The following is a 226,049-nucleotide window of genomic DNA, read 5'->3' as shown; positions in this document are numbered from 1 at the left end:
TGCGGCTGACCGACACCCTCGGCTCGCGGTCGTGACCGGCCTCGATCCACGCGTCCCGATAGCGCTGGATCTGCTCGGCCTGCAGCTGATGGAACGGGACGCCGGTGTCCTCGGTGAGCAGCGTCGAGCTCATCAAATTCATCCCCTGCTGCGCCGTCCACTCAGCGGTCGCCCGCGAGCCCGCACCCCACCAGATGCGGTCACGCAGCCCCGGTGAGTGCGGTTCCAGGCGCAGCTTGCCCGGCGGGTTGGGGAACATCGGCCGCGGATTAGGCTCGGCGAAGCCCTCGCCCTTCAGCAGCTCGAGCAGCACCTCGGTGTGCCGCCGCGCCATCTGGGCCTCGTCCTCGCCATCCGCGGGCTGGAAGCCGAAGTACCGCCACCCGTCGATGACCTGCTCCGGTGATCCGCGGCTGATGCCGAGCTGGAGACGTCCGCCGGAGATGAGGTCCGCGGACCCGGCGTCCTCGGCCATGTAGAGCGGGTTCTCGTAGCGCATATCGGAGTTATAGCACTCGATGATCCCTCCTACTTCCTCATCCTGGCGGCGCGGAGCCCGTTGAGGATCACTATCACCTCGGCGATCTCGTGCACGAGCACCACCGCTGCGAGGCCGAGTACGCCGAACAGGGCGAGCGGCAGCAGGGCGGTGATGATCAGCAGGGACAGGATGATGTTCTGGTTGATGATGTGCCTGCCGCGGCGGGCGTGGTCGAACGCCCGCGGGAGGAGCCGCAGGTCGTGGCCGGTGAAGGCGACGTCGGCGGACTCGATCGCGGCATCGGAGCCGGTCGCGCCCATCGCGATGCCGATGTCCGCGGCCGCCAGGGCGGGGGCGTCGTTGATGCCGTCGCCGATCATCGCGACCGAGCCGTGCCTGCCCAGCTCGCTGATCGCGGCGGCCTTGTCCTCGGGACGCAGCTCGGCGCGCACGTCCCCGATCCCGGCCTGCGCGGCCAGCGCGCGGGCGGTGCGGGCGTTGTCGCCGGTGAGCATGGTCATCCCGACGCCCTGGGCCGCGAGGGTGCGCACGACCTCTGGGACCTCGGGGCGCAGCTCGTCGCGGACCCCGATCGCGGCGACCGGGACCCCGTCGAGGTGCACAATGACGACGGTCATGCCCTGCTCCTCCAGGCCCGCGACCTGGTCCTTGAGCGTCCCCGAGTCCAGCCAGCGAGGGCTGCCGACGGTGACCCGGGCCCCGTCGAGGGTGCCTTCGATGCCGTGCCCGGCCTGCTCGGTGACGTCCAGGGCGGCGGGGGCTCCGGGTGCGGCGGCGGTGATCGCGGCGGCCAGCGGGTGGGTGCTGTGCTGCTCCAGGGATGCCGCCCAGGCCAGGGCCTGCGCCTCGGTCACGCCGTCGGCGGTGAGGACGGCGGTGACGGCGGGCTCGTTGCGGGTGAGGGTGCCGGTCTTGTCGACGGCGACGTGGCGGATCACGCCGAAGCGCTCGAACACGGCACCGGACTTGATGATCACGCCGAACCGGCTCGCCGAGCCGATCGCGGCGACGACGGTGAGCGGGACGGAGATCGCCAGCGCGCACGGCGACGCGGCGACGAGCACCACGAGGGCGCGGGTGATCCACAGCTCCGGGTCGCCGAGCAGCGAGCCGATGATCGCGACGAGAGCGGCGAGGATCAGCACGCCGGGCACGAGGGGTCGGGCGATCCGGTCGGCCAGCCGAGCGCGGTCTCCCTTCTCGGCCTGCGCCTGCTCGACCAGCTCCACGATCGTGGTCAGCGAGTTGTCCGTACCCGCCGCGGTCGCCTCGACCTCCAGGGCACCGGCGGTGTTGATCGCCCCGGCCGACACCGCGTCGCCGGGCTCGACCTCGACCGGGATCGACTCGCCGGTGATCGCGGAGGTATCCAGGCTCGACCGACCTGTGCGGACGATGCCGTCGGTCGCGATCCGCTCACCGGGGCGCACCAGCATGAGCTGCCCGACCTGGAGGTCCTTCGCGGCGACCTCCACGGGCGCGCCGTCCCGCCGGATGGTCGCGGTCTCCGGGACGAGCTTGAGGAGAGCCCGCAGCCCGCCGCGGGCGCGGTCCATGGCCTTGTCCTCCAGCGCTTCGGCGATGGAGTACAGGAACGCCAAGGCGGCGGCCTCCTCGACGTAGCCGAGGATCACCGCGCCGACCGCGCTGATCGTCATCAGCAGGCCGATGCCCAGCTTGCCCTTGAACAGCTTGCGGATCGCGCCCGGGGTGAACGTCGACGCGCCCAGCAGCAGGCCGATCCAGAACGCCACCAGCGCCGGGACCTCCGCCCCTGTCCATTCCAGGACCAGGCCCGTGCCGAAGGCGACGCCGGAGAGCACCGGGACCATGATCCCGCGGTCACGCCACCACGGACGCTCCTGCTCCTCATCAGCTTCCTCGCCGACCCGGGTCTCCGGCTCGTCGCAGCCGCACGCCGCGCTCACGCGCCCGCTCCCGTCCCGCAGCAGCCCGGCACAGTGCACGCGGCGTCCAAGCACGGCGCGTGCTCGTCCACGGCCAGCGTCACGTCCACCAGCGCCGTGAGCGCCGCCGCGAGGTGCGGGTCGGCGATCTCGTAGCGCGTCTGCCGACCCTCGGGCTCGGCGACCACGATCCCGCAGTCGCGAAGACAGGTCAGGTGGTTCGACACGTTCGAACGCGTCAGCTCCAGCTCGCGCGAGAGCACGGCCGGGTAGCTCGGCCCGTCCAGCAGGGTCATCAGGATCCGGGAGCGCGTCGGGTCCGCCATGGCCCGGCCCAGCCGGTTCATGACGTCGAGGCGAGAAGCAATAGTCAGCATGCACTGAACTATACAGTAGTGGCTGACCTATTGTCACTCTGGGGAGTTCTGCCGCACGCGCTCCGCGCGCTTGCCCTCGGGAGCTGGGGTCACCTCCGCCAGCGGGGCCATGACGGCATCCCGCGGCCCTTCCACGTCTCCGCGAGGCCGACGACCCAGCGGGCGGAGGCGAAGAGGGCGTAGCCGGCCCCGGCGAGGCCAGCGCCGACTACGAGCCACCGCCCGATGCCGAGCCACACGCTCCCGTCCACGTCCAGCGCCCACTGAGCACCCGTGATGAGGCCCGCTGCGGCCATCCAGACGCCCGCGACCAGCATCGCGAGCGGCACGAGCGCGAGGAGCATCGCGGCGGCGGCGCTCCAGAGCTGGCGCGCCTCAACCTTCGCTGTCGCGGCGATGATCCGCTCGGCCCGCTCGTTCGCGGCGTCGAGGTTCGCCGTCATCGTGGTCGAGGCATCCCCGGCGACCTGCTCGACGGCCTTCTGCACGCGCTCCTCGGTGCGCTTCTCGATCCGCTGCACCGCACCGCCGACCTGGCTCACGAGCTTCTGGTTCGCCGCGGCCTGCACCTTGAGCCCGTCAATCGCCGAGGCCGTAGCCGCGCGATTCTTCTGCGCCTCCGCGACCAAGCTCTGCGACGCGGCGCTCAAACGCTTCCCTCGAGACTCTGCGCGAACTCGCCGAGCGTGCTCTCGATCTCGCTCAGCCTGCTCTCGACGCTCGCGATCTGCGGCGACGTGCTGGCGGACGGCCGCGAGATCGACGCCCGGTCGATCCGCTTCGTCAGCTCCTCGTCCATGATCTTCTGATGCCCGGTGAGGTCCCTCACGGCCTTCGTCAGCGTCGTGAGCTGCTGCTCGACGGCGGCGTGCTTCGAGACCAACGTCTCCAGCATCTCCGTAGTCCGCTGCTGCTCGATCTTCTCCGTCGCCCTCGCCGTGGCCATCGCGGTGATGCTGTCCATGTCCCTGCTCCTCCTGCGCGCGGATGCGCTGCTCGATCTCGTTCGTGTACTCGTCCAGCACCTGGCCGAACGCCTCTGGGTGCTGCTGCTCGAAGAACTGGCCGAAGTCCGACTGTTCGACCTGCTCGCGGACCGTGGCGAGGTGCTGCGCGGCCTCAGCGGCCCGTTCGCGGGCCTGGTCAACCTTCTTGGCGAACTCCTCGCTGCTCAGGTGCTCCTTCGAGCGCTTGGTGACCTTGAACTCGACGTCGTACCCGGCATCGGCCAGCGCCTGGCGGTGCGCCTTGTGCTGGCGCTGGAGATCGCCGGGACCCTTGAAAAAGTCCTTCTGGCTCAGCCTCCCGTCCTCCGTCACCGGGGTGAACAGGAGCTGGAGTTGAGGATTCGTCTCATCCATATGCACGGAGTAGCCCGGAAGGTTCTGCTGCCCGAACTCCTGGGCGGCCCAGTCGAGCTGCGTGCCGATGTACTGCTCTGCTTCGGCGTTCAGACCGTCCTCGCGCCAGTCCGGGTTGTGCTCGGCGAACCACTTCGGATCGAGCTGCAAGACGAGGGGGCGCATCGCCACCGCGTCGGCCTTGATCTTCTTCTCGACCGTCGCCAGGCGCGCGTCCAGATAGTCCGTCAGCTCTGCCGACGGCGGCCGGTCGTTGCCCTTCTCGTCCTGCGTCACGACCGGGGCACGCCAACCTCCGTTGCCGTCGTTGACCATCGTGATGTTCATCGACGTGCGCGCCGGATCGATGTTCGGGTTCCGCTGAGCGAAGGAGAACCCCGCGGCCTGATCCGCATCGCGGGCGATGTGGCGAACGAAGTTCGTCGCGTGAGCGCCTGACGCCTTGACCTTGTGGCTCGCGTCAAAAGTTGCCGTGTAGCTCATCGCGCACCTCCCGATGATCCGACGCCCGCCGCTGCGCGACGTGCCCCGGAGCCTCCGGCGGCACTCCCGTGGGGCCTTCCGTTCCGGAGGTCATCGCCCCTCCACATCTGGGACCCTGCGCCCTGATGTGGAGCCTCTGCGACAACCTCCGGAACGGAAGGTGTAGCCCCATACACCTTTCCGCTGCGCTCCAAGGTTCCCGGGGCCCTCCGGGGGCCGCTGCGCGGGCATGCAGCCCGATCCTCCAGCGCTCCACCGGAGCCCTGACGAATCGGCTGCGGCTGGCCGTCGAAGGTACTCATCGTGCACCTCCCACGACCAGCAGGCCGCCGTTCGCGCGGAGCCGCGCGACCTTCCGCTCAAGCTCGGCCTGACGGTGGGCCTCCGCCGCCGCTTCGCGCTCGGCCTCGCGCTGGCGCATCTCCGCCATCGCCGCCTCGGCATCCGTGCGGATCGGGCAGGACTCGGTGTGGTCCAGGGCGTAGCCCTGCCACTCGTCGCAGATGCAGCGATCGCGGGGGCTCGGCTCACTCGGTGCAACTGCGACCTCGACGGAACTCTGCGGGATTGGCTGCCCGACCCCGGCGAACTCCGCGAACAGATCGTCCGCGTCAATCGCGTCCAGCTCAGGGCATGCGATCCGGTCGTGCTGCTCCACGATCGGCGCGACCGTGCGCGCCTCGATCGCACCGCGAACGCGCTCCCGCTCGGCGGTGTCCTTGATCGCCTTGCACTTGCGTGCCAGCAGCTCCAGGTCCTGGCGCATGTGCTCGTACCGCTCGTAGCTCTGGTACTCGCGGGTGCCGTTGAGCACGCCGGAGTTCACGAAGATCGAGAACTCACGCTCGGCCACCGGGATGATCACCGGGAAGCGGCGGAACCCCTGCCCGAGGTTCTCCGCATGGTGCTTGACCCGAACTCCGCCCTGCATCGACTCGTACTCGCCCGCCAAGCCCCGGAGGAACTCCTCGTAACCCTCAGGCCCCGTCACAATGTTCACCCGGTTGAGCAGCTGCGTCTTGGACCCCTTGATGTTCACGACCGGCTTCTCGTCCGGCTCGCGCCACGGGCCGAGAATGCGGAAGAGCATTCCCCGGCTCTTCGCCGTGCGGATCATGTCGCCGACGCGCATGTCCTCCCAGATCACGACCGGCTCGCCGTCGTATCCCTCCCACGAGACGTTCTCGCCGCCGACCTTGAAGTACGGCTTGTCCGCGTCCGGGGCCAGGGCGCGAGCGAGCGCCTTCGCGAGCAGGTCCTTGCCCGTGCCGCCCTCGCCGAACACGTAGAAGTTCATGACCGACTCCGGCGCGTCCTGGTGCGAGAGGAAGTCGCCGCGCAGCTTCTGAAAATGCGCCAGGTTGCCCTTCGCAAAGTAGATCGCAGGCTCCTGATCACGGACCTGCTTCAGCGTCAGCGAACCCTTGCCCACGGCCTGGAAGAGCTTGCTCAGCTTCGCGCTGCCGCCGCCCTCCGCGGCGGTGCGGCGCATCGCCATGTGCGCGTCCAGCTCCCGGCCGAAATCGAAGTTCGCGACGATCCGCCCGCGCCCGTACTGGTACTTGCCGGGCTTGCCCTCCTGCGTCTTGTCCACGAGGTAGTGCCGATCCGACTGGTGGATGCCGGGGGTTGCGTCCCTCCCGCGCGATTCGTGCGGCAGGTACTCGGCGAGGTCGAAAAACGCCTTCTCCGCAGCGCCTCGGCCCTTGTGCTCGGTGCCGTCCTGCTCCGCGGTCTCCTTCGGCGGCTTCACCCGCGCCGAAGGGATCGAGAAGGCATCGGAGACCGTGCGGATCGTGGGGCGCGGACCGTCCGCATCGGCGACCCACAGCACCATGTGCGCGTGCAGGCCCTTGATTCCGCAGCACACCGTCTCGCCGGTGCCCTCGTCCACCTCGACCAGGCGGTCGTACGGGTGCCACACGTAGGCCCAGCGGTGGAGGCGATCGCCCAGCGCCGCGAGGCCCTCGTCGATCTGCTCCTGCGTGAGCATGACCTCGCCGGTCTCCGGGTGCTCCCGGTACTGCATCACCGAGAACACGCGCGACTGCATCCGTGCGCGCTTCACCTGCTCCGAGCTCTCCGCAGCCTTCGCCCGGGCGAAAAAATCCTTCGCCTCGGCGACCTGCGCGGGCGTGGATTCGACCACGAACGCCTCAACCTCATCACCGGGATCGGCCCCCGGCACGTCCATCTCGGCGAAGTCCACGGGTGTAGCCGAAGTAGGCGCCTGTGCAGCCGTTTCTGAAACGGATGCGCGGCCACCCAAGGAAGGCCGCGCATGAATTGCGGCGGTAGATCCCAGGTCAGAGCTGAGATCGGCGGGCGTGGCGGAGCCAGCGGAATCGCTCTGTGCAGCCGGATAGCCGTTTTTTTCGGGAAGGGCCTCGACGGCGAGAACCGGGTTCGCGACATTCGGATCGACGACGGGCAGCCCGCCTTCGGCGGGTGCCAGGCCAGGCCCTCCGGGCGGGGTCAGGTCGGCGGACACGAGGGCGCTTGTGCGTTCGGCGGCGTTCATCGGGCACCGCCCTTGCGGTAGCGCTTGATGACGGCCTGGTGCGTGACGCCGAGGGCGTCGCCGATCTTGGCCCAGGTCACACCGTCGGCGCGGGCATCGGCGACGGCGATCTCGACGGCCTCCTCCAGCACGGAGCGGAGCACACCGAGGTCGTAGAGGTGCGCCTCGCTGTCGGCGAGGGCGGGATCGCCCAGACGCCAGCGGAAGCCGTTCACGTAGTCGAAAGCGGTGGAGTTGGCGCTCATCAGCGATCACCGCCCATCACAGCGGCGACCGCGGCGCGCTGGCGCGGGGTCAGCGGCGTGCGGGCCAGGCGCTCACCAGCTCGGCGACCGGCGGCGAGGGCGGCAGCGATGACGGGATCGAGCCCATCAGCCTGCGGAACGGGGTTCAGGTCCTGGTCGAGCCCAGGACGGTCCAGCGCAGATGCGCGGGGAGCGTCGATAACGACAGACATCGGAAGTCCTCAAACATGAGTGTGCTTCCGGTTCCCCGCCACGTTCGTTGGGCTGTTTGACCGGCTACTCATCCGGGAGCAGAACCCCGCGCTTCTAAGTCGCGGCCCCGGTGGGATCTTCTTGTCTGCAACTATTCTCCCACGACTCGACTCACCGGTCCACTGACGAGTCGACTCGCGTGTCAGTCGCGACGAGGCTCTATTCGAATGAGGTCGGGGTCGAACTTCACGTGACCCGGCGCGATGGGCTCGATTGTCACCGTCACCAGCTCGTCCACGAGCATCCGGCGACGGTCCACGTCCAACTCCTTCCACTTCGACTCGACCACCTCGCGGCGCTCCGCGGTGCCGACCAGCTCGTCCACGTCCGCGAGCAGCTTCGCCGCCACCGACACCGATCGGTCGAGCAGCTCCGCGTCGATCTCGTCGATGCGAGCCTTCACGTCGTTGATCGCCGCGGTGATCTCCAGCACGGGCTGGTGGATGTCGCGCAGCAGCGGGCTCAGCTCCTTGACGCGCTCGACCAGGGCGTTCCGCTCGCTCAGCAGCTCTTCGCGGTCCGGCCCAGCATCTTCCTGCGGCATCACGAGGTCGTGCACGTCCACCGAGGACAGTCGGGTGAGCACCGCCTCGGTGACCATCGCATCGACGGGCTCGCGCTGGCGGGTGAGGTGGAACTGCTCACCGCAGCGGTACGTCGGCTGCTTGCGGCTGTTCGTCCCCGAGACGAGCGTCGCGCCGCACTTCCCGCACAGCCCGATCGTGGACAGGAGGTACTTCGGTTGGTTGCCCTGCCTCGCCGACCTCCGCACGTTGTCCTCCAGCTTCGCCACCGCAGCCCGCCATGTCTGTTCGCTGACGATGGGCGGGAACCCCGCGCCCTGCACCGGGTACAGCTCGCCCGAGGCGTAGTGCTTGATGTAGCCAGCGTAGAGCGGGTTCGCCAGCAGGTACCGCACGGCATCGACGGAGAACTCCGCCCCGCGCGCGGTCAGATGACCGGCGTTGTTCAGGTCCTCGCGGATGCGCCGGATCGACAGCGACGGCTCGCCGAGGAACGCGTCGAAGGCCCGCCGAATCGCGTCGGCCTCCTCCTCGATCAGCTCGCCCTCCCTTGTCCAGCCGAACGCCTTCCAGGTGGACGCCGGTATGCCCTCGGCGCGGCGGCGCTCGTTCGACCTGATCTGACGCTCGGCCTTGCGACGCGCCTCGAACCGCGCGAGAGCGGCGAGCATCGTCGCCCGCAACTCTCCGTCCGCCGTCGAGAGGTCGATCTCGCCGTCCACGGTGACGACCCGCAGACCGAGGTCGATCAGCGTGTTCAAGTCCTTCGTGCTGCGCAGCAACCGGTCCATGTCCACCGCGACGACCATCGAGAACCGACCCGCCCGGGCGTCATCCAGCATCTCGGCCCACCGGGTGCCAGCGCGGCGCTTCTTCGTCGCCGAGACCGCGTTGTCGTCGTAGACCTCGACGACCTCCCAGTCCTTCGCCTCGGCCAGCGCCCTGATCTTCCGCAACTGGGTCTCGACCGTCCACCGGTCGCCCTTGCGATCCATCGAAGCGCGGACGTACGCGGCGACCTCGTTCGTCTTCCTCAGCGATACCAGTTCAACCATGCAACCAAGCTTACGTGAACGGGTGTTGTAACCCTGACATGTGCTAGCGCATGTCGATCACGCCGGTGCCGATCTCGATCGTCGACGTCCGCGCGCCGATCGCCGCCAGCAGCGGGAACGGTGAGCCGAGTTGACGGGCGAAGTGATGCACGCGGAAGTAGGCGCCGTCCGCCCCGAGCTCCTCAGCGGCGACCGCGAGGTCGATGGACTGCAGCAAGGCGTCGGACGCCGTCCGCGTCTTCGAGTGCGGGCCGGGCGACCAGTGGCCGAATGACAGGAAGCCGATGTTTTTCATACAACTTTCAACTACCGTCTGGGCCGGATTGTTCCCGATCACCGAAGGTGGCTCTCTCGCAGCGATTCCATCAGCGCCGACCAGGACTCGGGCATCTCGTAGCCCAGGCCCCGAGCCGCGGCGGCCAGATCGGGATCCGCGGGACAGTGCGCTGCGCCCCAGTTCCCGATCGTCGCGAGCACAGGGACGAGGCCGACGCCGCTCTCGGTGAGGCTATATAGGGTCTTCTGCCGGTGCGTCGGGTCGTCGGAGCGCGTCAGCAGCCCGGCCTCGACCAACCGGTCGAGGCGGTCGGCGAGGATGCTGCTGGTGATCCTCTCCCCCGACTCTCGCAGGAGCTCGCGAAAGTGGCGGCGGCCGGCAAAGACGATGTCGCGGAGGATCAGCAACGTCCATCGGTCGCCGAACAGCTCGATCGCGAGATTGATCGGGCAGCCGGATCGTCCGGTCGTCGCCATAATTCAGTTCCTCTCCGCGTCGTAGTGGCGGACCTCTGCATCGAGCAGCTCGACGGTCGCGTCGATGGCCGAGACCATCGGCCAATGGCCGCTGACGATGTGCCTACGCCGCCATCGGCCGGCAGCCTTGGCCACCGGCGGAGCCGCCTTCCAGGCCTCCGCGAGGCCACCGCGCAGCGTGAGGGCGACGTACGTCGAGGGCTGCTCGCGTACCGGCGCCGACAGGTCGGCGGGGTCGAGGATACTCAGTCCGGGATGCGGGGTGAACTTCGAGGCGAGCGAGTCGCGGTCGCTTGGCGCCATGTCAGTCTCGTGATCGAGCATCGGGCGGGCCGGTGCGCGCCAGAGACCGCCCGCTGCTTCGATGTCAGCACGTTCCTGCGCGCGCGCATCTGCTGAGTCGCCCCAGTCGTCGAGCAACGAACGCCCGGAGGTCGGCACGAACGCGCCGACGTGAACAAGGCCGATCACCTGGTCGCCGATTCGGTCCGCGGCAGATGCCGTGACCATCCCGGAGTACGAGTGCGAGATGAGGACGACCGGCCGCGGTCTGTGGCTTCTGACGTGCCCGATGAGTTGCTGGACGTGGTCCTCCAGGCGGATGGCGGCGATGTCCGCATCGGTCTCACCGGGCTCGAGCCCCCGCAGAGTGATCGTCTCGGCGTCGATCCCTCGGTCGCGCAGACGCTCGGCGGCCGGCTCCCAGATCCAGCCTCCCATCCACGCTCCGGGCACGAGGACGGCCTTCGCCGTGGGTGCGTTCATGGTGGTCTCCCAACCGGTCGTGTTTCACGATCAGTTGGAAGTACATCACGACTAGTTGCAAAACACAAGCAGTTGCTCGGGGCTAGGCGCGGCGGGTGAGGGCGCGCAGGGTGATCACTAGACCCGCCACGGTCCACAACGCCAGCACGAGCAGGTCCTGACCGGTCGCGGCATAGGCATCGGAGGCGAGCCCGGCGCGAATGAGGTCGGCACCCGGCCGAGCGGGCAGGACGTCGTGCAGCGCCTGGAACCAGGTAGGCAGCTGAGACTCCGGGAAGGTGATCGGCGAGAAGAGCATCACGAAGAAGATCAGCACCTGGGTCAGCAGCTGGGCCAGCATCGGCGGGAGCGAGACCGCGATGGCATAGCCGACGGCGGTGGCCATCAGCGTGACCAGCACTGCGGCCGCGACCAACAGCGGCCAGTCGAAGGAGAAGGCCAGATCGAAGCGCAGCCGCGCTACCAGCACCGCGACTGCCACGCTCGGCAGGGCGACCAGCACCCAGACCGTCAGGTCGGCCACCAGCAGAAGCCCTCGCGCGACCGGCAATGAGCGCAGGTATTCGAAGGTGCCGTTGGTGCGCGCGGTCGCCACCGCCTGCGGCACCATCACGAGCCCTACCGTCAGCAGCAGGACGGTCGGCGCACCGGTCGCGAGGAACAGCGCGGTCTCGGGCTCGATACCCGGAATCAGGAACCCGAACCCGACGATGATTCCGGCCGCGATCAGCGACTGGACGACGATCACCAGCGGAAGCATCGGGCCGACCTGGGCGAGGTTCCAGCGCAGCAGCGTGGCGTAGCTGCGCCACGGTGCAGATCGCAGCATTGGGTGCGCGCCGGACGAACGACGGGCCTCGGATGCGCCGGGTGAGAGCGTTGCGGACTCAGGCATCATGACTCCTCGGGTGATCAGGTAGCGGCGTGGTCACTGGTGAGTGCGAGGTAGGCATCCTCGAGCGTCGCCGGCGTGAGCGAGTAGCCCTCGACCATGGAGCGGTCGCGCAGGCGGCCCGCCCACGCCACGGCAGCACCCGCGTCGTCGTCCGGCAGGTTCAGCAGCAGGCGGCGCCCCGCGCGCACGCAGCGGTACGGCGTCACGGGAAGCTCGGCCTCGAGGTCGCGCACAGCCGCGCCAGCGCTCAGATGCAGCTCCAGACGCAGCGCGGTATCGCCGCCCCGCAGCTGCGCCGGCGTACCGGCGGCCACCACCCGGCCGCGGTCGAGGACGACGAGCTGATCCACGATCCGTTCGGCCTCGATGACGTTGTGCGTGACGAGCAGGACGCCGGCGCCCACGTCAGCGCGGCGCCGGACCGCCTGCCACAGCAACCGGCGGCGCGAGGCGTCCACATCGTTGGTCGGCTCGTCGAGCATCAACAGCGGAGTAGGGGCGGCTAGGGCCATCGCGAACCCGACGAGCCGGCGGATGCCCCCGGAGAGTCCGCGGCCGTCGGGCAACGCCCGGCGATCGAACCACTGACCGATGTCGAGCTCGTCGGCCAGGGCCAGCGCGCGGGCCCTCGCATCGCGCGTCGAGTAGCCGCGCAGTCGGGCAGCGAGCTCGATCGCCACGCGCGGCGTTAGCCCGTCGATCGGCACCTGAGCCTGCGGCTGGAGCGCGACCTGACGGCGAGCAGCGGTCGGATCGGCGACGGCATCCACCGCGCCGATCCGAATCGAGCCGGCGTCCGGCCTCAGCAGACCGACGATCTGCGAGATGAGCGTCGTCTTGCCGGCGCCGTTGTGACCGAGGAGGCCGACGACCTCACCTGAGCGCACCCGCAGGTCGATCCGGTCGTTGGCCAGCACCGCGCCGAAGGAGCGGGTCAAGCCGCGGACGTCGAGCACCTCGCGCATCATCGTCACCTTTCGGATACTTTCGGTATTTGCATACTGACGGTATTCGAATACCAGAAGTATGTCAACGCCCGGCCGTCCTAGGATCGAGGGATGACCGATCTTCCCGACCCAATGTCACGCCGTGATCGCCAACGTCAGACCCGCGACGCGATCGTGTTCGCGGCGCGAGAGGCCTTCGCCGAAGGCGGCTACCACGCCGCCAATCTCGAGGCGATCGCCCGCCGGGCCGGCTTCTCCAAGGGCGCGGTCTACTCCAACTTCGCCGGCAAGGCGGAGCTCTTCCTGGCGGTCATCGACGCCAACATCGAGCAGAGCCTGGCCCAAGGCGGCTGGGATGTGTTCGAGACGCCCGACGAGTGGAACTCGGAGGATCCGCGGATTCGCGACGCGATCCGCGGTTTCGCGCTCGCCACGCTCGAGTTCATCGCGGTCGCCGCGCGTGACGCCAAGCTCTCGGAGGCGATGGCGGCGCGGATGAACGTACTCGTCGCAACCTACGCCGGGGTCGTGGAGGCCTCCCGGGTGCAGGACGACGACCTCACTTCCGAGCAGCTCGGCGCGCTTCTCGCCGCCCTCGACCAGGGTGCCGCCGCGTTGTCGCTCGCCGGCAGCCACGCCATCGACCAGTCGCTGCTTCGGGCTGGCATGCTTCGCCTGCTCGACCCGTCGCAGGCGGGCGAGCCCGAGCGCGGTGACGGCGAGTCGGCCCTGCACGACCGCGTCATCCGGGCGCGGGTCGCGGCGGCGCTGCGCGAGGCCTACCGCGAGTAGTCATGGCTGCCCGCCTTGACCTCGTTGCCGATGACGCGCTCAGCGGGTCATCGGTAACACGATCGGGTCATACGGCGTCCAGCGCGCGGCGGGTGGCGTCGATCAGCCAGCCGACCTCGTCGTCCGTCATCACGAATGGCGGCGAGTACTGCATGCCGCGGGCATCGGAGCCGATCCGGCGGCTGAGCACGCCCTCGCGCTGCAGCGCAGCGTAGAAGCGCGCGGCGCCGTCCGCGTCGTGGCTGACGACGCTACCGATCAGGCCGGCGCCCGCGCGGATCTCGGCCACATTCCGGTGGTCAGCCAGCGAGCGCAGCCCGTCGGCCAGCAGCGGCTCCAGGTGCTTGACGCGATCGAGCAGCCCGTCCTGCTCGATGATGTCGAGGTTGGCGATCGCAGCAGCCGCGCAGGTCGCATGGCCGGAGTAGGTCATACCGTGCTTGAAGACGAGGTCGGAGCCATCGGCCCAGAACGGCTCAGCGACCTTCGGGGAGATGATGACGCCGCCGACCGGAAGGTATCCGCTGGTGACGCCCTTGGCGAAGGTGATCATGTCCGGATCGAGGCTCCAGCGCTGCGAGGCGAACCACTCGCCGGTGCGCCCGAACCCGGTAATGACCTCGTCAGCGACGAACAGGATGCCGTGCTGCCGGCATAGCTCGCGGACCTGCCGGAGGTAGTCCTCCCCCGGGAAGATCGCCCCGCCGGCGCCGATGACGGGCTCGCAGAAGAATGCCGCGACGAGCTCCGGGCCGGCATTCATGATGACCTTCTCGACGTCGTCGAAGTCCGTCGCGGAGGCCCGTAGGACGTCGGGTACGAGATCGCCGTACCCCTCACGCATCGGCGGCATCCAGCCCAGCGACGTACCGAATCCGTGCAGACCGTGGTAGGCGTGCTCGCGGCTGACCAGGATGCGGCGGTGCGGTTCGCCGGTGGCGGTGAAATAGCGGCGCGCGAGCTTGGCGGCGGTGTCGATGGCATCGCTGCCGCCCGAGCCGAGGAACACCTTCGCGCCGTCACCGAGCGGGGCGAGGCCGACGATCCGGTCGGTCAGCTGCTTGGTGACCGGGGTGACGAAGTTCCCGAAAGCGTGGAAGGCCTCGAGCTGCTGCATCTGCTTGACGACGGCGTCCGTGACTCGCTGGTCACCGTGCCCGATGTTCGCGTACCACAGACCCGCGCCGGCGTCGAACAACTTGCGGCCGTCGTCGCTGTAGACCCAGCTGCCCTCGCCGCGGGTGAGGACGAGCTCGTCGTCCTTGACCACGGACATCTGTCCTTGCGGATGCCAGAAGGAAGTCGCCATCCCCCGATCCTGCCGTGATCAGCCTGATTTCGGAATGTACCGCTCGCTCAGCGAGCGGTACATTCCAAGATCGGGGTTACTGGCCGGCCCACCTCAGGGTGACCTGGCCGCCCAGGGGGACCTGCAGTTCGGCCGTGCCGTCCTCGCGCACGGTGAGCGCATAGCCGGAGACATTGGCCTGCCCGCCGCGCTCGCCGGCCTCCGGATCGGCGGCGTGAATCGCATCGCCACCGTAGACAGCCGACCCACCACCGGGATGAGCCAGATCGCGCTGCCCGTTCTCGCTACTGGCCACGGCGTCCGGCTCGGACGGCTCGCCCGGCTCCGCCGGTGGCGCGGGCTCGGAAATCGCCGGCTGCGGCGCGGAGGGCGTGGCCATGACCGGCTCGTGGGCCGCAGACTCCTCGTCTGGACGCGCATGACGACCGGAGTCCGGGACGTTCGTCGATCCCGCCACACTCGCGCCAGTTTCCGGGCTCTGCCCCGGCATCAGGCTCGGCTCCGGGCTGGGCTCGGCCGCGGGGGTGGTCGCGAGATCGGCCGCCCGCGCGTCGTCCACGCTGTGCCCGCCCTGATCGGGTGTCGCATCCGCGCGATCGGGCGCCTCACCGCTGCCGACGAACCCCGCCAGCGCACCCGACTCGCCATCCTGGCCCGCCGACTCCTCGGCGCTCGTCTCGCTTTCCGGCGAATCCGCCGCCCGGTCGGCCTCCGGGCCCGCGTCACGGGCGGGAGCCTGGCCAGGCTCGGGGACTCCACCGGGCATTGCCGGGGCGAGAACCGTCCCCGAGCTGTCAGGTGCCCCGCCTTCGGCGCTCAACGAGCTCGGCGCAGCCTCGAAGTCCGCATCGCTCAGCGGCAGCCCCTCCTTGACCGTTGCAGCCGGTTCTCCCCACTGCGCGCTGTGCGCGTCGTAGCGCTGCGAGACACCGCACTCGGCGTAGTAGGTCTGGCCGTCCTTGCGGTACGGCGCAATGCCGAACACGCTGTTCCAGGCCGGCACCGGTCCGTCGTATGAGACCATCCAGTCGTCGCTGGTGAAGTAGAACTTCTCGGGCCGGATGTCCTTGCGCTCCAGCTCATCGAGCACCATCTGCTGAATGCGCGGATCCGAGTATCGGCCCTGCGGCGGCAGGCTCGAAGGGTTCACGTCTCACTCCTAGGTCATGGGCTCTGCTACGCACTCACCCTGTCAGCGATGGCCCGTACAGTCGAGGGGTGAGCACTTCAGAGATTAAGGTCGGCGCACACGTCCGCGACGCCGACCCCCTGGTGACCGCCGCCGAGCTCGAGGCCGACGTGGTCCAGTTCTTCCTCGCCGACCCGCAGAAGTGGCACAAGCCCAAGCCGCGGCCGGACGCCGAGGAGCTGCGGGGCTCCGCGGTTCAGGTGTTCATTCACGCGCCGTACATCGTCAACGTGGCCTCGACCAACAACCGGATCCGGATCCCGAGCCGCAAGATCATGCGCGAGCACGCCACCGCCGCCGAGACCGTCGGCGCACGCGGACTGATCGTGCACGGCGGACATGTCACCAAGGACGACGACCCGGCCGCCGGTGCTGACAACTGGCGCAAGGCCTTCGCCGAGGCCCACGAAAAGTACGGCGGCTTCGACACACCGATCCTGATCGAGAACACCGCCGGCGGCGATCACTCGATGGCGCGGCGCCTCGACGCGCTGGCCCGGTTGTGGGACGCGGTCGGCGACTACAACCCAGGATTCTGCCTCGATACCTGCCACGCGCACGCGGGCGGCATCGACCTGGTCACGGCGGTCGAGAAGGTCAAGGCGATCACCGGACGAATCGATCTCGTGCACTGCAACGACTCGCGAGACGAGTTCGACTCCGGTCGCGACCGGCACGCCACGATCGGCACGGGCAAGATCGACCCGAAGCTGCTGCAGGAGGTCGTCCTCGCGGCGGGTGCGCCCGTGGTCGTCGAGACACCGGGTGAGGGGCAGGCCGACGACATCGCCTTCCTCCGCGCGGCCCTGTAGCACCCGGCGGGCGCCATCGACGTCCCGCGCTGTCACGAGCCGGGGCGGCCGACGTCCGGCGCGTGGTCGTCGGCGAGACCGGGGCCGGCGTCACGGTAACGATCGGCGACGAGCGCGGCGCGTTCTCGCAGCGCCTCGCGCAGCCCGGGTGGACCGATCACCTCGGCGTCCGGACCGAGCTGCCAGATGGCCCAGACGGCGTGCCGGTGGTCCTGGAAGGCGACATCGAGCCGCAGCCACCCGCCCGGTTCTCGCGATTCGGAACGCACCCCCTCGGCGACGCCGAGGATCTGCTCCCGCACGGTGTCGCGCACCCGGACCGTGACGCCCAGGTGGTTCTCCGAGAGGAACTGCGCGCACCGGTGCTGCCAGACCCGATCCAGATCGACCTGGGCGGGCCGGTACGCCGGTTCGGTGAGCGCCTCGGCGGCGTGGATTCGCGACAGCCGGTAGGTGCGGTCCGCGCCGTCACGGACGGCGACGAGATAACCGGTGTCGCGGACGGCGACCAGTCCGACGGGATCCACGACCCGCCATCGCGGCTGCTCGCCTGCCGCGGCATAGCTGATCCGCAGCCGGTGGCCGCCGAGGACGGCGCGCCGGACCTCCGTCATCGCGTCGTCGGAGATCTCCGGGGGCGCGACCGGTCGCGAGAGCAGATCGGTGCGCGGTTCGAGCAGCAACCTGGACGTCGCCGTCCCGGCCGCGGCTCGCTGGCTCTCGGGGAGCGCATCGAAGACCTTCCGCATCGCCGAAGCGAGCGCTGGTCCGAGCCCGAAGGTCTTTCCTTCTCGTCCGGAACCGACCGCCAGCAGCGCCACCGCCTCGTCATGGTTCAACCCGGTCAGCTCGGTGCGAAACCCCGGCAGCAGCGCGTACCCGCCGTAGCGACCCCGTTCGGCGTACACCGGGACCCCTGCGGTGGAGAGCGCCTCGATGTCGCGAAGCACCGTTCGCGTGGACACCTCGAGCTCCTGCGCGAGCGCCTCGGCAGTCATCCGCCCGCGCTGGCGCAGCAGCAGCACCAGCGACACCAGCCTGTCCGCGCGCATGTCCCTACGTTATTGGCCATACCTGACACAGGGTGGCGTGATTTGCCTGGATGGTCGACCGCGGGCGCCACTAGGAGCGCCTCGATTCCGGCAACCGGGCCGGCCGACGACAGGAGACGTAGTGGAACGAGTTGCTTTGAACCCGGTGACATGGTCGATCGAGATGGGCTTCAACCAGGGCGAGGTGGTCTCCGGGCACACCCGCACGGTGTTCGTGTCCGGCCAGACGGCGACCGGTGCGGACGGCGCACCGCGGCATGCGGGCGACATCGGTGCGCAGCTCGCGCTCAGCCTCGACAACGTCGAGGCGGTGCTGGGTGAGGCGGGCATGACACTGACGAACGTCGTCCGCCTCAATGTCTACACCACGGACGTCGACGCGCTGTTACCTCAGTACGGCGTCCTGGCGGGTCGGCTCGCGGCCGCCGAGGTCGCCCCCGTGACGACGATGCTCGGCGTGACGCGGCTGGCGATCCCCGGCCAGCTGGTCGAGCTCGAGGCGACTGCCGTGGCCTGAGTCAAGCCGCCGGCGCGTCGGCCTCTGCGGTGTGCGCTGGGGCCGGCGGGCCGGGGGGCCTGGGCGCGGCGCCGCGGCGTCCGATCGGCAGCACGAACCGGTCCGGGGCATGGTCGAACTCCCCGCCCGAGGGGTCGTCCTGACCCACCGCCCGGACTCGGTCATGCTCCGGGAACAGGATGTCGCGGACGACGAGCACCATCATCGCGATCACGAACGCCGAGCGCAGCATCACGAACAGCGCCACCCACTCGTAGTCGACGCCGGACTGCAGCTGCGTGTCCGCCCCTGGCTCGAGCCCCTGGTTGTGGAAGTAGATGTCGCGCTGCACAAACCAGTTCATGACGCAGATCCACACGAAGGTCTCAGCGACCTCCCACCCGATGATGATCCGCCACCGCGGCAGCGCTAGGGCCATCAGCGGCAGCAGCCAGATAGAGAACTGCGAGCTCCACACCTTGTTGGTCAGCAGGAAGGCCGCGACGATCAGGAACACGAGCTGGGCCACGCGCGGCCGGTGCGGCGCGGCCAGCGTCAAAATGGCGATCCCGAGGCAGCAGAGCGCCATCGCGACGAACACCCAGAGGTTGATGGTGCTGGCCGGCAGCTGGTCGGCCTCGTAGCTGCCGCGACCGAACTCGAACTGCGGCGCGCTGGAGAGGGTCCGCTCGACGATCTGCCACAGGGTGGCGTAGTCGGACTGGCGCTCCCGGTTCAGGTCCAGGAACACTCGCCAGCCCGCCCACGCCCCGAGCATCACCGGTACGTTGACCACCGCCCACCCGCCGACGGCGCCGGCGAGGGTGTTCAGGAAGCCGCGCCAGCGCATCGTGCGGATCGCCAGCACCAGCAGCGCGCCGAGCATCAGGAAGGGATAGAGCTTGGCCGCCGTCCCGAGCCCGATCAGCACGCCGGCCAGCACGGTGCGCTCCCGCGACCAGGCGAACAGCGCAGCCGCGAGGAAGGCCATCGCGAACAGGTCCCAGTTCGTGAAGGCGTGGACGACGACGATCGGTGCGAGGGCCACGATCGCGCCGTCCCACACCCGCCGTCCGGCGGTGCGGGCGGTGAAGTAGACGACCGCGAAATAGCACAGCGACAGCAGCAGGCAGGTCACCGCGAAGTAACCGGCCCACCCGTTGACCTCGCCGTGCACCAGATCGATCACCCAGTCAGCAGGCGCGGCGAGGGCGTTGGCGAAGTACATGAAGAAGCCGGTGAGCACCGGATACTCGACGCGGCCGAAGTAGTAGTTCTGGTCGCCGGGCGCGAGCGAGGGGTCCATGCTGAAGTACGGGACGGCGCCGTCCGCGATGCCCTCGATGCCGCGCAGCGGGATGGTGTCCGAGTAGCACAGGTGCGTGTACTGCATCCCGTCCACCCACGGGTTGAAGGCGCATGAGCGCTGCTTGAGCCAAGCCAGGGTCAAGGAGATGGTGGCCAGCAGGAACAGCACCCGCATGGGAGTCCAGAACCGCTGCTGCCCGGTACGCGCATGACGACCCCACGGCCCGCCGACCACGCGGGCGCCGGCCCGTCCGACGGCGCTGGTCCAGCTCGGGATGACGCGCTGCGCGGGGTCGTCGTAGCGGTACGGCGTCCTCGAGCCCACTCGCCCTCCTCGCAGCGTCACGGGTGGGCCCATGCCCACTGTCCGCGGACCAGGCTACTCGGGGAGTCCGCTGGCGCTGGTGGCCGCTGTCAGCCGGTCGGCTGCGGCGGCCCGGGCGCCGGGGGGTTCGGGCTCGGCGGAGGTGCAGTGGTGGGCTGCGGAGCGGTCGTCGGCTGCGTCGCCGGCGGCTGGGTCGTCGCCGGTGGCTGGGTGGTCGTCGGCGGCGGCTCCGTGGTCGGCGGGGCCTCCGTGGTGGGCGGGGCCTCCGTGGTGGGCGGGGCCTCCGTCGTCTTCGGCGCGGTCTTGGTGGGCGACGGCTTCTTCTTCGTGCCGGTGCTGCCGGTGTTCTTCGCGGTGCCCTTGATCAGCGCGGAGCTGGGCATCTTCATGATCTCGGCGTCCGCGAGCGCGGTGTTCATGTACTGCTGCCAGATCTTGCCCGGCACGCCGGCGCCGAAGATGGTGCGGCCCTGGGCGTTGACGATCGGCTCGGAGGACTCGGTGCCGATCCAGACCGCGGTCGAGAGCTGGGGCGTGTACCCGACCATCCATGCGTCCTTGGCCCCGGTGTCGCCGAGCTGCACCGTCCCGGTCTTGGCCGCGCTCGGACGACCCTTGGCAAGGGGGTCGTTGGAGTACGACGCGACGTCGCGCAGACCGAACGAGACGTCGTTGGCGACCTCGTGCGAGAAGCGACGATCGTCGGTGGTCTGGTGCTCGTACAGCACGTTGCCCTGCGCGTCGGTCACCTTCTGCACCATGTACGGCGCGCGGTAGATGCCGTCGGCGGCGAAGGTCGCGTAGGCCGAGGCCATGTCGCGCACCGTCACCTCGTAGAGCCCGATGCCGATAGCCGAGGCGACCTGGCCGTTCTGCTCTTGCAACGTCGGTTCCCCGGTGTCGAGCCGCTTGGAGCCGACGCCGGCGCGGTGCGCAGCCTCGGCGACCTTCTCGGGGCCGAGGTCGTAGGCCAGCCCGTAGAAGGTGGTGTTGTACGAGCGGGTGATCGACTCCTTGATCGAGCACGATCCGCATCCGCCGCCCCCGGAGTTGCGTACTGGCTGCTTGCGGTCCGGGAAGGTCATCGGTGACGACCCGGCGCGGTTGGTGTACACCGAGAAGCCGTTCTCGAGCGCGGCGGCGAGCACGAAGGTCTTGAACGACGAACCGGGCTGGCGGTATCCGCGCCCGGCGAAGTCGAACCCCGTGCCTTGCGCGTTGCCGTAGTAGGCCCGGATGGCGCCAGTGGTGGGGTCGACCGACACCAGTCCGGGAACGAGGTTCTCCGGTTCGCCCTCGAGCTGGTCCTGGACGGCCTGGACGGCGGCGTCCTGCGATGCCTTCGGGATCGTCGTGGTGACGCGCAGACCGCCGGAGTTGACCTGCTCCTCGTCGAAGCCGAGAGTGGCCAGCTCCTCCTTCACCCGGTTCACGATGACGCCTTCGGGACCGTTGATCTGGTTCAGCGGGCCGGGGCCGATCGGCAGCACCTGCGGGTACTGGGCAGCCTGGCGCTGTTCCTCGGTGAGCCAGTCGCTCTGCACCATGCCGTTGAGCACGTAGTCCCATCGGGCCTTGGCGGCCTCGGGGTGGTTCTGTGGGTCGTACCCGGCCGGGCTGCGGATGCTGGAGGCGAGGACGGCGGCCTCCTCTACGGTGAGCTGCTCGACGGGCTTGCCGAAGTACACCTCGGACGCCGCCTCGATGCCGTACGCGCCGCGGCCGAAGTAGATGGTGTTCAGGTAGAACTCGAGGATCTCGTCCTTGCTGTAGTCGCGCTCGAGCTTGATCGCGATGATCAGCTCCTTGAACTTGCGGGAGATCGTCTTCTCGTCCGTCAGATAGGTCTTCTTCACGTACTGCTGGGTGATCGTGGAGCCACCCTGCGTGGTGCCCTCGGTGAAGTTCGTCCAGGCCGCGCGGGCGATGCCGCTGGGCGAGAAGCCCGGGTCGGAGTAGAACGTGCGGTTCTCGGCGGCGAGCACAGCCTGCCGAACGTGCTCAGGCACCCGCTCAAGGTCGACGATCGTACGGTTCTCGGCGCCGATCCGCGCCATCTCCTCGCCGCCGCCGTAGTAGATGGTGGAGTACTGCGCGACCTGGACGTCCTCGGGCCGCGGGACGTTCGTGGTCTGGAACGCGTAGCCGAGGACGCCGGAGCCGACGAACGCCAGCACCGTGACGAGGATGGCCGCGGCCCGGAAGATCCGCCGGCGGCGGCTGGCCGCGGGCGCCGTCCGCTCGTCGCGGGCGGAACGTGTGCCGGGCTTCTTCGCGCGGTTCAGGCCCAGCGAGGAGGCCGCTGTCAGGCTCGAGCCGCGGCCGCGCTGACGCCGCCGGATCGGCCTGATGACATCGGCCGACTCGTTCTCGGTCTCGGGTGACTGGAGGGGATCCGACTGCGATCCGTCTGGCACGGTCTGCTCCGCAACTGCTGGGAAGAAGGGCACACGGGAATGACCCGCGTCCGACCAGTGTGCCGGATTTCAGGCAAACGAGGCATGAAGTCACTCACTGGGGCGCGTGAGCCGCACCGCATTCCCGCAGCGCAGATGCGGTGCGCGGGCCTGGTCAGAGGTCGTTGAGGTCGACCGCCACATCGGGTGGGGCAGGGCCGCGGCGCCGCTTGCGGGTCCGGGGCGGCAGCTCGATCCCGGTCACGAAGGACTCGAGCAGATGGTTCCAGCCACAGCCTCGGCACACCTCGACGACGTACACGCTGAACTCGCTGGTGATCGGCGCCATCTCCATGATCTGCCGGGCTGTCTTGGCCTGCCCGGAGCCGATCTTCCAGCGGTCGCCGAAGACGTAGTGGACCAGGTCGACCCTGTGCCGCCCGCACACCGGGCAGTCCCGGTCGGTGGGGTCTCCGTGGTAGGCGGCGGCCTGTTTCAGGTAGGCCTGGGCGTCGCAGACCTCGTCGCGGGTACGACGTCCCTCAGCGAGCTCGCGCAGGACCGCGCGCCGCTGGAAGGTGTAGTCGATGAACCCCCGTTGCTGCACGCCGTACAGGGTATGCGTCCGGCGCGGCGCTGGCTTGCCGCCGCTGGAAGACCACGCAGATCCGGGGGTCAAAGTACACAGTGCACTCCGGGTGGCGGATCCTCGTGGTTTTCACCCGGGTGCCGGGTTCTCGTAGTTTCGGTCAGGTGTGGGCGGGTCGGCGACGGCCCGCGGTGAGCCGCAGGGCGAGGAGCATCACGGCGACGACGCAGATCGCGGCCGATACACCCCGGAGCGTCTCACCGGCGAGCGGCACCATGAAGGCCGCGACGCTGTACTGCAGGACGCCGTGCAGCGCCGCCGCCGACCCGGCGCGCTCGCCGTGGTGCTCCATCGCGATCGCGATGCCGTTTGGCGAGCCGAGGCCGTGCGAGGCCGGCAGCAGCGCGAATCCCAGGATCACCAGCCAGATCGGCGCTCGGTCCAGGGCGGCGGCGAGCACGAGGACGCCGCCCGCGAGCGCGATCCCACCGATGGACATGCCGAGCCGGGCGTGCGGGGAGAACCACCGTGCCAGCAGCCGGTTGTCCGGTCGCGGATGACGGCCCTGGCGATCACGATCCCGGCGCCGCCGCCGACGCCCTGCAGGAAGCGCGCGACGATCAGCATCCAGATGCTCTGCGAGAGCATGCACAGCAGCGAGAACCCGAAGAAGAACGCCATTCCGACCAGCAGCGGTCGTTTGCGGCCCAGCGCATCGCTCGCGATGCCGCTGACCAGCTGTCCGACGGCCAGGCCGATCATGCAAGCGGTGAGGGTGAGCTGGACCTGGGTCGGGGTGGTGCCGAGTTCCGCGGCGATCTGCGGAAAGGCTGACAGGTAGAGGTCCAGGGCGATCGGCCCGACTGCCGTGAGCGCACCCAGGAGGATGAGCACGGCAGCGGGCATGCGGCCGAGTATCCCCTACGGGAGCGGCGGGGGCTGCTTGGCGGGGGTGGCCGCGAGCTGCGTGATGATCAGGGCGATCGCGCGGTCGAGCTGGACGTCGTTGCCGGCCGCGCGGTCCTGGGGGCTGACCTCGACCTCGATATCGGGCTCGACGCCGTAGTTCTCCACGCTCCAGCCGAAGCGCTCGAACCAGAAGGCATATCGCGGCTGCGTGACCCCGGTTCCGTCGACGAGCTGATAGCGACCGTCGATGCCGACGACACCGCCCCAGGTGCGGGTGCCGACGACCGGGCCGAGCCCGAGTTCGCGGATGGCCGCGGTCACGATGTCGCCGTCCGACCCGGCGTGCATGTCGGTCACCGCGACCATCGGTCCGCGGCGGGCGTCCATCGGGTAGGTGTACGGCTCGAACCCCCGGCTGACGTCCCAGCCCACGACAGTGCGGGCGAGCTTCTCGATGACCAGCTGCGAAGTGTGGCCGCCACGGTTGCCGCGGACGTCGACGATCACCCCCTCCCGGCCGATCTCGGTGCGCAGGTCACGGTGCAGCTGCGCCCAGCCGCCGGAGACCATGTCGGGCACGTGCAGGTACCCGACCTTGCCACCGGTGCGGTGGTGCACGTGCGCGCGGCGATCGCGGACCCACGCCTGATAGCGCAGCGAGAACTCCTCGGCCAGCGGCGTGACGACGACTCGCCGCGGCTTCGACCCGCGAGCGCCCGGCCGGACGACGACCTCGGTCGGCTTGCCCGCGGTACCCACCAGCAGCCGAGCCGGTGACATGGTCTCGCTGACCGCGCGCCCGGCGATCGCGACGATCCTGTCTCCCGGCCGGACGCCGACCCCCGGGCCCATCAGCGGTGAGCGGGCGGCGCGGGCGGAGGACTCTCCCGGCACGATCTCGTCGATCACCCAGTCGCCGTCGCGGTAGGCGATCTCGGCGCCGAGCATCCCCTGGCGGCGTACGGCGGACGCGGTCGCTGGCAGCGGGTCGACGTACGCGTGCGAGGAGCCGAGCTCGCCCTGCAGCTCCCAGAGCAGGTCGATCAGGTCGTCGTGCGAGCCGAGCCGCTCGATCAGCGGCAGGTATTTCTCGTACGCCGCCGGCCAGTCGACGCCGTTCATGTCGGCGCGCCAGAAGTTGTCGCGCATCAGTCGCCAGGCCTCGGCGTACATCTGCCGCCACTGCGCGACGGGGTCGATGGTGACGGTGGAGCGGGTCAGGTCGACTTCGATGCGTTCGGCGGCGTCCTCCTCGACGCGCCGCCCGGCCGGGACGACGCTCAGCGCTCCGTCGTGGAAGACCACCAGCCGTGAGCCGTCCCCGGTGACCTCGACGCTGTCCACGGCATCGAGGATCGTCTCCACCTTCCCGGTGCCCAGGTCGAGGTGGGCGACGGCGGGTCGAGGCGGTTCGCTGGTGAGGTCCTCGCCGAGCTCGCCGCGGGTCGGGTGCACAACCCACACAAGCCCGCCCTGGACGGCGCGTAGCGACGACAGCCGGCCAGCGTCGACCGGGAACGGGACGATGCGCTGCTCGATGCCGTCGGCATCGACCCGGGTGCGCGGGGTCTTGTCGTCGTCCTTCTTCTCCTTGGCCGTGTCGTCGGGGTTCTCGGGCCCGGGCACGCCCTCCTCGCCGTCGAGGGGCCGTCCGTCGACCGCTGCATCGAAGGGCGACGGGGTGTCGGCGGCGAGCGGCACGAGGTAGGGGCGGCAGCCGCCGGGGAAGGATAGGTCGAAGACATAGGAGTCGTAGACCGGGTCGAAGGAGCGGTAGGACAGGAACGCCAGGTGCTTGCCGTCGGTGGTGAAGGTCGGGCTGAAGTCGTTGAATCGAGTCGAGGTGACGTCGAACGGCCCGGCACCCTTCACCCCGACGTTCGCCATCCTGATCCGCGCCATCGAGTCAGCGCGATCGGGTAGCGACCAGGCCAGCCAGGCGGAGTCGGGCGACCACGCGAGGTCACCCAGATCGCCGTTGTTGCTGCGATCGAGCTCCTTCGGGCTGACTGCGCGCGAGACCTTGGCCGGTACGTCGACCGTCAGCAGCCGCCCGTCGTGGCTGGCTATCGCGATGCGTGAGCCGTCCGGGGAGGCGGTCATCTCGACGACGCGACCGAGCCGTCCGGGACGCACCAGCACTCGCGGGGTGGCCCCCACGTCAGCGAGGTCGAGGATCTCCAGCGCGTCGTCGCCGTGCTCGTCGGTGACCCACACCGCCCGCTTCGTCTCGCCGAGCACCATCGGCTGACGGCGCCGTACGCCGGAGCCGTCGGCCAGCACCCGGCTGGCTCCCTGGCGATGCGGCAGGTAGTGCACCGAGCCGCGAGCGCCGACGATCGAGGCGCGTCCGGTGCGGTCGGGGCTGATGAAGTCGATCGTCGAGGCCAGGTCGTGGATCGACGGCTGCAGGCCCGCCCGCGAGCCGGCCAGCCGGACGTCGACCTCAACCGGCGTGGCATCCGCGTCGAGACTGCTCAGCAGGTACAGCGATCCACCGGCGACGTAGACCACCTGCCGCCCGTCGCTGCTGGCGTGCCGGGCGTAGTGCTCCCCGGCCGAGTGGCAGCTCAGCTCGGTCTCGACAACCTTGCCCCGGCGGACCGGTGCCGAGTAGACCTGCGCGACGCCGTCGTGATCCGACAGGAACCCGACGCGGGGCTTGCCGGCGCTGTCCGCGACCAGCAGCGGGCACACCAGGCTGGATTCCAGCTCGCGGAAGATGCGGTCGAAGCGCCCGTCCGCACCGGGCTCGACGCGACCGTCGAACCACAGCTGCGCCGCCGTGCCGCCGCGATAGCGCTTCCAGTACGCCGGCTCGACGGTGGTGGTGGTCGACAGCAGGGCGCCCTTGGCCGCGATGGCGAGATCCGCGACCCAGCCGTACGGCAGGCGCCTCGACGGAGTGCCGTCGACCGGGACGGCGTGCGCGAAGCACCGCGAGCGCTCCGCCTCGCCGACCGTGCTGACGACGAGGACCTCGGTGGGGCTGAGCCAGCCGCGGACGTGGGTGCGGTCCTGACCCCAGTAGGTCAGGCGCCGGGCCGGTCCGCCGTCGACGTCCTTGACGTAGACCTCGCTCGCCCCGTCCCGCAGGACCGTCCAGGCCACCTGGGCGCCGTCGGGCGAGAGGCGGGGCGACCGTGGCTGATCGGCGTCGGCGGTGAGCCGGTGGGCGCGCCCGCCGGTGGCCGGCACGAGCCAGAGGTCGTCCTCGGCGACGACCACGATCCGGTCGTCGGCAATGGTCGGGTAGCGCAGGTAGGCGTCGGTGCTCACGCCCGACGACTCTAATCGCCGGGCGGCGTCGGGCTACTTCTTCTTGCCCTTCTTGCCCTTCTTGTCCTTCTTCTTGTCCTTCTTCTTGCCCTTCTTGCCGTGCTCGTCGTCCTCCTCGGGCACGAGCTCGGGCGTCGCGGGCTGCGGCGTGCCCTGCTCAGCGGGCGGCGGCATCTCGGCGTCCGCCGGCGGCTGGCCCGCCTGCGAGGGCGATCTCTTGGCGGCTCGGCGGGCCGGGGCTGGTTCGGTGGGCGGCTGAGCGACCGCGGCGTCCGGCAGGATGGCGGAAACGGTCTCGCGCAGCTGGGGCGCGAAGCGGTAGTAGACGAACGTGGAGGACTTGTACGTCGTCAGTACCCCGGCCTCGCGGAGCACCCGTAGATGGTGGCTGATCGTGGGCTGCGAGAGCGAGAACTGATCGACGATGTGCCCGGCGCTGACCTGTCCTTCCGGCGATGCGGCGACCAGCGAGACGATCTGCAGTCGCACGGGATTGGCCAATGCCTTGAAGACGACGGCGTCCTTCTCCGCTTGCGCCGCGGACCGTACAACGTTGCTCATAACTGCCATTCCAGCACATGGGCAGTGCTCGTGTCGGGGTTTGTTCTATCAACGACTAAGCGATCATATCGATATATCTAACCGGCGTAAGCCCAGGTCGTGCAGCGCTGGGCGCTGGTGTGACGCGCGTTCAGAGCGTGGTGTGCGCACCGCCGTCGCAGCGCACCGCGCTGCCGGTCACGTACGACGCCGGGTCACTGCAGAGAAAGGCGCCCACCGCGCCGAACTCGCTGGGCTCGCCGTACCGCCCGGCCGGGATCGTGCGGGCGCCGGCCTTGGCGATGTCCTCGACCGACTTGCCGGAGGCCTTCGCGGCCTCGGCATCGAGCGACTTCAGGCGGTCGGTGGCGATGCGGCCGGGCAGCAGCATGTTCACCGTCACGCCGTCCCCGGATACCTCGTTGGCCAGCGCCTTGAGATAGCCGCCGAGCGCCATCCGCCCGATGCTCGACAGCGCCAGGTTGGTGATCGGCGCGATCACTCCGGTGGAGGCGATCGACAGGATCCGGCCCCACCGCTGCTCGCGCATGTGCGGCAGACAGGCCTCGACCAGCGCGTGCTGCACCACCATCAGCGATTCGAATGCCTGATGCAGATCCTCGTTCTGCACGCTGGTCGCGGTTCCCGGGCGCGGCCCAGGGCCGTTGAGCACCAGGATGTCGATCGGGCCGACCGCCTCCCGGGCCTTCTCCAGTAGGTCCATGGCGCCTTCGACGGTCGAGGTGTCTGCCTGGATGCCGACCGACTCCTCGAAGGGTGCAGCGAGCTCCTCGGCCAGCTCGCCCCGGCGTCCGCTGAAGACCACCTTCACACCCTCAGCGGCCAGCGCAGTCGCGGTGGCGGCGCCGAGGCCACCGGTGGAGGCGCAGACGAGCGCAGACTTGCCGGGGATTCCGAGGTCCATGGGGTGCTCCTTCGCATCGGGTAGTCGCCAGCCTAGTGCCCGGCAGGCCGGTGGCCACCGCGCGAGTGCGCGGCGGCCACCGGCTGTTGCGCGATCTGCGGCGACGAAGGCGATGTCCCGTCGGCTCTTCGTCAGCGATCGCCGTCCCTATCCCCAACCGGAGGGTGCAACGAATCCGATAGTGGGGCAGCCGTTGGGAAAAGGTCAAGCCACGCGTTCGTCCACGGCGGGCATGGCGATCAGTGAGCGACGTACGCCGAGAGCCGGTCAAAGCCCTCGACGATGTCCGCCTCGGAACCAGCGAAGGAGAAGCGCACGAACCGACTGCCGTCGAGCTCGGGCGCACCGACGCCGTCCGGGGCGAAGTCGATCCCGGGCGCGATCGCGACTCCGGTCGCGGCCAGCACCTGCTGGCACCAGGCCAGCGAGTCGTCGGTGAGGTGCGAGATGTCGACGTACGCGTAGAAGGCGCCGTCCGGCGCTGTCGCGTCGTGGACGCCGATGCCGGGCAGCCGCGACAGCAGCACCTCCCGGTTGCGCGCGTAGCGGGCGACGTGCGATGCGAGCTCGGCTCGTGCCGAGTCGGAGAACACCCCGAGCGCCGCGGCCTGCGAGATCGCCGGCGGGCAGAGATTCAGGTTGCCCAGCAGCGCCTCGACCGGACGCAGCAGATGATCCGGCAGCAGGGTCCAGCCCAGCCGCCAGCCGGTCATCGAGAAGTACTTGGAGAACGAGCCGACGACCGCCGCCTCGCGACTGGACTTCCAGGCGGTCTGCGCGCTCGTGCCGTAGATGATGCCGTGGTAGATCTCGTCGCTGATCAGCAGGCAGTCGTTGGCCTCGCACCACTGGGCGATCGCGGCGAGGTCGGGGTCCGCCAGGATGGTGCCGGCCGGGTTGGCGGGGCTGGCCAGCACGAGTCCGGCGGGCTTCTCGGGGAGCGCGTCGAGCAGGTCGACAGTCGGCTGAAAACGGGTGTCCGGACCGCAGTCCAGGTCGACCACCTGGCAGCCGAGGCTGTGCAGGGTGTTGCGGTACGCCGGGTAACCGGGCCGAGTGACGACGACCTGGTCGCCCACGTCGAACGCGGCCAGGAAGAGCGCAGTGAAGCCCGCCGACGACCCGGTGGTCAGCAGGACCTGCTCCGGCGCGACCGGGACGCCGTACCAGTCGTCGTAGTGCTGCGCGATCGCTTGACGCAGCTCGAGATTGCCGGCGGTCTCGGTGTAGCCGAGCACCTGGCTGCGCACCGCCTCCTCGGCGAGCTCGCGAGCGCGGGCGGGCGCGCCGGTCGAGGGCTGGCCGACGCACAGCAGGACGACGTCCCCGTGGGTCTGCTGGCGGACGGCGACCGAGCTCAGCACGTCCATCACGTGGAAGGGCGGTGTCTCGCTGCGCGTGGACAGTCTGCTCATTCGCACCACGTTAGGCCTCCTGCCGTACGCCGGTCTGCGGTGGCCCGTCTGCGCGACAGCCGACGGGGCGCCCGGGATCTGACGGGATCAGAAGTTCGCGCGCTGCAGGATCTCGCGGGCCTTCAGCAGCACCGGCCGGTCGACCATCTCACCGTCCACCTGCACCGCCGCGCCCTGCAGATCACCGGCGCCGTCGACGATCTTGTGCGCCCAGGCGATCTCCTCGTCGCCCGGCATGATCGCCCGGTGTACGACGCCGACCTGCGACGGGTGGATGCACAGCTTGCCGCGGAAGCCGAGGTCGAACGCGCGTCGGGTGCGGGCGGTGAGCAGCTCCTCGTTCCGGAAGTCGGGCACCACGCCGTCGATCGGGCCGGGCAGCCCGGCGGCGCGGGAAGCCATCACGAGCGTGCTGCGGGCGTGCAACAGCTCGTCCTCGAGGTCCGAGCGCGCTTCGATGCCGGTGTCGAGGGCATAGTCGAGACTCCCGAAGCACAGCCGGGTGACCCCACGCAGCATCGCCAGGTCGGTGGCGTCGCGGACACCGCGCGCACTTTCGACCAGCAGCAGCAGGGGGACGCCGGCCAGCCGCCTGGCTACCCGGCGGACCTCCTTGAGGTCCTCGGCCTTGGGCAGTATGACGCCGAGGACGCCGCGGCGTCCGGCCACGGCGTCCAGGTCGTCGTCATGCCAGGGGGTGCCGGCCGCGTTGATCCGGATGAGGCCCGGGGTCAGGTCCAGACCCTCCAGCGCGACCTGGCGGGCGCGCGTCTTGTCCTCCGGCGCGACGGCGTCCTCGAGGTCGGCTATGAAGCCGTCCGCCTCGGAGGCCGCCGCCTTCGCGAAGAGCTCGGGCTTGTGGCCGGGGACGAACAGTAGCGTGCGGGCGGTGGCGAGATTGACCGTCATGGTCCCCTCCCTTGGACTCTTAGCACCGTTAACTAGTCTGGCACGGTGACGTTCGAGGGCTACCGAGCAGGCGACGCCGGGCTGCGTCGCGTCTCGATCGCTCTGTTCGCAGGTTCATTCTCCTCCTTCGGGCTGCTCTACTACCCGCAGCCTCTGCTGCCGGAGTTCTCGCGCACCTTCGGCGTTCCGCCGAGCACGGCCGCGCTATCGATCAGCGTCACGACCATCGCCTTGGGCCTGGCCCTGCTGTTCGCGGGGCAGGTCAGCGAGATCGTGGGCCGGACGCGAATGATGCGCTGGTCGCTGGTGCTGGCCGCGGTGGTCGCGGGACTGACGGCGTTCGTGACCTCCTGGCCATGGATGCTCGCGCTCCGAGCGATCACCGGGTTGATGCTCGCGGGCTTCCCGGCCGTGGCGATGGCCTACCTGCGGGAGGAGGTACACCCCTCCTCGCACGCCCGCGCGACCGGTCTCTACATCGGCGGCACGGCACTGGGCGGGATGGCCGGACGCCTGGTCAGCGGCGGGCTCACCCAGGTAGCCGACTGGCGCTGGGCCATGGGCGGCACGGCGGCGTACGCGCTGATCTGCGCCGCCGTCGTCCTGCTGGTTCTTCCCGAGTCCCGCAACTTCCAGGCCGCGCCACGCGGCGTCCGCGCCTCGGCTGCCGCCTTCCTCGGCGTCCTGCGCGACCCCACGCTGGTCGGTCTCTACCTCGTGGGCGGGATCAGCATGGGCAGCTATGTCGCGCTGTTCAACATCACCGGCTACCGGCTCGAGGCCGCGCCCTACCTGCTGCCGGTCGGTCTGGCCGGGCTGGTCTACCTGGTCAACCCGCTCGGCGCGGCCTCGTCGACCATGGCCGGCCGGTACGCCGAACGCTTCGGACGCCGGGCCGTCGTCCCGATCGGGTTCCTCATCACCATGGCCGGGGTCGGGCTGACGCTGTTGCGGCCACTGTGGGTCTTCGTGGCCGGGCTCGCGGTGGTCACGGTCGGCTTCTTCGTCGTCCACGGCGTCGCCAGCGGGTGGACGGCGGCGCGCGCCTACCTTGGCGGCCGCTCGACCGGCTCGGCGGCGTCGATGTACCTGTTCGGCTACTACCTCGGCTCGTCGGTGCTCGGCACGCTCGCCGGCACCGCGTGGCGGCACGGCGGCTGGACCCTGCTGGCCGAGGGCGTGCTGGTCATGCTGGTGCTCGGCCTCGGGATCTCGCTGCTGCTGCGCCGTACGCCGGTGCTGTCCACCCCGCCCGGCCCGACAGCCGGTTGAGGCACGGCCTACATCTTCGGGTTCTTCGGCTGGAAGACCGTCAGCGCGCGCGGCTTGACCCCGAACCGCAGGACCGGAGCCGGATCATCGACCTCGCCGTCGCGCGAGACCAGCACCTCGGACTCGAGCACCTCGACCTGCATCGAGGAGACCGTCTTGCGTTGGTAGAGCCGCGAGTCGTCGAGGGTGCCGGTGAGGGTCGCCCAGAGCAGCCGTGGGGTGATCGCGCGGCGGTCACTGGCCAGGATCCGCACGTCGAGCTTGCCGTCGGCCATGTTCGGCCGCAGCGCGGGCGCGAAGTCCAGCGGCTGGTACTGCCCGTTGCCGACGGAGAACAGCATCGAGGTCATCGGCCGCCCGTCAATCCGCAGGTGCACCTGCGGTTTCTCCTTGAGCAGCCGATAGGCGGCCACCACCGCGGCTGCGCGCTTGCCGTACCGCGGCTGCAGCCGCTCGCGCCCGGTGACGAACTCGGGATAGGTGCCCACGCTCGCGGTGTTGAGGAAGATCTTGTCGTTGAGCGTCGCGACGTCGACCTTGGTGGCCACGCCGCCCTTGACCGCTTCGATGGCGGTCGCGACGTCCGGCACCCGGATGTCCTTCGCGAAGTGGTTGAAGGTGCCGCCCGGGAAGACCGCCAGCGGCAGGTCGTGTCTCATCGCGACCTCGGCGATCGCGACGACGGTACCGTCACCTCCGCAGACACCGAGCGCCTTGGCACCGTTGCGTACGGCGTCCTCGGCGATCGCGATGAGGTCGACGTCCGGCTCGAGCGTGATGATCTCGGCCTGGGGCAGGCCGTGGCGGATCTCGGCCCCGATCGGCGGCCGGTCCACCCCCGCCTTCTCGTTGACGATGACCGTCAGGCCCTTGCCTTCCGGGAGCCCGCCGATCTCGAACTGGTCGGGCATCTCGTCATCGGTGAGGACGGGCAGCACCGGCGGGACGACCTTGGCTCCAAGCAGCGCCATCCCCGATCCCACGGCGAACCCGGTCAGGACATCGCTCGGGTAATGCGCCCCGGTCGCTACTCGCGAGGTGCCGACGCCCGCGGCCAGAATGCCGAGTGCGGCACCGACCGGGAGGTTCTCCAGCGCGACCGCCGTGCTGAACGCTGCGGCGCTGGCCGAGTGACCCGACGGGAAGGACGACGACGTTGGCATCCGCTTGGCCCGGCGGCGCAGCGGTACTGCCGCGCCGTTCGGCCGGTTGCGCCAGTGCAGCCGCTTGAAGCACTGATTGGTCACCAGACTCGACACCGCGAGGGTGCCGATGGCTCGTCCCGCTGCCCGCTTGGTACGCCGTCCGCCGAAGGCCCGCATCGCCGCGGCCGCCGCCATCCACAGCATCGAGTAGTCGGCGGCACGCGACAGGGCCGGCATGCTCACATCGAGCACTCGGCTGTCTGCGTTGGCGAGCTTGTCGTACACGTCCTCGTCCCAGCGCGCGACCGAGTCAAAGACGCCCGGTCCGAGTGGCTCGAAGTATCTGCTCATGAACAGGAACCTACCCACCGCGCCGCGAGCGCGGCCGCCGAAGCGGGTCTGGCCTGCCTTCGGCGTCCGCCCATGTCGGTCTACGAGCCTGGCAGCGCGTAGTCGGCGTACCGGTCGCGAAGGTCCTTCTTGGAGAACTTGCCGACGCTGGTCTTGGGTACCTCGTCGATGAACTCCAGCGCGTCCGGCACCCACCACTTGGCGATCTGCGGGGCGAGGAAGTCCAGGATCTCCTGCTTCTTCTGGTCGTTCGCCTCGACGCCGTCCTTGAGGACGACGCAGGCCAGCGGGCGCTCGGTCCACTTCGGGTGCGGCACGCCGACGATCGCGGCCTCGCGGACGTCGGGGTGCGCCATCAGGATGTTCTCGACGTCCACCGACGAGATCCACTCACCACCGGACTTCACGAGGTCCTTGGTGCGGTCGACGATCCGGATGACGCCCTCGGAGGTGATCGCGGCTATGTCACCGGTCTTCATCCAGCCGTCCTCGGTCGACAGCGGCTGCTCGCCCTTGAAGTACTCGCGCGCGATCCAGTTGCCCTTCACCTGCAGCTCTCCGGTGGTCTCACCGTCCCACGGCAGCGACTCGCCGGTCGCGAGGTCGGCCACCCTCGCCTGCACGCCGCCGACGATGGTGCCCGCGGTGGCGGCAGCGTCGAGCAGCTCCTCGTCGTTCTTGCCGGCGTCGCGGCGCTGCGGCTTGGCGATCGAGCAGACCGGCGAGGTCTCGGTCATGCCCCAGCCCTGCAGGATCGGGACGTTGATCTTGTCGCGGTAGGCCTTGATGAGCGCCCGGGGTACGGCCGAACCACCGGCAGTGAGCGCGCGAAGCGACTTGAACTCGTAGGTGTCCAGCAGTGGCAAAATCCCCTGCCAGATCGTCGGGACGCCCATGGCGATGGTGATGTCGTCGTCCTGGAGGATTGTGGCGATCGCGTCGGGCGACATGTCGGCGCCTGGGAAGACCATCTCAGCGCCGCACAGCGGAGCGGCGTACGGCAGGCCCCAGGCGTTGGCGTGGAACATCGGCACGATGACCAGCGCACGGTCGGTGTTGTCCACGCCGATCGTCATCGTCGAGGTCATGCCGAAGGCGTGCAGCCATGTCGAGCGGTGCGAGTACATGACCCCCTTGGGGTTGCCGGTCGTGCCCGAGGTGTAGCACATGCCCGACGCGCGGTTCTCGTCCTCGATGTGGAACTGCGCGGGCTCGCGGCCGGCGATCAGCTGCTCGTACTCGATGAAGCGGTCGTCGTCCCTCGGGATCTCCGGGCCGTTGCCGTCGTCGACGACGATGACCCTCTTGACCGTCGGCGACTGCTCCAGGATGGGCAGGAACAGCGGCAGCAGCGAGCGGTCGACGAACACCGCCTCGTCCTCGGCGTGGTTCACGATGTAGACCAGCTGATCTGGGAACAGCCGGATGTTCAGGTTATGCATCACCCGACCGGTGCACGGGATCGCGTAGTACATCTCCAGGTGCTGGTGGTGGTTCCAGCAGAAGGTGCCCACGCGGGCGTCGTCCGACAGGCCCAGGTCGTTCAGCGCCGTGCCCAGCTGGCGAACCCGCTTGGCCCAGTCGCCGTAGGTGTACTCGTTCTGGCTCGGTCCCCGGGTGATGACCGTGTGGTCGGGGAACATCGTCTCGCACCGCTCGAAGATGTCGACGATCGTGAGCGGGGCGACCTGCATGAGTCCATCCATCGGACTCTCCTTTCTCTTCCCCCGGTCTAGGGCCGGGTGTATTGGTCGCGGAGGGCGGGCTTGGTGACCTTGCCGGAGGCGTTGCGGGGCAAGGCTTCCACCAGGTGCACGGCCTTGGGCTGCTTGAACTTCGCGAGCTTGTCGGCGACGTGATCGAGCACCTGCTGCTCGGTGAGCCGCGCGCCAGGGTTTGGCGCCACGACGACCACCGGCACCTCTCCCCACTTCTCGTCGGGCCGGCCGATGACCGCCGCCTCCATGACGTCGGGGTGCGACTGGACGGCGGCCTCGACCTCGGCGCAGTAGATGTTCTCGCCGCCGGAGATCAGCATGTCCTTGAGCCGGTCGACGACGTAGATGAATCCCTCGTCGTCCTCGCGCACCAGATCGCCGGAGTGGAACCAGCCACCGGTGAAGGCGTCGCGGGTGGCCTCCTCGCGGTTCCAGTAGCCGAGCATCATGTTCGGGCCGCGGTAGACGATCTCGCCGACTTCGCCCTTCGCAACGTCCTGCATCGCGGGGTCCACGATGCGCGCCTCCACCCCGGGGATCGGGCGACCAACCGAGCCGATCTTGCGGATGGCGTCCTTGGCCTCGAGCGAGCAGGTCACCGGCGACATCTCGGTCTGGCCGAAGACCGCGATGTTCTCCACGCCCGGGAAGGTGCGCTCCATCGCCTCGAGGATCCCCTTAGTCGTCGGAGCCGCACCCCACGAGATCCGCCGCAGCGAGGTGATCGGCGGATCGAGCGGCGGCAACGAGCAGACCGCCTGCCACTGCGTCGGCACCAGGAAGCACTGCGTGATGCCCTCGTCGCGGATCAGCTCCATCGTCGCCTGCGGGTCGAACGCGCCGAGTCGCTGGATGACGGTGTGCCCGCCGACCCGGAAGTTCGGCAGCAGTCCCCCGATCCCGGCGATGTGGAACAGCGGGACGCCGCACAGGTTGATCTCGTCCTCGCCAGAGATCTTGAAGATCGACATGACGTTGTGGGTCTGCGCGAGCAGGTTGGTGTAGCTGAGCATCGCGCCCTTGGGCAGCCCGGTGGTGCCCGAGGTGTACATGATCGCGCAGAGCTCCTGCTCCTCCACGTGCACGTAGTCGTGTTCGCCGCTGCCGGTCTCGAGGAACTCGGTGAAGTCCCGCGCGCCGCTGTCGCTGTCGCCGACGACGAGGTGGGCACTGAGCTGCTGACGGGCGACTTCCTCGAGCTTGTCGAACATGCCGTCGATGACCAGCGCCTTGGCGCCCGAGTCGGTGATCAGGTAGGTCAGCTCGGATGGCGCGAGACGGAAGTTCATCGGCACGATCACCGCGCCCAGTCGCCAGGCGGCCCAGAAGGTGATGATGTGCTCGAGGTGGTTCATGCAGACGGTCGCGACCCGGTCGCCGCGCTCGATGCCGGCTTCGCGCAGCGCGTTAGCGAGCTTGGTGACCTTGGTGTCGAGCTGGCCGTAGGTGAGGGTGTCCTCGCCGCACTTCATGGCCAGCTTGTCCGGCTGCTTCTGCGCCAGCCGGGTCAGGTGGGCGCTGAAGCACCACGACCTGGCCTGCTGGATGTCGGGGGTCTCGGCGACCGATCCGGGATAGAGGGGCTGCGTCACGCGTGTCTCCTGTCACAGGGTGTCTGCTCTGACGATATGTGAACGTGACTGGGGTGTCATGTGCCACCTGACAGACTCAAGGGCGTGGACATCGTGATCCTGGGCCGCGGCCGTGTGGGGACGGCGCTCGGCACCGCACTGGATGCCGCAGACATCGATGCGCGGCTCACCTCCGGCAGAACCATCCCGCCGCCGGCCGATCTCGTCGTGCTTTGCGTGCCGGACGACGCCATCGCCCAGACCGCCACGCGGCTCGCCGACGAGGTGCTGCCCGCAACAGCGTTCGTGCACTGCTCCGGCGCGCTCGATCTCACCCCTTTGCAGCCACTGGCGGAAGCCGGGCATCAGGTCGGCGCCTGGCACCCGCTGCAGGCCTTCGCCACCGTCGGTACGCCGCTGCAGAGCGGCATCACCTGGGGGATCACCGCCGACGAGCCACTGCGGACGGCGCTCGTCGAGCTCACCCACCGACTCGGTGGTAAGCCGCTGCCGCTCGCGGCATCCGATCGCACTCGGTATCACGCGGCCGCCGTCCTGGCAGCCAACTACTCGGTCACCCTGATCGCGCATGCCGCCGGGCTGCTCGCCGAGTGCGGCCTCGACCGCGACGAGGCGTTGTCGGCACTGCTGCCGCTCATGCGCAGCACCCTCGACGGGCTCGCCACCAACGGGCTGCCGCACGGGCTGACCGGCCCGGCGGTCCGCGGCGATGTCGGGACGATCGAGCGTCACCTCGCCGCTCTCGGCAGCGGCGCCACGGCGGACCTGTACCGCGCCGCAGGCCTGGCCACCCTCGGACTGGTGGCCGAGCGAGGACTCGACCCCGACCGAATCGGTGCCCTCAAGGCGTTGCTCACACAACCCCCACCGGATCAATAGCAGCACTTACGCTCTACGGAATTCGCCGAGCATCGAGCCCCCGATAGACCACCCGGACCCATCCCCGGAGGAGCCATGGCCCGCCGTACCTCGATCGCCGATATTGCACGCATGCACGCCGAAGACCGGCGCATCACGATGATCACTGCCTACGACTACACCTCGGCCGCGCTCGTCGAGCGCAGCGGCATCGACATGATCCTGGTCGGCGACTCCCTCGGGATGGTGATGCAGGGTCGCGACTCGACGCTGCCGGTGACGGTCGACGACATCATCTACCACACGAAGATGGTGATGCGCGGCGCTCAGCGGCCCCTGGTGATCTCTGATCTGCCGTTCATGGCGTACGCCGAGACCTCCGACGCGCTGCGCAACGCCGGCCGGTTGATGGCCGAGGCCGGCTGCCAGTCCGTGAAGCTCGAGGGCGGCGCCTCCCGAGTAGCGACGATCAAGGCGCTGATCGCCGAGGGCGTGCCCGTCATGGGGCATCTCGGGTTCACGCCGCAGTCGGTGAACACGATCGGCATGAAGGTGCAGGCCCGCGAGGCGGACGCCGCCGCACAGCTGATGCGCGACGCGCTCGCGCTGCAGGAGGCCGGCTGCTGGGCCGTCGTCTTCGAGCTGATCCCCGCGCCGCTCGCGAAGGCGATCACCGAGCGGCTCGACGTCCCCACCATCGGCATCGGCGCCGGACCAGACACCAGCGGCCAGGTGCAGGTGTGGCACGACCTTCTCGGGCTCTACGAGGACTTCGTCCCGCGGCACACGCGTCGCTATCGCACACTCGCGGACGAGGCGCTCGGCGGGCTCGATGAGTACGCGGCCGACGTCCGCTCCGGCGCCTTCCCCACCGACGCGAACAGCTCGAAGATGGACGACGACGTCCTCGCAGCAGCGCTGGCCGCGATCGACGACGAGGCGGGCCGATGAGGGTCGTGACCACCCGCGAGGAGCTGCGGGCCGCCCGCGCCGAGCTCGATGTCGTCGGTCTCGTGCCGACGATGGGCTACCTGCACGACGGGCACCTGTCGCTGGTCCGCCGGGCCAAGAAGGAGTGCGGCGCCGCAATCGCGACGATCTTCGTGAACCCGCTGCAGTTCGGTCCGAAGGAGGACCTCGGCTCGTATCCGCGCGACCGCGAGCGAGACCTGGCGCTGCTCGAAGAGACCGGCTGCGACGTAGTGTGGACGCCGTCCGACACCGACGTGTATCCGCCCGGCTTCGACACCTACGTGGACGTCGAGGGCATCACCGACGGGCTCGAAGGTGCGCATCGTCCGGGCCACTTCCGCGGCGTCAGCACGGTGCTGTCGGTGATCTTCAACGTCGTCCAGCCCACCCGCGCGTACTTCGGGCAGAAGGATGCGCAGCAGGTGGTGGTGGTCAAGAAGATGGTGGGCGACCTCGGCATGCCGCTGGAGGTCATCGCCTCCCCCACGATCCGCGAGCCGGACGGGCTGGCGATGAGCAGCCGCAACAGCTATCTCGACCCGACCGAGCGGGAGCGGGCCGTGGTGCTGCGCCGGGCGCTCGACGCGGTCGAGAAGGCCTGGCAGGACGGCGAGACCCACGGCGCGTTGCTGCGGTCGGCGATGATGCAGGTGCTGGACGCCGAGCCACTCGCCGAGCCGGACTACGTCAGCATCGCGCACCCCGACACCCTCGAGGAGCTCGACCACGTCGACCCCGCGGTCGGCGCACTGGCCTCGCTCGCCGTCCGGCTGGGCAAGCCGCGGCTGCTCGACAACGTCGTCCTCCCGCCCCGCTGATTTCGTTCTGCGGGGCAGTGGAGCACGCTAACGAGTGGTTATCGTGCTCCACTGCCCCGCAGGTCGGGCTCAGGCGTTGGGTGGCTACTCGGCGGCGACGGCGGCGGTGAACTGCGCGTTGTACAGCCGCCAGTAGGCGCCATGCTGCTCCAGCAGCGCATCGTGCGTGCCCTGCTCGACGATGGCGCCGTCCTCCATGACCAGGATCAGGTCGGCGTCGCGGATCGTCGAGAGGCGGTGCGCGATGACGAACGACGTCCGGTCGCTGCGCAGCGCCGACATCGCCTTCTGCACCAGCAGCTCCGTGCGGGTGTCCACCGAGGACGTCGCCTCGTCCAGGATCAGCAGGGAGGGCTGACTGATGAACGCCCGCGCGATGGTGATCAGCTGCTTCTCGCCCGCGGAGACGTTCGAGGCCTCCTCATCGATGACGGTGTCGTAACCGTCAGGCAGCGAGTGCACGAACCGGTCGACGTAGGTCGCGCGGGCTGCGGCCAGGATCTCCTCCTCGGACGCCGACGGCTTGCCGTACGCGATGTTGTCGCGGATCGTGCCGCCGAACAGCCACGAGTCCTGCAGCACCATCCCGATCCGCTCGCGAAGCTGCTGACGTGGCAGCTCGGCGATGTCGACGCCATCGAGGGTGATGCGGCCAGCATCCAGCTCGTAGAAGCGCATGATCAGGTTGACCAGCGTCGTCTTGCCCGCACCCGTGGGCCCCACGATGGCGACGGTCTGCCCGGGCTCGGCGATCAGCGACAGGTCGGTGATCAGCGGCTGGTCCTTCTTGTACGAGAAGGAGATGTGCTCGAACTCGACGCGGCCCGGGCCCGGCTCGTCGAGGTTCTCGGCGGGTTCGGGGGATTCCTCGGCAGCGTCCATCAGCGAGAACACCCGCTCGGCGCTCGCCACACCGGACTGCAGCAGGTTGGCCATCGACGCGACCTGGGTCAGCGGCTGGGTGAAGCGCTGAGAGTACTGGATGAAGGCCTGCACCTCGCCGAGCGTCATCGCGCCCGAGGTGATCCGGAGTCCACCTATGACGGCGATCGCGACGTAGTTCAGGTTCCCGATGAAGAACATGATCGGCATGATCATGCCGCTGATGAACTGCGCCCCGAAGGCCGCCTCGTAGAGCTTCTCGTTCGTCCTCGCGAACTCGGCTGAGACCTCCTTCTGCCGGCCGAACACCTTTACGAGCTCATGTCCGGTGAAGGCCTCCTCGATCTGGCCGTTGAGCTCGCCGGTGTGCGTCCACTGCGCGATGAACTTCTTCTGCGAGCGCTTGCCGATCAGCGCCGTGACCAGGCCGCTGAGCGGGATCGTGACCAGCGCGATCAAGGCGAGCAGCGGAGAGATCACGAACATCATAACGACCACGCCGATTACCGTCAGCAGCGCGGTCAGCAGCTGGCTGAGGGTCTGGGTGAGGGTCTGCGCGATGTTGTCGATGTCGTTGGTGACGCGGCTGAGGATCTCGCCGCGCGGACGCCGGTCGAAGTACGCGAGCGGCAGCCGGTGCAGCTTGCGCTCCACGGTCTGACGCATGCGGCGCACGGTGCTCTGGACGACGTCGTTGAGCAGGAAGCCGGTCAGCCACTGGAACGCCGAGGACAGGACGTACAGCACCAGCACCACCAGCAGCGTGCGTCCGAGATGGTCGAAGTCGATCCCGCGGCCGGGCACGAACGGCATCGTCGAGAGCATGTCCGCCATCCGATCGTCACCGGAGGCGCGCAGCCCGTCGAGCACCTGCTGACGAGTCCCCCCGCCGGGCAGCTGGCTGCCGATCGATCCGCCGAAGATGATGTCCATCGCGCGGCCAAGGATCAGCGGCGCGACCACCGAGAGCACGACCGCGATCACGGCGAGCACGACGACCGCCAGCGCCTTGAGCCGTTCTGGTATGAGCCAGCCCAGGAGGCGCCTGGTCGAGGGCCAGAAGTTCAACGACTTCTCGACCGGGCGCCCCATCATCGCGTGCGGCGGCCCGCCCTGGTTGCGACTCGCCTCGGGCAGTCGCTCAGGACCGTCCTGCTCGTCGACCTCGGTCGCCGCCGCCACGCCGCCCGGTACGGCTCCACCGGGGACCGCAGCCTCGGTCGGCACGGCGACCTCCGGCGGACTCGCACCGGCGATTGGGTTGTCGGCCACCGGGCGCTTGGGGTCGCGGCGCATCATGACACCTCCGCCGCGGCCTGCGACTCGACGATCTCGGCGTACGTCTGGCAGTGCTCGAGCAGCTCGCGGTGCGTGCCGCGACCGACGATCGCGCCGTCCTCGAGGACGATGATCTGATCGGCGTCCACGATCGTCGACACCCGTTGCGCGACGACGATCATCACCGCGTCGCGGGTTACCGGCTCGAGCGCGGCGCGCAGCCGCGCGTCGGTCCCGAGGTCGAGGGCCGAGAAGGAGTCGTCGAAGAGATAGATCTCGGGCTTGCTGACCAGGGCACGGGCGATCGACAGCCGCTGACGCTGCCCACCCGACACGTTGGTGCCGCCCTGCGCGATCGCGGCGTCGAGGCCACCGAGATCGGCGACGAAGTCCGCCGCCTGGGCGATCCGCAATGCCTCCCAGAGATCGTCGTCGGTGGCGGCCGGGTTGCCGTAGCGCAGGTTGCTCGCCACGGTGCCGCTGAAGAGGTAGGGCCGCTGCGGCACCAGGCCGATGCCGCGCCACAGCAGCTGTGGGTCGAGCCGGCGGACATCGACGTCGTGGATGCGCACCGCGCCATCGGTGACGTCGACCAGCCGTGGGATCAGGTTCAGCAGCGTGGTCTTGCCGGAGCCGGTGGAGCCGATGATGGCCGTCGTCCGGCCCGGTTCGGCGGTGAAGGTGATGTCCCGCAGCACCGGCTGATCGGCGCCGGGGAAGGTGAACTCGACGTGGTCGAAGGCCACGGTCGCCGGCCCGGCGACCTCGGTCACCGGGTTCTCCGGCGGCACGACCGAGGAGTATGTGTCGAGGACCTCGACGATGCGCTCGGCGCTGACCGACGCCCGCGGCACCATCATCATCATGAAGCTGGCCATCATGACCGCCATGAGGATCTGCATCAAGTAGGCCAGGAAGGCGGTCAACGAGCCGACCTGCATCTCGCCGTTCTCGACCCGCTGACCTCCGAACCACAGCACCGCGACGCTCGAGACGTTGAGCACGAGCATCACGGTCGGGAACAGCGTCATCATGTAGCGGCCCGCGGAGATCGCGACCGCAGTGAGCCGGGCGTTGGAGTCCTCGAACCGCGCGGTCTCGTGCTGCTCACGCACGAATGCGCGAACCACCCGGATGCCGGTGATCTGCTCCCGCAGTACGCCGTTCACCTCGTCGATCAGCAGCTGGTTCTGGCGGAACAGCGGCACCATGCGCCGGATGATCAGAGTGACCGCAACCGCGAGCGCCGGGACGCTGACGGCCATCAGCCACGACAGCCCCACGTCCTGCTGCAGCGCCATGACGATGCCGCCGACCGCCATGATCGGCGCGCTGATCATCATCCCCAGCGTCATCACGACCAGCATCTGCACCTGCTGGACGTCGTTCGTCGTCCGGGTGATCAGCGAGGGCGCGCCGAACTGGCCGACCTCGCGCGCCGAGAACTCACCGACGCGCTCGAAGACCGAGGCACGGACGTCACGACCGAAGCCCATCGCGGCCCTCGCCGCGAGGTAGGTGGCGGCGATGGAGCAGGTGATGCTGAGCGCGGTCACGACGAGCATCCAGAAGCCGATCGAGAGAATGTAAAGCCGATCGAGAGAATGTAGTCGTTGTCGCCAACGGCCACGCCCTTGTCGATGATGTCGGCGTTCAGGCTCGGCAGATAGAGGTTGGCAATGGTGCCGGCCAGCTGCAGCGCGACGATCCCCGCGATCAGAGCGGCGTACGGTCGCAGATGCCCGCGCAGCAGACGAAGCAGCATGAAGGCCTCCTAGGTGACCCCCAGGAGGTTACGCCGGTCGTCGAGCCGAAACCGAGGGCGGCTCGCGCGCTGCGGCACCGCCCCCGACCTGTCACGAATGCGCCCAGGTTCAAGGAATTCTGTAGAACATCATCTATGTTCGAGTCATGTCTGCGAAATCCTGGCATGAGGCACGCCTCATCCCGACGTCCGGAATCGGTAAGGGTCGAGAACAGGAACGGCGTGCGACGTCTGCCCTCTTGGCCGTGATGGGCGTCGTACGGGATTTCGGGCAATCGATCTGCCGACCCCTAGGAGCGCCAGCGGGTCCGCTGGAGACGTACATTGAAGTGCCGTTCACCTTGAACGGCAAAGAATTGAGACCCGACGGACTTATTCGCGTGACCCGCGGTTCCCGAACTTGGACTGCTCTAGTCGAGGTCAAGACCGATAAGAACGAGCTCTCATTGGAGCAGGTCGACAACTACATCTCAATCGCACTCCAGGAGGGCTATGACGCCGTCCTCACGATCTCGAACCAGGTTCCACCACTGCCCGGCACCCATCCGACGCCCGTCGATCGCCGCCGCCTTCGAAGAGTGCAACTCGCGCACTTATCCTGGTCCGAAGTACTAACGACCGCGGTGATCCAGAAGGAGCACCGCGGTGTTTCAGATCCTGAGCAGGCGTGGATCCTCGGTGAACTGATCCGTTACCTGGAGTACGACGGGTCGGGCGCGCTCGAATTCACCGATATGGGCAGCCACTGGACATCTGTGCGCTCCGGAGTTTGCAACAACACTGTTCGCATTGGGGATCCAGGCGCCCGAGAAGTCGCACAGCGATGGGACGCACTAGTGCGGTTCGTTTCCCTCCAACTTGGTCGACGTTTGGGATCCGAAGTGACCCAAGTACTCTCCCGCGCCGAAACAAGGGATCCTGCCATCAGATCCGACACAGTACTTAAAGAACTAGTCGAGGACGGCCGTCTCAGCGGAGAGATTCGCATACCAGACGCGCACAGCACAATTGCTATGGTCGCAGACCTGCGGTCTTCACTCCTGACCTGCTCAACTGTGGTCGACGCGAGCGACAGCGCGCGACAGCGGACTCGCGTGATGCGGCTCACTAAACAGTTGGCCGGTATTGAATTCGATCTCGACGTGGCTGCACTTGTCAAGAACAGCCGCACACCACCACCGGTGGTACGACTCGCCGCTCTCGTTGAGAATCCTGACGCTCTCGTGCCCGACGCCGGGAGGGAGATTCGTGGATTCCGTCTCTCTCGAGGTGTCGCACTGAGCACAAACAAGAGCGGAACTGGCGGATTCGTTAATTCGGTCCAGAAGGGGGTCGAGAACTTCTACGACGAAGTCTTGAGCAGGCTTAAGATTGCCAAGACGACTCCCCCACGGACCCGTTCGCTGCCAGAGGCCGACAAGTCCCCGTCAAAGCTCTCCAGCACAGACCTCTCATCGCAGGATGAGCCGGACGAGTCATCGCAGTATGACCCGAACGAGCACACAGCGCCCTCGCCTCCCACGGCACCGCCCACATCGCCGCTCTCCGGGAGAGACCCCTCGGGCAGCAGGATTTCTCAACTCGGGTAGATGCATCAACGCTTTCGTTGGCCGGTCTATAGCCTCAACATATGACCCTTCAGCTACCGCCGATCGAGACTGCCCATGCCTGGATCAGCGAGCGGGGCGAGCAGGCGCTCGCCACCGGCCGCGAGATCGTCGCGCAGATCAAGCAGCTGGCCGACCCCGACGCCCTCGACGTGCTGCATCGGTGGAACGACCTCGGCGTCGCGGTCGGTGGCGTCGGCTCGATCGCCAGCAGCTTCAGCCAGCTGCACACCTCGCAGCAGGCCCGCGAGTCCGCTGACCAGGTCAGCCAGGAGATCTCCCGGTTCTATACCGAGATCGGTCTGGACCGCGACCTCTACGAGGTGTTCGCGAGCCTGAGCGAGGAAGGGCTGGACGACGAGGCCCGCCGGCTGCTGAGCAAGGTCCGCCAGGACTTCACCCGCTCCGGCGTCGACCAGGACGAGCAGACCCGCGAGCGCCTCAAGGCGATCAACGAGCGCACCGTCGTCATCAGCCAGGAGCTGAGCAAGAACCTGCGCAGCGACGTCCGCTCGATCAAGGTCGACCCGGCCAGCCTCGACGGCCTTCCAGAGGACTGGATCGAGGCGCACCCGGCCGGTGACGACGGCAAGGTCACCGTCACCACCGACTACCCCGACGTCATCCCCTTCAGCACCTTCAGCACCGACGCCGCAGCCCGCCGCGAGCTCCGGGTGGAGTTCCTGAACCGCGGCTGGCCGGTCAACGACGACCTGCAGAAGGAGCTCTTCGCGCTGCGCGCGGAGTACGCCGGGCTGCTCGGCTACGACTCCTGGGCCGACTACAACGCCGAGACCAAGATGATCGGTGACGGCGCGGCGATCATCGAGTTCATCGACAAGATCAGCGCCGCCGCCGAGGAATCGGGCAAGCGCGACCGCGACATCGTCCTCGCCCGCCTGCAGCAGGACCGCCCTGACGCGACGACGATCGACGCCGCCGACCTCTCCTACTACTCCGAGCTGGTGCGCAAGGAGCAGCTGGACGTCGACGCGCAGCAGGTGCGTCAGTACTTCGACTTCGCCAAGGTCCGCACCGGCCTGCTGGAGGTGACCGGGCGGCTGTTCGGGTTGCGCTACGAGCCGGTGGACGCCGGCATGTGGGACCCCGACATCGCGTCGTACGACGTCTACCTGACCGACAGCGGCGAGCACATCGGCCGCATCCATCTGGACCTGCACCCGCGCGAGGGCAAATTCAAGCACGCCGCGCAGTTCAGCCTCGTCAGCGGCCTCACCGACCGCCAGCTGCCCGAGGGCATCCTGGGCTGCAACTTCAGCCGCGGTTTGATGGAGCACTCGGACGTCACCACACTGTTCCACGAGTTCGGGCACCTCGTGCACCACATCGTGGCCGGGCGGCAGACCTGGAAGCGATTCTCCGGCGTGGCCACCGAGTGGGACTTCGTCGAGGCCCCCAGCCAGATGCTCGAGGAGTGGGCGTGGGACGCCGACGTTCTGCAGACCTTCGCCACGAACGCCGCCGGTGAGCCGATTCCGCGGGAGCTGGTGGAGGCGATGCGCAGGGCAGACGACTTCGGCAAGGGCTACTTCGCGCGGACCCAGATGTTCTACGCGGCACTCTCCTACTGGTTCCACATCCAGCGGTACGACGACCTCACGGCGCGGCTGAAGGAGCTCCAGCAGCAGTACAGTCTCTTCCCGTACATCGAGGGGACCCATTTCCACACCTCATTCGGGCATCTGGACGGCTACTCGAGCGGCTACTACACCTACATGTGGTCGCTGGTCATCGCCAAGGACATGTTCAGCGCGTTCGATCGCGACGACATGCTTAACGAGGCGATCGCTCGCCGGTATCGCGACAACGTGCTGGCGCCGGGTGGCTCGCAGGACGCCGCCGACCTGGTCGAGCGGTTCCTCGGACGGCCCTATTCCTTCGACGCCTTCGCCGCCTGGCTCGCCGAGTGACGCCCTAACAGCCTCTACCCATCGCGAGGTGGCTACCACCTGGCGAGCACGATGCGGCCCGGCCTATCGTTGGGGACACTCCGACTTCAAGCAAGCAGGGCGGTCAATCGGTGTTCGATGCTGTTTCCCCTTTCCGTCTGCTCGAGCGCTGGTCGCACCTGCCCACCCGCAGGTTCGCCAGTTACGAGAGCCCGGCAGGTCTGGTCAAGCAGGTCACCTACCAGCAGCAGATGGACCGGTCGCTGCGGGCGGCCGCCGTCCTGCGGCAACTGGGTGTGCACCGCGGCGACCGGGTCCACGTCCACCTGCCGAACTGCCCCGAATTCCTCGACCTGTGGCTGGGCGCCAACGCCATCGGCGCGGTCCTCGTGCCGACCAACCCGCTGTCCACCGCCGCGGAGCTGCAGCACCTCGTCAGCGACTCGGGGGCGAGCGCGAGCATCGCGGACGACGACCTGATCGACACGGTGAAGGAGGCGATCGCGCCCGGCATCCGGGTGCTTACCCGCTCGCAACTGGCCGAGCAGGCCGAGAAGGCGGCGCCGACCCACCCCACCCCGGCGCTGGGCAGCGACCTGGCGGCGATCCTCTACACCTCCGGCACGACCAGCCTGCCCAAGGGCGTGATGATCACCAACGCCAACTACGTGAGCGTCGGAACCGCCTGCGCCGAGCACTTCAGCGTGGGACCCGACGACCGGTGGCTGATCGTATTGCCGTTCTTCCACGCCAACGCGCAGTACTACTGCACGATGTCCGCGCTGTACGTCGGTGCCTCGATCGCGGTGATGCCGACGTTCAGCGCCTCGAAGTACGGTGCGCAGGCACGACGGCACGACGCGACCCTGGCCTCGCTGTTCGGCGCCCCGATCCGGATGATCCTCGCCCAGCCAGAGAGCCGGCACGACAAGTACTCACGGCTGCGCACCACGATGTTCGCCCAGGCGATCACCGGCGAGCAGGCGGCGGAGTTCGAGCGACGATTCAACACCCGGCTCGTGCACGGCTACGGAATGACCGAGACGGTGCTGCCACCGACCATCAACCCGGTGAGCGCGCAACGGCGTCCGGACTCGATGGGACGCGAGCTACCCGGCGTCCGGCTGCGGATCGTCGACGAGCACGGCAACGAGGCCGCCGCCGGCGAGCCGGGCGAGCTGCAGGTCGCGGGCCGCCCCGGCCAGAACATCGCGCAGGGCTACTGGAAGACCCCCGACGCCACCGCCGAGACCTTCGGCGGCGGGTGGCTGCGCACCGGCGACGTCGTACGCCGGCACGCCGACGGCTTCTACTACTTCGTCGATCGCACCAAGGACATGATCAAGCGGGCGGGTGAGAACGTTGCCGCTGGCGAGGTCGAGCGGGTGGTCAACGCGCACCCGAGCGTCTTCGAGTGCGCGGCGGTCGGCGCTCCGGACGAGATGCGCGACGAGATGATCGTGGTCTACGTCGTGGTCGCGGCCGACCATCATTTCGACGGCGAGGCGCTCGAGAGCTGGTGCCAGGAGCGGCTGGCGCGCTTCAAGGTACCCAGCCGGTTCGTGCAGGCCGCCGAGCGGCCCCGCCCCTCGGTGGGCAAGACCCGCAAGACGGTGCTGCGCGGGCTGGCCGTCGAGTGACCCCGGCCTACTACTCACGGTGAATACCGCGCCACTGGCGGGGGGGGCGGGGAAGACGCGGGGTACGCCCGCCGCAGGGAAGGCGCCCGCCCGACCGGGGAGGCGACCCGCAAAGCGCAAGAAGCGCTCGCCAGGCTGGGTGCCCAGCCAGCACGGCGCCTGGGCGATGCTCATCGCGCCGTACCTCCTCGGGCTGATCGCGACGATCGCCGACGGGCGCTTCGAGCTCGCCGACGTCGTCCTGTTCGCCTTCTGGATGGTCGACTACTTCGCCTTCTTCGCCACCTCGCTATGGCTGAAGTCGCGCCGCAAACCCCGGTACTTCCCACCGGTCAGGGCGTACGTGGTGGCCTCCAGCGTCCTCGGACTGCTGACGCTCGTGCTGCAGCCCAGCGTGTGGTCCTGGGTGCTGGCGTTCGCGCCGCTCCTGGCGGTGGGGCTGTACTCCGCCTACCAGCGCGACGAGCGCTCGCTGATCTCCGGCGCGACGACCGTCGCTGCGGCCTGCCTGATGCCTGCCGTGGTGTACGCCGACGGGCTGTTCGACTTCTTCGATGGGCTGGGCGAGGCACCGTACGACCGGATTGCGCTGATCATGCTGGCGTGCTTCGGATACTTCTTCGGCACCGTCCTGTACGTCAAGACGATGATCCGCGAGCGCGGCCACCTGTCGTACGTCGTCGCTTCGGTCGCCTGGCACGCGGCCTTCACAATCGCAGCCTTCCTGTCGCGAGGGTTACTGCGTGAGCAACTGCTCGTGGGGGACGGCGTCTGGCTCGGGCTGGTGCTGTTCTTCGCGGTGATGACGGTGCGGTCGCTCGCCGTCCCGATGTTGTGGCCCATGCGGGGCAAGACCCTGAGCGCCAAGTCCCTGGGGATCGGCGAGATCTTCTGCACTATCGCGCTGGGCGCGATCCTCATCGCCGCCGTCGTATGACGGGCCCCTCGACCCGGCAGCCGGCTGGGCTCGACCCCCGGTCGCGTCGGGTCCATAGACTGCGGGGCTGAGCAGCCGCCAACAGATTGGGAGTCCCGTGTTGAAGCCTGTCCTTCAAATCATCATCTGCAGTACCCGCCCGGGCCGGGTCGGCAAGTCGGTCGGCGAGTGGTTCGCCGGGGTCGCGCGAGAGCACGGCGGGCTCGAAGTGCAGGTCGCCGATCTCGCGGAGATCAACCTGCCGTTCATGAACGAGCCCAACCATCCGCGGATGCAGAAGTACACCCATCAACACACCAAGGACTGGTCGGAGCGGATAGCCGGGTCGGACGCGATCGTGTTCGTCACCCCGGAGTACAACTACGGCTTCAACGCCCAGTTCAAGAACGCCCTGGACTATCTGTACTTGGAGTGGGGCAACAAGCCGGTCGGTTTCGTGTCGTACGGCGGCATCTCCGGCGGAATGCGGGCGGTGCAAATGATGAAGCAGGTGGTCACCACCGTGCAGATGTTCCCGATGAACGCCGCCGTGGCGATCCCCAACGTGGCCGGGATGGTCAGCGACGACAAACAGACCTTCTCGCCGTCCGAACCGGTAACCAAGTCGGCAACAGCCCTGCTTGACGAGCTCGTCAAGACCGCGCCCATCATGGCCCAGCTCCGCACATAGCCTCCCCACTCCCCCGATTTTGGGGTCAACGGCGGTTGGTGCGGGCGGTGGCTGGGGCGCTCCACGGGTCTTCCGGCCACGGATGCTTCGGGTACCGCCCACGCATCTCGGCACGCACCTGCGCGTAGGGCCCCGCCCAGAACGAGGCCAGGTCGTCGGTGACGGCGAGCGGACGGCGGGCCGGCGACAGCAGGTGGAATAGCACCCGCACCCGGCCGTCCAGGATCGTCGGCGATTCAGCGAGCCCGAAGCACTCCTGCAGCTTCACTGCACACACGACCGGGCCGTCCTCGTCGGGTGGTGGGTAGTCCAGCCGCACCGCCGACCCGCTGGGCACGACTAGCCGCTCAGGCACCAGCTCGTCCAGACGGACGGCGTCCGGCCATGGCAGCAGCCGTCCCAGCGGGCTCGTGAAGTCGATCGAGCGCAACCGCCCCGATACGGCCGCCTGCGTCAGCTCCGGGCCGAGCCACTCATCAAGGCGGGCGAGGAGCGCCTCCTCCGCCATATCGGGCCACGGATCGCCAAAATGTCTGCGAAGCAGCGCGAGGCGACGGCGCAGCAGATCGGCGCTATCCGACCAGCCGATGACCGCCAGGCCCTCTGAACGCACCGCGTCACGCACCGCCTCTTCCCCCACCTCGGACGCCGGCACCGGTGTCGAGCTCAGCTCGATCGCACCCAGCACCGTGAGCCGCCGAGCGGTGAGTCGTCCCTGATCGATGGCCCCGCGGGTCTCGGTCGACACCAGGTGGCTCGCAGCTTGGCGGGCCGTAGCCTCATCGAGCGCGGCGCCGGCCCGGATCACCGCGCCGGTACCCGCCGCGGCCGCGCCATCAGCTCTGGTCACGTTGGCAACCGCGAGCCATTCGTGCCCAGCGAGGGCGGCCGGCGCCGCAGCTCGAGTGCCCGATGCCAGCAGGTAGCTCGCGCCGGTACGCCGCGCGACCCGCTCAGGGAAGGCCAGCGCGATTACGGTCCCCGTGGAATGAGACGTTCCGGAAAGCTCGTGAGGTCGGTCGGCCGGCACGGCGCGTTCGAGCCGCGCGATCTCTGTTCGCCAGCGCGCGCCGTCCGGCCCGCTTCCCTTACGTAACAAGGAAAGTGCTCGATCGAGGTCCGGCTCGCCGCGGCCGGCGTCGAGCTCGACCGAGGCCACGATCTCGGCCGCGCGGCGCCGGCCGACGAGTGCGGCGCCGTCGACCAGTGCGCGGGCCCATCGCGGGTCCGCCGGAACGGCAGCGAGTGCGCGACCGACACTCGTCACTCGGCCCTCCTCGTCTACCGCACCGAGCGAGCGCAGCACACGCTCCGCGTCGCGGATGGCGCCCGCGGGTAGCGCCGACGGCAGGCGTAACCCCTCGCCACGCGGCGCTCCCCAGCAGGCGAGGGTGAGCAGCGCGGCGGTGAGATCCGCGGTGGCGGCCTCGGGAGTGACCTGCGGGCGCATCGCGGCGTACGCCCGCTCGTCGTAGCAGCGCCACACCACGCCGGGCCCCTGTCGGGCCGCGCGACCGGCTCGCTGATCAGCGGATGCACGCGAACAGGTGACCGTCACCAGGCCCGACATGCCGCGCATCGCGTCCCGTCGCGGCTCACGGGCCAGCCCCGCGTCCACCACCGCGCGGACGCCGTCCACCGTCAGCGAGGACTCGGCCAGAGCGGTCGAGACGACGATGCGGGCGGGCTCGCCCGGCCGGCGGCCAGAGACCGCGCGGTCCTGCTCGCGGGCATTTACCCGGCCGTGCAGCTCCAGCACCTCGGCCGGGACCCGGCCACGGAGCCGGCTAGCGACATCGGAGACCTCGCGCACTCCCGGCAGGAACACCAGCAGATCCCCGCCGTCCGGACGCTCGTCGAACGCGCGCACCGCTACTTCGCTTACATGCTGGAGAAATGCGCGATTCACGCCGCGGGCGTCCATTGCCGGGCCAGTCGGCGGCGCCCAGTAGACCGCAAGCGGGTAGGACGCCGCCGGGCACCCCACCACCGGCGCTGCGCCGTCCGGGCCGTCGATGAGCGTCGCCAGCCCTGCGGCGTCCAGCGTCGCCGACATCGCCACCAGCACCAGATCCTCACGGAGCTCCCGTACCTCGCTCAGCAGGCCGGTCAAAAGGTCCGTCTCCAACCCACGCTCGTGCACCTCGTCGAGGATCACCGCCCCGACGCCGTCCAGCGCGGGATCCGCGAGCAGCCGGCGAAGCAGCACTCCCGGCGTCACGATCTCGATCCTCATCCCGGGGCTGGTCGCGCGCTCGCCACGCACCGTGAACCCGACCAGCTCGCCGACCCGCGTGCCAGTCAGCGAGGCGAGGCGTCGGGCAGCGGCGCGGGCGGCCACCCGCCGCGGCTGCGTGACGACGACGCGGCCTTCGACGCAGCCGACGACGATCGCCGGCGCGAGGGTCGTCTTGCCGGTGCCCGGCGGGGCTTCCACCACCGCCGTCCCGCGAGCGCTGACTGCCTCGGCGAGGTCGGTAGCAGCGGCTGCGAACGGCAGCCCGCAGCCATCGGCGACAAGATGGGCAAGGGTAGGCACCAACCCATCATCCCAACCCATGTCTTCCCACCTGCGGTACGTCTTGCCTCGCTATAGCGAGTCGTAACCCACTCACCAGGCTGATTGCCCCTCCCCACCAGGCAGGGCCCGCGATCGCCAGATACCAGAGCGCGACAGGGATGGACCGGCGATCGTTCACCGGACGATCGTGGGGGATGCGGTCACCCCCGCCGTCCGGGCCGCTTGGCATTCGCCGGGTAGCGTGCAGGCAAGCGCCAACCCACCAGCCACGGAGGAGAACGATGGACTACGTACGGATCGGCGACAGTGGACTGGTGGTATCGCAGATCGCTCTGGGCTGCATGACCTACGGGGCCCCTGGCCAAGGAGCCCATCCGTGGTCGCTTCCGGAGGACCAGTCCCGACCCTTCATCAAGCAGGCTCTGGACGCAGGGATCACCTTCTTCGACACCGCCAACGTCTACTCCCTGGGCTCGTCCGAGGAGATCGTCGGGCGTGCGCTCGCCGACATGGCCCGCCGCGACGACATCGTCATCGCTACCAAGGTGTGCAACCGGATGCGCCCAGGACCGTACGGCGCCGGCCTCTCCCGCAAGGCGATCATGGCCGAGTGCGAGGACTCGCTGCGCAGGCTCGGTACCGACTACATCGACCTGTATCAGATACATCGTTGGGATCGCGCGACGCCGATCGAGGAGACGATGGAGGCTCTGCACGACCTCGTCCGCAGCGGCAAGGTGCGTTATATAGGGGCCTCGTCGATGCATGCCTGGCAGTTCGCGAAGGCTCAGCACGTGGCGGCCATGAACGGGTGGACGCCGTTCATCTCCATGCAGGACCACTACAACCTGCTGGCCCGCGAGGAAGAACGCGAGATGCACCCGATGTGCCTGGACATGGGCGTCGGCGTCATCCCCTGGAGCCCGCTCGCACGTGGCCGGCTGACCCGACCGTGGGACCAGGCGACCGGCCGCATCGACACCGACGAGTTCGGCAAGACGCTTTACCGGGACGACGACCAGCGCATCGTGGACGCCGTCGAGCAGATCGCCGGCGAGCGCGGCATTCCGATGGCGCAGGTGGCGCTGGCCTGGGTGCGGTCCAAGCCGGTTGTGGACGCACCGATCGTGGGCGCCTCGAAGCCCGAGCAGCTCGCGGATGCGGTCGCTGCGCTCGACGTCGAGCTCACCGGCGCCGAGATCGCCACGCTGGAGGAGCACTACACCCCGCGCCCCAACACCGGCTTCCTATAGTCCCCACTGGGTGAGAAGCCTTATCGACCGACGCCGGGTGAAACGCCGCCATCGGCGAACGTCGGCGAGACAACACGGTCGTCGATAGCGCCCGCAGGCCGCTATCGTGCAGATGCTAGTCGAGCCCACCGAGAATCGAGTCGGTATCGGCTCCGTGCAGCGGTGCGTGGTTGCGCAGCTCTGCCCCCTCGCCGTCGAAGTACGCCGCGGTATCGGTCAGGTGGTAGGAGCCCGCTGCGGGATGCTCGACGACGGGCAGCGCGTCGACCAGATCGTCGAGGGTCGCCACCCGAGCCGCCGGAATCGACCGCTCGGCGCAGAACGTCATCCAGTCGTCGGTCGTCCTCGTCGCCATCACGCGGCGTACGTCGGCGTACAGCGAGTCCGAGTTCTCCATCGAGTCGCCGGGCCTGGCGTACCGGCTACGGTCCTTCAGATCGGGCCAGTCGACCGTCCCGAACAGGTCGTCATAGTGCGCCGGGCGGTACGGCAGCACGTGGATCATGCCGTCGAGCGTCGGATGTACGCGCCGCTCCTTGGTCATGATCCGCGCGTAGCCGGCCGGCCCCATCGGCGGCTCGGTGATCCCCTTCGAGCCGTGCTCGACGAGCAGGAAGGAGCTCGCGGTCCGCTGCATCGCGACCTCGATGTGGCAGCCTTCGCCGGTGCGCTCACGCTGAAAGAGCGCAGCCGAGATCGCCTGCGCCATCGCCATTCCAGACACCTTGTCGGCGAAGATCGTGGGCAGCAGGTAGCCCTCGCCGTACACCCGGCGCGAGATGTCGGCGACACCGCTGGCCGCCTGGATCACGTCGTCGTACGCTGCCGCCTCCCGCTGTGCGGAGGTCAGTGGGAATCCTTGCCCCTGGCAGTAGATCAGGTCGCTGCGGTTCTCCCGAAACTGCTCGTACGACACACCGAGTCGCTCGAGAGCGGCGGGCCGCATCGTCGCGATGACGACATCACAAGTTGCCGCGATCCGTTGGACGGCGTCCCGGCCCTCCTCCGTCTTGAGGTCGAGAACGACCGATCGCTTGTTGCGTAGGAGGTTCAGCGCGACGCCCGAAAGCTCCGCGTGCGGCCCGCCACCCATGATGCGGTTGGTGTCGAGCTCCGGGCTCTCGATCATGATGACCTCGGCACCCTGATCGGCAAGGATCTGAGTCGCGTACGGCCCCATCACGACGCGGGTCAGATCGAGGATCCGGATTCCGGTCAGCGGCCCGCTCATGTCTAGCACCAGCCTTTCGCTCTGCTAAGGATTCTCTGGCGGCAGCCTAGCCGACTCGCCCGCTGGCGGCACCCGCCCTGACGGCGGGCAGTGTCATGGTGCGTGCAGCAGCAGTGCCCCTGACCGCGGCGGCAGGGTCAACGCACCGCCGACGAGGCGGACGCCGGCGTCCGTGCTGAACAGCAGCTCGGCGTCCGCGCTCACCCCGATCTCCCAGGGATCGGCTCCGAAGTTCACGATCACCTCGGCGGGGCGATCGAGACCGGCGCCGCGCGTGAAGCGCAGCCGCTGGCGCTCATCGTCGACCTCGACGTGCCCGGTCGCGAACGCCGGATCGATGAGCGCAGCGACGCTGACGCGGAGCTCTGCAAGTCGGCGATAGCCGTCGAGCACGCGCTTGTTCGGCCTCTGCCCCGGCTCGGTCCAGTCGAGGTGGGAGGCCTCGTAGGTACCCGGGTGCTGGGGATCTGGAACGACCGACAGATCCCAGCCCATCCTGGCGAACTCGCCGCGGCGTCCGTCTGCGACCGCCCGGCAGAGCTCCGGCTCGGGGTGCGAGGTGAAGAACTGGAAGGGAGTCGCGGCCGCCCACTCCTCCCCCATGAACAGCATGGGTGTGAACGGTCCGGCGTACAGCATCAGAGCCGCGATCAGCAGCTCGGACTCGCCGAGCACCTCGGTGATGCGGTCACCGCGCGCGCGGTTGCCTATCTGATCGTGATTCTGCGCGCTGACCACGAGTCGCCATGCGGGTGTCCGATCGGTGTCGATCGGATGGCCATGCTCCCGGCCTCGGAAGGATGAATAGCTGCCGGCGTGGAAGAATCCGTGCTCGAGAACGGTCGCCAATGACGACAGCGACGCGAAGTCGGCGTAGTAACCGTCGACCTCCCCGGTGAGTGCGACGTGCAGCGCGTGGTGGAAATCGTCGCTCCACTGAGCATCCAGCCCGTATCCGCCGTGGTCGATCGGTGTGATCATCACGGGGTCGTTCAGGTCTGATTCGGCAATCAGCTCGAGAGCGCGGCCGGTGGTTTCCTCCAGCTGGGTACGTCGTTCGGCCATCTCCTGCAGCAGGTGCTTCCCACCTAGATCTCTCAGCGCGTGGACGGCATCGAGCCGCAGCCCGTCGACGTGCATCTGCTCGAACCAGTAGGCCATGTTGTCGAGGATGTAGTCGCGGACGGCGAGCTCGGTCAGGTTCACGTGCTCACCCCACGCCGACCGTCCCTCGGAGGCGAGATACGGGCCGAACCGCGGGAGGTAGTTCCCGCTCGGTCCGAGGTGGTTGTGGACGACGTCCTGGATGACGGCCAGTCCCTTTGCATGACAGATATCCACGAACTCTTGATATGCAGCCGGCCCCCCGTACCGCTCGTGGACGGCGTACCAGAGGACTCCGTCGTATCCCCAGTTGTAGTCGCCGTTGAAGGCGTTGACCGGCATCAGCTCGACGTGCGTCACACCTATCGCCAAAAGGTGATCGAGGCGGCCGGCGGCCGCCTCGAAGGTGCCCTCGGGTGTGAAGGCGCCGACGTGGAGCTCGTAGATGACGCCCCCCTCGATCGACCGACCACGCCACCCCGCGTCAGACCACTGAAACGCTTGTGTGTCGAAGAACCGGGACCGGCCGTGGACGCCGTCCGGTTGCCATCTGCTGCGGGGATCTGGCAACACCGAGTCATCCCCGTCTATCTGATAGCCGTAGTCGCCACGCGGCCCGTCCGCGCACCACCAACCCTCGTCCGACGGCTCCATCTCGATGACGTCGTCGTCCACGAGCAGCCGCATCGTCGATGCCGCGGGGGCCCACACCTCATAGCGTTCCATCAGGAATCCTCTGCGACGAGTAGCGCGACGGGATGCTCGTCGAACAGCTCCGCCACGTCGACCTGCCCTCCCGAGAAGGTGCGGTGAGACACTAGATCGCGCCAGTTTCCTGGTGGAATGGCGATCTCGGTCGCACCCCAGCTGTCCACTGCTGAGGAGAAGCGTCCGACGACGGTGATCGAGCCGCCGCGGTCGAAGGCAAGCACATGGTGACCCTTCTCGCCAGACGCACGCAGCGCCTCGTAGCGAGTGAACAGCTCGGGCCGGTCGCGGCGCAGACGGAGCGCCTCACGGACGACGTGCGTCTTCAACGCGCCCAGGTCAGCCGCGGCCGGGTGGGCAGGCGGGGTCGTGTCGGCCGGCCATTCGACCGGTCGGCGGTTGTCGGGATCGACGAGACTGTCGCCGACCTGCTCAGATCCCTGATATAGATCGGGAAAGCCAGGGATCGTGATCGACAGCAACTTTGCTGCGAGGACGTTGCTCGCCCACGCGCGGTTGGTCTCCACGACCAGCCTGCCGATCCGGTCGTCCGATGCGGCATCGGTTGCCAGACGCCGGAGCTGTATCTCGACCTCCGCATCGTTGGCGGTCCAGGTGGTGATGATCGAGGCCTCCCGGGCGGCCTTCACGGCGTACTCGGCGAGCCGGTCCGCGCGATCCGCTGTATTCCCGTCGTGCGACCACGAGCCGTAGACCGCCTGCAGCACGAGGTTTCCGAATGCCTTGTCGCCCTCGGGGAACTCGTGCTCCAGGTGGTCGATGACGGCTCGCCAGCGATCGGGAAACTGTGCCAGCGTGGTGATCCGGGCCCGGACGTCCTCGCTGCGCTTGGTGTCGTGCGTCGACAGCGCGTTCATGGCGTCCGGCCATTCCTGTTGCCGGTGGCGCATCTCGCGGTGGAACTCCTCGACGTCCATCGAGAAGATGCTCGGATCGCCACCGACCTCGTTCAGGCTCGTCAATCGCGGATAGCGGTAGAACGCGGTGTCCTCCACCCCCTTGGCCATCACCATGCCGCTGGTTTGCTGGAAGCGCAGCGCAGCGGGGTTCTGGGGATCGCCGAGGATCGGCATCACCTGATCGAGCTGATCGCCAAGCTCCGGCCGCCGGCGGCGCGCCTCCTGCTCAGCTGCCCGCAGGTGCGTCTCGCCCGACGGGAGATAGGACCGGTACACGGGGAAGCAGGCCAGGAGCTCGGCCAGTGCGTCGTCGATCTGCTCACTCGGCGGTTGCTGCAGCTGGCCGACGATCTCCCGGCCGATGCGGTGCACCTCCGATCCCAGCGTGTGGTCGGCGATCGCCCGCTTGGTGTCGTGGATCAGGTCGTGCCACTCGATCGCCTCGCCGCCGCGCAGATGCGTGTCGACGTCGCCGAGGGGACCTTCGCCGTCCGGGTCGGTGAGTACCCGATCGATCACGCCGAGCGTGTCGTACCCGGTCGTGCCCTCGCAGGCCCACGGCTCCAGGCGCTCGCCCGGCTCCAGGATCTTCTCGACGACGATGAACGCGCCGCCGATAAGCTCCCTCAGGCGCTCCAGGTAGCCGGCGGGATCCCGGAGACCGTCGGGATGGTCGATGCGCAGTCCATCGACCAGACCTTCGTCGAACCAACGTCCGACCTCTCGGTGGGTTGCATCGAAGACCGCAGGGTCCTCGACGCGGACCGCGGCGAGAGTGTTGATGCCGAAGAAGCGTCGGTAGTTCAGGTCGTGGTCCGCCCGGCGCCACCCGATGAGCTCGTAGTGCTGTCGGTCGTGCACCTGCTGCGGCGTCCCCTCGCCGGTTCCGGGTGCAATCGGGTAGCGGTTGTCGTGGTAGCGCAGCTCGTCGTCGACGATCGTCAGGTTGTCGATCGCGCCGTCTGCGCCGAGGTCGTCGTCTCCCACCACCGGGATCCGCAGGCGCCCATCGCCGGCGTCCCAGTCGACGTCGAACCACTCGGCGTACGGCGACTTCCTGCCCAGACGTAGCAGGTCCCACCAGGCGGCGTTCTCGTGCGGGAGGGCGACGCCCATGTGGTTGGGGACGATGTCGACCAGGATGCCCATGCCGAGACGGCGCGCCTCGCGCGACAGCGTCGCGAGGCCGTCGGCACCGCCGCGCGCGGGATCGATCCGGCCGTGGTCGATGACGTCGTAACCGTGCTCGGATCCTGGGACCGCAGCGAGGATCGGGGAGAGATACACCCAGTCCACGCCCAGGTCATGCAGGTACTCAAGACGGCTCGCGGCGTCGTGCAGGGTGAAGGTGGGCGTGATCTGCAGGCGGTAGGTGCTCGTCGGGGTACGCACGCACCCAGGCTACTGAGCCCGATTTGGTAACGGTTCACCCGCTGCGCGAGTCAGGCGTCACAGAAGCGGGTCACTGGGCGCGCAGCTGCGCCTTGGCGATCTTGCCAGCCGGTGTCATCGGCAGCTCGTCGACGAACACGATCTCGCGCGGCACCTTGTAGTCCGCCAGCTTGCCGCGGCAGAACTCGACCAGCTCGTCACCGGTCACCTCACCCTGCTTGAGCACGAAGTAGCGGCCGACCTCGCCTAGCACGGGGTCGGCGATGCCGATGCCCGCCGCCATCGCGACCGCGGGATGGCTGGTCAGCAGGTTCTCGACCTCGACCGGGTAGACGTTGTAACCGCCCTGGACGTACATCTCCTTCAGCCGCCCCTTGAGCGCGATGTGCCCGTCGGCGGTGATGGTGGCCATGTCACCGGTCGACAGCCACCCGTCGTCCAGGAAGGTCGACCGTGACTCCTCCGGCATCTCCCAGTAGCCGGCGGCCACGCCGTCGCCGCGCAGCTGCAGCTCACCCTCCTCATCGGCGCCCAGCGGTGTCCCCGCGAGGTCGACAACCCGCGCCTCGACGCCGGGGATCGTCACGCCGATGTACCTCGACACCTCCTCAAGGGTGTCATCGTGAGCCGACAGGACGGCGGCGCCGGAGGACTCCGACAGCCCGTAGAGGTTGGTCAGCTTAGTGTTCGGGAAGGCCTCGACGATCTGCCGACAGAGGGTCGGCTCCGCGTTGGAGCCGCCGATCACGGCCTCCTGCAGCGAGCTCACGTCGTACGAGGCGAACGACGGGTGGTCGATCATCAGCTTCCACATCGTCGGGACGCCGCCAAAGTTGGTCCCGCCGTAGTTGGCGATCGCCTGCAGCGCCGGCTCGGGCGCGAAGGCCGGGAGCATGACCAACTCGCCGCCTCCGACCAGGCAGGTGGTGACGGCGCAGGTGATGCCGCCGACATGGTTGAGCGGCATGCAGCTGACCTGGACGTTGTCCGGCCCGAAGCCGGTGTGCTCGCGCTGCGCGGAACCGGAGGAGATCATCGACCTGTGCGTCAGGATGGCGCCCTTCGGGCGGCCGGTGGTGCCGGAGGTGTAGAGGATGACGGCCGGATCGTCGGGCTGCACACCGGGATCGGCGACGTCGGCGGCGTCCCCGTAGAGGTCCTCGAACCGGCGTCCGCCGGTGCTGGTGCCGATGAAGAGGTAGTGCTCGACGCTCGGCAGCTGCTGGGCGAGCCCATGGTAGAGCTGCTCGTAGTCGAAGTCGCCGAGGCGGGCGCTGGAGACGACGACCTTCGCCTGCGACTGGCCGATCATGTACTCGAGCTCGGACTCGCGGTAGCGGACGTTCAGCGTCACTACGACCATGCCGGCCCGGACGGCGCCGAAGAACAGCTCCAGCCACTCGACCGTGTTGGGGGCGGCGATCGCTATCCGGTCGCCCTTCTGCACCCCGAGCGCCTGCAGCCCTGCGGCGATCTGCCGCGAGCGCTGGTCCATCTCGGCGTAGGTCACCGCGGTCATCTCGCCGCGGAGCGAGTCTGCGCGCAGGAACACCTTGTCCCCGGCCTCGCGCGCCCGCTGGGTCAGCAGCTCTCCGTACGTCATCTCTCCCCTTCTCCTCCGAAGTTGGACCGTATCCACCGCCTGGCGGTGGATACGGTCCGAAAATCGGGTCAATTGCTAGCTGTATGAGGCCAGGACGTTGTTGACGCGGCGTGGGGTAGCGGACGCGGGCGGTTTGCCGTCGTGGGCGCCGTGGGGCCGGTGGTAGTTGTAGTGCAGGTTCCAGGTCTCGAGTGCTTTCTCGCGCTGCTGTTCTGAGGTCCAGGTTCTGGCGTAGAGGAATTCCTCGGCCAGGATGCGGTTGTAGCGCTCGACTTTCCCGTTGTGCTTGGGCGTGTAGGGCTTCGTCCGCCGATGCTCAGCACCGTTGAGGGCAGCAGCGAAGGCGCCGGAGCGGTAGCAGGCGCCGTTGTCGGTGATGATCCGCTCGATCTTCACGATCCCGTGCTTGGTGAACCAGTCTCGGGCGCGGTTCAAGAACGCGACGGCGGTGGCGGCCTGCTCGTTCTCGAGGGATTCGGTGTACGCCAGGCGCGTGTGCCCGTCGATCGCGGAGTGCAGGTAGGCGTACCCGGCCCGCGCACCGCGGGTCTTCGCGCGGGCGGCGGCCCTCGCCTCGGGGCTGTCTTTGCCGTGCACTCGCCAGCCGCCGCCGTCGGGGATGCGCCCGACCTTCTTCACATCGAGGTGGACCATGTGCCCGGGGTGCTTGGCGGTGATCGTCTTGACCTCCCGGTTCGTCTCGCCGTTCGGGTCGATGAACCGGCGGCGGTTCAAGCCCAGTTGGGCGAGCAGCCGGGCGATCGTGCGGCGGCTGACCGCAACGCCGTCGGCATGCAGCTCGAACGCGATCCGGGATGCCGGCCACTTCTTCTCCCGCCGCAAGTGTTCGATCCGCGCCACCGTCTCGCCGGGCGTTGCGGTCGGCTGCCGTGCCGGTGCCGACGAACGGTCGTAGAGGCCGAGTTCGCCGAACTGCTTGTAGCGGTTCACCCACTTGGAGGCGGTCGCACGGGAGATGCCCATCTCGGCTGCCACATGCGCGATCGGCCGAGTCCGGCAACGTTCGATGAGCCGCTTGCGGCCTTCGGGTGTCAGGGGTGCGTTGCGATGCGTGACCGTCAATCGGATACCTCGACGACGGCGCCGAAGTGGCGCTGGTTGCTGAGACCGCCCAGCATGACAGCGGCGAGGTCGCTTCGGGCCAGGCTTCTCGCACCCTTGAGCGGGGTGTTGATCGCGATCCTGGGGCGTCCGTGGCCGGCTCGATCTGTCAGGTATGGGGGCCGATATGACGTCCAGTTGGCGTCGGAGTCGCGGAGGGCCTGCTCCATTCTGCGCATGTCGTCGTACGTAGCCGCGAAGCGGCGGCTGAGGATCGGGAAGAGCACGTGCGCGCGGAACGCGCCGTATCGAGCCCAGTTCTCGTGCGGCTCGGCGAGGGCCGCTGAGACGACTTCCAGGCGCCTCACCCCGGCAGTGCGCATCGCGGCGAGGATGTGACGGGTCCCGTCGGAGTAGACCGTGGTTGGGGTCTTCTGCGCACCGATGCCGATGGTGGAGATCACGGCGTCCGCGCCGGTCAGCGCAGCCGTCCATGACGTCGGCTGCAGAATGTCGCCCACAACGATCTGCACGCGGCCCTGGTATGCGGCAAGCGGGCTGGGCCTGCGGACCACAGCGGCAACCTGGTGGCCGGCGTCCAGCGCCTGGTCGAGCACGTAATGCCCGGCTCCGCCGGCAGCGCCGAACAGCACGAGCTTCACTTCTGGGCTCTCTGGCTCCGGCAGCCAAGGCGCGTCCGCATCAGGGTGCTGCTCCGCATCACGCCCCCAGTAGCCCTTCCGCCTTCTGTCGGATGGCGTCGAGTACCCGGCGCGCCGTCTCCTGCTCGGTCTCGTCGATTCCCTCGATGAGGCGAAGCGTCGTTCCCGTGACCGCCGCTCGCGCGGTCGTGAGCTCAGCAGCCCCCGCCGCCGTGAGTGTCCCGTCATCGTCGACCAGCCCTGCAGTGCGAAGCTCGGCGAGCACCCCGTCGATCTCATCCGCGTCGGCCTTGAGACCGTCGGCGGCTCGTTGCCGCCAGTCGTTGCTTGAGTCAGCAGCGCTCGCGGCGTTGAGGACGACCCATGCCGGATAGCTCGGGATAAGCGTTGAGGACAGGGTCCGGGTCAGAAGTGCACGCAGGGCGTTCTCAGTAGGCCCGATCACGGTGGGCAGCGGGCGCGCAGATGACATCATCTCTCCTAAAATGTTGGTGTGACCAAAACTGTATTGGTGCCACCAATAGAAAGCAATGCCGTGTCCTCTGACCTCACCGCCCTGCCCACGTGGATCTTGAGCTCGGCCGCGACCCGCTCGCATCACGTGCTCCACACGCTGCTGGCCCGAGCGGGCGTCAACGGGTACGAGTACAGATGCCTGTCGGCGCTTGCCGCCGCGGAGCAGCTGAGCCAGACCGACCTCGGCGCGGCCGCAGCACTCGACCCGCGCGACGTCACCCACACCGTCCGTGAACTTGAAGCCCGCGGCCTCGTCTCGCGCGTCAAAGATCCCAGTCACGGGCGCCGTCAGCTCGTGTCGCTCACCCACGAGGGACAACAGACAGCCGGTCTACTGACCGGCATCATCGCCGAGGTGCAAGACACCGTGTTCAGCGACCTGACCCCGAACGAACGCACCACGCTCCTCACTCTCCTCGAGCGTGTCGCCCGCACCTGAGTCACTCACGGACGTCAACAACCTCCTGGCCAGCAACACCTAGCCCGGTAATTGCGCGAACTCGTCATTGCACCGCGGGCACATCGGCAGTGCCTCGTGGTCTTGACCTGGAACGAAGAAGACGCCGCATAACCCACGTACGCCACGTCCTTCAATCGTCTTACCTGCTAGGTGCAAGCGGTGCGCGTAGTGGCTGTGGGTTCCCGGGACGGATTCACCGAGCTCGCCATCGGCAATCATGCGTTGCAGGATCTCTGATCTCTGGCGCCACGAGCCCGGTTCTCCGATATTGCTAAAGGTCTGCCCGTCGTAGTCCCAGTCCTGCTCAGGGGGCGAGATGGAGATCAACACACGGATCTGAAGTTGCCACAGCAACGCCGAGGATGCCCAGCGGCTGGTCGGTTCCACATCGACGGAGATCTCGTCGGCGTGGTACCCGTCCTCACGGACCGGCGTGACCGTCATAGTGACGGCAGCAATGGTCCGTTCATGGGCAGCGAACCGATCCGCGAGGGGATGCTCGATCGTGAAGCTAGCCTCGCCGCCGTCCTGAACCGTCTGCAGCGCCTCGCCGACGCGGCGTTGAACCCTCAACTCCCACTCGGTGCTCAGTCGGCTCGCGGTCTCAGCCTTCAGCAGCCGGTGGTCCTCATCCGTGGGCAGCCACCGCTCAGCCTCGCCAGTGCCTTGCGCTCGGCCGACGATCTCGTAGACATCGTCGTGGTCCTCGTGGTCGCCCTTGCCCAGCCCAGCAATGAGTAGCCACCGAACCCCCGTGTCGGGATCGCGCCACACCCCACCCCGCCACTGGCCTGCGCGGATCCTCCATAGCTGGTAGACCCTGCTCTCCTTGACGCGCTTGGCAGGCAGATCCTCGCGTTCATCAACGCCGAACACTTCGCAGGCTTTGGCCACCAGCGGGTGCGGCAACTCACTCAGAGCGCCCAGTTCACGCTCCGCACCTTCGGCCAAGCGGCGCTGGACATGGGGAGACTCCCAGTCGCTGGTGAGGTCTTCCCTCAGCACTCGTAGGGTAGGGCGGGCTCGACGGTTGTGCACACCCGCATAATGCCTGACTACATCAACGGTGGCGACTCTGCCGCGCGCGTTAGAGCAGATCGGCGATCTCGTCGACGACGGCGGCACGCGTCTGTTGCTGATGTGCGAAACGCTCAGCGAGCTCGCGGCGCGCACTCTGGCGGCGCGTTTCATAGGCGACGAGATCCTCGATGCGTACTCGACGATCTCGTCCCACGCGATGGGACACGATCTCTCCTCGGTCCAGAAGCTTGTACAAGTGGGTGCGGCTCATTCCCAGCCGCTCGGCCACCTGGCTCGGCGTCAGGGTCCGCGAGGGGGCCTCGTCGACGCGCAGCGTGGCGCCGTCGCGAATGCAGCGAGTCAGGCTCAGCAGCACATCCCGCAATTCGGGGCTGATCGAGCGCATCGCGTACTCGTCGAGCCGATCAAGGGCGTCGACAGGAATATTCGCAGTCGGAATTGTCTGCATGACTCACACACCAAGTGTCACAGATGGCCTACATGTCACAGATGACACTACGGGCGGATTCGGGATTCGTCAAGCGTTCGCTTGACACTCCCCACCGCTCGCTAGGGTCAGGTCGACCACTTTTCACCCCCCTCGAGGAACCCTATTTACCCATGAATCTCTTCGACAACATCGATCGGGACCTCGGCAGTCACCTTCAACAAACCCTGCAGATCTCCGACCGGATGGACGTCGCAGTGGGGTACTTCAATCTTCGCGGCTGGCGGCTGTTCGATGAGATCGTCCGCGCCAAAGTCCCCGATGGCTCCGTCGATGAGCCGGTGGTGCGGGTATTGATCGGGATGGCCACGCCCACGCCGCAGGAAGACGCCCTCGATCGCCTGCAGGACGACGTCGATGGGGTAGGGGAGCAGGGCGCAGATCCCGACAAGGTCGCCGAACGCAAGCAGCGGATCATCGATCACCTCCGCGAACAACTGATGCGCGGGCGACCCACGGCGGCTGATCGCGCCGCCCTTCAATCCCTGCGGGACCTGCTCGACCGCGGCGTGGTGCAGATCAAGGTGTTCACCCGCAGGCCACTGCACGGCAAGGCGTACATCTGCCACCGCGACGACCTGAACAACCCCATCACGGGCTTCGTCGGCTCATCGAACCTCACCGCGCCCGGGCTAATGAGCAACCTCGAACTCAACGTCGACGTACTCGACCACCAGGCCACCGCATCCCTCGCCGGCTGGTTCACCGACCGGTGGGAAGACAAGTACAGCCGACCGGTCACCGCCGAACTACTCGACGTGCTGGACGAGTCGTGGGCCAGCCGGAGCCCGCGGCCGCCGTACGAGGTGTTCATGAAGGTCTGCTACGACCTATCGCGGGACGTCCGCGAAGGACTAGCGGAATACTCGATCCCGCCGGAGATCGGCCGTCAGCTGCTGGACTATCAGAGCACCGCGGTCCGCACGCTCGCCCGCCGAGTCATCACCCGCCGCGGCACGATGCTCGGCGATGTCGTCGGCCTGGGCAAGACCCTCACCGCGATCGCCAAGTCAACTGATGCGGGCGGAATTTCTCCGCCACGGAGGATGTCAAGGTTGTCCCCGTAGAAGAGCCGACTCAGCGCCATGGAGGCGACTGTAACCGACTACGTGCCGCTCTCAGCCCAATCAGCGTGTCTCTCGCGTTGAGTGGGACCGGAAGTCCGCGGGGCGCCATCGGGTTGCAGACTTGGCCGTTGCGTCACAGGCGTCCACCGCTGCCATGTGCGGAACTAGATCTTGTGGTGTCTCTGCATGTTGTATGCCACCCCTAGTGGTTCGGTTGGCGGGGTTGTCGCGGTCATCTGTAAGGATGTAAACCCAGACCACGTGTTCCACGGACGTGGCTCGCGATGGAGGGAAGCGGGGGAGCCACTGGAGTTCTTGGTACTACCCGATAGCGAATCGAGATTCTTGAAGAAATTGCGCCGGAGTTGGGGGGTAGCTCCTCACTGCCCACTTAGAAGGGGACGTGATCAACAGCGTGCTGTTGATCAGGTGCCCTGCAGAGAGGACGTTTATGGGCGACGGTTCAGAGCAGCGGCCGGGGAGTCCCGGCTACTCTGGCGCGCCCGTACAACGCGCAGTCGCAGAGGATTCCGTCCCCGAGGCATGGCTGGCCGAGCCCGTAGTTCGCGGTCTAGGCGAGGCTTTTGATCGCGACTTCGACCGGGATCGGCTCGGTGCCGACAACGATCTGATTCAGAGCCTGGCCCTTGCCGGATTTGAGGGGCGGGACTGGGACTACTTCGCAACGGAACTAGCGAGATATGGCATGGCCGTCGTTGCGAGTTGGATGCGCCGGGGTCTGATTCTTGGTCGGTGTCGCAAGCACGGGTTCGGTGGGCTGCCCGAGCTCGGGCGTGACTTTACTGAGGACGAGATCAGCGAGTTGACCAACGAGACAGTCGCAAAGGCTCTGGACCGTTTCCGCTGCGACGTCCTGATGAAGAAGAAGTGGGACTACCGCAAAGGTGCGACTATCCGAACCTTCTTCATCGGGCAGTGCCTGATCCGGTTCCCAAACATTTACCGGCGCTGGCACGGCAACGAGACCCGTAACAGTTACGACCTCACGAATGAATGGGAAGCGCTCGTCCAGCCGCGGACTCGGGGCTTGCTGGTCGACCAGAAGGTAGTCGACTACGAGATTGCGATGAATGCACTGTCAACGGTCAAGAATCCCCGCGTCCGCAAAGCGATGCTGATGACTGCAGGCGGGTTCACTCAGGCCGAGATCGCGATTGAGTTAGGTGTGTCGGAGAAGGCTGTGGAGCGCATGCTGGCGAACGAGAGAACGCGTCAGAGGAAGCGGAGGGCGGGATGAACCTGCAGCAGATAGAGCAGAAGGTGGAGCAGAGCTCGCTCGGCACATCCAAGGCTCGATCAGCTCGGCGATCAGTGTCTCGGGACGACGCGGCACAGGTCGTCGCCCAGGCGGCTGCTGAGCAGAAAAAGAATGAAACACGCGGCCCAAAATCTGGGGGGTAGTGGGGCGTCTTCCACCTATACCTAGGCATCCGCCGCATCCAACTGGAGCAGAGCGGCTGGAGTCCCACACAAGTGTGGCTCCCCACTCGCAGGAGCAAGTTGAGAGCCAGCACGTGTGGACAGCGGCCAGCCTACTCGATGAGCTTCTGCACGAGGACCTGGAGGTCCAACATGGCCAAGAACGGCCGCGCGCGAAGCGCGATCACAGGTAGGTACATCTCTCGAGCGGCAGCCGCCAGACATCCGCGCACTTCGATCACGGAGTCCGGCAGTAACCGCAACACTGGGACGCGCCATCGCTCGGCGATCACCGGACGATACGTCACCGGAGCAATTGCCCGCCGGCATCCGGATACGACCGTTACAGAGGAGGGCTGACATGGAAATCACTGCCGCCCTCGTCGATGAGCAAGGCGTTCGATTCGTCGTAGTTCTGGTCCAGCGTGCTGCGATGCAGCCTTCGCGCCGAGAGACAACGCGGCGAAGTGCCTCATCTCTCTTCCCGGGGCGGGCGGTCGTCCTCTGTGCGCAGGATGCTCGGGCGGTGCCGAGCTACTACGGCCGGCCAGACATAGTCAAGTTTCTGGCCAGCATCGAAATGGAGCGGCTGCCCTGGAAGAGGTACCGCGCCTCCGCTGCGTAGGGCCCTTGGAGCGGGGGTGGGCCTACAGATAGGCCCGCCCCCGGTTCGCTCGGGTACTGCTCTATCTTCGGCTGGCCCTGCCCGAGTCAGTCAGCAGCCTCCTCGTCTCGCTCGTTCCAGAACTGATAGTCGATGATGTCGTCGATATGAAACTTGACGTAGTCACCGTGATCCAGGTGGACGAACGCCGGCGAATTGCTGAGCCTGCCACGGAGTTGATCTCCATCACGCTGAGTGATCTCGACCCACATCCGTTCTTCGGAGGCTTCATACCGCTTTACCGACCACATCAACTTGACCTGATCACCGGGCACTAACGCCGCCTTTTCCTCAGGGGAGGGGATCCAGAACGAGCCGGGGTACTCGCGGTGACGGTCGACTCCGGACTCGATCACCGCGCGGTGCCAGAACCAGCGACCCCAATACCACGACACTTCGGGGATCAGCCCGAGTCGGATTACCACCTCGAACTGCTGGGCTACCCAAAAGGGCCGTTCCCACCGTGGAACCTCATACAGCTCGGCCTGCAGCTCTCGACGCCGGTCAGGATCCCGGATCAGGCGCACTATCGCAGCCAGGACCATGCCCGGGGCGAAGCCGAAGACCAATACAGCCAGACTCAACGTTCCCCAGGCGCCTCTAATGCTCAGCAGATCGGCGATCATGCGTAGCCCCACTGCCTGCTCATGCCCGCGAATCGTTGCTCCCTCGCCGCGGCTCGCACCATTGCACCGAGGTTGTTCCGCCCTGCGTCGGTCAGCGTGTAGTAGCGGCGTGCTGGGCGCTTCTGGTCTTGGGTGCGCTCCTCCCAGTGATCCTCAAGCCAGCCCTCACCCATCATCCGGTCAAGCTGTGGATACAAGACTCCGGACCGAACGCCAGACCGCTTCGATAATGCGTAACCCCAAAGACGCCCGTCGCCCTCACAGGCCATCTCCAGGATGGCCACGGCGACGAGGACGAGTGAATGAGTGACCTTCATAGGTCTAACTCTACTTAGGTAGCTTGAATTGGTGACGTGACACTCCGCGCCTGGTAGGCAATCGTCAACCGGAACACCCTTCGAGCCCCCTCCGCGCCCGTGCGGGGTGTTGTCGCCCCGAGCGGGCGGCGCAGAACTCGTCGGCCTCCGAGCCGTCCGCGATATGGCGGCGCAGCGTCTTGACCAGGATGCCGCCGCGCCAGGGCCTGCGGATCTCGCAGCGTCTCGTCATGCGGCCGCAGCGACCACATCCTCGTCTCGGGAGCGCCCAATAGCTGTCGTCGTACTTCATAGACCTTCATCTCCTTGCGTTGCTGTCGTCACTGAGCCGGAGCGGCCGCCGGGGCCAGCGATTCCGTGCTGGCTCTTATTACTTCTGAATCCCGAGCAAAAATGGCAGCAAGAGGGTTTCCGGATCGACACACCCACGCGAAGATGACATAATCTCAGTTATCGGCGCAAAATCCGTACGTTGAATAGGTGCAATAATCGGCGTAGAATTGCATGCATGAGTAAGCGATTGAGTCTGATCATGACCGACGTCGACCAGCAGGCCGTCGCGCCGTGGATCTCGGCCGGCACGGTCGAGCACGAGACGCTGCGGGCCTGGGCGGCCAGCCGTGGCGACGACGTGCGGCCGACCGAGGCCAGCGCGCTGCGGGTGCTGCTGAAGGCCGGTGTAGAGCAGTTGCGCGAGAGTGCCCTGGAAGCGGCGTACGAGGATCTCGCCGAGGAGTTCGGGCAGCAGGATCTCGCGGCCGACCGGCGGGCTGCGCGTGACCGCTACGCGGCCCGCTCGGATCGAGGCCGCGAGTGAGTTCGGCGCCGCTGCGCGGGCAGGTCTTCCGCGTCGACCTGGGCCACGGCGCGAAGCCGTGGCTGGTGGTCAGCAACAACGCTCGTAACGCCAAGCTCGACACGGTGATCGCTGTGCGGATCACGACCACGACCAAGCGCACTCATCTGCCGACCGTGGTCGCTCTCGAGCCAGCCGACCAGCTCGTCGGTGCCGTGCTCGTCGACGACCTGGTGCAGCTGTACCAGGACGAGCTCACCACGCCGCTCGGGGTGCTCACGCCGCGCACGTTGACCGCCGTCAGCGCCGCCCTTCGTGTCGCCTTGCCGTGACACACTCGCCACGAGGAACGGAGACAACCATGACCGCACCCTCCCGATATGAGCACCTGCGATCGCGGCACCCCGCGGTCGTCTACGAGCTCGTCCACCAAGCTGAGCTGTCCTTCCGTGGCACTGCGGTGCCACCGGAAGGCCCCGAGCGGGACCGTTACCTGGCCGAGGTGAACCGGCGTGAGGACGAAGCGGCCGCCGCGCTGGAGGCCGGCGTCGACGCCATGATTGCTCTGCTGGAGAAATGGGCGGCCGAAGCCGAATTGGGAGCGATCCTCGGGTCGAAAATTGATCCGCTCGTCGAGGACGGGATGAAGCCGGCGCCGAGGTCTCCCGACGATGCGCGCGGCGCAGCGCAGTGGATGCCGTCGAGCTGGTCGGAGAGCCCGTGAGCGGTGCGGGGTTGTAAGCGATGACGTTCCCAACCGATGATCGACCGCTGTCGACCGCTGAGATCGACGACCTCTACCGCCGGCATGTCAGCCCGATGGTGTTCCGCCGCGCGACAGCGGTCAGGCGGCCTATGGCGGTGTTCGTCGGCGCTCAGCCTGGTGCGGGTAAGAGCAGCATTCTCACTCGCCTGCGAGGTCGCTTCCGAGGCAACGTCGCACTCATCAGCGGCGACGACTTCCGCCAGTTCCACCCGGCCTATGCACGTCTGCGCGACACCGACCCGGTCGCGATGCCGAACGTCACGCAGACCTTCAGCGGGCCGGCCGTCGAACGCGCGATTGGCGAGGCCCGCGATCGGCAGGTCAACGTGATCATCGAAGGGACGTACCGAGATCCGGCAACGACCTTCCGCACCATGCAGCTGTATGCCGATGCGGGTTATCGCACCGAGCTCGTCACCGTCTCGACATCGATTTACGCCTCACAGATCGCGGCACAGCAGCGTTACCTCGACGCCGTCCGTGAGGGGTATGACGCGCGCTGGACACCGCGATCGGCGTTGCGTCGCGGGTATGACGAGTCCGCCGCGATCCTGACCGCAGCGATGGCGGTGGCGGCATGCCACGTCATCTCAGTCGTTGACCGAGACTCCGTCGAGCTGGCACGCGTTGCGCGTGATGCGGAGGGCCTCTGGCCCGCCGGCGCGAATCCCGAAGCCGTCTGTCGCGAACACCGCGAGCAGACCCAGCCGAACGCCGACGACTACACCGAGCAGGTTGCCGGCCTCAGCGCGCTGGCGGCCGAGCTGGACATTCACGAACCCGAGTTCGAGCGCTCCTTGCAGCAGCTGGCCGACGACGCTCAGGGCCTTGTCGCACATGAGGCAACCGAAGGCGCCGACGCGCCCGAGGAGACGTTCACCGACCGACTCGATCGGGTCATCGAGGAGGTCCGATCGACGACCGTCTACGCGCGCGATGATGACGCCGACGTGCTCGACGAGACGCAGGACGTCTTCGAGGACTACCGACACCAGGAACGCGAGCAGGACCGCGGCCCGAGGCACCGCTAGTTGTATGAGGCCATGACGTTGGTGACGGCTGCTGGCGCGAGCGATGCTGGTGGTCTGCCGCTAGCCGCGCCGTGCGGTCGGTGGTAGTTGAAGTGGATGTTCCATACCGCGACGGCGGCCGATCGCTCGGCCTCGCTAGACCAGGTGCGGGCGTACAGAAGCTCTTCGGCGATAATCCGGTTGTATCGCTCCACTTTCCCGTTGTGCTTGGGGGTGTAGGGCTTAGTCCGTTTGTGCTTGGCGCCGAGCAGGGCCCGGGTGAAGGCGTCGGCGCGGTAGCAGGCACCGTTGTCGGTGACGATCTTCTCGATGTGGGTGATGCCGTGCGCGGCGAACCAGATCCTGGCCCGGTGCATGAAAGCAATAGCGGTGACGGCCTTCTCGTCCGCCAATGGCTCGGTGTACGCCATCCGTGTGTGACCGTCGACGGCGGAGTGCAGGTAGACGTATCCGCGTCTGCCGGTCGTGGTTCTTGATCGTGCCGCAGCGCGGGCTTGGTCCGAGCCTCGCCCATGAGCGCGCCAGCCGCCGGCGTCGGGGAGGCGCCCGACCTTCTTCACGTCCACGTGCACCATGTGTCCAGGGCGCTTCGCGACGATCACGCGGGGCGCGCGGTTGGTGTCGCCATCAGGGTCGATGAGCTTGCGCCGGTTCAATCCGAGCTGCGCCAGCAGCCGGGTGACGGTTCGTCGGCTGATCGAGGTGCCAGTTTCATTGATTTCAAAAGCAATTCGTGATGCCGGCCACTTGTGCTCTCGCCGCCACGTCTCAACCTGTTGGACCACATCAGGCTGCGTGGCGGTCGGTTGTCGTTGCGGTGTGGAGGATCGGTCCTGCAGGCCGACCTCGCCGTGTTTCCGCCAGCGGTTGACCCATTTCGATGCGCACGCCCGGGAGATTCCCATTTCGGCTGCGACGTGGGAGATGGGGCGGGTCTTGCAGCGCTCGATCAGGCGGCGACGCCCTTCGATGGTCAAGGGTGCGTTGCGGTGGGTCACTGGTTGTTTTCCTGCCGACTTGTCCGGTAGATGAGGATCGCTCCGAGGAGTGCGCCGACCGCGCAGATGGTGAGTGCGGTGAAGGCGACGCGGAAGGCGTCGGTTGTGTCCGGGAGTCGGGACGCGATCAGGACGGCGCAGATCGCCCCGCCCAGGGAGCCGGCGACTCGTTGGATGATGTTGACCTGGGTGATGGCGTCGGGCAGCTGCGTCGCTTTCACCGCCTTGTATGCGGCGACGTTCGCCGGGGTGGCGACCATGGCGACTGCGGCTCCGTAGGCGATCAGCAGCGGCTGAATGATCCAGCTTGATGCGTGCACTGGCAGGGCTACGAAAGGGGCAGTGGTCGCTATCGCGAGGACAGCACCGATGAGCGAGATCCGGGCCGGGCCGTAACGGTCCACCCATCTGCCCGTGAGTGGAGCGAACACAACGGTCGCGCTAGCCACGCCGAACAAGCTGAGCCCGGCGTGGATGGTGTCCTGGTCTCGGCCGATCTGGAAGTACAGGGTTTGCACGATTCCGCTGCCGAACACCAAGGCACCGGCGAAGGCCGCGGCGATGGCTCCGGCGCGATACGCGACGTTGCGGTAGAGGCGCATGTCCAGCAGCGGGTTGGTGGTGCGGGCGGCGTGTGCGACGAAACCGACCAGAGCCAGGACTCCAGCCGCGGCGAGTACGGCGGTGGTGGCGCTGATCGATTGGGAGTTTCCCCATTGCGTCACTGCGAACACGACGAGCGGGATCCCGATGGTGATGAGGGCCAGGCCCGATTTGTCGATGCTCTTCGTTGTCTCGGGGGTTCCGCGGGGGATGTAGCGGCGTCCCACGAGGAGTCCGGCGGCGCCGATAGGGATGTTGATCGCGAACAGCCATGGCCACGGCAAGGCGTGCAGCAGAAGACCCCCGACGAGCGGGCCGACGGCTGGTGCGGCGCTGACGGCAATTCCGAGCGTGCCCATCACGCGGCCGAGCCGGTCGGGTCCGACTGCCTGGCCCAGCAACGTTTGCCCGGCCGGTATGAGTACACCGCCAGCGAGGCCTTGCAGGACTCGTGCGGCGATCAGCAGGCCGATGTTCGGCGCGAGGCCGCACAGCGCGGATGCCACGGTGAAGGTTGCCAGCGCGGTGAGCCAGACCCGTCCGGTGCCGAACCGGCGACTGAGCCAACCGGCCAACGGAAGGGACAGTCCCAACGCCACAAGGTAGGCACTGGCGACCCATTGTGTGACACCGAGGGTTGCGTGCAACTCGCGGCTGATCGTGTCCAGGCCGATGTTCACCAGTGACGCGTCCAAGCCGCTGGCGAAGGCGCCGAAGACGACCACCCAACACATTCGCCACGTCGCGCGATCTATCGGCGTTGAAGCGCTCGTCGCCTCACGTTGGTCTCGCATGTGACTCATCGGCCTGCGCGTTGCCGCAGCAGGCGTAGGGCCAGGGCCCAGTCGGCAAGCTCGTCGAGCATCCGGCGCATGACCTCGTGGTGGTGGTCGGCAGGAGCGAAGGTGCCCGGTTGGGTCATATCGGGGATGTCGAAGTCGGTGAACAAGCCAAGCGCGACCTGTGACCGGACCGTGGCGACCTGGACTTCCGCCAACGACAGCCGCAGGTGTTCGACGGCGCGCGTGCCGCCGTTGAGTCCGTAACTGACGAAGCCAGCTGCCTTGTTGTTCCACTCGGCGAACAGGAAATCGATCGCGTTCTTCAGCGCTGCCGGCATCGAGTGGTTGTACTCGGGCGCGACGAAGATGAACCCGTCAAACTTGTCGATAGTGGCCGCCCATGTCTTGGTATGCGAGTTGCGGTAGTCGCCGATGGCCGCTGGCATTGGCTCGTCCAACAGCGGCAGGCCGAACCGGGCAAGGTCGACCACTTCGAGGGTGGCCCGCTCACCCAGGTGTGTCGTAGCGGCTTCCCGGAGCCACTCGGCGACTTGGGGTCCCCTGCGCCCCGGTCGGGTACTGCCCACCACAACGGCAAGCCGAACGGGCTGATCTGACGTCAGTAGTTTGTCCATGAGAGCAACGTACAACGATCGTTGCACTAATTGCAATGATCGTTGTATTTCGGCACACTGCAGAGCATGCCTACAGCAAGAGCGGACAAGCAACGTGACCTACTGGATGGAGCGCTGCGCGTCTTCGCCCGCGATGGCTACAGTCGCGCCAGCATCGACGCCATAGCCGAGGCCGCTGGTGTCTCGACGCGTACCATCTACAACCACTACGGCGACAAAGCGGGGCTGTTCAAAGCAGTCATCCTCGACAGCGCAGCCCGCGTCGCAGACCACGAGATCGCTTTGGCCGACCGACTCTTGGCCCACATCGTCGACCTCCAGACGGACCTGGCCGCTTTCGGACTCGCGTGGTCCGCCCCCGACCCGGCAACGGCTGACCACTTCGCGCTCATCCGGCAGATCCACGCCGACTCAGCCCACATCGACGGCGAGACCCTCGCCGCCTGGCAAGCGGCCGGCCCGGTCCGCGTCCGAAACGCCATAGCCGCCCATCTCAGAGCACACTCAACAGCGGGCCTACTCCACATCAACGACGAGAACATCGCCGCGCTCCAACTCATTCAACTCACCGCAGGCAGCGTCACGGCTGCTCCCGACACCCGCTCGGAACGGATCGTCCGCGCCGGCGTCAACACCTTCCTCGCCGCATACCGACCTCAGAAAGCTCACTCATCGGGCCGCTAAGTTCATCCACTACGACTGGACCTCAGTACGCCGCTGTCAACAACCTCCTGACCCGCAACAGCTAGCGGGTGACGGTCTCGCCGTGGCCGGTGAACTGCTCGCGCAAGGTGCGCTTGAGGATCTTGCCGGTCGCGTTGCGCGGCAGCTCGTCGATCACCTCGACGCTGGTCGGGCACTTGAAGTGCGCGAGGTTCTCCCGCGAGAACGCGATGACCTCGTCCGCATCGATCTGCTGGCCCGGCGCAGGGACGACGACCGCCTTGACCGTCTCACCCCACCTCTCGTCCGGGACGCCGATCACCGCGACATCAGCAATTGACGGCTGTCGATGCAGCGCCTGCTCGACCTCGATCGGGTAGACGTTCTCGCCGCCGCTGATGATCATGTCCTTCTTGCGGTCGACGAGGGTGTGGAAGCCGTCCTCGTCGACGCGCGCCATGTCACCGGTGTGGAACCAGCCGTCCCGGATCGCGTCGCGAGTGGCGTCCTCCATCTCCCAGTAACCGATGAAGATGTTCGGACCGCGCAGCACCAGCTCGCCCACGGTGCCGACCGCGACGTCCTCGCCGATCTCGTCCACGACCCGCGCCTCGGTCAGCAACGCCGGCTGACCCACCGAGCCGGCGTGATCGACGACGTCCTCGCGGTTCAGGCCGAGCGCGCCGGCGCAGGTCTCGGTCATCCCGAAGCCCTCGATGAAGTCCCAGCCCTTGTTCTGGAAGAACTCGATCACGGGGATCGGGCACGGCGCACCGCCGGAGATCGCATAGCGCATGCTCGATACGTCGTACGAGTCGAAGTCCGGCACCTGCGTCATCGCCGCCCACATGGCCGGGACCAGGAACTGCACGGTGGTCTTCGTATCGGCCATCGCCTTGAGCGTGCCGGCCGGGTCGAAAGCCGGCAGGACGACGGTCTTGCCGCCGAGGAACAGCAGCGGCAACGTGTGCACGGCCAGGCCGCCGATGTGGAACAGCGGCGCCGGAGTGACCGTCGTGTCGTACTTCGAGATGCCGTCGGCCATCGCCATGATGTTGACGTTGTTGGCCTCGATGTTGCCGTGCGTGAGCATCGCGCCCTTCGGGAATCCCGTCGTCCCGGAGGTGTACATGATCATGGCGACGTCGGACTTCTCGACGTCCCGCTCGTTGTTCTCGGGCGCGCCGCTAGCAACGACCTCCTCGAACGACTCGGCGTTGTCGGGGAGGACGTCCGCCTCGATCGCGATCAGCTTCGGTTGCTCGACCTCGTCCTGCTTCAGCGCCGCGTCGACGCTGGGCTGCATGTTGCCGCTGTAGAAAAGCACCTTCGGACGCGCATTCCCAAGCACATAAGCGATCTCGGGGCCGGCGAGGCGAAAGTTGATCGGCACGAAGATGGCGCCGAGCTTCGCGACCGCGAACATCGCCTCGAGGAACTGCGCGCTGTTGGTCGACAGGATGCAGACGCGGTCGCCCCGTTCGACCCCGCGCTCAGCGAGTGCATCCGCCAGCCGGTTGGAGCGCTCGTTGAGCTCGGCGTACGTGATCTCGCGATCGCCGTACTGCAGGGCGATGCGGTTGGGGTTGGTGATGGCGTGCTTGTACGTCCAGCGGCCGATTCCGTTGTCCATAATCGCGGGCTCCTCGTTGCGCTCGCAGGTATCGATGTGCTGGAGTTGACATTAGAGTCATCTTTGTCGAATTACTAGCCCTAGAGCCCATTCTGGAGGGCTCTGATGCCCGTCGCCGACGCTTGATCACCCGTGGAGGGCGCGGGGTACCGGGGGATGGCGGTAGTAGACCCGATTAGGGGGTGAAGCCGTCGATGCGGGCGAGGACCTGCAGCATCGTCTCGTCGCTGCCGCCCCCGATCGAGCCCAGGCGGGTGTCCCGGACCATCCGAGCCACCCAGAAGTCCTCCATGTAGCCCATGCCGCCATGGAACTGCAGGCACCAGTCCGCGACCTCGCGGGCCAGGCGAGCACCCAGCAGCTTGGAGATCGTGGCGTCGCGGGTGGTGTCCTCACCGGCCATGAACTTGTCGGCCATCGCGTACCCATGGGTGCGGATCAGCTCGACCTGGGCCGACAGCTCGGCGAGCTTGTACGAGATGTAGTGGTTGGCGATCAGCGGCTTGCCGTTGACCTTGCGCTCCTTGAGGTACTCAGCGGTGCGGTCCAGCGCGCGCTGCATCGAGTCGGCCTTGCCGTACGTGGCGAACATCCGCTCGACGACGAACTGCTCCATCTGCTGCTGGAAGCCCCGACCCTCCGTCCCGATCGTGTTCGAGATCGGCACCCGCACGTCGTTGAAGGCCAGCAGCGCCGTGTCGGACGAGTGCATGCCGTACTTGTCCAGCTTCTTCTCCACGGTCAGGCCGGGGCTGTTGCGCTCGACGACGATCTGCGACATGCCGCGGTAGCCGCCCTCGTCCGACGTCCGCGCCAGCAGGCACAGCCAGTCGGACTGGGTGCCGTTGGTGATGTACATCTTCGAGCCGTTGATGACCCAGTCATCGCCGTCCTTGACCGCCTTGGTGCGCAGCGACGCTACGTCCGAACCGGCGTCCGGCTCGGTGACGGCGATCGAGGTGACCATGTCGCCGGCGATCGCGGGCGCGAGGTACTTCTCCTTGAGCTCGTGCGATCCGTACTTGTGCAGCGACGGCGTGGCCATCATCATCTGGACGCCGAGGGCCATCGGGACGCCGCCGCAGGGCATCCGGTTGATCTCCTCCACGGCGATCATCGTGTAGAGATGGTCCGCGCCCATCCCGCCGTACGCCGGGTCGTACTCGATGCCGAGGATCCCGAGATCGCCCGCCTTCTTGAAGACCTCGTGGGCCGGAAAAGTCCCGGCCTTCTCCCACTCGTCGGCGTACGGCGTGAGCTCCTTGGCGACGAAGCTGCGGACCATCTGGCGAAACGCGTCGTGCTCGGCGGTGAACTGCGGCATCAGGAACCTCCGGAGAGAAAAGTTGATTCGTGTGTCAACTTAGCACGCGGGCTTCGGCCGCCGGAATCCTCCGCAGCGGACCGACTCCGGCTACGGGCCGACTCTGCGACCGAGCGGGCGCAACACCACCAAGCGGGGTTCCCGCGAGCGGGAGGGGATAAATCCCCGCTTGAGATCGACAAGCCCTCTTGACGCCGGCAACCCCTCTCGAAAAAGGGAGTACCGCGACTCAAGAGTGCGTCATGTCCATCGGCACGACCCACTCGTCGAACTGCTCCTCAGTGACGTGCCCGAGCTCCAGCGCCGCCTCACGCAGTGAGGTGCCGTCCTTGTGCGCCTTCTTCGCGATCGCCGCCGCGTTGTCATAGCCGATGTGCGGGTTGAGCGCAGTCACCTGCATGAGATTCGTCGCCAGGTTCGCATCGATCCGCTCGCGGTTTGGCTCGATGCCCACGGCGCAGTGGTCGTTGAAGGACACGCACGCATCGGCGATGAGCCGGATCGACTCGAGCACCGCGTGCGCCATGACCGGCTTGTAAACGTTCAGCTCGAAGTTTCCTTGGGTGCCGGCGAAGGCGACGGTGGCGTCGTTGCCGAACACCCGCGTGCACACCATGGTCATCGCCTCGCACTGGGTCGGGTTGACCTTGCCGGGCATGATGCTCGAGCCGGGCTCGTTCTCGGGGATCAGCAGCTCGCCGATCCCGTTGCGCGGCCCCGAGGCCAGCCACCGGACGTCGTTCGCCATCTTCATCAGGGCGCCGGCGAGCGTGCGCAGGGTGGCGCTGACCGCGACGAGCTCGTCATGAGCGGCGAGCGCGGCGAACTTGTTCTCGGCCGAGCTGAACTCGACACCGGTCTCGCTGGCCATGTAGCCCGCGGCACGTACGCCGAAGTCGGGGTGCGCGTTCAACCCGGTGCCGACCGCCGTCCCACCGATCGCGAGCCGATGCAGCCCCTGCTCGGCGTGGCGGACGTCGTCCATCGCATGGTCGAGCTGGGCGACCCAGCCACCGATCTCCTGGCCCAGCGTGATCGGGGTGGCGTCCTGCAGGTGGGTGCGGCCGACCTTGACGACGTCGGCGTACTCGCCGGCCTTGGCATCGAGGGTGTCGCGCAGCTTCTGCACCGACTCATACAGCCGCTCACGCATCTCGAGGACGACGGCGATGTGCATCGCGGTCGGGAAGGTGTCGTTGCTGGACTGTCCGCGATTGACGTGGTCGTTGGGGTGCACGGGCTTCTTCGAGCCGAGCTCCCCGCCGGCGATCTCGATCGCGCGGTTGGAGATGACCTCGTTGGCGTTCATGTTGCTCTGCGTGCCGCTGCCGGTCTGGAACACCACGAGCGGGAACTCCGCGTCCAACCTCCCGTCGATCACCTCGTCGGCGGCCTGCGCGATCAGCGACGCGACGTCGGAGGGCAGCTCGCCGAGCTCGCCGTTGGCCAGCGCGGCTGACTTCTTCAGGATGCCGAGGGCGCGCACGATCGGCCGGCCCCACACGAAGCTGTCGCGTCCGATGTCGAAGTTGTGCAGGCTGCGCTGCGTCTGGGCTCCCCAGTACCGGTCGGCGTCGACTTCGATCTGGCCCATGCTGTCGGTCTCGATGCGCGTAGTCATCCCTAGACCGTACTTCGGTTCCCATCTGCGGGGCAGTGGAGCACGGTGTGTGGCCGATAGCGTGTCCCACAGCCCCGCAGGTCGGGGGAGGGCTCAGCGAGCCCAGGTCAGCGGGTCCAGGTCAGCGGGTCCAGGTCACCGTGAGCTCGTCGCGGGCGCCGAAGCGCTCGAGGTGACGTCCGACCACGCCTTCGAGCCGTTGGAGATCGTCGTCGGACGACGCGGTCGCGTTGATCGCGATGGCCGAGCCGGCATCGCGCAGCTCGCACTCCCCCATGGGGAACGCCAGCACCGTCGCGCCGTCTCGTTCGGTGACGTCGATCTTCTGCCCGAAATGCGAGCCGAGCTGCTTGATGTAGCGGGCCGGCTTCTCGGTGAGCACGGTGGCCCGGGAGGTGTTAGGCAACGCTGATCTCCTTGCACCGGCAGGCACCGGCGCAGCACCGGCGGGTCGGGAACGGCAGGCACACGAGCTGCCCGTCGATGTCGCGGACGTCGACCGGGACGCCGAAGATCTGCTCCAGCTGGCGGGGCACCATGATCTCGCTCGGGGCGCCTTCGGCGATCACCCGTCCCTCGGACATCGCGATGATGTGATCGGCGTACGCCGAGGCGGCGTTGATGTCGTGCAGCACGATGACGATGGTCTTGCCGAGGTCGTCGGCGGCGCGCCGCAGCAACTCGAGGATGGCCACGCAGTGCGCCATGTCGAGGTTGTTCAGCGGCTCGTCGAGCAGCACGTAGTCGGTGTCCTGGCACAGCACCATCGCGACGAAGGCCCGCTGGCGCTGTCCGCCGGAGATCTCGTCGAGGAAGCAGTCGGCCAGCGGGCCGAGGTTGAGGTAGTCGAGGGACTGCTGGATGTGCCGCTGGTCCTCGATGGTCAGCCGGCCACCGGAGTGCGGGTGGCGGCCGAAGGCGACCAGGTCGCGCACGGTCAGCCGGACGGCGAGGGTGTTCTCCTGCCGCAGGATCGCAAGATGGCGGGCCAGCCGCTTGCTGTCGGTGCGTCCGACGTCCATGCCGTCGACGCTCACGCTGCCGGAGTCGGCCTGCAGCAGCCGGCTCATCACGGCGAGCAGCGTGGACTTGCCCGCGCCGTTCGCCCCGACCAGTGCGGTGATGCCGCCGGGGGCGATGGTGACGTCGACGTCGTCGAGGACGACCTTTTCGCCGTACTGCTTGGCTACCGATTCGACCTGGATCATGCCGAGGCCCTTCTCAAGAGGAGAACGATGAACACGATGCCGCCGAGGAACTCGACGACCATGGACAGGCTGCCCTGGAATCCGAGGATTCGTTCGAAGACGACCTGTCCTCCGATGAGCGCGATGAGCGCACACAGACTCGCGGCAGGCACGATCACGGCGTGCTTCTGCGACGAGAAGAACTGATAGGCGAGGTGAGCCACCAGCAGTCCGAAGAAGGTGGTGGGCCCGACCAGCGCGGTGGCGACGGCGACCAGGATGGCGATCAGCACCAGCAGCCGCATGGTGAGTGCGCGGTGATCGACGCCGAGGCCCACGGAGGTGTCGCGGCCGAGGGCGAGGACGTCGAGCTCTCGCCGCAGCCGCCACACGATCGCGACACAGGCGAGGATCAGGACGCCGCCGATCGCCAGCAGCCGCGGCTCGGCGCCGGTGAAGTCGGCGAAGAAGGCGTCCTGGACGACGATGAACTCCTCCGGCGACATGATGCGCTGCAGCAGCGACGAGAGGCTGCGCAGCATGGTGCCGATGATGACGCCGACCAGCACCAGCAGATGCAGGCTGCGCCGGGTGTCCAGCAGCAGCCAGCGGTACAGGACGACCGACATCCCGACCATCAGCAGCGCCTCGAGCGCGAAGCGCACCAGGGTGTCGACGTTGTTCATCGCGGAGCTGCCGATCACGAACACGCCCGCGGTCTGGATCAGCAGGTAGAGCGAGTCGAAGCCCATGATCGACGGCGTCAGGATGCGATTGGCCGTGATCGTGTGGAACAGCACCGTGGAGATCGCGATGGCGACCGCGACGACGCTCATCGTCGCGACCGTGGTCAGTCGCCGGGGCAGGATGAAGTCCCAGTTGCCCGTGACGCCGATGGTCAGGAACACGGCGATGCAGACGGCGGCGACAGCGACCAGCAGAGTCATTCGCCGGGCGTCACGGCTGCGGGACGGCGCGGGCCGCGCGTCGGACAGCTCAAGAGGCTCAAGCACCATGGCGCGCCCCCTTCCGCAGCAGCATGTACAGGAAGGCGGCCGCGCCGATGACGCCCATGACGGTGCCGATCGGCAGCTCGAAGGGGTAGACGACGACGCGGGCGATCAGGTCGCAGATCAGCAGCAGGCCGGCCCCACCGAGCGCAACCAGCGGGACGGCGCGCCGGGCGTTGTCGCCGACGATCAGCCGGACGACGTTGGGCACGACCAGCCCGAGGAAGGGCAGCATGCCGACGGTGACGACGATGATGGCGCTGACGATCGAGACCACCGTCAGGCCGAGCGCCATGGTGCGCCGGTAGTTCAGCCCGAGGTTGGTCGTGAACGCCTCGCCCATGCCGGCGACGGTGAACCGGTCGGCCACGACGAGCGCGACCACCGTGGCCAGGCCCGCCACCCACAGCAGCTCGTAACGGCCGGCGAGGACGGCGGAGAAGTCGCCCGTCGTCCACGCGCCGAGGCTCTGCAGCAGGTCGGCGCGGTAGGCGAGGAAGGTCGCCGCGGCCGCCACGACGCCGCCGAGCATCAGGCCGATCAGCGGTACGACGAGGATGTCGCGCATCGGGATGGCGTTCAGGATCTTCAGGAAGATCGCCGTGCCGGCGAGCGCCAGCGCGGTGCCGGCCAGCATGCGCATCCAGACCGGCGCGCCCGGCCAGAAGAGCATGACCAGCACCAGGCCCAGCCCGGCGAACTCCATGGTGCCGGCGGTCGAGGGCTCGACGAAGACGTTGCGGGTCAGCAGCTGCATGATCAGCCCGCAGACCGCCAGCGACGATCCGGCCAACACCAGCGCGGCGGTGCGCGGCAGCCGGCTGGTCATCATCAGGTTCAGTGCATGCCCACGGGTCTGCTCGGCGAACAGGTCCGAGAAGCCCAGATCGGCGACGCCGACGAACATCGAGATGCCGCACAGCACGAGGATCGCCAGCGCGCTGATGCCCAGATACAGCGACCGGCGACCGGCGCGCGGTGCTCGCGTGCCGGTCGCCTGGTGGTCGCTGATGGCGCTCACTACTTGATCGCGTTCGCGATCTCGTCGATCATCTCCGGGACGTTGTTCAGCCCGGCACCGACGACGTACCAGCGCTGCCCGTCGAGATAGGTGATCTTGTCGCTCTTGGCCGCATCGGTGCCCTTGATGAGGTCGTTGTCGAGGACCTGCTCGGCACCCTGGCCACTCTCCTGGCCGATCGCCGCGTCGCGGTCGACGACGAACAGGTGCTGCGGGTTGGTCTGCGCGACGAACTCGTTGCTGATCGCCTGGCCGTGCCGATCGACCTGCAGGTCGGGGCTGGCGGCCGGGATGCCGAGGACGTCGTGCACGAAGCCGAAGCGCGAGCCGGGGCCGAAGGCCGACAGCTTGCCGCCGCTGACCAGCACGATGAGCGCGTTCCCGGCGCCCTCCGCATCGCTCTTGGTCTGCTCGATCTGCTCGTCGATGTCGGCGAGCTTCTCCTCGACCTCGTCGGTCTTGTCAAAGATCTCGCCGATGGTGGTCGAGACCTCCGTGAACGAGGTCATGAAGTCATCGCTGCCCACGGTGAGGTCGACCGTCGGCGCGATCTCGGCGAGCTCGGCGTACTTCGGGGCGGCCCGGCCGCCGATCAGGATCACATCGGGATCGAGCTCGGCGATCTTCTCGACGTCCGGCTCCTGCATGGTCCCGACGTCCTCGTAGTCATCGCCGGTGTACTCCTCAAGGAAGTCCGGCGCGCCCTGCTTAGCCAGGCCCACGACCGAGTCGACCTCGAGCGCGTCGAGTGTGTCGAGAATGCCGAAGTCCAGGACGACGACCTTCTCGGGGTTGGTGGTCAGCGTCGTCTCGCCCTGGGCGTGGCTGACCGTTATCTCCTTGCCCGCGGCATCTTCGCTCTGCTCGTCACCCGAGTCGGAGCTGCAGGCGGCCAGGGACACGGTCATGAACGACACGAGCCCGGCGGCTAGGGTGGTGCGGAGTCGGCTCAACTGAGGTTCCTTCATCGGTTGTGAAGTTAGGCTGTCCTAACTTAGGCGTGCCTCACTTTACCGATGATCCCGCTTTTGCCAACCCCTCGTGAGCCTCATCACGGAAGAACGATCCGGACACGGTGGCCGGCGTCCGCCCGAGAAGTTGACGCACCCGTCAACTTCTCGGACAATCGGTGGACCCTCAGCCAACACCACCGGGAGCAGCCCATGAAAGCCGACGTCTCCGGAGTCTCCTCGCTCGACCTGAACCTCGCCGGACGCTGCGTCGTCGGCGACATGCTCACTCGATCTGCCGAGCAGTTCCCCGAGCGGATCGCCATCAAGGACTCCCAGGGCAGCGTCACCTATGCCGAGCTCGAGCGTACGGCGAACGCAGTGGGCCGCGGGTTGCTGGAGCTCGGTCTGCGGCGTCAGGAGCCGGTCGGGTTCATCATGGGCAACTCGTGGCAGTTCATGGCCACCTACTACGGCTGCGCGAAGGCGGGCCTGATCAGCCTGCCGATCAACCTCGCCCAGGCACCCGATGAGATCCGCTTCTGCCTGGCGGACGCCGAGGTCGGCACCATCGTCGTCGACGATGCCTTCCTGCCGATCCTCGAGCAGATCATCGGCGAGCTGCCTCAGGTGACCCGGGTCGTCGTCCGCGGTGAGCACCCTGAGCAGATCGGCGGGATCGACACGGTCTCGTGGGATGAGATCGCTTCCGGTGACGGCTCGCTACTGGAGGTCGAGGTCGACGACCGCGACATTCTCCAGTGCCTGTATTCCAGCGGCACGACCTCGCGGCCCAAGGGCGTGCTGACCAGCCACGTGTCAGTCGTCGTCGCCTGCCTGACCACCGCCATCACCGCTGGCCACAAGTGGGGCAACGAGCCCAGCGTCTTCGGCGTGATCGTCCCGATGTTCCACACCACCGCGCTGAACGTGCTCACGATGCCGACCCTGGCGACCGGCGGCACGGTCGTGGCGCTGCCCGGGTTCGAGCCCGACCAGTTCATCGACTCGCTGGAGAACGACGGGCTCACCCACATCATGCTGCTGCCGCACATGTATGAGCTACTGCTGCAGAACCCGCGCACCCAGGGCAAGTCGTACGACAGCGTGCAGTTCTGCATGTACGCGATGGCGCAGATGCCCGAGCAGCGGATCAAGCGCATCAAGGAGCTGTTCCCCAACGGACACGCGCTACTGGGGTCGGGAATGACCGAGTGCGTCCCGCCGACCGTCTTCCAGTTCCCCGAGCACGAGTTCACCGCGACGGCGTCCTGGGGCCCGCCGGTCGCGACCGTCGACACCCGGATCATCGGGCCGGACGGCGAGCTGCTGCCGCGCGGCGAGCACGGCGAGATCGTCTACCGCGGCGCCCAGGTGATGCAGGGCTACTGGAATCGCACCGAGGTCAACAACGAGGTGTTCCGCGGCGGCTGGCTGCGCACCGGCGACCTTGGCTATAAGGACGACGAGGGCGTCATCTGGTTCACCGACCGCTCGAAGGACATGATCAAGTCCGGCGGCGAGAACGTCTCCTCGATGGAGGTCGAGCGGACCATCCTGGAGCACCCGCACATCCAGGACTGCGGGGTGATCGGCGTCGCCGACGAGCGGTGGGGTGAGGCGGTCACCGCGTTCGTGGTCACCGACGGCTCCGACGTCACCGCAGCCGACGTGATCAAGCACTGCAAGGAGCGCCTCGGCGGGTTCAAGGTGCCCAAGCGGGTCGAGATCGTCGAGGCGCTGCCGAAGACCGCGACCGGCAAGGTGCAGAAGCACGAGCTGCGCAAGCTCGCCTGAACTAACGCTGGCCGTCGACAGCCACCCGCAACGCCCGTCGACCGTGTAGTCAACGGTCGTCGGTCAACACCCACGGTCGCCGCCGGTCAACACCCACGGTCGCCGCCGGTCAACACCCCTGGTCGCCGCCGGTCAACACCCACGGTCGCCGCGGTTCAACACCCACGGTCGCCGCCGGTCAACACCCACGGTCGTCGAGCGAGCGACGAAGGAGCGACGCCGAGACGCCGCAACCCGGCATCAACCGAAAGCGGGGCCGGAAATCAGCCGTAGGAGACGCCGAGGCCGGCGCGGGCATCGCTCTGGATGCCGTACTGCGGGATCGGGTAGCGCAGCCCGTTGCCGCTGAGCGCCTGCAGACCGTCGATCATCCCCGGCAGGTACTCCGGCGGCAGCGCGAGCAGCAGCTCGTCCTCGAGGACGCCGCCGTACCGCCGCTCGGCGTAGCACGGGATCGACAGCGACGGCTCGCGGGTGCTCAGCGCGCGTCCCCAGGAGTCGGCGCATGAGGACTCGCCCACGCAGCTCCACTCGAACTTCTTGTACCCCGACCACTGCAGCCCGTTGATCATCAGGATGCTCTGCGCCGGAGTGGCGTAGATGAGCGCGACGTCCGGCGGGTCGAGCCGCCCGCTGGTGAGCGGGGAGACCGCCATCGCCTGGTACTGGCCGTACTCGACGGCGTCCATCGAATGCTGGTGTCGCGAGGAGTCCTCCTGGTCGGCGAACCACACCCCCGCCATCCGGTCGCCCGAGAGCCACTGCTCATCGCGCGGGTGCAAGCCGATCACCACGCCGCACTGCGGACCAACCAGGTCATCGTTGGTGATGCCCATGGTGAAGCCGAGCCGGGCCGCCTGGGCGACGATCTGATCAGTGGTGTGGATCGCGTTCGGACGGCGGATCCGCGGCACCGCTTCCATCTCCTCGACGGTGGCGAACATCTTCATCCCGACCGGCGTGGTGCGTAGCCGCAGCAGCTCGTTCAGCCGCGCGATCAACGCCGTCCAATCGGTGGCGCCAGGCTCAAGGTGGGCCGGCGGCTCGTCCTGCGGACGACGGCTGGGCGTCGGGAGGCTCACGGGCTGGGCGGTGTCGGTCATCATTCGCTCCAATCGTTGCAGCGAGCGTAGGCAGATCGAGACGCTCCCGCCAAGCGGCCCTCACCCTCCCGGATGGGCAGTGATCAGCCCACGTGCCGGTACTTGCAGACCAGCTCCTCGGGCGCCTCGTCGGCTCGCTGCGACGTCGGGTGCGCGGTTAGTCGCCAGCGACGCCGAGCCCGCGGGTCCAGATTCGGGTGAGCACGGGGACGGCCGCGTCGATCTCGGCCTGGCTGCGTTTGTTCACCCACACCTGCGCGAAGCGCTCGATCATGCCGCCGAGGACGTCGGCGGCGATACGGGCATCGAGCGACTTGTCCGCCAGCCCTCGCTGCTGGAGGCGCTTGACGCTCTCCTCGTTGCGGTCGACGAAGCGCTCGCGGATCTGGATCGACAGGTCGCGGATGAACTCGTCGTACGCCGCGACCTCGGACATCACCGACATCATCCGGGCGTTGCGCGCGTAGGACTCGACGTACTTGCGGTTGGCCGCCTGGATCCGGGCGACCGGGTCGTCGCCGCCGGTGCGCGGGCGTGAGAAGTCGAACATCTCACTGGTGACCTCGCGGACGACCTCCTGGAAGACTTCTTCCTTCGACTCGAAGTAGGTATAGAACGAGCCGTACGACGCGCCCGCCCTCTTGGCGATGTCGGCGATCCGGGCGTCCTTGAAGCCGAACTCCTCGAAGACCTCGCGGGCCGCCGCCACGATTGCCGCGCGTTTGCGTCGTCCGCGCTCGGTGACGGGCTGGGTGTCGGCGTCGTTCGCCGTGGACAGCATTGCCGCCGGGTCGGCCTTCGCCATAGCGTCGCTTCCTTCCATGATCATTTACCCTAGCCCACCTGACACCCGAATCATCTCAACCGCCGGAGCAACTTGACATGTGAGTCATGTTTGGCCGAGAGTTGTTCCCGATAGCGATACCCCACCTGAGGTCTGGCTTGGAGGGCCCGCGTGCCACAACTACACAGCCGCATCAACACACGATCACCGGAGTACGCCGCCAACCGCGAGGCGATGCTCGGCATGCTCGACGAGATCGCCGAGCAGAACGCCAAGGTACTCGCCGGCGGCGGCGAGAAGTACGTCGCCCGGCACCGCAAGCGCGGCAAGCTGCTGGCCCGCGAGCGCGTCGAGCTGCTCGTCGACCGCGGTTCGGCGCTCCTGGAGCTCTCACCGTTGGCCGGTTACGGCACCGAGCACCCCCTCGGTGGCGGCGTGATGACCGCCGTCGGCGTGGTCGAAGGCACCGAGTGCCTGATCATCGCCAACGACCCGACGATCCGCGGCGGCTCGCAGTCCCCGGTCAGCGTCGCCAAGGCGATGCGCGCCTACGAGGTCGCCCGGGTCAACAAGCTGCCGCTGATCAACCTCACTGAGTCCGGCGGTGCCGACCTGCCCTTCCAGTCGCAGATCTTCGTGCCCGGCGGCGCGTCCTTCAAGGAGATCAGCCGGCTGAGCAAGAACGGCGTCCCGACGATCGCGCTCGTGTTCGGCTCGTCGACCGCCGGCGGCGCCTATGTGCCCGGCATGAGCGACTACACCGTCTTCGTCAAGGGCGGCGCCCAGGTCTTCCTCGGCGGACCCCCGCTGGTGAAGATGGCGACCAACGAGGACGCCGACGAGGAGACCCTCGGCGGCGCCGAGATGCACGCGAAGACCTCCGGCAGCGCCGACTACCTCGCGCGCGACGAGCACGAGGCGATCGCGCTGGGCCGGCAGATCATGCGGCACCTGCGCATGTCGCGCCCGGCACCCGACGGCGTGACTGGGCCGGATCCGGTGTACGACGTCGAGGAGATGCTCGGCATCCCGTCGGTCGACCCGCGGACGCCGTACGACATCCGCGAGGTCATCGCCCGCACCGTCGACGGATCGGTGTTCGAGGAGTTCAAGCCGTTGTACGGCGCCAACCTGGTCACCGGCTGGGCGCGGCTGCACGGCCGCGACATCGGCATCCTGGGCAACAACGGCATCCTGTTCAGCGAGGAGTCGCAGAAGGGTGCGCACTTCATCCAGCTGTGCAACCACCAGGAGATCCCGCTGCTGTTCATCCACAACATCACCGGGTTCATGGTGGGCACCCGCTACGAGCAGGGCGGCATCATCAAGGACGGCTCGAAGCTCATCAACGCCGTGTCGAACTCCTGCGTGCCGCACTACTCGCTGATGGTCGGCAACTCGTACGGCGCCGGCAACTACGCGATGAGCGGCCGCGCCTACGACCCACGTTTCGTCTTCTCCTGGCCGACGCACAAGATCGCCGTCATGGGTGGAAAGCAGCTCGCTGGAGTGCTGTCGATCGTCCGGCAGAACGCGGCGAAGGCCGCGGGTCAGGCGCTCGACGAGGAGGCAGAGGCCAAGGCCCGCGCCGTCGTCGAGGCGCAGATCGACAAGGAATCCACCGCCCTCTACGCCACTGGCCAGCTGTGGGACGACGGGATCATCGATCCCCGCGACACCCGCACCGTGCTCGGCATCGCGATGTCGGCCGCCCGTGGCAACCCCCTCGACTCTGAGCGCGGCTACGCCGCCTTCCGGATGTGATCACGATGACCCGAATCTCCTGCATCCTCGTCGCCAACCGGGGCGAGATCGTCTCCCGAGTCGCGCGTACGGCGTCTCGCCTGGGCGTCCGCACCGTTGGCGTCTACTCCTCCAGCGACGCCGACTCCCGCTATCTCGACGACGTCGACCTGGCGGTGTCCCTCGGCGACGACTCGCAGAGCTCGCCCTACCTGTCTATAGAGAACATCATCGATGCGTGCCGCCGTACCGGGGCGGACGCCGTACATCCCGGGTACGGCTTCCTCGCCGAGAACGCCGAGTTCGCCCGCGCCGTGGGTGAGGCGGGGCTGATCTGGATCGGTCCGACCCCCGAGGCGATCGACGCGATGGGCGGCAAGATCGGCGCGAAGCAGATCGCGGCCGAGGCCGGCGTCCCGGTGCTGGACTCGGTCACCGTCGGCGAGGACGTCGCGGCGTCCATCGACGACATCAAGGCGCTGCAGCCACCGCTGCTGGTCAAGCCGTCCGCTGGCGGCGGCGGCAAGGGCATGGTGCGACTGGACTCGCACGACGGGCTGGAGCGGGCGCTGGAGACCGCCCGCCGCGGCGCCGAGTCCGCCTTCGGCGATGGCACCCTGTTCGTCGAGCGCTATCTGGAGGGCCCGCGGCACGTGGAGGTGCAGATCCTCGGCGACACCCGGGGCTCCGTCGTCCACCTGGGCACCCGCGACTGCTCGGTGCAGCGCCGGCACCAGAAGATCATCGAGGAGGCGCCGGCTCCCGACACCAACCCGGTCGAGCTGGCGCGCCAGATCTGCGACTCGGCAGTCGCGCTGGCCAAGCAGATCGGCTACGTCGGCGCCGGAACCGTCGAGTTCCTGGCGTTCGACGGCGGCTATGCCTTCCTCGAGATGAACACCCGCCTGCAGGTCGAGCATGCCGTCACCGAGGAGGTCACCGGCGTCGACCTGGTCGAGCAGCAGATCCGGATCGCCGAGGGCGCCCCGCTGACCCCATGGGTGGGCGGCGCCGACGAGCTGATCGCGGGGCACTCGATCGAGGCCCGGGTGTACGCCGAAGACCCGGCGCGCGACTACCTGCCCTCCCCCGGGCTGATCACGCACTGGTCGGCACCCGAGCTGGAAGGCGTGCGCTGGGAGATCGGCGTCCGGTCGGGAAGCGAGGTCAGCGTCCGGTTCGACCCGATGATCGCCAAGGCGGTCGCCACCGCTGACGACCGCCCGACCGCCATCGCGTTGCTGCGCAAGGCGCTCAGCGCCGTCGAGGTGGCCGGGATCAGCACCAACATCCCGCAGCTGCTGGCGATCTTGGACGACGATGAGTTCGTCGGCACGGCGGTCGGCACCGACTTCCTGGAGCGCCGTGCCGAGCTGGTCGGTTCCGATGCCGACGCGGAGGACGTGCGCCTGGCCGCCGTCGCTGCCGCACTCCAGTCGCTGCTGCATAAGCCGACGGGGCCGGTCGTGCAGGCCTTCGCCCCGGTCGGGTTCCGCAACCTGCGCAGCCAGCCGGTCCAGACCCACTTCACCCACACCAGTGGCGATCTGCAGGTGGACCTGACACCCGAGCGGGACGGCACCTGGACCTGGCAGGACGGCGAGACCGCCCGTCCGGTGCGCGTCGCCCGCCTCGAGGACGACCGCATCGCGATCGAGGTCGACGGCATGCGGCGCTCTTTCGCCATCACCGCAGGCGACCCGACATTGGTCGGCACCCCGCGCGGCGTCATCTCGCTGCACCCGGTGGCGGCCGACGGGTCGGACGACGCCGAGGGCATCGCCGGCAGCGTCGAGGCGCCGCTGCCCGGACTCGTGGTTGCGATCGAGGTCGAGGTGGGCGACAAGGTCGGAGCCGACCAGACTCTTGTCGTCCTCGAGGCCATGAAGATGGAGCACAAGCTCACCGCGGGCGGGCCCGGCGTGGTGAAGGAGATCCTGGTCGGCGTCGGCGACTCCGTCGACTACCAGGCGGCCCTCGTCGTCGTCGAGGAGGATGAGTCATGACCGACCTGCTACGAATCGCAAACTGCTCGGGGTTCTTCGGCGACCGGCTCTCGGCGGCCAAGGAGATGGTCGAGGGCGGTGACATCGACGTCCTCACCGGCGACTGGCTGGCCGAGCTGACGATGATCATCCTGCGCCGTCAGATGGCCAAGAACCCGGACGCCGGGTTCGCCAGCACCTTCCTGATGCAGGTCGAGCAGGTGCTGGGCAGCTGCCTCGACAAGGGCATCAAGGTCGTCTCGAACGCGGGCGGGTTGAACCCGAAGGGCGCCGCCGACGCGATCGGCAGGGTCGCCGCGAAGCTGGGGCTGACGGCGTCCGTCGGATACGTCACCGGAGACGACGTCCTCGAGCGGGTGCCGGCGTTGATCGAGGCCGGCAAGCTGACCAACCTGGACGACGGCACGCCGGTCGATCTCGCCGGTCGTGTGCCGCTCGCCGCGAACGCCTACCTCGGCGGGTGGTCGATCGCCTCGTGCCTGTCGCGTGGGGCGGACGTCGTCGTCACCGGCCGGGTGACCGATGCCGCGGTCATCGTCGGTCCGGCGGCGTGGGCCTTCGACTGGTCTCGAGACTCGTACGACGAGCTCGCCGGCGCGATCGTCGCCGGTCACGTCATCGAGTGCGGCGGTCAGGCCACCGGCGGCAACTTTGCCTTCTACGACGAGGTTCCGGGGATCGAGCGCATCGGCTTCCCGATTGCCGAGGTGCGCCGTGACGGCTCGTCGGTGATCACCAAGCACGAGGGCACCGGCGGTCTGGTGTCGGTCGACACCGTCAAGGCCCAGTTGCTCTACGAGGTGGGCGGTCCGCAGTACGCCAACCCCGATGCGACCGCGCTGCTCGACAGCATCCAGCTGCGGCAGGACGGTCCGGATCGCGTCGAGATCTCCGGTGTGAAGGGAATCGCTCCACCGCCTGGGTTGAAGGTGTCGATGGCAGTCGAGGGCGGCTACCGCAACCAGATGCTGCTGTGCATCACCGGTGAGGACCCCGAGGGCAAGGCCGAGATCGCCGAGAAGACGATCTGGAACATGATCCCGGGTGGCCGGGAGGCCTTCGAGCGCGTCGAGGTCGACCTGATCGGCCGTCCGGCCGACGACCCCGAGACCTTCGGTGCAGCGACCACGCTGCTGCGGATCGCTGTCGCGGACCAGAACGAGAAGCTGGTCGGTCGAGCGTTCTCCGGCGCGATCATCCAGACCGGGCTGTCGACCTACCCGGGGCTCTACGCAACCTCGCCTCCGGGTGGCGCGACGTCGTACGAGACCTACATCCCCGCCGTGGTGGACGTCGACGAGGTGATGGCGCACGCCCTCGTCGGCTCGGACGACGTGGCGGTGCCCGAGACCGGCCGCGAGACCTCGCAGCCACTCGATCCCCCGACCTACGACGATGCCTCATCGTCGTCATCCTCACGGTCGTCGACTGCGGCCGAAGGCCGCACGGAGACGCCGCAGGACGGAAATGCCGGCGACCACGGCAACGGCTCCGACCCGGGCCCGACGGCCCGCGTCCCCCTGGGCCGCCTCTATGGCGCCCGCTCGGGTGACAAGGGCGGCCACGCCAACCTCGGCATTTGGGCGCGCTCGCAGGAGGCATTCGACTATCTCGACGGCTTCCTGACGACCACGAAGCTGCGCGAGCTGATCCCCGGCATCGAGGACCTGAAGGTTCGGCGCTACCCGCTGCCGAACCTGTGGGCGATCAACTTCGTGATCGAGGGATTCCTCGGCGACGGGGTGTCGTCGTCCCTGCGCTTCGACGCGCAGGCCAAGGGGCTGGGCGAGTTCGCCCGCGCCCGGCACATCCCGGTCCCGTCGTCGCTGATCTCCTGACACCGACCGGATGCGGTGGCTTTGACCACGCTAATCGCGAGATAGCGTGGTGGAAGCCACCGCATCCGCATGTGGTGAGCGTGCCTCGATCATGACCTCCGACAGGGACACGAGCGATGCCCGATCAGTACTGGAACCACAACACGCACTATCACTCGTGGGTTCTCGATCGCGCCCGCGAGCACCGTGGTGATGCGTTGGACGTCGGCTGTGGCGACGGACTGCTCGTCGAGCGACTGGCCCTGGTGTGCGACCACGTCACCGGGATCGACACCGATCCACACGCCGTGCAGCTAGCGACCGACCGTACGGCGCGGCTACCGAACGTCGACATCGAGCTGGCCGGACTGGGCTCGATGCGAGGGCGGCAGTTCGACTTCGTCAGCATGGTCGCCGTCCTGCATCATCTCCCGCTGCGTGAAGGGCTGATGCTCGCGCGCGACCTGGTGGCGCCCGGCGGAGGGCTGGCGATCGTCGGCCTGACCCGAACGGCGGGCGGGCTCGACTGGCTGTTCGCGCTCGTCCAGGCGCCGGTCGCCCACCTCCTCGGGCGGCTTCGCGGCAAGACCGACTACGACGGCATGGCCGCCACCGATCCCGCACACACGCTCGCCGAGTTGCGCGACGTCGTCGATGAGGTACTCCCGGGAGCGCGGATCAGGCGTGCCCTGCTGTGGCGCTACCTGCTCACCTGGCGCCGTCCACCCGATTCTGGAACCAATCCTTCGCCAGACGTTGGATCCGTTCCACGATCGGCTTAGCAACCTGGGTTGCGAGTGGCCGTTTAGCAATGTAGGTTGCTAACCGTGCGCTCGCCCGACATCGCCGTCACCGCGGCCGACACCTCGAATCCACGCGCAGGGCTGCGCGCTGTCGCCACCCTGCGCACACTCGCCGACGCGCTCGAGCTGCGTCAGGTCGAGTCGGCCCTGCGCGCCGGGCTGAGCTGGCAAGAGGTCGCCGACGCGCTCGGCGTCACTCGTCAGGCGGTGCACAAGAAGTACGCCAAGCGGATCGACCCGTCGATCGACGTACCCCGGAGGAACCGAGCATGAGCAAGTGGAGTGACGCGATGAGCACCGGCATGGTCGTCTCCGCCGCCGCGTCCGATGAGGCGGCCCGAGCAGGCAGCCCAGAGATGGACATCGATCACCTGCTCGTGGCACTGGCCATGTCCGGCGGCCCCGCGGGCGCCATCCTTCGCAGACACGGCGTCTCGCTCGACTCCGTCCGGGCTGCAATCACTGCGGTGCGTGATCGCGAGCTGAGCACGCTGGGCATCACGGCTACGGAGACCGGGCCAATGCCGCAGCGGCCACTCGGCGATGTGAACCTCGACTGGTCGCGCCGCGCCCAGGAAGTGCTGTCCGGCACCGGCGGTGAGTACGACGGCACCGGCCTGTTGCGCTCGCTGCTGGCCGAGCCGTCGGGCACCATCGCGCAGATCCTGCGCGAGCTGAACGTCGACCCTGACGCCGTACGCGCCGACATCGACTCCGCCAAGACCCAGGGGCTCGGCACCGACGTCCGCTACGAGCACCGGGGGCGTCACCTGCCGACCGCGGCCGAAGGATTCGCGCCTGCACCGGTCGAACAGGTCTGGGAGCTGGTCAGCGATCCGCTGCGACTGCCTGAGTGGGACTCGGCGGTGCAGGCGATCAGCCCGGCAGGGCCGGGCAAGTGGATCGGGCGGCAGGATCGAAGGAAGCTACGTGGCGGGATCGTCGAGGGGCACCAGCAGATGCAGATCCGGGTTCTGGCGAGCGAGGCCGACACGCACCGCGTGATCTACGAACGCACCTGGCCGAGCCGTCGGCGCTCCGGAGACCACCGCGTCACGGTCGAGCTCGAGCCAGTCAAGGACGGCACTCGCGTGATCGTGCACTCGTCAGTGCGACTGGCCTCCGGCGTACGCCGCCTGCTGCAGGTCTTCTTCACCCCACTGGGCCGGTTCATGATCAGCGCGCAGGCGGCGCACCTGGCGAGTGGGATCACGCGCCGATTCCGCTGACCTCGGGCCGATTTCGGAACGAATCCCTCGCCAGGCGGTGGATAGGTTCCAAGATCAGGGCTAAGACTTGGGGAAATGCCCGGGCTCGCGGCCGCCTCCGGGCGGCCCGGCGTATGAACCGGTCGACGCCGGGACGTGGGACGCCGACGTGGCGTCGTACGACGTATCTGACCGCGAGCGGGGAGCACGTCGGGCGCATCCATCTCGACCTGCATCCCCGCGACGGCAAGTTCAAGCACGCGGCCCAGTTCAGCATGGTCGAAGTGATCGAGAGCCAGCAATTACCCGAAGGCGTGCTCGCCTGCAACTTCAGCCGCGGGCTGATGGAGCACTACGTGTGGTCGCTGGTGATCGCCAAAGACATGTCCAGCGCGTTCGACCGCGACGACCTGTTCACACCGACCGTCGCTACTCGGTACCGCGACCGCGTGCTCGCTCCGGGCGGCACGAAGGACGCCGCTGATCTGGTCGCCGACTTGCTCAGCCGGCCGTACTCCTTCGACTCATTCGCCGCCTGGCTCGCCGAGTAGCCCAGACAGCAACGCCTCGATCGCCGCGATGTAGTCGTCGAGTTCGAGGTCGAGCCGTACGCCGCTCTGGATGACGTAGCCCTGCGCCAACCCGAGCATTGCCGGCGTCACGAGGGCCGCCCGGCGCTTCGCTTCGGCCGTCGGCACCCCCTGCCGCTCGAACCACGTGACGAGGTAGCTCGAGATCCCCGCGTCGACCCGAGCGATCGCCTGGTGCGCGACGTCTTTGAGTTCGCCGCTCGACACGGTCGAGGCGAACAGCTGCAGGAGGATCGGCGCGGGCATCCCGCGCAGCAGCTCGGCGAGGACAGTTGCCGGCGCCGGCAGCGGATCACGGCCAGCGACCTCGTCGAGCACCGCCAGACGATTGCCCAGCACCGAGTGGGCGACGGCCACCGTCAGCTCTTTCTTTCCCGGGTAGTAGCCGTAGATAGCGCCGGCGCTCAGGCCCGATTCTTTGATGATGTCGGCCATCGTCAAAGCGACCAGGCCGGTGCGCTCGATGCACGCGATCACGGCCGCGTCGATACGGGCACGTTGGGCGGAGCGATGCTCCTCGCTGACCTTGGGCATGTCGCCTACGTTACAAAACGAACGTTCTTTTTGTCAACTCCAATCCTCGCGCTCACTATTGCGAATGAACATTCGTTTTCTTTCTTGGAGGCTCGCATGACCGCAACCGCCGATGTCGCCGAGGCCGCGGCACCGCAGAAGCTCCACACCATGCCCACCGCGCCAAGCTGGAAGCACGCCGTCGGGGCGATCCTGGCCGCGACCACCGTGGTCACCCTCGTGCTGCTGGCCTTCGCCTGGCCGACCTACACCTCGAGCGTGAAGGACATGCCGATCGCGATCGCCGGCGCGCCGCAGGCCGTCGAGGCGTTTGAGCAGCAATTCACCGCCGGCGGCGAACAGGCCGCCGAGGCAATCGACCCGCAGCAGTACGCCGACCGAGCCGCAGCCGTCGAGGCGATCGACAAGCGCGAGGTGTACGGCGCGATCGTGCTGCCGAGCGCACCGGGCGAGGGCATCGAGGTGCTGACCACTTCGGCCGGTTCCGCGGCTGCCTCGCAGCTGCTCACCCAGGTCGCGGCGAACCTGACCGCCGCGCAGCAGGCCCAGGGCGTGGCCGAGCCGGTCAAGGTCACCGACGTCGTACCGCTCGCTGCCAGCGACGCTCGCGGCGCGGGCCTCACGCTCACCGGACTCCCGATGGCGATGGGCGGAATGATCGGTGGCGTCCTCATCTCACTTTTGGCCAGCGGCTGGCGGCAGCGGCTGTCGGCCGTCGTGGGGTACGCCGTACTCGGCGGGCTCGCGCTGACCGGCCTCCTGCACTCGTGGTTCGGCTGGCTCGGCGGCGACTTCACCACCGTCTGGGCCGCGATCTCACTCACCTTGGCCGCAACCGCTTCCGCAATCGTCGGGCTCCAGTCGATGGTCGGGCAGGCCGGTATCGCCATCGGCGCGGTCCTCACGATGTTCATCGGCAATCCGCTCGCCTCACTCGCGACACCCAAAGAATGGTTGCCGGGGGCATGGGGTGAGATCGGACAGTACTTCGTGCCGGGCGCCTCAGGGTCGCTGCTGCGATCGGTGTCGTACTTCCCGAACGCGTCTGTGACGCACGAGTGGGTGACGCTGAGCTGCTGGTTCGTCGTCGGTGTCGCGCTGCTGCTGATCGGCCATCACCGTAATGACCACGGCGTGCTCGACGAGTGACCTATCACTTCGGCGCACCGTCATCGAAGGCTTCCTCGGCGACGGAGCCTCCTCGTCCCTACGCTTCGACGCACAGGCCAAGGGGCTGGCGAGTTCGCCCGCGCCCGGCACATCCCGGTCCCCTCGGCACTCCTGGCCTGACCTCCGTCGGATGCGGTGGCCTTACCCCGCTAATCGCCAGATAGCGTGGTGGAAGCCACCGCATCCACATTGAGCGGGGTCAGGACCGGGGGAACTGGCCGGGCTTGCGGCCGCCTCCGGGCGGCCCGGCGAAAGCCTGTGCAACGTCGAGGAACTCCTCGGCCAGCGGACCCTCCGCCTCGAGCGAGGTGTCGGCGCGGTGCCGGCGCTGGGTGACCAGCAGCGCCATGTCGAGCGCCGTGCCGCGGATGACGTTCACATCGCCCACCGCCGCGGGGACGGCGCCCATCGAGCCGAGCCCGGCCGCCTGCGGGTTGTTCGCGGGCCGTGCACCGAGCACCAGCGGCTTGCCCGAGGGCAGCGTGAGCTCGAAGCGGACCTCGCCCTCCGGAACCTCCATACCGCGGTTGGCGTAGGCGAACGGGCGGGCCTTGTAACCGATGAAGACGACGTGCGCGATGCGGTCGCTCGGCTCGCGCTCGATGCCGAGGCCGTCGGCGACGTCCTGCCCGTGGGCCCAGGTCTCCATGATCCGGGCGGTGCAGGCCGACGCGACCGACATCGGCGGGCCGTACCAGGGGTAGCGGCCCTTCGGGTCAGCGCCCAGCATCGCGTCGTACATCGGCTGCCGGCCGGCCTTCCACTTCGCCCACAGCTCGGACGACGGCAGTGCCACCAACGGCTCGGCGACCACGTTGACGTAGTTGGGGTCGGCGGCTCGCTCGGTGAGCGTGGCAGTGAAAGCGTCCGGGTCCGTGATCGCCTGGGTGACGGCGCCGTCGAAATACGTCAGGTGCGCGACCTGGTCCTGCACCTTCCAGCCCTCGGCCGGGGTGTCGGTCTGCCACGCGGCCTCGTCCACTTGGGCAAGGACCGCATCGAGCGACTCCTGCTCCGCCTGCAGATCGGCTACCAAGGACTCGATATCGGCCATCGGGCACTCCCATTTCGAAGTTGACAGTGGTATCAACTTATCTAGACATGGACGATTTCGGAATGCCCAGGTGTGGATCCCGGGAAGATCCAGGGAGATATCGTCGCCGCAGTCCGCCACGAAGGAGCTACGTCATGACCGAGTTGGTCCACCTCGACATCGCCGACGGCGTCGGCACCATCACCCTCGACTCGCAGGAGAACCGCAACGCGCTCTCGGCCCAGCTGATGGACGAGCTGCTCACCCACCTGAAGACGTGCGGCGAGTCGGACGACGTCCGCGCGATCGTGCTGACCAACGCCGGCAAGGTGTTCTGTGCGGGGGCAGACCTCAAGACCGCGACCAGCGGAGGCGGCATGAACACCGGCGACATGATGGTCGAGATGCTGCGCACCATCGCCGCCCTGCCCAAGCCGGTCGTGGTGCTCGCGCGTGGCCCGGTGCGCGCCGGTGGCCTCGGCATCGTCGGAGCGGCGGACATCGCGATCGTCGGCGAGGACCAGACGTTCGCCTTCACCGAGGCCCGCCTCGGCCTCACGCCGGCGATCATCTCGCTGACCACACTGCCGCGGATGGATCAGCGCCTGGCCAGCCGCTGGTATCTCACCGGGGAGACCTTCGACGGCAAGGCGGCCGAGAGTGCCGGCCTGGTCAGCCGCGCCGTCCCGGCCGATCAGCTGGACGCCGTCCTGAAGGAGACTCTCGACGGGCTGCTGCAGGCATCGCCGCAGGGCCTGGCGAAGACTAAGGAGCTGCTCGGGCGCGATCTCGTGCGGCACATCGACGAGAACGGCACCGACATGGTGACCCTGTCCGAGGGGCTGTTCGCCTCCGACGAGGCCCGCGAGGGCATGCTCGCCTTCCGAGAGAAGCGCAAGCCCTCCTGGCAGCAGTAGCCGCGGCGCGCTCCCCAGCCCTGCGGGTCGGCGAGTTAATGGGGTACTTCAAGCCAGGTGAGGCTCGCGGCCCTGGCCAGGCGGCAGCAGGCCGCCACCGGACCACCTGAGAAGGTGAACCCATGAGATGTGACCGCAGGGGATTTCTGATGATCGGTGGGCTGGCGCTGGCCGGCTGCACCGCACGGGCCACGGGCGGCCGGTCCGATTCGTCCAGCGCCGTGCCGCCGTCTGCGTCATCGCAGCCCGCTCCGGCGTCCTCGCCCGCTCCCACGTCGAGCGCACCGCCGGTGCCGACCCGCGAGGAGATCGTCGCGCAGCTCGGTTCCCAGACACCCGTCGAGTGGGGTCTGGAGGTCCCCGGCGTCGTCCAGCGCTCCACCTCGCCCCAGGTCGCCCTCACGCTCGACGCCTGCGGCGGTCCCTCCGGCTCAGCGGTCGATCAGCAGCTCATCGACCTGCTCCGGACGTCGCAGACGCCCGCAACGCTATTCCTGAACGCCCGGTGGATCGATGCCAACCCAGCGCTGACCGAGCAGCTGATCGCCGAGGACCTGTTCTGCATCGCCAACCACGGAACCCAGCATGTGCCGCTGTCGGCGAACGGGCGGGCGGCGTACGGCATCCCCGGGACCGCCTCGATCGGGGCGGCGTACGACGAGGTGATGGGCAACCAGCACAAGCTCACGGCGCTGATGGGTGAGCCACCGCGGTTCTTCCGGCCGGGCACGGCTCACTTCGACGAGGTCTGCGCGGCGATGGTTCGCGCGCTCGGGCTGCTGCCGGTGAACTTCGACATCAACGCCGACAACGGCGCTCCCGCCTCGACGTCCGCGGTGGTGGCAGCGATGGACGGCGCGGTCCCTGGTTCGATCTGCATCGGTCATTTCAACCAGCCCGCCGGGTCGACCTTCGAGGGGCTGGCACAGGCGATTCCCCGGTTGCGGTCCGCCGGTCTTACCTTCGCGCGGTTGGACGAGATGACGCTGTCGTGACGGCACGGCGGGAGGTCCTGCTGCCGTGGGGTGTCGCGGTGCTGGCCACCGCACTGACCGGCTGGCTGCTGTGGCTGCTCGACGTGCCCTCTCCGATGCTGTTCGCCGGTCTGGTGGGCGGCGGCGTCCTCGCGCTCTGGCTGGAACGGCCCCCGCAGCTCGGCCGGGTGGCGAGCAGGTCGGCCCAGGCCGTCATCGGCACCACCATCGGAGCCACCATCACGCTCTCGGCGCTGCGGGGGCTGGCCGAGGACTGGCAGCCGGCAGTGATCGTGACGGTCGCGACCCTGGCGCTGAGCATCGCCGGGGGCTTCGCGCTGGCGATGTGGGGAGGGATCGGCCGGCTCACCGGCGTCCTCGCGATGATCGCCGGCGGGGCGTCGACGCTGACCGCGATCGCCCGTGATCTCGGCGGCGACGAGCGCATCATCGCGGTCATCCAGTACCTGCGCGTGCTGCTGATCCTCATCACCTTGCCCGCGATCGCGCTGATCGTCTTCAGCGCGAGCAGCGGACCGAGCGCCGACGAGCCGCCGACCGAGCTGTGGAGCGACGTCCTCTTCCTCGTCATCAGCGTGACAGTGGGCTCGTTCATCGGCTGGCTGGTGCCGATCGCGACCTTCTTCCTGCTCGGCCCGATGATCATCGCCGCAGCCATCGCGATTAGTGGGGTGCTCGGTGCGGTGCAGGTACCGCCGTTGGTGGTCGCTGCCTGCTTCCTGGTGCTGGGCCTGCAGGTGGGGCTGCGGTTCACGCGCGAAAGCCTCCGCACGATCGCCCGGCTGCTGCCGGGCGCCGCGCTGATGACCGCCCTGGTGATCGCCGGCAGCGGCCTGCTCGGGTGGGCGTTGGCTGCTGTCACGGGGATCGACGGGTTGACGGCCTATCTCGCCACCACACCCGGTGGGCTGCCCGCCGTCCTCGCCATCGCCGCTGACTCCAGCGCCGATGCCACCTATGTCTTCGCCGTGCAGATGGCGCGGTTGCTGATGGTCCTCGCGCTCGCACCACTGCTGTCGCGCTGGCTCGCCCACGAGCCGGACGCGGATTGACCCGCCCTGATCAGGACTTGGTGCGGCCGATCCCCAGGACGACGGCGATGCCGAGCGCGGAGCGCGGATCGTAGGGTCCGCGCCACAACCCGCCGTGCACCGCCTTGTCGGCTTCCTCCCGCCACGGTTCGCGAAGCGGCTTCTTGGCCGCATAGAGGTCGTGCACCATCAGCGCCGCCATCAGGGTGTTGCTGGTGGACGGCGCGAACACCTCGACACCGAAGCGGTGCGCACCGGTGTACGCCGCCGCGAGCGCCCGGTTCTTCAGCACCGACCGGGTGCGGGTCGGCGGCGCGACGAGCATCGAGACGTCGAAGCCCTCCCGCCGCGCGACCGTCGCCCGCCAGCGCTGCAGTCGCTTCGCCAGAAGGTAGTTCGGGCCCTGCTGCATCACCATCGAGTCGTTCAGCCCAGGATCAGAACCCGGGGCATAGTTGCGTTTCAGCAGCCGCCCGCCGCTGACGAAGCGGGCCGCCGGCCGCAGCACCTTCGCCAGCTTGCCAGCCTTGTAGGCCTTCTCGCTGTACTCGACCGCCTCCCGCGGTACGCCGAACACGTCGGTCGGGGTCGCGAGGAAGGCGAGCGAGAGGTCGTCCGGGCGCTGTTTCATCAGCCACGCGGTGAGCGCGTCGACACCGGCGGTCAGCCGCAGGTTTACCACCCCGTCGGCGTAGACGTAGTTGCCCAGTACGATCGGACCCTCGATCGAAGCGATCCAGCGCGCCACCGTCGGCAGATCGTGCAGCAGGTCGGCGCCGGCCCGGTCCTCGATCGGACCTTCGGAGCCGACGGGGACGAGCAGGGTGCCGGCGCTCTCCTTGGCCAGATCGACCGTCGTGCGCCAGATGTCCCGCTTGGGAAGGTCGACCGCGGCGACCGTCGCGCCCCAGCGCAGCAGCGAACGCAGCGGACCCATCTCGGACGCCGCTCCGAGCACCACCATGGTCCGGCCCGGCATCGCGAGCCACTCGGGGTGCTCGATCACCTCGCGGACGGCGTCCGCGGCACTCGGCTCCATCGCCCCGCCGGCCACCCACGCGTCGAGCTGCCTGCGTAGGTCGTCACCGCCGAGCCGCCGTCCGCGGTAGGGGATGGTCAGCTCGCGCTCGGGCTCTCCTCGGCCATGGACCACGGACGTCGACAGATGCGTGGCCGGCTCGATGTCCAGCGCCTCCCGCAGCGGACGCTCGGTGTCGCCGTCGATGAACCTCAGGTGATCGTGGACCGCATCGAGGCCGCGCCGAGCGATGCGGACGGCGTCGTCCTCCCCGATCAACCCCGCCTCGACCAGCCGCCGGAAGTGATCGCCGTAGCGCCGCCGCCAGTCGGTCTCCCGCGCGGCGGCCTGCGCACCGACCGTATCGGTGCCGGCGAAGGCCGCGCCGACGACGCCGCGACCGACCGCGGTGCTGGAGCGCTTGCCCTCGACCAGCGGTACCACGACACCCGTTGGATCATCAGCCATCACTGCCTCCCTGAGCCGCCTGTCGAGGTTGCTTCAGCCTAGTGCCCGCCGCGTGAGGTGGCACCTGCTCGCCAGAGGGCAGCATGCGCTCGGCAGGAGGGCAGCATCCCGTACGGCAGCGGGGCGGCATCGCCGATCGGCAAGGTTGCTCTCGGGCGGCAGTTCCGCTACTCGTGGAGATATGAGCGTTCTTTCGCGCCTGCAGGGCGTGGCCATCAGTGACCCCGAGGGTGCCGCGATCGTCTTTCCCGTCCGGAACGGGTTGGCGAGCATGTCGCGCCGTGAGCTGATCGAAGGCGTTCTCAGACTGCGGCGTGAGCTGCACGAGCGCGGCTTCGGCCGCGGCGACTGCGCGGCAGTCTGGTTGCCCAACTGGCCCAGCGCACTGATCTGGCAGCTCGCGGTCGGTTCGCTGGGCGGGCACGTGATCGGCATTAACACCCGCTACAACGTCCATGAGGTCACGCACGTGCTGACCCTCGCCCGGCCCAGGGTCGTGTCGATCGCCCATGACTTCGTGGGGCTGGACCTTCTCGGTCGGCTCCGCGAGGCGGCATCGCACGCCCGGGAGAGCGAGGGGTGGCAGCCACCCCAGGTGGTTCCGGCGTCCGCACCGGGCGAGGATCCCCCGGAGGACGTCGCCGGTTACTACATCGGCGGCGGGAGCTGGGTGTGGGGTCCGGCGTCGCCCTTGGGCCTCGACGAGCTGCCCGAGCCGGACGACGAACTGTACGTCGCGTTCACGACGTCCGGCTCCACCGGGCTTCCGAAGCTGGCGGCGCACCGCCAGGCGGGCACGCTCGAGCAGCTGCTGGCGACAGGCTGGGCGATCGGCGCCGGACCGTCGTCGAGACTACTTGCCGCGCTGCCGTTCTCGGGCACCTTCGGCTTCGTCGCGGCCTTCGGGATGCTGCTCGCCGGCGGCTCGATCGTGCTGCAACCGTCGTTCAAGGCGCAGGAGGCGATGCGGCTGGTCAGCGAGGAGGGCATCACCCACGTCGCGTTCGGTGACGACATGCTCGGGCAGGTCATCGAGCTCGCGCAGGCGCAGAACGCTGATATGTCTGCGTTGCAGTGGGTAGGTATCGCGGACTTCCAAGGCGGCGCGCGGCGGCTCGCCGAATGGCTCGAGGAGCATGCGGGCACCCATGTCACCGGACTGTACGGCTCCTCGGAGACCTTCGCGCTGCTCACGACGTCCGGTCACAAGGTTCCTGCGCCGGATCGGTGGCTGCCTGGCGGCACCCTCACGCCGTCTGGGCTGGAGTACCGGATCGCCGATGGCGAGCGGGTCATCACCGACGGCTCGGAGGGTGAGATCCAGTTCCGCGGCCCGCAGGCGGTGGACGCCTACCTCGGTCAGCCCGAGAAGATGGCTGAGAACTACACTTCCGACGGATGGTTCCGCAGCGGTGACTTGGGCCGCGCCCTCGACGAACGCAGCTTCCGCTATGTGTGCAGAGCCTCAGAAGCCCTGCGGCTCAAGGGATTTCTGGTAGAGCCCGACGAGATCGCCACCCACATCGCCACGCATCCCGCGGTCGAGATCGCGAAGGTCGTCGGCGTACGCCGAGACGCCGGCGATGAGGCGGTGGGATTCGTGACGTTGCGCGACGGGCAGCAGGTCGACGGCGATGCCCTCATCTCCTATTGCGCCGATGCGCTGGCGAAGTACAAGGTGCCGACCGCGGTCTACGTCATCGACGAGATGCCGGTGACGGCCGGCACCAACGGTGTGAAGATCCGCGCCCGCGTGCTGCAGGAGTGGGCGGCCGACCGTCTCGGCTAGCCCTGGTACGAAATTCCCTTGGTGGCAGAGTCTAGCCGTCGTAGCTCTGGAACTTCGGGGCGCGCTTCTCGAGGTTGGCGGCGACCGCCTCGCTCTGGTTGGGCGAGCCGATCAGCGAGCGGATGGCGGTCTGCTCGGCGGCGAAGCCCTCCTCGAGGGGAACCCGGCCGGACATCTCCATGAGCTCCTTGGCGCGGCGTACGGCGTGCGGCGACTTGGAGGCGATCTCCTTGGCGAGCGCCATCGCGTCGTCGTACGGGTTATCGGAGGTGCGGGTGGCCAGGCCGATCTCGGCGGCCTCGGTGCCGCTGATGACCTTGCCGGTGTAGACGAGCTCCTTGGCGAGGTCGCGGCGTACCAGTCCGGCGATCATCTGGGTTCCGGTCATGTCAGGGACCAGGCCCCACTTCATCTCCATCAGCGACATCTGCGTCTCGGGATGCACGATACGGATGTCGGCGCCCATCGCGACCTGGCAGCCGCCGCCGAAGGCGAAGCCGTGCACCGCAGCGATGACCGGGACCGGCAGCCAGGTCCAGACGTAGGGGGTCTGCTGCGCCATGACCTTGGCCGGGCCGAGCGGATCGCGGTCGTCGCCGAGCCGCTGGACGCCGTCCTTCATCGACTTGAAACGGGAGAAGTCCAGGCCGGAGCAGAACGCGCGGCCCTCGCCGCTGATGACGACGGCGCGCACCTCGTTGTTGGCTGCGATCTCCTTGCCGACGGTGATCAGCGCCTCGAACATCGCGTCGTCGAGGGCGTTCATCTTGTCGGCACGCACCATCCGGACGTCGGCGACGCCGTCGTCGGTGATCGTGTACTGAACTCGGTCTTCGGTGCGGATCTGTTCGTCAGTCATGCCCTCATTATGACTGACCTGTCACCTTTGAAGGCAGGCCCTACGCGGGAGCGCCGTCCAGCACAGCGGCGGTGCCGGAAAGCCCGAGCCGGGTCGCCCCGGCGTCCACCATGGCGACCGCGGTGTCGTAGTCACGGATGCCGCCGGATGCCTTGATTCCCAGGCGATCGCCGACCGTCTGCTTCATGATCTCGACCGCGTGCACGCTCGCGCCGCCGTCGGGATGGAAGCCCGTAGAGGTCTTCACGAAGTCGGCTCCGGCGGCTTCGGCGGCCTGGCACGCGGCCACGATCTCGCCGTCGGTGAGCGCCGCGGACTCGATGATCACCTTCAGCACCGCGCCGGGGATCGCCTCTCGAACCGCGCGGATGTCGGCCTCGACAGCCTTTGTGTCGCCGGCCTTCAGCATGCCGATGTCGATGACCATGTCGACCTCGGCTGCCCCGTCGCGCACGGCCTTGGCCGCCTCTTCGGCCTTGATGGCGCTGTGGTGCTTGCCGGAGGGGAACCCGCAGACCGTGGCCACCAGGACCTCGCCCAGCGGGGTCTGGATCGGCAGCATGGACGGCGAGACGCACACCGAGTAGACGCCGAGCTCGCGGGCTTGCTCGACCAGGGCGGCGACGTCCGACGGGGTGGCATCGGTCTTCAGCAGCGTGTGATCGACGAGGCGGGCGAGCTCGGAACGGCTGAGGTCAGACATGGGGGCCATTCTCCCAGACGGGCACGCCACGGTTAGCCTCTAGCCGATCGCGACGCCTCGATCACCCGGCGGATCAGATCAGCGAGGCACGCCAGGTCCGCGAGGCCGATCTCGGTCCCGACGGCGTCCGCCCATCGGTGCTGCTCGGCCGCCATCGCCCGCACCGCGGCGATCCCGCGGTCGGTCGCGGCAAGCAGCTTCGCGCGCCGATGATGCGGGTTCTCCGCCCAGGTCGCCCACTCGTGGGTCACGAGGTCGTCAGCGACCCGCTGGACACTCTGCCGCGCCAGGCCCAGACCGACCCGTCTCGCGATCTCGGCGACGGGCAGCGGCTCGTCGATCACGGCGCCGAGCACCTGCCACCTCGCCGGCGTCAGGTCGTGCGGACGCGTGATCACCTCGGCGGCCGCGAGGAACTCACCGTTGAGCTCGAAGGCCGGCAGCACCAGCCTCGTCAGCGCGTCCCCCTCAGGAGTTCGCGAAGGCATCGTGCGCCGCCATCATCTGCTCGTAGGCCTCCAGTGTTCCGGTCGTGTAGAGCGCCTCCCACGCGTCGGCGTACGCCGGGGGCAACAGGCCGCTGACCTTGAAGACCTCCGCCGAGAAGGCCACCGCGCGGACGCCGGATCCAGTCGTGATCCCCTGGTCGGTCACCACCGCCGCGGTGTCCTCGTAGCGGTCACCGCCGCCGTACCCACTTTGCTCGAGGAAGACCCGCGCATTGCTGGTGTGCCGGCGATCATCGAGCAGTCCAGCGCGGGCGAGCGCGAAGGTTCCGCCGCAGATTGCGGCCACCGGCGTCCCGGCGTCGACCATCCGGCGGACCGTGTCGAGCAACCGCTCATGGCCATCGAAGTAGGTGTCGGCCCCCGGGATGACCAAGCAGGCGGTAGTCGCCGGATCAAGGTCGGCCAGATCGACGTCGGGTCGGATCGGGAGCCCGCCGAGCGAGCGGACCTCGCCGGTCCCGTCGCCGACGACGCGTAGCCGGAACCGTCCCGGCTTCACCGACTCAGCGCGAGTGAGCTCGGCAGTGATATGGGCGTACTCCCAGTCCGCCATCGTTTCCGTGGCGTACAGCGCGATGTCCTGCATGACCCCTCCTATGACAGTGTACTGTCGAACAGGTCGAGGATGGCATCTTCGACAGGGTGCTGTCAATAAACTGGCGTGAAGGGGCATGCCGTCGCGTCGGTGAGTCCTGGCTCGCTACCGATGAAACGAGTCCTGGCTCGATCCCGACCGCTAGAAGATGCTGTAACCGCCGTCGATGACGGTCTGGGTGCCGGTCTGGTAGGCAGAGGCGTCGCTGGCGAGGTAGACGGCGATGCCGCCGAAGTCTTCCGGGTTGCCCCAGCGGCGAGCCGGGACGCGGGGCATGACGGCCTTCTCGAACGGACCCGAGGCTTGCAGACCCTCCGTCATGTCGGTGCGGATCCAGCCAGGCAGCACCGAGTTGACGCGGATGCCGTAGCGGGCGAGCTCGACGGCGGCCGCCTTCGTGAGCGAGACCAGGCCGGCTTTCGAGGCGCCGTAGGCATAGTTGGTCGGCGTCGCATCGAGTGCAGCGAGGCTGGCGATGGTGATGATTGAGCCGCCGTTGCCGAGCTCTCGCATCTGGTTGGAGGCCTGCTGGATGGTCCACATCGCGCCGTCGAGGTTGATGTCGAGGACCTGGTGGAACTTCTCCTCGTCGACGTCCTCGATCTTGGTGCGGCCGGCACCGACGCCCGCGTTCACGACGACGGTGTCGAGACCGCCAAGCTGTGCGACGGCTGCGGCGAAGGCGTCGCTGACCGCCTGACGGTCGGAGACGTCAACCTGCTGCGTGATGAAGCTGCACTCGGGGTTCGCCGCGGCGGCCTCGTCGAGCTTCTCCTTGCGGCGTCCCCAGATCGAGACCTTCGCGCCGGCCTGCGCCAGGTACTGCGCCATCGCCAGGCCGATGCCGGTGCCGCCGCCGGTCACGACGGCCTTCTTGCCGGTCAGGTCGAAGGGGTTGCTCATGGGAGGCTCCTCAGCGGATCGCGGGCTGACTGCACCCGACAGTAGTACGCAGCACTAAGGATTCCTAGGGGTGGGCGAACGCCAGTCGGGTGCCTGCGCACCAGACAGGTCGCGCGGCTCATGCTCGAAGACCATCAGCAGCCCTCGCGGATTACGGCGCGGATCCCGCCGCGGACGATGTCGTAGGCAGATCGTAGGGCTCGGCAACGGCTGTGCGTGGGCCAGCCCCGAGGATACTGACAATGGGCTCTGGGTCTTGGTGGCCCGACTAGGATTGAAGTCATGAGCAGCGACAGTGAGCAGTATGGCGACTACAGCGTCGATGACGACGATCAGCTACAGCCTGAGGACACCCTGATCGACCGAGGGGTCGACGACGCGCTCGATGAGGGCTACGTGCCTCCGGACCGTTGGTCTCCCGCGCAGGGCTACGGAAACACCGCCAACGAGGAGGCCCGCGGCGAATCGCTCGACCAGCGCCTGAAGCAGGAGGAGCCGGACTTCGATCCGAGCAAGGACGTCTGGAACGACGACGATCTGGACGACGGTCAGGTAGGAGATCGGCGGTCGGGCCGACTGATAGCTCCCGACGAGGGCAGTGGACACGACGACGAGAGCGCCGCGATCGCCTCTGACATGGGGATCGACGGCGGAGCGGCCAGCGCTGAAGAGGCCGCGATGCACATCGTCGACGAGGACTGATCGCCGTTCGCCCGACAATGGGCGTCGACGTCTCCGGTGCCGCTGACGCAGCGTAGGGGGTCACCACCGTGATGAGCAACGGCGGCCTGGCCGCGGGATGGGACTGGATTCTTGTCCCAGAGGCGTGGCTGGGTCGCGCCGTCCTCGAGCATGGTGTCGCGCTGCTGCTGCTCGTGACCCTGATTAGCACCATCTTCCAGTTCCCGGGCCTGCTAGGAAAGCGCGGCCTGATGCCCATCACTGCATTTCTGCAGCGGACCCGCTTCTGGGACCGACCGGGCGTCTTCCTGTTCCGCTACTACAGCGATCGCCAGTTCCTCGCGATCTGCTGGGTGGGCGTCGCCCTCTCCGCCGTCACTGCCGTTGGTATCACCGCGTCCCTGCCCGCCTGGGCCCACATGCTCGTGTGGACGGCGATGTGGGTCATCTACCTCTCGATCGTCAACGTCGGGCAGCGCTGGTACGGATTCCTCTGGGAGATGCTGCTGTGCGAGGTACTGTTCATCTGCATCTTCATCGGACCTCGGGACCAGACGCCGACGTGGCTGGTGGTGGCCGCGCTGATCTGGCTGCTGATCCGCGTCGAGCTGGGCGCCGGGCTGATCAAGATGCGCGGCGGCAAGGAGTGGCGCGACCTGACCGCGCTGGACTACCACCACGAGACACAGCCGATGCCCGGCCCGCTCTCGTGGCACTTCCACCATCTGCCGAAGGTGCTGCACCGGGTCGAGACCGGCGCCAACCACGTCGTCCAGCTGTTCGTGCCCTTCCTGCTGCTCGCTCCGCAACCGATCCGGTCGTACGCCGCCCTGCTGATGGCAGCCACCCAAGCGTGGTTGGTGCTCTCGGGGAACTTCGCCTGGGTCAACCTGCTGACGATCGCGCTGTGCCTCTCGCTGGTGGCGGACACCGCGGTCGGGCTCGACGGTCTCCGCCCGGACCTCACCGCGCCGTCCACGTGGGTCGTGTGGGTGCAGATCGCCTTTGCTGTGGCGATGCTGCTGCTGGCATGGAAGCCGCTCGGCAACCTCTTCTCGCCCAACCAGAAGATGAACGCGCGCTACAACCCGCTGCTGATCGGGTCGTCGTACGGCGCGTTCGGGACGATCGGCAAGCAGCGTCGCGAGCTCGTGATCGAGGGATGCGCCGACCGGGGCGAGCCTTGGCTCGAGTACGAGTTCTACGGCAAGCCCGGCGATGTGCAGAAGCGGCCGCCACAGGTCGCGCCGTACCACCTGCGGCTCGGTTGGCAGCTCTGGTTCGCGGCGCTGTCGCCGCATTTCCGCGGTCCGTGGCTGGACCGGCTGCTGCACCGTCTGCTCGAGGACGAGCCGGCCGTGACGCGAATGTGCCGGGTGAATCCCTTCCCGGACGCTGCGCCGCGCTACCTGCGCGTGATGCTGTACGACTACCGCTACTCGACGCGTGCTGAACGCCGCGCGACCGGCGAGTGGTGGGTCCGCTCGAACGCCCGCGAGATCATGCCACCTCGTCGGCTGCGCGGTGCGGACGAGCACGCTCGCATCTAGATCGTGTCGCGACTCTCGTTCGCGGAAGAATGTCGCCTTCCCGGTTGGTCCGTTCTGCGATCATCGAAGGGTAAGTGCACGCTCGACGAGCGGGTGAATCGCCTGGCGTACACGCAGAACCGCCTTGATAACAAGGAACCTAATCGAGGTTGCTGAAGGCCTCGACCTTTCGCCGATCGCCCGAGATGATGATGATGTCCTCGAGCTCGAGCACCGTCTCGTTGGTAGCGTAGGTAAAGGGCTGGCCGATGCGCTTGACGCCGACGACGGTGACCCCAAACCTCTGTCGGATGTCGGATTCACCGAGCGGTACGCCGAGCGCCACGGTCGGCGGACGCATCTTGATCAGCGCATAGCCGTCATCGAACTCGATGTAGTCGAGCTGCCGTCCGCCGATGAGGTGCGCGACGCGCTTGCCCATATCGGCCTCGGGGCGGACGATATTCTTCACGTCCAGCTGCCGCAGGATACGGGCGTGTGCCTCGGTCATCGCTTTCGCCCAGATCTCCTGGACACCGAAGCCGCGCACCATGGACGTCGCCAGGATGCTCGACTCGAGATGGGTACCGATCGCGATGACGGCGCGCTCGAACTCATGGACGCCGAGCTGGCGCATCGCCTCTTCGTCGGTGGCGTCGGCCTGAACGACGTGCGTGAGCTCGCCGACCAGCGGCTGCACGTTCTTCATCATCGCATCGATGCCGAGCACCTCGGTCCCGTTGCGTTCGAGCTCCAGCGCCAGCGAGCTGCCGAATCGGCCCAGCCCGATGACAACGACCTGGGCGGCGGGGTTCTTTCTAGCCAATGAGCGGCCTCTCCTCGGGGTATTCGTACTTGCGGGTGTGCTCGCGCATCGCCAGCGCGGAGACGAGAGTGACCGGGCCCAGTCGCCCGACGAACATCAGGGCGACGAGAACGAGCTGCGCCGCCTCAGGGAGTGTCGGTGTCACATTGGCGGACAGCCCGACGGTGCCCAGGGCGGAGATGACCTCGGTGAGCACGAGGCTCAACCGGTGGTCGGTCATCCACATCAGCAGAGTCGCGCCGCCGACCATGCCGGCGACGGCGAGCAGGGCGACAGTCAGCGCCTGGCGGATTACCCGGGGGTCGATGCGGCGGCGGAAGATCGTCACGGACTGCTCGCCGCGCGCCTCGGCGACGATCACGAACAGCAGTAGCGCGAAGGTGGTGACCTTGATGCCGCCCGCTGTACCGGCCGAGCCGCCGCCGATGAACATCAAGACGTCGGTGCCCAGCAGCGTCTCGTCACTCATCGCGCCGACGTCCAGGCTGTTGAAGCCAGCGGTGCGGGGTTGGACGGCGTGAAAGAAGCTCGCCAGCAGCCTGCCCGGGACGTCGAGCGCTCCGAGCGTCTTGCTGTTGCCCCACTCGGACACCGCCATGAAGACCCACCCGCCGATTAGCAGGATGCCGGTCATCAGGACCGTCAGCTTCGTGTGCAGGCTCCAGCGAACCGGGCCACGGAGTCGCCGGCGTAGCTCACGGAGCACGGGGAAGCCGATACCGCCGAAGATGATCGCCGCACAGATCGGCAGGCAGATGTAGGGGTCAGTCACGAAACCCATCATGTTGTCGCTGAACAGCGCGAAACCCGCGTTGTTGAAGGCCGAGATCGCGTGGAACAAGCCCAGGTAGGCAGCGTCGCCGAACGCCTCGCCGTACCCCAGCCAGAAGCGCAGGGTGAGGATCAACGCGACGCTGACCTCGAAGAACACGGTCGCCTTCAACACGCCTGTGAGCAGGCCTCGGACGTCGCCGATTCCGGCGGCCTTCGTCTCGGTCGCCGCCATCAGCCGTCCGCGCAGCCCCAATCGTTTCGCGACAAGCAGGCCGAGCAACGAGGCCATCGTCATGAGGCCGAAGCCGCCGATCTGGATCAGTGCGAGGATCACGACCTGTCCGAATCCGGACCAGTAGGTGGGGGTGTCGACGACGACGAGGCCGGTCACGCAGGTCGCGCTGGTCGCGGTGAAGAGCGCCTCGCCGGGTGAGGCCGCACCCGGGCCTTGCTTCGCCATCGGGAGCATCAGCAGAAGCGTGCCGATCAAGATCGTCACGGCAAAGGCCGCTGCGACGACCTGCGCGGGATGTCGGAATAGTCTGCGCCGTTTGGCGACAGTCTGGTCTACGGTGAACACCCGGCCCCTCACGCGCCCGGTCGCGGAGTGCGACCAACCGCGCTAACGCTACGCTCACGCGCCACCCCCGCGCGAGGGATTGTTCTGTTACCGACGTCGCTGTACGACGCACCGAATGCCATCGACCACGCGTTCCGGCGGGAACGCGTCGGCTGGTCGTTACTTTCCTCCAGCCAGCCGAGCTGATAGTAGATAGACATGACGCTGCATGACGAGACGGTTCGGACACTCGTCATGACGGCGATCGGCGATTTGGCGACCTCCCACGGTGGATGGGTGACTCGCGCCGAGCTGAGTGCCCTTCAGCTTGCGGACGGGACCACGCGCAGGGCAATCGATCAGAGCCGTGGCATCTGGAACCCACGAGATCTCGATGCGACCCTTTCCGTGCTTTCCTCGCCATCTGGTCCGTACGCGGACGAGCAGATCGCCGACGGTCTCTATCGATACTCCTATCGGGAGGGCGGCCCCGGCGGCGACAACCGCAAACTGGTGCGGGCGTACGAGCTGCAGGTGCCGATCATCCTGCTGCTGTGGCTGGAGCCAGGGAAGTTCGCCCCGGTGTTTCCTTGCTACGTGACCGACAACGCGCCGGAGGAACGCGCGGTTTACATTGCTGCCGCCGATTCGCCTCCGCACGACCTGCTCGCCGCTGGCTCCAGTGTTCTGGAACGGCGCTGGGTGGAGCGGATGACGACACAACGCCTGCATCAGGCGGCCTTTCGCGGCAAGGTGCTGCTGGCCTACAGGTCTACCTGTGCGATCTGCAATCTGCAGCATCCCGAGTTCCTGGATGCGGCGCACATCATCGAGGACAAGAACGAACGGGGCGAGCCCGTCGTACCGAACGGACTCACACTCTGCAAGATCCACCACGCGGCCTACGACCGGCGATTCCTCGGGATCTCACCCGACTACCGCGTGCACATCGACCTGGATCTTCTCCGCGAGAAGGACGGACCGATGCTGCGTCATGGTCTGCAGGAGATGCACGGCAGCACCCTCACCCTTCCGCGAGCACGGCGCGACCATCCCGACCGAGACCGTCTTGAGCTTCGCTACCAGCGGTTCCTCGAGAGCCAGTCGTCCTAGGCTGACGGCGTGAGAAGCCAGCTGCCCAGGACCGCAGCCGGCGCGTACGTCGTCGACGTCGTCGTCCACCTCGTCGCGCAGCTCAGCGGTGCCGACGACCTGGCGCGCTGGACCCAGTGGGTCGCGATCCCGCTGCTGGCGTTCGCCGTGCTGGCGGCCCGCCCACCGATGACGCGTCTCATCACGCTGACGCTGGTGGCGCTGTTCTTCTCGTGGCTGGGCGACTTCCTGCCGCACTTCTTCGACGACGACACGTCGTTTCTAGTACTCGTCGGGTGCTTCATGCTCGCCCAGATCGCCTATATCGCGGCATTTCTGCCGCACTGGCGGGAGTCCTACCTGCGCTCTCTCCTGGTCCTGCCGTACGTCGTGCTCATCGGACTGCTTATCTACCTCTGTGCGCCGAAAGCGGGCAGTCTGCTGGTGCCGGTGCTGCTCTACGGACTGGCACTCGGCAGCATGGCGGTGCTTGCGAGCGGCGTCCATCTGCTCACGGCCGCCGGCGGCGCGCTGTTCCTCATCTCCGACGGGCTGATCGCGATCGGCGCCTTCCGTCCGGACATCGACATCCCGGCGTCCGGCTTCTGGGTCATGTCGACCTACCTGATCGGCCAAGGACTCATCGCCATGGGGGTACTGCGCCAAGCAAACCCTCGATGACCGGCTGCGAAAACTTGTCGGTGCGTGCTCGTACTGTTGTTCGTACAGGTGAGCGATGGGGGTAGGGCGATGACTGCGGTGGTGGATCAGTCCGTTGAGGAGCGGGCCGCGGAGGATCACAGTGGGCGGCGGCCGGACGACGCGCCGGAGCGGATCGACGTCTGCGTGCTGGGTGCGCAGATCGTCGCCGGCGCGGCGAAGGTGGCCTCGACGACTGCGGCGTGGGTGGAGATGGTCGGGGTGTTCGATGCCGCCAACGGCGCCGGGCAGCTGTGGATGGACTCCACCGCGCAGTGGCTGGCGTTCGCGTGCTCGATGAGCGCAGGCACTGCCCGCGAGCACGTACGGATCGCCCGCGCGCTGCGCCAGATGCCGATCGTGGCCGAGGCGTTCAGCGACGGCGTGCTGTCGTTCTCCAAGATCCGCGAATGCACCCGCCTGGTGGGGCAGATCGACGAGCACACCCTGGTCACGGTCGCGCGGGATTTCACCGCCGCCCAGCTCGAACGCGCCGTGCGCGGGTTCCGCGCCGGACGCAGCGAACGGCTGGTCGCCGAGGCCGAACGCAAGCTCACCCACCGCGAGCTGGCCGATGGCGGGGTGCAGACCCCCGCCGTACTACCGGCCGAGGAAGCCGCGATCGTGCTCAACGCCCTGGAAGTCGCCCGCGCCCGCTACCGCCAGCACGTCGAGGACACCGCTGAGGCGATGAGCAGCCAGCCGGACCTGCAGGCGCAGGACGATCCGAACATCGTGCCCCGCGAATGCTACGTATGGGAGGTCGAGGGCGATACCCGACGGCGAGTACCGCTCAAAGAGCTCGGCCAGAACACCGACGACACCGCCCCGCAAACCCCCTCCTACACCCGCGCCGACGCCCTGATCGATCTGGCCCGCGGATACCTCGACGCCGGACCAGCCGACGTCTCCGGCGAGGACCGCGACCTCGTCGTGGTCCACATCGACGCCCGCGACCCCCACCCGGTTGATCCACCCGCCGATCAAACGGCAACCGAGCAGCCCGCGGCTGGGCAGCCGACGACCGAGCAGACTGTGGCTGAGGGGCCAGCTGCCGATACGCGGTGTGCCAATGATCCGGCCCCCGCCGAGTCGGCGGTTGGCGTTCCCGCGGGAACGCCCACGGCCGATCCCGGCACCGGCACGGGCGCCGGGTCGGGGTTCGGCCCGGGCGCCGACAGGCAAGCGGCATCGCGGCCCGGGCGGCGGGTCGATCCCGCGGTCGATCCCGAGCGCGCGATCCGGCCCCGGGCAGGCTGGATCGAACAGACCGGCTGGATCCACCCCTCCACCGCCGCCCGGATCCTATGCACCGGCCAACACCAACGCGTCGTCATCGGCACCGACGGCCAGGTGCTGCACCTGGGCCGCACCCAACGCCTGGTCTCCCGCGCCCAACGCCGCGCCCTGATGGCCCGCGACCGCACCTGCCGCTTCCCCGGCTGCATACGCGCCACCCGGCTACACGCCCACCACATCCACTACTGGAGCCTCGGCGGACCCACCGACATCGAGAACCTCATCCTGCTGTGCCACCACCACCACGTCCTCGCCCACGCCGCCTCCATCACCATCACCAAACGCCGCGGCACCCCCGGCTGGCACTTCACCCGAATCGACGGCAGCACGATCACCGCCCAATCCCGCAACCACTACAGCCGACCCTCCCCCATCGACGACGACCCGCCCTGGCCGAGCAGAACCTCATACGCGAGCTCGCCGACGACGCCCGCGAGCTCGATCACGCCGAGACGGGCCGACGACGCGTCTCCGAGTACGACCCCGCCCCACCCCACCTGGCTGGGACCTCCCGAGCAGATGCAGACCATCCGCGAGCGCACCAGCTTCTACGACCACGACCACAACGTCTTCCCCCGATGGGCCGGCGAACGACTCACCGAAGGCGACTACTGGGAACTCCTCGAACCACGCGCCACCACACCCCGCACCAACCCCGAAGCCCGCTACTAACACGTTCCCGCGGGAACGCCCCGAGGCGCAGGGTGCATACTTTTCCCTCATGGCGACGTACATCGATATTCATCCGGTCGACCCGCAGCCGCGGCTGATCGAGAAGGCCGCAGCAGTCATCCGCGACGGTGGCCTGGTCGCCTATCCGACGGACTCCTGCTACGCGCTCGGCTGCTCGCTGGGTAACAAGGAGGCGCTGCAGCGGATCCGGGACATCCGAAAGCTCGACAGCAAGCACGACTTCACACTCGTCTGCCAGAACTTCTCGCAGATGGACCAGTACGTCATGTTCAACAACTCGCTGTTCCGGCTGCTGAAGAACACGACCCCTGGGCCGTACACCTTCATCATGCAGGCCAGCCATGAGACGCCCCGCGTCATGCAGAACCCCAAAAAGAAGACCGTCGGCGTCCGTATCCCCGACCACCGCGTTGCCCAGGCGCTCACCGAGGCGGTCGGGACGCCGATCGTCTCCAGCACGCTCCTGCTGCCGGACCGGGAGGACCCGCCGCTGCTGGGCTGGGACATCAAAGAGGAGCTCGATCACGTAATCGACACAGTGATCGAGGGCGAGTCCGGCTATACGCCGACCACCGTCGTCGACCTCACGTCCGGTGAACCCGAGGTGCTCCGCGTCGGCGCCGGCGACCCGACGCCCTTCGAGTAGCGCACCGGTCCGGGACGAGCCGCCGGGCGATTCGCACCGTCACCACCCGGTCGGACCGCCCGCTCGGCGTAGTTGATGACTTACTGCTTTGGCCGCTGCTGACCGAAGCCCGGCCCCTGCTGCGGCCGGTCCGAGCCGGTCGGGCCGGTCGGGCCGGTCGGCGGAGGCTGCGGCGGACGCTGGCCGTACTGCCCTTGCTGGCTGTGCGGCGCCATGCCCGGCTGGCCAGGCGCCGGTGGCTGCGACGGGCCACCGAAGGTCGGGTGCGGCGCACCCGGCATCGAGCCGGGCGCAGGGCCGCGCTGCGCCTCCGGGCCGGTCAGCTGCGCGCCGGTGGTCGAGGTGGCCCCGTTCAGTGGACCCGAGGTGTGCGGGGCTGACGGCGCTGAACCGGCCCACTGCCCGTCACCGACCCAGTTACCGGTGCTCGGCGACCCTTGGGCGGCCTTCTTCTTCATCAGGAGCGCACCGACGATGAGCGCAACGCCGATCAGGCCGAGGACGATGCCGAACACCGGCTGCATGTCGTAGGCCCAGGACAGCAGCCGGAACTCCATGTCGAACTGCTCGAGGATCAGTGAACCGAATCCGAGGATGATCAGGAGGATGCCGATCTGCACCATGAGGGGCTTTCCAATCGTGTGGGGCGTGAGCACTGTGGCCGCGTGCTTGGACCACCGCACCTCGTATCCGGTTCCAGGAATGCCGGAAACTGATCGAATCGTAAGGCGTCAAGCATCCTGACGCGGACGGGGGCGGGGCTGCGCGGTCATGATCCAGCGGACCGTACTCACCGCCAGGCCGCCCGCCAGACCACCGACGACCGGAGTCAGCACCGGCAGCCGCGGTATCCGCAGCATCGACAGTGCCCAGGGGGGCAGGGTGGCGGCCGCCGCCAGCGCCAGTCCCGCATAACCCCCGCGCGCGACCAGCGGCACCGGCGGCTTCAGCAGCAGGAACCGAGCGACGTCGACGGACTCCGGCGTCGAGCACAGCTCCGGCCGATAGCTGTCGAGAACCTGGTTCAGCTCGCGAACTGACCGCGGCGCGCGCACGACCCCCAGCGCCTCCGCGGTAGCGGCCGTCTGTGCGACGTACTGGTCGGCCTCGTCACCCGTCAGCGGCACGGCACCGAAGCGCTGATGGGTCACCAGGAAGCTTCCGATCTCCGCAACATGCACCCACAGCAGCAGGTGCGGGTCGCTCGCGGAGTACTCCCTCCCGTCGGGCGCGGTACCGACCACCCGCTTGTGCACGGCCTTCACGATGCGGATCGCCCGGTCGGCGTCCTCCCGGACGGCGAAGGTGGTCTGCGCGATGAAGTCACTGGTGCGCTGCAACCGGCCGAGCGGATCGCTGCGATATCCCGAATGCTGCGCGACTCCCGCCATAGCGAGCGGGTGCAGGGCCTGCAGCAATAGAGCGCGGATTCCGCCGGCGAACATCGAAGCGTCCGAGTGCACCCGCCAGATCGGGTCGCTCTCGGTGAAGGCGCGGGCGCCCGGCTTGGCCCAGATCTCCTGGGCCCGCGCCTCGGCGTCCTCCCCCGCGACCCGGGAGCGCACGGCATCCCGCAGCTCGTTGCGCAGTCGCTGGATCATCGCCGTCCCCTCTCGATGGCCAGGGATACGCTGGCCAGGTGAGCCCCAGCACCGACCACCGCCGCATGTCAGCGGCGGTCATCGGTGCAGGCATCAGCGGCCTGGTGGCCGCCCGGGCACTGTCACGCGCCGGGGTAGACGTCTCACTGTATGAGGCATCCGGGCGGTTCGGTGGCCAGATCCGCACCGAGAGCCTCTGCGGCAACTCGGCGGACGTCGGCGCCGAAGCGCTCCACCTCGCCTCCCCCGCCGTCCGCGGCCTCGTCGACGAGCTCGACCTCGCGTCGGACGCCGTCTCGTCCCGGCCCGGCAAGACCTGGCTGCAGGTACGCGGCCGGCTGGTCACGATGCCCGCCGGCGTCGGCCCGGCGGGCCCGACCCGGCTCCGCCCGGTGATCTCCTCACGAGCGCTGTCCCTGCCCGGGCTGGGGCGGGCCGCGCTCGAGCCGTGGAAAGCCCGCCGAAAGGTCACCGGCGACATCTCCGTCGCCGAGTTCATCACCGGCCGGTTCGGGCGAGAGGTCACCGACACCTTCGTCGACCCGATGCTGGGCGGCCTGCACAGCGGCGACATCTCGCGACTGAGCCTGCAGTCGGCCTCGCCGATGCTCGCCGCTGCTGCCCGGGCCGGCAAGCCGCTCACAACCTCCCGCAAGCTGCGCCGCGCCGCTCCCGCCACCCCGGCGTCCTTCATCACCTGGCCCACCGGGCTCTCCCGCTTGGTCGATCGGCTCAGTGCCGACATCGACGGTCGGGTGCATCTTTCCACCGCAGTCCAGACCCTCGGTGTCGGCCCATGCCTGACCGTCAACGGCGAGACGGCCGAGTACGACGCCGTCGTGCTCGCCGTGCCGGCCGCTGCGGCCGCCGCGATGCTCTGCGATCTTCCAGCCGCGGCCCAGGCCCTCGATCGGATCCCCACGGCGACCGTCGGGTCATTGCTGGTGGCCTTCGACCGCACGACGGTCGCATCGGTGGATGCTTTGCGTGGCACCGGAATCCTGCTCGGCAGCACGAGCGGACGGCTGCTGAAATCCGCCACCTTCCTGAGCACGAAGTGGCCGCACCTCGACCGGCCCGACCACTATCTGATGCGGCTGTCGGCCGGTCGCGCGGGCCAGCACATCGTCAGCGAGCTCGACGACGACGAGCTGATCACGCGGATGCTCACCGACCTGCGCGAGCTCACCGGCCTTACCGCCGACCCGCTTCAGACCCGCCTGCACCGGTGGGTCGACACCATGCCGCAGCTGGAGATCGGGCACGCCGAACGGGTGCGCACCGCCCGGGCCGCGTTGTGGCCCGGAGTCGTCCTGGCTGGGGCGGCGTACGACGGGGTCGGGCTCGCCTCCGCCATCGCCAGCGGACAGCAGGCGGCCACCGCCGTACTCACCTACCTCCAGGAGCAGTCGGCATGAAACCCCGTCGATTTCGTAGTCATCGATCACCAGGGCTGGGTGTACCCCGGCGGTTTCCTTCCCCACCGTGCCGGCAATGTCGAGCAGCTGGACCTCGGTCAGATCTACCGCGAGGCGCCGCTCATGCGGGCGTTGCTGTCTAGCCGCCCAGCCCCGCGATGATGTTGATCGCGGCGCCGAGGATGACCACGCCGAACAGGAAGGCCATCAGGCAGTGCCGCAGGACGACGCGGCGGATCTCCTTGTGCTCCACGTTGTTGTCAGAGACCTGGTAGGTCATGCCGAGGTTGAAGCTGAAGTAGAGGAAGTCGCGGTAGTCCGGTGACTCGTCGCTGTTGAAGTCGATGCCGCCCTCGGGGTCGCCGTAGTACAGCCGCGCGTAGCGCAAGGTGTAGGTCGAGTGGATGGTGAACCAGGACGCGGCAATGGTGGCCATCCCGAGGCCGGTCAGCACCCAGCGTTCGGCGCCCGTGGCGCTCGCGGCCTCGGCGAGGTAATAGCCCACCGCACCCAGGCTGAAGAGCGAGGCCAGAAGCAGGACGACGTCCGCCGTTCCTCGAGTGGGATCCTCCCGCACTGCGTGGGCGCGGGTCTCGGAAGGGCTCATCGGACGTAGCGTGACCCAGGCCCACACCAGCCAGATCAGGCACGCGGCGACCCAGCCGGCTCCGACCGCGAACCGCGGTTCGGCGAGCAGCCAGACCGCCGCGCCCACGAACAGTCCGGCCGCCGCACTGAGCGCCACTCGTACTGCCGCGCTCGCCCCCGGGAGCGAGCTGTCATGCAGCTCCGACCGGGTACTCATGCGAGTGCCCGACCGAGCGCGTCGAGCAGCGCAACCTCGGTGCCGGCCAGCCCACAGGACTGAAAGAAGGTGAACCGCTTGCCGTGTAGGCGATCCGCGCCTTGGCGAAGGTGATGACCGAGGTGCTCGGCACCCTGGGTGCTGCCCGCGAGCGCCTCGAGCTGGGCCAGCGAGTCGGTGGTGATGAAGGACTCGGCGAGCAGCCGGTCGTCGTACTCGCTAGAACCGGGAACCTTCGAGCCGAGCGAGCTGACGTGGGCGCCGTCCGCCAGCCACCCGGTGTCGATCACCGGTTCGCGCGCGGTAGTCGCGAGGACGACGATGTCTGCGCCGTCCACCGCCTCGTGCGGGTCAGCCATCGCCTTGGCGGGGAGGTCGAGGCGGTCGGCGAGCCGGCGCGCGAACGCAACTCGATGGTCCGGGGTTGGCGAGTAGACCCGCACCTTGCGCAGCGGCCGGATCGCCTGGATCGCCCAGGCCTGCCAGTACGCCTGGATCCCGGACCCGATCAGCGTGAGCGTGGAGGCCTGCGGTGCCGCGAGCGCGTCGACCGCCACGCCCCCGATCGCCCCGGTGCGGGCGATCCCGACCAGGCTCCCGGCGTGCACGTACTTCAGCCGGCGGGTCGCGCGGTCGAGACAGGTGACAATCTGGTCGACCTTGCCCGGGGCGAGGCTGTCGTAGCTGCGGTAGCCGTAGACCTCCGGCGTCGCACCGGTCGTGTACGTCATCACGCCGTCCGCCAGGTCGGCGGTGACCCGAGCGGGCGCCGCTACTTCACCCTTCGCGAACCCGGCGATCACGCCGCGGACGGCGTCCATCGCCAGCTGCGGGGTCAGGGCATCCCTGATGTCGTCATCGTTCAACAACCTCGCCATACGCCTAATCCTCCCCGATTGTGGAACGAATCCTTCACGTGGCGGTGAGTTCGTTCCAGAATCGGGGAGGATGGCGGGATGCAGGGTGCTCGCTTCTTCACCGACGCTTCGATCGCCGACCTCTACGAATGGTTCGCGGAAGAGACCGCGCCGTCCTCGCCCATCTGGGAGCGGCTGTGCCGCTGGATCGCGCGCACACCTGAGATCCAGCGGCGCCTGGACACCCTGCCAGGTCGCAAGCGTCAGCCCAATGTCTTCCTCGGCGCGCTGCGCTATCTCGACGGCCCGCTCGAGCCCGGTGCCGGGCTGCTGGGCTGGCTGGAGGACCGGTGGGACGATGTCTACCGAGTCGCCACGACCCGCGAGACGCAGACCAACGAGCCGGGACGCTGCGCCGTCCTCTCGCCGGTGATCGCCGCGCTCGGCGAGCGGATCTCGCTGATCGAGGTCGGCATGTCCGCGGGCCTGTGCCTGCTGCCCGACCGGTACGGCTACCGCTGGCGCTCCGGCGATCGTGTGATCGAGGCCGGGCCGACCGACGTCACCGTCCTCGACTGCGAGCTGCGCGGTCCGCAGCGGTTGCCCTGCGCCGTCCCGCAGATCGCGTGGCGGGCCGGCATCGACCTCAACCCGCTGGACCCCGCTGATTCGGACGACGCGAGGTGGCTTCGCTCGCTCGTCTGGCCGGGGCAGACCCATCGTGAGGAACGGCTAGCAGCCACGCTACGCGCCGCCGCCGGCGAGCCGATCGTGCGGGTCAAGGGCGACGCCGTCGCCGAGCTGCCGGGTCTCGTGGCGCGGGCACCAGAGGACACCACGGTCGTCGTGATGCACACCGCCGTCCTGGGGTACTTCACCCGCGAGCATCGGCTGGCCTTCGAACGGACCGTCAAGCAGCTGCCGGTGCGGTGGATCGCCAACGAGGACGCGCGCGTCGTGCCCTCGGTCCGCGAGAAGGTGCCGGAATGGGACGGCCCGCCGTCCTTCGTAATGTCGTTGGACGGCGAGCCACTGGCTCGCACCGGCCCGCACGGCCAGTACCTGCACTGGCTGTAGGCACGCCTCGCTCAACGACGTGCGGTGCTCGCCGGTGCGCTATCCCGCCGGAGCGCGCCAGCATGCAGCTCGGGCCGGCGGGCACGCGCGACGGAGCGGCGCGCGCGCATGCCGCTGTGCGTCGGGCGCTCGAAGCACATCACGACGAGGAAGCCGAGCACCAGCACCGCCGCCGGCAGATACAGCGATTCGCCCATCGCCCGCGCGAACGGCTCCAGCAGCGGTTCGGGCAGCGCTCCGGTCGCCTCGGCGTACGACCCACTCGCCGCGCCCGGCGGGGCGCCCAGCTGATCGAGCACCGGAGTGAAGTGAGCGGAGATGCGGTTCTGCATCAGCACGCCGACCGACGCGCTGCCGAGGACGGCGCCCACCTGTCGGGTCATGTTGTAGACACCCGATCCCGCGCCCGCCAGGTGCATCGGCAGGTTGCGGGTGGCAGTCGCCGACAGCGGCGCCCAGACGAACGAGCCGCTGAAACCCAGCAGGCCGATCGGCAGCAGCACCTGCCAGACGGGGGTGTCGACGTCCATCACGGTCCCGAGCCACCACAGCCCGACCGCCTGACCGGTGAACCCGAAGCCTGCCAGCAGCCGGGGGTGCATCCGATCGGTGAGCATGCCCGCGATCGGCGCCATGAGCATCGACGCGAAGGCCATCGGGATCAGCAGCATCGCGGAGCGCATCGTGCTCAGGCCGATCGTCTTCTGGGCGTACAGCATGAGCGGGATGCCCATGCCGGTGACCGCGAAGCCCATCGTGAAGATCGCGATGTTCGCCAGCCCGAAGTTGCGGTCCTTGAACAGTTCCAGGCTCATCAACGGCTCGCGTTTGTTGGCCGACTGCCACCAAAGGAAGCCGGCGAGCAGCAGCACACCGCTGATGATCAGCGACCACACGCTGATCGGCCCGGCGATAGTCCCCCAGTCGTGCTTCTGCCCCTCCTGGACGCCGAAGGTGAGGCAGAACAGCCCGACCGTGTTCAGCAGGATGCCGGGGACGTCGAAACGGTGCCGCCTCGTCTCCAACGACGGCACCAGCCGCCACGCGGCGATGAACGCGATGATGCCCACCGGGACGTTGATGAAGAAGATCCACTCCCAGCCGAGCGAACCGGTCAGGAGGCCGCCCGCGAGCGGACCGACCAGCATCGCGACGCCCGCGATCGAGCCCCACAGGGCCATCGCCGTACCGCGCCGTTCCGGCGGGAAGGTGCGGGTAATGACCGCCATGGTCTGCGGCGTCATCATCGACGCGCCGAGTCCCTGCAGCACGCGGGCGAAGACCAGCAGCTCGATCGTCCCGGCAAAGCCGCACAGCGCAGACGCCGCCGTGAAGACGATCAGTCCGGTGAGATAGATCCGCTTCGGACCGAACTGATCACCGAGCCGGCCGGTGACCAGCAGCGGGACGACGTAGGCCAGCAGATAGGCGCTGGTCACCCACACGACGCTGTTGAGGTCGGTGCGCAGCCCGACCATGATCGAGTCGGTCGCGACCGAGACGATCGTGGCGTCAACCAGGATCATGAAGAACCCGATCACCAGCGCCCACAGCGCGGGCCACGGGCTCTGCTCCTGCGTGGCGGCGGGCCGCGCCGGCGATGCTGTCGTCATACCGCTCATCGTGGCACTCGCCGCAGACAACCAACAGGCCACCTGTCATGGCCGGCTAGGACCGTGGGACCGCGGGCGCCCGCGGGCTCGGAGTAGGTTCGAGCGCATGACTGCTCAGGTGCGCGGCCGACTCCCGAGGGACTGCGAGGGCGTCGCCCTGCTGCTGCACGGCGGCGGTGAGCACGGCGAGCATACGCTTCGGTGGATCGGTCTTCCGGTGCTTCGGATGCTGCCGTTCGCCCTGACGATCCGCCGCCGCGGCCGAGGGCGCATCGGCGTCCTACGCGTGAAGAACGAGGTCTTCGGCTGGAACGGCGACAAGCGCTCCCCACTCGCCGGCACCCGCGACGTGCTCGAGCGGGTGCGCGCCGAGCGACCCGGCGTCCCGATCGTCATGGTCGGCCATTCGATGGGCGGGCGGGTCGCGCTGAACCTGATCGAGGATCCGGGAGTGGTCGGCGTGGCCGCGCTGGCGCCGTGGGTGGTCGAGGCGGACGGCGTCCACGGCAGGCCCGGCCAGCGCGCCCTGCTCATGCACGGGCTCGCCGACCGCATCACCAGCCCTCGCCTCAGTGAGCAGTACGTCGCATCCCTGCGTGGCCGCGGCGTCGACGCGACCTGGCGAGCGGTCCCCGGGGAGGGACACGCGATGCTGCGGCGCTGGCCGTTGTGGCATGCGGTGACCGCGCGGTTCGTCGTACAGACCATTCAACAGGCAGCGCGTGATCATCGCGCCGCCCTGGACCGAGGAGACTCATGAGCATCACTACCGCCAAGGACGGCGACGTCCACGTGATCACCATCAACAACCCGCGACGTGCCAACGCACTCAGCTGGGACATGCTCGGCGAGCTGTGCGAGGCCTTCGAGGCGGCCGGTGCGGATGCGTCGGCGCGAGGCGTGCTGCTGCGCGGCTGCGAGGACGCCGGATTCTCGGCGGGCATGGACACCTCGCTGTTCGAGACCGAGGATCCGGGGCGCGCGTACGAGATCATCTCGCGGCTCGGTGAGGTCTGCCAGGCGGTGAAGGACTGTCCGCTCCCGGTCGCGGCGTCCATGCGCAGGTACGTCGTCGGCGGCATGCTGGAGGTCGCGGCTGCCGCCGAGTTCCGGGTCGCCGCGCCAGGCACTTTCTTCCAGATGCCCGAGGTGCGCATCGACATCCCGTCGGTGCTGGAGACGGTCAACCTGCACCGGGTGATGGGCTGGACCCTCGCCACCGAGATCGTGCTCACCGGCGAGCGGTACGACGCCGAGGTGATGATGCAGCGCGGCTTTCTCAACCGGGTCGCCGACGACCCAGACGCGGTCGCCATGGAGCTGCTTGGCTACACGTCGCAGAGCAGCCGGCACGTCATCGCCCAGCAGAAGCGGCTGCACAACAAGTGGCGCAATCTGCACGAGCGGGAGGCGATCGACGACACCCGCAACGAATTCGCCCTCGCCTTCACCCGGCGGAAGCGCTGACCACCGGACGTCGGCACCCGTTGTTGTGTGACAGTTTCGGGCGTCATTGCCCGAAAGCGGCACACAACAACGGGTGGCGCGGGGCGGGAGGGCGCAACGCAACGGGGAGGTCGGCCTCGCGCGGAACTTATTGCAAGTTGTTTGCAATAAGGCAGAATGGGGTGAGCACGCAGAACCGATAGCTAAGGAGCTGCTCACCCCATGGCGAAGTACTCGCTTCCCGACCTTCCGTACGACTACGGAGCCCTCGAGCCGCACATCAGCGGCGAGATCATGCAGTTGCACCACAGCAAGCACCACCAGAAGTACGTCGATGACGCCAACGCGGCGCTGGAGAAGCTGGCCGCGGCCCGCGAGTCGGAGGACTTCGCGACCGTACCGATGCTGGAGAAGAACCTCGCGTTCAACCTCGGCGGGCACACCAACCACTCCGTCTTCTGGCAGAACATGAGCCCCGAAGGCGGCGACCGGCCGGACGGCGAGCTCGCTGCTGCCATCGACGAGCACTTCGGCTCGTTCGAGAAGATGCAGGGCCACTTCGAGGCCACTGCGACAACGATCCAGGGCTCGGGCTGGGCGATCCTCGCGTGGGACTCGATCGGCCAACAGCTGATCATCGTCCAGCTCTACGATCAGCAGGCCAACTGCCCGGTCGGCGTCACTCCGGTGCTGATGCTCGACATGTGGGAGCACGCGTTCTACCTGCAGTACAAGAACGTCAAGGCCGATTACGCCAAGGCGTTCTGGAATGTCGTCAACTGGGCCGATGTGGCCCAGCGCTTCGACAAGGCGCGCACGGCCACCAACGGCCTCATCGTCGCCTGACGAGTCCACCGCCGGCATGGGGATGCTCGGCGGAAGCCGATGAGCTGTCAGATGCTTCCTCGGCGGTCGGGCCCGGTACGCAGACGCGTACCGGGCCTGATCTTCTTCTCACCTCGTCTCGGCGTCGCTCCTTCGTCGCTCGCTCGACGACCGGGGAAGGACCCCGCCGCCTCACCGCGTCTCGGCGTCGCTCCTTCGTCGCTCGCTCGACGACCGGGGAAGGACACCGCCGCCTCACCGCGTCTCGGCGTCGCTCCTTCGTCGCTCGCTCGACGACCGGGGAAGGACACCGCCGCCTCACCGCGTCTCGGCGTCGCTCCTTCGTCGCTCGCTCGACGACCGTGGAGGGTGACGGCGGACCCGCTCGACGACCGTGAACGGTGACGGCGGGCCCGCTCGACGACCGTGAAGGGTGAGGTGGCGCTCGCTCGACGAGCGTGAAGGGTGACGGCGGGGGTCAGGCGTATTGGCTGCGCAGCAGCTTCTTCTGCAGCTTGCCGGTCGGCGTCCGCGGCAGCTGCTCGACGAAGTCGATCGAGCGCGGGGCCTTGAAGTGCGCGAGGTGCTCGCGGCTGTGCTCGATCAGTTCGCGCTCCAGGTCGTCGTCCGACTGGTCGGACGACGACCGGATCACCACCGCCTTCACCTGCTCGCCGAAGTCCGGGTCGGGGACGCCGATGACCGCAACGTCCTGCACCGCGGGGTGCATGCTGAGCAGGTCCTCGATCTCCTGTGGGTAGATGTTGACCCCTCCGGAGATGATCATGTGCGACTTGCGGTCGGTGAGGAACAGGTAGCCGTCCTCGTCGACGTAACCGACATCATCGACGGTGGCCATGCTCCCATCGGCCGACTGCTGCTCCGCCGTCCGCTCTGGATCGCCTTTATAGCTGAAGTTCACCGCCCCACGGAACCAGATAGTGCCCTCCGGCAGGGCCGGTAGCTCGTTGCCCTCGGGATCGAGAATCACCAGCTCGCCGAGGATTGCCTTGCCGACCGTGCCGGGACGCTCGAGCCACTCCTGCGAGTCGCACCGGCAGAATCCGTGCCCCTCCGTGGCGCCGTAGTACTCGTACAGCACCGGTCCCCACTCGTCGATGATCTGGCGCTTGAGCTGCGGCGGCATCGGCGCGGCGCCGTGCACGATCGTCGTGAGCGACGAGATGTCGTACTTCTCGCGGACCTCTCGCGGCAGGCGCATGATGCGGTTGAGCATCGTGGGCACGACCTGCGTAGTCGTCACGCCGTGTTGCTCGACGAGCGCGAGGAACTCCTCCGCATCAAACTTCTCCATGACCACGCAGGTCGCACCCAGCCGGATCGCCCCGAGCAGCGCGCTGTGCGGCGCCGAGTGGTAGAGCGGCGCAGTGCTGAGGTAGATCATGTCCGGCGTGAGCCGGAAGATCGCGTTCGTGAACTCGTAGACCGGCAGGTTGTCGGTGGGGTCGGCGTCCGGGATGGGCCGGATGATCCCCTTCGGGCGCCCTGTGGTGCCCGAGCTGTAGAGCATGCCCCCACCCAGCCGCTCGTCGGCGATCGGCTTGGTCGGCTGCCCGGTGACGAGCTCGTCGAAGCCGTCGAACTGATTCTTCGGATCGCCGCCGACCGCGAGCCAGTGCCGGACGCCAAGGCATCGCTCGGGCAACTCACGGATCGCGTCGAGCGCCGTGTGGTCGGTGACGACGACGGCGGCGTCCGAGTCGGCCACGATGTACTGCAGCTCGTCGGCCTGCAGGTGGGTGTTGATGCAGACATACCGGAGCCCGGCGCGCTCGGCGCCACCTTTGCAGAACAGATAGGTGTCGGTGTTGCTCAGCACCAGCGCGACCGTGTCACCGGTCTGCAGCCCCAGCTGGCGGAACAGCTGCGCAGCCTGGTTGGCCCGCTCCTCGTACTCGCGGTAGGTGTAGGTCTTGCCGGTCGCCGCCATGATGACAGCGACCTTGTCGGGGGTGGCCTCCGCGTGCTGCTTCCCATACACGTCTGGGATCTCCTGTTCGTCGTTGATTCCGGTCCGGCGGCCGGGTCACATGGTGTAGCCGAGACTGCGGGCGATTCGGCGTCCGAGCTCCTCGTCTCCGGCGACGTCCGCCCGTTCGGCGACCTTCTCGGTGTCACCGCGGTTACCGGTCAGCCGGGCGAAGTCGGTGCTGGTCATCTGCAGGCTCACCGTCGGCTCGTCGACGTCGTCCGACACCGACGCCCGGCCGCCCTCGACCGTAATGCCGTAGGTGCGCGGCACCTGGCCAGTGAGCTCGAGACGCACCCGGGACCCGTCCGGTGCCTGCGCCCGCTTGCCGATCATGTAGCCCAGTGCCCGCTCGACCTCGCTGAACGCGACCTCGGCGGCCTTGCCGCCCTCATGGCCGGGCGAGCCGATGCTGTCTCGGATGTCGAGCTCGTGCAGCCACAGGTCGTAGACGCGAATCCGCATGAAGTCGCCGAGGGTCCCCTTGCCCACCGGCGTCCAGGACTCGGCATCGAAGTCCGCCTGCGTCTGGTCGTTCATGGTCGCCATCCGCCGCTCGCGGACGTCGGCGAGCCGCTCGCGCATCTTCGCGGGGGAGTCGCCGGCCATCATCTGGACCCATTGCTCGTTGAGTGCGCCGATCTTGTTGTGCACGTGCTCGCCTGCCTCGCCGGGCAGCTCGGGTGCCTGCTCGCCGAGCAGCAGGTACTCAGTGCCGATGCAGTGCGCGAGTACGTCGGTGATCCGCCAGCCGGGCAGGACGCTGTCCTCGTCGTACGCCTCGTCGCTGAGATCGTCCATGAGCGCACCGAGGGCGGCGAACTGCTCGTCGTACGCCTCGACGATCTGATCTCGGTCGTTGGTCATTCGGACTCCTCGAAGGTGATCTCTTCGCCTCGGTTGATGCTGATCCAGTCCCGGCCGCAGGTAGGGCTCGAGGGTCTGCCGGATCGCGCGCTCGTCGTCCGGACCCTTGGGACGCTGGATTTCATACAGCTGGGGAAACCGCAGCCAGCCGGTGGTGTGCTCCCAGAGCCTGACCGCCTCCTCGCCCATCGGGGGATCGATGAGCACCGGACCGAACAGCACCTGGCCGCTGGGGAAGAACAGCGTCGGGACGCCGAACCCTCCCGCGTCGACGACTCGCTGGTGGTCGGCCTTGATCTCGTCGTGCGTGGTCGGGTCTGCGAGCGCACTGTCGAAGGCCTCCGGCGGGGCGCTGATCTCTTCCAGCAGGCGGCGAGCGTTCTGCGGGACGTGCGGTTGCCCGCCGTCCCGGTGCAGCTCGTGCCCGATCCGCTCGTACCAGGCGTCGATCAGGTGCTCGTCGTGGCGACGCAGCCAGGCGGCGATCCGCATCAGCGACCACCCGTAGGACCACTCCCGCTCCCACGGGTGCTTCTGGTCCTCGCGAAGGTTGACCTCCTCGAGACTGAACAGTTTCCAGTTGATCCGCAGGCCGCTAATGCGGCGTACCTCGCGGATCCAGACCGAGGTCTGGTAGGCGAACGGACACATGGGGTCGAAGTGGAAGTCGACCTCATCCGGAGTTGACGGCGATGTCATGTAGGCAGCCTGCCACGGCTCCCCGGTCCCTGACCAGCCTGCTCCGGCCTACGGGGTTAGCGGCGGGCCTCGCGACGCTTGTCATCCTTGTCGCGGCCGATGATCCCGTAGATCGCGCTGCTCACCAGGCTGATGACCAAGCCACCCCAGAAGGCCGGCCAGAACCCGTCGACGTGGAACCCCAGCCCGACCTTCCCCGAGATCCACGACGTCAGCATCAGCATCAGCGCGTTGATCACCAGCAGGAACAGACCGAGGGTAAGCAGCACCAGACAGCCGGTCAGCACGGTCACGACCGGCTTCACGAAGGTGTTGACCAGGCCGATGATGACCGCGACGGCAGCGAGAGTCAGGATCTCCTGGGTGTCGGTCGTGCCGTCGAGGGTGATGCCGGGGATCAGCCATGCCGCGAGCGCCGTGGCGAGGGCGGTGGCGATGAAGCGAGCGATCATGCCTCCATTGTCTCCCCGATTTTGGAACGAATCCTTCGCTGAGCGGTGGATACGTTCCAAAATCGGGGAGACTGGCGGGGTGCTGTCACCGCTGCCGCCGCTGGAGGCGCCCGTCACCGCCGAGCAGGCGCTGCGCCGCACTGCCTTCCTGCTCGAGCGCGCGATGGAGAGCACCTATCGCATCGAGGCCTTTCGTTCGGCGCTGAAGGTGATCATCGGGCTGGATCCCGGCGAGCTGGAGCAGCGCGCCGCGGCTGGGACCCTCCAGGAGCTCGAAGGGATCGGCAAGACCACGGACGCGCTGATCAGCCAGGCGGTGCGCGGCGAGCTCCCGAGCTACTTGGCTGACCTGCAGACGGACGCCGGCCCGCTCACCGAGAGCCCCTACACGGGGCTGCTGCGCGGCGACCTGCACATGCACAGCGACTGGTCGGACGGCGGCTCGCCCATCCAGGAGATGGCGATGACCGCGATCGAGCTCGACCACGAGTACGCCGTCCTCACTGACCACTCGCCTCGGCTGCGGATCGCGAACGGCCTCAGCGCCGCCCGCCTCACCCAGCAGTTGAGGATGATCGACGCGATCAATGCGCTCGTCGCACCGGACTTCAGGCTGCTGAAGGGAATCGAGGTCGACATCCTCGACGATGGAAAGCTCGATCAGGTCCCGGGCATGCTGGCCAAGCTGGACGTCGTCGTCGCGAGCGTCCACTCCAGGCTGCGGATGGACTCGCGGCCGATGACCCGGCGGATGGTGCGGGCGGTGGAGAACCCGCGGGTGAACGTGCTCGGGCACTGCACGGGCCGGATGGTGCAGGGCAGCCGGGGAACTCGTCCCGCGTCCAGCTTCGACGCGGAGGCGGTCTTCGCCGCGTGCCATGCGAATGACGTCGCCGTTGAGATCAACTCGCGGCTGGAGCGCCAGGACCCACCCGACGAGCTGATCGACATGGCGCTGCAGATGGGTTGCCTGTTCTCGATCGATTCCGACGCACACGCGCCGGGTCAGCTTGAGCTGAAGGCTTACGGCGCGCTGCGTGCCGAGCGGCTCGGCATCCCGCCCGACCGAATCGTGAACACCTGGCCGCTCGATCGTCTCCTCGACTGGGCCACGCCCTGAGCCCGACCCTGGCGCTCTGAGGGCTTTTCGCAATACCCTCGAATCGCGCGACGGTGAAACCTAGGCCCTGTAGCCCACGATCGCTACGGCTCTGGTGAGCATCGTCGAGCCCCGGGTCGGAGACGCTGTCTGGCTAATAGGGGGGTGGGTGGCGCCTCCGGCCCAGCGGGGTCCCTGCGGGCGATGACAGACGGCCTGGATCGCCGCGACGGAGCGCCATAGGGTGGAGTCATGAGCGATCCGGAGCACGAGCTGCCTACGCCCAAGCGTGACGAGCCCGGCCGCGACCTGGCCCCGACGACCCAGCCGTCGGCCAACGAACCGTCCGGCAGCCAGTCACCCGCCAGCCCGCCAGGCACCGGTGCTGTCTCACTGCGTGCCAGCGATCTGGACCGGCGTACCGCGGCGACGATCCTGCACGACGCGCTCGGTAGAGGTCAGCTCACTCTCGACGAGTTCGACGAGCGTACGGCGGCGGTCTGGGCAGCCAAGTACGTCTCCGACCTCGAGCCGCTCACCAACGACCTGGTCCCCGCCGTCGGGACTCCCCAGGCCGCGCAGCGCGCCGCTGCGGAGCGGCACCCGACGGCGAACGAGCGGGTGACCGGGGGTGGCGACAGCGCCGGCGCGTTCGCGATTTGGGGTGGCTTCGACCGCAAGGGCGTGTGGACCATACCGTCGCGATTCACGGCGGTCGCCGTCATGGGCGGCGGTGACATCGACCTGCGCTACGCCAACCTCGGCTCGCACGAGGTGGTCATCACGGCGGTCGCCATCATGGGCGGTATCGACATCGTCGTGCCGGACGACGTCATCGTGCGCGTGAAGGGCATCGGGGTGATGGGTGCCTTCGAGGACGGCCGCAAGTGGGGTGGTCAGCCGGCCCAGCCGGCAAGCGACGCACCGGTGATCATCGTTCAGGGAGCGGCGATCATGGGCGGCATCTCCGTGGTGCGCAAGCCGTCCGGTCCGGTCGACGAGCTCGAGGGCTGAGGACGGCCGGTGACGCGGGCCTCGTCGTTTGCATAGGGTCGAGCGCATGACCGACACGATCAGCCTTGGCCAGCACACGACCATGCTCTGCGGCGACGAGCGCGGCAAGTACCCGTGGGGCAACCCGCTGCTGGTCGAAGGATCCTCGGGCCGGATGCTGATCGACTCGGCGCTGAGTGTCCCGATCCCGGACGTCGACATCGTCGCGCTGAGCCATTTCCACGAGGACCACACCTGCGGGCTGTCACAGCGCCCCGACCTCGACGTCCGCGTGCACCCGGCCGACCTCGACGCCGTCCGTGACGTCGATGCCTTCTTCGGCGAGGGCGGCTACGACTCCCCGGAGTTCCGCAAGCAACTCGAGGAGCAGTACCGGCACGGCCCCGTCACCCAGGCGACCGCGCTGGACATGCAGCCGATCGACCTCGGCGGCGTCACCGTCACGCCGGTGCACCTGCCCGGGCACACCGCGGGGCACTGCGGCTTCCTGATCGAGCCAGATGGCGTGCTGTTCACCGCGGACGTCGATCTATCGAGCTTCGGCCCGTTCTACGGCGACGCGAGCGCATCACTTGCCGACATGCGGACGTCGCTGGATCGGGCGAGCGGGATCGACGCGGCCGTCTACTCGACGTACCACCACAAGCGCGAGGTACGCGACCGCGCCGAGTTCTCCGCGATGCTGCAGGCATTCGCGGCGGTGATGGACGAGCGCGAACAGCGGGTGCTGTCGCTGCTGCAGCAGCCCGCGACCGCCGCCGACCTGGTCGGCAAGGGCGTGGTCTACCGGCCCGGCAAGCTTCCGCCGTACGCCGCACCGACCGAGCAGAAGATGACCCAACTGCACCTCGACGAACTGGCCGAGAAGGGCGCCGTCGTCCGCGAGCACGACGGCCGCTACCGGCTGGCCTGACCCGAGATCAGCTCCGGCGGTCGCGCACCACGAAGGTGGCGACGCCCTGGGCGAGCGCCCGCCCGTCGCCGTCCCGCGTGACGTCGGCCTCGGCGAACACGGTCGTACGGCCCGCCTTGATCACCTTCGCCCGGACCGTCAGATGGTCTCCCGGGACGGCGGAGGCGAAGTAGACCATGTTCATCGACGCAGTCGCGCTGGTCTTTCCGGGGCCCGCACCGCTGACGACGGCATGGCCCATCGCGCTGTCGCACATCGTCGCGATCGCTCCGCCGTGCATGACGCCTCCGCGGTTGAGGTGATCATCCGTGACGGTCATCCGCGCGACCGCCTCACCCGGCCCGACCACCTCGACCGTGTAGCCGGTCAGCTCGCGGTACCCCATGCCGTGCTCCCCTCAGTGCTGATGAGACCCGGGCACAGGCTATCGGTCCGGCCGTCCGCGGTCAGGCTACTGGCGGGCCCGGACCGCTCGCGACGTGCGAGGATCGCGGTCATGGAGGCACAGGCGAGGACGGCGGTCATCGAGGCGCTGCGGATCCTCGACACGCAGGTCGACGAGATCGGCCGGGCCCAGGTCGATGCGCTCGCCCGAGGGCTCGGAGTGGACGGCGTACTGCGCACCTCGGTGCGCGAGGCCGCGGTCGCGCACGCCGGGGAGGTGCGCGCCCTGATCGCGGAAGCGAGCAGTGATCCAGACCCGCGCGTAGTCCCGCCCGCGGACGAGCCCGGTGCCGACCTGGTGGTGCTGGTGCGCTCCTGCCACCCGCTGCCGCAGGCCGGCACCGACATCGACGACCGGATCGGCGCGCTGCTGGGGTGCCCGGTGAGCATCGTCGGCGTGGACGACGTCCAGCCCGCCTATCGCGAGAGGTTCGCCCGGATGCACGAGGCGGGTACGCCGCTGCGCGAGTGGTTGAGCATCGGCGGGGGCGCTGCGCGCAGCACGACCGGTGCCCGGCCCGCCGATGAAACTCCTCTCGTCTGATCCGCGTCGGAGACCTCATGCCTCTCGTCGACAAGGCCCACATCTCCCGGCTGCTGGCCGTGGTCGGCGCCACCCTCGTGGTCATAGCGGTGTGGGGCCGCGTCGCCAGCCCGTGGATCTGGCTGCTCGTCGGCGTCCTCATCGTCACCGTGGCGGTCGCGACTTACCACCTGGTCTTCGACCGCAGGGACGACTCGACCGACGTCCAAAATAATCGACAGCATTCGATGGTAGCGGCTCTGCTGGTCGGCACTCTCGTCCTCGGCGTCGTGCTCGTGCCCGCCCTGCTGACCAAGCCGACGACAGTCGACGATGCTCCCTGGCACGAAGAGGGCCCGCTGGCGAACGGCGCCCGGGTGATCGACAACGCCGAGCACGGCCACCTCGTCTTCACCTTCAACGCCGGCCACCGCCCCGATCAGATCATCGTCGCCGAGACTGGCGAAGTGCTGGGTGAGTTCGAGCGCAGCAGAGATGATCGGCTAGTGATCGCGGCCGATGGCGAGACCTTCTTCCTGGTCGACAGCATCGACGACTCGACGACGGCGTACGACATCGACGGGACCGCGCTGTGGCAGGCAGATGGCCGAGCAGAGGCCGCGGACGGCGACGTCGTCCTACTGGTGCTGCCGTCCTACGCGAGCGGACAGGATTGGCAGCTGTTCGGGCTCGACCGGGACACCGGAAACCAGCTCTGGCAGACCACGACGGTTCCGCCCCAGTCCGAGGTGGGAACGGTCGCTACGGCGGGGCGGGTCGACGACAGCCCTGGCTCCATCTTCACCCAGGCTCCGCTGCCACGCACCTGGTACATCCGCGACGAGACGGCGACCTACCAGCTGGACCTGCAGTCCGGCCAGCCGCTCGGTGCCGGCGTGCCCCCGATGCACGGGGACGGGGCGCGGCGCTACATCCTGGTGGGGCAGGAATCAGTGTGGCTGGCCACCCTGGCACCCTCTGGCAGCGTCGTCGTACAGCTACGCAACGGCGAACTGGTGGGCCAGACTCCCCCGCTGCCCGAAGGGTACAGCGAGTGGCGGGTCGTGGGTCAGCGGGTGTTCGCCAACACCGGGCTCGGTGAGCAGGCCGACTGGGTCACCGCCAAGCCCGGCGACGAGGACTGGACCGACATCGAGTTCCTCGGCGGGACCTTCGGTTACACGGACGCCGACGGCGGAGTCATCGTCGACGACGCGCGGGGAGCCCTGACCGCCCGAACGCCGTCCGGCGAGGTCCTGTGGAGCCATGACTACGATTCCGACGATCGACGGTTCGGCTACTGGCTGTCCGATCAGACCCTGGTCATGACCTTCACCGGCGCACGGCATCCGCTCGCGTCGTCCCGGCCGGTCCGGGTGCAGACCATCGATCCACACACCGGTGACGTCCGCGCCGAGGCCGCCATGCGCGGGCAGGACGAGCCCGTGCCGTTCGGCGACGGCTGCGCCGTGGTCACTGATCCCGGCGGCAACGACGGCGACACAGTCGGGTTCGTCCTCAGGCCGTAGCGCTGCTCAGGGCGCGAGCGGCACCGACTCGGACGGCGTCCTGCTCGCCGTACCGCTTGGCCTGCTCGAGCCACTTCGCGCGCTTCTCGGGGGTGGACTTGTTCACCGCGGCGAAGCGGTCGACGGTCACCGGCTTGAAACCGCAGAACGCGATGGTGCCCTTCGTGAGCGAGGCCAACCGGGTGTCCGGCATCAACCGCTGCAGCGCGACCGGGGTATCGGCGGTGATCAATATACGTGCGCTGCGGCCCTTCAGCAGCCCCACTGGCAGGCCGTGGGCCGTGTAGCGGTAGTCCTCCTTGGGCAGCAGCGCGCGGTCGAGGAACCCCTTGAGCAGGGCGGGCACCGAGCGCCACCAGACCGGCGTGACCACGACGAGGTGCTTCGCGTCGCGGATCGCCTGCCGAGCGTCGGCGAGGTCGGGCTCGATCGGCATCGGCCGCGTGTAGCCGTGGCGCATGTGGATGTCGAAGTCGAGCTCGCGTAGCGCGAGCAGGCGGGCTCCTGGGTTGCCGTCGGCGTACGACTGGGCGAGGGCGGCGCAGAGGCTGTCGGGGTTCGGGTGGCCGTCGATGACGAGAGTGGCGGGCATGAAGTGCTCCTTGGCAATTAGCGATCTTGACGCTGTCAACTATCTTGACGCTGTCAACTATGACGTAGGATGTTGCGCGTGTCAAGATCTGACGCGAAGGCGTATCACCACGGCGACCTCGCGGCCACCCTCGAGCGGGCCGCGATCGCTCTGCTCGGCGAGAAGAGCGCGTCGAGCCTGAGCCTGCGTGAGGTGGCGCGCAAGGCCGGGGTCAGCCACAACGCGCCGTATCACCATTTCGGCGATCGTCAGGGGCTGCTCAAGGCGGTGGCAGCCCGCAGCCTGCGCGATCTGTTCGACGCGATGATGGCCGCGCGCGATGCCGTGACCGCACCGCGGGAGCGCCTGCTGGGCGCCGGGCAGGCCTACGTGCAGTTCGCGGTCGAGCATCCCGGGCAGTTCGATGCGATCTTCGACCCCGAGATCTGCGACCCTCGTGAGCCCAACCCGGTCACCGCGCCGTTCATCGAAGCCAACGACAAGCTGCTGCGGGACGCCGTCAGCGCGGCGCTGCCGGCGGCGAGCGATCAGCAGGTCGAGGCCACCGCTTCGGCGCTCTGGGGAACAGTGCACGGTCTGGCACTGCTGGTCTCGACCGGGCACCTGCCGATCGAGGTGGTCCGCCCGGGTCTGGAGTCGGTACTCGATCTGCAGATCTGAGGCCCGGATGCCAGCTGGCGGGCGGATTCCGTTAGTGCATCGCTAGCACCGGCGCCTCTAGGATCGGGGCACGCTGCCAGCTGAGGAGGGCCCATGAATGCCGATCAACGCGACCTGCTGCCGCTGACCGCGCATGAGCTGCTGACCACTACGCGCAGCGTCCGCAAGCGCCTGGACTTCGACCGGCCGGTGCCCGATCGGCTCATCACCGACTGCATCCGCGACGCTCTGCAGGCGCCGTCTGGCTCGAACCGCTGGACGCTACGGTTCGTCGTCGTTACCGATCCCGAGGTCAAGGACGAGCTGGCGGCGATCTACCGCGACGGCTACGAGCTGTACCGGACGACGCCGACCTACGTCGGCGCGGTCACCAAGGACACTCCGGAGCGCGACGACTCCCAGCGGCGTACGGCGTCCTCGGCCGACTATCTGGCAGAGAACTACCACCGCGCGCCGGCGATCGTGCTCGGGTGTGGACTCGGGCGGGCGGAGTCCGGGCCGCCGATCGCGAAGACCTCGCTGCTGTCAAGCGCGATGCCGGGCATCTGGTCGTTCATGCTCGCGGCGCGGCTGCGCGGGCTGGGCACCTGCTGGACGACGGTCGCGCTCAACGAGGAGCAGCGGCTGCACGAGGCGCTCGCGATGCCGATGGACTCGGTCACCGTAGCGTGCATGACGCCGGTCGCGTTCACCAAGGGCACGAGCTTCCAGCCCGCGCTGCGGCCTGAGCCCGACGAGGTCACCCACTGGAACCGCTGGTGAGCCGCTGGCGGGACGACGATCGCGAGCCGGCGCGTCGCTTCTGGCTCCAGCGGGTAGAACTCTTGCGTGACGGTACTTCTGGGGACGTCGGGCTGGACCTACGACAGCTGGACCGGTCCCTTCTACCCTGCGGAGCTGCCGGCGCGGCGAAAGCTCGAGTACTACGCGCAGACCTTCGCGACGGTCGAGCTCAACGCGTCGTACTACCGGTGGCCGAAGGATGCGACCTTCACCGGCTGGCGGGAGCGGCTGCCCGAGGGCTTCGAGCTGACGGTGAAGGCGCCGAAGTCGCTCACCCACAACAAGAAGCTGCGCGAGCCGGAGCGGTGGGCGGAGATCATCACCCGCTGCATGGAGCTGCTCGGGGACCGGCGCGGACCGCTGCTGCTGCAACTGCCGCCGAATCTGGGCCGGGACGACGGTCGGCTCGCCTACGCGTTGTCGCGCTTTCCCGACTGGCTACGGATCGCGGTCGAGTTCCGGCATGACAGCTGGCTACACGAGGACGTCTTCGCGCTGCTGCAGGAGCACCAGGCGGCGTACGTCGTGATGAGCGGGGCGAAGCTGCCCTGCGAGCTCAAGGTGACCACGGACTTCGGCTACGTACGGTGGCACGGCCCGGACCACGAGCATCTCTACGGCGGCTCGTACTCCGACGCCGACCTGCGGTGGTGGGCAGAGCGGATCCACGAGTGGGAGTCCGGTGGGGTGAAGGTCTATGGCTACTTCAACAACGACATGAACGGGTACGCCGTCGAGAACGCCCAGCGGCTCCGCTCGTACCTCTACTGACTGAGTGGTCTGGCCGTCAGGTCTCGCGGCCAGACCCGGTGCGATCGCCATCGCGCGCCTCCACCCAGGCACGGGCGATGGCGGCCTCGATCGGAGTCGGGAACTCGGGACCATCGTGATGATCGGCCTGCATCAAGCCGGTGACGAACGCGTGCGCCTCCTGCGTCGTCACGCCCGCGGCGCTGCGTACGGCTTCGACGGTGATTCGCTGGCCGCCGTCCTTCAGCATCACGTAGGCGCTGGCCAGCCGCCTATGCAGATCGTCATTCATCACGCGCTCCGTGGGTCTCCGTGGAGGGCTCACTCCGTGGGTCTCTGCAAGCCATGCTGCCGCGCCTCGCGGGCTCGGAGGCGACGGCCCGGCCGCTCAGCGGGTGAACAACAGGCGGCCGGCGGGTGAAAACGTCTCGCGATCCGGGCTCCAGAGGGCCGCGTCGCTCGAATGGCGCCCACTCATGCGAATCGCCCCCGACCCTAGAGCAACTCTAGGGTCGGGGGCGATTCAGTTGGTGGGCAAGGGGGGACTTGAACCCCCACGTCCTTGCGGACACTGGCACCTGAAGCCAGCGCGTCTGCCATTCCGCCACTTGCCCGTGACTGCGACGAACAAGGTTAGCACGATCTGCGAAGGCCCCGGCGGGCAGGTTGGCCGACTTGCACGCGCGCTCGACAGGCGCGGCGAACTCGTGGGGTTGGATGGGGAGATGGGTGTGCGCGGGTAGTGGGAGCAGCGGGTGCTGCCGCGGGTGATCGACCGCTCCATGAGCAATCCGGCGGCTGACCCCTGGCGCGTCCGGATCGACCGGCAAGGGTTCGTGCTGCGCGGAATCTCGAAGCCGTTCACCTGGTTCACCAGCGGCAGCGCCGTCATTGCTTCGGACGGCTGACGACCTTCAGCGTGATCAGGGCGAGGATCAACCCAGCGACGAGAAGCATGCGGAGCAGATTCGTCGGGTCGTCGAACACGAGGATGCCGAGGATGAATGAGCCGACTGCGCCGATGCCGGTCCACACTGCGTAGCCGATGCTGAGCGGCACGGTCTTGATGCCCTCCGCCAGGCACTCGAAGCTAATGACCGCGCACACGATGAACATCGGCAGGTACCGCGAATCCTGCTGCTCCATCTTCAACGCGAAGACGAATCCGACCTCGAACAGGCCGGCGATCAGGATCCAGGCCCAGCCGGAGATCCCGGCCCGCCCCCTGCCCGCCGCGGTCGTCGCTGCCGGCCGGCTCACCACCCAGGACCTTTCCTCGCCGCCGGGCATCTCACTCACCCACCAGCTTCAGTCCGACGATGAGCGCGATCACGACTCCCACCACCGCGTACACCTTGGGGCCGGGACGCTCCTTGAACAGCAGCGCGCTGACCAGCACAGTGCCGACCGCACCGATACCGGTCCACACGGCGTACGCCGTACCCATCGGGATGGACTTGATCGCCTCGGCGAGCAGCCCGAAGCTGATCAGCACGCAGGCCAGGAAGCCCCAGAACCACCTCTTGTTGCGCTGCTCGAGCTTCAGGCAGGTCGTGAACCCGACCTCGAAGACCCCCGCCAGCGTCAGCGCGAACCACGGACTCATCAGCACCTCCTATTTCGCTCGATTGTGCTATTTAATCGGCGATTCTTTTTAGCACGATTGGGCGAAGTGGGCAACGACGTGCTAGAACGGATCCATGCCCCGCATCGTCGACCACGAGGAACGCCGCCGTGAGCTCGCCGCTCACGCCTGGGCGCTGATTCGCGACGACGGCCTGCGGGGCGTCACGATCCGGGCGCTGGCCGAGCGCAGTGGCTGGTCCAGCGGCGCCGTCCGCCACTACCTGCCCACCCGCGAGGCGATCATGACCTTCGCCGCCCAGCAGATCGTCGCGTGGACCCGTGACTACATCCAGTCGCTGCCATTCACCGGTGACCCGGTCGACGACTTCCGCATGGCGCTGCTGGGCACCCTTCCGCTCACCGACGACACCCGCGCCGTCCTCGAGATCTGGCTGGCGTTCGCCGGAGAAGCGGTTCGTGGCGACGCAGCCGCCCAGCAGGCACTGCTCTACGACCATCTCGACGAGTTCCTGCTCAGCGCGCTGGGCCAGCTTGCGGACGCCGGCTACCTCCAACCCGACGACGCCGAGCCCGCCGCGCGCGAGCTGCATGCGCTCCTCGACGGCATCGCCGTGCACGTCCTGCTGGGAAAGGTCGAGCCCGTCGCCGCCGAAGCCGCGGTCGACCGCTGGCTGGAACGCACCCTCAGTCGCCAGGGCTGACTAGCCTGGCGTCATGCCCACCATGCGCTCAGCTTCGACACCCACCTCGCTGCTGAACCGAGGTGATCGCGCATGAGCGCCGAACAGGTGGTGCTGGTGGACGACGACGGGAACCGTCTCGGAACCGAGGCGAAGTCCACGGTGCATCATGCCGATACCCCGCTGCATCTGGGATTCTCCTGTTATGTCGTCGATTCAGCCGGCCGTGTCCTGCTCACGACCCGTGCGGCCGGCAAGACCTTTCCTGGTGTCCTGACAAACTCGTTCTGCGGTCACCCGGCTCCCGATGAGCCCCTCGAGGACGCCGTACGCCGCCGCGCCGCCGACGAGCTCGGGCTCACCCTCACCCGGGTGCACCTGGTACTGCCGGACTTCCGCTATCGCGCCGAGATGAACGGGATCGTCGAGAACGAGCTGTGCCCGGTGCTGGTCGCGCTCACCGAGGACGACCCGCAGCCGCGCTCCGACGAGGTCGCCGAGATCGAGTGGGTGCGGTGGACCGAGCTGCGCGACGACGTCCTCGCCGGACGGCGCACGGTGTCCCCGTGGTTCGCCGAGCAGCTGGCGGTGGTCGGCGAGCTGCCCGATGATCCGCTCGCCTGGCCCGAGGGCGACCCGTCACTGCTGCCGGCTGCGCTGACGATGACGGCGCGCTCCGCCGAGCAGGATTAGGGTCGAGGGCATGACGAGCCAGCATCCCGGTGACCGCAGCGATGAGCTCGGCCCCCTCCCCGACGCGCCCGAGCCACATCAGCAGGAGTCGGCGTCCGCCCCGCTCCAGCCGGAGGCGGCAGGCGACGCCCGCCGCGACCCGAAGGCCGAGGCCCGGGAGCAGAATCGCGGCGAGACCCTCGGCGGTGAACAGCCCCGCGGTGGACTGCAGAAGGATCCCGACGACTGGGTGACCGGCGACCAGCCGATGACCGAGGCGCAGCGCAGCTATCTGGACACGCTGGCGCGCGAGGCCGGCGAGGAGATCCCGGCCAATCTCACCAAGGCCGAGGCCTCCGAGCACATCGACCGGCTGCAGAAGGGCCGCCCGAGCTGACGGCGGACGGCCCTGCTGGGGCGCGGACCCACGACGAGCGGCCTGCTCAACCCGGACAACGGCGAGCAGCCTGCTCAACCCCGAACCCACCGCCGTCGGCCTGCTGGGGCGGCGGACCGACGGCGAGCGAACACCTGCTGTGGTAGCAAGTACCCATGGCAACCACAGCTTTCAAGGGCAACCCTGTCAACACCTCCGGAGAGCTCCCCGCGCAGGGCAGCAAGGCTCCCGCCTACCATCTGACCGGCTCGGACCTGTCCGAGGTCACCCCTGAGACCTCGCAGGGCAAGCGGGTCGTGCTGAACATCTTCCCTAGCGTCGACACCGGTGTCTGCGCGGCGAGCGTGCGCAAGTTCAACGAGCTCGCCACCGGCCTGGACAACACAGCCGTCATCAACGTCTCGGCCGACCTGCCGTTCGCGCAGGCCCGCTTCTGCGGCGCCGAGGGCATCGAGAACGCCTCCGCCGCCTCGACCTTCCGTGACGACTTCGGCCAGCAGTTCGGCGTCACGATGACCGACGGCCCGCTGCGCGGTCTGCTCGCGCGCTCGGTCGTCGTCCTCGACACCGACGGCACCGTGCTGCACAGCCAGCTCGTGCCGGAGATCGGCCAGGAGCCGGACTACGACGCGGCGGTCGCCGCACTCGGCTAAACTCCTAGCCTGTTCAAAACGCAGCGCGAGAGGCGGAGCGTCGCACTATGTGCGATGCCTCGTCTCTCGCGCTGCGTTTTCAGCTGCTCCGGTGCTGAGCTAGGCGGGCCTAGCTCTGCCTAGCCGGCGACGAGGTCACGGCGGCTGAACCGCCATAGCCCACCCACGACCAGCGCGAGCGCGATTCCCACGAGGACGGCAATCGCCGTCCCGTCGGCCGGGCCGATCGGCACATTGCCGACTACGTACAGCGGCGAGAGGTCGCGCGCCCAGCCGGCCAGCTGCAGCGCCTCGGCGAGGATCCCGACGACGGCCGCCCAGCCGACCAGCAGCCACGCGAGCGACGTGGACGACGGCGCCAGCGCATGCAGCATCGCAGCCACCGCGAGAATGAACACCACCGCCGGGGTGAGCGCGAGACCAGCCTCCAGGCTGGAACGGACGCTGTCACCCTTCTCGGTGACGAGCGCGGTCGTCACGCCGACGCTCAGCGACGATGCCAGCAGCACGACGGTCGTCTGCACCGCCACAAGCACCACCCAGGTGCCCCACACCCGCGCCCGGCCGATACCGGTCGACAACGGCAGCGCGAGCCGGCCCGCCTGCTCTTCACGCGACAGCCTGCCGATCCCTTGGACGGCGAGCGACGCTGTGCCGATCGCGGCGATCAGCATCGCCATGACCGTGATGAGCTGCTCCGGTCGATCGACCCCCAGCGCCTCGGTGATCGCCGGGTTCGCGGCGACCAGGTCGGTCATCTCGCTGGACAGCGAGCCGATCGCCACACCCCACACGACCAGGCCGCCGAGCCATCCCCAGAACGCCCCGCGGGTGAACCGCCACGCAAGCCCCAGCGGCGTCCCCAGCCCGCGGCGTGCCGTTGCCGGTCCGCGGGCCGCACCGATGAGCCCACCGCCAAGGTCACGTCGCAGGGTCAGCAGGACGGCGGCCGCGAGCGCCACCGCCACGAGCACACCGAGCGCAATCAGCGGCCACCATCGGGTCGCGCCCCAAGGACGTATCTCGGCCAGCCAGCCCATCGGGCTCAGCCAGGTCGTGCTCCAACTGCGGCCGTCGACGACCGCCCGCACCAGGAAGGTCACGAGCACAGCGAGCATCGTGAGGCCGTAGGCCGTTCGCGACTCACTGCTGAGCTCGGCAGCGACCAGCGCGAGCGCGCCGTACGCCAGCCCGAACAACCCCAGGCCCAGACTGTAGGTCCACGAGCCGCCGGCCGCGTAACCGATCGCGGTCATGCCGCTGGCGGTCGCGACCACGAACAGGGCGACGGCCTCCAGCAGCACCACGGCCGCAGCGGTCATGGGTGCCAGCCGCCCGACCCGGCCAGCGCGGATCAGCTCGGTGCGGCCGGCGTCCTCCTCGGAACGGGTGAGCCGGATCGCCAGGTGCGACATCACGATCGGCAGCGCCAGCAACCCCATGAAGCCCACCTCGAACGCGGCAATGCCGCCGAGGGTGCTCAGGTCGTAGCCGCGGCCGTTGAACGCCGCGGACGCCGGGGCGGCGCTCATCGACGCCTCGTAGGCCAGCCGCGCCTCGAGCGTCGGGTAGAGACCCTTGATGCTCGACACGGTCGCGAGCACGAGCGCCATCAGCAGGACGGTCCACAGCAGCAGGCTCTTCCACCGGCTCCGCAGGTGGGCGCGGGCCATTACGAGGGTGCCGGTGAACGGCGCGTGCCCGATCATGACTCCGCCCCGTAGTGCTCGAGGAACAGTTCGTCGAGCGAGGGTGGGCGGACGACGAGCGCCGCCGGGCCGGCCGCGGCCACGGCAGTGACCGCCTCGGCGAGCTGGTCGCGGGTCACCGACAGCTCGGTGTGCAGCACGCCGTCCACCTGCTCGCACGCCGGGTCGTAGCGCTCGATGCCGAGGATCGGCGCCGTGGTGGTGGCGCGGATCGTGGTGCGGGTGCCGGCGCGCAGGTCGTCCAGGCTGCCGGTCGACACGGTGCGCCCGGCCCGGATGATTGTGACGCGGTCGCACAGCGCTTCGACCTCGTCGAGGATGTGGCTGGACAGCAGCACCGTGCGACCCTCGGCGTGCAGCTCGCGGATCGTCTGCTGGAAGGCGGCCTCCATCAGCGGGTCGAGGCCGGACGTCGGCTCGTCGAGCAGCAGCAGCTCGGCGTCGCTGGCGAGCGCGGCGATCAGCGCGACCTTCTGGCGGGTGCCCTTGGAGTAGGTGCGGGCCTTCTTCGTCGGGTCGAGCTCGAAGCGGTCGATCAGCTCCTCGCGGCGGCGGGGCTCGCCACCGCCCCTGAACTGCGCAAGCAGGTCGATGCACTCGCCACCGGACAGGCTGGGCCACAGCATCGTGTCGCCGGGCACGTGGGCGAGGCGTTCGTGGATCCGGACGGCGCCCGCCATCGGGTCGAGTCCGAAGCCCGTCAGCGCCCCGCCGGTGAGCCGCAGCTGGCCGAGGATCGCGCGGATCGTCGTCGACTTGCCCGAGCCGTTCGGTCCGAGAAAGCCGTGCACCTCTCCGGCGTGCACGACGAGGTCGAGGCCGTCAAGGGCCTTGGTCGACCCGAAGTGCTTCTGGATCCCTGTCGCGCTAATCGCCGAATCTGAGAGTGACTGTCTCATGAGAGTCACTCTACTCCGGACTGATCGAATCTGCAAGTCACTGTCAGGTAGGTAGACTGGTCGTATGACCACCAGCGGCGACGCGTCCACGCCCGAGCTTGCGGACCTCGTCGCCGGCGCGCCGCGGATGGGCCTGCGCGAGCGCAAGAAGGCCGCGGCGATGCGCCGGCTGCAGGAGGTGGCCGTCGAGCAGTTCGAGGAGCACGGCTTCGACGCGGTCACCATCGAGCACATTGCCGCGCACGCCGAGGTCTCCCCCAGCACCGTCTACCGCTACTTCGGCACCAAAGAAGCGCTGGTGCTGCGGGACGAGTTCGACGACCAGATTCTCGCGCTGGCGCCGGTGCTGCTTGCCGAGCACGACGTCTACACCGCGTTCGAGAAGGCGATCGAGCTGATCGCCGCACAGCACCTGGCAATCCCGATGGAGATGGCCTGGCGGCGAACCAAGATCTGGATGGAGACCCCTTCGATCCGGGGCGCGGGCTTCCTCATGGCCGAGGAGATGGCGCACGCGCTGACGCCGCTGGTCGTCGCCTCACCGGTGAACGACCTCGATCACGACGCGGCGCACATCGTGTGCACCGCGGCGGTGATGGCGATCTTCGCCGCAATCGAGAACTGGTACCGCAGCGAACGCCAGGCCGACATGCTGACCCTGGCCGCGGACGCCGTCCGCCTGGTCAAGCCGGCATGGGCCGCTAAGGGGTCCGATCAGTAGCTCGGGGGATCAACAGCCCGTATTCACACCCGGTGACACCCGCACCGTGGGACGATGGAAGGCGCTGGGCCTTGCGGTTCCCGCAGGTCGCGAAGGAGAAGAGGTATGACGTGACCAGCACCGCACTGACCGCCCGATCGCGCGAGCGCGCACTGCAGCAGATGTCGGACGGCGAAGGCGTCGACATCCTCGTCATCGGCGGCGGGGTGACCGGCGCCGGGATCGCGCTGGATGCCGCCACCCGCGGCCTTCGCGTCGCGATCGTCGAGGCGCAGGACTGGGCAGGGGGCACCTCGGCGTACTCGAGCAAGCTCGTGCACGGCGGGCTGCGCTATCTCTACAACTTCGACATCTCGCTGGTCGCGGAGGCGCTGCGTGAGCGCGGCTTGCTGATCAACCGCATCGCCCCCCACCTGGTCAAGCCGCAGCCTTTCCTCTGGCCGCTGAAGAATCCGGTCGTCGAGCGTACCTACAGCGCCGTCGGCGTCGGCATGTACGACATGCTGGCGCAGATCGGTGGCCGGGGCCGCCGCGTCGTCCCCGGCCAGAAGCACTACTCGAAGGACGGCGCGAAAGCCCTCTTCCCCGACCTCAAGGACGATGCGCTCGCGGGCGCGATCCGCTTCCATGACGCGCGGGTGGACGACGCCCGGCTCGTGATCGACCTGGTCCGCACCGCCGCGGGCCTCGGAGCGCTCGCGGCCAGCCGCACGCAGGTCACCGGCATCACCAAGGACGCCGACGGCCAGGTCACCGGCGCGACAGTGCGCGACCTCGAGGGCGGGCGAGACCTGCACATCAACGCACGCTACGTCGTACAGGCCACCGGCGTCTGGACCGAGCGCACGCAGGACCTCGCGGGGACCGACGGGGGGCTGGAAGTGCTTGCCTCCAAGGGAATCCACATCGTCGTCCGCAAGGCGGCGATCGACGGCTCGACCGGTGTCTTCGTGCGGACCGAGAAGTCGGTGCTGTTCATCATCCCGTGGGAGCGCTACTGGATCATCGGCACCACTGACACCCCGTGGTCCGAGGGCCTGCAGCATCCGGTGGCGACCTCCGCCGATATCGACTACGTCCTCGAGCACACCAACGAGGTGCTCGAGCGGCCGATCGGCCGCGACGACATCATCGGCGTGTACGCCGGCCTCCGGCCTCTGCTGCAGCCCAGGACGAAGGATCCCGAGGCGTCCACCAAGGTCAGCCGCGAGCACACCGTCACCGAGGTCGCTCCTGGGATGTGCGCGATCGCCGGCGGCAAGCTGACCACCTACCGCGTGATGGCCGAGGATGCCGTCGACTTCGCGATCACCGCCATGGAAGGAAAGGACGCCGTCAAGCTGCATCCCTGCCTAACCGAGAAGACGCCACTCGTCGGCGGCGCGACGTACGCCGCGGTGGCCGCGAACGCGGGACGGATCGCCACCGAGCGTGACTGGCCCGCAGAGCGGGTCGAGCACCTGCTCGGGCGTTACGGTGACGAGATCGGTGTGCTGCTGGACATGATCGACGCGGACCCCCGGCTCGGCGAGCCGTTGCTCGACGCGCCTGCCTATCTGCACGCCGAGGTCACGTTCGCGGTGACTCACGAGGGCGCGCTGCACCTCGAGGACGTGCTGCGGGCACGGGTGCGCCTGGACTACGAGATGCGCGACCGCGGCCTGGTGTGCGCACCCGAGATCGCGGCGATCATGCAACCCCTACTGGGCTGGAGCGACGAGCAGACCGACCGGGAGATCACCGCCTACCGCGAGCGCGTCTCGGCGGAGGCGGCAGCGGAGGCGGTGACGACCGACGGAGCAGCCGCGGCGATCCGCGACCGGCACCAGGGCCTGGTCCCGATGCTCGAGAACTCCCCCGTCAAGGGCTGAGGTCGATGGCCGAGCAGTACATCCTGGCGATCGACCAGGGAACCACGAGCAGCCGAGCGGTCCTGGTCGACCACGCGGGCCGGATCATCAGCTCCGGGCAGCTCGAGCACGAGCAGATCCTCCCGCGGGCCGGCTGGGTCGAGCACGATCCGAAGGAGATCTGGTCCGCCGTACGCCAGGCTGCGGCCCAGGCCCTCGCCGTCGCGGAGGTTAACAAGGAGCAGGTCGCCGCGATCGGCATCACCAACCAGCGCGAGACGGCCGTGGTGTGGGACAGGACGACCGGCGAGCCGGTCTACAACGCGATCGTCTGGCAGGACACCCGCACCCAGCGCATCTGCGACGAGCTGGCGAAGGACGGCGGCGGCAAGGACCGCTACAAGGACGTCTGCGGGCTGCCGCTCGCGACCTACTTCTCCGGGCCCAAGGTGCACTGGATCCTCGAGAATGTCGACGGTGCAAGGAAACGCGCCGAAGCGGGCGATCTGCTGCTCGGCACGATCGACAGCTGGCTGATCTGGCTGATGACCGACGGCGTCCACGTCACCGACGTCACCAACGCCTCCCGCACGATGCTGATGGACATCCGCACCCGGCAGTGGAGCGAGCAGATCTGCGCTGACCTCGGCATTCCGCTCTCGATGCTGCCGCAGATCCGGTCGTCCTCCGAGGTGTACGCCGAGGGACGGCGCACCGGTCTGCTGACCGGCGTCCCGATCGCGAGCAATCTCGGTGACCAGCACGCGGCCATGGTGGGCCAGGCCTGCTTTGCCAAGGGCGATGCGAAGAACACCTACGGCACCGGCTGCTTCATGCTCATCAACACCGGCTCCGAGCCGGTGGTCAGTGACCACGGGCTGCTGACCACCATGTGCTACCAGCTGGGCGACGAGCCGCCGAGCTATGCGCTCGAAGGCTCGATCGCGGTCACCGGGTCGCTTATCCAGTGGCTGCGCGACAACCTCGGCATCATCTCGAGCGCCCCGGAGGTCGAGCAGCTCGCCCGCACGGTCGACGACAACGGCGGCGCCTACTTCGTGCCCGCCTTCTCGGGGCTCTTCGCGCCGTACTGGCGCAGCGACGCCCGCGGTGCCCTCGTCGGGCTGACCCGCTTCGTCAACAAGGGCCACCTGGCCCGCGCAGCGCTGGAGTCCACCGCCTACCAGACCGCCGACGTGATGAGCGCGATGCTCGCCGACGCCCAGGAGGGGGTCACGCTCACCGAGCTGAAGGTCGACGGCGGCATGACCGCCAACGACGAGCTGATGCAGTTCCAGGCCGACATCCTCGATGTGCCGGTGATCCGGCCCGAGGTGATCGAGACGACGGCGCTGGGTGCGGCGTACGCCGCGGGTCTCGCGGTCGGCTTTTGGTCGGGCAAGGACGAGATCCGCGCGAACTGGGCAGAGGGACGCAGGTGGACGCCGAAGATGTCAGCGTCCGAACGCGACCGGCTGCTGGGTGGCTGGCACAAGGCCGTGACGAAGTCCTTCGACTGGGTGGACGACGCCGACTAGGTCGTGGTGCGAGAGTCGCTCGCGGAGGAATGTCGCCGGTTAATCGACGGGCGCTGCACCGACCGAAGCCAGTGCTAAGCCCTCGGCGTGGTGACGGTCTGGGACTGCTCCCGGCAGAAGCCGGGCAAATACCAGGGCCCGAGGCCACCCTTGCCGGTGGTGCCGCTGGCCTTCCAGCCGGCGAAGGACTGGATGCCCGGCCAGGCGCCTGTGGTCGCGCCGGTGGGCCGGTTCACGTACACCACCCCGGCCTCGATGCGGTCCAGGAACTCCTCGACCTCGGCGTCCTGCCCGGTGTAGACGCCCGCGGACAGGCCGTAGTCGACCGCGTTGGCCTCGTCCATCGCCTCGTCGAAGGACTCTACCTTCGTGACGGTCAGGAAGGGCCCGAAGATCTCGGTGCGGGTGAGCTCGTGGTCGCGCGGCAGGCCCGTGACGACGATCGGCTCGAAGTAGAGGGTTCCCGCGCGGCGTCCGCCGCACTCGACCCGGCCGTCCTCCTGCGCCAGGGCGAGCGCCTTCTCGATCCGCTTGGCGGCGGGCTCGTCGATGACCGGGCCGACGGTCATGCCACGCTCCTCGGGCGGGCCGACCACGAGCTGCAGCGCCGCGTTCACCAGCTTGGAGACGAGCTCGTCGTGCACCTCGGCGTCCACCACCACCCGGCTGCAGGCACTGCACTTCTGCCCCGACAGGCCGTACGCCGAGCGGATGATGCCGCTGACGGCCTGATCGAGATCAGCCGAGCGGGTGACGATCGCGGGATTGCAGCCACCCATCTCCGCCAGAACCGGCTTGGCGTAGGCGCCCTTGCCCAGCGCGCGATAGATCTCCCAGCCGACCTCGGCCGAGCCGGTGAAGGCGATGCCGTCGACGTCCGACTGCGCCACCGCCTGGCCGGTCTGCAGGCCGCCGTGCACGAGGTTCACCACGCCGTCGGGCAGCTGCTCAGCGATCAGCCGGACGACGGTCGCGGTCGAGCGAGGTGCCTTGTCGCTGGGCTTGACCACGACGGTGTTGCCGGTGACCAGTGCGCCGCTCATCATGTTGACCGTCAGCGCGACCGGGAAGTTGAACGGAGAGATGACCCCGAACACGCCGTATGGCTTGAGGACGTCGGTGTTGACGTCGTCGCCCTGCGGCTTCAGCGGCGTGCGCAGCCCGTTCAGGCGCTCCATCTCGTCGCAGTACTGCCCGATCAGGTCCATCGACTCGCGGGCCTCGCCCAGGGCCTCCACCCGCGACTTGCCGGTCTCCGCGCTCAGCAGGCCGGCCAGCTCGATGACGTTCGCGTCGATCCGCTCGATCGCCTTGCGCAGCAGCGCGATCCGCTCGGCGTACGGCGTACGCCGCCAACCCTTGCTGGCCTGACGGGCCGCGGTGACCGCTCGATCGACCAGCTCGCGGTCGGCCGCGTGACTCAGCGACAGCAGCCGCTGCTCATCGCAGGGGTCACGCCGCTCGAAGGTCTCGCCCTCGGCGACGTTTGCGCCGCCGATCAGGTGGCTCAGCGGCTCGGCGGGCACCGTCCGGCCTCGTTCGAGCGCCTGCTCGAAGGGCTCGTCGAGCTCGGGCGCGATGCCAGTGGATGCGTAGTTGATCTGAACGGCCATGCCCCATGCCTACCCGGTGCCGAGCGCAGGTGTCCAGCAGGCGGCGGCCGCCCGCCGGCAAGCGGGCTTCTCGGGAGCAAGCGGGATTCTTCCGAGCGAGAGGGGATTAATCCCCTCTCGCTCGCCCGAACCCCTCCCGCTCAGCCGATCACCGCTCGGAGTGCTGGGCAGGTCGTTACGGCATCCCCACGCTGAGGTCCCTAGAGTGGTTCACTCGCCCGATACGATGGCACCAAGCCGCGGCCGCACGACACGGCCCGCCACGACCTGTCATCGTCACGACGCCGAAGCCGAAGGAGGACAAGCCCGATGGGAGTGTTCTCGCGCTTCGAGCGCAAGCTCGAGCACGGTGTGGGCAGCGCGTTCGCGCGGGTCTTCAAGGGCAAGGTGCATCCGGCCGAGATCGCCCGCGCCCTGCAGCAGGACGCCGACGACAACGCCACGCCGATCGACAAGCAGCGCACTCTGGTGCCCAACCGCTATACCGTGCGCCTGGGCGAGACCGACTACGCACACCTGCACGAGTGGGAGAAGCAGCTCACCCGCAGCCTCGCCGACATCTGCCGCGAGCACTTCGACGCCGAGGGCTACTCGACGTACGGTGCGGTCAAGGTGCGCTTCGAGCGAGACGACGCCCTGCACACCGGCGTGTTCGAGATCGAGTCCGGCGTGGACGACGCCGAGCCGAGCGTGCCGCTGCCAGCCCACGCGGCCGGCGCCGCCGAGGCGCCGGCGGCTCGGCTGCGCAGCACCCAGCACGTCCCGGGAGCGGGCCTCCCGGCCCACCAGGCCCCGGCACCGCCGCGACGGCGCCCCGCCACCGCCTCCGCAGCCCCGCTACCAGCACCTGATCGTGGTCGACGGGCCCGGCGAGCGGATGCCGCTGCGTCAGGGCCGCAACGTGATCGGGCGCGGCAGCACCGCCGACGTCCGGATCACCGACTCCGGCATCTCCCGGGAGCACGCCGAGGTCACCACGGACGGCGTCCTGGCCACCATCACCGACCTGCAGTCGACCAACGGAACCATGGTCAACGGAAAGCGCATCAGTCGCGCACCACTCCGCCACGGCGACGTCATCCGGATCGGGCGCAGCGTGCTCGTCTACCGCTACGAACCGGAGGGCCCGCGGTGACCCCCGCCATCGTCATCCAGATCATGCGCTTCGGCTTCCTGGCGCTGCTGTGGCTGTTCCTGTACTTCATCTTCCGGCTCATCCGCGCCGACCTGACCGGCGCCCGTCCCCGCTCGGTGGCCCAGGCCCCGCCGCGCAACGCCGCCCGCCAGGCGCCGCCGCGCCAACACCCCGGACAGCCCCGCCGGCACCTGCCCCGCCAACTCGTGGTGACCGCGGGATCGCTGGTCGGCACCCGGATCAACCTGGGCAGCGCGCCGATCCTGATCGGCCGCGCCGACGACTCCACGCTGGTGCTCACCGACGACTTCGCCAGCTCGCGACATGCCCGCCTCACCCGCCGCAGCGACGGTGAGTGGCTGGTCGAAGATCTCGGCTCCACCAACGGCACCTATCTCGACCGGCAGCGGGTGGCGGCTCCGCTGCACGTGCCGCTCGGCGTCCCGATCAGGATCGGCAAGACGGTCCTCGAGCTCCGCGCATGACGATGTACCTGCGGTACGCCGCCCGCTCAGACCGGGGCCTGGTGCGCAGCAACAACCAGGACTCTGTGTTCGCCGGCCCGCGGCTGCTCGCCGTCGCGGACGGCATGGGTGGGCATGTCGGGGGCGAGGTGGCCAGCAGGATCATCATCGCGGCGATCGAGTACCTCGACGAGGACGATCCCGGCGGCGACATGCTCGAGGCGCTCCGCGAGGGCGTGGAGGCCGGCACGGCGCACCTGCGCGAGGTGGTGGAGGACCGTCCCGACCTCGACGGCATGGGCACCACGCTGACCGCCATGCTGTTCAACGGCAAGCGGATCGGGCTGTGCCATGTCGGGGACAGCCGCGCCTACGTCTTCCGCGACGACACGCTGCACCAGATCACCCATGACGACACCTTCGTCCAGGCGCTGATCGACGAGGGCCGCCTGACTCCGGAGGAGGCGAGCGTCCACCCGCAGCGGTCGGTGATCCTGCGCGCCCTGAACGGCATGGACGTCGATCCCGACCTGTCGATGCGCGAGGGACGCGCGGGCGATCGCTACCTGCTGTGCAGCGACGGGTTGTCGAGCTATGTCTCGGCCGAGCGGATCGAGAAGGTACTGCGCACCTCCGACACCCCCAGCGAGGCAGCAGACTCACTGATCGACTTCGCGCTGCGGACGGGCGGCCCCGACAACATCACCGTCATCGTTGCCGACCTCATCGACGACGATGCGCCCGACTCGGTGGACGGCGCCCCCGTAGTGGACGGCGCGGCCGGCGGCAACCGGGGCCAGCGGGAGACCCGCGGTGACAGCCCCGCCGCCCGCGCGGCGCTGATCGGCAAACGCGACGAGCCCGAGCCGGACGACGAGGACGACGGGGCGACCGCTGTGGAGCCGCCGCGGCGCAAGAAGCGCTGGTGGATCCTGCTGGCCGTGCTCGTGCTGCTGACCGCCGGGGTCCTGGCCACCAACGCCTACCTGAACTCGCGGTACTTCGTCGGCGTCGACGGGGACGACGTGGTCATCTACAACGGCGTCGACACCGAGATCGGGCCGGTGCGGCTGTACTCGGTCGCCGAGCGCACCGACTACAAGGTCGATGACCTGCAGAAGGCCACCCGCGTCGACATCCTCGGCGGCGTCGAAGCGGACTCCCTTGAGGACGCCCGCAGCATCGTCGGGCGGCTCGAGGACCGGCTGCTGCCCTACTGCGACCAGCTCACCCCCGAGCAGCCCGCCGAGACGCCGGCTCCCGATCCGAACGCGACCCCCGACCCCAACGCGTCCGACACGCCGGCACCCACCCAGACCAGCGCGCCCCCGGCCGGCGATAGCGCGGCATCGGCCGACTCCGACAGCTGCCGGCAGAGGCGGTGACATGACAGCGACCGCCACCCCGAGCCGCATCGCGGGGTCCCCCGCGCCCGAGCTGCCCAAGCGCCGCAACGCCGAGCTGGCCATGCTCGCGTTCGCCACGATCATCGTCATCGCTGCGCAGGTTGCCGCCGACCTGGCGATGACCGACGCGGTCGACCCGTTGCTGGTCTGGTACGCCCTCGGCTTCGTCGGGGTCTGGACCGTCGCGCACATCGCCGTCCGGATCACCGCGCCGTACGCCGACCCGGTGCTGCTTCCGTCGGTGGCGCTGCTGAACGGTCTGGGCCTGGTGATGATCAGGCGCCTGGACTTCACCGAGAAGGCCTTCGCTGAGAGCGAGGGCACCCCGGTGCCCAGCTCGAGCGCCAACCCGCAGATCGCCTGGATGGTGCTCGGCGTCCTGCTGTTCGTCGCCGTCCTCGTCGTCTACCGCGACCACCGCACCCTCGGCCGGTTCACCTTCACCCTCGGCTTTGCAGGCCTCTTCCTGCTGGTGCTGCCCGCGGTCCTGCCCGGCGCGATCGCCCCGGAGATCAACGGCGCCAAGATCTGGCTACGGTTCGCCGGCTTCTCGATCCAGCCCGGCGAGTTCGCGAAGGTGGCCCTGCTGATCAGCTTTGCGGGCTACCTCGTCGCCAAGCGCGACGTGCTGTCGCTGGCCAGCCGCAAGGTGATGGGGCTGGAGTTCCCGCGGATGCGCGACCTCGGCCCGATCCTCGTCATGTGGGGCTTCAGCCTCGTCATCCTGATGTTCCAGCGCGATCTGGGTTCGTCGCTGCTGTTCTTCGGCATCTTCGTCGCGCTGCTCTACATCGCGACCGAGAAGTTCTCCTGGGTCGTCATCGGCCTGCTGCTGTTCCTCGGCGGCGCCACCCTCGCCTACAACCTGTTCGGGCACGTGCAGCGCCGCGTCGAGGCCTGGCTGGACCCCTTCGGCTCCGGCGATGCCGGCTACCAGCTGCGCCAGTCGATGTTCGGCTTCGGTACCGGCGGCATGTTCGGCACCGGGTGGGGCAACGGTCACCCCGAGAAGGTGCCGCTGCCGAAGTCCGACTTCATCACCGCGGCGCTCGGCGAGGAGCTCGGCCTGGTCGGCATCACCGCCGTCATCGTGCTGTATGTCGTCATCGTCGAGCGCGGGTTCCGCACCTCGCTGCTGGTGCGCGACTCGTTCGGCACCCTGCTGGCCGCGGGCATCGCGTTCTCGATCGGGCTGCAGGTCTTCGTCATCGTCGGCGGTGTCACGGGGCTGATCCCGTTGACCGGCCTGACCACGCCGTTCCTGTCTGCCGGCGGCTCGTCGCTGCTGGCCAACCTGATCCTGCTCGCGCTGCTGATGCGGATGTCGGACGCCGCCCGCCGTCCCGCCGTCCGAAAGGCCCCCGCGGGGTCGGTCAGTGAGCAGACGATGGCAATGGCGAAGCTCGACGCCGACAAGATCGGCACCCAGCGCGCCCAGAAGGCGCGGGCGGCCAAGAAGCACCTCGACGCCTTCACCGGCGATCCCTCCGACGAGCTCGGGGCCCGCGCCGCGGCGATTGGCGCCGCCAACGCAGCCCAGGCGCCGCAGCAGGTGGTCGAGGAGGCAACCGCGATCCACGACGCCGGGCTGCTCAAGGACGCCGAGGCCGAGCAGGCCGAGTCCCCCGAGGCCGTCCAGCCGCCCCCGAGCGCTGCCGAGCAGTCCGGTGAGGCCGATTGGTTGCAGCGGCCCGTGGATCCGGACGGGGGTGAGCGCCGATGAAGAAGCCCGTCCGCAAGCTCGCGTTGTTCACCGTCATCCTGTTCGGCGCGCTGTTCGTGAACTTCAACTACCTGCAGGTAGTGCGCAGCGAGTCACTGCAGAAGGACCCCGGCAACACCCGCGTGCTGCTGAACGAGTACCAGAACCAGCGCGGATCGATCGTCGTCGAGGGCAATCCGATCGCCGTCTCCGAGGCCACCGACGACCGGCTGAAGTACCTGCGCACCTACCCGGCCGGCGACATGTACGCCGCTGTGACCGGCTACTACTCGATCGTGTACGGCACCTCGGGCATCGAGAAGGCCGAGAACGACGTTCTGGCCGGCACCGACGACCGTCTGGTCGGCAACAACATCTCCGACCTGTTCTCCGGACGCGACCCCAAGGGTGGCAACGTCGTCCTCACTATCAGCTCGGCGGCCCAGCAGGCGGCGTACGAGGCGCTGTCGAACCTGTCGGTCAACGGGGAGCCCGCGGTCGGCGGAGTCGTCGCCATCGACCCGAAGACCGGTGCCGTGCTGGCGTTGGTGAGCACGCCGTCGTACGACCCCAACCAGCTCTCCACGCACCAGCCGTCGCAGATCCGCGACTACGCGCAGACGCTCAGTGATCAACCGACCGATCCGCGCGGCAACCAGGCGGTCTCGGAGAACTACCCGCCCGGCTCGATCTTCAAGATCATCGACACGGCCGCGGCGCTCGAGATGGGCATCGGGCCACAGGAGCAGCTTCCGGCGCCCGATGCCTACAAGCTGCCCGGCACCCAGACGCTGCTGCGCAACTTCGACGGCAAGCCGTGCACGGCCAGCGAGACCGACACGCTGATGCACTCCTTCACAGTCTCGTGCAACACCACCTTCGCCCAGCTTGCCGTCGACGAGCTCGGTGAGGACCGGATCCGGTCGATGGCCGAGAAGTTCGGCGTCACCGAATCGCCCTTCGAGATGCCGCTGCGGGTCTCGCCCAGCACGCTCGGTGAGATCATCGACAACGCCTCGCTCGCGCAGTCGGCGATTGGTCAGCGCGACGTCCGCTTCACCGTCATGCAGGGCGCGATGCTGGCCGCCACGATCGCCAACGACGGGCAGCTGATGAAGCCCTACCTGGTGGCCGAGACCCAGGCGCCCGACCTGTCGGTGCTCGACGAGACCAAGCCGGAGAAGTTCGGACCCCGAGCGGTGTCGGCGGACATCGCCGAGGAGATCACCACGATGATGATCAGCGTGGTTGAGAACGGCTCGGGGCAGAACGCGCAGGTCAGCGGCGTGGAGGTGGCCGGCAAGACCGGCACCGCCCAGGTCTCCGAGGGCGTCAACGACCACACCTGGTTCACCGGCTTCGCGCCCGCGGATGACCCTAAGATCGCGGTAGCGGTGTTCATCAAGAACGGCGGCGGCACCGGCGGCGAGATGTCGGCTCCCATCGCGGCCGACGTCATCGAGGCCTATCTCGACAGCCTGGAGGGTGGTGGCTGATGAGCATCAAGCCGGGCATCCGCCTCGGCGATCGGTATCAGCTGCTGACCCCGATCGCCACTGGCGGCATGGGTCAGGTATGGCGTGCGGAGGACACCACCCTCCACCGCGTCGTGGCGGCGAAGATCCTGCGCAGCGAGTTCTCCGGCGACGAGACCTTCCTCGCGCGGTTCCGCGCCGAGGCCCGCAACACCGCCTCGCTCTCGCACCCGAACATCGCCAGCGTCTATGACTACGGCGAGCAGGTCCACGACAGCGAGCGGTTGTGCTACCTCGTGATGGAGTTGGTCGCCGGAAAACCGCTGGTCGACATCCTCGCCCAGGAGCGCCGCCTGTCGCCCTCGCGCACCCTCGACTACCTGGAGCAGACCGCGCTGGGTCTGGCCGCCGCGCACCGCGAGGGCATGGTGCACCGGGACATCAAGCCCGGCAACCTGATCATCCGGCCGGACGGCGTCCTGAAGATCACCGACTTCGGCATCGCGCGCGCTGCGAACGCCGTGGGTCTCACCGAGCAGGGCACGGTGGTCGGGACCGCGCAGTACTTGGCCCCCGAGCAGGCCGAGGGCAAACCGGCCCGGCCGGCGTCGGACGTGTACGCGCTGGGGGTCGTCGGCTACGAGTGCCTGGCGGGCGTTCGTCCCTTCGACGGCGACAACTCCGTCGCGATCGCGCTCGCGCAGATCCGTGACCTGCCCCGGCCGCTCCCGGCCGACGTCCCGCACAACGTGCGGACGTTGATCGAGCTCACCATGCGCAAGAACCCGGACGCGCGCTATCCGGACGGCAGGGCCTTCGTGGCAGCGGTCAAGGCGGTGCGCGAGGGCGGGATGCCGACGGCTCCGCCGTCCGCCCCGGCCACTGCCCCGGCCCCTCCGCACCAGCTGCCCGGAGGGCCCCGGCCGGACGTCCCGCCTCGGGGTCCAGGGGGTCCTGGTGCCCCGGCCGGCCCGGGCGGGCCAGCCGGTCGTGGTGCCCCGGCCGGTCCGGGCGGGCCGACCGGCCCAGGCGGTCCGGGTGCGTCGGGCGGCCCCGACCTGCACGGCGCCGCCGGTCCGACGCCACCCGGGCCGCGACCCGGGCCCGCTGGCCGACCCCCCGCTCCTCAGGGCCCGGCGGCACCCCAGCCTTATCCGGCGGCCCCGCGCGCCCAACAGCCGCCGATGGGCGGGCCGTCACCGAGCGGGCCCTCCGGGGCGCCGTCGGCTCCCCGCCACCAGGCACCACCCTCGCCACAGCCATCGGCCGCGCCCCAGCCATCAACTGCGTCGCAGGCACCGCCCACGCCCCAGCCATCGGCGATGCCGCAGGCACCGGCTCCGACCGGTGGTCTCCACCCGCCTACCGGTGGGCCGCCCACAGCCGGGGGGCCGTCGTCCGCGACCGGCAGCTACACGGGCCTGCCGACGAATTCCGTCGGTGGCGCCGGTCCGTCCGGACCGGCACCGCCAGGCAGCGGATCGGGCGCGACAGCAAAGCGCTCACTCAGCGCCCCCGAGCAGCCCAGCGGCCGCCGTACGCCCTGGGTCCTGCTCACTCTGGCCGTATTGGTGCTGATCGCGATCGTCGTCGCGATCGTCCTGCTGGTCAGCAGTGACGACGATCCCGACCCGGTGGTCAGCCACCCCCACATCACCGTCCACGAGCTGAAGGAGGAACCGCGATGAGCGCACGCGTCCTCGGCGAACGCTACGAGGTCGGGAGACTGCTGGGCTACGGCGGCATGGCCGAGGTCCTGCTCGCCCGCGACACCCGGTTGGACCGGGACGTGGCCATCAAGATCCTGCGCTCGGACCTGGCGCGCGACCACACCTTCCAGGCACGCTTCCGCCGTGAGGCTCAGTCGGCGGCGTCGCTGAACCACCCCGCCATCGTCTCGGTGTACGACACCGGCGCGGACCAGACCACCGACCCGCCGACGCCGTACATCGTGATGGAGTACGTCGAGGGTCAGACGCTGCGCGAGCTGCTGCGTCAGGAGGAGGTTCTCGAACCGCCGCAGGCCATGCGGATCACCGCCGAAATCTGCGGCGCGCTGGACTTCTCGCACCGCAACGGCATCGTGCACCGTGACGTCAAGCCCGGAAACGTGATGATCACCCCGGCCGGCCGGGTGAAGGTGATGGACTTCGGCATCGCCCGCGCGGTATCCGACACGGCCGCGACGATGACCGCCACCGCGGCCGTGGTCGGCACCGCGCAGTACCTGTCACCCGAGCAGGCCCGCGGCGAGAGCGTCGATGCACGCTCGGACGTGTACGCCGTGGGCTGCGTGCTGTACGAGCTGCTGACCGGAGCGCCTCCGTTCGTCGGTGACTCGCCGGTCGCGGTTGCCTATCAGCACGTCCGGGAGATCCCCAAGCTGCCCAGCTCGGTGAATCCCTCCGTGCCGCGCGATTTGGACTCGATCGTGATGAAGGCGCTGAGCAAGAACCCTGCCAACCGCTACCAGAGCGCCGCAGCGATGCAGGACGACCTCGACCGCGCCATCATGGGCGAGAAGATCGAGGCGGCCCCCGTCCTCACCGAGGAGGAGGCCACCACCGTCGTACCGGCGATCCCGCCGGCCGCGCTGCCGGAGACGCGCACCTACCGCGAAGAGGGGGAGGATGACTCGCGTCGGGGCATCTCGGGCAAGACCTGGGCGCTGCTCGCGGCGTTGCTGGTCGCCGTGCTCGTCGCCGCCTTCCTGGTGGTGCCGAATCTGCTCGGCGGAGATGACCCGCCGCCGGTCCAGGACGTCGCGGTCCCGTCGGTCGTCGGGCAGACGCTCGACGAGGCGACCGCCACGATCGAGGATGCCGACCTGAAGGTCGGGGAGGTCGAGCAGGTCACCAGCTCGGTCGAGCAGGCCAACCGGGTCGTGGCGCAGGATCCCTCGTCGGGCTCCGAGGTCCAGCCCGGCACCAAGGTGAATCTCTCGATCGGCGCCGGACCGGCGCAGATCAGCGTCCCCGACCTGACCGGCAAGCCGCGCGAGGAGGCCGAGGCACTGCTCGCCTCGGCCGGCCTGACCGGCAGCTTCATCGATCAGGACAGCGCTCAGTCGGCCGGCACGGTGATCAGCACGAGTCCCGGCCCGGGCGCCTCGGTGCCCGAGTCGAGCACGGTCACGGTATTCGTCAGCACCGGTCAGATCCAGGTGCCCAACGTCGTCGGCAAGACTTTCCAGGAAGCCTCAGCCACCTTGGAGGCAGCCGGGTTCACCAACGTGACGGAGGGTGCGCCGGTCGAGACCACCAACCCGTCCGCCGGCACAGTCGCGATACAGAACCCCTCGGCGGGCACCAAGGCATCACCCGGAACCGCGCGCCAGCGGCGGAGCGCCACCGCGCACCCGCCGCCCACCACGACCACCCCGCCGCCGACCCCCAGCAGTGCGCCCCCGTCGGCGACGACGACTGCTCCGCCGCCGACAAGTGCTTCACCGGCCCCTTCGACGCCTCCGACTGGTTGACGCCAGGTGCCCTCAGGGTGACCAGTTGGTGGATTCCGCTGCCCGATGGCCCCGGCTCGTCTTACAGTGGTCTTACCTGCATCACCCGTCGTACGCACTCCAGGAGCCATTGCCCATGAGCCGTTCCTCCCGCGTGACCCGTGTCGTCGCCTCGGCAGCCGGTGTCGCCACCGCCGCCGTCCTCGGCACGTCGAGCCTCGCTGTAGCGCAGCCGGCCGGCCTGCCCGAGCCGGCCGAGTCGGCGGTCGTGGAGCAGCCGACCGCCGGCGACGACCCGCAGCAAGCGGCTTCCACGTCGCAGGCGGCCGCGGACGAGGTCGCACCCGACGATGTGGTGGCTGACGACGTACCGGCCGGCCCCGGCCCCGGCGACGACACCCCGGGCGGCGACACGCCGGGCGGAGGGGACACCCCCGGCGGCGATACCCCGGGTGGCGACACCCCAGGCGGAGGGGACACCCCCGGCGGCGACACCCCGGGCGGTGGTACCGACACGCCTCCGGGTGACGGCAGTGAGGGGACCGTCCCGCCGCTCCCGCCGATCCCGCCGGTGGATCCGGAACCGACCCCGGACCCGGATCCCCAGCCGGAGCCGGAGCCGGAGCCCACTCCCGCGCCGAGCAGCCCCGGCACTGGTGGTGGAAACCAGGGCGGTGGCACCGGTGGTGCGAATCAAGGCGGCGGCACCGGTGGTGGCAATGGCGGCGGCGCTGGTGGTGGAAGCCAAGGTGGCGGCCAGACCGGCGGCGGTTCACAGAACGGCGGCAGCCAGAGCGATCCGACCTATGTCCCGCCGACCTCCGGCACCGGCTCCAGCTCTCCCGAGCTCGCCGACACCGGCACCGCGGCGGAGGCTCTCGCGATCGTCGGCGGCGCACTGCTGATCACCGGCGCTGCACTCACCCTGGCTGGACGCCGCCGCAAGGCGTAGCTCACCCGAACTCGCGGGCGGTGCGCTCCTGGATCTCTCCTGCACGCTGAGGTCCTCGGTGCGCCGGCTGCCACGTGGTTTCGCGGCTGTCCTGGACGAACGCGAGCTAGACGAGCGAGAAGTGCGCGTCCGACCGGACGTCGTCGAGGGCGGCGTCCAGCTCGGCACACCGCCTGAGCGCCTCGGCGCAGCCGATCGAGTCCAGCCAGTTCGCGACGATCCGGTAGCCGTTCTGGGTCAGCACCGACTCCGGGTGGAACTGCACGCCGTCGATCGGCAGGCTGCGGTGCCGCAGCGCCATGAGCAGGCCGGACGCCGTCCGCCCGGTCGGCTCGAGCTCGCCGGGGAGCGTCGCGGCGTCCACGACCAGTGAGTGGTAGCGGGTCGCGGTGAACGGGCGCGGCAGGCCCGCGAGGACGCCGACGTCCTCGTGCTCGACCAGCGAGGTCTTGCCGTGCAACAGCTCGGGCGCGTGGACGACCTCTCCTCCGAACACCTCGCCGATGCACTGATGCCCCAGGCACACGCCGAACAGCGGGAGGGAGCGTTCGGCCGCGAGCGCGACCATGGCATTGGAGACCCCGGCCTCGGCGGGGGTGCCGGGACCGGGGCTGATCAGCACGCCGTCCGGCTCGTGCTCCTCCAGCAGTCGCCGGGCACCGTCGGCGTCCGGCGGGACGACGTCGTTGCGGACGGTCACCGGCTCGGCACCCAGCTGGGCGATGTACTGCACCAGGTTGAACACGAAGCTGTCGTAGTTGTCGACGACCAGCACCTTCTTGCTCATCGACCACTCCTTCACCAGCTCGGCGGCTGCTCCTGCGGGGCTGTGGGCACCGCTACGGGCACGATAGCGGTCTCCATTGTCCCGCAGACGAGCTGGGCGGCGGCGCTAGTCCACCGTGACGTTGTTGTAGGGCATGTACGGCTCGATGAGCGGGAAGATCACGAAGAACAGCAGAGCGACCACGAGCAGGAACAGCACGAGTGCCTGGGCCGCCTTCGCTCCGGTGCCGCCCGGGAGCTTGCGCCAGATCCACGAGTACACCTCAGCCTCCGTTCAGCGCCGGGACGTCGCCGGGGTTCGGGTACTGCGACTTCGGCAGCGGGTCGCCGTCCAGATATCCGTGGATGATCATCCGCTCGGCAGCCGAGAACTTCGGATGGCAGGTGGTGAGAGTGACCAGCTTCTGGGTGGGCTCCACGCCCTCCTGGTCCGGTACCGGCGAGATGACCTGGTAGTGCGAGGGCGTCGTGACGAACTGGCCCTGGATGTCGCCGTACGCCGGATCGGAGTACTCGCCAGTGTCGGCGTTGCCGATCACTCGGTAGACATACCAGTAGGACTGGGTCTCGAACACGATCGCATCGCCGGGCTCGAGCTTGTCGACGTTCAGGAACGGTGAGCCTTTGCCGACGCGGTGCCCGGCGATCGAGAAGTTGCCGACCTCCCCGGGACCGGCCGTGCCCTCGTAGTGTCCGGGACCCTTCTCCAGCGCCTCGTTAGTGGTGCCCTCGACGATGACCTGGGCGTAGTCCGGGCCGAACGCCGGGACCCGCATGACCGCGAAGGCGTCACCCACCTCGACGTCCGCGAAGTTGACCTCCTGGGAGGGGTCGGCCTCCTCCGCAGCCCACTGGTCGTGCAACTGGTCGTTGAGCCGGTCCTGCTCGCGGGCGTTGAAGATACCGGTGATGAAGGCCTCGTAGACGATGAACAGCAGGACGACGACGCCGAGCGTGATCAGCGTCTGACCGATGCCACGCAACCCCATACGCCACCACGAGTCGTCAACCTCCGACCGCGCGACCTGCGACCGTCCGGTTTGCGAGGCGCCGACCAGTGCTGCTTCGGCGATGCCGTCCGAGGTCTGCGGCTGCTCGGTGTCAGATTCTGCCCAGTCCTCGGCCGAGGCGGGGGTCTCCGGCTCGTCGGCCGCATGCGGGGTCGCGACCCGGCCACCCTCAGCCGCCTGATCGCCGCGGACGGTGGCGAGAATCTCGGCTACCGAGCGTCCGCTGGTCTCGTCGTGGCGGGGATGCGAACGGGCAGAGTCCGCCGCGGTAGCGCGGACGCCGTCGTCGCGCTGTTCGTCGTGCGCAGGCATGCGGCTGTACTTCTCCTCTACACGTCATAACGTGCCGCGAACCAGCCCGGGCAGATGCCCGTCGTGGGCTCGCGACGCCGGACTCACCCAACCACACCCCGCGGAAACTCGCTGTTAATCGGCCAGTCGCGCAGCGAGGGTTCACCCACTCGTCACTCGCGGACCGCGGTCGCGTGCGAGATGCCGATCGTCCCGTCGTACGCCGGGATGGTGACCTCCTGGAGCGCCTCGACCTCGTAGCCGAGCCCGAAGGCCTCGACCGCGTCGAGGAACAGCTGGACGCCGGGCGAGTCCTGCAGGGCTTGTTGGATGGCGTCGTGGTCGCCGATCGCCACAATCACGAAGGGCGGCGAGTACACCTTGCCGCCCAGCAGCAGCGTGTTGCCCACGCAGAGCACCGACGAGGTGGTGATGATCCGTTGGCCCTGGATCATCACGGCGTCCGCGCCGGCGACCCACATCGCGTTCACGACGCCCTGCACGTCGCTCTGGTGGATCACCACGTCGTCCGGCCGGGCACCGGCCGGCAGCTCGCCGTCCGGCCCGAGCGGTGCGTCGGTCAACGTCACCCGCACCGCCGGCCCGCGCACCGGGCTGAACCCCGCGGCTCGTTCGGCATCGCTCGTCTGCTCGGCGAGCGCGGCCAGCCCGCCGTCGTGCTCGGTGAGGGTCTGGGTGAGGACGTCGATCTCGGTCTGCAACGTCTTGCGCTGCTGCTCGAGGCCGTCGATGCTGCGCACGCGGTCGCGGATCACCTGCTCGATCCGGACGCGATCGCTGCGCAGGTCCGTGCCGTCGGCGGTGCTGGAGCTGATGGCGAACAGCAACCCCGAGACCAGCGCGATCACCGGCACCGCCACCGACCACGCCGAAGGCCGCGGCAGACGGCGCTGCAGCAGGCGCTCACGCAACGATCGACGGGCCATCTGCCCATTGTGCCCGTTGATGACAGGTACCCTGGGAAGAGTCGTCTGGTACGAGGAGAACATCAGTGCCCAAGTCAAAGGTTCGCAAGAAGTCGGTCTACACGCCGCCCGCGGACAGCCCGCTGAGCAGCAGCCGCGCGACCCTGCGCGAGCCCAGCCCCTCCTGGTGGGCGCCGGTCATGCTGCTGTTCATGCTCGCCGGCCTGGTCTACATCATCGTTTTCTACGTCCGGGGTGACGTCATCCCGTTCATGGTCTCGTTGGGCGCGTGGAACTACGCCGTCGGCTTCGCCGCGATCATCGTCGGGCTGTTGATGGCCATGAGGTGGAACTGACCCCGCCTCCGCGCCCCCGAGCCCGTCGTCCACATCGGACGGCGGGCTTTTTGCACGTCCCGGCACTGAACTACACGCCTGTAGTTATACACAGGACTTATCCACAGTGGGGATAACTACAGCTGTGTAGTTATCGCAGTAGGGACGGCGTCCGGCCGACCGAGACGGCGCGACAGCGAGCTGAAGGGCTGGCTGGACGTGGATGCGCACGTCCTTGAGGACGACGCCCAGCTGGGGCGCTGGGTGCGCACCGGGCTGGACTACGCACGCTCCCTGCCGGCGAAGCAGTAGCAGCAAGGCATGTCGTCCGCAAACGACTTTCGCACCACGACCTAGGAGGATTGGCCGGCGTCGGTGGCGAAGGACAGCCGCGAGACCTGCTCGAAGTGGTGATCGGCGCTGCCGAGCAGCAGCCGGTCCACCTTTGCGCGCCGCCAGTACAGGTGCGCGTCGTGCTCCCAGGTGAACCCGATGCCGCCATGCACCTGGATCAGCGTCTCGGCGGCCGAGTCCACCGCTTGGGCGGCCTGGGCCTTGGCGGCGGACGCCGCCAGCGCCAGCTCGTCGTGGCTGTGGTTGGCGGCCCACGCCGCCCACCACACCAGCGAGCGCAGCTGCTCGACCGCGACGTACTCGTCGACCAGCCGGTGCTTGACCGCCTGGTAGGAGCCGATCTTGCGCCCGAATGCCTCCCGCAGGTTCGCGTACTCGATGCCCAGCTCCAGGCATCGCCCGGCGGTGCCGAGGTCCTCCGCCGCGAGCATCACCATGGCGCTCAGCCGGGCCCGCTCCCACTCGGGGACACCGGATTCCAGCGGCTGGGCGTTCGTCAGGGTGACCCGCGCGAGCCCGCGCGTCGGGTCGATCGGCTCACCGGCGTCGACCTCACCGTCCCCGATCATCACCTGCCCGTCGCGGATCGCCAGGAACCGGTCGGCGCCGACCGCGTCGATTGCGATCCCGTCATCGATCACGGCGTACGCCGTCGATCCGTCCGCGAGCCCAGTCAGCAGGTCCTCGTTCTTGCTTAGCAGGATCGCCGCGCGGACGGCGGTGACCATGGACGGCGAGGCCAGGTGCCGGCCGGCCTGCTCGGCCACCACGGCGGCGTCCAGCACGCTCTGCCCGATGCCGCCCGCCGACTCCGGGACGGTGATCCCGTAGAAGCCCAGCTCGGCGATCTTCTGCAGCCCGGGCGAGGCCGGGGCGCCGTCGGCCAGCATGGCGCGGGCGCTGGCGGCTCCGGCGTTGGCCGAGAAGAATTTGCCCGCCATCTCGGCGAACTCGTGCTGGCCCTCGTCGAGGTCGAAGTTCACTGCTTTCCTCCTGGCACGCCCTTGTCGGTACGCGGCTCGCCCGGCAGCCCGAGCACCCGCTCGCCGATGATGTTGCGCAGTACCTCGTCGGTGCCACCGGCGATCGCCAGACCAGGCAGCTGAGCCTGGGAGGACTGCCAGGTACCGTCGCCGTCCGTACCGGTGGCGAACAGCCCATCATTACCCAGCAGCCGCACCGCGAGGTCGGTGCCGCGCCGGGCGGCCCGGGTGCCGGCCAGCTTTCCTGCGGACGCTTCCGGGCCGGGCTTCTCACCCTTCGAGAGCTTCGACAGAAGTCGATATCCGGTGTACTTGGTGCCGAGCTGCTCGACGAGCACCTCGCCGAGGTCGCGACGCGCGGTGCCGCGGGCGCTCTCGCTCAGGTCGGCCATGCGGTCGCTGACCATCGCGATCAGCTTCTCGGGTTCGACACCGAGCGCCCCGCCACCGCCGCCGACGGCGACCCGCTCGTTCATCAGCGTGGTCAGCGCCACCCGCCAGCCGTCGTTTACCTCGCCGAGCCGCTCCTCGTCGGGGATGACGACGTCATCGAAGTACACCTCGTTGAACTGCGACTGCCCGCTCATCTGGCGCAGCGGGCGCACCGTCACGCCCGGGGCCCGCATGTCGACGACAAACATCGTCAGTCCTCGATGCTTGGGCTGGGTCGGGTCGGTGCGGGTCAGCAGGATCCCGTACTCGGAGTACTGTGCGCCGGTGGTCCAGACCTTCTGCCCGTTGATCCGCCACGAGCCGTCGGCCTCCTGCACCGCGCTGGTGCGCAGCGCGGCGACGTCCGAGCCGGCGGAGGGCTCGCTGAACAGTTGGCACCACATGTCATCAGCGCGGAACAGCCGCGGCAGCCGCGCGATCTGCTCGGCGCTGCCGTGCGCCGCGACGGTGGGCGCGCACATGCCGACGCCGATGTAGTTGGGAATCTGTGCCAGCCCGGCGCGGCGCATCTCCTGGTCGACCAGCGACTGCTGCATGGGAGTGCCGCCCTGGCCACCAATCTCCCGGGGGAAGGCCACGGCCACATAGCCCCCGTCGTACAGCGTCGCCTGATGGGCCCGGAGCCGGTCGATCGTCTCCGGGCTGGTCCGCAACGAGGAGGGCGCGAGCGAGTCGGCGTTCTTCTCGAGAAACTCGCGCACCTCCGCTCGGTAGGTGGCCTCTTCTGGGGTGTCGTCGAAGTCCACTACGCCCTCCTCGTTCAGTGCCTTCTACTAGTCGCCGGTGAACTTGGCTTCGCGCTTCTCCAGGAACGCGGCGACGCCCTCGGCGTTGTCCTTGCTCTTTAGCAGCTCAGCCTGTCCCTTGGACTCGCGCTCCAGCGCCGCGCTCAGCAACGAGATCGACGAGGCGTTGATCGCCGCCTTGGTCTTGGCGTACGCGCGGGTGGGTCCGGCCGCCAGCTTCTTGGCCAGCGCGCTGACCTCAGACTCGAAGTCGTCGTCCGCCACGACGCGGGAGATCATGCCCCACTCCTTGGCCTCGGACGCGCTGATCTTCTCGGCCATCAGCGCCATCTCCATTGCGCGGGCGCGGCCCACGGAGGCCGCGACCCACAGCGTGGCGCCGCCGTCCGGCATCAGGCCGATCCGGCTGAAGGCCAGCAGGAAAGACGCGGACTCGCGGGCGATGACGATGTCGCACGCGAGCGCGTACGAGACGCCGACGCCGGCGGCGATGCCGTTGACGGCGCCGATGACCGGCTTGCTCATCTGCGAGATCAGGGTGACGGTCTGGTTGGCGTAGCTCAGCAGGCTGCCCTCGCCCACCAGGTCATCCGAGCCGGACTCCTCCCCCTTGTCGCGAGCCAGGTCGGCGCCGGCGCTGAAACCGCGCCCGGCGGCGGTCAGGACGACGACCCGCACCGCGGAATCGTTGTCGGCCGCCTTGAGCTGCTCGTAGAGCTGCTTGGCGAGGGCGGCGTCCAAAGCGTTGAGCTTCTCGGGCTTGTTCAGGGTCAGCGTGAGCACGCCGTCAGCGAGCTCCTTGGTCAGTGCGTCAGACATGGGGTCCATTCCTAGGTACGCGAAACGGCGGGTTCCGGTTCCACGCTATCGGGTGAGCGTGTCCGCAGAAACCCGCCGCGTCGGGGTCTACTTGGGGGCCATCCGGATGGCGCCGTCGAGGCGGATGGTCTCGCCGTTGAGCATCGGATTGTCGATGATCGAGGCCGCCAGCTTGGCGTACTCGGTGGGATCGCCCAGGCGGCGCGGATGCGGGACCTGCTTGCCGAGCGAGTCGAGCAGCTCCTTCGGGGCGCCCATCAGCAGTGGCGTCATGAACAGGCCCGGGGCGATCGTGCACACGCGGATCATCATCGAGCTCAGGTCGCGGGCAATCGGCAGCGTCATGCCGACGATGCCGCCCTTGGACGCCGAGTACGCCGCCTGCCCGATCTGGCCCTCGAAGGCCGCGACCGAGGCGGTGTTGATGACCACGCCGCGCTCGCCGTCCACCGCGTCGTGCTTCAGCATGCGCTCTGCGGCCAGGCGGATCACGTTGAAGGTGCCGATCAGGTTGACGTCGATTACCTTCTTGAAGTGATCGAGCGGGTAGGGGCCCTCCTTGCCGACGGTGCGCTTCGAGCCGCCGATGCCGGCGCAGTTGATCGCCACGCGCAGCTCGCCGAACTCGTCGGCGACGTCGAGCGCCTTCTTGACGTCGTCCTCGCTGGAGACGTCGGTCTTGACGAAGCGGACCGCGTCGCCGAGCTGCTTCTCGGCGTCCGCGCCCTTGTCGTCCTGGACGTCGAGGATGACGACCTTTGCACCGAGCTCGACGAGCCGCTCGGTGGTGGCCAGCCCCAGGCCCGAGGCGCCACCGGTGACGACGGCGACCTTGCCGTTGATGTCCATGTCTTCTCCTTGCGTGATGAGGTTCCGGACCTGCGGGGCAGTCCAGACCGCTATCGCGCCGATAGCGTGCTGCACTGCCCCGCAGAACGGAGGAAGGTGGGGTTAGAGCAGCTCGAGGATGGTCGCGTTGGCCTGGCCGCCGCCCTCGCACATGGTCTGCAGGCCGTACTGCACCTTGTTCTCGACCATGTGGTGGATGAGGGTGGTCATCAGGCGGGCGCCCGATCCGCCGAGCGGGTGACCAAGAGCGATCGCGCCACCGTTGGGGTTGAGCTTGGACTGGTCGGCACCGGTGTCCTTCAGCCACGCCATCGGGACCGAGGCGAAGGCCTCGTTGACCTCAAACGCGCCGATGTCGCCGATCGACAGACCAGAGCGCTCGAGCACCTTCTGGGTAGCCGGGATCGGCGCGGTCAGCATGATGATCGGGTCCGAGCCGGCCAGCACGGTCGTGTGCACGCGCACGAGCGGCTTGAGGCCGAGCTCCTTGGCCTTCTCGCTGGTGGTGACCAGCAGCGCCGCCGAGCCGTCGGAGATCTGCGAGGCATTGCCGGCCGAGACGACGCCGTCCTCCTTGAACGGAGTCGGCAGTTGCGCGAGCTTCTCGACGGTCGAGCCACGGCGGATGCCCTCGTCCTTGCTGACCACGCCGTCGGCGGTCTCGATCGGCAGGATCTGCGAATCGAACAGGCCGTCGTCCTGAGCCTTGGCGGCCTTCTCGTGCGAGGCGATCGAGAACTCGTCGAGCGCGGTGCGCGACAGGCCCCACTGCTCGGCGATCATCTCCGCGCCGATGCCCTGGTTGGGCATTCGGATGCCGTCGTAGCGGTCGCTGAAGGCCTGGGGGATCGGGCTGCCGAGGTCCTTGTTGGAGGTCGCCGAGCCCATCGGAACCCGCGACATCATCTCGACGCCGCCCGCGACGGCGACGTCGTACTGCCCCGCGATGACACCCGCGGCGGCGAACGCGAGGGCCTGCTGCGAGGACCCGCACTGACGATCGACGGTGGTGCCCGGCACCGACTCCGGCCACCCGGCGGTGAGGACGGCGGTCCTCGCGATGTCGAAGGTCTGCTCGCCGACCTGGGAGACGCAGCCCCAGATGACGTCATCGACGACGGACGGATCGATGCCCGAGCGCTCGGCCAGGCCCTTCAGCACGGCGGCCGACAGATCGGCGGCGTGGACGCCGGACAGCGCACCGTTGCGCTTTCCGACCGGGGTGCGTACGGCTTCGCAGATGACGGCGTCGCGCATGGGTGGTGCCTCCATAGAATCGTGGGTACTCGCCCGACTATATGACGCCAATGTCAGGTTCACTAGAGCCAGGTGGCAGCGCGGTCGTGACGGCACCCACTGTTTCGTACTGCCAACGACCTTGAGCGCGTGCCGGCGCGCTGCTTTCCATGAAAGGGGACGATGGAGATATGCCCATCGTGTTCGTGCACGGGGTCGGGATCCGCGAAATGGCCGACCCGCTGCACCACAGTTCGCTGAAGCTGACCGGTGGCCTGGAGTGGCCGCAGGTCGAGCAACTGCTGCGCGAGCACGTCGCACCGACCCTCAACCCCTTCCAGCCGGGGGCGGTCGTGATCGAACGGGTCTACTGGGGCGACCTGGGTGCGCCGAAGAGAGCAGCGCCGCAGGAGATCGCTCGGGTAGCGGATCTCGCCGAGCTCGGGGAGGACGAGTTCGGGGAGCAGCTGCAGGACGCCGTTTTGCGCGCACTGCCGGCCAATCGCTGGCCCGAGGCGATCGAGGCATCGTGGGCGGTTGCGCGCGACCGCGGGCTGCGCCGCTCGCTGGACGGCCTCGGGCACGACGCGCAGGAGCGGTTGTTGAAGCGGGAGCTGCGGCGCCACCTACCCGCCGACGCCCCGGGGCTGACGCTCAACCTGTCCGCATTCGGACGCCGCGCCGTACGTCAGGCGATGGACGGCATCCGGCGTCCGGGCAGGGACTTCGTGCCGCTGTTCCTCGGCGACATCCTGCGGTACGTCGGCGGGCGCGGCCAGGCAGGCGCGCCCGGCATCGTCATCCGCCGGGTCATCGATGCACTGCACCGCGCCGCCACGGGGGCAGGAGCCGAGCCGCTGGTGGTGCTGACGCACTCGATGGGCGGGCAGGTGCTGTTCGATCTGTTGACCGCGTTCGGCGACGAGCTGGGCGAGGTCCGCGTGGACTTCTGGTGCGCGAGCGCCAGCCAGCTCGGGCTGTTCGCCGACCTCGGTGTGTTCCTCGACCCGGCCGCCGCGGGCTGTGGAGTACCCGCGGAGCGGCTGGGCTACCTCTGGAACGCCTGGAGCTCGACCGACGTGCTGAGCTTCCCCGCCGAAGGGCGGGTGCGCGGCGCGCACGACGTCGACTTCACCTTCATTCATGGGCCGACCGCCAACCACATGGCGTACCTGAGCGATCCTGCGTTCTTTCGCGCGATGGCGGCCATGATCGCCGTCCACGCCTGCTGATCCCACGTCCTAGGGGGATGCCGCGGGGTCCTCCCCCGTCTCGTGGTGCTGGGCCGGTCCGCTACCGGCTGATGACGTGGAAGGCGACGATCGCGCACAGCAGCAGGAAGAACGAGCCGAGCAGGAGCGCCTGGATCCTGTTGCGCCGGCGGTCGTCGGGTGCGGCGATCAGCAGCATGGCGATGATCGCGCCGCTCGCGATGCCGCCCAGCGGTGCCCAGATCGTGGACTCCGGGGTGAACCAGACGTAGACGATCACGTCGATGGCCGCCACGACCGAGATGACCAGCCGGTTATACCCGGCCCGTGTCGCCACGACGAAGGCGGCACCGATCAGGCCCATGACTGCACCGTTGCCAGTTGCCCAGCGAGAGACGGCCGGCTCGAACAGCAGCACCGGTAGGGTCGCGCCGAGCGCCGTGATCACGGTGGACGCCAGATATCGGCGAACGCCCCACCGTGACTCGACGGCCGTGCCGACAACCACGAGCGTCAGCACCGAAGCCAGCAAGGACCAGACGCTGGAGTAGAGCAGGTTGGCGGTGAACAGCCGGTACAGCTCGCCTTCGACCACCCGCGCGGGCACGAGGCTCAGCGTGCGCAGCGTCGGGGCCGGGGTCGTGTCACTGAGCTTGGAACCGCCGGCAAGCACGTTCCAGACGTAGATGATCGTGACGAGGCACGCGATCGAGACCGACAGTATCCACGGCTTGCGAAGGAAAGACCGCGTCTCGTTGCGCACCACCTGCTGCTCGGCGGATGTCATGACGTTCCTGCTCAGGTTCGAAGAATCTCTCAACTGTACCCGCGGGCCGGGGACTCACCCGGGACGGCGCGCCCCGGCGCCGACGGCCTCAACGGCGAGGATGAGACCCATCGTCGCGCCCCTGAGACGCCTTCTCTGGGCGAGGCTGACGGCCCAGGCTGGGATGATGGGCCGTATGACGAGCCAGATCTTCACCCTCGACACGGCAGACCTTCGCGCGCGTTCCAGCATGAAGTACCGGCAGTACGACGCCGACGTCCTGCCGTTGTGGGTGGCGGAGATGGACTGTGCGCTCGCGCCGCCGATCGAGCAGCGGCTGCTGGAGGCCGTCCGGATCGGCGACACCGGGTACCGGATCGTGGACGGCCGCTTGGAACAGGCACTTGCGGAGTACGCGGCCCAGCACTGGAGGTGGCAGATCGACCCGGAGCAGGTGCGGGTGGTCGGGGACGTCGGCGTCGGCATGATCGAGCTGATGCGCGCGCATGTCGACCCCGGTGACCGGGTCGTGATCAGCTCACCGATCTATCCACCCTTCCGGTCCTGGACCGCGCTGGCCGGCGGCGAGGTGGTCGACGTGCCGTTGCGGTGCGAGGACGACGGCTGGCACTTCGACCTCGATGGACTGCGGGCGGCGTTCGCGGCCGGTGCGCGGGTCTATTTGCTGTGCAACCCGGCGAATCCGGTCGGGCGGGCGTGGCGATCGGAGGAGCTGGGCGCGTTGGCCGACCTCGCAGCGGAGTACGACGTGCTGGTGATCGCCGACGAGATCCACGGACCGCTGCCGTTGGAGGGCGCGTCGTTCACGCCCTTCCTGACGGTCAGCGATGCGGCGCGCGAGGTCGGGGTGAGCGTGCTGGCCGCGAGCAAGGCGTGGAACCTCGCGGGCTTGAAGTGCGCCCAGGTGGTCTCGGCCGACGGCCGCAGCCGGGAGCGGGCCGGCCGGATCCCGCCGCAGTCCTCGTCGTCCGCCGGACACCTCGGGATGCTCGCCTCGGAGCGAGCGTGGGCCGCGGGTGGCCAGTGGCTGGAGCAGGCCGTACGAGAGCTGTCGGCGAACCGCGACCTGCTGGGCGAGCTGGTCGCGACACACCTCCCCCAGGCCGGCTATGTGCCCGCGGAGGCGACCTACCTGGGCTGGCTGGACCTCTCGGCGTACGACTGGGGTGCCGACCCCGCCGGCAAGATCCTGACCGAGGCGCGAGTGGCGCTGAACCCGGGCCCCAGCTTCGGGGCGACGGGGGCGGGCTTCGCCCGGATCAACTTCGCCTGCTCGCCCGCCGTGCTCACCGAGGCCGTGGAGCGGATCGGCGCGCTGGCCCGATAGCGTTCCCCGAGTTAGCGGCGGCTGGGTGTGAGCTGCACCAGCAGGAAGGTGAGCGCGGCGCCCACGAGCAAGCCACCGAGATGCGCAGCGAGCGAGATGCCGGGCATGAACGAGATCACGGCGTTCAGCACGAGGATGCCGATGAGCGGCTGCATGTTTTGCTTGTTGCGCAGCATGATCACGCCCGCCGCGCCGAGCAGCCCGAACACCGATCCGGAGGCACCGGCCACCACCGCATTCGGGGTGAAGAGCAGGACAGCGACCGAACCACCGAGGCCCGCGAGCAGGTAGACCAGCAGATAGCGCCACTTGCCGAGCACCTGCTCGATGTCGCGGCCGATGATGAACAGCGAGATCATGTTCACCGCGACGTGTGTCAGCCCGTAGTGCAGGAAGGTCGAGCTGCCCATCCGCCAGACCTCGCCCTGCCGCACCAGCGGCCCCCACATCGCGAGGTCCTGGAACAGCCCGGAGTACTGGTTGTTGCTGACGCTGCCGGACTGCACGACCGTCGCGACGTACATCAGCACGTTGAGCGCGATCAAGCCGTAGGTGACGACCGGCTGTACGTGTGAGCGGACCAGCGCCGTACGCCGCACCGACGGCTGACTCAGCGACGCGCGGCCTTCGGCGACGCACTCCGGGCACTGGAACCCGACGGCGGCGGGGTTGAGGCAGTCGGGGCAGATCGGGCGCTCGCAGCGCGTGCACGCCAGACCGGTCTGGCGATCCGGATGCCGGTAGCAGTGCGCCGGAGCGCCGTACCCCTCGCTGGGGGACGGCGCTCCGGCGGACGGCGGGTAGGTCAACGCGCGCTACTTCTCGATGGTGACCGAGTTGATGACGACGTCCTCGAGCGGCTTGTCGTTGCGGTCGGTGGCGACGGCCTCGATCGCGTCGACGACCTTCTTCGACTCGTCGTCCGCGACCTCACCGAAGATAGTGTGCTTGCCGTTGAGCCAGTTCGGCGCCGTGGTCGTGATGAAGAACTGCGAGCCGTTGGTGCCCTTGCCGCCGCGCTTGCCGGCGTTCGCCATGGCGAGCTGGTACTTCTTGTCGAACTGCAGCTCGGGGTGGATCTCATCGTCGAAGACATAGCCCGGGCCGCCGAAGCCCTGACCGAGCGGGTCACCGCCCTGGATCATGAAACCCTGGATGATGCGGTGGAAGATGACGCCGTCGTACAGCGGGTCGTTGGTCTTCTTGTTGGTGCCGGGATGCGTCCACTCACGCGAGCCTTCAGCGAGCTCGACGAAGTTGCGGACCGTCTTGGGGGCGTGGTTGTCGAACAGCTCGACCCGGATGTCGCCTTTATTCGTGTGCAGGGTTGCGAAGGTCATGGTCGCCTTTCGGTGGGTGAGTAGTACGACCCCGCGAAGAGCACAGTATGCAGAGTTGCGAAGGTCATGGTCGCTATCGTTTCACGAATGGCGCAGCCCGACCCGTCGTGTTCGCTCAGAGTGGACCAGGCGGAGCGACGGGGCGGCACGGTCAGATGCTGGCGAAGACCTGCCCGGCGATCTCGATGGCTTCGAGCGAGCTTTCCTGGTTGAGTCTGACCGTGACGAGCGTGGTGCCTTCGTACGCTGCGAGCTCGGTTCGGTCCTCACCGTTGTACACCTGGACCGACCCGCCCTCACCGACGTCGACGGGGTTGCCGCCCGGAACTGCCTCGAGGGCCTTCTCCAGGCCTTGACCGGCCTCGATGGTACGGGTGTCGACGACCGCAGCGGGCTCACCGCTGCCGCGCTGGAAGTCACAGCGAGGCAACGGGCCGTACGCCGGCGTCGTTGTCGTGACGCTGACCTTGCCGATTCGCTGACCGATCGTGAGCTCGATGAAGTCCTGCTCGAGATACGGGCAGGGGCCGTCGACGGTCGAGGCCTGTGCCGAGGCCGAGGTGGGTACGGCATCGCTCGGCGCGGCGTCGGAGGCGCCGGTCTCGGATGGCTGCCCGGCAGTGGCGGCCGGGGCGGATGTATCCGAGTCCGCGCTGTCCTGCGGGGCTGCGGTGCTGCAACCGGCGGCAAACAGGCACGCAGCCAGGAGCAGTCGCGGTCCTCCCGTACGCATGGCGGGGCTAGTACTGCGCCGATCCGAAGACGTACACGCGGTCGCCGGGATTGAGGGCATCCCAGTAGATCTTCGCCGCGCTCTCGCTGAGATGGATGCAGCCGTGCGACGGGGTGCTGAGCGAGCCGACGTGGAAGGCGACGCCAGTGGTGGTGAAGAAGATTGCGTACGGCATTGGCGCCTGGTTGAACTCCTGGGACTTGTGGTCCTTGTTCTTCCACTGGACGGTGAACATGCCGGTGGGGGTGCGATGCCCGGCGCGGCCGGCGATCTGCTTGAACGGTCCGGCCGTGACCACGCCGTTGGACTGCAACCAGGTGGTGTTGTTGGTCAGGTCGATGCACGCCTTCGCGTTGGCCGGGCAGGGGTTGTTGGCCGCGGCGGCCGCCTGCTCTTCCTTCTTCTTCTTGGCAGCCTCGATCTCCGCGGCAGTGAGCACGTGGATCATCTTGGTGTTGCTCTGCGAGGCCAGGTAGGTCGGGTTGCCCGCGAACACGCCCTGGTAGGTGTGGTCGCCCTCGGTGAGGTTCTTGAGGGTGAACGACATGCTGCCGGCCTGGTTGAGCGTGGCCGAGGCGTACGGCGCGCCGTCCACCATGAGGGTTACGTCGCCGAACGGGACTCCCGGGTTGGGGGTCTGGACGGTAATCGTCACCTGGACCGCTTCGCCTGGATTCACGGTGGCGGCGGCCTTGGTGTAGACGACGGTCGGCTGGTCAACGGCCGGTGCCTCCGACGTCGTCGTGGGCGCCGGGGTCGTCGTCTCCGGGGTGGGCGTGGGCTCAGCTGAGCTCGGCGGAGCCTCGGACGTCGTGGGCGGCGGATCACTGCTGGTCGCTTCGCTCGACAAGGGGCCGGCGGCGGTCGGTGAGGAGCCCTCCTGCGGGGCGCCGGTGGCGCAGGCGCTGAGCAGCAACAGCGCCGCGATCAAGGAGATCGCGGCCGACAGCGCGCGTCGGGTACGGGCCAGCGTCATCGGCACTTCTTTCCAATCGGCGAACGCATCAATGGAACATGACGCCCCCGGGCCCCACAACCGGCTATGCCGAAAGATCACCCAATCGTGACTATGCGCTCCGCCACAGCGGCTGTCCGCCGGCGCACCCCGAGCGCGACGGCCAGCGCAGCCCCGAGTGCCGCCGCGAGCGCCGCCCCGATGAACACCGCGTGCACCTGGACGAGCCCGGCCTGCAGCAAGGCGTCACCGTCCGTGCGGTCCGGCAGTGCCTCGACCTCGCGGTAGTAAGCGTGCAGGCCAATGCCGGTCAGCACCGCCAGGCCTACGACCATGCCGACCATGCGCGCGACGACCACCAGCGAGGACACCGTCCCGTGCAGCGCGCGGCCGGTCTCAGCCAGCATTGTGTTGTTGACGGGAGCGAGCGCGAGCCCGACGCCGAGGCCCACGGCGACGAGGACGACGTACGACGCTGCCGAGCGCAGCGAGCCCTCGCCCCAGGTCGCCATGATCGCCAGCCCTGCCGCCGCGAGGGCGAGGCCGACGGCGGTTACCAGCCCGTCACCGCACCGGCGCAGCGCAGCGCCGCCGAGGAACGCACCCACCGGGACAGCGATGAGGAAGCGCACGAGCACGAAAGCCGCGCCGACCTGCGAATCGGTGTGGGTCAGGTGCGCCAGCACCGGCACGTCCACGACGCCCGCCACGAGCGCCACCCCGACCAGCAGGCTGACGACGAGGGCGATGACGCTGCGGCGGGGGAGCGGTCCACGCGGGACCACAGGATGGGCGGGCCGCCGCTGGTGCCACAGGAAGCCCGCGGTAAGCAGCGCGGCGACCGGAAGCAGGGCGTATCCCAGTGGGCCGACGACCTCGCGCTCCGGCTCGGCCGCGGCGAAGGTGACCACGATGCACCCGAGGGCACCACCGAGGAGGAGCGCCCCGGGCAGATCGGCCTGACGCAGCAGTGGCCAGAGCGCGGGAGCGGTCAAGGCGGTCGCGAGCGCCAGCAGCGTCAGGCCGGTGACGCCGATGGGGGTCAGCAGTCGGGACGACGCCCCCTCGAAGGGCACGAACGGTCCGCCGTACGCCACCGAGGTCACCAGCGACTCGGGCGCCGCGAGCGCCAGCGCCGTGATCGCCGCACCGAGCACCCACACGCCGGCGCGGAGCACGGACCGGGACCGCGAGGCGGCGGCGTACGGCGGGCGGTTCCGCTGGCGGGGGTCCGCGGTCTCGGGTGACCGGGCACGCCCGAGGAGGAGAACCATCAGGGCGAGCAGGACGCCGAGGACCGCGTTGAGCCAGAAGATCGCTCGCCAATCGGCGACTGCGAGCACGAGCGCACCGAGCAGGGGGCCGACGACGCTGCCGATCTCCTGCACGGCGCCGACGATGCCCAGCGGTACGCCGCGCCGGTCCGGTGGCCACAGCTCGCCGACGATCGCGAGCGTCGCCGGCACCAGGCCGCCACCGCCGACTCCTTGGACCACCCGCCCCGCGACCAGGGTCGGCAGGTCGTGGGCGAGCGCGGTGAGGGCCGACCCGGCGACGAAAACAATCAGGCACCACAACAGCACCTTCTGCCGCGAGGTCAGGTCTGCTATCCGGCCGATCAGTGGGAGCACCGCGACGTAGCCGAGCAGGAACCCGCTGATGATCGGGGTGGCCTGCTGCAGCGCGCCGATCCCAACCCCGACACCGGCCATCATGTCGGTCAGCGCGAGCACGACGACGTAGGTGTCGGCGGCCGCCAGGGCGACGGCGATGGCGGCGGTGGCCAGTAGCGCCCTAGGGGCGGGTGATCTCAACGGTCTTCCCGTAGTCCTTCACCACGATGGAGTAGGTCGAGGTGGCGCCCTCGTAGAAGTCGCCGGTGACCTTGATGGTGCGCAGCTCACCGTCGTCGGTGATGCCGTAGACGGCGTCGTACTCGCCGGTGCCGTCGCCGAGCTCGAGCAGCTCTTTCACCGGGGCCGCGGGCACCGAACCGCTGACCTCGTTGATGATGTCGCTGCCCTGACGCTTCTGGCCCTCGGAGGCCAGGTCGGTCGTCGCCGCCAGCAGGGACGGCAGTCCGTCGGTCGGATGGAAGAACATCGCTGGATTGGGCGCGCCGAGGGTCGCCAGATCCACCGGTTCGTAGCCCGGGGTGAAGAACTTCATCCACGCCTCCTGGCCGATCGCGATGATCTCGAGGCTGCCGGTGACGCCCTGGACCCGGCCGGTAATCGACCCGGAGAACTTCGGCTCGGCCGAGTCGATGACTCCGGATCCGTCGGCGGCGCTGACCCCGTTGACGTCGTCCGGAACGCCCTCGCTGTCGAGCGTGAACGAGACCGCACCGGCCTCGGCGAATGTGTCGCCGGCCTGCTGGACGAGCTCGGTCGGGTCGGCTGCCTCACCGCCGTCGGAGCTGTCCCCGGTGCACGCGGCCGCCAGCGTAAGTACCGGAATGCTCACCAGGGCCATCAGCGCTCGCATGGCTTCAGCGTACTGGTCGGTCCACGATCCGCCACGCACGCGGAACCGGATCGTCCCCGCCCGAATCGCACCAGGTACCTGCCCCCACGATTTCGTTCGACGAGGAGAGGACGACGATGCGCGGTCACGACGACAAGCCGTCCCAGCCCGATCCGTCGCAGACCGCTCGGATGCCCGCGCTGCAGCGCACGAGCGGGGCGGACGACGACTATGCGGTCGCCGCGCCGCCGCCCTCGCCGATGCGCAGTCCCTTGGTGTTCCTGGCCGGACTGCTGATCGGTCTGCTGGTGATCGGCGGCGGTTACCTCCTGATCTCGGCGGTGTCGGAGAACGATGATTCGGCGACGACGCCGGCCAGCAGCTCGGCGACCTCCGGTGAGAGTGCCGACGAATCCGGCGCCGGCGGCAGCGAGCCCGGCGACAGCGTGCAGAGCGCGGCAAACGGCTCGTTCGGGACGCAGACCGACAGCGAGTCCTCGTTGGGCGGCGAGGACGCTCCTCAGTCGGCGCCGTCGTCGATGCCGGAACCACAGGGCGAGGATGACTCGTGGCCCGAGCAGGGCGACACGACCTCCGGCCAGGGCGGGCCCGGCGGCGCCTGCAAGGTCAGCTCGATGCCCAAGAGCACGGGCGGGCAGATCGCGCAGGAGGTCACCATCGAGTGCGCTGAGCCGACGACGCTGAAGATCGAGCCCAAGGGTTCGGCGGTCATCGAGCACGATGGCGAGGAGTACGACTCGGCCTTCACCGTCTGCGCGGACGAGGTGACCTTCGTGGTCACCGGCGGTGGATACAGCTGGGATCGCGGCGAGATCTGCTAGGCCTCCGGCGGCGTTTCCGGGTAGAACTCTCCCAACGCGGCGTCGATGTCGGCCAGGTGCGGGATGGAGGCGACGGCGCCAGGCCGCTGTACCGCGAGAGCCGCGGCGCTCGAGGCGAACTGCAGGCAGCCATGCTCGTCGAGTCCGCGGACCGTGGCGGCGGCGTACGCGCCGACGAAGGTGTCGCCCGCTGCCGTCGTGTCGACCGCCGGCACCTTGGGCGCTCGGATCCGCACCGGCTGTTGTCCGCGACGGGCGAGCATGGATCCTTCCGCACCGAGCGTGATGAGCACGTCGGGGATGCGTCGGGTGATGATGTCGGCGAGCTCGTCGGGAGAGCGTGCGCCCTCCTTCACCCCGGCGGCGAGCGCCGCCTCGGGCTCGTTCACGATCAGCAGGTCGAGATTGTTCACCAGCTCATCGGGCAGGTCGGCGTACGGCGCGGCGTTCAGCATGACGTAGCCACCGGCCGCGCGGGTCGTGCGGGCAGCGTCGACGACTGTGCGCATCGGCACCTCTAGCTGCATCAGCAGTACGTCGGCCTGCTGCAGGGCCCGCTGCTCAGCGCCGGTCAGCCCGGTGAGCCGGCCGTTCGCGCCCGCGACCACCACGATCGCGTTCTCGGCGTGCCGGTCGACCATGACGTACGCCGTACCGCTGGTGACGCCCTCGCAGCGCCGCACCAGCTCGGTGCCGATGCCGGCCTCAGACAGCCCTGCGAGAAGGAACTCGCCGGTGGCGTCGGAGCCCACCGCGCCGATGAACCGGGTGGGGGCCCCGGCGCGGGCGGCCGCGATCGCCTGATTGTTGCCCTTGCCACCGCGGCCGCGATCGGAGGTCTCGGTGATCACGGTCTCGCCGGGCGCCGGGATCCGCTCCAGCCCGATGACGACATCGACGTTCGCACTGCCCAGGACGACGATTCCCATGGCGGCTACAGGGCGACCTGGTGGTGCTTGGCGATCTCCTCGGCGGTGAGCGCGCGATTGTAGATTGCGACCTCGTCGATGCTGCCGATCAGCGCCGCGCTGCCGGTCGCCCGGGGCCAACCGGACAGCGAGTCCCCGCAGATGCGCCAATAACCCTCGAACTCCTGGGCCTCGGTGGCGTCGGGCTCGTGGTCGATCAACTGGCCGTCCACGTACAGTTTGATGCCCTCGGCCGACGACAGGGTGCCGACCACGTGGTGCCACTTTCCGTCGTTGACGAACACCTTGCTGGAGACCACGTAGCGCTTCGTGCCACGAACGCCGAAGTGGACAAATCCGCTCTGGTCGACGAACAAAGTGTGGTCGGTCTGCTTGCTGGCGTCCTCGGCGGCGGACCCGAAGTTGACGATCTGCCCGCCGCTGGCGGTCGCGGTGTTCACCCAGACCTCGACGGAGACCTCGCCGACGAGGGTCTCAGGGGTCTGGGAGTTGATCCGCGATCGGTTGGTACCAGAGCAGTCGATCGCGCCCGAGCCGCCCTTGACCGCCGAGCTGCCTAGCAGCCCGATGTCCTTGCCTAGGGTGAGGTTCGAGGTGCCCATCGCGTCCTGGCCGGGATCGGCGTTATAGGCGAACTCCCAGAAGTGCACCGGCGCTGCGCTCAGGATTGTGTCGCGGTAGGACGCCACCGGCGGCGGCTCTGACGTCGCCGGCTCGGTGGTGGGCGGCCCACTGGTCGCGCCCGGCTCGGGATCCGATGCGGTGAACACCTTCGGGATCAGGATGAATGACAGCAGGATGGTCACGGTGGCGACGCCTGCGGCGATCAGCCACTTGGACATGTCCCAGCCAGGATCCGAGCGCCGGACGTACGAGTAGCCCTCATCGTCACCGTCGTCACCGCTGGGCCACAGGGAGTCGGCCTCGTTGTCCTCGTCATCGGGGTCGGGCTGGGCCCGGTCGACACTGCCCCCTTCGCTGTCAGCGGTCTCGGCGTCCGCGTCCCGAAGTGCGTCCTGGGTGCTCTCGGCATCGGTGCCCGGATCGTCACCGGCATCGTCGGCGCTTGCTGAGCTGCCGGACTTGGCCGCCTCGACCGTCGCGTCGTCCTGCACGCGGTCTCGTGGATCGTCCGAGACATCGTCGCCGTCGCCCGAGGACCCAGGGGGCGTGCGGTCGTCGTCGGAGCTCATCCTTCGATCTTTCCCGAACTCGCGCGTCCGCGCTCGGGGACCGCACCGTCCGTTGAGAGGTTGTTACGAAGAAAGACGACGTCAGGTATCGCCGCTGAGGACGGGTCAGGCCGCGTTCGAGTCTCGCCGCAGGCTGGACATTTTTTTAACAGGCCGAGCGCCGGACGGGTCACTGACCTGGTGGTGGCCAGGATGGGTCAGGTGTGTGACACGAAGTACTGAGTGGTGGAGCCACGGGGAATCGAACCCCGGACCTCCTGCTTGCAAAGCAGGCGCTCTACCAATTGAGCTATGGCCCCTCGTGCCGACGAACAGTTCCCTTGGTGGCCTCACGCCACAGCTCGGCGTCCTGCTTGGCCTGCTGCTGGCGCTTGGCGAACGCCAGCCCGGCAGCCGCGAGGACCGCCATGAGCAACTTGCGCATGTTGCCCCTTCGGTCGATGCCGTCATGCGTGCGCCTGGGAAGAATCGAACTTCCGACCTCATCCTTATCAGGGATGCGCTCTAACCGACTGAGCTACAGGCGCGCGTTATCTCGTGCAGAGACAACCGCTCCATAATACACAGACCGTCGTGTGACACGAGCGGCCAGTGACCCAGATCAAACGACCCGGATGCGGTGGGTTTTGCCCCGGCTGTGGCCGAGGTATCGAGGTAGAACCCATCGCAAGACGGACGACCGGCTAGTCGCCGCCGTACGTCTTGGCGCGCTTGACGATCTTCGGGTCGGGCCGGTAGACGACCGACTCGTCCTTGCCCTCGTAATCGAACTGGTTGAGGAAGAAGCGCATGGCGTTGACCCGGCCGCGCTTCTTGTCGTTGGACTTGATCGAGTGCCACTCGGCGCGCTTCTTGTCGGTGGCGGCGAACATCTCCTCCTTGGCCTTGGTGTAGTCCTCCCACCGGTCCAGGCTCTCCAGGTCCATCGGCGAGAGCTTCCAGCGGCGTACCGGGTCGATCTGGCGGATGGCGAAGCGAGTGCGCTGCTCGGCCTGGGTGACCGAGAACCACAGCTTCGTGACCGTGGTCCCGGACTCCACCAGCATCCGCTCGAAGGCCGGTGCCTGGCGCATGAAGGTCGAGTGCTCCTCGTCGGTGCAGAATCCCATCACCCGCTCGACCCCGGCGCGGTTGTACCAGGACCGGTCGAACAGCACGATCTCGCCCTCGGTCGGCAGGTGGCGGATGTAGCGCTGGAAGTACCACTCCCCGCGCTCCCGGTCGTTGGGCTTGTTCAGCGCCACGACGCGCGCGGCCCGCGGGTTGAGGTGCTCGGTGAATCGCTTGATCGTGCCGCCCTTGCCGGCTGCATCGCGCCCCTCGAAGACGATCACGTGCTTGGCGCCGACGTCCTGGCTCCAGTACTGGAACTTCAGCAGCTCGATCTGCAGCCGGTACTTCTCCTCCTCGTACGTCTCACGATCCATGAGCTCGTCGTACGGGTAGTCCTCGCGCCAGGTGTCGACGGCCTTGCCCATCGGATCGATGAGCACCGGGTCCTCGTTCTGGCCGCCCTCGACGCGGTAGCCATCGACGCGGAGCTTGTCGATGTACTCGCGAAGCTTCATCTTCTGCATGAACTAGTGATACCCCACGAGGGTGAACCGCTCGCCACCGGCATCGCTGCGCATTCCCGGAACGGCCCGGGGGCGCGGACGACGACTGCTAACGGCGTTCGGCCAGAGTGATCTCCAGGCCGCCGGCGAGATCGGCGCACAGGTTGTAGATGTACGCGCCGATGGTCGCCAGGGCGGTGAACAGCACGATGTTGATCGCCCCGATCAACGCCGCGCCACCGAAGACCAGCCGCGGCGTGACGAACCCACCGCCCTCGCTGGCCCCGAGCTCGGCAAACATCGAGTCGATCGATTCGAATACGCCCATGGTCGACAGGACGCCGTACAGGATCGCGACGGCGATCATCCACACGAAGAAGAACGCGACCGCGAGCACCAGCGACAGCTTCAGCGTCGACCACGGATCGATGTGCCGGATCTGCAGCTTCGCCCGACGCGGACCGGCGGACGGCGATCTGCGGACCCGGTTCGTCGTCGAGGTCGCGGCCGAGCCAAGGCCGACCGACGTCGCCGGGCCGGGCGATGGCTCGGCGTCCAGCGCCGGGGAGGCGCTCGGCGTCGAGCCGGCCGTCGGGTACAACGAGCCACTGCCGCTGACCAGGTTCTGGGTGAAGGATGACTTGTACTTCGAGCCCGAGGCCGTGATCGACTCCGAGACCGGGCCGTACGTCGGGATCGAGTCAGCGTCCTTGCCGGACCCGCTGCGAGTCGAGGTCGCCATGCTGACGCCGGTCGACGGGCCCGTAGGTCCGCTAGCACCCGACGAGCCCTTGGCCTCGGACGCCTTGCCGACGGGGGCCGACAGCCAGTCGTTGCCGTCGGCGTCCTTGTCGCTGCTCATCTACTTCTTTGGCTCCTCGGTCTCGTCGGCGTCGTCCTCGGCGTTGCGGGCGATCGCAACAATGGTGACGTCCTCCGGAAGGTTCATCAACTTTACGCCCATGGTGGCACGGTTGTTGTTGTGACGAACACCCTTGACCGGGGTGCGGATGACACCGCCGCTCGAGGTGATCGCATAGAGCTCGTCCTCGAGGTTGACCGCCAGCGCGCCTACCAGCTTGCCCTTGCGCGCCTTCGGGTCGGCCGTGAGCACGCCCTTACCGCCTCGACCCTGCACCGGGTAGTGTTCGATCCCCGTACGCTTGGCGTACCCGTGCTCTGTGGCGACCAGCACATCCACCCCCTCACGGACGACGATCATCGACAGCAGCTCGTCCTCGCCGGCGAACCGCATGCCGATCACACCGGACGTGGCGCGGCCCATCGGCCGCAACGAGTCGTCGTCCGCCGAGAAGCAGATCGACTGCGCGTTCCGGCTGACCAGCAGCAGGTTGTCGTCGTCGTTGATCAGCGCCGCGCCGACCATCTCGTCACCGTCGCGCAGGTTGATCGCGATCAGGCCCCCGGAGCGCGGCGAGTCGAAGTCGACCAGCCGGGACTTCTTGACCAGGCCGTTGCGGGTCGCCAGCACCAGGTAGGGCGCGACCTCGTAGTCCTTGATCCGGATCACCTGGGCGATCTGCTCATCGGGCTGGAAGGCGAGGATGTTGGCGACGTGCTGGCCCTTGGCGTTGCGGGTCGCCTCGGGCAGCTCGTAGGTCTTCGCCCGGTAGACCCGGCCCTTGTTCGTGAAGAACAGGATCCAGTCGTGCGTGTTGCCGACCCAGAAGTGCTGGACGACGTCCTCCTGGCGTAGCGATGCACCCTGCACACCCTTGCCGCCGCGGCGCTGCGAGCGGTAGAGATCGCTCTTGGTCCGCTTGGCGTACCCGGTACGGGTGACCGTGACGACGACCTCCTCGTTGGCGATGAGGTCCTCCATCGAGACCTCGCCGTCGTAGCCAATGATCTTGGTGCGCCGGTCGTCACCGAACTTCTCGACGATCTCCGAGAGCTCGTCGACGATCAGCTGACGCTGCTTCTCCTCCGAATCGAGGATCGCCTGCAGCTCGGCGATGATCTGCTCGATCTCAGCCAGCTCGTCGATGATCTTCTGGCGCTCGAGGGCTGCCAGGCGGCGCAGCTGCATCTCCAGGATGGCGTTGGCCTGGATCTCGTCGACGTCCAGCAGCTCCATCAACCCGGCCCGCGCCTCGTCGACGGTCGGGCTGCGCCGGATCAGCGCGATGACCTCATCGAGCATGTCCAGCGCCTTGACCAGGCCACGCAGGATGTGGGCGCGCTCCTCGGCCTTCATCAGCCGGTAGCGGGTCCGCCGCTGGATGACCTCGATCTGGTGCCGCACGTAGTACGTGATCATCTGGTCCAGGCGCAGCGTGCGGGGGACGCCGTCCACGATCGCCAGGTTGTTCACGCCGAAGGTGGTCTGCAGCTGGGTGTGCTTGTACAGGTTGTTCAGCACGACCTTGGCCACCGCGTCTCGACGCAGCTTGATGACGATCCGCATGCCGACGCGATCGGAGGACTCGTCGCTGATGTCGGTGATGCCCTGCAGCTTGCCGTCGCGGACCTGCGTGGCGATCGACTCGTTGAGGTTGTCGGGGTTCACCTGATAGGGCAGCTCGGTGATGACCAGCTCGGTGCCGCCCTTGGCCGACTCCTCCACGTTCACCACGGCGCGCATCCGGATCGATCCGCGGCCGGTGCGGTAGGCGTCCTCGATGCCCTGCCGCCCGGCGATCAGGCCGTACGTCGGGAAGTCCGGGCCCGGGATGCGCTTCATGGCCTCCTCGAGCAGCTCCTCCTCGCTGGCCCCGGGGTTCTGCAGCGACCAGATGATCGCGTCGGAGACCTCGCGCAGGTTGTGCGGCGGCATGTTCGTCGCCATGCCGACCGCGATGCCGGCCGAGCCGTTCACCAGCAGGTTGGGGAAGCGCGAGGGCAGGACCGTCGGCTCCTCGACCTTGCCGTCGTAGTTCGGCGCGAAGTCGACGGTGTCCTCGCGGATTCCCTCGACCATCTCCATCGCCAGCGGCGTCATCCGGCACTCGGTATAGCGCATCGCAGCGGCCGGGTCGTTGCCCGGCGAGCCGAAGTTGCCCTGACCGTCGATCAGCGGCGCGCGCATCGACCACGGCTGCGCCAGGCGCACCAGTGCGTCGTAGATCGCCGAGTCACCGTGCGGGTGGTAGTTACCCATCGTGTCCGAGACCGGGCGAGCCGACTTCACATACGGGCGGTCGGGCCGGTACCCGTTGTCGAACATCGCGTAGATGATGCGGCGGTGCACTGGCTTGAGGCCGTCCCGTACGTCCGGCAGCGCACGCGAGACGATGACGCTCATCGCGTAGTCGATGAACGACTTCTGCATCTCGTCCTGGATATCAACCAGATCCACGCGGGTGCCGTCGGCGAGGTTCTCCGGCTCCGGCGGCGGCGGTGTCTTCGTCACGGTCTGTCTCTCTTCGTATCTCGCGCTTGCGTGCGGTGGGGACTGGGCAACGGCTCGGCGACTGGGCCCGGCGAATGGGTGGTCACTCTGATCTGTGCTTCCGGCGGCGGGCCCTTACGTCGCGCCGCTCGATGTCGAGATGAGCATCAGATGTCGAGGAAGCGGACGTCGCGGGCGTTGCGGTTGATGAAGTTGCGCCGCGACTCGACGTCCTCGCCCATCAGCACGCTGAACAGGTCGTCGGCCGTTGCGGCATCCTCGAGGGTCACCTTCAGCAGCAGCCGGGTCTCCGGGTTCATCGTGGTCTCCCACAGCTCCGAGGCATTCATCTCGCCGAGGCCCTTGTAGCGCTGGATGTCGCCCTCCTTCAGCGCGCGGCGACCGTCCTCGATCCCGGCCTTCAGCAGCGCGTCGCGCTCACGGTCGGAGTAGGCGTATTCCTCGCCGTGCTTGCCGCCCCACTTGAGCTTGTACAGCGGCGGCTGCGCGAGATACACGTGACCGGCCTCCACCAGCGGGCGCATGAACCGGAACAGCAGGGTCAGCAGCAGGGTCCGGATGTGCTGACCGTCGACGTCGGCGTCCGCCATGATCACGATCTTGTGGTAGCGCAGCTTGTCGATGTCGAAGTCGTCGTGGATGCCGGTGCCCAGCGCGGTGATCAGCGCCTGGACCTCGTTGTTCTTCAGCACGCGGTCGATGCGGGCCTTCTCGACGTTGATGATCTTGCCGCGGATCGGCAGGATCGCCTGGATCAGCGAGTCGCGGCCGGAACGAGCCGAGCCGCCGGCGGAGTCGCCCTCGACGATGAACAGTTCGGACTTGCTCGGGTCGTTGCTGCGGCAGTCCATCAGCTTGCCGGGCATGCCGCCGGAGTTCATCGCGGACTTGCGACGGGCGAGCTTGCGGGCCTCCTGCGCGGCGCGGCGGGCGCGGGCGGCGTCCGCCGACTTGCCGATGATCGTCTTGGCCTCGCTCGGGTTGCGCTCGAACCAGTCGGTGAGCCAGTCGTTGCAGACCCGCTGCACGAAGGTCTTCGCCTCCGCGTTGCCCAGCTTGGCTTTGGTCTGTCCTTCGAACTGCGGCTCGGACATCTTGATCGACACGATCGCAGATAGGCCCTCGCGGATGTCCTCGCCGGAGAGCCGGTTGTCCTTCTCCTTCAGCAGCTTCTTGTCCAGGGCGTACTTGTTAACCACGGTCGTCAGGGCCGCGCGGAAGCCCTCCTCGTGCGTGCCGCCCTCGAGGGTGTTGATCATGTTGGCGAAGGTGCGCACCGACTCGCCGTAAGACTCGTTCCACTGCATGGCGATCTCAAGCGCCATGCCCTTCTCCTCGGCCTCGAAGTGCACGATCGTCTTGTGGATCGGCTGCTTGCTCGCGTTGATGTGCTTCACGAAGTCCATCAGGCCGCCGGGGTAGTGGAAGACCTGCTCCTCGGGCGTCTCTCCGCGCTCGTCGCGGACCGTGATCGACAGGCCCTTGTTCAGAAACGCCGTCTCCTGCAGCCGCCGAGTGATGGTCTCCAGGGAGTACTGCAACGCGTCGAAGATCTCGCCGTCCGCCCACCAGGTGATCGTGGTGCCGGTCTCCTTGGTCTTCTCCCCCCGGGCCAGCGGCGCGGTCGGCTTGGCGGCGACGTACGACTGGGTCCACACGTAGCCATCACGTTTGATCTCGGCCTCCAGTGCCGTCGAGAGCGCATTGACCACGGACGCACCCACGCCGTGCAGGCCACCGGATACCGCGTAGTTCTCACTGTCGAACTTGCCACCGGCGTGCAGCTCGGTCAGCACCATCTCGACGCCGGACTTCTTCTGGCCCTTGGCCGTGTCGACCGGGATGCCGCGGCCGTTGTCGACCACGCGGACGCCGCCGTCGTGCAAGAGGGTCACGACGATCGTGTCGCAGTGCCCGGCGAGGTGCTCGTCGACTGCGTTGTCGACGATCTCCCAGATCAGGTGGTGCAGGCCGCGCTCGTTCGTCGAGCCGATGTACATGCCGGGGCGCTTGCGGACCGCCTCCAGCCCCTCGAGCTTCTTGATCGATGATGCGCCGTAGTTCTTCTTCGCTTCAGCCACGCTCGGGTGCGTACCTTTCGTGTCGTGTCGGCCGCGGGTGCGGTCGGTCCGCGAGCCCCTCGAAACCGATCTGCGGGTGGCAGGTCAGTGAGGGTGAGGCGCTGAAAACCCCTCAGCGTCGCTCTCAGGCAAAAATCGTGCCTTACGGACCTGACAAGTTTACGCCCATCCCGGTCCCGGCAGTGGGATCTGGGGGTTCCGGAGGCCGATCTGCGCCGCTCCGACCGGCTCAGCGGCCCGCTGCCGCCGTCGCCGGCCGGTCCATCGACCGCGGGTGCGCCCGGCCGAGCGGGATGACGGTGGCGATCGCGATCGCGAGGAAGCCGCGTAGCGATCCGACCAACCAGTCCACCGCCGGTACCGCGCCGCCGGTGAGCTCGCCGATCGGGGCCTTGCTCAGCAGCACGATCACTACCACGGTCCACGCGGCCTGCCGCCAGTCGGTGCGCGCCACGACCGCGAAGGCAGCCAGCCACAGCCAGACCTGGTGGTGGCCCCAGCTGATCGGGCTGGCGGCGACCATCGCCGCGCCGATCACCACGAGCGCGGCGAACGGGTCACCGTCGCTGAGCAACCGGGCAGAGCGGCGCCAGGCGAGCATGAGGACGACGAGGGCAGCTGCGAGGAAGAGCAGCTTCTGCGTCGTCCCGTCGAGGCCGGCCCGGAAGAGCAGACCGTTGAGGCTCTGGTTGGACGTCGAGGTGTACGGCCCGAACCGGGTCATGTCGCCGGCGCGGTGCAGCGCGTAGTCGAGGGTGGCGCCGGGGAAGATCGCGAACCCGACCGCGCCGAGAGCCGCGAAGACGCCCAGCCCGTTGTAGGCCTGGCGGCGGCGTCCGGCCAGCCACAGCATCGGCAGCACCGCGAGCGGCGTGAGCTTGATGGCGGCGGTGAGACCGGTCAGGATTCCGCCGTACGCCGGCCACCGGCGGCACACCACGAGGACGTCGAAGGCCACGATCGCGGCCAGCAGCACGCTGATCTGCCCGAACCGGTTGTTCGACATCACCGGGTGGCTCACGCCGAGCGCGATGGCGATCAGCGGGGTCGCGGCCTGCGTCGGAAGCCGCTCGAAGGCGCCGCCGGGCCGGAAGACCTTCGCGTGCCGCGCGGTCAGGGCGGCGATGCCGATCGTGCTGACCCAGGTCCACACCACCGCGAGCACCTTCGCCGCCGTGAACGGGATGTAGGCCAGCGGCACGAAGGGCAGCAAGGCGAACGGCGGATAGGTGAACGGCAGGCCCAGCTCGGTGCGGAACTCGTACAGGCTGCCGCCGTTCACCACCTCGTGGACGGCGCCGACGTACACCGCAAGGTCGGTGCGGCGCGGGTAGTAGGCCAACGGGTCGTGGATCTCCCACGCCCACGCGATCGCCGCAACCACGCCGATCCAGAGCGCGACTACCGTCGCTCGCCACTGTGGCGACCCTGCCCGCGCGCCGTCCGGCGCATGCTTCTTCTGCGCATTCATTCGCCTCAGGCGGGCGGCGTACGCCGTCAGTTCCGGCTGGAGGGGAACTCGCTGCCGGCGCTCACGGGATTCTGACGCGCGGCCGGAAGTCTGACCGGCGGCGGCCGCATGAGTGGGCAGCGCCCGGTGCGGTCGGAGCTCAGTCCCGCTCGTAGAGACTGCTCGGTACGCCGCCGGCGATCGTGGTCAGCAGGGTCAGGTGCGCCCCGAGCGTCTCGGCGCAGTGCGGATCGACCCGCGCCGCGCACACGAACTGGCCCGCGGTCCAGATCTCGTCCAACGGCGGGGAGTCGATGAGTGTCTGCATGGCTCGGGGGTTGAGCAGCCCGTACGCGGTCTGTGCGTCCCGCGCGAAGGTGGCGAACCGGTCGTTGAACTCGCCGGACTCGAGATGGACCTCCGGCATCACCGAGGTCAACGAGGCCCGCCAGCCCTCCGGGTAGACGTGCACATAGGGCAGGACGCCGCCGACCTGCATGAAGGTGACGGCGTACGGCCGCCAGTTGTCGCCGCGGGTGCGGGCGGTGACGGTGAGTGCCCAGAAGTGCCAGTAGCCGGCCTGGCCGTGCACGACGTCGGCACCCGGGTGCCAATGCCCGGGTGCGAACGGCCCACCGGAGAGGTCGATCGGCGAGCCGTCGTCGTACGCCGGCATCTGGTGCAGCACCGCCCAGCCGTTCTGCGCGGCCATCTGCTCGATCGGCGTCCGGCCGCGGTGCTGGGGCCGGTACTCGGGCACGTTGGAGCCGTAGGCATTGTGCCCCCAGCTGCCGGTGATGCCGCGCGCGCTCCGGAAGAACATCAGGCCTGCGCCCGCACCGCTCGCAGCATCGCGCCGAGGATCTCCAGGTGCCGCGCCAGCATCTGCTCGTCATGCGGCTGCGCCGTGCTCACTACGAGCTGGCCTTCGATCGTCCAGATCTCCTCGCGGTCGTCTCCCGCGCTGAGGACCGAGCGCACCTCCTCGGTGATCAGCAAGGTGAACGCGTCCAGCTCGTGCTGCCCGTTGTGGGCCAGCAGCTTGAACCGCGCATCAAAGATCGGGTCAACGGTGGGGAAGACCTGCATCCCGCGGGTCGGTCCGGTGAGGAATCGGGCCGGCAGGATCCGCAGCGGCGGCAGCTTCAGCATGGTCGGGACGGCGGTGAAGCAGTGGCCGATGGTGCGGCCGATCCGGCTGTCCTCGAGCGCGTCAAAGGCGAGGAACTGCCATTGAGTGCCACCGCCGAGCTCGGTGCTGCCGAAGGGGTCGAACTGGCCGCGCACCACCTGACCGGCGCGATATCCGGCGACCCGGAACGGCGCGGTGGCCAGCAGGTCGTCGGCCTCCTCGTCGGACTCGGAGATGCTCCAGCCGAACTCCTGGACCGCCTGCACCAGACGCCCGGCGCTCGGGTGCTCGCCCTGCTGGTGGTACGGCGCCCCGGTGGCCAGATAGCGGGCGGTCTGGTTGGAGAAGATCCGCTCCCGCCAGGACCGCTTGCGCGGCTTCCCGTCGCCGCCGCCGTCCAGCTCGCCGGGCTGTTGGTGCGGCTCGATGATGGGGGCGCCGTACGCGCGGTAGTGCACCTCCGGCGGCTCGTGCCCGGCCGGCGGCCGTTCGGTGTAGCCGGGATCGCCCGGTGCGGCGTAGCGCGGGTCGTACTGCGGGTCGAAGCTCGGATCGTTGAAGTCGTAGTCGACCGAGTACGGGTTGGTCGGATCATGGCCGTCATTCGGCCGGGTCGGTCCGGCGCCGCGGCTTGCATCGCCCCGGCCCAGCTCATCACGGCGGCTCAGGTCATCGCGGCCGTTCGGGTCGTCGTTGCGGTCCGGGTCGCCGTCCGGCGGCTGCGGGTTCGGGTCGTCGTTGCGATCAGCCATAGGTATCCCTCGGTCCCCGGCCGCGTACCGACCGTCGTCCATGCTTCCAACTCGGTGCGGCCGGGCCCTTGATCACGAGGCGGCGTACGACGCCCGGCCCGACCAGCTGCTCGATGCGAGCCAGCAGGGTGCGCTCGATCGCGCGCAGCTGGGTCGCCCACGCGGTCGACTCGGCCCTCACCTCGAGCTCGCCGTCGCTCAGCGAGACGGCGTGGGTCTTCGCGGCGAGCTGCGCGCCCACCACCGTGTCCCAGTGGCTGAGCACCCGCCCCTTCTGCAAATCCGACGCCCAGCCGTGCCGCTTGGCCAGGTCGCTGAACACCGCGCCGACCGGCTTGGGATCGCGCACCGACGGGCCGGCGCCCGACCATCGCCGACGGCCCTTGGGCTGGTCGGTCTGCCGGGAGATCTTCGGCGCCGGCCGGACCCTCGAGGGGTCGATCTTGCTGCCGCTGAGCTGAGCCATGCTCGCGAAGGCCGACGCCGCCGGGTCGGCGTACCGCTCGTCGCGCTCCTCGCTCATGCCCACCAGCCTAGGTGGACGCCGACCCCACTGCTATCGGGCCGCTTGTGGTGTGCCGGCTTCGGGCGTAGTCGCCCGATATCAGCACAGCTCAACGGTTCCCTCCCGGATCTCGAAGGTGCGGGCAAGTAGCGCCGGCGGGACGTCGTCGCGCACGGCAGCGGTGATGATGGTCTGCTCGGCGCGCTGGGCGAGGTCGGCCAGATGCGCGCGGCGTTTGGCGTCCAGCTCGGCGAAGACGTCGTCCAGCATCAGGATCGGCTCGGCGCCCTCGGCGCGCAGCAGCTCGTACGACGCCAGCCGCAGCGCGAGCGCGATCGACCACGACTGGCCGTGGCTGGCGTAGCCTTTCGCCGGGAATTCGTCGAGTTCGAGCACCAGTTCATCGCGCTGCGGCCCGACGAGGGGGAGCGCGCGGTCGATCTCGTGCGAGCGCACCTCGGCCAGGCGCGCGGTCATCATCTCGCGCAGCGCGTCGAGCTCCGGGACATCGCGGATCTCCTGCCGCGGCTCGTCGGCCAGCGAGGTGCGATAGTGCATGCCGACCGTGTCCGCAGCGCCCGAGACCCCCGCGTACGCCGCCTCGAAGTGCGGCCGCAGATCACCGATCAGCTGCAGCCGCCCGTGCACCAGCTCGGCGCCGTGCTCGACCAGGTGCGCGTCCCATACGTCGAGCGTGCGAAGGTCTCCGTCCCTGCCGGCCCGCCGGGCCATGCCGGCGGTCTTCAGCAGGGCATTGCGCTGCTTGAGCACCCGCTCGAAGTCGGCCTTGGTCGCGGCGTACCGCGGGTAGCGCAGGATCAACAGGTCATCGAGGAAGCGCCGCCGGTCGCCCGGGTCGCCCTTGACCAGGGCGAGGTCCTCGGGGGCGAACAGCACCGAGCGCACGATGCCGATCAGGTCGCGGTTGCGCTTGACCGGCGCCCGGTTCAGCCGCGCACGGTTGGCCTTCCCAGCGGTGATCTCCAGCTCGATCAGCAGGCCGCGGTCCTCGTTCGTGCACATCGCGCGGACGACGGCGCGCTCCGCCGTACGCCGGATCAGCGGAAGGTCGCTGGAGACGCGGTGCGAGGCGAAGGTGCCCAGGTAGCCGATCGCCTCGACGAGGTTGGTCTTGCCCTGACCATTGGCGCCGACCAGCAGGTTCGGCCCTGGCGCGAGCTCGAGCTCGGCCTCAACGTAGTTGCGGAAGTCGATGACCTGGAGGCGGTCGATGCGCACGTCGTCCCCTCCCTGAGGTGCTCGTTGCCCGGCGTGCCGGTCTGCGGTCGCCCGTCGATCTGCGGTGGGTCCGTGAGCGATATCCGGCAGATAGCGCTCGCCAACCCACCGCAGAATAGTGGCGCGTGGCGTGTTGCGTTCTATCCGGTCGTCTAGCGCAAGTCATAGATAGAGCGATACGAGCCGATCGTGGCGGGTCGCTGCGACACGCTAGCAATATCTACCGAATCGGATAGAAATCCGAATACCGTCACATCGTGGACCCGATCAGGAACCCATACGCCCCCGGGGCCGGCCAGCGCCCGCCCGAGCTCGCCGGACGCGACGAGCAGCTCGCCGCCTTCGACGTCGTCCTCGAGCGGATCGCCCGCGGGCGGCCCGAGCGCTCGCTGGTGCTGACCGGGCTGCGCGGCGTGGGCAAGACAGTGCTGCTGAACGCGCTGCGCTCGGCCGCCGTACGCCGCGGCTGGGGCACCGGCAAGCTCGAGGCCCGCCCGGACCAGCGGCTGCGACGTCCGCTGTCGAGCGCGCTGCACCAGGCGATTCGCGAGCTCGGGCACCCGGCGGACGACGTCCTCGGCGTGGTCAAGGCCTTCGCGCATCGGGACGCCGGGGCGTCGGCCAAGCTCGCCGACCGCTGGAGCCCCGGGATCGACGTCCCGGCCGCCAAGGGTCGCGCGGACTCCGGCGACATCGAGATCGACCTCGTCGAGCTGCTCACCGACGTCGGCGGGCTCGCGGCCGAGGCCGGCAAGGGGGTCGCCGTCTTCATCGACGAGATGCAGGACGTCGGCGCCGACGACATCTCCGCGATGTGCGCGGCGTGCCACGAGATCTCCCAGTCGGGTCTGCCGGTGATCGTCGTCGGCGCTGGTCTCCCCCACCTGCCCGCGGTGCTGTCGGCGAGCAAGTCCTACTCCGAGCGGCTGTTCCGCTACCAGCGGATCGACCGCCTGCCGCGCGAGGCCGCCGACCGGGCACTGACCACCCCTGCCGCCGATGAGGACGCCGAGTTCGCCGACGACGCGCTCGCGGCGATGTACCAGGCGACCGGCGGATATCCGTACTTCATCCAGGCCTACGGCAAAGCGGTCTGGGACCGGGCACCGGCGTCCCCGATCACCGCGGACGATGTCCGGGTCGCCGCGCCCGAGGCCGAGGCCGAGCTCGCGGTCGGCTTCTTCGGCAGCCGCTTCGAGCGCGCTACCCCCGGTGAGCGCGAGTACCTCTCGGCGATGGCCGAGGTCGCGCAGCGGGCCGGGGATGTCGATCTGGAGTCGGTCGCGACCGCCGATGTCGCCGCACATCTGGACCGCAAGCCGCAGTCGCTGTCACCGGCGCGCGACGCGCTGCTGAAGAAGGGGCTGATCTACTCGGCCGAGCGCGGGCGGATCGCCTTCACCGTGCCGCACTTCGGCAAGTACCTGCGCCAGCAGACCTAGCAGCGCGGGCGAGCTCCCCGACGCTTCACTCGACGGCCGGCGGGTCGAGACACGACCTGAGATCGTCGCGCACGCGACGCTGCTGCTGCGGTGACAGGGCCGAGAACACCTGGGCCTCGACGGCACTGATGGTGCGGCTGGCCCGATCCAGCGCCGTCCGGCCCTCCTCGGTCAGGGCGGTGGGCAACGAGCGACCCTGCTCGGCGTGATCGGGGCGCGTCAACAGACCACGCTCCTGGAGACGCCGGACGACGAGATTCATCGACTGGCGGGTGACGAAGGCACGCCGGGCGAGCTCTGAGTTCGACAAGCCAGGGCTCTGGCCCAGAATCTCCAGGCACGCGTACTGCGGAACGGTCAGGTCCATCGGGCGCAGCGCCTCATCCATCGCGCCACGCAGCCGCGCGTGCACCTGCTTGAGAACGTACCCCACCGATAGCTCGAGATCTCCTACCCGCCCTTGCGCCATGTCAGCATTCTGACATAGCCTTCTTATGTCAGTACGTTGACAAACAAGGAGGTAGTGCAATGAGTGGGAATGTCACCTACTTCGAGGTTCCGAGCGCAGACATCGCTGCTACGGAGCAGTTCTGGGGCTCGCTGTTCGGCTGGGAGTTCACCGGCGGCAATGCTCCCGATTACTCGATGATTCAAGGGCCGCAGCCGATGGGCGGTTCTCCGCACGGCGCCGACTCGAAGCATCCGCGAATCTACTTCGCGGTCGACGACCTGACCGCGGCGCTGGAGAAGGTGCGTGAGCTGGGCGGGACGGCGTCCGAGACCGTCACCATCCCGTCCGGGCAGTTCGCGCACTGCACCGACAGCCAGGGTGTGGAGTTCAGCCTGTTCCAGGACGCTTAGCATTTCGGGCTCGCCAGCGTACGTCCTTCGCGGCGTACGCCGGCGAGAACACCAGGTCTCTATTAGGGCCGGCCCGGATCAGTCCTGAATATGGGTCTAGCATCAAGAGGTGCAGATCATGTCGATCACGGCCGCGAAGGCCAAACTCAACGAGCTCATCGACGAGGCGGCTCGCACGCACGAGCACGTGACGATCACGAAGAACGGCGCGCCGGCCGTCGTGATGATCAGCGCCGACCAATGGGAGTCCGTCCAGGAAACGCTGTTCTGGCTCTCCCAGACCGACGTCGCGACCGACATCGCGGCAGCGGATGCCGAGTCGGCCACTGGTGACACAGTCAGCGGCGAGCAGCTGCGCAGGCAGTACGGTCTGCCGCCGGCTCAGGCTTAGCCCGAGCAGCCGTACCGTGTCGAGGTCTCCGGCGCGGCGCAACGAGGTCTCGCGCGGATCTCGCCGCGCTTCACCACAGCGGTCATCGAGTTCATCACCCTTGCATTGCCGCAAAACCCGCACCGCATCGGCAAACCGCTACGCGCGCCGTACGAAGGTCCGCATAGCGCACGACGTGGCGATTACCGCATCCTCTATCGGATTCGCGACGACCACTCGATCCTGATCGTGCGCATCGAGCACCAATCCACGCTCTATCGCCCACGTTGAGTCGCCATGACGATCCCCGATAGGTCTGGTCAGCGCGAGGACAGGAGTGCGTCGGCATCGACCTCGTCGAGCTGATGGCCACCGTGTGCGTGCTCAACCACGCGGGCCCGCGGCAGGGCCGCGGCGTTGAGCGCGAGGTGCTCGAACGGGACCACCTCGTCGTCCCTGCACTGGTGCAGCACGAGCGTCTGCGGTGGCTCGGCACCGTCGAAGGCGTACTCGCTCTGGTCCCAACCCTCCGGGCGCCAGCACGGCACGGCCAGCAGAATCGCCCGCGTCAATGGCCAGGCCCGCTCGGCGAGAACCTTCAGCAGGACCGAGCCGCCGAATGAGTGGCCGACCACGAGATCCTCTGGACCCAGGTCGCCCAGCGCGGCCCGGATCGGCACTGCCCAACCCTCGTAGGACATGTTCTCGTCTGGCACGCGAGGCATCCGCGGCTGGACGCCGGCCGCCGCGCCGAGTCGGGTCGCGAGCGCCTGGTCATCCTCGTACCCGCCGGCGCCGTGCAGGAAGAGCAACTGCATGCTGCGCAAGTTAGCAGCCGTCAGTGGTCCGAGTCACGACTCGCGGCGAGCAGCCGCTCCCCCAGCTCCGCGGCCGCCGCCCGCATCGCGTCGTCCGCGCGAATCACGAAGTGACAGGGCAGCCGGGTCAGCTGCTCGACGTACCACGCGGGGTCGGACGTCGTCCCACGCAGCAGGCAGCCCCCGCCGTCCGGGGTGAGGCTGCCCAGCGCACGCGGCAGCCATCGCGCCACCTCGGCCACCGGCGCGTCGATCCAGATCTCGACATCGTGCTCCCAGCCCGTCGCCAGATTGGCCTCGAGCACGGCAACGGCGTCCAGCTGCTCGGGCGGCTCGAACGACTCCTCCCGTGCGTCCACCCGTTGGATCCGATCGACCCGCAAGGTGCGGACGGCGCCGGCTTGGTGCGCGAAGCACAGCAGGTACCACCGCGCGTGCCGTACAACGACCGCCCACGGATCGACCGTGACCTCCCAGGGCCTACCGGATTCGCCGACATAGTGAAGGTCCAGCCGGCGACGCGCGTCCACCGCGTCGATGAGCGCGGCCGCGACCTCGGGGCGTGCCCGCGCAGCCTCGTCGTTCGGCACCGGTTCGGTCGTACGCCGCAGGGCCTCGGCCGGCAGCGCCACCGACGGCGGCAGGGTCCGCAGGATCTTGCCGAGTGCCGCGCCGACGGGATCGTCCGGATCACCGGCGCGATGATGACCGTCGAGCACCGCCATCACCACGCTGATCGCCTCGGCGGCGGTGAATCGCACCGGCATTCGCGCACCCCGCTCCGGCCAGTAGCCGCCGTACCGCCCCCGGCGTGCTTCGATGCCGACACCGGCGCCGCGCAGCAGCTCGACATGCCGCCGTACGGCGCGCTCGGAGACACCGAGCCGGCTCGCCAGTTCCGCCGCACCGATGCCGGGTCGCTCCGAGATCAGCTCCAGCACAGCCAGCGTGCGGACGATCGGTGGCTGAGGATCGGTCATATCGGAACCTTAACCGGCCGTGGATCGTCCGGATATGGCTCTACCGTCGGTATCACCGACGACCTACCGGAGGAACCGATGAAGATCACCAAGACCACGATCGCCTTCGACGCGGCCGACATGCAGGCCGAGAGCACCTTCTGGGCGAGTCTGCTCGATGGACGCATCGAGCCCTTCGACGACGACTGGATCAACATCGTGATCGGCGACGGGTCCTGGGTGGTGGCGGTCCAGCACGCACCCGATCACCGGCCGCCAACCTGGCCGGCGAACGACGTCCCGCAGCAGATCCATATCGATCTGTACGTCGACGACATCCACGCCTCGCACGAGGAGGTGCTCCGTCTCGGCGCCCGGCCGCTGCAGGACGCCGACCTCGATGCTGCCGAGGGCTGGGCGGTGTACGCCGACCCGGCCGGGCACCCCTTCTGCCTCTGCTGGGAGTAGCGACCCTCGATCGTCGCCAACCAGCTCTTCTACCGTGAGGGTAGAATCGTGGGATGGCGACGATGAACATCAAGGACCCGCGGGTGCACGAGCTCGCCCAGCGCCTGGCCGCGCTGCGCGGCTCGAGTGCGACCGCCGCCGTCCGCTCCGCGCTGGAGGACGCCGTGCAGGCCGAGCTGGGCAGGCGCGCCGAGCGCGCGACGGTGCTACAGCGGCTACAGCAGAGGGTGGCTTCGACCTGCGGGCAGTGGCTGGACGACGACGAGCTGTACGACGACCGAGGCCTCCCCCGATGATCCTCGATACGTCCGCGGCGGTCGCCATGCTGCGGGCCGAGCCCGAAGCGGAGGCTTTTCTCGCCGTCATCCAGGCGGCGGACACCGTGCGGATGTCGACGGCGTCGGTGCTCGAGCTGTCCATGGTGACGGCGGCGAGCGGACCGCAGATCGTCGATGATCTCCTGGAGGGGTTCGCGATCCAGGTCGTGGCCGTCGATGCGGAGCATCTGAGGTGGGCACGACATGCCCATCAGCACTTCGGCCGCGGGTCGGGCTCTGCCGCCCGGCTGAACTTCGGCGACTGCTTCGCGTACGCCGCGGCTCGTGTCCTCAACGAACCGCTGCTGTTCAAGGGCGACGACTTCGGGCACACCGACGTCCAGGCCGCCGTCGCGTAGACGGCTGCGCGACCGGCACAGCGCCTCAGGAGCCTCGCGACGCCAGGGCCACCAGCTCGCTCAGCCGCCCGGTGATCTCGGGATCGCGGATCACCGCCTGAGTGAGCTCGTCGGCCGCGAGCCCGGGATGGCGCTCCAGCGCCGGCTGCAGCTGTCGGATCAGCCGCTCGAAGCCGCCGCTGCGTAGGTCGGGGATGGCGAGTGACCGCTCCCCGCGGGTGAGCCGCAGCGACCGGTCGACGAGCTCGAATCCGCGCGCCGGGCGAACCGCGACGATGACGCGGGCGGTCGTGGGTTCGTCCAGCGGAAAGGTCATCTGGCGAATCCGGCGTACGACGAGCGTGGCGGGATCACCCTCCACGCTGGTGCGGGTCACCGCATTCAGCAGCAGCCAGGCCAGCAGGCCGAGCGCGACCACCGTGACGGCGGTGAGGCCGACGGCGGTTGCCGTGTCCCGTCGTCCTTGCGCGAAGGAGACCCAGCCGAAGGTCGCGGCCAGCACGCACAGCAGCGCCAGCGCGACGAATGCCATGCGAAGCCACCGCGCGTCGCGGGCGATCAGCGGCGGCTCCAGCGGACCCCCACTCACCGGCCGGCCCTCACCAGCCGGCTAGGAGATCGGGATGTCGGTGGTGTCGCCGGCCTTGCCGACCGCGTGTCCACCGAACTGGTTGCGCAGCGCCGCGATCACCTTCATCGCCGGCGACTCCTCCTGCCGCGAGGCGAACCGGGCATACAGCGAGGCGGTGATGACCGGCAGCGGGACGGCGTTCTCGATCGCGGCCTCGACGGTCCAGCGGCCCTCGCCGGAGTCCTGCGCGTAGCCGCGGATCTGCGACAGGTTCGGATCGGCCTCGGTCGCCTTCACGAGCAGGTCGAGCAGCCACGAGCGGACGACGGTGCCGGACTGCCACGACGCGAACGCCTCATCGACGTTCTCGACCAGATCCACCTTCTGCAGCAGCTCGTAGCCCTCGGCGTACGCCTGCATCATGCCGTACTCGATGCCGTTGTGGACCATCTTGGTGAAGTGCCCGGCGCCGACCTTCCCGGCGTGCACGAACCCATGCTCACCCTCGGGCTTGAGCGCGTCGAACACCGGCTGGGCCATCGCGACGTGCTCAGGATCGCCGCCGCACATCAGCGCGTACCCCTCGGTCTTGCCCCACACTCCGCCGGACACACCGCAGTCCACGAACCCGATGCCCCTGGCCGCCAGCCTCTCGGCGTTCGCCTGGTCGTCGGTGTACTTCGAGTTGCCGCCGTCGATCACCAGATCGCCGTCCGACAGCAGCTCACCGAGTGTCTGGATCGTCTCGCGGGTGGGTTCGCCGGCCGGCACCATCACCCACACGACGCGCGGTGCAGACAGCGCATTGACCATCGCCTCGAGCGAGTCGACGGTGCGCTTGCTCTGCGGTGAGCGGTCGTAGCCGACCACGTCATGCCCACCGGCGGTGAGCCGGTCGGCCATGTTGCCGCCCATCTTGCCGAGTCCGACGAGTCCAACCTGCATGGTGCGCTCCTTGCGTGGGTCGATTCGGATGTTCGGTATCAGCCGGTGCGATGCCGACCGGGGATGGCCAGCCTGTACCGGGTAGGGGCGATGTCGCCCGAAGTGAGCACAGGACAACGCGCTCCAGCAGGGGGCTAACCAGGCAGCCGCATCGGCATGATCAGGTAGCGGTACGAGTCCGGCTCGGCGTCTTCCGCCGGCACGGGGCTGAGCACCGCGGGCTTGGTCGAGGTCAGGAAGGACAGCCGGACCTGGTCGGCACCCACGGCACCGAGCCCGTCGAGCAGGTAGTGCGGGTTGAACCCGATCCGGATCGGGTCGCCGCTCAGATCGGTCGGTAGCGACTCCTCGGCCGAGCCCTCGTCGTCGCCGGCGACGGTCAGCGTGACCGTGCCCTCCTCGAAGGCCAGCTGGACCGGCGTACCGCGCTCGGCGACCAGCGCCACGCGGCGTACCGCTTCGACGAGCGCGGGCGTCTCGATGTCGGCGGTCGACTGCGACTCGGTCGGCAGCAGCTTGCGGAACGGCGGGAAGTCCGGATCGAGCAGCCGCGTCGTGGTGTGCCGGTCGCCGCCGGAGAAACCGATCAGCCCGTCGGCGGAGTCCGACAGCGAGATGTCGACCCGGCCGGTGCCGGCAAGGGTCTTCGCGGTGTCGCTGAGCATCTTCGCCGGCACGAGCACGGCGGTCGACTGGCCGGGCTTGGCCGGCTCCCAGGTCATCTCGCGGACGGCGAGCCGGTAGCGGTCCGTGGCGGCGAAGGTCAGAGTGTCGCCCTCGATCTCGACGCGGACACCGGTGAGCATCGGCAGCGTCTCGTCGCGCCCGGCCGCCACCGCGACGGTGCCCACGACGCGCGCGAACTCGTCGGCGTCCACCGTGCCCGCGAGCTCGGGAAGCTGCGGCAGGGCCGGGTAGTCGTCGACCGGCAGGCTCGGCAGCGAGAACTTGGAGGTGCCGCAGCGCAGCAGCACCCGCGAGCCGTCGGTGGAGATCTCGACCGGACGGTTCGGCAGCGCCTTGGTGATGTCGGCCAGCAGCCGGCCCGAGACCAGCGTCTTGCCTGCGGTGTCGACGGCGGCGTCGATCTTCATCTGGGTCGAGACCTCGTAGTCGAAGCTCGAGACGGTCAGCGTGTCGGAGTCCACGACCAGCAGGATCCCGGCGAGCACCGGCATCGGCGGGCGCTGCGGGAGACCTCGAGCAACCCAGGACACGGCGTCAGCGAGCGCCTGACGCTCAACCTGAAACTTCATCGAAACTCCTGCACGTTGATGGCGGGCATGCGAACGAGGCGGTGCACGCGACTAGAGGAAACGGTACCGGCAGCCGATCGGGGCCTCCGCGTGAGGGCGCGCTGAATGTCATTTCCACAGATCCGCTCGGGGCAACTACGAGCTGAATGCCGATCTCTATATCCATCAGTCGTAGTCATAGGACTTGTGGAAGCTGTGGAAAGACACCCTTTTGCCAGGTCGCGAGGCGTAAAGCGGTGTGCATGGATCGTGGACGGCGATGAGGGCAACTGCGTCGCGGTGGGGATGGCATCGCGCTGTGCACATCGGCCCACAACACTCTCCGCAGGACACAACAGGTTATCCACAGATCTGTCCACACCCGGGGAAAACCCCAGGCCACGAGCGGTGCGCACGCTACTGGCGGCCTTCGGACTTGATCCGGCTGGTCAGCTCGACCACCTGGTTGTAGATATGCCGCTTCTCCTTCATCTCGTTGGTGACCTTCTTGACCGCGTGCATCACGGTGGTGTGGTCCTTGCCGCCGAACTGCTGCCCGATCCGCGGCAGCGAGAGGTCGGTCAGCTCGCGGCACAGGTACATCGCGATCTGGCGCGGCATCACGAGGGTCTTGGAGCGGTTGCGGCCGCACAGATCGTCGATCGAGACGTCGTAGTAGGTGCAGACCTGCTGCATGATCGAGCCGGCGCTGATGTGCGGGGTCTCGTTCTCCGGCACCAGATCCTTGATGACGTGCTGGGCGATCTCCAGATCCACGCCCTGTCCGGTCAGGCTCGCGTACGCCGAGACGCGGATCAACGCCCCCTCGAGCTCACGGATGTTGCTCTGGATCTTGGTCGCGAGCAGCTCCAGGACCTCCGGAGAGACGGTCAACCCCTCCTGCGCCGCCTTGTTGCGCAGAATCGCCAGCCGGGTCTCGAAGTCCGGGGACTGAATGTCGGGCGTGAGCCCACCGGCGAACCGCGAACGCAGCCGGTCCTCGAGGGTGGTGAGCTCCTTCGGCGTCCGGTCGGAGGTGATCACGATCTGCTTGTTGGCGTTGTGCAGCGTGTTGAAGGTGTGGAAGAACTCCTCCTGAGTCTGCTCGGCACGCTCCAGGAACTGGATGTCGTCGATCATCAGGATGTCGACCTCCCGGTAGCGCTTGCGGAACTGCTCGCGCTGGTCACCCTCGCCTCGGCCGGCGTTGGCGATGGCGTTGATGAAGTCGTTGGTGAACTCCTCCGAGCTCACATACAGCACCCGGATCTCGGGGAAGACCTGCTCTGCGTAGTTGCCGATCGCGTGCAGCAGGTGCGTCTTGCCCAGACCCGAGCCGCCGTAGATGAATAGCGGGTTATAGGCCTTCGCCGGTGCCTCGGCGACCGCGGACGCCGCCGCGAACGCCAGCCGGTTGGAGGGGCCGCGCACGAAGTTCTCGAAGGTGTACTTCGGGTTGAGCCGCCCGCGGGAGATCCATAGGTCGTCGTTCGAGGAAGGTGCGGCGGCGTACTGCGGCCTCAGCGAGGACCGAGTCGGACCGTCGTGTGCGATCGGGCCAGGCAGCGGATCGGCGTCCGCTACCGGCGTCAGGACCGGGAGGTCGGGCGTGCTGCTCGAGGAAACCGGCTCGGGTGCGTCCGGCTGCGTGGGGCGTGTCTCCTGAAGCATCGAGGAGTCGACGGTGACCGCGATCTGGACGTCCTTGTCGAGCGTGGCCGAGAGCACCTTGTTCAGGATCGGGCGCAGCTTCGTCTCGATCATATTCTGGGTGAAGTTGTCCGGTGCGGCGATCAACGCGGTGGTACCCATCAGGCCGACCGGCTTGGTCATCTTCAGCAGCGCGCGGTTGCGGCCGGTGAGCTCGGTGGCCGGGATGTCGGCGATCGCCGCCGACCAGACGACCTCGAGGTCGGCATTGTGCTCACTCACACGCTGTCCTTCCGCTCCTGTGGAGGCTCGATCCACCTGGTAAGTAACCCGGTTGTGGATAGCGAGGGGCGGAAACTACCAGGTCAGAGGGCCAAACTGCACATACCCACAGGCATATCCACAGGCTGTGAAGATACACCTATCCCCAGTTTTGTCCACAACTGCGGTGTCGGCACCGAGCCCTGCCTGGCGATAAGGGCAAGGGCCAGGTTAGACCGTCGCGCGTGAGGCTCACAAGTTGGTCTGGAAGAAAATCGTGCGCCGTCGGCGTGTCGCTTCGACTGCGGGCGCGACCTGCATGACAGGATCGCCGGTTTGCCGGGCGTGGTGGCCCTGACAACAATCGTGCTCGGGAGTTTGACCGGGCGGCAGGTGGTCCGTACCGTAGAAAGGTCGCAGTAGCGCGACACCTGCAGCCTGATCTTCCCACGGGTGATGCGGCGAGAGCCGACCTCCGCGGTGACGATCGCGCCTGCGGGGCACGAGAGACCGGCGGACGCCGCAGGTCGACGCTGATTTTCCATTGGGCTCGCCAGCCCATGTCCACGAGCGTGGACACCGACCGTCATAAGGAGAGCCCGCAGTGAGCAAGCGGACGTTCCAGCCCAACAACCGTCGTCGTGCCAAGACGCACGGTTTCCGTCTACGCATGCGCACCCGCGCCGGCCGCGCCATCCTGGCGGGCCGCCGCCGCAAGGGTCGCGCCAGCCTGTCGGCCTAAGGCATTCGGTTCGTCAGTGAGCCTGCCCGGGCCGGCGTCAGCGGTGCTCTCCCACGATCAACGCATCCACCACAGCGCGGACTTCACCGTCGCACTGCGAGGCGGTCGCAGGTTCGCGCACGGCGCGGTGGTCTTCCATCTGGGCATCGCACCCGATACCGACCGGCGCTGCGGGTTCATCGTCTCCAAGGCCGTCGGGGGCTCGGTGCAACGGCACCGCGTGACCCGGCGGCTGCGGCATGTCTGCAGCGACGTCTACCCGCAACTGCCTACCGGCGCTCGGCTCGTCGTCCGTGCCCTCCCTGCGGCGGCGCAGACGTCGTACGCCGACCTCCGGGCGAGCGCCGAGGCCTTCTTGGGTAGCGACGCCGTGCGCCGGGCCCGCTGATGAGCTCGCTTGCCAGCCGCATCTTGGTGGCGCCGATCCGCTTCTATCAGCGCGCTATCTCGCCGCTGAAGCCCCCGACCTGCCGCTTCTACCCGACTTGCAGCCAGTACGCCGTCGAGGCGATCCGGGTCCATGGTGCGTGGCGGGGACTGGGATACGCGAGCTGGCGGCTGCTGAAGTGTGGACCGTGGCACCCCGGGGGGATCGATCACGTCCGTCCCGCGGCCAGCGACCGTCCCGCCACCTGACATCGTCATGAATTCCCGCCCGAGCACTGACTAGACGACCCACAACGGAGCATCATGAGCCTCGACTTCCTGTACTACCCGATCGCCTGGGTGCTGAAGCTGTGGCACCAGCTGTGGGGTGGGCTGTTCGGCTCCCATCACGGCGCGTCGTGGGTGCTGGCCATCATGTTCCTGGTCATCACGGTGCGCATCCTGCTGTTCCCGGTCTTCGTCAAGATGATCAAGAGCCAGCGCGCCATGCAGGAGCTGCACCCGGAGATCGCCAAGCTGCGCGCCGAGTACGGCTCCGATCGGCAGGGGATGTCCGAGGCGATGATGAAGCTGCAGCGCGAGCGCGGCGTCAACCCCCTCGCCGGCTGCCTGCCGATTCTGTTGCAGGCGCCGGTGTTCATCGCTCTGCTGCACGTGCTGCGCCGTCTCGAGCCGGGCAAGCCGGGCCTGTACACCTGGGACGACGCACTCACCGAGAACGCCGCGACGTCGATGGTGTTCGGCGCCCCCATCTCGTCGTACTTCACGATGAGCGGCGAGAAGCTCGAGCGCATCGTGGAGGCCACGCAGACCACCTCGACGCAGATCAAGATCGTCACCGGCATCCTGATCGTGGTGATGGCGATCACGCAGTTCATCACCACCAAGCAGATCATGAAGCGGACCAAGGCGCAGAACGCCGCCATGGCCGACAGCCCGCAGGCCTCTCAGATGGAGATGTTCCAGAAGCTGATGCTGTACGGCGCGCCGATCGGTCTGCTGATCACCGGTACGTTCTTCCCGCTGGGCGTCCTGCTGTACTGGTTCTTCAACAACCTGTGGACCATCGGTCAGCAGTTCTGGGTGCTCAATCGGATGCCCGCGCCGGGAGCGAAGGCCGCGCCCGCAGCGGACGCCGAGATCGACCGGACCAAGCTCGCCCCCCGCCCGGGGGCCAAGCCGCAGAACAAGAAGGCCAAGCCGGTGAAGGCGGCTACCGCAGCAGTGGAAGTCCTCGACGAGGATGAGGACAGCACCACCGCAGGCAGCGTGGCGCCGGTGACGGGTGCATCGCCCCAGACCAGGCGCGGTAAGGGTTCTGCGGCTCGTGGGGATCAGCAGAGCCAGAAGAGTACGACTCCACAGCGGGATGCCAAGCCCGCCTCGAGGACCAAGCCGAGCGCGGGCTCCAAGCCGAGCGCGGGCTCCAAGCCGAGCGCGGGCTCCAAGCCGAGCGCGGGCTCCAAGCCGAGCGCGGGCTCCAAGCCGAGCGCGGGCTCCAAGCCGAGCGCGGGCTCCAAGCCGAGCGCGGGCTCCAAACCGGCCCCCGGCGCCAAGCCATCCGCCCGGCAGCCCAAGCGCAAGAAGCGCTGAGTAGCGCCGGCATACACCGCATCAATCCCTGCTACTGAGAGGGCCACATGACTGACACCCAGCACGACGACGTGGACGAGCTCACCAGCGATGACCCGCTGGTCGTCGAAGGTGACATCGCCGGGGACTACCTCGAGCGGTTGCTCGACATCCTCGACCTGGACGGCGATATCGACCTGGACGTCGAGGGCACGCGCGCGGTCGTCGCCGTCGACGGCGGTGACCTCCAGCATCTGGTCGGCCACAAGGGCCAGACCCTGGACGCTCTGCAGGAGCTCACCAGGCTTGCGGTGACCGCTCGCACCGGGGTACGCAGCCGGCTGATGCTGGACATCGACGGGTACCGGGCTGCCGAGCGCGAACGGCTCACCAAGCTGGCAACCGCTGCGATCGACGACGTGCGCGATTCCGGTCAGGAGCGCCGGCTGCCGTCGATGAACCCCTTCGAGCGCAAGGTGGTGCACGATGTAGTCGCTGCAGAGGACGACGTCGTGAGCGAGTCCACCGGCGAGGAGCCCAACCGACGCGTCGTCATCCGACGCGCCTCCTGAGCATGCAGCCGGCGCCGCCGTCGGCCGCCGCGGTGTTCGGAGAGCGGCTCAGGCTGGCCGAGCGCTTCCATGCCTCGCTGTGTGAGGCCGGTCCAATCCGTGGGCTGAACGGGCCGCGGGAGGTGCCGGTGCTGTGGGAACGCCACCTGATCAACAGTGCTCTGCTGGCCTACCTCCCGGACCGGGTGCTGCCGGATGGCGCGTCGGTCTGCGACGTCGGCAGTGGCGGTGGTCTGCCCGGTATTCCGTTGGCCATCGCCCGACCTGACCTGCAGATCACGCTGGTCGATCCGCTACAGCGCCGCATCTCCTACCTCGAGCAGATCGTCGGCGAGCTAGCGCTGGAGAACGTTCGGATCCGCCGCGGGCGCGCGGGAGAGCCGGACTCGCCAGACCGCATCGGCCGGTACGATGTGGTGGTCTCGCGGGCAGTTGCGCCGCTCGGGCGGTTGCTGGAATGGTGTGTGCCATTGGTAGCGGACCAGGGCCACGTCGCCGCACTCAAGGGGCGGTCGGTCGAGTCCGAGATCGAGTCTCTAACTCGGCGACAGCGCCGCCTCGTCGAGGACCTGAATATCCTGGAGATCATCAGTCCCGACGGTGAGCAGGCGGCTCGCGTCCTGGTAGCGCGGCCCCACGGAGCCTGGAGTAGATAGTGAGCCTGACGTCCTCGAAGCTGGGCTGGCCCCGTAAACGCCGCTCGGTGGAATCCGGTGGTACGCCGACCGGTCTGGGCTGGGCTGGTAGCCGGATCGTGGCGCCGCGGATCGATGAACCTACTGGGGTCGAGTGCGCTTCGAGGGTTGGCTCCGTTTCACGTGAAACAGCGGCGGAATCGCTTGATCACGGGGCTACCGTTTCACGTGAAACATCATCTGGAGCGCAGCAGGGTCCAGGGCTGGAGCAGGCTGCAGCCGCAGACGACTCCCCGATCACTCGTGACGGGCCCGGCGCGGACCCGGTCGCGTCCCCGGCGTACGCACCGGACTGCAGCCGCCAGCACCCCGAGCCGAGCACCGATGTTTCCCGTGAAACGGTCCTCGACCCCTCGCCGACGCCGGAATCGCGAGGAGCCGATCAGTCCGGGCAGAGCCTTCCTCGCCCCGCATCTCGCGATGACACGCAGCCTAATGACCTCGCAGACCGACCGGCTCAGCCGCGGATCATTACGGTGTCGAACCAGAAGGGCGGGGTCGGGAAGACCACGACCACCGTCAATCTAGCTGCGGCGCTGGCGATGCGCGGTCTGAAGATCCTCGTGATCGACCTGGATCCGCAGGGCAACGCCAGCACCGGCCTGGGCATCGATCACCCACCGGGCACCCCGTCGACCTACAACGTGATCGTCGACAAGACCCCGCTGGTCGAGGTCGCGCAGGAGGTGAACGCTCCCGGTGTCCCGGCCGGCCGGCTGTATGGGGTGCCCGCCACGAGCGATCTTGCCGGGGCCGAGGTCGAACTTGCAGGCGTGATGGTGGGCCGCGAGTTCCGGCTTCGTCAGGCGGTGAGTGACTTCCTGGCACTGCATGCAGACGATGAGCGGTTCGACTATGTGTTCATTGACTGCCCACCGTCGCTGGGCCTGCTCACGGTCAATGCGTTAGCGGCCGCGGCGGAGGTGTTGATCCCGGTCCAGTGCGAATACTACGCCCTGGAGGGTCTTGGGCAGCTGTTGGAAACCGTCGAACTGATCAAGGGCTACCTGAACCCGGCGCTGCACGTCTCCACCATGTTGCTGACCATGTTCGACGCGCGCACGAAGCTCGCTGGCCAGGTGGTGGACGAGGTACGTGCGCACTTCGGGGAGGCCGTGATGCGCTCAATCATTCCGCGCAGCGTGAAGGTGAGCGAGGCACCGAGCTACGGCATGTCAGTACTCAGCTATGAACCTGACTCGCGCGGCGCGGTGGCCTATGTTTCGGCGGCTAATGAACTGGTCTCCCGCCAGTAGCCGGCAGGTAGTGTTTCACGTGGAACATCCGAGAACGGAGCATCATGTCTGACGGTCCTGACCCCAAGCCCGAGCCGCCAGCCCGCCGCGGAGGACTGGGCCGCGGACTGGGTGCACTGATTCCGTCTGCGCCGATGGGAGCAACATCGGGCAAGGGGCACTTCTGGACCGCGCTCGACAATCCACCGCCTGTGGATGAAGAGACGACCCGGCAGGTCTTGGACGATGTCGCAGAACGCAAAGGGTCAGCTGCCCGGGCGGCTCATGATTCTGCTTCATCCGCGCCGGGGCACGGCGTGGAGATGAACCGCCCTGAGGTTGGCCCGGCCGGATCGGCACCGGCGCCAGCCGGCACGGCGACTGTGGGTGGCCCTGTGGATAGCGAGGGCCGTGTCGCCGGGCACGGCGCTCGCTCGTCGAGTGACGCGGACCCTTCGGCGTCCGGCGCTGACCCGTCCGCAGACGCGGCCGACGGAACCCCTAACCGAGCCGATCCTGCTGACGTTTCACGTGAAACACCGGATGAGGCGGCTGCGGTCCTGCTCGAGCTCGATCCCGACGAGATCCGGGCGAATCCCAAGAACCCACGGCAGGTGTTCGACGACGACGAGCTCGCCGAGCTCGCGGAGTCGATCAAAGAGTTCGGTCTGCTGCAGCCGATTGTGGTTCGCTCCACCGCCGACGGCTACGAGCTGATCATGGGCGAGCGTCGCCTCCGCGCGGCGCGGCTGGCAGGGGTCGACCGGCTTCCGGTCATCGTCCGCAAGACCGAGGACGACGAGATGCTGCGAGATGCACTGCTGGAGAACATCCACCGCGTGCAGCTGCATCCGCTCGAGGAGGCTGCCGCGTATCAGCAACTGATCGACGAGTTCGGCGTGACGCACGAAGAGCTGGCTGTCCGCATCAAGCGGAGCCGGCCCGCTATCTCGAACACGATCCGGCTGCTGAAGCTGCCCACCCGCGTGCAGAACCGGGTCGCGGCCGGAGTCATCTCTGGCTCGCACGCGCGGGCGCTGCTGTCGCTCGATGACCCGGAGGCCCAGGAGGCGCTGGCCGCACGGATCGTGGCCGAGGGGATGTCCGTGCGTGCGACGGAGGAAGCGGTCTCCCTGCACGGCTCGGACCAGGCACCGACGCGGCGGGCAGCGCGGCGTAAGACCGTCACCGCGCCTGCGTTGAGCTCGCTCGCGGAGCGGTTGTCCGACCACTTCGACACGCGGGCTCTTGTGCAGCTGGGTCGGACCAAGGGCAAGATCGTGGTCGAGTTCGCGTCGATCGACGACCTGGAGCGGATCATCGCGATGATGGCCCCGCCGCTGGCCACCAACCCGGGCTCCCTCGGCGGCGACGCCCCCAGGTCCCCGCAGCCGGGCTCGAGCGACTAGCTGGGTCCTGTAACGAAGGCAGCTAGGCGCGGCCCGCCGTGCGGTCGACCCGCTGATAGATGAGCGCCGATTCGCACGTTCGTCGATGAGCACCGAAGGCGCTCAGAGACGACGCAGGCGGGAGTATGGGCGAGCACGATCCCCCTTCCAACGCGCGCGGGATACCACGTCATGCGGACACGAGCGTCCTGTGACGTCTCCGTCCGCTATGCAATCGTCGACGAGCACGGCGGGCGGCATCGTACGCTCACGCGTAACGGCCTAGTCGAAGGCCGGTACCCGCCAGGTCCCGGTCGGCTGATCGTCCGGGGAGCTCAGGTAGAACCGCTGCAGGGCGGCGACGACGCTCTCGGCGACGAGCGCGCGCAACTGGTCCTCGCGCAGCCGCGCGCGTTCGGCATCGTCGATCGGTCCGCCGAACTCGACGAGCACAGCGGGCATCCGGGTCAGGCGCAGGATCTCGAGCACTCGCGGATGCACGCCGCCGTCGGCCACCCTGGTCCGCGCGATCAGCTCGCGGTGCAGAAAATCGGCGATCTCTTGACCGACTCGCGAGACGTGGAGCGGTGAGCCGAAGTAGTAGGTCGCCGCGCCGCGATGTGGCTCGCTGGCTTGGTCGGCCACCCGCAGCTTGATGAAGAGCTCCGCGCCGGACCGGTTGGCGTGCTCTGCGCGCTGCTCGGCCGATGTGGACACCAGCCGCTCCCGCTTGCTGAGCGTGGTGTTGGCACCCAGCAACTCCAACAGGTCTCGTACCCGATGGGCGATGTTCCACGTGAAACCGTCGATGTCGTCGCCGGCGGAAAGATAGATGTGCCGTCCAGCCAGCTGCGGACCGGAATTGCGCCGGTGCGCACGGGATCGCAGCAGTGGGGCCGAGCCGCCGGTGACCTTGGGAAGTAGGTTGCCCAGCGCGCGAGCCGTCTCGGGACCGCAGACGCCGTCGGCGCGCAGCCCGTAGTCGTTCTGAAAGGCGCGCACGCTGCCCTCGGTCCCGGGGCCGAAGATGCCATCGACATTGCCGTGGTGGAAGCCCAGCTCCCCGAGTTGACCCTGCAGCCGACGGACGTCGTCCCCGCGCTGCAGCCGCCCGGACGTCAACGAGAGGTCGCGATCGCCGAGCCGGTACTGGGAGTCCAACAGCTCCTGATAGGTGTCGGCGTCCACCTGGCCACTGCTGAGCAGACCCCGCTCCTGCTGAAAGCGACGTACGGCAGCGACGCACGCGCTGTCGTAGACGCTCGACACCGGATCTTGCGGATCTGGCGCTGCCTCCCCGATCGGGAGCAACCGCTGCTTCTGCAGCATCGAGCGGATCTCGACAACGGCGGGCCCGCTGTCGCCCAAGGCGATGGTCCTCATCCGTGTGCTCCTTCAAGCTGCCGCAGCCGGTGTGGGGCGCCGACCGTATCGCACCGACGATATGACGAAGGGCGCCGCCGGGGATGACGGCGCCCTTCGGACGTGAACCAACAAATTAGATGAACTCAGCGAGTTCGGCCTTGATGGCCGCCTTGGGCTTGGCGCCCACGATGCTCTTGACCGGCTGGCCACCGGAGAACACGGTCATGGTGGGGATGGACATGATCTGGTAGTCCCGAGCGACCTGGGGGTTGTCGTCGATGTTGATCTTGGCGACGGTGAGCTTGTCCTTGACCTCGCCGGCGATCTCCTCGAGTACGGGGGCGATCATCTTGCACGGACCGCACCACTCGGCCCAGAAATCGACGAGCACGGGCTTGTCGCTGCCCAGGACGTCGCTGGCGAAGCTCTGATCGGTGACGTTGACGATGTTGTCAGCCATGGGTTCTCCTAAAGTCGTTGCGGGAATTGTATGAGCCGGATCAGGAAACCGGCAGTATATGGAGGTTCTTCGATCTATTCTTGATCGGCGAGCCAGCGTTCGGCGTCGATCGCCGCGGAGCAGCCGGTGCCCGCGGCAGTGATGGCCTGGCGGTAGGTGTGGTCGACGACGTCGCCGCAGGCGAAGACGCCATCGATGTTCGTGCGGGTCGAGCGGCCCTCGACCAGGATGTATCCCGCGTCATCCAGGTGCACCTGGCCCTGGAACAGCTCGCTGCGTGGATCGTGCCCGATGGCGATGAATAGTCCGCCCACGTCCAGCGTGGAGCGCTCCCCGGTGATGGCGTCCTCGAGGACGACGCCGGAGACCTTCTCGTCGCCGACGACGTCGATGACCTGCTTGTTCAGTGCCCAGTTGATCTTGTCGTTGTCGCGAGCTCGGTCCAGCATGATCTTGGAGGCGCGGAACTCCTCGCGGCGGTGAATGACCGTGACGGACTTGCCGAAGCGGGTGAGAAAGGTGGCCTCCTCCATTGCGCTGTCGCCGCCGCCGACCACGGCGATGTCCTGGTCGCGGAAGAAGAAGCCGTCGCAGGTTGCACAGGCCGAGACGCCGCGGCCGAGCAGCCGGTCCTCGTTCTCCAGGCCCAGATAGCGGTACTTCGAGCCGGTCGCGATGATCACCGAGTGTGCCAGGTGGGTATCGTCGCCGACCTTGACCACCTTCGGGCTCGCGGTGAGGTCGACCTCGGTGACGTCCTCGGAGCGCAGCTCGGCGCCGAAACGCTCGGCTTGACCGCGCAGGTTGCTCATCAGCATCGGTCCATCGATGCCCTCGACGAAGCCGGGGAAGTTCTCCACCTCGGTCGTTGTCATGAGAGCACCGCCGTACTGGCTTCCCTCGAACACAAGCGGTTCGAGATTGGCGCGGGCGGCATAGATGGCCGCGGTGTAGCCCGCTGGCCCCGAGCCGATGATGACCACGTTACGGACGTCTGTGCTCAACGAGAAACCCTCTTCGAAGTCGCTGGTGTCAGATGTGGCCGGCGACCCGTGGGTGGCGGCGCGGTCAGGTGCAACGTCCATCCTAGGCCCGCTATTCCCGCCGTCCTGGAGGACCCTGCGACCGTCTGCGGGGTGAATTGCGTGCGCGATGCCACCCACCGCGCTCTGGTAGGTGGCATCGCGATGCGCCGTGCCCCGGACCGAGGAAGCCGACTCGCGGACCGGGGCCGTCGGCGCGGTCTAGTTACGCGGGCCCGATTCCTTGTGCAGGATGTTCGAGCAGTCCGCAGCCGCGACCACGATCATCTCGACGACCTCGGGATCGCTCGTCGGGAAGACGAAGGCGTAGGCCTCATCGCCCTGGTAGCTGCCGGCCTGGACCGCTTCAGGGGCGGACGCCGGCCGCGGCACGATCTCGCTGAGGCACTGGTTGCGCGCCGACAGCTCGGCCATCTGGCCGGCCACCTCCGGCGAGACCTCGTTGTTCTCGATCGCGCCGCGGTCGAGAACGTCGGCCGGCGAGTTGAAGGTCTGCACCTGGCCGGGGACCGCCTCGCCCTCCGCACGCTCTTGGTTCTCCGTCTGCGTGGTCTGGCTGCTGCCGGCCTGGTTGTTGGCGACGTTCTCGCCGCCGTTCTGGGTCAGCACCAGAGTGCCGCCGCCGATCACGGCCGCGGCCGCCGCGGCTGCGAGCAGCAGCCGGCCGCGGCCGGCCTTCTTCTCACGGTGCGCGCTGAGGCTGCGGACATTCGTGGCCTCGCCGGTTTGCTGCGGCGGGCCACCGTGGGCGGATGGTTCGGGCTTGGCCTGACGTGGACGGTCGGCATCCAGCCGATGCACATTCGACGGTGCTACCGGGGGCGAGGTAGCGAACGAGCTCGACAGGTCGCCGTCGCCACGGCCCGCTTCGGCCGCGAGGGCGCGGTCGATCCGGGCCGCGACATCAGCGGGCAGCTCAACCTGCGGAAGCGCGCTCAGCGACTGCACGGTCGCGTCGAGTGCAGCGAGCACCTCGGTGCACGCCGCACACCCGTCGACGTGGGTGCGCAAGGACGCGGCCGTGGTGGCGTCGAGTACACCGGCATGTAGATCTGCCAGCGTGTCCACGTCTGGGCATGGCCCTGACACGCCAGTGGCGCGAAAGTCCTGGGTCATGACATCTCCTCATGTGCATGACGGCGTCCGCCTGGTTGCGAATGCCGAAGTGCCCCGGTCGTGTGCACGGTCGAATCGGACGGCGAGCCCAATCACTTCTGCTTAGCGTGGGTGAGCGCCGTCGATCGATCTTCCCGTGGTGCAGGTGCGACGCGCCGCTAGCCCTCTGGGTTCCGTAGATGCCCGAGAATTACCGCGAGCTTGGCTCGCCCGCGGGCGCACCGGCTCTTGATGGTCCCCTCGGGGACGTCGAGGGCCGCGGCGGCGTCCGCCACCGAATAGCCCTGGACGTCAACGAGCACGATGGCGGCTCGCTGGTCCTCGGGAATCTTCATGAGCGCGTCCTGCACCAGCATCGACATGTCGCGTTCGTCGACGGCGTCACGCGGGTCGGCGGGTTCGCCGGGCCCCTCCTCTGGGAGGGGAGCGGTGGGCCGGGCCTGCTTGCGCCGGATCCGGTCGAGGCAGGCGTTGACGACGATGCGGTGCAACCAGGTCGTGACCTGTGCCTCCGCGCGGAAGGACGACGCCGCGCGAAACGCCGAGATGAGGGCGTCCTGCAGTGCGTCAGCGGCGTCCTCCGGATCGCGCATGGTTCGTAGCGCCACGGCGTACAGCCGGTTGCGGTGACGCTGGACGATGCGCTCGAACGCGTAGGGGTCACCGGTGACGTGATCGGCCAGCAGCTCCTTGTCAGAGCGCGGGTCATCTTCGACGGCGAAGGAGGTCACCCAATCACTCTAACGGCTGCCTACGGCAGATAGGCCCTCATGTGGGCCTCGCGCGTGGCGGCGCGGCGCGGGCGCGGGCTCAGGCGATGAAGACGACCTCCGACAGCGAGGCCTGGAAGTATCCCTGCTGGGGTACGAGCTCGGTGATCCAGATCAGCACGTACTGAGAGCTGGTGCCTTCTGGTACCGGAATCTCGGTGTTCAGCTGGAGCTCGGCGGAAGCGACGCTGGTGAACTGGTCGATGGTGCCGGTCTTGCCACCTCCGGTGCGGATCTCGACGGTCGCACCCGGAAGGGTCGTGGAGATCTGCACCTTCGCGAAGGTCTTCGTCGAGCCGAGGTCGTAGATGATGCCGACGCCGGGTTTGATGTTGCCGAACTTCGCGTTGCCTTTGTACTGCAGCGTCGGCCAGGTGGTGCCGGGCTGGCCGTCGTAGGACAGGTCGACCCGGTCGGGATTCTCCTCGCCGTCGCCCGGCGGCGGGTCGAACAGCGTCGCTCCGGTGATCGTGATCGGCTCGCCCGGAGTGGCGCCCTCACCGGTCGCCTGGGCGGGCTCGCTGGTCTCGGTCGGCTTCTCCCGGGGCTCGGGCTCGTCGGGCCCGAAGGCCTTTCCGGCGACGATGCCGGTGAACCAGCCCAGCAGGAGCGCGGCGACGACGCCGAGCGCAGTCAACCCCACGAGCTGCCAGCGCGTGCGCGGGGCAGCTGCCTTGCGGGTAGGCCGGGGTGCGGCGGCCGCCTCGCTCGACGCGGTTCCGGCGGCCGCTGGCTGGGCATGTGCATCGTCGGCGACGGCGTGGTAGTCACCGTCCGCCTCGCTCGGGCCGCCAGGTGCGCGCTCGTCCGCCGAGACCGCCGGCGCTGCGCCGGCCTCGTCGTACGGCTCGTCGCAGACCGAGCCGTAGGGATCGGTCTCGGCCTGGCTCTCGGAGTAGCCGTCGGGATCGGAAGGAGTGCGCGGTGCCATGGCCTCGTTCGGGTGCTGTCGACGTGCGGACGCCGGGGGGTCCGGCCGTTCCAAGTTACCGCGCTCTGCCCGACCCGGGAGGAGGCTCGGCGGTGACGAGACACCGCTCACGCATCCATCGATCGTCGCGATCGAACCGGCCAGTAGCCATTCCGGGCTCGATCGCGGTCACCAAACCGCAACCTAACAATGCTTGCATCGAGGCGGCACGGCGGGAATGGTTCGGATTACCACGACTCGACATGGGGCTGGAACGGCGGAGGAGCAACAGTGCGCAGACGAGAGTTCCTAGGGCTCGGGCTGGCGGGGTCATTGACTCTGCTCGCCGGGTGCGGCACGGCGAAGGGGGCGGCGTACGTCGACGGCAAGCTGTCGATGGCCGTGATCTCGACGTACGGCACCGGCACCTCGACCTACGCGGACGTCGCCGCGGTCGCCAATGCGCTGGCCGACGAGGCGGACATCCGGACCCGGATAATGACCTCGGACACCGCCATCGGCCGGATGACCCCGTTACGCCAAGGCCTGGCCACCTTCGCCCGCACCGGCGACGAGTACATCTTCGCGCTCGAGGCCACGAACGAGTTCCTCGCCCGCGAATGGGGCCCGCAGTCCACCAGGCTCGTGTGGGGCCCGGTCGCGCCGCACGGTCTGCTGGTGCGCCAGGACTCCGGCATCGAGACCCTGACCGACCTGGCCGGCAAGCGGCTGCCCGACGTCACCGCGAACCCGTCGGTGAACGGCAAGATCGAGATGGCGCTGGCGGGCGCCGGGCTGTCGCGCGACGACGTCGAGCTGGTCCCGATCTCGTACGGCGAGCAGGCCGAGGGGCTCAAGCAGGGCAAGATCGACATGCTCTTCCAGCAGGTCTACGGCGCTTCCCTCTACGAGCTCGAGAGCTCCAACCCCGTCCAGTGGGTCAAGATGGACCAGAACGACCAGGCGTTGCTGGATGCCATCCAGAAGATCAACCCTTCGCTGACGCTCGGCCCGTTCTCGGGCGCGCCCGGCCAGGAAGAGGGGCAGGAGGACATCGGGTTCATCTACTCGATCCCGATCATCACCTACGACACGACCGACAAAGCCACGGTCCAGGAGTACTCCCAGGCGATCGTCGATGCCTTCCCGCGCTACAAGAACGCCACCAAGGTGACGCCGGACTGGCACTACGAGAAGGCGGTCACCTTCCCGCAGCAGGTCCCCTTCCACGAAGGCCTGATCGCCGTCCTCGAGGGGATCGACATGTGGAGCCCCGAGGCACAGGCCAAGCAGGACGAGCTACTGGAGCGCGAGAAGAAGCTCAAGGCGGGCTGGAAGTCGATCATCGACGACACTTCGGACGCCGACCTGAAGCAGGTCTGGCTGGACTGGAAGGCGCAGAACCTTGGCTGAGCGCATGAACGAGCCGAACGCCGGCGGCGCGACCCCGGCGACGGCAACCGACACCGATATCGCGGCCGGTGCCGATCTGGACCAGGGCAGCCCGCAGTTCCAGCACGATGCTCCCGAGGACCCTGCCTTCGGTCGCTCGCCGGGTGCGCGCATCTGGCGGTGGATCGCGATCATCATGACCATCTGCGGCGTCGCCGTGGTGCTGAGCCAGGTGTTTCTGTGGAACCCCTTCGGCCCGGTCATGCTGACCAACCAGTTCCTGTACTTCACCCTGGCGTTCTTCCTGCCGCAGGTGTTCATCTTCTTCCGGTGGCGCAAGACCCGCGTCGAAGCACTGGAGCACCCGGACGGCGAGGCGGCCGACCCGCACGACGCCGACCATGTCACCGAGGCCGAGACCTTCCGGGTGCCGTGGTACGACGCGCTGCTGGTCGTGCTGACCTTCGCGGTGAACTTCTACCTCGGCATGCGTGCCCTGGACGCGGTCAACTTCGGCTGGGACTTCGCGGCTCCGACTCACGTCATCGTGCTGAGCTACGTCCTGTGGATTCTGGTGCTCGAGGCTCTGCGGCGTACGGCTGGCCTGATCGTCACGCTGATCGCGCTGCTGTTCTCGCTGTACCCCTTGTTCTCGGCGTCCATCCCGTTCCCGGTGCTGCAGGGCGTGCAGTACGACTCCAACGGCGCTGCTCGCCAACACTCGCTGGGCGTGGACTCGATCCTCGGCCTGCCGCTGCAGACCGCGGCCGCCCTGCTGGTCGGCTTCCTGATCTTCGGCGTCGTGCTGCAGCGCGCCGGCGGCGGTGACTTCTTCGTCGACCTGGCGCGCGCCATCTTCGGGCGGGCTCGTGGCGGCTCGGCCAAGGTCGCGGTCGGCTCGTCCGCCGCGATGGGCATGATGTCGGGCTCGGCGGTCTCCAACGTGCTGACCACCGGCCCGATGACGATCCCGGCGATGAAGAAGGCCGGCTACCCCGGCACCTACGCCGCCGGCATCGAGGCGACCGCCGCGACCGGTGGCTCGATCACCCCTCCGATCATGGGTACCGCGGCCTTCCTGATGGTGTCCTTCCTCGGCATCCCCTACAGCGAGGTCGCGCTCGCCGCCGCCATTCCCGCATTCCTCTACTACCTCGGCATCTTCCTTCAGGTCGACGCGTACGCCGCCCGCAAGGGGCTGCGCGGTGAGCCGAAGGACCGCCTGCCGCGGCTGCTGGCTACGCTGCGTGACGGCTGGCCGTACCTGCTGGCCATCGGCGTCCTGCTGTTCCTGCTGGTCGTGCAGCGTGATGAGGCGCAGGCGCCGTTCTACACCGTGGTACTGATGCTCGCGATCGCCTTCGCCCGCAAGACCGATCGGCTGAGCCTGCGCGGCTTCCGCGACATCGTGCTGGCCTCGGGACGTGCCATCGCGGAGATCATCGGCATCATCGCCGGCGTCGGACTGATCATCGGCGGCCTGTCGATGACCGGCGTCTCGCTGTCGCTGGCGCGCGAGCTGGTCGCCGCGGTCGGCGAGAACGTCCTGTTGATCCTGATCGCCGGTGCGATCACGAGCTTCGTGCTCGGCATGGGGATGACCGTCTCGGCGGTCTACGTGTTCCTTTCGATCGTGATGGCGCCGGCGCTGGTGGCGCTCGACGTCAACCCGGTCGCGGCGCACCTGTTCGTCATCTACTGGGCGACGGCCTCCTACATCACCCCGCCGGTCGCGCTGGCCGCCTTCGCCGCGGCAGGCATCGCGAAGACGCCGCCCATGAAGACAGGGTTCGTGGCGATGAAGCTCGGAGCGGTGAAGTACATCATCCCGTTCTGCTTCGCGCTCAATCCCGCGCTGGTGGCGCAGGACTCGTTCGGCAACGTGATGCTGGCGCTGGCCCTGTCGATCGTCGGTGTGTTCTCGATGGCCTCCGGCTTCGAGGGCTACATGCCGTTCGTCGAGCGGCAGATGGACCCGGTGACCCGCATCCTGGCCGTCGCCGCCGGCGTGTGCATGCTGCTGCCCGAGCCGATCACCACAATCGTGGGCCTGATCGTGTTCGCGCTGATCACGGTCTTCCTCAAGCTGCGCGGCCGGAGCGGCCCGGAGGCTACGGAGCCGGTGCGCGAGCCCGAGACCGCCACGGCGTAGGACCGATCGCCCGAAGCGGGCGCCACCATATCGGGTAGCGCCCGCTTCGACGGTTCTAGGGGTCGGTCTTTCTAGTGCGCGGGCACGTGGCGGGCGGACGCCGTCCGCATCCGGCGGAACGCGCGGGCCAGCATCCCGCTGGTGCGCATGCCCTCGGCCAGGGCGTCCAGGCTGGTCGGTCCGAGCTCGACCACGGTGCCGGCCGGCAGGCAGGCGATGGCGGGGCCCTCGGTCGACAGCACGACCTGCTCGGGCCGCAGGACGCCAAAGCTGATGCCGGCGTCCGCGGCGTCCGCGACGCGGTGCGCGAGCGCTGCGAGGATCGCGGACTGGTTCAGGTGCGCGCCGGAGTCGATGGCTTCACGCAGCGTCGGGCCCTGGAAGTGCTCGCTCACGATTACGGCGGCCGTGGCCGGCGGTGCGATCAGTGACGGATCGCCGTGGATGACCGCGTCGTACACACCGGCGACCAGGTGGGCGTTGAGCCTCGCGCCGAACCGCGCCTGGCGTACCCGCGCGTGCAGGCCCGCCGTGTCACCGTGCTCGATGCGCGCCAGACGCAGCACCACCTTGCGTCGTAACCGGACGTCTTCGGCCAGGTAGCAGCTCCAGTACGGGACGGGCTCGCCGGTGGCATCGTCCACCAGGACCTCATCGACCTCGTCCATGACGCGATACCGGCTGCCCACCAGCGGGCGCAGCGCCGCACGCACCTCGCCGAGGTGCGCGGCGGTGCGGGTGGGCTCGCTGGTGGTCATCATTTCAATGAAACGAAGCAGCACCTGCGGCATGACGTAACGCCACATAACGAATTGATAAACCTGGCTCCGGCGTTCAGGCGCCTCAGCGGCGGCGCAGCCCGCGAAGCCGGCGCAGATCCTGCAGTCGCAGCGCCAGACCGGCGGCCACGAAGCCCGCGAGGCCGACGATGCTCGAGACGACCAGCACCAGGGCCAGCTGAAGCTTGCTCATCGCCAGCACCGGCACGCCGGTGAGGCCGTCGAGGTTCCAGGGGTCGATGCCGGTCAGCAGCTGGCTCAGCCACAGGTAGCCCGGCGTGGCGACGAGGACGCCGATGCCCGCCGCGGCGCTGATCCTCACCAGTTCACGCAGTACCGCACCGGTGCCCAGGCGACCGAACCGCCGGCGCAGCACGACATCGCCGATCGCCGCGCCGACGACGAAGGCGAGGCTGTTGGCGACCGCCAGGCCGAGGGCGACGTGCTCGGGCGGCAGCGTCAAGCACGCCAGGCTCAGCACGATCCGGACGGCGACGATGCCGACCATGATCAGCGTCGGCGTCCGAGCGTCCTTCGCGGCGAAGAACACCCGCAGCTGCAGCAGGGTGATCGCGTACGGCAGCAGCCCGAAGGAGGCCGCGGCCAGGATCAGGCCGGTTGAGCGGGCGGCGTCCGGCCCGAACCGCCCGACGTTGAAGAACAGCGCCGTCAGCGGGACGGCCAGCAGCCAGAAGGCGACGCTGACCGGGATCAGCCCTATGCCAGTCAGCCGGGTGCCATCGGCCAGGAACCGCTTGACAGCGGGCCAGTCGTGGTCGCGAGCGGCTCGTGACATCTTGGGCATCAGCGCGGTCAGCAGTGAGACGCCGAGGATGCCGTACGGCAGTTGAAACAGCAGCGCCGCGTAGGTCCACTGGGTCGTGGTGCCGGGCACGGTGCGGCTGGCGTAGTTGGCGACGTTCGTGGCCACGATGAAGCCGACCTGACCGATGATGACGTAGCCGAGCACCCACACCGCGAGGGAGCGCAGCTCGCCCAGGCCGACACCGCGGACGTCAAAGCGCCACCTCCAGCGGAAACCGACCTTGCGCCAGCTCGGGATCAGGATCAACGCCTGCGCCACGATGCCGAGCGTGGTGCCGACCGACAGGATGACCACCTCGGCCGTGGTCAGCTCGCCACTGCCGCGGCGCAGCCAGATCATCGCCACCGCGACCGCGATCACGACGAGGTTGTTCAGCACCGGCGCCCAGGCGGGGCCGCGGTAGGACTCGCGGGTGTTGATGACGGCGCCGGCGAGCGCGCCGATGCCGTAGAAGATCATCTGCGGCAGCAGCAGCATGGCCATGAGCGTGGCGCGGTCGTGGTGGGGTTGCCCCGGGCCGATGTTCATCATCGTCACCAGCACGCCCGAGAGCAGCACGCCGATCACCGTCGCGCCGGTGAGGCCCACGACTGAGAGGGTGAACAGCCGCTGCGCGTAGGCGTTGTGGTCGCTGCCGCTCTCTTCGGCGTCCTTCTCCGCCCGGACCAGCAACGGCACGATGACCGAGGTCAGGACGCCGCCGAGCAGCAGCTCGTACACCATGTTCGGCAGCGTGTTGGCGACGTTGTAGGCGTCGTTGGTGAGGGTGTCGCCGAGCAGCGCCGCGAGCGCGAGCGTCTTGACGAATCCGGTGACGCGGGAGGTGAGGGTGCCGATGGCCACCTGGCCGGCGGAACGCAGCAGTCCGCCTTGGCTCATGGGCGATCTTCTTCCGTACGGGAGGTCGGGACGGGCCGCGAGGGCTCGGTAGAGCCTACGTTCTGCTGATCCACAACCTCCGGCGGCCCGCTGGGCCGGTGTCGGGTCGCGTCGTCGTCCGGGGCGGGCTCACCCGCGTCCGCCTCGTGCACCGACAGGTCCCAGTCGTCGTCCTCCCCGCCTGCGAAGGGGTCGTGATCGACCGGGGCCGGCTCCTGCGGCTGCGCAGCCTGCGCCGCCCAGAACTGGCGGCGGCGCCACCAGCGGCGGGCGATCAGCGCCAGCAGCATGGCGAAGGCTGCGCCGGTGACGATCAGCGCGACCGTGCCGTACACCGACGACGACACCATGATCGTGACGTCGCGACCGAGCGGCTTGCCGTCCGGCGTCCGGATCTGCGCCACCACCGAGAAGGTGCCGGACCGCTCGACGGTGGTGGGTATCTGGACCGTGGCGCGGGACAGGGCGGGGATGGTCAGCACTCCGATGTCTGCCGGCTTCAGGCCCGCGGACTGTCTCGGGTCCAGCCCGATGCGGTAGGAGACCGGGACCGGCAGGTTGTTCTCGACGGTGAGCACCAGCGGGGCGTCGCTCGCGGAGAGCGTGTAGGTGGCGTTCGTCGGGGTGACGATCCGGATCTGGTCACGGATGTGGTTGACGGCGTCGACGGCCGCGTCGGCGCCCGGCCCTTGCGGCCCGCCGGCGGCTCCCCGCCAGGCGGAGCTCGCGGCCCGGAACATAGCAGCCTGCGCGGAGGCGAGGACCTCGTCGGCGTCGGCCGGCTCGAAGGCCCCGCTCAGCTCGTTGATCTGGGCGATCGGCACCTGCAGTCCCTGCAGTGTCTCGGCCGGCAGCTCTCGCGTGGACAAGGCAGCGGGGTAGTCGAGGGCGCCGCGATCCTGCGGTGCCCGGCTGGCGGCCTCCTCGAGGGAGGCCGGTGCGATCCACGGTGTGGTCGTCGTGAGCGTCAGCAACGAGTTGAGCAGGTCGGACGACGGATTCCAGTCGCGCGGCGGCGCGAGCACGACATTCCGTTGGCGGCTCGGCGACTGGGCGGCGATCGTCGCCAGCTCGGCCGCGACCCGCTGTGTGGCGGCCGGCGCGCCGCCGGCAAACCCGGTTCCGTCGCCCAGCAGCCGGGACAGGCCGGGGTCGGCCACGATCGCGGTAGCGCCGGGCAGGGCCGTGGCGGCGTCCTCGGTGACCTGCTCGCTGGAGGCGAGATAGTCCTGCTGACCGAAGGAGGCACCGCCCAGCAGCACCTGGGTAATTCCGGTCTGCCGAAGGACGTCGAGGGCAGCGTCGGTGAGAATGCCGTCGGCCGGCCAGGCGAGTTGGGTGTGCGGAGTGGTCTGCAGCTGGTCGGTGACGACCTGCTCGCCGTACGCGTGGGCCGCCTGGACGACGGATCCGAGCCCGGCCCGGACCAGCGCGACGGTGTCGACGTCGGCGTACGGCGTGATCGCGATGGTCGTGGTCTCGGCGAGCGCTCGGAGCCGGTCGAGGAATCCGAGGGCGTCGTCCGCGCCAGCACCCTCTGTCGTGCCGTCGGCAGCGCGCACCTGGTAGCCGTCGCTCATCGCGGTGAGCTCGTCCACCAACCCGGGATCGATGACCAGGGTCAAAGCGCTCGCGTCGGCGTGCGTCTCGGCGGCAGTGAGGATTCGCTCAAGCCGCCCGCCCGGTGCCACGAGCTCGGCGAGGTGGTCGTCGACGAAGACATCGGCCTCGCCGGCCCGGTGCGGCCGCTCGATCAGCGGAAGGACCCAGGTCACCGAGACCGGCTGGGCCTGGGCCGCCTCGGCGCGGGGGAGTGTGAAGGCGACCTGTCCGACCCGCCCGGGCTCGCCGTCGATCGCGCCCTGCACGTTGAGCAGGATCGGATAGTTGCCCGCCTGCGTGATCGCCAGATCTCCCGGCGCGACGGACAGCTGTACGGTGCGGGTCTGCCCAGGTGCCAGCTCGTCGTCGAGATCGACCTCGTCACCGACTACCGAGGTGTACGTCGGCTGCTTCTGGTCGACCGCGAGCAGACCGGCGCGGTTGGACACGCGGTCATCGCGCTGCAGCCGCACCCACATCTTGCTGATCGTGCTCTGACCGGTGTTGGTGAGTCGTGCGCTGACTTGGATCGGCTCGTCGCCTTGCAGCAGCCTGGGGCTGATGCTGGTGAAGGTGACCTGCACCGGGAAGGGATCGCGGCGCGGCGGGCCTGCGGTGGGGTCGGGTGCGGCGTGGCCGGCGGGCGTGATGGCGGGGGCGAGGGTGAGCACCAGCAGCGCAACGATCGCCGCCAGCAGACAGTGGGTGAGGCGGGGGCTGCCCCCCCCCCCCGGGCGCGCCCGGCGGGCCGCCGCGCCCCCCCCCCCCCCCGCCGGTATCGTCGGCGCGTTGCTCGCCGTCCCGCTGGCCGCATCGCTCAACGCCGCCTTCAGCTATCTCTACGAGCAACCGCCAGACCCCGAGGACG

At 68.4% G+C, this 226,049-nt stretch carries 216 protein-coding genes, 3 tRNA genes and 3 pseudogenes (1 of these 222 running past the window's edge); 91 read left to right on the top strand and 131 right to left on the bottom strand.

Annotated features, from left to right (window positions below; all coding sequences use genetic code 11):
- From DAA40_RS13960 to DAA40_RS13900, 14 genes and pseudogenes are all read right to left on the bottom strand, one after another.
- A protein-coding gene (locus DAA40_RS13960; protein WP_234356391.1) for an LLM class flavin-dependent oxidoreductase crosses the window boundary here: on the bottom strand, nucleotides 1-499 show its 5' portion. 278 nt of this gene lie to the left of the window's left edge; the window shows 499 of its 777 coding nt (coding positions 1-499); it begins with the start codon at nucleotides 497-499; its stop codon lies beyond the left edge, outside the window.
- A gap of 29 nt (nucleotides 500-528) precedes the next feature.
- Nucleotides 529-2,430: a cation-translocating P-type ATPase gene (locus DAA40_RS13955; RefSeq protein ID WP_199849799.1), complete on the bottom strand. Its 1,902-nt coding sequence runs from the start codon at nucleotides 2,428-2,430 to the stop codon at nucleotides 529-531.
- Nucleotides 2,427-2,786: a helix-turn-helix transcriptional regulator gene (locus DAA40_RS13950; RefSeq protein WP_040158801.1), complete on the bottom strand. Its 360-nt coding sequence runs from the start codon at nucleotides 2,784-2,786 to the stop codon at nucleotides 2,427-2,429. The genes DAA40_RS13955 and DAA40_RS13950 overlap by 4 nt, the downstream gene beginning before the upstream one ends.
- An 89-nt stretch (nucleotides 2,787-2,875) precedes the next feature.
- Entirely contained in the window at nucleotides 2,876-3,415 is a 540-nt protein-coding gene (locus DAA40_RS17070) for a hypothetical protein (protein ID WP_040159888.1), read from the bottom strand.
- Between the two features lie 537 nt (nucleotides 3,416-3,952).
- A pseudogene (locus tag DAA40_RS17065) lies at nucleotides 3,953-4,462 on the bottom strand (plasmid recombination protein); the annotation flags it as partial.
- 466 nt (nucleotides 4,463-4,928) lie between these two features.
- Entirely contained in the window at nucleotides 4,929-6,839 is a 1,911-nt protein-coding gene (locus tag DAA40_RS13940) for an RNA helicase (RefSeq protein ID WP_040158805.1), read from the bottom strand.
- Between the two features lie 308 nt (nucleotides 6,840-7,147).
- The gene (locus DAA40_RS13935; RefSeq protein WP_040158807.1) at nucleotides 7,148-7,396 is read right to left on the bottom strand and encodes a helix-turn-helix domain-containing protein; all 249 of its coding nucleotides are present in this window, start codon (nucleotides 7,394-7,396) and stop codon (nucleotides 7,148-7,150) included.
- A complete protein-coding gene (locus DAA40_RS13930; RefSeq protein ID WP_040158809.1) occupies nucleotides 7,396-7,608 on the bottom strand; it encodes a hypothetical protein in 213 nt (70 codons plus the stop codon). Before DAA40_RS13930 ends, DAA40_RS13935 begins: the two co-directional genes overlap by 1 nt.
- Before the next feature lie 182 nt (nucleotides 7,609-7,790).
- On the bottom strand, nucleotides 7,791-9,227 hold the full coding sequence (locus DAA40_RS13925) for a recombinase family protein (RefSeq protein ID WP_106850343.1): 1,437 nt from the start codon (nucleotides 9,225-9,227) through the stop codon (nucleotides 7,791-7,793).
- Nucleotides 9,228-9,270: 43 nt separating this feature from the next.
- The gene (locus DAA40_RS13920; protein ID WP_199849798.1) at nucleotides 9,271-9,522 is read right to left on the bottom strand and encodes an LLM class flavin-dependent oxidoreductase; all 252 of its coding nucleotides are present in this window, start codon (nucleotides 9,520-9,522) and stop codon (nucleotides 9,271-9,273) included.
- 38 nt (nucleotides 9,523-9,560) lie between these two features.
- Entirely contained in the window at nucleotides 9,561-9,980 is a 420-nt protein-coding gene (locus tag DAA40_RS13915) for a helix-turn-helix domain-containing protein (protein ID WP_106850342.1), read from the bottom strand.
- Between the two features lie 3 nt (nucleotides 9,981-9,983).
- Complete coding sequence (locus DAA40_RS13910; protein ID WP_106850341.1) at nucleotides 9,984-10,745, bottom strand: alpha/beta hydrolase; 762 nt, start codon at nucleotides 10,743-10,745, stop codon at nucleotides 9,984-9,986.
- Nucleotides 10,746-10,827: 82 nt separating this feature from the next.
- Nucleotides 10,828-11,640 carry an ABC transporter permease gene (locus DAA40_RS13905; protein ID WP_199849797.1) on the bottom strand — a complete coding sequence of 271 codons (813 nt, stop codon included), beginning with the start codon at nucleotides 11,638-11,640 and terminating at the stop codon, nucleotides 10,828-10,830.
- Nucleotides 11,641-11,657: 17 nt separating this feature from the next.
- Nucleotides 11,658-12,608: an ABC transporter ATP-binding protein gene (locus DAA40_RS13900; protein WP_106850339.1), complete on the bottom strand. Its 951-nt coding sequence runs from the start codon at nucleotides 12,606-12,608 to the stop codon at nucleotides 11,658-11,660.
- 90 nt (nucleotides 12,609-12,698) lie between these two features.
- Between DAA40_RS13900 and DAA40_RS13895 the strand changes: the two genes are divergently transcribed.
- Nucleotides 12,699-13,379, top strand: a complete 681-nt coding sequence (locus tag DAA40_RS13895; RefSeq protein WP_106850338.1) for a TetR/AcrR family transcriptional regulator — start codon at nucleotides 12,699-12,701, stop codon at nucleotides 13,377-13,379.
- A 67-nt stretch (nucleotides 13,380-13,446) separates the two neighbouring features.
- Here DAA40_RS13895 and DAA40_RS13890 read toward each other — a convergent pair whose 3' ends face one another.
- Together DAA40_RS13890 and DAA40_RS13885 are read right to left on the bottom strand one after the other, a co-directional pair.
- The gene (locus DAA40_RS13890; RefSeq protein ID WP_106850337.1) at nucleotides 13,447-14,688 is read right to left on the bottom strand and encodes an aspartate aminotransferase family protein; all 1,242 of its coding nucleotides are present in this window, start codon (nucleotides 14,686-14,688) and stop codon (nucleotides 13,447-13,449) included.
- Nucleotides 14,689-14,764: 76 nt separating this feature from the next.
- The gene (locus tag DAA40_RS13885) at nucleotides 14,765-15,838 is read right to left on the bottom strand and encodes a hypothetical protein (RefSeq protein ID WP_106850336.1); all 1,074 of its coding nucleotides are present in this window, start codon (nucleotides 15,836-15,838) and stop codon (nucleotides 14,765-14,767) included.
- A gap of 68 nt (nucleotides 15,839-15,906) precedes the next feature.
- Here DAA40_RS13885 and DAA40_RS13880 point away from each other — a divergent pair, with 68 nt between their 5' ends.
- Nucleotides 15,907-16,689: a deoxyribonuclease IV gene (locus DAA40_RS13880; protein ID WP_234356390.1), complete on the top strand. Its 783-nt coding sequence runs from the start codon at nucleotides 15,907-15,909 to the stop codon at nucleotides 16,687-16,689.
- A gap of 32 nt (nucleotides 16,690-16,721) precedes the next feature.
- On the opposite strand, the gene DAA40_RS13875 is transcribed toward DAA40_RS13880, so the two are convergent.
- Nucleotides 16,722-17,741 (bottom strand): YafY family protein, encoded by a 1,020-nt coding sequence (locus tag DAA40_RS13875; RefSeq protein WP_106850335.1) that lies wholly within the window; start codon nucleotides 17,739-17,741, stop codon nucleotides 16,722-16,724.
- A gap of 121 nt (nucleotides 17,742-17,862) precedes the next feature.
- Here DAA40_RS13875 and DAA40_RS13870 point away from each other — a divergent pair, with 121 nt between their 5' ends.
- On the top strand, nucleotides 17,863-18,258 hold the full coding sequence (locus DAA40_RS13870; protein WP_106850334.1) for a RidA family protein: 396 nt from the start codon (nucleotides 17,863-17,865) through the stop codon (nucleotides 18,256-18,258).
- A gap of 1 nt (nucleotide 18,259) precedes the next feature.
- Here the strand turns inward: DAA40_RS13870 and DAA40_RS13865 are convergent, their stop codons facing one another.
- From DAA40_RS13865 to DAA40_RS13820, 10 genes are all read right to left on the bottom strand, one after another.
- A complete protein-coding gene (locus tag DAA40_RS13865) occupies nucleotides 18,260-19,870 on the bottom strand; it encodes a glycosyltransferase family 87 protein (RefSeq protein WP_158716451.1) in 1,611 nt (536 codons plus the stop codon).
- A gap of 89 nt (nucleotides 19,871-19,959) precedes the next feature.
- On the bottom strand, nucleotides 19,960-22,287 hold the full coding sequence (locus DAA40_RS13860) for a transglycosylase domain-containing protein (RefSeq protein WP_234356389.1): 2,328 nt from the start codon (nucleotides 22,285-22,287) through the stop codon (nucleotides 19,960-19,962).
- Nucleotides 22,288-22,441: 154 nt separating this feature from the next.
- Nucleotides 22,442-22,873 (bottom strand): DUF5318 family protein, encoded by a 432-nt coding sequence (locus tag DAA40_RS13855; protein ID WP_106850332.1) that lies wholly within the window; start codon nucleotides 22,871-22,873, stop codon nucleotides 22,442-22,444.
- 142 nt (nucleotides 22,874-23,015) lie between these two features.
- Entirely contained in the window at nucleotides 23,016-23,276 is a 261-nt protein-coding gene (locus DAA40_RS13850; protein ID WP_158716450.1) for a hypothetical protein, read from the bottom strand.
- Nucleotides 23,273-23,761 (bottom strand): MFS transporter, encoded by a 489-nt coding sequence (locus tag DAA40_RS13845; protein ID WP_106850330.1) that lies wholly within the window; start codon nucleotides 23,759-23,761, stop codon nucleotides 23,273-23,275. The genes DAA40_RS13850 and DAA40_RS13845 overlap by 4 nt, the downstream gene beginning before the upstream one ends.
- A 15-nt stretch (nucleotides 23,762-23,776) precedes the next feature.
- Nucleotides 23,777-27,043 carry a S41 family peptidase gene (locus DAA40_RS13840; protein ID WP_106850329.1) on the bottom strand — a complete coding sequence of 1,089 codons (3,267 nt, stop codon included), beginning with the start codon at nucleotides 27,041-27,043 and terminating at the stop codon, nucleotides 23,777-23,779.
- Nucleotides 27,044-27,076: 33 nt separating this feature from the next.
- The gene (locus DAA40_RS13835; protein WP_199849795.1) at nucleotides 27,077-27,604 is read right to left on the bottom strand and encodes a helix-turn-helix transcriptional regulator; all 528 of its coding nucleotides are present in this window, start codon (nucleotides 27,602-27,604) and stop codon (nucleotides 27,077-27,079) included.
- Nucleotides 27,605-27,734: 130 nt separating this feature from the next.
- Nucleotides 27,735-28,508 (bottom strand): SDR family oxidoreductase, encoded by a 774-nt coding sequence (locus DAA40_RS13830; RefSeq protein WP_106850327.1) that lies wholly within the window; start codon nucleotides 28,506-28,508, stop codon nucleotides 27,735-27,737.
- 239 nt (nucleotides 28,509-28,747) lie between these two features.
- Nucleotides 28,748-29,923 (bottom strand): aminotransferase class I/II-fold pyridoxal phosphate-dependent enzyme, encoded by a 1,176-nt coding sequence (locus DAA40_RS13825; protein WP_106850326.1) that lies wholly within the window; start codon nucleotides 29,921-29,923, stop codon nucleotides 28,748-28,750.
- Nucleotides 29,924-30,010: 87 nt separating this feature from the next.
- Nucleotides 30,011-30,832, bottom strand: a complete 822-nt coding sequence (locus DAA40_RS13820) for a CoA ester lyase (protein ID WP_106850325.1) — start codon at nucleotides 30,830-30,832, stop codon at nucleotides 30,011-30,013.
- 45 nt (nucleotides 30,833-30,877) lie between these two features.
- On the opposite strand from DAA40_RS13820, the gene DAA40_RS13815 reads away from it, so the two are divergent.
- Nucleotides 30,878-32,104 carry an MFS transporter gene (locus tag DAA40_RS13815; protein ID WP_199849794.1) on the top strand — a complete coding sequence of 409 codons (1,227 nt, stop codon included), beginning with the start codon at nucleotides 30,878-30,880 and terminating at the stop codon, nucleotides 32,102-32,104.
- Between the two features lie 8 nt (nucleotides 32,105-32,112).
- On the opposite strand, the gene DAA40_RS13810 is transcribed toward DAA40_RS13815, so the two are convergent.
- The 3 genes from DAA40_RS13810 to DAA40_RS13800 form a co-directional block, all read right to left on the bottom strand.
- Nucleotides 32,113-33,600 (bottom strand): bifunctional phosphatase PAP2/diacylglycerol kinase family protein, encoded by a 1,488-nt coding sequence (locus DAA40_RS13810; RefSeq protein ID WP_106850324.1) that lies wholly within the window; start codon nucleotides 33,598-33,600, stop codon nucleotides 32,113-32,115.
- 80 nt (nucleotides 33,601-33,680) lie between these two features.
- On the bottom strand, nucleotides 33,681-35,306 hold the full coding sequence (locus DAA40_RS13805; protein WP_106850323.1) for a long-chain fatty acid--CoA ligase: 1,626 nt from the start codon (nucleotides 35,304-35,306) through the stop codon (nucleotides 33,681-33,683).
- Nucleotides 35,307-35,332: 26 nt separating this feature from the next.
- Complete coding sequence (locus DAA40_RS13800) at nucleotides 35,333-36,910, bottom strand: long-chain-fatty-acid--CoA ligase (RefSeq protein WP_106850322.1); 1,578 nt, start codon at nucleotides 36,908-36,910, stop codon at nucleotides 35,333-35,335.
- 84 nt (nucleotides 36,911-36,994) lie between these two features.
- Here DAA40_RS13800 and DAA40_RS13795 point away from each other — a divergent pair, with 84 nt between their 5' ends.
- The 3 genes from DAA40_RS13795 to panC all read left to right on the top strand — a co-directional run bounded on the left by DAA40_RS13795 (nucleotide 36,995) and on the right by panC (nucleotide 39,558).
- A complete protein-coding gene (locus DAA40_RS13795; RefSeq protein WP_158716449.1) occupies nucleotides 36,995-37,789 on the top strand; it encodes a Rossmann-like and DUF2520 domain-containing protein in 795 nt (264 codons plus the stop codon).
- A 75-nt stretch (nucleotides 37,790-37,864) separates the two neighbouring features.
- On the top strand, nucleotides 37,865-38,719 hold the full coding sequence (gene panB, locus DAA40_RS13790) for a 3-methyl-2-oxobutanoate hydroxymethyltransferase (RefSeq protein WP_106850320.1): 855 nt from the start codon (nucleotides 37,865-37,867) through the stop codon (nucleotides 38,717-38,719).
- On the top strand, nucleotides 38,716-39,558 hold the full coding sequence (gene panC / locus DAA40_RS13785) for a pantoate--beta-alanine ligase (protein WP_106850319.1): 843 nt from the start codon (nucleotides 38,716-38,718) through the stop codon (nucleotides 39,556-39,558). Before panB ends, panC begins: the two co-directional genes overlap by 4 nt.
- An 84-nt stretch (nucleotides 39,559-39,642) precedes the next feature.
- Here panC and DAA40_RS13780 read toward each other — a convergent pair whose 3' ends face one another.
- The 3 genes from DAA40_RS13780 to DAA40_RS16790 are packed head-to-tail and all read right to left on the bottom strand — an operon-like array spanning nucleotide 39,643 to nucleotide 43,483.
- Nucleotides 39,643-41,739 carry an ABC transporter ATP-binding protein gene (locus DAA40_RS13780; protein ID WP_234356388.1) on the bottom strand — a complete coding sequence of 699 codons (2,097 nt, stop codon included), beginning with the start codon at nucleotides 41,737-41,739 and terminating at the stop codon, nucleotides 39,643-39,645.
- Nucleotides 41,736-43,274, bottom strand: a complete 1,539-nt coding sequence (locus DAA40_RS13775) for an ABC transporter ATP-binding protein (RefSeq protein ID WP_234356387.1) — start codon at nucleotides 43,272-43,274, stop codon at nucleotides 41,736-41,738. The genes DAA40_RS13780 and DAA40_RS13775 overlap by 4 nt, the downstream gene beginning before the upstream one ends.
- Nucleotides 43,271-43,483 carry a hypothetical protein gene (locus DAA40_RS16790; protein WP_234356386.1) on the bottom strand — a complete coding sequence of 71 codons (213 nt, stop codon included), beginning with the start codon at nucleotides 43,481-43,483 and terminating at the stop codon, nucleotides 43,271-43,273. Before DAA40_RS16790 ends, DAA40_RS13775 begins: the two co-directional genes overlap by 4 nt.
- Nucleotides 43,484-43,812: 329 nt before the next feature.
- Here DAA40_RS16790 and DAA40_RS13770 point away from each other — a divergent pair, with 329 nt between their 5' ends.
- The 5 genes from DAA40_RS13770 to DAA40_RS13750 all read left to right on the top strand — a co-directional run bounded on the left by DAA40_RS13770 (nucleotide 43,813) and on the right by DAA40_RS13750 (nucleotide 50,247).
- Nucleotides 43,813-45,072, top strand: coding sequence for a hypothetical protein (locus tag DAA40_RS13770; protein ID WP_199849793.1), 1,260 nt, complete (start codon nucleotides 43,813-43,815; stop codon nucleotides 45,070-45,072).
- A gap of 41 nt (nucleotides 45,073-45,113) precedes the next feature.
- On the top strand, nucleotides 45,114-47,021 hold the full coding sequence (locus tag DAA40_RS13765) for a M3 family metallopeptidase (RefSeq protein WP_106850318.1): 1,908 nt from the start codon (nucleotides 45,114-45,116) through the stop codon (nucleotides 47,019-47,021).
- Nucleotides 47,022-47,131: 110 nt separating this feature from the next.
- Nucleotides 47,132-48,640, top strand: coding sequence for an AMP-binding protein (locus tag DAA40_RS13760; RefSeq protein WP_106850317.1), 1,509 nt, complete (start codon nucleotides 47,132-47,134; stop codon nucleotides 48,638-48,640).
- A gap of 139 nt (nucleotides 48,641-48,779) precedes the next feature.
- A complete protein-coding gene (locus DAA40_RS13755) occupies nucleotides 48,780-49,577 on the top strand; it encodes a YwiC-like family protein (RefSeq protein ID WP_106850316.1) in 798 nt (265 codons plus the stop codon).
- Nucleotides 49,578-49,674: 97 nt separating this feature from the next.
- Nucleotides 49,675-50,247 (top strand): NADPH-dependent FMN reductase, encoded by a 573-nt coding sequence (locus DAA40_RS13750; protein WP_106850315.1) that lies wholly within the window; start codon nucleotides 49,675-49,677, stop codon nucleotides 50,245-50,247.
- Between the two features lie 25 nt (nucleotides 50,248-50,272).
- Here the strand turns inward: DAA40_RS13750 and hrpB are convergent, their stop codons facing one another.
- On the bottom strand, nucleotides 50,273-52,786 hold the full coding sequence (hrpB, locus tag DAA40_RS13745) for an ATP-dependent helicase HrpB (RefSeq protein WP_234356385.1): 2,514 nt from the start codon (nucleotides 52,784-52,786) through the stop codon (nucleotides 50,273-50,275).
- A gap of 263 nt (nucleotides 52,787-53,049) precedes the next feature.
- On the opposite strand from hrpB, the gene DAA40_RS13740 reads away from it, so the two are divergent.
- Nucleotides 53,050-54,021, top strand: a complete 972-nt coding sequence (locus tag DAA40_RS13740; protein WP_106850313.1) for an aldo/keto reductase — start codon at nucleotides 53,050-53,052, stop codon at nucleotides 54,019-54,021.
- Nucleotides 54,022-54,136: 115 nt separating this feature from the next.
- Here the strand turns inward: DAA40_RS13740 and DAA40_RS13735 are convergent, their stop codons facing one another.
- The 7 genes from DAA40_RS13735 to DAA40_RS13705 all read right to left on the bottom strand — a co-directional run bounded on the left by DAA40_RS13735 (nucleotide 54,137) and on the right by DAA40_RS13705 (nucleotide 63,175).
- Complete coding sequence (locus DAA40_RS13735; RefSeq protein ID WP_106850312.1) at nucleotides 54,137-55,252, bottom strand: CaiB/BaiF CoA-transferase family protein; 1,116 nt, start codon at nucleotides 55,250-55,252, stop codon at nucleotides 54,137-54,139.
- A 93-nt stretch (nucleotides 55,253-55,345) separates the two neighbouring features.
- Nucleotides 55,346-57,082, bottom strand: coding sequence for a malto-oligosyltrehalose trehalohydrolase (gene treZ, locus DAA40_RS13730; protein WP_106850311.1), 1,737 nt, complete (start codon nucleotides 57,080-57,082; stop codon nucleotides 55,346-55,348).
- Complete coding sequence (gene treY / locus DAA40_RS13725) at nucleotides 57,082-59,376, bottom strand: malto-oligosyltrehalose synthase (RefSeq protein ID WP_106850310.1); 2,295 nt, start codon at nucleotides 59,374-59,376, stop codon at nucleotides 57,082-57,084. Before treY ends, treZ begins: the two co-directional genes overlap by 1 nt.
- Before the next feature lie 70 nt (nucleotides 59,377-59,446).
- Nucleotides 59,447-60,979: a class I adenylate-forming enzyme family protein gene (locus tag DAA40_RS13720; RefSeq protein WP_106850309.1), complete on the bottom strand. Its 1,533-nt coding sequence runs from the start codon at nucleotides 60,977-60,979 to the stop codon at nucleotides 59,447-59,449.
- A gap of 75 nt (nucleotides 60,980-61,054) precedes the next feature.
- The gene (locus DAA40_RS13715; RefSeq protein WP_106850308.1) at nucleotides 61,055-62,062 is read right to left on the bottom strand and encodes an IS481 family transposase; all 1,008 of its coding nucleotides are present in this window, start codon (nucleotides 62,060-62,062) and stop codon (nucleotides 61,055-61,057) included.
- Complete coding sequence (locus DAA40_RS13710; RefSeq protein WP_158716448.1) at nucleotides 62,059-62,703, bottom strand: NAD(P)-dependent oxidoreductase; 645 nt, start codon at nucleotides 62,701-62,703, stop codon at nucleotides 62,059-62,061. Before DAA40_RS13710 ends, DAA40_RS13715 begins: the two co-directional genes overlap by 4 nt.
- A gap of 58 nt (nucleotides 62,704-62,761) precedes the next feature.
- Nucleotides 62,762-63,175 (bottom strand): hypothetical protein, encoded by a 414-nt coding sequence (locus DAA40_RS13705; protein ID WP_106850583.1) that lies wholly within the window; start codon nucleotides 63,173-63,175, stop codon nucleotides 62,762-62,764.
- Nucleotides 63,176-63,238: 63 nt separating this feature from the next.
- On the opposite strand from DAA40_RS13705, the gene DAA40_RS13700 reads away from it, so the two are divergent.
- Nucleotides 63,239-63,658 carry a MarR family winged helix-turn-helix transcriptional regulator gene (locus tag DAA40_RS13700; RefSeq protein ID WP_199849792.1) on the top strand — a complete coding sequence of 140 codons (420 nt, stop codon included), beginning with the start codon at nucleotides 63,239-63,241 and terminating at the stop codon, nucleotides 63,656-63,658.
- Nucleotides 63,659-63,697: 39 nt separating this feature from the next.
- Here the strand turns inward: DAA40_RS13700 and DAA40_RS13695 are convergent, their stop codons facing one another.
- Both DAA40_RS13695 and DAA40_RS13690 read right to left on the bottom strand, forming a co-directional pair.
- Nucleotides 63,698-64,684: a DUF3039 domain-containing protein gene (locus DAA40_RS13695; protein ID WP_158716447.1), complete on the bottom strand. Its 987-nt coding sequence runs from the start codon at nucleotides 64,682-64,684 to the stop codon at nucleotides 63,698-63,700.
- Nucleotides 64,685-64,766: 82 nt separating this feature from the next.
- Entirely contained in the window at nucleotides 64,767-65,168 is a 402-nt protein-coding gene (locus DAA40_RS13690) for a helix-turn-helix domain-containing protein (protein ID WP_106850305.1), read from the bottom strand.
- Nucleotides 65,169-65,320: 152 nt separating this feature from the next.
- Between DAA40_RS13690 and DAA40_RS13685 the strand changes: the two genes are divergently transcribed.
- Nucleotides 65,321-66,274 (top strand): phospholipase D-like domain-containing protein, encoded by a 954-nt coding sequence (locus DAA40_RS13685; protein WP_199849791.1) that lies wholly within the window; start codon nucleotides 65,321-65,323, stop codon nucleotides 66,272-66,274.
- Nucleotides 66,275-66,677: 403 nt separating this feature from the next.
- Complete coding sequence (locus DAA40_RS13680) at nucleotides 66,678-67,532, top strand: sigma factor-like helix-turn-helix DNA-binding protein (protein WP_158716446.1); 855 nt, start codon at nucleotides 66,678-66,680, stop codon at nucleotides 67,530-67,532.
- Nucleotides 67,533-68,425: 893 nt separating this feature from the next.
- Here DAA40_RS13680 and DAA40_RS13665 read toward each other — a convergent pair.
- Nucleotides 68,426-69,004, bottom strand: coding sequence for a DUF2314 domain-containing protein (locus DAA40_RS13665; RefSeq protein WP_199849790.1), 579 nt, complete (start codon nucleotides 69,002-69,004; stop codon nucleotides 68,426-68,428).
- Nucleotides 69,001-69,321 (bottom strand): PadR family transcriptional regulator, encoded by a 321-nt coding sequence (locus DAA40_RS13660; protein ID WP_106850301.1) that lies wholly within the window; start codon nucleotides 69,319-69,321, stop codon nucleotides 69,001-69,003. Before DAA40_RS13660 ends, DAA40_RS13665 begins: the two co-directional genes overlap by 4 nt.
- A gap of 508 nt (nucleotides 69,322-69,829) precedes the next feature.
- On the opposite strand from DAA40_RS13660, the gene DAA40_RS13655 reads away from it, so the two are divergent.
- Genes DAA40_RS13655 through DAA40_RS13640 form a run of 4 tightly spaced genes read left to right on the top strand, consistent with a single transcriptional unit; the run spans nucleotide 69,830 to nucleotide 71,914 of the window.
- Complete coding sequence (locus DAA40_RS13655) at nucleotides 69,830-70,138, top strand: hypothetical protein (protein WP_199849789.1); 309 nt, start codon at nucleotides 69,830-69,832, stop codon at nucleotides 70,136-70,138.
- Nucleotides 70,135-70,449, top strand: coding sequence for a type II toxin-antitoxin system PemK/MazF family toxin (locus DAA40_RS13650; protein WP_199849788.1), 315 nt, complete (start codon nucleotides 70,135-70,137; stop codon nucleotides 70,447-70,449). The genes DAA40_RS13655 and DAA40_RS13650 overlap by 4 nt, the downstream gene beginning before the upstream one ends.
- A gap of 29 nt (nucleotides 70,450-70,478) precedes the next feature.
- Nucleotides 70,479-70,841: a hypothetical protein gene (locus DAA40_RS13645; RefSeq protein WP_106850299.1), complete on the top strand. Its 363-nt coding sequence runs from the start codon at nucleotides 70,479-70,481 to the stop codon at nucleotides 70,839-70,841.
- A gap of 20 nt (nucleotides 70,842-70,861) precedes the next feature.
- Nucleotides 70,862-71,914, top strand: a complete 1,053-nt coding sequence (locus DAA40_RS13640; RefSeq protein ID WP_106850298.1) for a zeta toxin family protein — start codon at nucleotides 70,862-70,864, stop codon at nucleotides 71,912-71,914.
- Here the strand turns inward: DAA40_RS13640 and DAA40_RS13635 are convergent.
- The 3 genes from DAA40_RS13635 to DAA40_RS13625 all read right to left on the bottom strand — a co-directional run bounded on the left by DAA40_RS13635 (nucleotide 71,911) and on the right by DAA40_RS13625 (nucleotide 74,932).
- Entirely contained in the window at nucleotides 71,911-72,912 is a 1,002-nt protein-coding gene (locus tag DAA40_RS13635) for an IS481 family transposase (RefSeq protein ID WP_106850297.1), read from the bottom strand. The two genes, DAA40_RS13640 and DAA40_RS13635, sit on opposite strands and share 4 nt — an antisense overlap.
- Nucleotides 72,909-74,249: a DHA2 family efflux MFS transporter permease subunit gene (locus DAA40_RS13630; protein WP_234356384.1), complete on the bottom strand. Its 1,341-nt coding sequence runs from the start codon at nucleotides 74,247-74,249 to the stop codon at nucleotides 72,909-72,911. Before DAA40_RS13630 ends, DAA40_RS13635 begins: the two co-directional genes overlap by 4 nt.
- Nucleotides 74,250-74,314: 65 nt before the next feature.
- Nucleotides 74,315-74,932: an NADPH-dependent FMN reductase gene (locus tag DAA40_RS13625; protein WP_106850295.1), complete on the bottom strand. Its 618-nt coding sequence runs from the start codon at nucleotides 74,930-74,932 to the stop codon at nucleotides 74,315-74,317.
- A 42-nt stretch (nucleotides 74,933-74,974) separates the two neighbouring features.
- On the opposite strand from DAA40_RS13625, the gene DAA40_RS13620 reads away from it, so the two are divergent.
- Entirely contained in the window at nucleotides 74,975-75,616 is a 642-nt protein-coding gene (locus tag DAA40_RS13620; protein ID WP_234356383.1) for a TetR/AcrR family transcriptional regulator, read from the top strand.
- Between the two features lie 61 nt (nucleotides 75,617-75,677).
- Here the strand turns inward: DAA40_RS13620 and DAA40_RS13615 are convergent, their stop codons facing one another.
- The 8 genes from DAA40_RS13615 to DAA40_RS13580 form a co-directional block, all read right to left on the bottom strand.
- Nucleotides 75,678-77,228, bottom strand: a complete 1,551-nt coding sequence (locus DAA40_RS13615; RefSeq protein WP_106850293.1) for a long-chain fatty acid--CoA ligase — start codon at nucleotides 77,226-77,228, stop codon at nucleotides 75,678-75,680.
- A 175-nt stretch (nucleotides 77,229-77,403) separates the two neighbouring features.
- A complete protein-coding gene (locus DAA40_RS13610; RefSeq protein WP_106850292.1) occupies nucleotides 77,404-78,552 on the bottom strand; it encodes an acyl-CoA dehydrogenase family protein in 1,149 nt (382 codons plus the stop codon).
- Between the two features lie 229 nt (nucleotides 78,553-78,781).
- Nucleotides 78,782-80,173 (bottom strand): class II fumarate hydratase, encoded by a 1,392-nt coding sequence (gene fumC / locus DAA40_RS13605; RefSeq protein WP_106850291.1) that lies wholly within the window; start codon nucleotides 80,171-80,173, stop codon nucleotides 78,782-78,784.
- A 121-nt stretch (nucleotides 80,174-80,294) separates the two neighbouring features.
- Nucleotides 80,295-80,579, bottom strand: a complete 285-nt coding sequence (locus tag DAA40_RS13600) for a DUF2218 domain-containing protein (RefSeq protein WP_106850290.1) — start codon at nucleotides 80,577-80,579, stop codon at nucleotides 80,295-80,297.
- Nucleotides 80,572-81,381 (bottom strand): ABC transporter ATP-binding protein, encoded by an 810-nt coding sequence (locus tag DAA40_RS13595; RefSeq protein ID WP_106850289.1) that lies wholly within the window; start codon nucleotides 81,379-81,381, stop codon nucleotides 80,572-80,574. Before DAA40_RS13595 ends, DAA40_RS13600 begins: the two co-directional genes overlap by 8 nt.
- A complete protein-coding gene (locus DAA40_RS13590) occupies nucleotides 81,378-82,376 on the bottom strand; it encodes an iron chelate uptake ABC transporter family permease subunit (protein ID WP_199849786.1) in 999 nt (332 codons plus the stop codon). Before DAA40_RS13590 ends, DAA40_RS13595 begins: the two co-directional genes overlap by 4 nt.
- Entirely contained in the window at nucleotides 82,366-83,391 is a 1,026-nt protein-coding gene (locus DAA40_RS13585; RefSeq protein WP_199849785.1) for an ABC transporter permease, read from the bottom strand. Before DAA40_RS13585 ends, DAA40_RS13590 begins: the two co-directional genes overlap by 11 nt.
- Nucleotides 83,391-84,344: a siderophore ABC transporter substrate-binding protein gene (locus tag DAA40_RS13580; protein ID WP_199849784.1), complete on the bottom strand. Its 954-nt coding sequence runs from the start codon at nucleotides 84,342-84,344 to the stop codon at nucleotides 83,391-83,393. Before DAA40_RS13580 ends, DAA40_RS13585 begins: the two co-directional genes overlap by 1 nt.
- 210 nt (nucleotides 84,345-84,554) lie before the next feature.
- Here DAA40_RS13580 and DAA40_RS13575 point away from each other — a divergent pair, with 210 nt between their 5' ends.
- Nucleotides 84,555-86,138: a class I adenylate-forming enzyme family protein gene (locus DAA40_RS13575; protein WP_158716445.1), complete on the top strand. Its 1,584-nt coding sequence runs from the start codon at nucleotides 84,555-84,557 to the stop codon at nucleotides 86,136-86,138.
- A gap of 263 nt (nucleotides 86,139-86,401) precedes the next feature.
- On the opposite strand, the gene DAA40_RS13570 is transcribed toward DAA40_RS13575, so the two are convergent.
- Both DAA40_RS13570 and DAA40_RS13565 read right to left on the bottom strand, forming a co-directional pair.
- Nucleotides 86,402-87,241, bottom strand: a complete 840-nt coding sequence (locus DAA40_RS13570) for a DUF169 domain-containing protein (RefSeq protein WP_106850576.1) — start codon at nucleotides 87,239-87,241, stop codon at nucleotides 86,402-86,404.
- 157 nt (nucleotides 87,242-87,398) lie between these two features.
- Entirely contained in the window at nucleotides 87,399-88,064 is a 666-nt protein-coding gene (locus DAA40_RS13565; protein ID WP_158716444.1) for a TetR/AcrR family transcriptional regulator, read from the bottom strand.
- Nucleotides 88,065-88,196: 132 nt separating this feature from the next.
- Between DAA40_RS13565 and DAA40_RS13560 the strand changes: the two genes are divergently transcribed.
- The 7 genes from DAA40_RS13560 (at nucleotide 88,197) to DAA40_RS13530 (ending at nucleotide 96,153) form a co-directional block, all read left to right on the top strand.
- Nucleotides 88,197-89,789 carry an acyl-CoA carboxylase subunit beta gene (locus DAA40_RS13560; protein ID WP_106850285.1) on the top strand — a complete coding sequence of 531 codons (1,593 nt, stop codon included), beginning with the start codon at nucleotides 88,197-88,199 and terminating at the stop codon, nucleotides 89,787-89,789.
- A gap of 5 nt (nucleotides 89,790-89,794) precedes the next feature.
- A complete protein-coding gene (locus DAA40_RS13555) occupies nucleotides 89,795-91,774 on the top strand; it encodes a biotin carboxylase N-terminal domain-containing protein (RefSeq protein WP_158716443.1) in 1,980 nt (659 codons plus the stop codon).
- Entirely contained in the window at nucleotides 91,771-93,612 is a 1,842-nt protein-coding gene (locus DAA40_RS13550; protein ID WP_106850283.1) for an acyclic terpene utilization AtuA family protein, read from the top strand. The genes DAA40_RS13555 and DAA40_RS13550 overlap by 4 nt, the downstream gene beginning before the upstream one ends.
- Before the next feature lie 116 nt (nucleotides 93,613-93,728).
- Nucleotides 93,729-94,373, top strand: coding sequence for a bifunctional 2-polyprenyl-6-hydroxyphenol methylase/3-demethylubiquinol 3-O-methyltransferase UbiG (locus DAA40_RS13545; RefSeq protein ID WP_106850282.1), 645 nt, complete (start codon nucleotides 93,729-93,731; stop codon nucleotides 94,371-94,373).
- A gap of 45 nt (nucleotides 94,374-94,418) precedes the next feature.
- A complete protein-coding gene (locus tag DAA40_RS13540; RefSeq protein WP_106850281.1) occupies nucleotides 94,419-94,667 on the top strand; it encodes a hypothetical protein in 249 nt (82 codons plus the stop codon).
- On the top strand, nucleotides 94,664-95,623 hold the full coding sequence (locus DAA40_RS13535; RefSeq protein WP_106850280.1) for an SRPBCC family protein: 960 nt from the start codon (nucleotides 94,664-94,666) through the stop codon (nucleotides 95,621-95,623). The genes DAA40_RS13540 and DAA40_RS13535 overlap by 4 nt, the downstream gene beginning before the upstream one ends.
- A 113-nt stretch (nucleotides 95,624-95,736) precedes the next feature.
- Nucleotides 95,737-96,153: a M3 family metallopeptidase gene (locus DAA40_RS13530; protein ID WP_199849783.1), complete on the top strand. Its 417-nt coding sequence runs from the start codon at nucleotides 95,737-95,739 to the stop codon at nucleotides 96,151-96,153.
- Here the strand turns inward: DAA40_RS13530 and DAA40_RS13525 are convergent.
- Complete coding sequence (locus DAA40_RS13525) at nucleotides 96,127-96,726, bottom strand: TetR/AcrR family transcriptional regulator (protein ID WP_106850279.1); 600 nt, start codon at nucleotides 96,724-96,726, stop codon at nucleotides 96,127-96,129. The two genes, DAA40_RS13530 and DAA40_RS13525, sit on opposite strands and share 27 nt — an antisense overlap.
- A gap of 96 nt (nucleotides 96,727-96,822) precedes the next feature.
- Here DAA40_RS13525 and DAA40_RS13520 point away from each other — a divergent pair, with 96 nt between their 5' ends.
- Entirely contained in the window at nucleotides 96,823-97,875 is a 1,053-nt protein-coding gene (locus DAA40_RS13520) for a hypothetical protein (protein ID WP_106850278.1), read from the top strand.
- Nucleotides 97,876-98,095: 220 nt separating this feature from the next.
- On the opposite strand, the gene DAA40_RS13515 is transcribed toward DAA40_RS13520, so the two are convergent.
- Entirely contained in the window at nucleotides 98,096-98,950 is an 855-nt protein-coding gene (locus tag DAA40_RS13515; protein WP_106850277.1) for a maleylpyruvate isomerase family mycothiol-dependent enzyme, read from the bottom strand.
- 134 nt (nucleotides 98,951-99,084) lie between these two features.
- Here DAA40_RS13515 and DAA40_RS13510 point away from each other — a divergent pair, with 134 nt between their 5' ends.
- The 3 genes from DAA40_RS13510 to DAA40_RS13500 all read left to right on the top strand — a co-directional run bounded on the left by DAA40_RS13510 (nucleotide 99,085) and on the right by DAA40_RS13500 (nucleotide 101,893).
- Nucleotides 99,085-99,846, top strand: a complete 762-nt coding sequence (locus tag DAA40_RS13510; RefSeq protein ID WP_106850276.1) for an enoyl-CoA hydratase family protein — start codon at nucleotides 99,085-99,087, stop codon at nucleotides 99,844-99,846.
- Nucleotides 99,847-99,968: 122 nt separating this feature from the next.
- Nucleotides 99,969-100,841, top strand: a complete 873-nt coding sequence (locus tag DAA40_RS13505; RefSeq protein ID WP_106850275.1) for a polysaccharide deacetylase family protein — start codon at nucleotides 99,969-99,971, stop codon at nucleotides 100,839-100,841.
- Entirely contained in the window at nucleotides 100,838-101,893 is a 1,056-nt protein-coding gene (locus DAA40_RS13500) for an AbrB family transcriptional regulator (RefSeq protein ID WP_106850274.1), read from the top strand. The genes DAA40_RS13505 and DAA40_RS13500 overlap by 4 nt, the downstream gene beginning before the upstream one ends.
- Nucleotides 101,894-101,903: 10 nt before the next feature.
- Here DAA40_RS13500 and DAA40_RS13495 read toward each other — a convergent pair whose 3' ends face one another.
- The gene (locus DAA40_RS13495; protein ID WP_106850273.1) at nucleotides 101,904-103,358 is read right to left on the bottom strand and encodes a hypothetical protein; all 1,455 of its coding nucleotides are present in this window, start codon (nucleotides 103,356-103,358) and stop codon (nucleotides 101,904-101,906) included.
- A 181-nt stretch (nucleotides 103,359-103,539) separates the two neighbouring features.
- Here DAA40_RS13495 and DAA40_RS13490 point away from each other — a divergent pair, with 181 nt between their 5' ends.
- Nucleotides 103,540-105,147 (top strand): AMP-binding protein, encoded by a 1,608-nt coding sequence (locus DAA40_RS13490; protein ID WP_106850272.1) that lies wholly within the window; start codon nucleotides 103,540-103,542, stop codon nucleotides 105,145-105,147.
- Between the two features lie 31 nt (nucleotides 105,148-105,178).
- Here DAA40_RS13490 and DAA40_RS13485 read toward each other — a convergent pair whose 3' ends face one another.
- The 5 genes from DAA40_RS13485 to DAA40_RS13465 all read right to left on the bottom strand — a co-directional run bounded on the left by DAA40_RS13485 (nucleotide 105,179) and on the right by DAA40_RS13465 (nucleotide 108,716).
- Nucleotides 105,179-106,006, bottom strand: a complete 828-nt coding sequence (locus DAA40_RS13485; RefSeq protein ID WP_106850271.1) for a crotonase/enoyl-CoA hydratase family protein — start codon at nucleotides 106,004-106,006, stop codon at nucleotides 105,179-105,181.
- A 40-nt stretch (nucleotides 106,007-106,046) separates the two neighbouring features.
- Nucleotides 106,047-106,709, bottom strand: a complete 663-nt coding sequence (deoC, locus tag DAA40_RS13480) for a deoxyribose-phosphate aldolase (RefSeq protein WP_106850270.1) — start codon at nucleotides 106,707-106,709, stop codon at nucleotides 106,047-106,049.
- Between the two features lie 32 nt (nucleotides 106,710-106,741).
- Nucleotides 106,742-107,197, bottom strand: coding sequence for a MarR family winged helix-turn-helix transcriptional regulator (locus DAA40_RS13475; protein ID WP_106850269.1), 456 nt, complete (start codon nucleotides 107,195-107,197; stop codon nucleotides 106,742-106,744).
- Nucleotides 107,178-107,804, bottom strand: coding sequence for a DJ-1/PfpI family protein (locus tag DAA40_RS13470; RefSeq protein ID WP_106850268.1), 627 nt, complete (start codon nucleotides 107,802-107,804; stop codon nucleotides 107,178-107,180). The genes DAA40_RS13475 and DAA40_RS13470 overlap by 20 nt, the downstream gene beginning before the upstream one ends.
- A gap of 150 nt (nucleotides 107,805-107,954) precedes the next feature.
- Nucleotides 107,955-108,716 (bottom strand): SDR family NAD(P)-dependent oxidoreductase, encoded by a 762-nt coding sequence (locus tag DAA40_RS13465; RefSeq protein WP_106850267.1) that lies wholly within the window; start codon nucleotides 108,714-108,716, stop codon nucleotides 107,955-107,957.
- A 282-nt stretch (nucleotides 108,717-108,998) separates the two neighbouring features.
- Between DAA40_RS13465 and DAA40_RS13460 the strand changes: the two genes are divergently transcribed.
- Nucleotides 108,999-109,418 (top strand): DUF5709 domain-containing protein, encoded by a 420-nt coding sequence (locus DAA40_RS13460; protein ID WP_106850266.1) that lies wholly within the window; start codon nucleotides 108,999-109,001, stop codon nucleotides 109,416-109,418.
- A 71-nt stretch (nucleotides 109,419-109,489) separates the two neighbouring features.
- Complete coding sequence (locus DAA40_RS13455; protein WP_106850265.1) at nucleotides 109,490-110,947, top strand: lipase maturation factor family protein; 1,458 nt, start codon at nucleotides 109,490-109,492, stop codon at nucleotides 110,945-110,947.
- 139 nt (nucleotides 110,948-111,086) lie between these two features.
- Here the strand turns inward: DAA40_RS13455 and DAA40_RS13450 are convergent, their stop codons facing one another.
- Nucleotides 111,087-111,752, bottom strand: a complete 666-nt coding sequence (locus DAA40_RS13450; RefSeq protein WP_106850264.1) for a TrkA family potassium uptake protein — start codon at nucleotides 111,750-111,752, stop codon at nucleotides 111,087-111,089.
- Nucleotides 111,745-113,106: a TrkH family potassium uptake protein gene (locus tag DAA40_RS13445; RefSeq protein WP_106850263.1), complete on the bottom strand. Its 1,362-nt coding sequence runs from the start codon at nucleotides 113,104-113,106 to the stop codon at nucleotides 111,745-111,747. The genes DAA40_RS13450 and DAA40_RS13445 overlap by 8 nt, the downstream gene beginning before the upstream one ends.
- A 198-nt stretch (nucleotides 113,107-113,304) precedes the next feature.
- Between DAA40_RS13445 and DAA40_RS13440 the strand changes: the two genes are divergently transcribed.
- From DAA40_RS13440 to DAA40_RS13425, 4 genes are all read left to right on the top strand, one after another.
- Nucleotides 113,305-114,198, top strand: a complete 894-nt coding sequence (locus DAA40_RS13440; RefSeq protein ID WP_106850262.1) for an HNH endonuclease — start codon at nucleotides 113,305-113,307, stop codon at nucleotides 114,196-114,198.
- Nucleotides 114,199-114,207: 9 nt separating this feature from the next.
- Nucleotides 114,208-114,858: a lysoplasmalogenase gene (locus DAA40_RS13435; RefSeq protein WP_106850261.1), complete on the top strand. Its 651-nt coding sequence runs from the start codon at nucleotides 114,208-114,210 to the stop codon at nucleotides 114,856-114,858.
- Between the two features lie 69 nt (nucleotides 114,859-114,927).
- Complete coding sequence (locus DAA40_RS13430) at nucleotides 114,928-116,847, top strand: HNH endonuclease signature motif containing protein (RefSeq protein WP_106850260.1); 1,920 nt, start codon at nucleotides 114,928-114,930, stop codon at nucleotides 116,845-116,847.
- Between the two features lie 49 nt (nucleotides 116,848-116,896).
- Entirely contained in the window at nucleotides 116,897-117,514 is a 618-nt protein-coding gene (locus DAA40_RS13425) for an L-threonylcarbamoyladenylate synthase (RefSeq protein WP_106850259.1), read from the top strand.
- Nucleotides 117,515-117,594: 80 nt separating this feature from the next.
- Here DAA40_RS13425 and DAA40_RS16520 read toward each other — a convergent pair whose 3' ends face one another.
- Together DAA40_RS16520 and DAA40_RS13415 are read right to left on the bottom strand one after the other, a co-directional pair.
- Complete coding sequence (locus tag DAA40_RS16520) at nucleotides 117,595-118,197, bottom strand: hypothetical protein (protein ID WP_199849781.1); 603 nt, start codon at nucleotides 118,195-118,197, stop codon at nucleotides 117,595-117,597.
- Nucleotides 118,198-118,245: 48 nt separating this feature from the next.
- Nucleotides 118,246-119,115 (bottom strand): oxygenase MpaB family protein, encoded by an 870-nt coding sequence (locus DAA40_RS13415; protein ID WP_106850258.1) that lies wholly within the window; start codon nucleotides 119,113-119,115, stop codon nucleotides 118,246-118,248.
- Between the two features lie 38 nt (nucleotides 119,116-119,153).
- Here DAA40_RS13415 and hemG point away from each other — a divergent pair, with 38 nt between their 5' ends.
- The gene (gene hemG / locus DAA40_RS13410) at nucleotides 119,154-120,533 is read left to right on the top strand and encodes a protoporphyrinogen oxidase (protein WP_158716441.1); all 1,380 of its coding nucleotides are present in this window, start codon (nucleotides 119,154-119,156) and stop codon (nucleotides 120,531-120,533) included.
- Between the two features lie 139 nt (nucleotides 120,534-120,672).
- Here the strand turns inward: hemG and DAA40_RS13405 are convergent, their stop codons facing one another.
- On the bottom strand, nucleotides 120,673-121,338 hold the full coding sequence (locus tag DAA40_RS13405) for a DUF1345 domain-containing protein (protein WP_106850257.1): 666 nt from the start codon (nucleotides 121,336-121,338) through the stop codon (nucleotides 120,673-120,675).
- Nucleotides 121,335-122,216 carry an ornithine cyclodeaminase family protein gene (locus tag DAA40_RS13400; RefSeq protein ID WP_106850256.1) on the bottom strand — a complete coding sequence of 294 codons (882 nt, stop codon included), beginning with the start codon at nucleotides 122,214-122,216 and terminating at the stop codon, nucleotides 121,335-121,337. The genes DAA40_RS13405 and DAA40_RS13400 overlap by 4 nt, the downstream gene beginning before the upstream one ends.
- A 78-nt stretch (nucleotides 122,217-122,294) precedes the next feature.
- Here DAA40_RS13400 and DAA40_RS13395 point away from each other — a divergent pair, with 78 nt between their 5' ends.
- Entirely contained in the window at nucleotides 122,295-123,272 is a 978-nt protein-coding gene (locus DAA40_RS13395) for a DUF2332 domain-containing protein (protein ID WP_106850255.1), read from the top strand.
- Between the two features lie 11 nt (nucleotides 123,273-123,283).
- Here DAA40_RS13395 and DAA40_RS13390 read toward each other — a convergent pair whose 3' ends face one another.
- Nucleotides 123,284-124,885 (bottom strand): DHA2 family efflux MFS transporter permease subunit, encoded by a 1,602-nt coding sequence (locus DAA40_RS13390; protein WP_106850254.1) that lies wholly within the window; start codon nucleotides 124,883-124,885, stop codon nucleotides 123,284-123,286.
- A 106-nt stretch (nucleotides 124,886-124,991) separates the two neighbouring features.
- On the opposite strand from DAA40_RS13390, the gene DAA40_RS13385 reads away from it, so the two are divergent.
- The 3 genes from DAA40_RS13385 (at nucleotide 124,992) to DAA40_RS13375 (ending at nucleotide 127,177) form a co-directional block, all read left to right on the top strand.
- Entirely contained in the window at nucleotides 124,992-125,645 is a 654-nt protein-coding gene (locus tag DAA40_RS13385) for an alpha/beta hydrolase (RefSeq protein ID WP_158716440.1), read from the top strand.
- A complete protein-coding gene (locus tag DAA40_RS13380) occupies nucleotides 125,642-126,352 on the top strand; it encodes an enoyl-CoA hydratase/isomerase family protein (protein ID WP_106850253.1) in 711 nt (236 codons plus the stop codon). Before DAA40_RS13385 ends, DAA40_RS13380 begins: the two co-directional genes overlap by 4 nt.
- A gap of 201 nt (nucleotides 126,353-126,553) precedes the next feature.
- Nucleotides 126,554-127,177: a superoxide dismutase gene (locus DAA40_RS13375; protein ID WP_106850252.1), complete on the top strand. Its 624-nt coding sequence runs from the start codon at nucleotides 126,554-126,556 to the stop codon at nucleotides 127,175-127,177.
- Between the two features lie 457 nt (nucleotides 127,178-127,634).
- On the opposite strand, the gene DAA40_RS13370 is transcribed toward DAA40_RS13375, so the two are convergent.
- From DAA40_RS13370 to DAA40_RS13355, 3 genes are read right to left on the bottom strand one after another with little or no spacing between them, the layout of a single operon-like run.
- Complete coding sequence (locus tag DAA40_RS13370) at nucleotides 127,635-129,158, bottom strand: AMP-binding protein (RefSeq protein ID WP_106850251.1); 1,524 nt, start codon at nucleotides 129,156-129,158, stop codon at nucleotides 127,635-127,637.
- A gap of 45 nt (nucleotides 129,159-129,203) precedes the next feature.
- Entirely contained in the window at nucleotides 129,204-130,712 is a 1,509-nt protein-coding gene (locus tag DAA40_RS16515; RefSeq protein ID WP_199849780.1) for a maleylpyruvate isomerase family mycothiol-dependent enzyme, read from the bottom strand.
- Nucleotides 130,713-130,768: 56 nt separating this feature from the next.
- On the bottom strand, nucleotides 130,769-131,164 hold the full coding sequence (locus tag DAA40_RS13355; RefSeq protein WP_106850249.1) for a phage holin family protein: 396 nt from the start codon (nucleotides 131,162-131,164) through the stop codon (nucleotides 130,769-130,771).
- A 79-nt stretch (nucleotides 131,165-131,243) separates the two neighbouring features.
- Between DAA40_RS13355 and DAA40_RS13350 the strand changes: the two genes are divergently transcribed.
- From DAA40_RS13350 to DAA40_RS13340, 3 genes are all read left to right on the top strand, one after another.
- Nucleotides 131,244-132,284, top strand: coding sequence for a PHP domain-containing protein (locus tag DAA40_RS13350; protein ID WP_234356382.1), 1,041 nt, complete (start codon nucleotides 131,244-131,246; stop codon nucleotides 132,282-132,284).
- A 231-nt stretch (nucleotides 132,285-132,515) separates the two neighbouring features.
- Nucleotides 132,516-133,277, top strand: coding sequence for a DUF1707 domain-containing protein (locus DAA40_RS13345; RefSeq protein ID WP_199849779.1), 762 nt, complete (start codon nucleotides 132,516-132,518; stop codon nucleotides 133,275-133,277).
- Nucleotides 133,278-133,323: 46 nt separating this feature from the next.
- A complete protein-coding gene (locus DAA40_RS13340; RefSeq protein WP_106850247.1) occupies nucleotides 133,324-134,190 on the top strand; it encodes an MBL fold metallo-hydrolase in 867 nt (288 codons plus the stop codon).
- Between the two features lie 7 nt (nucleotides 134,191-134,197).
- On the opposite strand, the gene DAA40_RS13335 is transcribed toward DAA40_RS13340, so the two are convergent.
- Nucleotides 134,198-134,575 (bottom strand): PaaI family thioesterase, encoded by a 378-nt coding sequence (locus tag DAA40_RS13335; protein WP_106850246.1) that lies wholly within the window; start codon nucleotides 134,573-134,575, stop codon nucleotides 134,198-134,200.
- 111 nt (nucleotides 134,576-134,686) lie between these two features.
- Between DAA40_RS13335 and DAA40_RS13330 the strand changes: the two genes are divergently transcribed.
- On the top strand, nucleotides 134,687-135,178 hold the full coding sequence (locus DAA40_RS13330; RefSeq protein WP_106850245.1) for a hypothetical protein: 492 nt from the start codon (nucleotides 134,687-134,689) through the stop codon (nucleotides 135,176-135,178).
- Nucleotides 135,179-135,195: 17 nt separating this feature from the next.
- A complete protein-coding gene (locus DAA40_RS13320) occupies nucleotides 135,196-136,686 on the top strand; it encodes a PQQ-binding-like beta-propeller repeat protein (RefSeq protein WP_158716439.1) in 1,491 nt (496 codons plus the stop codon).
- Here DAA40_RS13320 and DAA40_RS13315 read toward each other — a convergent pair.
- Nucleotides 136,676-137,278, bottom strand: coding sequence for an NAD(P)H-dependent oxidoreductase (locus DAA40_RS13315; protein WP_106850242.1), 603 nt, complete (start codon nucleotides 137,276-137,278; stop codon nucleotides 136,676-136,678). The genes DAA40_RS13320 and DAA40_RS13315 overlap by 11 nt on opposite strands.
- A gap of 78 nt (nucleotides 137,279-137,356) precedes the next feature.
- Between DAA40_RS13315 and DAA40_RS13310 the strand changes: the two genes are divergently transcribed.
- The 3 genes from DAA40_RS13310 to DAA40_RS13300 all read left to right on the top strand — a co-directional run bounded on the left by DAA40_RS13310 (nucleotide 137,357) and on the right by DAA40_RS13300 (nucleotide 139,492).
- The gene (locus tag DAA40_RS13310; protein ID WP_199849778.1) at nucleotides 137,357-137,938 is read left to right on the top strand and encodes a TetR/AcrR family transcriptional regulator; all 582 of its coding nucleotides are present in this window, start codon (nucleotides 137,357-137,359) and stop codon (nucleotides 137,936-137,938) included.
- 93 nt (nucleotides 137,939-138,031) lie between these two features.
- Complete coding sequence (locus DAA40_RS13305) at nucleotides 138,032-138,700, top strand: nitroreductase family protein (protein WP_106850240.1); 669 nt, start codon at nucleotides 138,032-138,034, stop codon at nucleotides 138,698-138,700.
- A gap of 66 nt (nucleotides 138,701-138,766) precedes the next feature.
- Nucleotides 138,767-139,492 (top strand): DUF72 domain-containing protein, encoded by a 726-nt coding sequence (locus tag DAA40_RS13300; RefSeq protein WP_106850239.1) that lies wholly within the window; start codon nucleotides 138,767-138,769, stop codon nucleotides 139,490-139,492.
- Between the two features lie 16 nt (nucleotides 139,493-139,508).
- Here the strand turns inward: DAA40_RS13300 and DAA40_RS13295 are convergent, their stop codons facing one another.
- Nucleotides 139,509-139,763, bottom strand: coding sequence for a hypothetical protein (locus tag DAA40_RS13295; RefSeq protein WP_106850238.1), 255 nt, complete (start codon nucleotides 139,761-139,763; stop codon nucleotides 139,509-139,511).
- A 236-nt stretch (nucleotides 139,764-139,999) separates the two neighbouring features.
- Nucleotides 140,000-140,085 (bottom strand) — tRNA-Leu (locus tag DAA40_RS13290).
- 141 nt (nucleotides 140,086-140,226) lie between these two features.
- On the opposite strand from DAA40_RS13290, the gene DAA40_RS16260 reads away from it, so the two are divergent.
- Nucleotides 140,227-140,379 carry a hypothetical protein gene (locus tag DAA40_RS16260; protein ID WP_158716438.1) on the top strand — a complete coding sequence of 51 codons (153 nt, stop codon included), beginning with the start codon at nucleotides 140,227-140,229 and terminating at the stop codon, nucleotides 140,377-140,379.
- Here the strand turns inward: DAA40_RS16260 and DAA40_RS13285 are convergent.
- Together DAA40_RS13285 and DAA40_RS13280 are read right to left on the bottom strand one after the other, a co-directional pair.
- Nucleotides 140,360-140,761: a multidrug efflux SMR transporter gene (locus tag DAA40_RS13285; RefSeq protein ID WP_106850237.1), complete on the bottom strand. Its 402-nt coding sequence runs from the start codon at nucleotides 140,759-140,761 to the stop codon at nucleotides 140,360-140,362. The two genes, DAA40_RS16260 and DAA40_RS13285, sit on opposite strands and share 20 nt — an antisense overlap.
- Nucleotide 140,762: 1 nt before the next feature.
- Nucleotides 140,763-141,077: a multidrug efflux SMR transporter gene (locus tag DAA40_RS13280; protein ID WP_106850236.1), complete on the bottom strand. Its 315-nt coding sequence runs from the start codon at nucleotides 141,075-141,077 to the stop codon at nucleotides 140,763-140,765.
- 94 nt (nucleotides 141,078-141,171) lie between these two features.
- On the opposite strand from DAA40_RS13280, the gene DAA40_RS13275 reads away from it, so the two are divergent.
- The 4 genes from DAA40_RS13275 to tpx all read left to right on the top strand — a co-directional run bounded on the left by DAA40_RS13275 (nucleotide 141,172) and on the right by tpx (nucleotide 143,460).
- On the top strand, nucleotides 141,172-141,759 hold the full coding sequence (locus DAA40_RS13275) for a TetR/AcrR family transcriptional regulator (protein ID WP_106850235.1): 588 nt from the start codon (nucleotides 141,172-141,174) through the stop codon (nucleotides 141,757-141,759).
- Nucleotides 141,760-141,831: 72 nt separating this feature from the next.
- Nucleotides 141,832-142,431, top strand: coding sequence for an isopentenyl-diphosphate Delta-isomerase (idi, locus tag DAA40_RS13270; RefSeq protein WP_106850234.1), 600 nt, complete (start codon nucleotides 141,832-141,834; stop codon nucleotides 142,429-142,431).
- A 10-nt stretch (nucleotides 142,432-142,441) separates the two neighbouring features.
- Nucleotides 142,442-142,807 carry a DUF3072 domain-containing protein gene (locus DAA40_RS16510; protein ID WP_199849776.1) on the top strand — a complete coding sequence of 122 codons (366 nt, stop codon included), beginning with the start codon at nucleotides 142,442-142,444 and terminating at the stop codon, nucleotides 142,805-142,807.
- A gap of 155 nt (nucleotides 142,808-142,962) precedes the next feature.
- Nucleotides 142,963-143,460, top strand: coding sequence for a thiol peroxidase (gene tpx, locus DAA40_RS13260; RefSeq protein WP_106850233.1), 498 nt, complete (start codon nucleotides 142,963-142,965; stop codon nucleotides 143,458-143,460).
- A gap of 119 nt (nucleotides 143,461-143,579) precedes the next feature.
- On the opposite strand, the gene DAA40_RS13255 is transcribed toward tpx, so the two are convergent.
- Nucleotides 143,580-145,169: an ABC transporter permease gene (locus DAA40_RS13255; RefSeq protein ID WP_106850232.1), complete on the bottom strand. Its 1,590-nt coding sequence runs from the start codon at nucleotides 145,167-145,169 to the stop codon at nucleotides 143,580-143,582.
- Nucleotides 145,166-146,068 (bottom strand): ABC transporter ATP-binding protein, encoded by a 903-nt coding sequence (locus DAA40_RS13250; protein ID WP_106850231.1) that lies wholly within the window; start codon nucleotides 146,066-146,068, stop codon nucleotides 145,166-145,168. The genes DAA40_RS13255 and DAA40_RS13250 overlap by 4 nt, the downstream gene beginning before the upstream one ends.
- Before the next feature lie 64 nt (nucleotides 146,069-146,132).
- Here DAA40_RS13250 and DAA40_RS13245 point away from each other — a divergent pair, with 64 nt between their 5' ends.
- The 3 genes from DAA40_RS13245 to glpK all read left to right on the top strand — a co-directional run bounded on the left by DAA40_RS13245 (nucleotide 146,133) and on the right by glpK (nucleotide 150,177).
- Complete coding sequence (locus tag DAA40_RS13245; protein WP_199849775.1) at nucleotides 146,133-146,789, top strand: TetR/AcrR family transcriptional regulator; 657 nt, start codon at nucleotides 146,133-146,135, stop codon at nucleotides 146,787-146,789.
- Nucleotides 146,790-146,899: 110 nt separating this feature from the next.
- Nucleotides 146,900-148,660: a glycerol-3-phosphate dehydrogenase/oxidase gene (locus DAA40_RS13240; RefSeq protein WP_199849774.1), complete on the top strand. Its 1,761-nt coding sequence runs from the start codon at nucleotides 146,900-146,902 to the stop codon at nucleotides 148,658-148,660.
- A 5-nt stretch (nucleotides 148,661-148,665) separates the two neighbouring features.
- Complete coding sequence (gene glpK / locus DAA40_RS13235) at nucleotides 148,666-150,177, top strand: glycerol kinase GlpK (protein WP_106850230.1); 1,512 nt, start codon at nucleotides 148,666-148,668, stop codon at nucleotides 150,175-150,177.
- Between the two features lie 74 nt (nucleotides 150,178-150,251).
- On the opposite strand, the gene DAA40_RS13230 is transcribed toward glpK, so the two are convergent.
- The gene (locus DAA40_RS13230) at nucleotides 150,252-151,790 is read right to left on the bottom strand and encodes an aldehyde dehydrogenase family protein (protein ID WP_106850229.1); all 1,539 of its coding nucleotides are present in this window, start codon (nucleotides 151,788-151,790) and stop codon (nucleotides 150,252-150,254) included.
- Between the two features lie 309 nt (nucleotides 151,791-152,099).
- Here DAA40_RS13230 and DAA40_RS16785 point away from each other — a divergent pair.
- The 9 genes and pseudogenes from DAA40_RS16785 to DAA40_RS16255 form a co-directional block, all read left to right on the top strand.
- Nucleotides 152,100-152,393 (top strand): annotated as a pseudogene (locus DAA40_RS16785) (DUF3662 domain-containing protein); the annotation flags it as partial.
- Nucleotides 152,394-152,667: 274 nt separating this feature from the next.
- Nucleotides 152,668-152,925: an FHA domain-containing protein gene (locus DAA40_RS16780; protein WP_234356416.1), complete on the top strand. Its 258-nt coding sequence runs from the start codon at nucleotides 152,668-152,670 to the stop codon at nucleotides 152,923-152,925.
- 23 nt (nucleotides 152,926-152,948) lie between these two features.
- Nucleotides 152,949-153,410, top strand: coding sequence for an FHA domain-containing protein (locus DAA40_RS13220; RefSeq protein ID WP_106850569.1), 462 nt, complete (start codon nucleotides 152,949-152,951; stop codon nucleotides 153,408-153,410).
- The gene (locus DAA40_RS13215) at nucleotides 153,407-154,774 is read left to right on the top strand and encodes a PP2C family serine/threonine-protein phosphatase (RefSeq protein WP_106850227.1); all 1,368 of its coding nucleotides are present in this window, start codon (nucleotides 153,407-153,409) and stop codon (nucleotides 154,772-154,774) included. Before DAA40_RS13220 ends, DAA40_RS13215 begins: the two co-directional genes overlap by 4 nt.
- 1 nt (nucleotide 154,775) lies before the next feature.
- A complete protein-coding gene (locus tag DAA40_RS13210) occupies nucleotides 154,776-156,518 on the top strand; it encodes an FtsW/RodA/SpoVE family cell cycle protein (protein ID WP_106850226.1) in 1,743 nt (580 codons plus the stop codon).
- A complete protein-coding gene (locus DAA40_RS13205; protein ID WP_106850225.1) occupies nucleotides 156,515-157,993 on the top strand; it encodes a penicillin-binding protein 2 in 1,479 nt (492 codons plus the stop codon). The genes DAA40_RS13210 and DAA40_RS13205 overlap by 4 nt, the downstream gene beginning before the upstream one ends.
- Nucleotides 157,993-159,660, top strand: a complete 1,668-nt coding sequence (locus DAA40_RS16505; protein ID WP_199849773.1) for a serine/threonine-protein kinase — start codon at nucleotides 157,993-157,995, stop codon at nucleotides 159,658-159,660. The genes DAA40_RS13205 and DAA40_RS16505 overlap by 1 nt, the downstream gene beginning before the upstream one ends.
- Entirely contained in the window at nucleotides 159,657-161,450 is a 1,794-nt protein-coding gene (gene pknB, locus DAA40_RS13195) for a Stk1 family PASTA domain-containing Ser/Thr kinase (protein WP_106850224.1), read from the top strand. The genes DAA40_RS16505 and pknB overlap by 4 nt, the downstream gene beginning before the upstream one ends.
- Nucleotides 161,451-161,565: 115 nt before the next feature.
- Nucleotides 161,566-162,381, top strand: a complete 816-nt coding sequence (locus tag DAA40_RS16255; protein WP_158716437.1) for an LPXTG cell wall anchor domain-containing protein — start codon at nucleotides 161,566-161,568, stop codon at nucleotides 162,379-162,381.
- A gap of 106 nt (nucleotides 162,382-162,487) precedes the next feature.
- Here DAA40_RS16255 and DAA40_RS13185 read toward each other — a convergent pair whose 3' ends face one another.
- The 4 genes from DAA40_RS13185 to DAA40_RS13175 form a co-directional block, all read right to left on the bottom strand.
- Nucleotides 162,488-163,168: an aminodeoxychorismate/anthranilate synthase component II gene (locus tag DAA40_RS13185; RefSeq protein WP_106850568.1), complete on the bottom strand. Its 681-nt coding sequence runs from the start codon at nucleotides 163,166-163,168 to the stop codon at nucleotides 162,488-162,490.
- A 105-nt stretch (nucleotides 163,169-163,273) separates the two neighbouring features.
- A complete protein-coding gene (locus tag DAA40_RS16500; RefSeq protein ID WP_199849772.1) occupies nucleotides 163,274-163,429 on the bottom strand; it encodes a hypothetical protein in 156 nt (51 codons plus the stop codon).
- Nucleotide 163,430: 1 nt separating this feature from the next.
- Nucleotides 163,431-164,489, bottom strand: a complete 1,059-nt coding sequence (locus DAA40_RS13180) for a class E sortase (protein ID WP_234356381.1) — start codon at nucleotides 164,487-164,489, stop codon at nucleotides 163,431-163,433.
- Nucleotides 164,490-164,641: 152 nt separating this feature from the next.
- Nucleotides 164,642-165,415, bottom strand: coding sequence for a DUF881 domain-containing protein (locus DAA40_RS13175; RefSeq protein ID WP_106850566.1), 774 nt, complete (start codon nucleotides 165,413-165,415; stop codon nucleotides 164,642-164,644).
- Nucleotides 165,416-165,480: 65 nt separating this feature from the next.
- Here DAA40_RS13175 and DAA40_RS13170 point away from each other — a divergent pair, with 65 nt between their 5' ends.
- Nucleotides 165,481-165,750, top strand: a complete 270-nt coding sequence (locus tag DAA40_RS13170) for a cell division protein CrgA (RefSeq protein ID WP_106850222.1) — start codon at nucleotides 165,481-165,483, stop codon at nucleotides 165,748-165,750.
- Nucleotides 165,751-166,082: 332 nt separating this feature from the next.
- On the opposite strand, the gene DAA40_RS13165 is transcribed toward DAA40_RS13170, so the two are convergent.
- The 5 genes from DAA40_RS13165 to DAA40_RS13145 all read right to left on the bottom strand — a co-directional run bounded on the left by DAA40_RS13165 (nucleotide 166,083) and on the right by DAA40_RS13145 (nucleotide 171,190).
- Nucleotides 166,083-167,066, bottom strand: a complete 984-nt coding sequence (locus DAA40_RS13165) for an acyl-CoA dehydrogenase family protein (RefSeq protein ID WP_106850221.1) — start codon at nucleotides 167,064-167,066, stop codon at nucleotides 166,083-166,085.
- The gene (locus DAA40_RS13160) at nucleotides 167,063-168,265 is read right to left on the bottom strand and encodes an acyl-CoA dehydrogenase family protein (protein ID WP_106850220.1); all 1,203 of its coding nucleotides are present in this window, start codon (nucleotides 168,263-168,265) and stop codon (nucleotides 167,063-167,065) included. Before DAA40_RS13160 ends, DAA40_RS13165 begins: the two co-directional genes overlap by 4 nt.
- Nucleotides 168,266-168,292: 27 nt before the next feature.
- Entirely contained in the window at nucleotides 168,293-169,084 is a 792-nt protein-coding gene (locus tag DAA40_RS13155; protein WP_199849771.1) for an enoyl-CoA hydratase, read from the bottom strand.
- Between the two features lie 87 nt (nucleotides 169,085-169,171).
- Complete coding sequence (locus tag DAA40_RS13150; protein WP_106850218.1) at nucleotides 169,172-169,933, bottom strand: 3-hydroxyacyl-CoA dehydrogenase; 762 nt, start codon at nucleotides 169,931-169,933, stop codon at nucleotides 169,172-169,174.
- A gap of 102 nt (nucleotides 169,934-170,035) precedes the next feature.
- On the bottom strand, nucleotides 170,036-171,190 hold the full coding sequence (locus DAA40_RS13145) for a thiolase family protein (protein ID WP_106850217.1): 1,155 nt from the start codon (nucleotides 171,188-171,190) through the stop codon (nucleotides 170,036-170,038).
- A gap of 170 nt (nucleotides 171,191-171,360) precedes the next feature.
- Between DAA40_RS13145 and DAA40_RS16495 the strand changes: the two genes are divergently transcribed.
- Entirely contained in the window at nucleotides 171,361-172,401 is a 1,041-nt protein-coding gene (locus tag DAA40_RS16495; RefSeq protein ID WP_199849770.1) for a hypothetical protein, read from the top strand.
- A 61-nt stretch (nucleotides 172,402-172,462) separates the two neighbouring features.
- Here the strand turns inward: DAA40_RS16495 and DAA40_RS13135 are convergent, their stop codons facing one another.
- A complete protein-coding gene (locus DAA40_RS13135) occupies nucleotides 172,463-173,167 on the bottom strand; it encodes a rhomboid family intramembrane serine protease (RefSeq protein WP_106850216.1) in 705 nt (234 codons plus the stop codon).
- Between the two features lie 175 nt (nucleotides 173,168-173,342).
- Here DAA40_RS13135 and DAA40_RS13130 point away from each other — a divergent pair, with 175 nt between their 5' ends.
- A complete protein-coding gene (locus DAA40_RS13130) occupies nucleotides 173,343-174,494 on the top strand; it encodes a MalY/PatB family protein (RefSeq protein WP_106850215.1) in 1,152 nt (383 codons plus the stop codon).
- Nucleotides 174,495-174,505: 11 nt separating this feature from the next.
- On the opposite strand, the gene DAA40_RS13125 is transcribed toward DAA40_RS13130, so the two are convergent.
- The 6 genes from DAA40_RS13125 to DAA40_RS13100 all read right to left on the bottom strand — a co-directional run bounded on the left by DAA40_RS13125 (nucleotide 174,506) and on the right by DAA40_RS13100 (nucleotide 180,009).
- Nucleotides 174,506-175,303 (bottom strand): rhomboid family intramembrane serine protease, encoded by a 798-nt coding sequence (locus DAA40_RS13125; RefSeq protein ID WP_106850214.1) that lies wholly within the window; start codon nucleotides 175,301-175,303, stop codon nucleotides 174,506-174,508.
- 6 nt (nucleotides 175,304-175,309) lie between these two features.
- Nucleotides 175,310-175,834 carry a peptidylprolyl isomerase gene (locus DAA40_RS13120; RefSeq protein ID WP_106850213.1) on the bottom strand — a complete coding sequence of 175 codons (525 nt, stop codon included), beginning with the start codon at nucleotides 175,832-175,834 and terminating at the stop codon, nucleotides 175,310-175,312.
- Between the two features lie 151 nt (nucleotides 175,835-175,985).
- Nucleotides 175,986-176,567, bottom strand: a complete 582-nt coding sequence (locus DAA40_RS13115; RefSeq protein WP_158716436.1) for a DUF2020 domain-containing protein — start codon at nucleotides 176,565-176,567, stop codon at nucleotides 175,986-175,988.
- Nucleotides 176,568-176,574: 7 nt separating this feature from the next.
- Nucleotides 176,575-177,543, bottom strand: a complete 969-nt coding sequence (locus DAA40_RS13110) for an Ig-like domain repeat protein (protein ID WP_106850211.1) — start codon at nucleotides 177,541-177,543, stop codon at nucleotides 176,575-176,577.
- A 77-nt stretch (nucleotides 177,544-177,620) separates the two neighbouring features.
- The gene (locus DAA40_RS13105) at nucleotides 177,621-179,336 is read right to left on the bottom strand and encodes an MFS transporter (RefSeq protein ID WP_106850210.1); all 1,716 of its coding nucleotides are present in this window, start codon (nucleotides 179,334-179,336) and stop codon (nucleotides 177,621-177,623) included.
- Nucleotides 179,317-180,009 carry an LppX_LprAFG lipoprotein gene (locus tag DAA40_RS13100; RefSeq protein ID WP_158716435.1) on the bottom strand — a complete coding sequence of 231 codons (693 nt, stop codon included), beginning with the start codon at nucleotides 180,007-180,009 and terminating at the stop codon, nucleotides 179,317-179,319. Before DAA40_RS13100 ends, DAA40_RS13105 begins: the two co-directional genes overlap by 20 nt.
- Nucleotides 180,010-180,125: 116 nt before the next feature.
- Here DAA40_RS13100 and DAA40_RS13095 point away from each other — a divergent pair, with 116 nt between their 5' ends.
- Nucleotides 180,126-180,830 carry a hypothetical protein gene (locus DAA40_RS13095; protein WP_106850208.1) on the top strand — a complete coding sequence of 235 codons (705 nt, stop codon included), beginning with the start codon at nucleotides 180,126-180,128 and terminating at the stop codon, nucleotides 180,828-180,830.
- Here the strand turns inward: DAA40_RS13095 and DAA40_RS13090 are convergent.
- From DAA40_RS13090 to recF, 14 genes are all read right to left on the bottom strand, one after another.
- Nucleotides 180,827-181,759: a ribokinase gene (locus DAA40_RS13090; RefSeq protein WP_106850207.1), complete on the bottom strand. Its 933-nt coding sequence runs from the start codon at nucleotides 181,757-181,759 to the stop codon at nucleotides 180,827-180,829. The genes DAA40_RS13095 and DAA40_RS13090 overlap by 4 nt on opposite strands.
- A gap of 5 nt (nucleotides 181,760-181,764) precedes the next feature.
- Entirely contained in the window at nucleotides 181,765-182,952 is a 1,188-nt protein-coding gene (locus DAA40_RS13085) for a LamG domain-containing protein (protein ID WP_106850206.1), read from the bottom strand.
- A gap of 223 nt (nucleotides 182,953-183,175) precedes the next feature.
- Nucleotides 183,176-183,251 (bottom strand) — tRNA-Ala (locus DAA40_RS13080).
- The gene (locus DAA40_RS16775) at nucleotides 183,242-183,376 is read right to left on the bottom strand and encodes a DLW-39 family protein (protein WP_234356379.1); all 135 of its coding nucleotides are present in this window, start codon (nucleotides 183,374-183,376) and stop codon (nucleotides 183,242-183,244) included. Before DAA40_RS16775 ends, DAA40_RS13080 begins: the two co-directional genes overlap by 10 nt.
- A 29-nt stretch (nucleotides 183,377-183,405) precedes the next feature.
- Nucleotides 183,406-183,479, bottom strand: a tRNA-Ile gene (locus DAA40_RS13075).
- A 156-nt stretch (nucleotides 183,480-183,635) separates the two neighbouring features.
- Nucleotides 183,636-184,529, bottom strand: a complete 894-nt coding sequence (gene ppk2 / locus DAA40_RS13070) for a polyphosphate kinase 2 (protein WP_106850205.1) — start codon at nucleotides 184,527-184,529, stop codon at nucleotides 183,636-183,638.
- A gap of 88 nt (nucleotides 184,530-184,617) precedes the next feature.
- Complete coding sequence (locus DAA40_RS13065; protein ID WP_234356378.1) at nucleotides 184,618-185,370, bottom strand: DUF3566 domain-containing protein; 753 nt, start codon at nucleotides 185,368-185,370, stop codon at nucleotides 184,618-184,620.
- Nucleotides 185,371-187,881, bottom strand: coding sequence for a DNA gyrase subunit A (gyrA, locus tag DAA40_RS13060; RefSeq protein ID WP_255413669.1), 2,511 nt, complete (start codon nucleotides 187,879-187,881; stop codon nucleotides 185,371-185,373).
- A gap of 146 nt (nucleotides 187,882-188,027) precedes the next feature.
- On the bottom strand, nucleotides 188,028-189,962 hold the full coding sequence (gene gyrB, locus DAA40_RS13055; protein ID WP_106850204.1) for a DNA topoisomerase (ATP-hydrolyzing) subunit B: 1,935 nt from the start codon (nucleotides 189,960-189,962) through the stop codon (nucleotides 188,028-188,030).
- 229 nt (nucleotides 189,963-190,191) lie between these two features.
- Nucleotides 190,192-191,433 carry a glycosyltransferase 87 family protein gene (locus tag DAA40_RS13050; protein WP_106850203.1) on the bottom strand — a complete coding sequence of 414 codons (1,242 nt, stop codon included), beginning with the start codon at nucleotides 191,431-191,433 and terminating at the stop codon, nucleotides 190,192-190,194.
- 139 nt (nucleotides 191,434-191,572) lie between these two features.
- Nucleotides 191,573-192,235 (bottom strand): DUF3137 domain-containing protein, encoded by a 663-nt coding sequence (locus DAA40_RS13045; RefSeq protein WP_106850202.1) that lies wholly within the window; start codon nucleotides 192,233-192,235, stop codon nucleotides 191,573-191,575.
- A complete protein-coding gene (locus DAA40_RS13040) occupies nucleotides 192,235-193,296 on the bottom strand; it encodes a hypothetical protein (protein ID WP_106850201.1) in 1,062 nt (353 codons plus the stop codon). The genes DAA40_RS13045 and DAA40_RS13040 overlap by 1 nt, the downstream gene beginning before the upstream one ends.
- On the bottom strand, nucleotides 193,289-193,819 hold the full coding sequence (locus DAA40_RS13035; protein WP_199849769.1) for a DciA family protein: 531 nt from the start codon (nucleotides 193,817-193,819) through the stop codon (nucleotides 193,289-193,291). The genes DAA40_RS13040 and DAA40_RS13035 overlap by 8 nt, the downstream gene beginning before the upstream one ends.
- 81 nt (nucleotides 193,820-193,900) lie before the next feature.
- Nucleotides 193,901-195,040, bottom strand: coding sequence for a DNA replication/repair protein RecF (gene recF, locus DAA40_RS13030; RefSeq protein WP_106850200.1), 1,140 nt, complete (start codon nucleotides 195,038-195,040; stop codon nucleotides 193,901-193,903).
- A gap of 257 nt (nucleotides 195,041-195,297) precedes the next feature.
- Between recF and DAA40_RS13025 the strand changes: the two genes are divergently transcribed.
- Nucleotides 195,298-196,482 carry an ATP-binding protein gene (locus DAA40_RS13025; protein WP_106850199.1) on the top strand — a complete coding sequence of 395 codons (1,185 nt, stop codon included), beginning with the start codon at nucleotides 195,298-195,300 and terminating at the stop codon, nucleotides 196,480-196,482.
- Nucleotides 196,483-196,507: 25 nt separating this feature from the next.
- On the opposite strand, the gene DAA40_RS13020 is transcribed toward DAA40_RS13025, so the two are convergent.
- Nucleotides 196,508-196,951, bottom strand: a complete 444-nt coding sequence (locus DAA40_RS13020) for a MarR family winged helix-turn-helix transcriptional regulator (protein WP_106850198.1) — start codon at nucleotides 196,949-196,951, stop codon at nucleotides 196,508-196,510.
- A 59-nt stretch (nucleotides 196,952-197,010) separates the two neighbouring features.
- Between DAA40_RS13020 and DAA40_RS13015 the strand changes: the two genes are divergently transcribed.
- From DAA40_RS13015 to DAA40_RS17060, 3 genes and pseudogenes are all read left to right on the top strand, one after another.
- The gene (locus tag DAA40_RS13015) at nucleotides 197,011-197,343 is read left to right on the top strand and encodes a VOC family protein (protein WP_106850197.1); all 333 of its coding nucleotides are present in this window, start codon (nucleotides 197,011-197,013) and stop codon (nucleotides 197,341-197,343) included.
- Nucleotides 197,344-197,461: 118 nt separating this feature from the next.
- Nucleotides 197,462-197,734 (top strand): type II toxin-antitoxin system Phd/YefM family antitoxin, encoded by a 273-nt coding sequence (locus tag DAA40_RS13010; protein ID WP_106850562.1) that lies wholly within the window; start codon nucleotides 197,462-197,464, stop codon nucleotides 197,732-197,734.
- A 30-nt stretch (nucleotides 197,735-197,764) separates the two neighbouring features.
- Nucleotides 197,765-198,004: pseudogene (locus DAA40_RS17060) on the top strand (type II toxin-antitoxin system RelE/ParE family toxin); the annotation flags it as partial.
- Between the two features lie 29 nt (nucleotides 198,005-198,033).
- On the opposite strand, the gene DAA40_RS13000 reads toward DAA40_RS17060, so the two are convergent.
- Together DAA40_RS13000 and DAA40_RS12995 are read right to left on the bottom strand one after the other, a co-directional pair.
- Entirely contained in the window at nucleotides 198,034-198,531 is a 498-nt protein-coding gene (locus DAA40_RS13000; RefSeq protein ID WP_106850195.1) for an alpha/beta hydrolase, read from the bottom strand.
- Nucleotides 198,532-198,551: 20 nt separating this feature from the next.
- Entirely contained in the window at nucleotides 198,552-199,511 is a 960-nt protein-coding gene (locus DAA40_RS12995; protein ID WP_106850194.1) for a YafY family protein, read from the bottom strand.
- A 78-nt stretch (nucleotides 199,512-199,589) separates the two neighbouring features.
- Here DAA40_RS12995 and DAA40_RS12990 point away from each other — a divergent pair, with 78 nt between their 5' ends.
- From DAA40_RS12990 to DAA40_RS12980, 3 genes are read left to right on the top strand one after another with little or no spacing between them, the layout of a single operon-like run.
- A complete protein-coding gene (locus tag DAA40_RS12990) occupies nucleotides 199,590-199,958 on the top strand; it encodes a VOC family protein (protein ID WP_106850193.1) in 369 nt (122 codons plus the stop codon).
- 53 nt (nucleotides 199,959-200,011) lie between these two features.
- Nucleotides 200,012-200,254 (top strand): type II toxin-antitoxin system VapB family antitoxin, encoded by a 243-nt coding sequence (locus DAA40_RS12985; protein WP_158716434.1) that lies wholly within the window; start codon nucleotides 200,012-200,014, stop codon nucleotides 200,252-200,254.
- Entirely contained in the window at nucleotides 200,251-200,634 is a 384-nt protein-coding gene (locus DAA40_RS12980) for a type II toxin-antitoxin system VapC family toxin (RefSeq protein WP_106850192.1), read from the top strand. The genes DAA40_RS12985 and DAA40_RS12980 overlap by 4 nt, the downstream gene beginning before the upstream one ends.
- A 25-nt stretch (nucleotides 200,635-200,659) precedes the next feature.
- Here the strand turns inward: DAA40_RS12980 and DAA40_RS12975 are convergent, their stop codons facing one another.
- From DAA40_RS12975 to dnaA, 4 genes are all read right to left on the bottom strand, one after another.
- Nucleotides 200,660-201,223, bottom strand: coding sequence for a hypothetical protein (locus tag DAA40_RS12975; protein ID WP_106850191.1), 564 nt, complete (start codon nucleotides 201,221-201,223; stop codon nucleotides 200,660-200,662).
- A 21-nt stretch (nucleotides 201,224-201,244) separates the two neighbouring features.
- Nucleotides 201,245-202,150 (bottom strand): phosphogluconate dehydrogenase (NAD(+)-dependent, decarboxylating), encoded by a 906-nt coding sequence (gnd, locus tag DAA40_RS12970; RefSeq protein WP_106850190.1) that lies wholly within the window; start codon nucleotides 202,148-202,150, stop codon nucleotides 201,245-201,247.
- A 134-nt stretch (nucleotides 202,151-202,284) separates the two neighbouring features.
- Nucleotides 202,285-203,406, bottom strand: a complete 1,122-nt coding sequence (gene dnaN / locus DAA40_RS12965; protein WP_106850189.1) for a DNA polymerase III subunit beta — start codon at nucleotides 203,404-203,406, stop codon at nucleotides 202,285-202,287.
- A gap of 396 nt (nucleotides 203,407-203,802) precedes the next feature.
- Nucleotides 203,803-205,317, bottom strand: coding sequence for a chromosomal replication initiator protein DnaA (dnaA, locus tag DAA40_RS12960; protein WP_106850188.1), 1,515 nt, complete (start codon nucleotides 205,315-205,317; stop codon nucleotides 203,803-203,805).
- A 583-nt stretch (nucleotides 205,318-205,900) separates the two neighbouring features.
- Here dnaA and rpmH point away from each other — a divergent pair.
- The 8 genes from rpmH (at nucleotide 205,901) to DAA40_RS12920 (ending at nucleotide 211,908) form a co-directional block, all read left to right on the top strand.
- Nucleotides 205,901-206,038, top strand: coding sequence for a 50S ribosomal protein L34 (gene rpmH / locus DAA40_RS12955; RefSeq protein WP_106850187.1), 138 nt, complete (start codon nucleotides 205,901-205,903; stop codon nucleotides 206,036-206,038).
- 16 nt (nucleotides 206,039-206,054) lie between these two features.
- Complete coding sequence (rnpA, locus tag DAA40_RS12950; RefSeq protein ID WP_199849767.1) at nucleotides 206,055-206,426, top strand: ribonuclease P protein component; 372 nt, start codon at nucleotides 206,055-206,057, stop codon at nucleotides 206,424-206,426.
- The gene (yidD, locus tag DAA40_RS12945) at nucleotides 206,426-206,674 is read left to right on the top strand and encodes a membrane protein insertion efficiency factor YidD (RefSeq protein WP_106850185.1); all 249 of its coding nucleotides are present in this window, start codon (nucleotides 206,426-206,428) and stop codon (nucleotides 206,672-206,674) included. The genes rnpA and yidD overlap by 1 nt, the downstream gene beginning before the upstream one ends.
- Before the next feature lie 54 nt (nucleotides 206,675-206,728).
- Nucleotides 206,729-208,018, top strand: coding sequence for a membrane protein insertase YidC (gene yidC / locus DAA40_RS12940; protein ID WP_106850184.1), 1,290 nt, complete (start codon nucleotides 206,729-206,731; stop codon nucleotides 208,016-208,018).
- A gap of 47 nt (nucleotides 208,019-208,065) precedes the next feature.
- Nucleotides 208,066-208,569, top strand: a complete 504-nt coding sequence (locus DAA40_RS12935) for a R3H domain-containing nucleic acid-binding protein (RefSeq protein ID WP_106850183.1) — start codon at nucleotides 208,066-208,068, stop codon at nucleotides 208,567-208,569.
- A 2-nt stretch (nucleotides 208,570-208,571) separates the two neighbouring features.
- Nucleotides 208,572-209,225: a 16S rRNA (guanine(527)-N(7))-methyltransferase RsmG gene (gene rsmG, locus DAA40_RS12930; RefSeq protein WP_106850182.1), complete on the top strand. Its 654-nt coding sequence runs from the start codon at nucleotides 208,572-208,574 to the stop codon at nucleotides 209,223-209,225.
- Nucleotides 209,226-209,740: 515 nt separating this feature from the next.
- Complete coding sequence (locus DAA40_RS12925; protein WP_370430651.1) at nucleotides 209,741-210,520, top strand: ParA family protein; 780 nt, start codon at nucleotides 209,741-209,743, stop codon at nucleotides 210,518-210,520.
- Nucleotides 210,521-210,894: 374 nt separating this feature from the next.
- Nucleotides 210,895-211,908, top strand: coding sequence for a ParB/RepB/Spo0J family partition protein (locus DAA40_RS12920; RefSeq protein ID WP_234356377.1), 1,014 nt, complete (start codon nucleotides 210,895-210,897; stop codon nucleotides 211,906-211,908).
- A 261-nt stretch (nucleotides 211,909-212,169) separates the two neighbouring features.
- Here DAA40_RS12920 and DAA40_RS12915 read toward each other — a convergent pair whose 3' ends face one another.
- From DAA40_RS12915 to DAA40_RS12890, 6 genes are all read right to left on the bottom strand, one after another.
- Nucleotides 212,170-213,270 (bottom strand): N-acetylmuramoyl-L-alanine amidase, encoded by a 1,101-nt coding sequence (locus DAA40_RS12915; RefSeq protein ID WP_106850180.1) that lies wholly within the window; start codon nucleotides 213,268-213,270, stop codon nucleotides 212,170-212,172.
- Between the two features lie 115 nt (nucleotides 213,271-213,385).
- Nucleotides 213,386-213,712 carry a thioredoxin gene (gene trxA / locus DAA40_RS12910; RefSeq protein WP_106850179.1) on the bottom strand — a complete coding sequence of 109 codons (327 nt, stop codon included), beginning with the start codon at nucleotides 213,710-213,712 and terminating at the stop codon, nucleotides 213,386-213,388.
- Nucleotides 213,713-213,786: 74 nt separating this feature from the next.
- Complete coding sequence (gene trxB / locus DAA40_RS12905; RefSeq protein ID WP_234356376.1) at nucleotides 213,787-214,716, bottom strand: thioredoxin-disulfide reductase; 930 nt, start codon at nucleotides 214,714-214,716, stop codon at nucleotides 213,787-213,789.
- Between the two features lie 240 nt (nucleotides 214,717-214,956).
- Nucleotides 214,957-215,871: an anti-sigma factor gene (locus DAA40_RS12900; protein ID WP_106850177.1), complete on the bottom strand. Its 915-nt coding sequence runs from the start codon at nucleotides 215,869-215,871 to the stop codon at nucleotides 214,957-214,959.
- Nucleotides 215,872-216,029: 158 nt separating this feature from the next.
- Nucleotides 216,030-216,602, bottom strand: coding sequence for an RNA polymerase sigma factor SigM (gene sigM / locus DAA40_RS12895; protein WP_106850176.1), 573 nt, complete (start codon nucleotides 216,600-216,602; stop codon nucleotides 216,030-216,032).
- A 79-nt stretch (nucleotides 216,603-216,681) separates the two neighbouring features.
- On the bottom strand, nucleotides 216,682-217,572 hold the full coding sequence (locus tag DAA40_RS12890; protein ID WP_106850175.1) for a hypothetical protein: 891 nt from the start codon (nucleotides 217,570-217,572) through the stop codon (nucleotides 216,682-216,684).
- 270 nt (nucleotides 217,573-217,842) lie between these two features.
- Here DAA40_RS12890 and DAA40_RS12885 point away from each other — a divergent pair, with 270 nt between their 5' ends.
- Complete coding sequence (locus tag DAA40_RS12885) at nucleotides 217,843-218,964, top strand: TAXI family TRAP transporter solute-binding subunit (protein ID WP_158716433.1); 1,122 nt, start codon at nucleotides 217,843-217,845, stop codon at nucleotides 218,962-218,964.
- Between the two features lie 4 nt (nucleotides 218,965-218,968).
- Nucleotides 218,969-221,095, top strand: coding sequence for a TRAP transporter permease (locus DAA40_RS12880; protein WP_106850173.1), 2,127 nt, complete (start codon nucleotides 218,969-218,971; stop codon nucleotides 221,093-221,095).
- 71 nt (nucleotides 221,096-221,166) lie between these two features.
- Here DAA40_RS12880 and DAA40_RS12875 read toward each other — a convergent pair whose 3' ends face one another.
- Genes DAA40_RS12875 through DAA40_RS12865 form a run of 3 tightly spaced genes read right to left on the bottom strand, consistent with a single transcriptional unit; the run spans nucleotide 221,167 to nucleotide 226,002 of the window.
- Nucleotides 221,167-221,901, bottom strand: a complete 735-nt coding sequence (locus DAA40_RS12875) for a hypothetical protein (RefSeq protein ID WP_106850172.1) — start codon at nucleotides 221,899-221,901, stop codon at nucleotides 221,167-221,169.
- Nucleotides 221,902-221,938: 37 nt separating this feature from the next.
- On the bottom strand, nucleotides 221,939-223,579 hold the full coding sequence (gene murJ / locus DAA40_RS12870; protein ID WP_106850171.1) for a murein biosynthesis integral membrane protein MurJ: 1,641 nt from the start codon (nucleotides 223,577-223,579) through the stop codon (nucleotides 221,939-221,941).
- Nucleotides 223,576-226,002, bottom strand: a complete 2,427-nt coding sequence (locus DAA40_RS12865) for a DUF6049 family protein (protein ID WP_255413653.1) — start codon at nucleotides 226,000-226,002, stop codon at nucleotides 223,576-223,578. The genes murJ and DAA40_RS12865 overlap by 4 nt, the downstream gene beginning before the upstream one ends.
- Nucleotides 226,003-226,049 lie beyond the last annotated feature (47 nt).

This window comes from Blastococcus sp. Marseille-P5729 (genome assembly GCF_900292035.1).
GTDB lineage: Bacteria > Actinomycetota > Actinomycetes > Mycobacteriales > Antricoccaceae > Cumulibacter.
Note: the sequence above shows the minus strand (reverse complement) of the source record. Positions and strands in the feature narration are given on the sequence as shown.

Coding starts and splice junctions, on each gene's coding strand:
- DAA40_RS13950 (WP_040158801.1), bottom strand. CDS start 2,786: ATGCTGACTATTGCTTCTCGCCTCGACGTCATGAACCGGCTGGGCCGG.
- DAA40_RS13935 (WP_040158807.1), bottom strand. CDS start 7,396: ATGAGCGCCAACTCCACCGCTTTCGACTACGTGAACGGCTTCCGCTGG.
- DAA40_RS13930 (WP_040158809.1), bottom strand. CDS start 7,608: ATGTCTGTCGTTATCGACGCTCCCCGCGCATCTGCGCTGGACCGTCCT.
- DAA40_RS13925 (WP_106850343.1), bottom strand. CDS start 9,227: ATGGTTGAACTGGTATCGCTGAGGAAGACGAACGAGGTCGCCGCGTAC.
- DAA40_RS13920 (WP_199849798.1), bottom strand. CDS start 9,522: ATGAAAAACATCGGCTTCCTGTCATTCGGCCACTGGTCGCCCGGCCCG.
- DAA40_RS13915 (WP_106850342.1), bottom strand. CDS start 9,980: ATGGCGACGACCGGACGATCCGGCTGCCCGATCAATCTCGCGATCGAG.
- DAA40_RS13910 (WP_106850341.1), bottom strand. CDS start 10,745: ATGAACGCACCCACGGCGAAGGCCGTCCTCGTGCCCGGAGCGTGGATG.
- DAA40_RS13905 (WP_199849797.1), bottom strand. CDS start 11,640: ATGCCTGAGTCCGCAACGCTCTCACCCGGCGCATCCGAGGCCCGTCGT.
- DAA40_RS13900 (WP_106850339.1), bottom strand. CDS start 12,608: ATGATGCGCGAGGTGCTCGACGTCCGCGGCTTGACCCGCTCCTTCGGC.
- DAA40_RS13895 (WP_106850338.1), top strand. CDS start 12,699: ATGACCGATCTTCCCGACCCAATGTCACGCCGTGATCGCCAACGTCAG.
- DAA40_RS13890 (WP_106850337.1), bottom strand. CDS start 14,688: ATGGCGACTTCCTTCTGGCATCCGCAAGGACAGATGTCCGTGGTCAAG.
- DAA40_RS13875 (WP_106850335.1), bottom strand. CDS start 17,741: ATGCGCGCGGACAGGCTGGTGTCGCTGGTGCTGCTGCTGCGCCAGCGC.
- DAA40_RS13845 (WP_106850330.1), bottom strand. CDS start 23,761: ATGCCCGCTGCCGTGCTCATCCTCCTGGGTGCGCTCACGGCAGTCGGG.
- DAA40_RS13835 (WP_199849795.1), bottom strand. CDS start 27,604: ATGAGCAACGTTGTACGGTCCGCGGCGCAAGCGGAGAAGGACGCCGTC.
- DAA40_RS13830 (WP_106850327.1), bottom strand. CDS start 28,508: ATGGACCTCGGAATCCCCGGCAAGTCTGCGCTCGTCTGCGCCTCCACC.
- DAA40_RS13825 (WP_106850326.1), bottom strand. CDS start 29,923: ATGAGCAGACTGTCCACGCGCAGCGAGACACCGCCCTTCCACGTGATG.
- DAA40_RS13820 (WP_106850325.1), bottom strand. CDS start 30,832: ATGACGGTCAATCTCGCCACCGCCCGCACGCTACTGTTCGTCCCCGGC.
- DAA40_RS13810 (WP_106850324.1), bottom strand. CDS start 33,600: ATGAGCAGATACTTCGAGCCACTCGGACCGGGCGTCTTTGACTCGGTC.
- DAA40_RS13805 (WP_106850323.1), bottom strand. CDS start 35,306: ATGGATGGACTCATGCAGGTCGCCCCGCTCACGATCGTCGACATCTTC.
- panB (WP_106850320.1), top strand. CDS start 37,865: ATGGCCCGCCGTACCTCGATCGCCGATATTGCACGCATGCACGCCGAA.
- panC (WP_106850319.1), top strand. CDS start 38,716: ATGAGGGTCGTGACCACCCGCGAGGAGCTGCGGGCCGCCCGCGCCGAG.
- DAA40_RS13780 (WP_234356388.1), bottom strand. CDS start 41,739: ATGATGCGCCGCGACCCCAAGCGCCCGGTGGCCGACAACCCAATCGCC.
- DAA40_RS16790 (WP_234356386.1), bottom strand. CDS start 43,483: ATGCTGCTTCGTCTGCTGCGCGGGCATCTGCGACCGTACGCCGCTCTG.
- DAA40_RS13765 (WP_106850318.1), top strand. CDS start 45,114: ATGACCCTTCAGCTACCGCCGATCGAGACTGCCCATGCCTGGATCAGC.
- DAA40_RS13740 (WP_106850313.1), top strand. CDS start 53,050: ATGGACTACGTACGGATCGGCGACAGTGGACTGGTGGTATCGCAGATC.
- DAA40_RS13735 (WP_106850312.1), bottom strand. CDS start 55,252: ATGAGCGGGCCGCTGACCGGAATCCGGATCCTCGATCTGACCCGCGTC.
- treZ (WP_106850311.1), bottom strand. CDS start 57,082: ATGGAACGCTATGAGGTGTGGGCCCCCGCGGCATCGACGATGCGGCTG.
- DAA40_RS13720 (WP_106850309.1), bottom strand. CDS start 60,979: ATGACGTACGGAGAGCTGCTGACCCAGCGGGCGCGCGAGGCCGGGGAC.
- DAA40_RS13705 (WP_106850583.1), bottom strand. CDS start 63,175: ATGTCATCTGCGCGCCCGCTGCCCACCGTGATCGGGCCTACTGAGAAC.
- DAA40_RS13690 (WP_106850305.1), bottom strand. CDS start 65,168: ATGCAGACAATTCCGACTGCGAATATTCCTGTCGACGCCCTTGATCGG.
- DAA40_RS13685 (WP_199849791.1), top strand. CDS start 65,321: ATGAATCTCTTCGACAACATCGATCGGGACCTCGGCAGTCACCTTCAA.
- DAA40_RS13665 (WP_199849790.1), bottom strand. CDS start 69,004: ATGATCGCCGATCTGCTGAGCATTAGAGGCGCCTGGGGAACGTTGAGT.
- DAA40_RS13660 (WP_106850301.1), bottom strand. CDS start 69,321: ATGAAGGTCACTCATTCACTCGTCCTCGTCGCCGTGGCCATCCTGGAG.
- DAA40_RS13655 (WP_199849789.1), top strand. CDS start 69,830: ATGAGTAAGCGATTGAGTCTGATCATGACCGACGTCGACCAGCAGGCC.
- DAA40_RS13645 (WP_106850299.1), top strand. CDS start 70,479: ATGACCGCACCCTCCCGATATGAGCACCTGCGATCGCGGCACCCCGCG.
- DAA40_RS13640 (WP_106850298.1), top strand. CDS start 70,862: ATGACGTTCCCAACCGATGATCGACCGCTGTCGACCGCTGAGATCGAC.
- DAA40_RS13630 (WP_234356384.1), bottom strand. CDS start 74,249: ATGTGTTGGGTGGTCGTCTTCGGCGCCTTCGCCAGCGGCTTGGACGCG.
- DAA40_RS13625 (WP_106850295.1), bottom strand. CDS start 74,932: ATGGACAAACTACTGACGTCAGATCAGCCCGTTCGGCTTGCCGTTGTG.
- DAA40_RS13615 (WP_106850293.1), bottom strand. CDS start 77,228: ATGGACAACGGAATCGGCCGCTGGACGTACAAGCACGCCATCACCAAC.
- DAA40_RS13610 (WP_106850292.1), bottom strand. CDS start 78,552: ATGCCGCAGTTCACCGCCGAGCACGACGCGTTTCGCCAGATGGTCCGC.
- fumC (WP_106850291.1), bottom strand. CDS start 80,173: ATGACTACGCGCATCGAGACCGACAGCATGGGCCAGATCGAAGTCGAC.
- DAA40_RS13595 (WP_106850289.1), bottom strand. CDS start 81,381: ATGATCCAGGTCGAATCGGTAGCCAAGCAGTACGGCGAAAAGGTCGTC.
- DAA40_RS13590 (WP_199849786.1), bottom strand. CDS start 82,376: ATGGTGCTTGAGCCTCTTGAGCTGTCCGACGCGCGGCCCGCGCCGTCC.
- DAA40_RS13575 (WP_158716445.1), top strand. CDS start 84,555: ATGAAAGCCGACGTCTCCGGAGTCTCCTCGCTCGACCTGAACCTCGCC.
- DAA40_RS13570 (WP_106850576.1), bottom strand. CDS start 87,241: ATGACCGACACCGCCCAGCCCGTGAGCCTCCCGACGCCCAGCCGTCGT.
- DAA40_RS13565 (WP_158716444.1), bottom strand. CDS start 88,064: ATGGAAGGAAGCGACGCTATGGCGAAGGCCGACCCGGCGGCAATGCTG.
- DAA40_RS13555 (WP_158716443.1), top strand. CDS start 89,795: ATGACCCGAATCTCCTGCATCCTCGTCGCCAACCGGGGCGAGATCGTC.
- DAA40_RS13550 (WP_106850283.1), top strand. CDS start 91,771: ATGACCGACCTGCTACGAATCGCAAACTGCTCGGGGTTCTTCGGCGAC.
- DAA40_RS13545 (WP_106850282.1), top strand. CDS start 93,729: ATGCCCGATCAGTACTGGAACCACAACACGCACTATCACTCGTGGGTT.
- DAA40_RS13535 (WP_106850280.1), top strand. CDS start 94,664: ATGAGCAAGTGGAGTGACGCGATGAGCACCGGCATGGTCGTCTCCGCC.
- DAA40_RS13530 (WP_199849783.1), top strand. CDS start 95,737: ATGAACCGGTCGACGCCGGGACGTGGGACGCCGACGTGGCGTCGTACG.
- DAA40_RS13525 (WP_106850279.1), bottom strand. CDS start 96,726: ATGCCCAAGGTCAGCGAGGAGCATCGCTCCGCCCAACGTGCCCGTATC.
- DAA40_RS13520 (WP_106850278.1), top strand. CDS start 96,823: ATGACCGCAACCGCCGATGTCGCCGAGGCCGCGGCACCGCAGAAGCTC.
- DAA40_RS13515 (WP_106850277.1), bottom strand. CDS start 98,950: ATGGCCGATATCGAGTCCTTGGTAGCCGATCTGCAGGCGGAGCAGGAG.
- DAA40_RS13510 (WP_106850276.1), top strand. CDS start 99,085: ATGACCGAGTTGGTCCACCTCGACATCGCCGACGGCGTCGGCACCATC.
- DAA40_RS13505 (WP_106850275.1), top strand. CDS start 99,969: ATGAGATGTGACCGCAGGGGATTTCTGATGATCGGTGGGCTGGCGCTG.
- DAA40_RS13495 (WP_106850273.1), bottom strand. CDS start 103,358: ATGGCTGATGATCCAACGGGTGTCGTGGTACCGCTGGTCGAGGGCAAG.
- DAA40_RS13490 (WP_106850272.1), top strand. CDS start 103,540: ATGAGCGTTCTTTCGCGCCTGCAGGGCGTGGCCATCAGTGACCCCGAG.
- DAA40_RS13485 (WP_106850271.1), bottom strand. CDS start 106,006: ATGACTGACGAACAGATCCGCACCGAAGACCGAGTTCAGTACACGATC.
- deoC (WP_106850270.1), bottom strand. CDS start 106,709: ATGTCTGACCTCAGCCGTTCCGAGCTCGCCCGCCTCGTCGATCACACG.
- DAA40_RS13475 (WP_106850269.1), bottom strand. CDS start 107,197: ATGCCTTCGCGAACTCCTGAGGGGGACGCGCTGACGAGGCTGGTGCTG.
- DAA40_RS13470 (WP_106850268.1), bottom strand. CDS start 107,804: ATGCAGGACATCGCGCTGTACGCCACGGAAACGATGGCGGACTGGGAG.
- DAA40_RS13465 (WP_106850267.1), bottom strand. CDS start 108,716: ATGAGCAACCCCTTCGACCTGACCGGCAAGAAGGCCGTCGTGACCGGC.
- DAA40_RS13460 (WP_106850266.1), top strand. CDS start 108,999: ATGAGCAGCGACAGTGAGCAGTATGGCGACTACAGCGTCGATGACGAC.
- DAA40_RS13455 (WP_106850265.1), top strand. CDS start 109,490: ATGAGCAACGGCGGCCTGGCCGCGGGATGGGACTGGATTCTTGTCCCA.
- DAA40_RS13440 (WP_106850262.1), top strand. CDS start 113,305: ATGACGCTGCATGACGAGACGGTTCGGACACTCGTCATGACGGCGATC.
- DAA40_RS13430 (WP_106850260.1), top strand. CDS start 114,928: ATGACTGCGGTGGTGGATCAGTCCGTTGAGGAGCGGGCCGCGGAGGAT.
- DAA40_RS13425 (WP_106850259.1), top strand. CDS start 116,897: ATGGCGACGTACATCGATATTCATCCGGTCGACCCGCAGCCGCGGCTG.
- DAA40_RS13415 (WP_106850258.1), bottom strand. CDS start 119,115: ATGATCCAGCGACTGCGCAACGAGCTGCGGGATGCCGTGCGCTCCCGG.
- DAA40_RS13405 (WP_106850257.1), bottom strand. CDS start 121,338: ATGAGTACCCGGTCGGAGCTGCATGACAGCTCGCTCCCGGGGGCGAGC.
- DAA40_RS13400 (WP_106850256.1), bottom strand. CDS start 122,216: ATGGCGAGGTTGTTGAACGATGACGACATCAGGGATGCCCTGACCCCG.
- DAA40_RS13395 (WP_106850255.1), top strand. CDS start 122,295: ATGCAGGGTGCTCGCTTCTTCACCGACGCTTCGATCGCCGACCTCTAC.
- DAA40_RS13390 (WP_106850254.1), bottom strand. CDS start 124,885: ATGACGACAGCATCGCCGGCGCGGCCCGCCGCCACGCAGGAGCAGAGC.
- DAA40_RS13385 (WP_158716440.1), top strand. CDS start 124,992: ATGACTGCTCAGGTGCGCGGCCGACTCCCGAGGGACTGCGAGGGCGTC.
- DAA40_RS13380 (WP_106850253.1), top strand. CDS start 125,642: ATGAGCATCACTACCGCCAAGGACGGCGACGTCCACGTGATCACCATC.
- DAA40_RS13375 (WP_106850252.1), top strand. CDS start 126,554: ATGGCGAAGTACTCGCTTCCCGACCTTCCGTACGACTACGGAGCCCTC.
- DAA40_RS16515 (WP_199849780.1), bottom strand. CDS start 130,712: ATGACATCGCCGTCAACTCCGGATGAGGTCGACTTCCACTTCGACCCC.
- DAA40_RS13355 (WP_106850249.1), bottom strand. CDS start 131,164: ATGATCGCTCGCTTCATCGCCACCGCCCTCGCCACGGCGCTCGCGGCA.
- DAA40_RS13345 (WP_199849779.1), top strand. CDS start 132,516: ATGAGCGATCCGGAGCACGAGCTGCCTACGCCCAAGCGTGACGAGCCC.
- DAA40_RS13340 (WP_106850247.1), top strand. CDS start 133,324: ATGACCGACACGATCAGCCTTGGCCAGCACACGACCATGCTCTGCGGC.
- DAA40_RS13335 (WP_106850246.1), bottom strand. CDS start 134,575: ATGGGGTACCGCGAGCTGACCGGCTACACGGTCGAGGTGGTCGGGCCG.
- DAA40_RS13330 (WP_106850245.1), top strand. CDS start 134,687: ATGGAGGCACAGGCGAGGACGGCGGTCATCGAGGCGCTGCGGATCCTC.
- DAA40_RS13320 (WP_158716439.1), top strand. CDS start 135,196: ATGCCTCTCGTCGACAAGGCCCACATCTCCCGGCTGCTGGCCGTGGTC.
- DAA40_RS13315 (WP_106850242.1), bottom strand. CDS start 137,278: ATGCCCGCCACTCTCGTCATCGACGGCCACCCGAACCCCGACAGCCTC.
- DAA40_RS13305 (WP_106850240.1), top strand. CDS start 138,032: ATGAATGCCGATCAACGCGACCTGCTGCCGCTGACCGCGCATGAGCTG.
- DAA40_RS13295 (WP_106850238.1), bottom strand. CDS start 139,763: ATGAATGACGATCTGCATAGGCGGCTGGCCAGCGCCTACGTGATGCTG.
- DAA40_RS13285 (WP_106850237.1), bottom strand. CDS start 140,761: ATGCCCGGCGGCGAGGAAAGGTCCTGGGTGGTGAGCCGGCCGGCAGCG.
- DAA40_RS13280 (WP_106850236.1), bottom strand. CDS start 141,077: ATGAGTCCGTGGTTCGCGCTGACGCTGGCGGGGGTCTTCGAGGTCGGG.
- DAA40_RS13275 (WP_106850235.1), top strand. CDS start 141,172: ATGCCCCGCATCGTCGACCACGAGGAACGCCGCCGTGAGCTCGCCGCT.
- idi (WP_106850234.1), top strand. CDS start 141,832: ATGAGCGCCGAACAGGTGGTGCTGGTGGACGACGACGGGAACCGTCTC.
- DAA40_RS16510 (WP_199849776.1), top strand. CDS start 142,442: ATGACGAGCCAGCATCCCGGTGACCGCAGCGATGAGCTCGGCCCCCTC.
- tpx (WP_106850233.1), top strand. CDS start 142,963: ATGGCAACCACAGCTTTCAAGGGCAACCCTGTCAACACCTCCGGAGAG.
- DAA40_RS13255 (WP_106850232.1), bottom strand. CDS start 145,169: ATGATCGGGCACGCGCCGTTCACCGGCACCCTCGTAATGGCCCGCGCC.
- DAA40_RS13250 (WP_106850231.1), bottom strand. CDS start 146,068: ATGAGACAGTCACTCTCAGATTCGGCGATTAGCGCGACAGGGATCCAG.
- DAA40_RS13245 (WP_199849775.1), top strand. CDS start 146,133: ATGACCACCAGCGGCGACGCGTCCACGCCCGAGCTTGCGGACCTCGTC.
- glpK (WP_106850230.1), top strand. CDS start 148,666: ATGGCCGAGCAGTACATCCTGGCGATCGACCAGGGAACCACGAGCAGC.
- DAA40_RS13230 (WP_106850229.1), bottom strand. CDS start 151,790: ATGGCCGTTCAGATCAACTACGCATCCACTGGCATCGCGCCCGAGCTC.
- DAA40_RS16780 (WP_234356416.1), top strand. CDS start 152,668: ATGCCGCTGCGTCAGGGCCGCAACGTGATCGGGCGCGGCAGCACCGCC.
- DAA40_RS13220 (WP_106850569.1), top strand. CDS start 152,949: ATGCGCTTCGGCTTCCTGGCGCTGCTGTGGCTGTTCCTGTACTTCATC.
- DAA40_RS13215 (WP_106850227.1), top strand. CDS start 153,407: ATGACGATGTACCTGCGGTACGCCGCCCGCTCAGACCGGGGCCTGGTG.
- DAA40_RS13210 (WP_106850226.1), top strand. CDS start 154,776: ATGACAGCGACCGCCACCCCGAGCCGCATCGCGGGGTCCCCCGCGCCC.
- DAA40_RS13205 (WP_106850225.1), top strand. CDS start 156,515: ATGAAGAAGCCCGTCCGCAAGCTCGCGTTGTTCACCGTCATCCTGTTC.
- DAA40_RS16505 (WP_199849773.1), top strand. CDS start 157,993: ATGAGCATCAAGCCGGGCATCCGCCTCGGCGATCGGTATCAGCTGCTG.
- pknB (WP_106850224.1), top strand. CDS start 159,657: ATGAGCGCACGCGTCCTCGGCGAACGCTACGAGGTCGGGAGACTGCTG.
- DAA40_RS16255 (WP_158716437.1), top strand. CDS start 161,566: ATGAGCCGTTCCTCCCGCGTGACCCGTGTCGTCGCCTCGGCAGCCGGT.
- DAA40_RS13185 (WP_106850568.1), bottom strand. CDS start 163,168: ATGAGCAAGAAGGTGCTGGTCGTCGACAACTACGACAGCTTCGTGTTC.
- DAA40_RS13180 (WP_234356381.1), bottom strand. CDS start 164,489: ATGCCTGCGCACGACGAACAGCGCGACGACGGCGTCCGCGCTACCGCG.
- DAA40_RS13175 (WP_106850566.1), bottom strand. CDS start 165,415: ATGGCCCGTCGATCGTTGCGTGAGCGCCTGCTGCAGCGCCGTCTGCCG.
- DAA40_RS13155 (WP_199849771.1), bottom strand. CDS start 169,084: ATGTCTGACGCACTGACCAAGGAGCTCGCTGACGGCGTGCTCACGCTG.
- DAA40_RS13150 (WP_106850218.1), bottom strand. CDS start 169,933: ATGGACATCAACGGCAAGGTCGCCGTCGTCACCGGTGGCGCCTCGGGC.
- DAA40_RS13145 (WP_106850217.1), bottom strand. CDS start 171,190: ATGCGCGACGCCGTCATCTGCGAAGCCGTACGCACCCCGGTCGGAAAG.
- DAA40_RS16495 (WP_199849770.1), top strand. CDS start 171,361: ATGCCCATCGTGTTCGTGCACGGGGTCGGGATCCGCGAAATGGCCGAC.
- DAA40_RS13135 (WP_106850216.1), bottom strand. CDS start 173,167: ATGACATCCGCCGAGCAGCAGGTGGTGCGCAACGAGACGCGGTCTTTC.
- DAA40_RS13130 (WP_106850215.1), top strand. CDS start 173,343: ATGACGAGCCAGATCTTCACCCTCGACACGGCAGACCTTCGCGCGCGT.
- DAA40_RS13120 (WP_106850213.1), bottom strand. CDS start 175,834: ATGACCTTCGCAACCCTGCACACGAATAAAGGCGACATCCGGGTCGAG.
- DAA40_RS13115 (WP_158716436.1), bottom strand. CDS start 176,567: ATGCGTACGGGAGGACCGCGACTGCTCCTGGCTGCGTGCCTGTTTGCC.
- DAA40_RS13110 (WP_106850211.1), bottom strand. CDS start 177,543: ATGACGCTGGCCCGTACCCGACGCGCGCTGTCGGCCGCGATCTCCTTG.
- DAA40_RS13100 (WP_158716435.1), bottom strand. CDS start 180,009: ATGCGAGCGCTGATGGCCCTGGTGAGCATTCCGGTACTTACGCTGGCG.
- DAA40_RS13095 (WP_106850208.1), top strand. CDS start 180,126: ATGCGCGGTCACGACGACAAGCCGTCCCAGCCCGATCCGTCGCAGACC.
- DAA40_RS13090 (WP_106850207.1), bottom strand. CDS start 181,759: ATGGGAATCGTCGTCCTGGGCAGTGCGAACGTCGATGTCGTCATCGGG.
- DAA40_RS13085 (WP_106850206.1), bottom strand. CDS start 182,952: ATGAGCTCCGACGACGACCGCACGCCCCCTGGGTCCTCGGGCGACGGC.
- DAA40_RS16775 (WP_234356379.1), bottom strand. CDS start 183,376: ATGCGCAAGTTGCTCATGGCGGTCCTCGCGGCTGCCGGGCTGGCGTTC.
- ppk2 (WP_106850205.1), bottom strand. CDS start 184,529: ATGCAGAAGATGAAGCTTCGCGAGTACATCGACAAGCTCCGCGTCGAT.
- DAA40_RS13065 (WP_234356378.1), bottom strand. CDS start 185,370: ATGAGCAGCGACAAGGACGCCGACGGCAACGACTGGCTGTCGGCCCCC.
- DAA40_RS13050 (WP_106850203.1), bottom strand. CDS start 191,433: ATGAATGCGCAGAAGAAGCATGCGCCGGACGGCGCGCGGGCAGGGTCG.
- DAA40_RS13045 (WP_106850202.1), bottom strand. CDS start 192,235: ATGTTCTTCCGGAGCGCGCGCGGCATCACCGGCAGCTGGGGGCACAAT.
- DAA40_RS13040 (WP_106850201.1), bottom strand. CDS start 193,296: ATGGCTGATCGCAACGACGACCCGAACCCGCAGCCGCCGGACGGCGAC.
- DAA40_RS13035 (WP_199849769.1), bottom strand. CDS start 193,819: ATGAGCGAGGAGCGCGACGAGCGGTACGCCGACCCGGCGGCGTCGGCC.
- DAA40_RS13020 (WP_106850198.1), bottom strand. CDS start 196,951: ATGGCGCAAGGGCGGGTAGGAGATCTCGAGCTATCGGTGGGGTACGTT.
- DAA40_RS13015 (WP_106850197.1), top strand. CDS start 197,011: ATGAGTGGGAATGTCACCTACTTCGAGGTTCCGAGCGCAGACATCGCT.
- DAA40_RS13010 (WP_106850562.1), top strand. CDS start 197,462: ATGTCGATCACGGCCGCGAAGGCCAAACTCAACGAGCTCATCGACGAG.
- DAA40_RS13000 (WP_106850195.1), bottom strand. CDS start 198,531: ATGCAGTTGCTCTTCCTGCACGGCGCCGGCGGGTACGAGGATGACCAG.
- DAA40_RS12995 (WP_106850194.1), bottom strand. CDS start 199,511: ATGACCGATCCTCAGCCACCGATCGTCCGCACGCTGGCTGTGCTGGAG.
- DAA40_RS12990 (WP_106850193.1), top strand. CDS start 199,590: ATGAAGATCACCAAGACCACGATCGCCTTCGACGCGGCCGACATGCAG.
- DAA40_RS12985 (WP_158716434.1), top strand. CDS start 200,012: ATGGCGACGATGAACATCAAGGACCCGCGGGTGCACGAGCTCGCCCAG.
- DAA40_RS12980 (WP_106850192.1), top strand. CDS start 200,251: ATGATCCTCGATACGTCCGCGGCGGTCGCCATGCTGCGGGCCGAGCCC.
- gnd (WP_106850190.1), bottom strand. CDS start 202,150: ATGCAGGTTGGACTCGTCGGACTCGGCAAGATGGGCGGCAACATGGCC.
- dnaN (WP_106850189.1), bottom strand. CDS start 203,406: ATGAAGTTTCAGGTTGAGCGTCAGGCGCTCGCTGACGCCGTGTCCTGG.
- yidD (WP_106850185.1), top strand. CDS start 206,426: ATGAGCTCGCTTGCCAGCCGCATCTTGGTGGCGCCGATCCGCTTCTAT.
- yidC (WP_106850184.1), top strand. CDS start 206,729: ATGAGCCTCGACTTCCTGTACTACCCGATCGCCTGGGTGCTGAAGCTG.
- DAA40_RS12935 (WP_106850183.1), top strand. CDS start 208,066: ATGACTGACACCCAGCACGACGACGTGGACGAGCTCACCAGCGATGAC.
- rsmG (WP_106850182.1), top strand. CDS start 208,572: ATGCAGCCGGCGCCGCCGTCGGCCGCCGCGGTGTTCGGAGAGCGGCTC.
- DAA40_RS12915 (WP_106850180.1), bottom strand. CDS start 213,270: ATGAGGACCATCGCCTTGGGCGACAGCGGGCCCGCCGTTGTCGAGATC.
- trxA (WP_106850179.1), bottom strand. CDS start 213,712: ATGGCTGACAACATCGTCAACGTCACCGATCAGAGCTTCGCCAGCGAC.
- DAA40_RS12900 (WP_106850177.1), bottom strand. CDS start 215,871: ATGACCCAGGACTTTCGCGCCACTGGCGTGTCAGGGCCATGCCCAGAC.
- DAA40_RS12890 (WP_106850175.1), bottom strand. CDS start 217,572: ATGGCACCGCGCACTCCTTCCGATCCCGACGGCTACTCCGAGAGCCAG.
- DAA40_RS12880 (WP_106850173.1), top strand. CDS start 218,969: ATGAACGAGCCGAACGCCGGCGGCGCGACCCCGGCGACGGCAACCGAC.
- DAA40_RS12875 (WP_106850172.1), bottom strand. CDS start 221,901: ATGTGGCGTTACGTCATGCCGCAGGTGCTGCTTCGTTTCATTGAAATG.
- murJ (WP_106850171.1), bottom strand. CDS start 223,579: ATGAGCCAAGGCGGACTGCTGCGTTCCGCCGGCCAGGTGGCCATCGGC.